Here is a 230,686-nt window from a genome sequence, read left to right as displayed (position 1 = left end):
GACCAGGCTAGGCGCTGGGCCGGTAAGTGCACCCGGCCACGGCCCAGCCGCTGAGGCGTGTCCCGTGGCGTCGGCGTGCCGAGTTCCCCAGGGCACCCGGCGCTGGCGGTCGCGCAGCAACCTGCCGCCGCCGAGTTGCATCGTGCCGACCGCGGTGTGCCCCAGTCGGCTCTGCGCGCGGCTGAGCTGATGGTGCACGCGTTCGTCGGGTTCCGTGTTCCAGAGCCCCGGCTCGTGCGCCGCAGCCCGGTCGGTGTGCGTGGGGGTGAGGCGCACGAGCGTGATACCGGCCCCGCCGCGCTCCGCGTCGTGCGAGAGCCCGGAGGCCTGCCAGCGGATGCGCCCGAGCACGTCCGTCGCGGTGAAGTGGCGTGGGTGCGCCCACTCGCGTTCGTGATGCACGCCGATATCGTCGGTGAGCTCAACGCGGAGCGCGGTGCACACGAGCCGCTCCGCAGTGAAACCGGACACGAACTGCTCGGCGAGCGCGGCGCACGCAAAGGCGAGCTGCTCAGCGGTGGCGATCGGGGGTTCGAACGCGAGCTCCACCGTGAACTCCCGCGCGGGTGTACGTGGTCGGAGCTCGGCGCCGTGGCCGGGGCCCGCGGCGGTTGCGCGGCGGTGCACCGCGATCCCGTTCGCACCGAACCGCTGGCGCACCGCCTCCTCGGGGAGCGCGGCGAAAGCGCCGAGCGTGTGGATGCCGAGGCCATGCAGCACTTCGGCGAAATCGCGTGGCGCGGCGCGCGACACCGGCAGCGCGCTGAGGAACGCGGGCGCCTGGCCGGGCGGCACGATCATGATCCCCGGCCCAGCCGGCGAGAGCCCTGGCGCTTCAGCCGCCGAGCGCGCGGCCTGCTCTGCCGCGAAGATGCCGTCGGCGATGCCTACGCGTGCGTCGTCGAAGCCGAGTTCGGCTGCGAGCTGCAGAAGCGCGGTGGCGGCGGGCTCCTCGCCCCCGTAGTAGCGCGCGGGGCCGCGCACACGCATCGCGCTGAGCCCGGGCCTGCGCGGTTCGACGCCGGGCACGAGCTGCTCGATTGCGGTGAGCACCGGTGCGAACTCTCGTGCATCGGCCTCGGGGCGGTGCGCATGCACCTCAAGCGAGGGGCAGCGCGCCTGCGCCTCGCGCTCGCGCAGCCCAGCCCGCACCCCCTCAGCGCGAGCGGCTGGGGAGCACGCCACGACGCGGTGGTTCGCGACGAGCGCGAGCGCAGGCCACTGCGGCGCTGCTCCCGTCGGCGAGGACGGGCTGACCTCGGGAGCCGCGTCAGCCATGTCCGTCGCCGCGCCGGGCTCCGCGGCGGGGAGCCCCTGCGCTGCCGCACTGCGCGCCTGCGCCGCGCGGTCGCGGAGGTGCGCGTGGATCGGCCAGTCGGGGATCCACAGCACCAGCACTCGTTCAGCCGCGGGCATGATGCTCCTCACCCGCGCCGACGCTAGCACCCGCCCGGAGATCTGGGACCGCGCGCAGCTTCGGCGCACCTGCCGCGGGAAGCTGCGCGCCCGGTACGTGTACCTGCTCGACCACGGCACGATCCGCCACCGCACGATCCGCCACCGCACCGTCGGCGAAGCGGACACGGTGCTGCCGGATCCCGCGCCGATCTTGCGACTGGACCGCGAGCTCGCGGGTCGCGAGGATGCCCGCGCCGTGCCCCAGACCGCTCCACCGTGAGGCGGTGACGCTGAGGGCGCTTTCGGGGTTGGGCCAGTCACCGGAAACGACCAGCGCTGAACCGTGCTCGCGCATGCGCGCGGCGATGCGTTCAGCATCGCCGGCTCGAGGCCGTGCGGGCGTATGCACGAGCACCACGGTGAGCGCCTCACTGAGTGCGCCAGCAAGGCCGATCGCCTCGGCCCCCGGCTCGGGAATAACGATGCAGCGGTCGAGTGCGATGCCCAGCGCCGCGGCGGCCTCCGCGCCGAACGCCGGCAGCCCGATCACGCCGCACCAGGCGCCCGCAGCCGAGGCTGCGGCGAGAAAGGCCAGCGCGAGCTGCTGCGAGCCACGCACCGTGTAGCTTGCGCCCGCTCGGAGTGCGCCGCCAGGGAGGAGCGAGCGGAGCCCCGCGGAGGTGGGAAGTGCGCGCTCGTCCAGCCGCAGCGGTTGCATCTCGGAGATGCGCTGCTGCAGCGAGTGCACGGTCGCGGTCGAATTCATGCAGCAATATTCGAACATATGTTCGAATAAGTCAATCCCGTTCGCACCCCGTGTGTTGCGCGCCTGCGCCCGGTCGGGCGCCGTTCGGCGGGACGGCGTAGGATGGACGGGATGAATGAGGACGAGCTGGACGATTACGAGCGTGAGGCTGAGCTGTCGCTGTTTCGCGAGTACCGCGATATTGCGAGCCAGTTCCGCTATGTCGTCGAAACTGAGCGCCGGTTCTACCTGGCAAACGAGGTCGATCTGAAGCGGCAGGATGCCGGCAGTGACTTCTATTTTGAACTGACGATGAGCGATGTGTGGGTGTGGGATGTGTACCGCGCCGACCGCTTCGTGAAGTCGGTACGCGTGCTCACGTTTAAGGATGTGAATGTCGAGGAGCTCTCGGCGCGCGAGTTCTCGCTGCCGCAGGAGCTCGCGCTCGACGAGTAGCCGAACGGCCGCCGAGGCGGTTCGAGTGTCCTGGTGCCGCGTGAAGGGCGCTGGGCGAACGGGTCTTATCGGTGTGCCCGAACGTCATCATCGCATGAAACTTAGGCTAGCCTTATTTCATGCCATCTGCGCCGCCTTCTCCCGCCGCCCCTGCTGAGGTGCACGGGATTTCGGATCCCGCAGAGCTGATCCCATACCCGTTTCTGCTCACCACGATGGTGCGCGAGCAGCCGTCGAGCGCACGCTGGCTCGAACACAGTCACAGCGTCGCCGAGCTCATCTGGGTCGTCTCCGGTGTGGTGAACGTGAACATCCACGGTGCCATCCACGTGCTCCGGCCGGGGTGGGGGATTCTCGTCCCCCCGAACGCCGTGCACGCGTCGCAGGTGATGCGCTCCGCGCGCATTGGCGCGACCTACTTCCGTGCGCTCTCCGTCGAGCAGCCCACTCAGGTGCGGCTCAGCCGGGCGCTCATGGAAATGCTGCAATACCTGAACGACACAGGGATGGAAGCAGACGAGCGGCTCCGCGCCCAGCAGGTGTGTATCGATATGGTGCGTCACTCGCACACGCACGCCGCTGGCCTGCCGGTGCCGAGCGATCCACGAATCCGCCAGATCACCCGCGCAATTCTTGCGGACCCGGCAGATGACCGCTCGCTCGAACAGTGGTCGGTCATCACGGGGACGAGCGTCAGCACGATTGCGCGCACCTTCGCCGAAACCACGGAGCTGAGCTTCGTGCGCTGGCGTAGACAGGTGCGGGTGGGCGCCGCCATGTCGTTGCTCGCAGAGGGGCTCCCGGTCGCGACGGTGGGGAAGCGCGTGGGGTACCACTCGCCCAGCGCGTTCGTCTCAGCCTTCCGACAGGAATTCGGGCAGACTCCCGGCGCGTACCTGCGCGAGTGCGCCGCGGTATGCGCAGAATCAGACACGTTCTGCGCGATCCGCAACATCGCGCGTTCCTAGGCTCGAACTGTTCACCACTGTGAACAGGACATCGCTAGGAGAATCATGACTCGTCTTGCCACCCAACGACGCAGAAGCCCGGGCGCCCACGCCCGCGGTGCTTTCGCGCTGCTGCTTGGAGCCTCCCTCGTGCTCACCGGGTGCACCTCGGAACGGCCCGCGGCGGAAGCACCTGCGGAGTCATCGCTTGTGGTGAGCGAAGCTGAGTCGGGAGCGTTCCCCGTGTCGCTCGAGCACGCCTTCGGCACCTTTGCGCTTGAGAAAGCACCGGAGCGCATTGTGACGATCGGTTGGGCAAGCGAGGACATCGCCGTGGCACTCGGCATCACCCCGGTCGCGGTGCCGGTCAGCTGGGCTGGCGACGATGACGGGCTCGTGCCCTGGTTCCGCGAGGCGGTCGAGAGCGCGGGATCCCCGATCCCCGCAACGCTCACCGATCTGGGCGGGGGAGAGATTGACTTCGAGCAGATCCTCGCGCTGCGGCCCGACGCGATCATCGCACCCTTCTCGGGCATCACGGATGTGCAGTATGAGCGGCTCGCAGAGATCGCTCCCACGCTCGCGTACCCGGAGAAGCCCTGGTATCTCGACTGGCAAGAGCACACCGAGTTCATCGGTGAGGCGCTCGGTCGTCCCGCGCTCGCCAAGCAACTGGTTGCTGAGACGCAGCAGGACATCGCCCAGCACGGGTCCGAGCATCCCGAGTTCGCTGAGTCGACGTTCGTGTACTCCACGGGCGTGAGCGAGAGCGGAACCGATGTCGGGTTCTACGCGCCCACCACTTCGCTCATCGGAATCATCGAGGATCTCGGGCTGACCCTCTCGCCCCAGGTCGCTGAGCGGGCGCAGAAGTTCCCCGACGAGCTCTACTTCGGCGTGAGTCTCGAAGAGATCGACGAGGTGGAGGCCGACGTGTTCCTCGGGCTGGTGAACAACCAGGATGAGGTCGACCTCGCGCTGGCGCAGAGCCTCTTCCGGAAATGGCAGCCGATCGCGAACGACCGTGCGGTGTGGCTCACCGACCGCGAGGTGTCGCAGGCGGTCGCCGCACCCTCCGTGCTGTCGGTGCCGTGGGTGCTTGACGAGTTCGTGCCCGAGGTCGCCGACGCACTGCAGCGGTAGTTCATGGTCTCGACGATGGATGCGCCGACGGCGCGCGTGTACCGCGCAGAAGTGTGCCAGAAGACCGTGCTGAGCCCCGGCATGATGCGAGTGGTGCTGGGCGGAAGCGACCTCGCCGGCTACCCCACGACAGGGTCGCCTGACGAGTACGTGCGGCTGTTCTTTCCCGACGTTCCCGGTGAGGAGCCACGGATTCCGAGGGCGGTTGGGCGCGGGTGGGAGTTCGCGGCGGGGGTTGACCCTGCTCCGATGCGCACGTACACGGTCCGCGCACACTCGGCGGGCGCGGTGACGATTGACTTCGTCCGCCACGCGGGGGGCCTCGCGGCGGACGCAACCGCGTTGCCTGCCGTGGAGCGCATCATCGAACAGGCTCGGCCCGACACCGAGATCCGGCTGTTTTGCGAGGTCGCTGATGCGAGTGATGCGCGCCTCCCCGCGGCAGCGGCCGAGCGGATCGTGTGCGCGAACTGGCTGTACGAGAGCGGGAACGGCGCGTACGCGAGCCGGGTGGCAGACGTCTGCGTGCGCGCCGAGCTCGCCGCGGACGGGAGCGAGACGGTGTGGGTCGCCGGAGAGTCCGCCATGACCCGGAGGGTGCGGTCGCACTTGCGAAAGACGCTCGGGTTCCCCGCCGCGCACACGCACCTGGTGGGGTACTGGACTGATAACGAACGCGCCTGGAACGAACGCCACGATGCGCTGGGCGGCGAGGTGCGCGCCCAGCTTGACCACCTGTACTCGGCGTATCGCGAGGTCGAAGGCACCGCGCGAGAAGCCGTACTCGACGAGATCTACACGCTGTACGACCGGGCGAAGCTGTAGCTCGAGGTTGAGGGTGCACCCTGTGTGCGGGACAACCCGCTCACAGGGCCGCCACCACGCCGATTCTGTGCGAATTCTTCACAAGATTGGGATCGGGCCTCACGCCAGGTACCCCGCTGCCGATGATTGCGGCAGGAGGTGCTCCAATGAATCCCACACTGTCCGCGTCGTCAGCCCGAGCTGCCCGGTCCGCTCGCGCCGTGCAGAGCCAGGCGCTCGGCGCACGCGGGGAAGCGCTCGCCGCAGCGTACCTCGCTGAGCACGGCTACGAGATTCTCGAGCGGAACTGGCGTGGTCGGCGCGGTGAGCTCGACCTCATCGTCCGCACCGCGCACACGCTCGTTGCGGTTGAAGTGAAAACTCGGCGGGGTACCGGCTATGGCACACCACTGTCCGCGGTGACCCCGCAGAAAGTGGCACGGCTGCGGCTCCTCCTGGGCGAATGGCTGAGCGGCAGCGGGGAGGTGTCTGCGCGGCTGCGCATCGACGTAATCGGCATCCTGCTGCGTGCAGACGCGGGGCCCAGGCTCGAGCATCTGCGAGGTGTCGCGTGAGCGGCGGTGTGTACCGGGCTTCATCTGTTGCGCTCACCGGCATGGAAGGAACCGCCATCACCGTCGAGGCCGCGGTGTCGCAGCAACTTCCGGGAATGGCGATCATTGGGCTGCCCGACACCGCTCTTGCCGAGGCAAAACTGCGGGTCCGCTCGGCGACCGCGCAGGCGGGCCTGCCGCTCGCCGACCGCTTCGTGACCGTCAACCTGCGCCCGGCAGCGCTCCCCAAGCACGGCGCAGGCTTCGACCTCGCAATCGCGCTGGCGGTCCTCGCCGTCTCCGGGCACCTGAGCGGTGCGCGCCTGCACGAGACCGCGCACCTGGGTGAACTCGGGCTGGGCGGCGATGTGCGCCGGCCCGCTGGTCTCCTGTCGCTCGCAATTGCGGCGCAGGCGCTCGGCTTCGCCCGGGTGATGGTGCCCGCAGAGGGAGCGAGTGAGGCCGCGCTCGTGCCAGACCTCGAGGTGATCGCAGTGCGTGATGTGAGTGAGGCGGTGGGATGGCACCGGGGCGTGCCGGGGTGTGGGCGCCGTGTTACCCGACCCGCTCGCCGCACGCGGCAGCTCCCACCCGCCGAAACGCACAATGATGTGCGAGAGATCGTTGGTCAGGAAGACGCGATCGACGCGCTCACGGTTGCCGCTGCGGGACGGCACCACCTGTCACTGCTCGGGCCGCCCGGGGCTGGGAAGACGCTGCTCGCTTCCCGGCTGCCGACGCTCCTGCCCGAACTCACAGACGACGAGGCACTCGAAGTCAGCAGCATTGCCTCGCTCGGCAGCGGGGCCACTGTCACACGACTGATTCACACTCCACCGTTTGAGAGCCCGCACCACACCGCATCCGCCGCGGCGGTCATCGGCGGCGGGGCCGGCAACGCGGTGCGCCCGGGTGCCCTCACCCGCGCCCACCGTGGCGTGCTGTTCCTCGATGAGGCCCCCGAGTTCTCACGAACGGTCCTGGAAGCGCTGCGGCAGCCTCTTGAATCTGGGCGTGTGGAAATCCATCGAGCCCAGCTCCGAGCAACACTTCCCGCGCGAGTGCAACTCATCCTCGCGGCGAACCCGTGCCCCTGCGGGAACGCGAACTCCCTGGACCCCGAACTGCCGTGCCGGTGCACGCCGAGCGCACGCGTGCGATACCAGCAACGCATCTCGGGTCCGCTTGCTGACCGCCTGGATCTTCAGCTTGAGCTCCGAAGGGTCTCCCGTGCGAGACAGCCCGAATCACCGCGCCCCGTGCTCACGAGCGCGGATTTGCGCGCACGGGTTGCCGAGGCGCGGGCAAGCGCGCGAGCTCGACTGGCCGGCACCGGGTGGCGCGTGAACGCTGAGGTATCAGGTGATTGGCTTCGCACCTCCGCGCTCAAACTTCCCGCCGCAGACACACTGATCCTCGACCGGGCGCTCAGCCGTGGGGCGCTGACCCTTCGCGGCTACGACAGAGTGCTCCGCGTCGCGTGGAGCATCTCCGACCTTGCAGGCGGTGGACGCCCGCGCCGCGAACAGATCGCCCAGGCGCTCGTGCTCCGAAGCGGAGGAGTGCTGTGACCGGCCACGACCTCGCGACGCCGCTGATGCCCGACCCCGTAACGAGCGCTCAGCTCCACACGCTGTGGGCACTGCCCGAGCTGCGGCTCGACGCTACATCCGCACCTGGGACTCGCGCTGAAGCACCCCACGAAGAGCTCGCACTCACCAGTGCCGAGCTCGCGGAACTCTTCGCACGAATCGTCTGGTCTCGCATCACCGAACCAGGCGATGCGACCGCCGGTACCCTCATCGCATGGCTGGGCGCGCCCGCTGCGCTCGCCCTCGTCGCGCGAGGGGCGCACCCGCGTGAGTTCGACGAGCGGTTTCTCCGCACAGAGGCCCCTTTAGGGAGTGCGGCGGCGGGGGAGCCGCCGAGCGGCCCGGCCATCACCGCTGCGCTGCGAAGATGGCGGCCCCGCATCGCTGACACCCCAGCGAGTTCCGACATCGAGCGTGCTGTCGAGCTCGGCATGCGCGTGGTGACCCCCACCCACCCCGCGTGGCCCCAGCAACTCAACGATCTTGGCGCACACACGCCGCACCTACTCTGGGTTCGCGGCAATCCAACGCACCTCAGCGCGCCCTCGCTCGCGATCGTGGGCGCACGCGCGTGCACGAGCTACGGCGCGCACGTGACCGCTGAGCTCGCAGCAGCCGCGGTGGCGGGCGGACGCGTCATCGTCTCTGGCGCAGCCTACGGAGTTGACGCTGTCGCGCACCGCACCGCGCTCGCCGCAGAGCGCCCCACCGTCGCCGTGCTCGCGGGCGGAGCTGATCGCGTCTACCCGGCCGCTCACGACACTCTGCTTGCGCGTGTGCGAGAGCAGGGGGTCGTGTGCTCAGAGCTCGTCCCCGGGGCTGCGCCGACACGGTGGCGGTTTTTGCAGCGCAATCGCTTGATCGCCGCGCTTGCCGACGCAACGCTTGTCACGGAAGCCGGGCCACGCTCCGGCTCCCTCAATACCGCGGGTCACGCCGCGACGCTCGGGCGGCCACTCGGTGCTGTGCCCGGGCCGATCACGAGCGCGGCGTCTGCGGGGTGCCACCGCCTCGTGCAGGAGTACGGGGCAGCCCTCATCACCGGTGAGCGTGATCTCACGGAGCTCATCGAAGCCGGGGGCGGCGAATGGTCACTCACACAAACCGAAACGCACGCGGCCGCAGATGACAGCGAACCGCGGCAGCCCGAGACGCACCGCAGAGTACTTGACGCGCTTCCGCTGCGCGGTTCTCGCACCGCGGAAAGGCTGGCGCAGCTCGCAGGGCTCGACCCTCGGGAAGCGCAACGCGCACTTGTTGAGCTCGAGCTGCTCGGCAGCGCGGTGCGACGGGAAACGCCGGGGGACGCGCCCCCGCGGTGGGCGCTGCAGCGGCGACAATAGAGGCATGGATCTCACGAGCGCCACCGCAGCGTTCCTCACCGCGGTGCACGCAGAATACGGGTACTCCGAGCACACCGTTCGCGCGTACCGCCGTGACCTCGCCGACTTCACTGACTTCGCGGCAGACGCGGGGGCCACCCAGCTCGCCGAGTGCGACCTGGAACTCATGCGTGCCTGGCTGTGGGATCGGCAACAGCGTGGGCTCGCGCAGAGCACACTCGCACGCAACGTCGCCACGCTGAAGTCCTTCGGCGGCTGGCTCGAGACGAAGCAGCTCGTTCCAGGAAACCCGGCGTCTCGCCTCCGCACGCCCAAGGCACCGCGTGCGCTCCCACGGGTGCTCGGCGACGAACAGATCGGACGCATTCTGAGGCGCGCCGAGCAGCGTGCGGCCGGCGGCGACCCTGATGCGCAGCGCGATCACGCTGTGCTCGAACTGCTCTACGCTACTGCGCTGCGTGTCTCCGAACTGTGCGGGCTCACCCCGGCGGGCCTCGACCAGCGAGAACGCACCGTTCGTGTGCTCGGCAAGGGCGGAAAGGAACGGGTCGTGCCTTACGGCGGCCCCGCGGATCGGGCCCTCACCACGTACCTGCGGTCCGCGCGGCCGGCGCTCGCGACGCGCGCAGAACCAGCAGCCGGCGGAACGAGCGCTGAGACTGCGCTCTTTCTCGGGGTGATGGGTGCGCCGTTGACGCCGAGCGCTGTGTATCGCTTGGTGTCGCGAGAACTCGAGCAGGAGCCAGGCGGGGGCCCGAGCGGCCCACACACATTTCGGCATACTGCAGCCACCCACCTGCTGAACGGGGGTGCCGACCTGCGCGTGGTGCAGGAGATGCTGGGGCACTCCAGCCTCGCCAGCACACAGGTGTACACGCATGTCTCGACCGAGCGGCTCGCGGAGCGCTATCGGCAAGCCCACCCGCGGGCGTAGCGGCAACTCACTCGCGCCAGGGCACCAGCTCCGGGCGGCCGAGCAGAAACCGCATGGGGGAGACATACTCATCGTCCACGCGCACCCCCAGGTGCACGCACTCGGCAGCGCAGTGCGCGCCGCGAGCGACCTCACCAATCTGACTGCCAGCAATGACAGGTGAGCCAGCGGCCACCGTGCTCGCAACCGGCTCGAGCGAGTACACCGTCGCAGAATCCACGCGAACTGAGATCACGGGACGATCGACCACCACCCCAGCGAACGTGACCGTTCCTGCGGCCGGGGCGCTGACCAACTCGCCGGGGACGGCGGGCAGATCAACCCCGCGGTGTCCCGAGGTGTACGGAGTGTCCGGGGCTCGGAACGCCCCGGACACCGTGAACGTCCCCGCGAGGGGTGGCAGCCAGCGAGGTGCGGCCCAGGCCTCAGCGCTGGGAACAGGTCGCGGGAGTGCGCTCGCTCCGGGGGACACCGTGAGTAAGAATGCGCAGAGCACGCCCTGCACCAGGATCGACCGTGCGCGGAACCGCGCAGTGCGGGCCCCGGGCGCCGCCTCGCCCTGCGACAGTGCGCCGCGAACCCCTGGGGAAGAAACGAAAGGAATCTGCATGCCTCGAGTGTGCGATCCCGCGCTGCCCGTGCACGGAGGAACTCCGTGCCTGTGGAAACACTGCCGAGACCGGCGCGGCTCGAGGAAATGTGAGCGAGGGCGGTCCGCCGGGGTCGCGCAAACGACACGCGAAAGCGCGCCGCCGCGTGCGGTTTCCAGAGGCCCCGGATGCTACACTGGTCGACGCACCTCGAAAGAGGTGACTTCGCGTGCCCACTCATCGGCGCACCGCCACCGGTCTTCGGATCTTCTGATCGAAGCGGCGGGGCCCGAGGGCACCAGGATCTGATCGCACCCGCGATCGAACAAACCGAAAGCGCGTGCCATTCGTGGTGCGCAGAACAGGAGAACGGCAATGGCCGTCGTAACCATGCGCCAGCTGCTCGACAGCGGCGTCCACTTCGGACACCAGACCCGCCGCTGGAACCCGAAGATGAAGCGCTTCATTTTCACCGAGCGCTCGGGCATCTACATCATTGACCTGCAGCAGTCGCTCGGCTACATCGATGCCGCGTACGACTTCGTGAAGAACACCGTTGCCCGCGGTGGCAACGTTCTCTTCGTCGGCACGAAGAAGCAGGCCCAGGAGGCCATCGCCGAGCAGGCAACCCGCGTGAACCAGCCCTACGTGAACCAGCGCTGGCTCGGTGGCCTCCTCACGAACTTCCAGACCGTCACCGGTCGCCTCGAGCGCATGAAGGAGCTCGAGCAGCTCGACTTCGAGGGCACCACGAGCGGCTTCACCAAGAAGGAGCTCCTCCTCAAGAAGCGCGAGCTCGAGAAGCTGCAGAAGTCGCTCGGTGGCATCCGCAACATGGGCAAGACCCCCTCGGCTCTCTGGGTGGTTGACACCAAGAAGGAGCACCTCGCGATCGACGAGGCGAAGAAGCTTGGTATCCCCGTGATCGCCATCCTCGACACGAACTGCGACCCCGACGAGGTCACCTACCCGATCCCGGGTAACGACGACGCAATCCGCTCGGTGGCGCTGCTCACCCGCGTGATCGCTGACGCGGTTGCTGAGGGCCTCATGGAGCGCCACCAGAAGCCCGAGGCCGGCGAGGCAGCGGCTGAGCCGCTCGCTGAGTGGGAGGTCGAGCTGCTCGGTGCAGAGACCCCCGCCGCTGAGGCAACCGAGGCGCCCGCCGCTGAGGCACCCGCCGCTGAGGCCGCTGAGGCGACCGAAGCTGCTGCTCCCGCTGCCGAGTAATTCGGTTCCCCTTACACGTTCAGAACCACTCAGAAGGAGTCACACATGGCTGCAGTAAGCATGGCCGCTGTGAAGGAGCTGCGCGAGCGTCTCGGCGCTGGCATGCTCGACAGCAAGAACGCACTCGTCGAGGCTGAGGGCGACATCGAGAAGGCGATTGAGATCCTGCGTCTCAAGGGCCTGAAGGGCGTCGCAAAGCGCGGCGACCGCGAGGCGAGCGAAGGTCTCGTCGCGGTTCGTCAGACCGAGGGTGCTGCCACGATGATCGAGCTCGTTTGCGAGACCGACTTCGTTGCAAAGAACGAGAAGTTCATCGCTCTGGCTGAGCGCGTCCTCGACGCAATCACCGCCGCGGGTGCTGCAACGGCTGAGGAGGCCCTCGCGGCTCCCGCCGACGGCAAGACCGTCGCTGACGTGATCGCTGACGAGTCCGCCATCATCGGTGAGCGCATCGTGCTCCGCAAGGTCACGCGCGTCGAGGCTCCGGCCACGTCGGTGTACCTGCACCAGACCTCGAAGGATCTGCCCCCGCAGATCGGCGTGGTCGTGGGCTACGAGGGCGACGGCGCAGAGGCTGCACTCAGCATCGCGCGTCACATCTCGTTCGCTGATCCGCTCTACGTCACGCGCGACGAGGTTCCCGCGGCTGACGTCGAGAAGGAGCGCGAGATCGTTACCGAGATCTCGAAGAACGAGGGCAAGCCTGAGGCTGCACTCCCGAAGATCGTTGAGGGGCGTCTGAACGCGTTCTTCAAGCAGGTCGTTCTCGGCGAGCAGGTTCACGCACTTGACGACGAGAAGCGCGACGTGAAGAAGGTCGCTGAGGCGGCCGGCATCACGGTCACCGGCTTCGCTCGCAGCAAGGTCGGCGCCTAACTGGTAGTCACGGGACCCGGGCCAATTTGGTCCGGGTCCCGTGCTATGCCCGCACTAGTATTGGCCTCAGCTGAGGCCCTCCCAAATTTTCACCCACCCGTTCCCCGCGAAGGAGACCCCACATGACTGACACCGCAGACCGTAAGCGTCGAGTACTGCTGAAGCTTTCTGGCGAGGCCTTTGGTGGGGGCAAGCTCGGGGTGAACCCCGACGTCGTGAGCCAGATCGCTCGCGAGATCGCAGCGGCAATGGAGCACGCTGAGGTCGCGATTGTTGTCGGTGGGGGCAACTTCTTCCGCGGTGCCGAGCTTTCGCAGCGCGGCATGGACCGCGAGCGCGCTGACTACATGGGCATGCTCGGAACCGTCATGAACGCGCTCGCGTTGCAGGACTTCCTTGAGCAGGCGGGCGTTGAAACCCGTGTGCAGTCGGCTATTACGATGACGCAGGTCGCTGAGACCTACATTCCGCTCCGCGCGATTCGCCACCTCGAGAAGGGCCGCGTCGTGATCTTCGGTGCCGGTGCGGGGCTCCCGTACTTCTCGACGGACACCGTGTCGGCGCAGCGCGCACTTGAGATCCACGCTGAAGAGGTCCTCGTTGCCAAGAACGGCGTCGATGGGGTCTACACGGCCGATCCCGCGAAGGATCCGAACGCTACGCTGATTGATGACATCACCTACGGGGAAGCGCTGGTGCAGGGCCTCAAAGTGGTCGACTCGACCGCTTTCAGCCTGTGCATGGACAACGGCATGCCGATGCGCGTCTTCGGCATGGAGCCCGCGGGCAATGTGACCGCGGCGATTCGTGGCGAGAAGCTCGGCACGCTCGTTCACCGCTAAGCTTGATTCAGTTCGGCAACACATAAGGAGAGCACCGTGATCGAAGAGGTCTTCGTCGATATTAAGGACCGCATGAACGGCGCGGTCGAGTCCGCGAAGGAAGGCTTCGCCTCGGTGCGTACCGGCCGCGCGAACCCCGCCCTGCTGCAGAACCTGCAGGTGGACTACTACGGCACGCCTACGCCGCTGCCGCAGCTCGCCTCGGTGCAGAACCAGGACGCGCGCAGCCTCATCATCACGCCTTACGACAAGGGTGCGATGAAGGACATCGAGCAGGCAATCCGCGATATGCCGAACCTCGGGGCGAACCCCTCGAACGACGGCAGCGTCATCCGCGTCGCGCTTCCCGAGCTCACCGAGGAGCGTCGCAAGGAGTTCGTCAAGATCGTCAAGGGCCGCGCCGAGGATGCTCGCGTGGCAATCCGAAACGTTCGCCGTGCAGGTATGGGCGACCTTGAGGCGCTCAAGAGCGAGATCGGCGAGGACGAGATCACTCGCGCCGAGAAGGAGCTCGAGACCGTGACGAAGCAGTTCATCGATCAGATCGATGATGCGCTCAAGCGCAAAGAAGCTGAGCTGCTGGAGGTCTGAGCCGTATGACCGGCTCCGAGCGGCGTGACGAGCTGCGCAACGCGTTTGAATCCACGCGTGCGCAGCTCGAAGCCACGAACGCGCGCATTGAGGCTCGCGCAGGGCGCAACCTCTTCTTCGCGATCCTGTCGGGCCTCGTGTTCGGCGGGGTGTTCCTCGCGAGCCTGTTTCTCATGCGTGAGGTGTTTGTTGGCCTCGTCGCAGTGATCGTTTCCGTGGCGCTCGTTGAGCTCGCCGCGGCGTTCCGTGTTTCTGGCCGTCGAGTGCCACGCGTTGGTGTGGTGCTGGGGGGCCTGGTCGTTGTCGGCGGAGCCTTCTTCTGGGGAGCCGAGGGGATGCTCCTCGGCTTGTTCGCCGGCTCTGCGCTGCTCACCGTGTGGCGGCTCGTTGAAGGGCTCTTCCCTGCCTGGGAAACCCCACCGCGCACGCTGGTCCGCGATGTGTTCTCCGGTCTCTTCACGCTCGTCTACGTCGCGTTCCTCGCATCCTTCGCGGTGCTGCTCGTGGACGGCGAGCGCGGGGAGTGGTGGGTCTTCGCGCTCGTTTCGATTGTGGTGTCGGTCGACGTTGGAGCGTACGCCGCGGGCGTCACGCTGGGCCGTACGAAGATGACGCCTCGCATCAGCCCGAACAAGACCTGGGAGGGATTCTTCGGCGCCGCTGTGCTCGCCATGGCGGTTGGAGTATCGGTCGCAGTGTTCGCGCTCGAACAGCCCTGGTGGGTGGGCATCATCCTCGGCGTCGTGGTTCTCTTTACCGCGACCGGGGGCGATCTCACCGAGTCGCTCATCAAGCGCAACCTCGGGGTGAAGGACATGAGCTCGTGGATCCCCGGCCACGGTGGGTTCCTTGATCGCCTTGATTCACTGCTCCCGTCCGCCGTGGGCGTCTACGGCGTCGCGCTGGTCCTCGGGGTCGTGTGATGTCTGCCCGTTCCCAGCAAGCCCACGCGCGCGCACGCGAGAATGGTGCAGTGCACACAGCTTTTCCCATCGCCACAGGTTCCCAACTCGGCTACGCGCAGGAGCCCGTTGACGCGTTCCTGCAGCGCGCACGCTCGGCCTACGAGGGTGCGACGGCAGACGGTGCGCCGCTCACCGCCGAGACGATCCGGCACACCGCATTCCCCATGAAGCGCGGCGGCTACTCGTCGCGCTACGTCGACGCGGCGCTCGACAGGTTGGAAGAAGTATTTTTCGAGCGTGAACGCCGTGCGAAGGTGCGCGCCGCGGGGGAGGACGCGTGGTGGGACGAAACCCGGGCGCTCCTCTCCGAAGTGCGCGGTCGAATCCAGCGCCCCCGCGGTCGCCGGTTCCGCCGCCGCGGCCTGTTCGCGACGGGGTATCGCCGCTCACAGGTCGATGCGTTCCTCGACCGTGTCTCCGAGATGTTCGAGCGCCGTGAGCTCGAACTCTCGCCCGCAGAGGTGCGCGACGTGGTGTTTCATTCGCAGTGGCGTGGCTACAACGAAGATCAGGTTGATGCACTGCTCGACGGCGTTGTGGAGTTGATTCTTTCGACCCGATAGCTCGAAATCCCGGGCGTATCCGTGAACCTGAACGCCTCCGTTGTCGATCTGGCGTTGCTGAGATAGAATCGTTACATTGTGGCTTCCGTGAACTCTTCCTCCGTCTCCCGTCGATCCCGGCTTCGCGCCCCTATTGCAGGGCTCGCCGTCGCTGGTTTCCTCGGTGCCGCGGTGATCGCACCCTTCGCGCTTCCGAGTGCGCAGGCCGACGACGAGGTGCTCGCGTACCAGGCGTTCCAAGAGCGCATCCATCAGGAATTCACGCCAAACGAGTCGCCCGAGGCTGACCTCGTGTACGCCGAGGTGCCCGTGGTGCAGCTGCCGGACCCGGAGGAGGAACGCCGGAAGGCTGAGAAGGCCGCCGCCGAGAAGGCGAAGAAGGACGCGGAAGAGGCGAAGAAGGCCGCTGAGCTCGCGGGGGAGACCCCGGACGGAGCCGAATCAGCCGACCTCGGTGCGCCGCCTAAGTTCTCCGGCGGTGGGTCGCCGGCTGAGTGGATGAGCGCCGCAGGCATCGCTGAGTCGGACTGGGGTTTCGTTGACTACATCGCCTCAAAGGAGAGCAGCTGGAACCCGAACGCAACGAACGCGAGCTCGGGCGCCTGCGGACTCATCCAGGCCTACCCCTGCTCGAAGGTTCCCGGGAACGGCTACGACCCGGTAGACAACCTGCGGTGGGCGACCGGGTATGCGACGGATCGCTATGGCAGCTGGAAGGACGCGTACGCGTTCTGGACCGCAAACCACTGGTGGTGATCCAGGCCCGCTATGCCGCGTAAGCACCGTCGCACGCCTCCGAGCGAGTTGCGTGACGTTTCCCGCCTTGCGCACGGAGGAGCTCAGCGCGTCACGAGACGCGGACGAGAGTGGTTCGTGCGTGAGATCTCTGCAGCGCGCGCCGAGAAGGAGTACCGCTGCCCGGATTGCGGCTCAGGGATTCCGATCGGTCAGGCGCATGTGGTGGCGTGGTCAGCGGAGCACCTCTTTGGTGACGGCGCCGCGGTGCAGGATCGCCGGCACTACCACGCGCACTGCTGGCGTCTCGCGTAGCCCGAGCTCCGTGGTACCGCGCGAGCTAGAAGAGCGTCGGCTCTGCCGCGGACGTGGAGGAGCTCACATCAAGCTGAGGTGAGGTCCGTGGGGCGGCGTCGGCGAGCCCGGGGCCCGCATCCGGTGCCCGCCCTGCTTTGAAGGCGGTTGCAGCGGCGCGCGCGCGATCGTCGGCGGCCTCGTTCAGCGGGTGACCGACGTGGCCCTTGACCCACTCGAACCGCACCTTGCGACCCTCGAGCGCCGTGTCGATGCGCTCAAGGAGATCCCGGTTGAGCACGGGCTTGCCGTCAGCCTTTCGCCAGCCACGGCGCTTCCAGCCTGGCATCCACTGCGTCACCGAGTTGATCACGTACTGGCTGTCGCACAGGATCAGCAGCTCTTCCTGGGCTCGATCAGCGGTCGCGATCAGGAGATCGAGCACCGCCATGAGCTCGCCCTGGTTGTTCGTCGCCTTCGGCCACCCACCGGCACGCCACTGCGCATCATCAATCACCCAGGCCCATCCAGCGGGGCCGGGGTTTCCGAGTGCGGATCCGTCTGCTGCAGCCGTAAGAGTCATGGGTCCAGTCTGTCAGAGGGGGAGTGAGTGCCGGTGTGGCGGTGCGCTCGGCACCGCCACACGGAAGCGAGCTACTGGGCTGCGGGCTGCGTGGTGCCGCCGGCCTCGGGCGTGACGCTCGCCTCGCCTGCCTGGGCGTCGTCGCTCGTGAGCGCATCGGCAACCGGAGCATCAACGAGCCGACCGGCAACGGTGCTCATCTTCTGCGCGTTCGTGATGACCTCGCCGAGGCTCTCGAAGTATCGGGCGACCGCGCCGCGCTCCACCTTCAGCTGGGTCATCCGATCTTCAGCAGCAGCCAGCACCTTCGACGCCCGGTCCTCGGCCGCGGCGAAGGTCGACTGTGCGCGGCGCTCAGCCTCCAGAACGATTTCGGCGGCCTGACGCTCCGCAGTGGCGCGCGTCGTTCGTGCCTCCTGCGCGGCGTCCCGAGTAATGATCTCGTACTCGGCGCGTGCGGCCTCGAGCTGACCACGCAGCTCCGCGAGCTCCGCTGAGACCGCGGTCGTCTCACGCTCGGCTGCTTCTGCGGCGGTGCGCTGCCGCTCCGCGAGATCCTGCTCGAGTTCCTCGCGCTGCTGCGTGGAGTTCAGCGCGAACGCGCGAGTATCGGTGTCAATCTGCTCCTGCAGCTCGCGCAGGCGATCCTCGGTCTCCGCGCGCTGCGCGGCAAGCTGGGCCTCTTCTGTGCTCCGGTACTCCGCGAGCTCGGCAACCGTGTCAGCGCGGAGCAGATCCGTCTCCTCGGTGACTGCAGCGCGCTGCGCGGCGACCTCGCGCGCGATCGCGGCTTCGTGGGTCTCGCGCGCAACGCGGAGCTCCTCAGTGTGCTGCGCGAGCGCCGCGGCGATCTCTCGATCGTGCTCTTCCCGCTCGCGGGCAAGGTCTGCCTTGAGCTGCGCGCGCTCGCGTTCCATCCGCAACTCAAGCTCCTCTCGCTCCAGGCCGAGAGCCTCCGCGGCTTCCTCGCGCAGGATCCTGGCCCGCTCAGTCTCCGCTGCGAGCTCATCCGCGAGCTGCTGCTGGTGCGTGGCAAGCTGTGCGGCGAGGCGTTCCTCTTGCGCAGCCGCTGTGTCGTTGAGGGCTGCCTCGTGCGCTGCACGCTCGCGCAGCGCAAGCTGCGTTGCACGCTCGCGCTCCGTGCTGATCTCGTCGGCGTGAGCCTGCTGAGCCGTGGCAATCTGATCGAGGTTCGTCTCCCACTCGGTGATGAGACGGTCCTGGTGGGTCACGAGTTCGCCACCGATGCGCTCTTCGTGAGCGTGGCGCTCCTCAGCAATGCGTGCGGTGTGGTCCGCGAGCTCAGCGGCGAGAGCGGCGTCCTGCGCTGTGCGCGCCGAATCGAGCTCCTGGGCGTGCGTAGCGAGCTCTGCGGCGATGCGGTCGGCGTGCGCCGTCGACTCGGAATCGATCCGTGCATTGTGCGCGGCGAGCTCCGCATCGATTCGCTCCTCGTGGGCCGCGCGTTCCGCGGCGATCCCGTCCTCGTGCGCCGCGCGCTCCGCGGTGATGCGGGCTTCGTGTTCTTCGCGCTCGCTCGCGATCCGGGTCTCGTGCTTGTCTCGCTCATCTGCGATCTGCGCGTCATGGGCGGACCGCTCTTCGGAGAGGGCGGCATCGTGCTGATCCCGCTCAGATGTGAGCGTGGTCCGGTGCGCATCGAGCTCTGCTGCGATGCGGGTGTCGTGCGCCTCCTGCTCGTCGCGGAGGCGAGCCTCGTGCGCAACGATTTCCGCGCGAAGCGACTCGTCATGCTGTGCACGCTCCTGCGCAATCGCCATGTCGTGCGTCTCGCGCTCGGCGCCGATCCGCTCGCGGTGCGCACTGAACTCGCCCGCGAGGAGCTTCTCCTGCTCCTCGCGGGCGGCAGCAAGCTCGGTCTCGAGAGCGCTGCGCTCATCCCCGCGCTCCTGCTCCGCGAGGGTGGTCAGCCGTTCCTGCTCGCGTCGGGCCTGATCCGTCAGCGTCGCGAGCTCGGCGCGGTGCGCTTCGAGCTCGCGGGCGATCGCCGCCTCGTGCTCGGTGCGCTCCTGTGCGGCCCGGTCCTGGTGGGTCTGCTGCTCAAAGGCGATACGGCGATCGTGCTGCTCGCGCTCACTCGCAAGTGCGGCGTCGTGCTCGGCACGCTCCTGTGCAATGCGACCGCGGAGCGACTCCATCTCAGTGTTCAATGCGCGACGCTGCGAATCCGCCTCGGCCTCGAGCTGGCGGCTGCGCTCAGTGAACCGCTCTTCCTGCTCAGCCTCCTCGCGCTGGCGCGAAGCGGCAAACTCCGCGCGAGCCCGCTCACCCTCGCGCACCAGTCGGGCCCGCTCGAGCTCTGCCTCGCGCGCGCTCTCTTCCTGCTGTCGGGCCAGCGTCACTGCGCTGCGCTCGGTCTCGCTGCGCAGCTCATCCGCGGCGGCTCGCGCCTCGGCGGTGACACGCTCAGCCTCGGCCTGCGCGGTAGCAAGCGCAGCCTGTGCGGTGCGATGGGCACTTTCCCGTGCCGCCGCGGCCTCGCGCTCGGCGGAGCTTCGCGTCAGTTCGGCGGAGCGACGCGCCTCATCGATGAGGCGTTCGCGCTCAGCGTTCGCCGCCGCATCCTGCTCAGCCGTATCGGTGCGTGCACCGGTGATGAGCACCTCGGCCTGCTCCGATGCCGAGCGCACCAGCTCGTCGGCGCGGGCCTGCGCCGCTGCCAAGACTCGCGCGCTCTCCTCCTCTGAAGCGCGACGCAGCTTCTCCGCGTCGAGGTCGGCCTGAGCCATGAGGCGCTGCGCGTGATCCTCGGCAACCTGCAGGCTCTTCTCGACGCGAAGGCCGAGCCCGGAGTACCCGCTCGCACCCAGCTCAGCGACCTGCTCCTGCAACTCGGCGATCAGCTGACGCTGCTCCTGACCCAGAGTGCTCGCCTGCTGGTGCGCGGACTGCACTGCTTCGAGATGGGACTGTAGCGTCGCGATGTGCCCAGTCAGTGCTCCGAGCCGCTCGTCGACCTCCTCGCGGTTGTAGCCGCGGAAGGCGGGGGAGAAGGGCTGGGCTGCTTCGGACACGTGTTCTCCGGAATCTGAAACGGGGGCGTTCCCGCGCGCGTGAGAAAAAGAAGCCGGGGTGGCGGCGCGGGCATGTAAGGGTTCATGATAGTTCACATCGGGGGGTGCCGTGCAGTGATCTGCGCGGTCCCAGGGGCAAATATCGAGACGTTCCGCATGTGCCACACGGAAAGCTCCGGTAGCGTGGAGCGTTGAGGGACCCATTTTGCGTACCCGAGGCCACCGTCTCAGGGGCAGGATCCCGACGAACAAACTTGTGGAGGAGCTCACGTGCGATACGTGCTAGCGATTGCGACGCTCGCGCTCTCAGGCGTGCTGCTGATTCTGGGGCTGGGCCAGCGAACATTCCTGGCGGGCCCGGCAGAGATCAGCTTCCCGGTCGACACAAAGTCCGAAACCGCATACGCGGTGATCGATGGCGCGGACTTCGCGAAGGTGCCGGGGCAGGCGAACGTGGTCGTGAAGGGCGAGAACGCATTCGTGGCAACCGGGGCAACGCGCGACGTGCGCGGCTGGGTCGAACCGTTCTCGCACGCTGAGCTGTCGGTCGACACGAACGGCAAGAAGCTGCTGAGCGCGCTCATCGCGCCCGCGATCGACGCGGCACCCGCGGACGACGCGACCACCAGCGAAGCAGAGGCCGCGAAGACAGGGCTCGATCCGCGCGGATCCGACCTCTGGCTTGAGGAGCGCGTCATCGACGAGGCGGGAACCGGAGCAGAGACCGAGACGCTCCGAGTACCGGTGGCGCTCACGGCGGATCAGTCGGTGCTCATCGCCTCCGACGGCTCGCAGCCGGTGCCGAAGGACGTGTCGCTCGTATGGGCACAGGATCGGAATACCCCCTGGGCCGGGCCCCTGCTCGCCGCGGGCGGCGTGCTTGCGATCTTGGGCGGACTCCAGTACCTCCTCGCGGTCGACCATGATCGTCGAGGCCTCGGCCCGCGCCGTGGGCGCAAGGGGCCCTTGCAAGGCATCCGGAATGCGTTCTCGCGGGGCGGCCGTGGTGAGTCCGCGGAGTCGCAGACCTCCACGCCCGCAGCGGATCGGGATCGCGAAGCGCCGAGTCAGCCAGCCGCCGACGGCGGTGTCGCGCCTGATGCTGCGCCCGCGTCAGCTCCAGAGCCGGCGTCGCAGCCCGAGCAGTCGAACGCGAAGCCCGGCGACACCGCGCAGCGCAGCGCAGCGCCGAGCCGCCTGCGGTCCCTCCGCCGCTCCGCACTCCCCGTGATCGGCCTGACGGCAGCGCTGGGTCTGAGCGGATGTTCCGCGAGCTACTGGCCGCAGTTCGATCAGCCTGCCGCAACGGAGGAGGCGCCAGCGCCCACCGCATCTGCGGTCGCTCCCGTGCCGGTGACCGAGGGGCAGCTCCAGCGCATTGTGCAGCGCGTGTCTGAGACAGCTGGGCTGAGCGATGACGAGCTCGATGCGACGCTGCTCGCAGAGCGATTCACCGGCGATGCTCTCGCGCAGCGCACCGCCAACTACAAGATCCGCGCAAAGCAGGCGGACTATGCGGTGCTCCCGCCGCGGCTCACAGACCAAGAGCTGGACTACCAGCTCGTGCAGAGCACCGAAGGGTGGCCGCGCACGCTGTTCGTCACCGTTGCCTCCACCGCGGGTGGCGCCCAGGCGCCGGCAGACGGGGAGGACGCCGCAGCAGACGCTCCCGCATCGCCCTCGCTTGCGCTGGTGCTGACGCAGCAGACGCCGCACGAGAACTACCTCGTGTCGCGCGTGATCGCGCTCCGCGGCGGCATCTCGATGCCGCAGGCAGCCCCCGCAGAGGACGGTACGGCACTGCTCTCGAATGACATCGAGACGCTGACGCTCGCACCCGCAAAGGTGGGTGAGGCGTACGCAGCGCTGCTGCAGAACGGCAAGGATGCGGAGCAGGCTGAGTTCTTCGACCTCGAGACCGACACTCTGCTCGACAGCTACGGTAAGGCTCGTGCGGCCGAGGCGCAGTCCGCCTCCGACGGGAAGGGCCAGACGATGCGCTTCTCCGTGCAGGCGAAGCAGGGTGACTCGAAGCCGATCGCGCTCTCGACCGGCGCGGGTGGGGCGCTTGTCGCCACGACCGTCATCGAGGAGCAGATCGTCGACGCCGCGGGTGGACGATACAAGCCGCAGGCGAAGGACGCGGTGACCGCGTTGTCCGGCCTCACGGGCGAGCAGGACAAGCTCATCCAGGAAGTCGCACACCAGATGCTGTTCTACGTGCCCAGCAAGACCGCCGGAACCAAGATTGAGCTGCTCGGCGTCACGAGCGAGCTCGTAGGAGTGAGGAACTAACCATGGCGCAGCAGATGCCCGAACGCATCCCCGGAGGCGGGGTCGACCTCAGCCACCTCGCGGCGCGCGCGCAGGCGGGCGCCCCGGGTGGGGCTGCCGCGAGTGCCCCCGGGGCGCCCGGCGGTGCGAGCAGCGCTGACTCGCGCGTGGTTGACGTGCCGTCGCTCGTCATGGATGTCACCGACGCTGCGTTCGAACAGGTCGCGCAGCTGTCGAGCATCGTGCCCGTCGTCTTTGTGCTTGGCGCGTCGTGGAGCGAACCCGCACAGACGCTCACTCCCGTGCTCGAACAGATCACTCGCGAGCACGAGGGGCGCGTGATGCTCGCCCGCGTCGACGTGGATGCGAGCCCGGGCCTCGCGCAGGCGTTCCAGGCGGAGTCCGTGCCGAGCGTTGTCGCGCTCGTTGGCGGACGCCCCGTGCCCTTGTTCCAGGGCGTGCAGCCCGAACCGCAGCTTCGCGAACTGTTCGCTCAGCTGCTTCAGCTCGCAGAGCAGCACGGCGTCACCGGCCGAGTCTCCGCGCCCGATGCAGGCGAAGCGCCCGAGGTCCCCGCTGAACCACAGATCCCCGAAGCCCACCTCGCCGCGGTCGAGGCCGCCGAGCGTGGCGACTTCGCAGCGGCGATCACGGAGTGGGAGGCCGTGCTCGCGAAGGCGCCGGCTGATCACGTCGCTCGTGCAGCGCTCGTGCAGATGCGTCTGCTCGATCGTCTGAGCGGTCGCTCCGCAGACGAGATCCGCTCGGCCGCGGCCGCAGCGCCCACGGGCGTCACCGAGCAGCTCGCCGTCGCCGACCTCGACGTGTCGGGTGGGCATATTGAGGACGCGTTCCTCCGCCTGCTCGAGCTGTTCTCCGCGAGTGACGCGGACGATCGCGCGACGGTTCGCGAGCGTCTCCTGGAACTCTTCGAGGTGGTCGGCGTGGCAGATCCCCGCGTCATTGCGGCGCGCGGCCGACTCGCAAACCTCCTGTACTGATCCCGCACCGCTCAGCCGTGCGCGCATACCTGGATCACGCCGCCACCTCGCCGATGTCCGACGGGGTGGCGGCGGCGTACCTTGCGGCGCTTCGCACCGTGGGCAACCCGGCTTCGACACACGCGCATGGCCAGGATGCGAGTGACCGCCTCGAGACGGCTCGCGGTGAGATCGCCGCGGCACTCGGTTGCGATCACGCCGAGCTGATTCTCACCGGCGGTGGCACCGAGTCGGTCAATCTCGCACTCAAGGGGCTCTACTGGGGGCGCCGAGCAGCGGGATCCGGGGCGACGATCTTGGTTGCTGATGGCGAGCATCACGCCACGATCGAGGCCGCCGAGTGGCTCCGCGACACGCAGGGGGCGCAGCTGATCTGGCTGCCGCTCGATGCCGAGGGCCGCCTGCATCCCGAGACCCTGCGCGCCGCCCTCGCGGAGGCCGGTCCCAGCGAGGTCGCACTGGTGTCGTTCCTCTGGGCGAACAACGAAGTGGGCACCGTGCAACCGGTCACTGAGCTCTGCGCGGTCGCTGCCGAGGTGGGCGTGCCCGTCCACGTGGATGCGATCGCTGCGCTGGGCCAGATCCCCATCGACTTCGCGCGTTCCGGGGCCGCTGCGGTGAGCGTCTCGGCGCACAAGATTGGCGGGCCCGTTGGCGTGGGCGCGCTGCTCGTGTCGCGCCGCGCGACGATTGAGCCCCTGTTCCACGGTGGAACGCAGCAGCGTGGACGATCGGGAACGCAGGATGTCGCCGGCGCGGTCGCATTCGCCGCAGCGCTCGCTGAAACACTCGGTGCGGGTGGGGAACCCCGTGCGGCGACCATCGCGCGGCTCACGCAGCTCCGAGACGAACTCATCGGCGGCATTCACGAGATTGATCCGAGCGCTGTGCTGCGCGGCCCGCGGCCCGGCCCGGAACGGCTTCCCGGAAATGCGCACTTCACGTTCCCGGGGTGTCAGGGCGACTCGCTCGTGTTTCTCCTGGATGCCGCCGGCGTGTCGGTGTCGGTGGGCTCCGCCTGCCAGGCGGGAGTTGCCGAGCCCTCGCACGTGCTTCGCGCGCTCGGCGCGTCTGAAGCGGAGGCTGCAGGCGCGCTGCGTTTCACGCTCGCCGCGAGTTCTGAGGCCGCGGAGATTGAGCAGCTGCTCGCCGCGCTCCCGGATGCACTGGTGCGGGCACGATCCGCCGGACTGGCCTAGAATACTCTGGTGAAAGTTTTGGCAGCTATGAGCGGAGGCGTCGACTCCGCGGTCGCCGCTGCGCGCGCGGTCGAAGCCGGTCACGAGGTCGTTGGCGTGCACCTGGCGCTCAGCCGCATGCCGGGAACCGTGCGTACGGGGTCTCGGGGTTGCTGCACGATCGAGGACGCGATGGATGCGCGGCGCGCCGCGAACCTGCTCGGCATTCCCTTCTACGTGTGGGATCTCTCCGAGCGGTTCAAGGAGGACGTGGTTGACGATTTTATCGCCGAGTACGCCGCGGGACGCACCCCCAACCCGTGCATGCGGTGCAACGAGAAGATCAAGTTTGCTGCGCTGCTCGACAAGGCGATTGCCCTGGGATTCGATGCGGTCGCGACAGGGCACTACGCCACGCTGATCGACAGTCCGGCTGGCCGTGAGTTGCACCGCGCGAGCGCCTGGTCGAAGGACCAGTCCTATGTGCTTGGAGTGCTCACCGAGCGTCAGTTGGCGCACTGCTACTTCCCGTTGGGTGACACGCCGTCGAAGGATCTTATCCGGGCGGAGGCCGCCGAGCGCGGAATCCAGGTCGCGCAGAAGCCCGACAGCCACGACATCTGCTTCATCCCCGATGGGGACACGCGCGGATGGCTCTCCGATCACGTGACGCGCACACCGGGGGAGATCCTCGATGAGCAGGGTGACGTGATTGGGCAGCACGATGGTGCGCACGGCTACACCGTGGGCCAGCGGCGCGGCCTCCAGCTCGGTCGTCCTGCGGCAGATGGGAAGCCGCGCTACGTGCTCTCGATCCGCCCGGTGTCGAACCAGGTGGTCGTCGGCCCCAAGGAGCAGCTGGAGATCTCGCGTATCGCCGGCGGACGCTTCAGCTGGGCTGGCGAGCCGGGCTTCGATCCCGCGCGAGAGTTCACCTGCGAGGTGCAGATCCGCGCACACGCCGAGCCGGTTCCCGCGACCGCCCGTCTCGTGCCGATCACCGAGCACGAGCGCACGGAGCAGCACCGCGCCGACGCGAGTCACGAGATCGTCGTCGATATTGACCTGGAACACGCGGAGCCGCTGCTCGGCGTTGCGCCCGGGCAGACCGCGGTGCTGTACATCGGCACGCGTGTGCTCGGCCAGTTCACGATCGATCGTGCACTGCCGCTCGAGCAGATCGCGCTGAGGAGCCCACTGTAGCCACCCCGCGTGGGTGCGCCCGCCGCAATGTCAGGGCTCGGCTTTAGAATTGTGGCGTGAACACGAACTCCGATCTTCCCGCTGAGACCCCCGGGCTCGCAGCGCAGTCCGAGCCGGCCGCAGCGCTGCCGAGCGACTTTGCTGCGGCTCGCGAGGAGGCTGAGCGCCTGACCGTCGAGATTGAGCGGCTTCGTCGCGCCTACTACTCCGAGGGCGCGAGTCTTGTCTCCGACGCGGAGTACGACGAGCAGTTCCACCGGCTTGAAGCGCTGGAGCGCGCATTCCCCGAGCTCGCCGGGCAAGATAGCCCCACGCGTGAGGTCGGCGCGGCGGTTGTATCCGCAGGTTTCCCTGAGCACGAGCACGCCGAACGCCTGCTGAGCCTCGACAATGTCTTCTCACTTGAGGAATTTCGAGAGTGGGCGGAGAAGACCCGCGCGGCGGCGGGGCGCCCCGTACGCTGGCTCTCGGAGCTGAAGATTGATGGTCTCGCGATTAGCCTGGCGTATCGGAACGGGGTGCTCGAAACTGCGACCACCCGTGGTGACGGGCGCGTCGGAGAGAACATCACGGAAAACGTTGACTTCATCCCTGCGATCCCGCGCGAGCTGAGTGGAACTGGGATCCCCGAGTTCTTCGAAGCGCGAGGTGAGGTGTTCCTGCGCGGGATCGACTTCGCCTGGCTCAATGAGCGGCAGCACGAGCTGCAGGCAGCCTACGCGGCAGAGCAGCGGGCGCGCGGGAAGGCCGACGATCAGATCACGGTCCGCTACCCCGAGTTCGCGAACGCCCGAAACACTGCCGCGGGCAGCCTCCGGCAGCGGGCAGAGAAGAAGTCTGCGGCTGAACTGGGCCTCATGCGTGAACGACTCGGGCGGCTCTCGCTGTACGTGCACGGGATCGGCGCATGGGAGCACCCAGACTTCGAGAACCAGTCGGACGCGTACCGCCTGCTGGGAGAGTGGGGCCTGCCAGTCTCGCCGCACTCGCGCGTGTTCGAGACCGTGGATGAGGTGACCGAGTTCATCGAGGACCGCGGGGCGCATCGGCACGATGTCGAGCACGAGATCGATGGCATCGTGGTGAAGATCGATGAGCTCGCGCTGCACTCCGAGCTCGGGGAGACGAGCCGGGCGCCGCGCTGGGCCATTGCCTACAAGTACCCGCCGGAGGAGGTGCACACCAAGCTGCTCGACATCCGAGTGGGGGTGGGCCGCACCGGTCGCGCAACCCCATACGCGGTCATGGCGCCGGTGAAGGTCGCCGGGTCCACGGTCAGTCAGGCGACCCTGCACAACCAGGAGGTGGTGCAGGCGAAGGGCGTGCGCATCGGCGACACCGTCGTGCTGCGGAAGGCCGGCGATGTGATCCCTGAGGTATTGGGCGCCGTGCTTGAGCTGCGTGACGGCTCCGAGGTGGAGTGGCGTATGCCCGAGACCTGCCCGGAGTGCGGCACGCCGCTTCGCGCCATGAAAGAGGGCGATATCGACCTTCGCTGCCCGAACGCTCGCGCGTGCCCTGCGCAGGTGCGCGGCCGTGTGGAGCACATCGGCTCGCGAGGCGCTCTCGACGTCGAGGTACTTGGCGAGATCACCGCCGCGGCGCTCACCCAGCCGGAGACCCCGGCGACGCCGCCGCTCGAGACGGAAGCAGGACTCTTCGAGCTGACGCTCGAGCAGCTCGTGCCGATCGAAGTGATCGTGCGCGATGCTGAGACGGGCGAGCAGCGTATCGATGAGGAGACCGGTGAACCGGTGCGCCGTGCGCCGTTCCAGCGGCTCAGCGCCGCGAGCTACCCGCCCGGGTGGGAAGAGAAGTCGCCGGCCGAGCGCCGCGCTGCGGGCATCAAGAAGAACTACCGCGAGACGTTGCCGTCGAAGACCGCGGAGACGTTCCTTGCGGAGCTGGAGCGCGCAAAGACGAAGCCGCTCTGGCGGCTGCTCGTGTCACTCAACATTCGGCATGTTGGGCCGGTCGCGGCGCGTGCGCTTGCCGAGTGGTTCGGTTCGCTCGATGCGATCCGCGCAGCCTCGCTCGAGGAACTGGCCGAGGTCGACGGCGTGGGCGGCATCATTGCGGAGTCGCTGCAGGAGTGGTTCACGGTCGACTGGCATCTGGAGATCGTTGAGCGGTGGACCGCTGCGGGCGTTCAATGGGCGACTCCGGGGCACCCTGGCCCCGGCGCCGCGGTAGCGGAGGGCGGCGTGCTCGCTGGCCTCACGATCGTCGCGACGGGCAGCCTCGACGGCTTCACACGTGACGGCGCGAAAGAGGCGATTATCCAAGCGGGTGGGAAGGCTGCATCGAGCGTGTCCAAGAAGACCGACTTTGTCGCGGCCGGACCGGGAGCAGGGTCCAAACTCGGAAAGGCAGAGGAGCTGGGCATTCCGGTGCTCGACGCTGCGCAGTTCGCGATCCTCGTGACCGAGGGGCCGGCGGCGCTCGGGCTGACTGCGGAGTAGCCACACGAGTTATCCACATTCCCTGCCAGAGCGCTCCAGGGGGAGCGCACGCTGACTAGCCTGGGACCACCCAGCGCGGAGACGCCGGGCCGGGTGACCGAAAGGACAACGACATGAGCCAGCGTGCCGCTGCTCCAACCCGCACCGCGTGGGCCACACAGGATCCCCGGCTGACGGTCTACTACGACACCGAGTGGGGAATGCCGGTGACCGACGACCGAGGTGTGTTCGAACGTCTCAGTCTCGAAGCGTTTCAATCGGGTCTGTCCTGGCTGACCATTCTGAAGAAACGAGAGGCCTTCCAGCGGGCGTTTGCAGACTTCGATCCCGCGAGGGTTGCGAAGTTCGATGAGGCAGACGTGTCGCGGCTCCTCGCAGACGAGGGAATCGTTCGAAACCGGCGGAAGGTCGAGGCGACCATCCACAACGCTCGGGTCACCCAGGACCTCGCCGCGGCAGGAGAGACCACCCTGACCGAGCTGGTGTGGTCTGCGATGCCGGAGCGCTCGCCGGCGCCCGCTACGGAGGAACAGGTCCCTGCAACGTCGAAGGAGTCGGAAGCCCTCGCGAAAGAACTGAAGCGGAGAGGCTTCCGCTTTGTCGGGCCCACCACGATGTACGCGCTCATGAGCGCGATTGGCATCGTGGACACCCACATTGTGGACAGCCATCGGCGCGGCTGCTCAGGCTTCTGGAACACGGATGGCACGCGGAGCGAAACTCCAGTCGTACTGGGGTGACGCACGGGCAACACGCCCGCTAATGTGTGAAGTATGTGCACGCGATTCTTGTGGTCTTCGCTCGGTACGCCCGGCAGCGGAAACGTCCTGGTAGGGCGCAGCATGGACTGGTTCGAGGACACTCGGACGGTGCTTGCTGTGCGGCCGCGCGGTGTCGAGCGCGAGAGCGCGCCCGGGGATCCGGGGTCCTTCAGCTGGCGTTCGGAGTACGGCAGTGTCGTCTGTCTGATGTACGGCGCCATCGCCGTGGACGGCCTGAACGAGGTCGGTCTCCAGGTGAGTGGGCTCTACCTGGCAGAATCCGACTACGGAGAGCGCGACGCGGCCCGTCCCGGTCTCGCGCTTGCGCAGGCGATTCAGTGCTTGCTGGATCGCTTCGCCACTACCGCAGCGGCCGTCGCGTGGCTGCAGGAGAGCAACGTCCAGATCATCCCGCTCGATATCGGCGGTAAGCCCGGTACTGGCCACATCGCGCTGGGTGATCCGAGCGGCGATTCCGCCATCATCGAGTTCATCGCCGGCGAGATGGTCGTGCACCACGGCACTGAGTTCACCGTCATGGCCAACTCTCCCGTCTACTCGGAGCAGCTGGAACTCGAGCAGCGCTACGCGGGATTGGGTGGCGAGTTGCCGCTTCCCGGCGGCACCGACTCGCCGGATCGCTTTGCTCGTGCCGCGTTCTATTCTGCCCGTCTCCCCGAGACCGAGAGCGCACGTGCCGCCGCAGCGTACGCGTTCAGCGTGATCCGCAATGCTTCCGCGCCGTTTGGCACGGCCGATCCCGTGCGACCGAACGTCTCGACCACTCGCTGGCGCACGGTCGCCGACCTGAGCGATCGACGGTTCTTCTACGAGTCGACGAGCAACCCCAACGTCGTATGGGTGGAGCTCACGCAGCTCGACTTCACCGCTGAGGCTGAACTCCGCTTCGACCCTGAAGCAAGTACGAGCTTCAGCGGGAAGGTGAACGAAGCGTTTCAGGGGGCCTGACGGGTCGAGAGCGCTGGCTGCTCGCTAGGATAGAGGGGTTGACACCACACCCGAAGCCATGATGGAGCAGCATGCCTGAAACTTCTGCGGCCGAGCGCGCCGCATCGAGCGGAGAGATCACGGCTGAGACCGTGCAGCATCTCGCCGGTCTTTCCCGAATCGCCCTCACCGACGCTGAGATCGATTCGCTCACGACTGAGCTCGGCTCGATTCTCGAGAACATCGCGAAGGTGAGCGAAGTTGCGGGTGCAGACGTCCCCGCGACGAGCCACCCGATCCCGCTCAACAACGTGACCCGCCCGGACGAGATCGCCGACGTGCTCACTCGCGAGCAGGCGCTCGCGAATGCGCCGGAGACCACTGACGGAATGTTCCGCGTCTCTTCGATTCTGGGGGAGGAGCAGTAGTGTCTGAACTGATTCAGCTGACCGCGGCCGAGCTGTCCGCAAAGCTCGCTGCCGGCGAGGTCTCTGCTGTTGAAGCAGCGCAGGCCCACCTCGATCGGATCACCGCCGTGGATGGCAACTTGCACGCATTCCTCGCGACCGACGCGGAGGCGTCGCTTGCCGCGGCCCGCGCGGTTGATGAGCGTCGCGCGGCGGGGGAGCAGCTTGGTGAGCTCGCCGGTGTGCCGCTCGCGATCAAGGACGTTCTCGTCACGACGGACATGCCGTCGACGAGCGGTTCGAAGATCCTCGAGGGGTACCGTTCGCCCTTCGACGCGACCGCCGTTGCCAAGGCGCGCGCGGCGGGTCTTGTGAACATTGGCAAGACGAACATGGACGAGTTCGCCATGGGCTCCGCAACGGAGAACTCGGCGTACGGCCCGACGCACAACCAGTGGGATCAGACGCGAGTGCCGGGCGGCTCCGGCGGCGGCTCCGCGGTTGCGGTTGGCGCGTTCGAGGCCCCGCTCGCGCTCGGCTCGGACACGGGTGGCTCGATCCGTCAGCCTGCAGCCCTCACCGGTACCGTGGGCGCGAAGCCGACCTACGGCGGCGTGAGTCGCTACGGTGCAATCGCCCTGGCCTCCTCTCTCGACCAGATCGGGCCGTGCGCGCGCACCGTGCTCGATACTGCGCTTCTCCACGATGTCGTCGCCGGGCATGATGCTCACGACTCCACATCGCTGAACCATGCGTGGCCGTCGATGGCGGCTGCAGCGCGCGCCGGTGCCGACCCCACGAGCCTGAAGGGGCTCCGCGTCGGTGTCGTAAAGCAGCTCATGATCGATGGCGTGCAGCCCGGGGTCAAGGCTCGTTTTGACGAGTCGCTTGCGCTGCTCGCCGCGCAGGGGGCGGAGATCGTCGAGATCGATGCGCCTCACTTTGAGTACGCGGTCGCTGCGTACTACCTGATTCTGCCGGCGGAAGCCTCGAGTAACCTCGCCAAGTACGATTCCGTGCGCTTCGGCCTTCGTGTCACGCCGCAGGGCGGTGGGACCGTTGAGGGCGTCATGAGTGAAACCCGTGCGGCGGGCTTCGGCGCTGAGGTGAAGCGACGCATCATCCTCGGCACGTACGCCCTGTCGGCTGGCTACTACGACGCGTACTACGGCAGCGCCCAGAAAGTGCGCACCCTGATCCAGCGCGACTTTGCCCAGGCGTTCGCGCAGGTGGACGTGATCGCGTCGCCCACCGCGCCGACCACGGCGTGGGCGCTCGGCACACACGGCGGCGATCCGATGCAGGACTACCTGAACGACGCGACCACGATTCCCGCGAACCTCGCAGGTATCCCGGGCCTCAGCCTGCCGATCGGCACCGCAAGCGAAGACGGACTGCCTGTCGGTTTGCAGCTCATGGCTCCCGCATTTGAGGATGCACGCCTCTACCAGGCGGGGGCTGCGATTGAGCAGCTCATCACCGACCGCGACGGAGCGCCCTTCTGGGCACAGGCGCCGTCCCTTGCAGGCGCCCCGACCGGGAAGGCGAACGCGTAATGGCAAAGACGAAGCTTATGGACTACGCCGAGGCGCTGGAGCGCTTCGAGCCCGTGATCGGCCTCGAGGTGCACGTCGAGCTGAACACGAAGACCAAGATGTTTTCCTCGGCCCCCAACACCTTTGGTGCGGAGCCGAACACGAACCTCACCCCGGTGTGCCTCGGCCTGCCGGGCTCGCTCCCCGTGGTGAACGATGAGGCCGTACGGTACTCAATCAGCCTGGGGCTCGCACTCGGATGCGAGATCGCAGAAGTGTCTGGCTTCGCGCGCAAGAACTACTTCTACCCCGACATGGCGAAGAACTACCAGATCTCGCAGTTCGATGATCCCATCGCCCACGATGGCTCGGTCGAGATCGAGCTGGCCTCGGGGCGTGTCATCCACGTTCCGATCGAGCGTGCGCACATGGAGGAGGACGCCGGCAAGCTGAACCACGTGGGTGGCTCCACCGGGCGCATCCAGGGTGCCGAGTACTCGCTGGTTGACTACAACCGCGCGGGCGTCCCGCTCGTTGAGATTGTCACCCGCCCGATCTTCGGCGGCGAGGCAGACACCCCGGAGATCGCTGCGGCGTACGTCGCCACCATTCGAGAGCTGGTGCTCTCGCTTGGCATCTCTGATGCTCGGATGGAGCGCGGCAACCTGCGTTGCGATGCGAACGTGTCGCTGCGTCCGCGCGGCAACGAGGACGCAGGCATGAGCGTGCTCGGTACTCGCACGGAGACCAAGAACGTGAACTCGCTCCGCTCGATCGAGCGCGCTGTGCGGTTTGAGATCCAGCGTCAGGCGCAGATCCTCAGCGAGGGTGGCAGCATCACGCAGGAGACGCGTCACTGGCACGAGGACACGGGGGAGACCTCGCCGGGTCGCCCGAAGAGTGACGCGGATGACTACCGCTACTTCCCGGAGCCGGACCTTGCGCCGTTGACGCCGTCGCGTGAACTCGTGGAGGAGTTGCGCGCGCAGCTTCCCGAGCACCCGACGCTGCGAACGCGTCGTCTGAAGGCCGAGTGGCAGTTCTCAGCGCTGGAGTTCCAGGATGTTGTCAACGCTGGCCTCGTTTCGTCGATCGAGGCGACCGTTGCCGCTGGCGTTCCTGCCCAGGCTGCGCGCAAGTGGTGGACGGGTGAGATTGCCCGCATCGCAAACGAGCAGTCCGCTGCGCCCGCGGATCTCATCACCCCCGAGCAGATCGCTTCCGTCGTCGCGCTCGTCGACGAGGGAACGCTCAACGACAAGCTCGCGCGCCAGGTGATCGCAGGAATCATCGCCGGTGAAGGCACCGCCCAGGAGATTGTTGATGCCCGTGGCCTCGCAATTGTCTCGGACGACGGCGCCCTGATCGCGGCGGTTGACGCCGCGCTTGCGGAGCAGCCCGATGTGCTTGCCAAGATCCGTGATGGCAAGGTGCAGGCGGCAGGAGCCATCATCGGCTCGGTGATGAAGGCAATGCGTGGACAGGCAGACGCCGCACGCGTTCGCGAGCTTGTGCTCGAGCGTGCCGCGCAGTAGCGCACACCACTTGTGATCCTGAAACGGGCGCGTACTCCTCCCGGAGTGCGCGCCCGTTCTGCACTCTCAGGGGAGGAGTCGGAGGCCCGGGGGAGCGCCCAGGAAAGGACAGCTCAGGCCGCACGATGAGACACGCCCGGGAACGGGGTGTGGTTTGCGGTGTGCCCGGATTCTGCGTAATGTATTCCTTTGTCAGCGCAACGCAGCCGGGCAGCTAAGCAGAAGCGAAGCGGTCCGGTCTATATGAATGCGCAGCGAATGCCCGGTTGGGTGTTTGCCTGGGGCACAGTTGCTGTTCGGAAGGGTTCCTTCGGGGGATTCTACGGGTGGTGTCTGGTCTTTGAGAACTCAATAGTGTGCACTTGATTGTCAAATGCCAATTATTTATCCCGTCGCTAAGCCCTTTTGGGTTTGGTTGATGGCGATTCCTTTTGGACAAATTATATGAACGTCAGTAATGATGTTCGTTTTGTCAGGTTGAACTCGCATCGTGGTGGCTTATTCCGCTTACCAGGGTGCATGTAATTTTTTACGGAGAGTTTGATCCTGGCTCAGGACGAACGCTGGCGGCGTGCTTAACACATGCAAGTCGAACGATGAAGCCCAGCTTGCTGGGTGGAAGAGTGGCGAACGGGTGAGTAACACGTGAGCAACCTGCCCTTCACTCTGGGATAAGCACTGGAAACGGTGTCTAATACTGGATATGCACAATGGCCGCATGGTCTGTTGTGGGAAAGATTTATCGGTGAAGGATGGGCTCGCGGCCTATCAGCTTGTTGGTGAGGTAGTGGCTCACCAAGGCGACGACGGGTAGCCGGCCTGAGAGGGTGACCGGCCACACTGGGACTGAGACACGGCCCAGACTCCTACGGGAGGCAGCAGTGGGGAATATTGCACAATGGGCGCAAGCCTGATGCAGCAACGCCGCGTGAGGGATGACGGCCTTCGGGTTGTAAACCTCTTTTAGTAGGGAAGAAGCGAAAGTGACGGTACCTGCAGAAAAAGCACCGGCTAACTACGTGCCAGCAGCCGCGGTAATACGTAGGGTGCAAGCGTTGTCCGGAATTATTGGGCGTAAAGAGCTCGTAGGCGGCTTGTCGCGTCTGCTGTGAAAACCCGAGGCTCAACCTCGGGCCTGCAGTGGGTACGGGCAGGCTAGAGTGCGGTAGGGGAGATTGGAATTCCTGGTGTAGCGGTGGAATGCGCAGATATCAGGAGGAACACCGATGGCGAAGGCAGATCTCTGGGCCGTAACTGACGCTGAGGAGCGAAAGCATGGGGAGCGAACAGGATTAGATACCCTGGTAGTCCATGCCGTAAACGTTGGGAACTAGATGTAGGGCCTGTTCCACGGGTTCTGTGTCGTAGCTAACGCATTAAGTTCCCCGCCTGGGGAGTACGGCCGCAAGGCTAAAACTCAAAGGAATTGACGGGGGCCCGCACAAGCGGCGGAGCATGCGGATTAATTCGATGCAACGCGAAGAACCTTACCAAGGCTTGACATATAGAAGAACGCTGTAGAGATACAGAACTCTTTGGACACTTCTATACAGGTGGTGCATGGTTGTCGTCAGCTCGTGTCGTGAGATGTTCGGTTAAGTCCGGCAACGAGCGCAACCCTCGTCCTATGTTGCCAGCACGTTATGGTGGGAACTCATGGGATACTGCCGTGGTCAACACGGAGGAAGGTGGGGATGACGTCAAATCATCATGCCCCTTATGTCTTGGGCTTCACGCATGCTACAATGGCCGATACAAAGGGCTGCGATACCGCGAGGTGGAGCGAATCCCAAAAAGTCGGTCTCAGTTCGGATTGGGGTCTGCAACTCGACCCCATGAAGTCGGAGTCGCTAGTAATCGCAGATCAGCAACGCTGCGGTGAATACGTTCCCGGGCCTTGTACACACCGCCCGTCAAGTCATGAAAGTCGGTAACACCCGAAGCCGGTGGCCTAACCCTTGTGGAGGGAGCTGTCGAAGGTGGGACTGGTGATTAGGACTAAGTCGTAACAAGGTAGCCGTACCGGAAGGTGCGGCTGGATCACCTCCTTTCTAAGGAGCACTCAACAACATTGTTGTTGCAGAATGGTGCGATCATCACCACACGTGTGATGCGCAACCGCTCATGGGTGGAACATTTGACAATGCAAGCATTGATTTGCTCGCCTGTGCTAGTACGCAGCGTTGTTCCTCGTGGACAGGGTTGTTGGAACGTGTGGGTGTGTGAGTTGGTGTTTCTCTGGTGCATACTATTGGGTCCTGGAAGACCAGCCGATCTGCCTCTTTGGGGGTGGGTGGACTTGGTTTTCTGACCTGCGGTTATGGGACGTGTTGCTCATGATTGTGGGATCGACCGTACGTTGAGAACTACACAGTGGACGCGAGCATCTAGTGATGCCACGCATGATTCGTATCCTTTTGGGGGTGTGTTTTGTGTTGGTGGTGTTACTGATTCTTAATGTAATTTCATTGGTCACATGCTCATCTTTTTGGGTGGGTGTGTGTTTCTGAATACTTATGTGATTTCAAGTTTCTAAGAGCAAACGGTGGATGCCTTGGCATCTGGAGCCGAAGAAGGACGTAGTAATCTGCGATAAGCCTCGGGGAGCCGATAAACGGGCTGTGATTCGAGGATTTCCGAATGGGGAAACCCCGCCAGGCGGCTTGCTGACCTGGTGACTCCCGCCTGAATATATAGGGCGGGTAGAGGGAACGTGGGGAAGTGAAACATCTCAGTACCCACAGGAAGAGAAAACAACAGTGATTCCGGTAGTAGTGGCGAGCGAACCCGGATGAGGCTAAACCGATCATGTGTGATACCTGGCAGGGGTTGCATGGTCGGGGTTGCGGGACATGCCGTGAGACGCTGCTGAGTCTCGAACGTGAGAGTGAAGCTATAGGAGAACCGCTTGGAACGGCGGACCGGAGTGGGTGAGAGTCCCGTATCCGAAATGGTTTTACCGCGTGGTGTGTATCCCAAGTAGCACGGGGCCCGAGAAATCCCGTGTGAATCTGTCAGGACCACCTGATAAGCCTAAATACTCCCAGATGACCGATAGCGGACTAGTACCGTGAGGGAAAGGTGAAAAGTACCCCGGGAGGGGAGTGAAATAGTACCTGAAACCGTTTGCTTACAATCCGTAGGAGCACCCTTTGTTGGTGTGACTGCGTGCCTTTTGAAGAATGAGCCTGCGAGTTAGCGATATGTGGCGAGGTTAACCCGTGTGGGGAAGCCGTAGCGAAAGCGAGTCTGAATAGGGCGATTCAGTCGCGTGTCCTAGACCCGAAGCGAAGTGATCTATCCATGGCCAGGTTGAAGCGTGTGTAAGAGCGCGTGGAGGACCGAACCCACTTAGGTTGAAAACTGAGGGGATGAGCTGTGGATAGGGGTGAAAGGCCAATCAAACTTCGTGATAGCTGGTTCTCTCCGAAATGCATTTAGGTGCAGCGTTGCGTGTTTCTTGCCGGAGGTAGAGCTACTGGATGGCCGATGGGCCCTACAAGGTTACTGACGTCAGCTAAACTCCGAATGCCGGTAAGTGAGAGCGCAGCAGTGAGACTGTGGGGGATAAGCTTCATAGTCGAGAGGGAAACAACCCAGATCACCAACTAAGGTCCCAAAGCGCGTGCTAAGTGGAAAAGGATGTGGAGTTGCTGTGACAACCAGGAGGTTGGCTTAGAAGCAGCCACCCTTGAAAGAGTGCGTAATAGCTCACTGGTCAAGTGATTCCGCGCCGACAATGTAACGGGGCTCAAGCACGCCACCGAAGTTGTGGCATTCATATAACAGGTAGGCCTTCGTGGTCCAGCCGTATGGATGGGTAGGAGAGCGTCGTGTGGCGAGTGAAGCGGCGGTGTGAACCAGTCGTGGATGCCACACGAGTGAGAATGCAGGCATGAGTAGCGAAAGACGGGTGAGAAACCCGTCCTCCGGAAGACCAAGGGTTCCAGGGTCAAGCTAATCTGCCCTGGGTAAGTCGGGACCTAAGGCGAGGCCGACAGGCGTAGTCGATGGACAACGGGTTGATATTCCCGTACCGGCGGTAAACCGTCAAAGACCTAACTAGTAGTGCTAAGCAATCCAAAGCTGGATGGATCCTTCGGGTGATGTTCGGTGGCGGCTGCGAACCCGAACTGGGGTGGTGAGCGTGAGGTGTGACGCAGGAAGGTAGCCTGTGCCGGGCGATGGTTGTCCCGGTGTAAGTATGTAGCCCGTCGTTTATTAATAGTTTTCGGCTTTGGGTGAGATACGATGCGGACCCGTTTGGGGAAGCAGGTGATCCTATGCTGCCGAGAAAAGCATCGACGTGAGGTTTGCTGTTGCCCGTACCCCAAACCGACTCAGGTGGTCAGGTAGAGAATACTCAGGAGATCGAGATAATCATGGTGAAGGAACTCGGCAAAATGCCCCCGTAACTTCGGGAGAAGGGGGGCCATCCACTTATACGGATTTACTCCGGAAAGGGTGTGGTGGCCGCAGAGACCAGTGGGGAACGACTGTTTACTAAAAACACAGGTCCGTGCCAACACGCAAGTGGACGTATACGGACTGACGCCTGCCCGGTGCTGGAAGGTTAAGAGGAGAGGTTAGACTTTTGGGTCGAAGCTTTGAATTTAAGCCCCAGTAAACGGCGGTGGTAACTATAACCATCCTAAGGTAGCGAAATTCCTTGTCGGGTAAGTTCCGACCTGCACGAATGGCGTAACGATTCCCCAGCTGTCTCCACCGTGAACTCGGCGAAATTGCAGTACGAGTAAAGATGCTCGTTACGCGCAGAAGGACGGAAAGACCCCGTGACCTTTACTACAGCTTGGTATTGGTGTTCGGTGTGGCTTGTGTAGGATAGGTGGGAGACTGTGAAGCTGGCACGCTAGTGTTGGTGGAGTCGTTGTTGAAATACCACTCTGGTCATATTGGATATCTAACTACGAACCCTGATCGGGTTTTAGGACAGTGCCTGGTGGGTAGTTTAACTGGGGCGGTTGCCTCCCAAAATGTAACGGAGGCGCCCAAAGGTTCCCTCAACCTGGTTGGCAATCAGGTGGCGAGTGTAAGTGCACAAGGGAGCTTGACTGTGAGACTGACAGGTCGAGCAGGGACGAAAGTCGGGACTAGTGATCCGGCAGTGGCTTGTGGAAGCGCTGTCGCTCAACGGATAAAAGGTACCTCGGGGATAACAGGCTGATCTTGCCCAAGAGTCCATATCGACGGCATGGTTTGGCACCTCGATGTCGGCTCGTCGCATCCTGGGGCTGGAGTTGGTCCCAAGGGTTGGGCTGTTCGCCCATTAAAGCGGTACGCGAGCTGGGTTTAGAACGTCGTGAGACAGTTCGGTCCCTATCCTCTGCGCGCGTTGGAGATTTGAGAGGATCTGACCCTAGTACGAGAGGACCGGGTTGGACGGACCTCTGGTGTGCCAGTTGTTCTGCCAAGGGCATGGCTGGTTGGCTACGTTCGGGATGGATAACCGCTGAAAGCATCTAAGCGGGAAGCCGGCCTCGAGATGAGATCTCCGTACACTTTGAGTGTGTGAGGCTCCCAGTAGATGACTGGGTTGATAGGCCAGATGTGGAAGCTCGGTAACGGGTGGAGCTGACTGGTACTAATAAGCCGATGACTTGATTTCCACCACCTTTTGGGTGGGCATAGGTTTTCAGATGTAACGATGTTTCGCGTCCACTTTGTGGTTCCCAACGGACGGCCACACACAACACCCTTGTGGGGTGGGTGTGGTTGATATGTTGATAGAGTTACGGCGGTTATAGCGTCAGGGAAACGCCCGGTTACATTCCGAACCCGGAAGCTAAGGCTGACTGCGCCGATGGTACTGCACTCGGGAGGGTGTGGGAGAGTAGGACACCGCCGGACACCTTTTTATAGGGAGGGTTGCACTTGTTGGTCACCAGTGATGGTGGCTTGCGGGTGTGGCCCTCCCTTTTTTTACCCCAAAAATTGGTGGGTGTCATGTCCGCACCTCTCCTCGTATCGGACAGTGAGACTGTAGTCCGCTTTCGGGTCAATTCGACGCGCCGTTCTCGGGAGAACCCTCAGGCAAAGCCATCGCTTTCCGATACCATAAATGAGGAAATAGACGACGACCTCAGTACGGAAGTGGGCCGCCTATGGGTGCGATGATGAGTGTGTTGCTCGTTCTCGCCCTCGCCGCCCCTGCCGCCTATCCACTGGTTCGTCGCGTTAGCCGCAACGGCTTCTTCGCGCTGTCTGGTGTGCTTGCGCTTGCCTTCGTAGCTCTGCTGGTGCTTGCTCAGCCCGTATTCGGGGGAGCGGTGCTGACAGAGTCCCTGCCGTGGGTGCCACAGCTGTCGCTGACGCTCACGTTCCGTCTCGACGTCCTGTCGGCACTGTTCGCGCTCTTGGTCACTGGCGCGGGCTCTCTCGTACTGCTCTACTGTGCGCGCTACTTTGATGAGGGTGAAGCGGGCCTTCCTCGTTTCGCAGCCGTGTTCATGGGCTTCGCGATGTCGATGCTTGGCCTGGTGCTCGCTGATGATGTCTTCCTGCTCTTTGTGTTCTGGGAGGGGACGACGATCTTCTCCTTCCTGCTCATCGGCCATGTGACACGACTGCGCACCTCGAACGCCGCCGCACTGCAGGCGCTGATCGTCACGACGCTCGGTGGCCTCGCGATGCTCGTTGGATTTGTGATCCTCGCTCACGCCGCAGGAAGCTCGTTGCTCTCGGACATCGTCGCCGCCGCGCCCACCGGACCGGCGGCCGTGACCGCGGTGTTCTTGGTCCTCGCCGGCGCACTCTCGAAATCCGCGATCTTCCCCTTCCACTTCTGGCTTCCCGGCGCAATGGCTGCGCCGACTCCCGTGAGCGCGTACTTGCACGCCGCCGCGATGGTGAAGGCAGGCGTCTACATGATTGCCCGGCTGAATCCGGGCTTCTCGGAAGTAGTCGGCTACCGCGAGGCGCTCGTGATCCTGGGCGCCATCACGATGCTGAACGGTGGCATCCGTGCGCTGAAGCAGTACGACATCAAGCTCATCGTCGCGCACGGCACCGTGAGCCAACTCGGTCTGCTCATCATGGTGTTTGGCGTCGGTGATCCTCGGGCAAGCTTCGCGGGCCTCGCGCTGCTCTTTGCGCACGCCCTCGCGAAGGCGCCGCTCTTCCTTGCCGTGGGCGCAATTGACCACGCTGCGGGAACTCGCGACCTTCGGAAGCTCAGTGGCCTGGGTCGGCAGCTTCCGGCACTCGCAGTCATCACCATCATCGCTGCTGCGTCGATGGCCGGTGTCCCGCCGTTCATCGGCTTCGTCGCGAAAGAGGCAGCGTTCACTGAACTGCTTGATCTTGCGCAGGATGAGCCGCTCGCGGGGCTCGCCTTCGGCGTTGCCGTGCTCGGAAGCATACTGACCGTGGCGTACATGGCGCGCTTCTTGTGGGGCGCGTTCGCACGCAAGCCCGGTGTTGCCGACTGTGGTCTCGCGCATCGCCCAGAGATCGTCTCGCTGTCGGTTCCCGCGGTCTTTGCGGCGCTGACGGTGCTCGGCGGCCTCCTCGCGCCCGCTGTCGACTCGGTGCTCCAGCGCACCGTGACCGGGGGAGCGACGCCGGAACACCTCGCGCTTTGGCATGGCTTCACTCCCGCCCTCGGCGCCTCCGCCGCGGTGCTGGTGCTCGGCGGTGTGCTCGGCGTGCTGCTCTCCCGCCCAGGCCTCCGGATGCCCGCGCTGCCCGATCGCTTCTCCGCCTCGCACGCGTACTGGCTGGTCACGCATCGTGTCGATAGCATCGCTGTCCGTGTGACGTCACTCACCCAGCGCGGCTCGCTCCCGTTCTACCTCGCGGTGATCCTCATCGTCCTCGTGCTGACGCTCGGCGGTGCGATCCTCACGACCGCTGAGTGGCCGGAAGAAGTCACCCTCGTGACCTCCCCAGTACAGGTGCCGATCGCGCTCATCATGATCGTTGCCGCACTGTTCAGCCTTCGCGCACGCACGCGCTTCCAGTCAGTTGTGCTCGTGGGCATCACGGGCTACGGGATGGCGGCGATCTTTGCCATGCACGGCGCCCCGGACCTCGCGCTCACGCAGGCGCTCGTCGAGACGGTCACGCTCATCGCATTCGTGCTCGTTATCCGTCGACTGCCGCAGCGCATCGGCTCGCCTCCATCAAAACGCGTGCGTTGGGGCCGCGCTCTGATTGGTATCTCGGTCGGTCTCGTCATCGGCGCTTTCGCGGTCATCGCGCTGGGTTCTCGGATCGCGGAGCCGATTTCGCTCCAGCTCCCGGAGATGGCGTATGCCGGCGGCCACGGCGCGAACACGGTGAATGTCATGCTCGTGGATATTCGCGGCTGGGACACCATGGGTGAGCTCTCCGTGATCCTCGCTGCCGCGACCGGTGTGGCCTCCCTAGTGTTCTTGAACACGCGCGCGGACCTCCGCCCGAAGCTGCGGCGCCGCGACGCGCGGAGCCAGGCGCAGGCGCATCTTCTGCATGTCGCGGATCCGAACCACCCGGCCAGCCGGGTGTCCTGGTTGCTTGCAGGTCGCCAGCTGAACCCTGCACGCCGATCGATTATTCTCGAGGTCGTCGTGCGTCTGATCTTCCACGCGCTGATCATTCTTTCGATCTATTTGCTCCTCACCGGACACAACACTCCGGGCGGCGGCTTCGCTGGCGGGCTGGTCGCTGGGCTCGCGCTCGTCGCACGCTATCTTGCAGGCGGCCGGCACGAGCTTGGGGCGACTGTGCCGCTTGATGCCGGTCGCATCCTCGGGGTGGGCCTCGCGCTTGCAGTCTCGATGGCAATCCTGCCCATGTTCTTCGGCCAGTCCGCGCTTGCCTCCGCCTGGATCGATGTGGATCTCGGCCCGTTCGGAACGCTCCCGCTGGTGACCTCCACGCTGTTTGATATCGGCGTCTACCTCGTTGTGTTCGGTCTGATCCTTGACGTGCTGCGCAGCCTCGGTGCTGAGATCGACGAGCACGAGGAAGCTGAGGCGAACTCGTTCGTGGATGAGGAGGTGAACCGCTGATGACGATGCCGCTGGTTCTCGTGGTCGTGATGGTGGTGCTCTACGCCTGCGGCGTGTATCTCATGCTTGACCGCACGCTCACCCGCCTGCTGCTCGGCTTTCTGCTTGTCGGCAACGCGACCAACCTGCTCATCTTCTTGATGTCAGGCTCGTTCGGCACCGCGCCGCTCGTTGGCGCGGGCCCCGCGGACGAGATGAGCGACCCGCTCCCGCAGGCGTTTATCCTCACCGCGATTGTGATCACCTTCGGGGTGAGTGCCTTCCTGCTGGCGCTGATCTACCGCTCCTGGCGACTCGCGCAAGACCGCACGGACACCGTGCGCGACGACGATGGGGATCTCGAGCTTGCGGACGCCGACGAGCTCAGCTCTGACGAGGTCACGGAGGAAGATCTGGCGGATACTCCGGACTACACCGACGATGATGACCTTACCGAGGACGGCCAGGCGGTGGGATACGCGGTTCCGATCCCGGGCGTCGATGTTCGCCCAATTGATGCGCCCGGGGCCGGCCCCGACGGTGGCAGCTTCCCCGTGGAGGATCGCCGATGACCGCGCTTGTTCCCCTCGTTGTCTTGATTCCGCTCGCGAGCGCCGCGCTGGCGCTCGCGGTGCCGGGGCATCGTCGGCTGCAGCAGGGCATCACCCTCGTCGCGCTCAGTTCCGTGCTCGTCTTGAGCGGCACGCTGATGTGGCTGGTCGATGCCCACGGCGCTCTGGTCATGGAGGTGGGCGGCTGGGCAGCTCCGTTTGGGATCGCGCTCGTGGTGGACCGCGTGTCCGCGCTGATGCTCGCGGTGTCTTCTGTCGTGCTGCTGGGCGTCTTCCTCTTCTCGATCGGGCAGGGCCTCGCTGACGGAGACGAGGATACTCCCGTCTCGATCTATTACCCGACCTATCTCGTGCTGGGCGCGGGCGTCTTCAACGCGTTCATCGCTGGCGACCTCTTCAACCTCTACGTCGGCTTCGAGATCCTGCTCGTGGCGAGCTACGTGCTCATCACCCTCGGCGGCACCGCGCAGCGGATCCGCGCGGGTGTCACGTACGTGGTGGTGTCGCTGGTCTCCTCCGTGCTCTTCCTGGCCGCGATCGCGCTGATCTACGGCGCCACCGGCACGGTGAATATGGCGCAGTTGACGGTGCGTATCGCTGAGCTCCCGAGCGAAGTGCAGTTGCTTCTCAACCTGATGCTGCTGATCGCGTTCGGCATTAAGGCTGCGGTGTTCCCGCTGTCGTTCTGGCTGCCGGACTCGTATCCCACGGCTCCGGCACCCGTGACCGCCGTGTTCGCTGGTTTGCTCACGAAGGTCGGCGTCTACGCGATCATCCGCAGCCAGACTCTGTTGTTCCCCACCTCAAGCGTGGACACCGTGCTCCTCGTGGTCGCGGGCCTCACGCTTATCGTCGGCATTCTGGGTGCGGTCTCGCAGCTCGACATCAAACGCCTCCTCTCGTTCACGCTGATCAGCCACATCGGCTACATGATCTTCGGTATCGGGATGGCGAACGCCGCCGGCTTCGGCGCCACGATCTTCTACATCGCGCACCACATTATTGTGCAAACGACGCTGTTCCTCGCGGTCGGTCTGATGGAGCGCCACGGCGGCACGACTTCACTCTCCGGGCTCGGAGGCATGCTCCGCACGGCCCCGGTCATCGCGGTGCTGTTCTTCATCCCCATGCTGAACCTGGGCGGCATTCCGCCCTTCTCCGGCTTCATTGGCAAGCTCGGCCTGTTCACCGTGGCTGCGGATCTTGCGACCCCCGGTGCGTATTGGTTGATGGGGATCGGCGCACTCGTCTCGCTCCTCACGCTGTACGCGCTTGCCCGCGCGTGGGTGTTCGCGTTCTGGCGCCCGCGCCGACGCGCGGAGGCGGAAAGCCGCAGCACGCGGAAGCCGAGCACCGAGGCGATGATGCTGCGCGAGCGCGAGGAAGCGCTCTTTGAGCAGCTCCACGACGCGCCCGACGCATCACCGCAGCAGGAGCAGAAGGAGATTCCGCGGTTGATGATTGCGGCGACGACCGGAATGGTGGTCGTGAGCGTCGGCCTGACCGTGTTCGCCGGTCCGTTGTACGCGTATGCTGATCGTGCGGGCGAGAACATGGCCGAGCCGGGTCGCATGGTCGAGCTGGTACTCGGGGATACCCCGGGGCAGCTCGGCGGCGGCTCGGGTGATACGCGACCGGGAGGGGAGACGACTCATGACTGAGACACCTGCACCCCGCGCCGCGCGGAGAGTCGCGCTTGGCGTCCGCTTGCACGAGCTGCCCCTGCTGGTCGGCCTCGTGGCACTCTGGATGATGCTGTGGCACGAGGTGTCGCTCTTGTCCGTTGTGAGCGGCATCGTCGTCGCGATCCTGGTGATGCGTGTGTTCTATCTACCGCCGGTGGAGCTCGCCGGGCGCTTTAATCCTTGGTACGCGCTGCGCTACTTGGGCTTCTTCTTTTGGAACCTTGCGCATGCGTCCTGGCAGGTGGCCTACTTGTCGATCCGGCCGGGGCCGCCGCCGCCCACTGCGATTATCGCGGTGAAGCTCAGCACCCGCAACGACTTCATTCTCACCGTGGTGGGCCTCACGATCTCGCTCATCCCGGGGTCGCTCGTGGCCGAGGTCGACCGGTTTGAATCGACGCTCTACCTGCACGTACTGAACACGCCCACCCAGCGCGCAATCACGAAGATGCGACACGATGTGCGCCACATCGAGCGTCTCCTCATCCTGACGCTGGGGTCGAAGCAGGAGATCGGAGCGCTGCGATGAGTCTCGTCACCACCGCGCTGCTGATCGGAGCGGGAATCGGCCTCACCGCGACCGCGCTCGCTGCGATTGTGCGTATTGTTCGCGGACCCACGATCCTCGACCGAATGGTCGCCTCCGATGTGCTGCTCACCACGCTCATGCTGGCGGTGGGCACCGACATGGTGGTGCGCGGCCACACGGACTCGATCGCGCTGATGACCGTGATTGCGGCGACCGCGACATTCGCCACGATCGTTGTGGCGCGATTTGTGAAGCGACGCGCAGAGCAGCCGCTGCCCGAGGAACCAACGGAAGGGGCCGGCCATGTCTGATCTCGCACTGTGGGAACAGCTGATGGATCTCGCAGCCGTCGTGTGCGTGTTCCTCGCCGCTGTGCTCTCAGTCGCGGCGGGAATCGGGCTCCTCCGCTTTCCAGACGTGCTGAGCCGGCTCCACGCTGCGACGAAGCCGCAGATCTTCGGCCTGCTGCTCATCATCGCGGCGATCGCGCTCGACCAGCGCTCGTTCCCCACACTGCTCGCGCTCGTTCCGGTGTTCGTGTTCCAGTCGCTGACCGCGCCCGTTGCCGCTCACATGGTGGGACGTGCCGCGTACCGCACGAGGCAACTTGATGCGAACTCGCTCGTGGTCGACGAACTCGGCCCCGCAATCGAGCGCAGCGACACGCTCTACGGCTAGGGCGGGGCGGTGCGCGGGCCGAGCCCGCGCACCGTCTTCCTAAAGCTCGGCGATGAGCTGCTCGGCCCGCTCGTCCTGACCGCTTGCGCGGAGCAGCTCGATCAGCTCGCTCGCGACCTCGGCACGCGCGTCGCGGCTTCGGGCGATCGTGAAGCCCTCGAACGCTGACTCGAGTGCCCACACCGCCTCGCCGGTTGCGCCTGCTTCACGCTGGAGCTTTCCGGCGAGCCAGAACGCGTGTGCCGCGTCGCCGATGCGTCCGAGCTGCGCGTACTCCTCACCGGCGAGGCTGGCCTCGGAGAGCGCACGTTCAGCAGTCAGGCCCGCCGGGCGCTGCGCAGGGAGCGCTGCGCTGATGGAACGCGCCAGTGTGTCGCGCAGCTCTGCCCGCTGCGCGATCCATGCGAGACGTCGACGTTCTGCGAGCTCCTCAGTCATATCGGAGCCGTCGAACTCGCCGTATTCGCTGAGTTCGTCTGCGGTCGCGGTGAGGTGGCCGGTGGCATCGCTCATGCGAGCCGCGACGGGCGCCCACGCGGTGAGCACAGCGACTCGAACCTCGGGCTCCGCCTCACCGGCACGAAGGCGCGGCAGCGCCGCTGCGAAGAGCGCGTGTGCCGCCTCCTCGTCCTGGTCCTCCGCCGCATGCTGCGCGGCCTCGGCGTACGCGATCCCCGCTCGCCCGAGCCACCCCTCGCGCTCGAGGAGCTCTGCGGCAGACGCGTATCCGCGTGCCGCCTCGCCGTGCTGTCCCCGCGATGCGAGCGTCTCGGCATGAGCAAGCGCCGCGGCGCTCTCGGGTGCCCGGCCCGCTCCGTCCACTTCATCACCGACAGCCGTCGTACCAGTCGCCGCTGCCTCGACGGCGACCTCGGGCGCTGCAGTCACGGTCGGCACGGCGGTGCTCCCGATGACGGAGGCGGACTCCGGAAGCTGCGCGGCGACACGCTGCGCAGCAAGTGACCGATCGATGTGTTCGGCGTACATGCGGGTGCCGTTGCGGGCATCGAGTGGCCCCGCGAGTCGCTGTGCTGCGGCGAGGACCCACGCGTGGAGCTCGGCAACCGTGCGCCACTCGGGCTCGGCAAACCCGGTTTCGAGCTCGCCACGATCAAGATTTGCGGAGAGCCCCGCGAGGACGCCAACGTAGAAGCGAAGATGCAGCGCTGGGCTGGCGCCCTTCCGCAGCGCGTCTGGGTAGTCGCTGCGGAGGATCCGGAGGGCCTGCTCAATGCGGCCACCACGCGCGAGCATCTCGAACCCGTGGCCGCGCGCGGCCGGAAAATCGGTGATGTCGCCGTCGTCTGCGGCAACGGCCTGCTTGTGCACTCGCTCCGCTGCGACGGGATCCCCCTCGAGAAGCAGGGCGAGCGAGAGGGCGTAGCGCGTGCGTGCCGGCTCCAGGTTGCAGCGATCCTGTTGCGTCTGTCCCAGGGTCACTGCCTCGGCCGTGCGCTCGGAGTCAACAAAGAAGTCAACCTGCTGGCCGATCGTGCACGCCGCGCAATCCTCGAACTCGTCTCGCAGTCCGGTGATCCACGCGATCCGTTGCACCTCGGCATCGGGCCTTCCGGCGTGCCAAGCCCACCTGAACCAACTCATGCGCACGGAGGAGAGCCCGTGCCCGGCAAGAGTGAAGCGCCGCTCCATGTCCGCGAGGAACGCCTCTGCCTGGGGCGCGGTGATTTGCGGGTACTCCGAGAGGTCGGAGGCCACCCACTTGAACTCCCAGAACAGGTTCTGCTCGTCCGCCGCGTCGAAGAGTTCGGGGCTCTCGTCCCACAGCCGGAGTGCGCGTGCGAATACCACGAAGGACTTTGCGCCCTCATCCGCGAAGGAGTAGGCCTCGACGAGATCGAGGAGCGCCTCAGCGAGGTACTCCTTCGGGCCCTCCGTCTCAATGCGTCGGGTGAGCGCCTCCGCGGTGGCGGTACGGGCGGTGCCGTAGGGCATGCGCCGAACGCTGGCGAGCTCGCGAGCGATGTCTTCGGTCACGGTGAGTCCTCCTGTGCAGGATCGTCGGGGGAGTGCGTGGGATCGGGGCGAGCGGCGGCCGACGGTGAGTCGGTCCCCCCGGCGGGTTCGACGACTGGTGCGAGGGCCGAGTCGAGCAGCACTCCCAGTGCGCCGGCGAGCGCCGCGGATTCGGCGCTGCGGAGGCCTTCGCCGGCGAGCATGACGGCGGAGAGGTAGAGCGATCGGAGCCCAGCAGCGAACACCTCGCCCCGCGGCGCCGCGAGCAGTCGTCTCGCGACGGCCGAGTCGTCGTTGAGGACCAGCGTTCGGCTGCGCTCAGGCCCGTTCTCCGCGAACGCATCGAGGAGGCCGCCCCAGAGATCTGGTGACGCCTCACGCTCTCGGTCGCGGTCGCGGCGGTGCTCGCCCTCCGAGTCGCGCAACAGAATCGCGGGCACCGCTTCGGGCGCAAACGTGCGAACAATGACATCGCAGTCGTCGTCCGTCAGCAGCTCGCGCGCGTGCGCAACCGCCTCAGAGACCTGCCACTCGCGCTCCAGCGACGGCACACCGAGCGTGTGCACAAGATCGGCGCTTTCGAGTTCGCGCACGCGCCACCCGGGCCGTCGGCCCAAACGGTCGAGCAGATCAGCATCGTAGACGTACCCGGCGTTCAGCACGATGAGTCCCTGCGCGCGTGCGACCGCGGCGACCCGACGATAGGCCTCGGTCGTGGTCGTGTACACGATCTCCGCGCCATCCGCCCCGAGCTCGGCGAGCGTACGCGGTCCGTCGGTCGTTTCGAAGGGGAGGATCTGTGCGATGAGGTCGAGCATCTCAGGGTCGGTGAGCGCCAGCCCTCGGAGCGCGAGGTGGTGCGTGCGAATCACCGCACGCGCGAGCTGTGACTCGCTCGCCAGTTCGGCAAGCGCCCACTGCTTCAGTTGCCCGCCGATGGCCTCGCGCACGCTAAGAAGTACCTCGTCGTCGTGCAGCTGTTCGCGTGACGCCGTGGGTGAGAGCGTATCCGTGTCGAGCACGGCGCGCACGAAGAACGACCACTCGGGAAGCACGCGGTCGACACGCGGTCCCAGGAGCATGCGCTTCATGTAGACCCGGTGCTGGCCAGCGCCCGGTGATACCGCCTGCGGGAGGATGAATGCGACACCGCTCACCCCGGCGAGCTCAAGCTCGAGATCGATGGCGCCGAGCGGTGTGAAGCCGAAAGTGCGCTCGCAGTACGCGGAGAGCGCCTGCTCACGCTCCCTGGTGCGTGCGTACTCCACGCGCCAGGGCAGCTCAGGCTCGGTCACGCGCACCCAGGCGTCGCCCGCGTCATCGATCGCAGCTCGCACCGCGATGTCGAAGGGGAGGAGCGAACCATACTCGCGGGCGAGCGCAAGTACAGTGTCGTGGCTGAGCCAGTGCCCCGCATCTGCCCGTGCCGTGAGGCGCACGCGAGTGCCGACGGGAACGGTTTCTGTTCCCGCCGGCAACTCTGCAACGTCGAAGGTTCCTTCGGCTCGTCCCTCCCAGCGAATTGCTGGCGCCCCGGGCTCAATGGAGCGCGAGATCACCTCGATCCGATCTGCAACCATGAACGCAGCGAGCATGCCGATGCCGAACTGGCCGATGAACTCGGCGCGGCCGAGCCCGAAGTCAGCGTCGCGCTTCGACGAGCGGCCGATGGTCGCGAGGAGCTCTGCCGCCTGCTGAGCGGTGAGCCCCACGCCCGTATCGACCACCTCGAGTGTTTCGCGCCCAGCTTCGTCGCGCCCCGCTGTAATGCGGATGTGCGCTGGCGCCGCTGCGTCGTGTTCACGGCGCGCGGTAACCGCGTCGACGCCGTTCTGGATGAGCTCGCGCAGGTAGACCTGCGGGCCAGAGTAGAGGTGTCGGGAGAGAAGGTCGACCATCCCGGAGAGGTCAACCTGGAACCGTTCGGTCATAGTGCTGCGGCTTAGTCCTCAGGCTTGTACTCGGCCCAGGTGGCCGGGAAGACCTCGTTGAGGTGCTCGTAGAACGACATGCCAGTGTTCACCGCGCAGAGCAGCTGCTGGTCAAGCTGACCATCGGTGATGCCCTGCTCGTAGTCGACGTTGTGCTCCGTGTGCACGCGCACCAGGCCCTCGTCGTCCAAGCGGGCGTACGTCTTCGGCCAGAGCTTTTCCGCGTTCCAGCTGTTGCAGGCCTCGATGGCCTGAGCGAGCTCGTCGGCTTTGAGCTTTCCGCGCCAGCTGCCGCGGATGCACAGCAGCTCCTCTTCCTTGCCGCTCAGGAAGAAGAAGAACGAGGCGTACTCCCAGCCGCCCCCAATGTCACCGTCTGAATCGACACTGTACGACCAGCCTGCGCGCTCGAGGCCCGCCTTGATCCGATCCTTGGAGATAGGGGAGAGCGCGTCACCGCCGCCTCCGGTGGGGGTGCTGTCCTTCGTGAAGAATCCCATGTTCGTACTGTCCTCTCGTGGGGATCGTGTTCTTCGAGGATGGCACATGCCACCGACACAGGAAAATGCGCGGCGCCTCCGAATCTCCGCAGATTCGAAGGCGCCGCGCGGGAACTCTGAGACTTTACGCGTCGACGAGGTAGCGGCTGTACGCCGGAACCGTGAGGAACGTGGGGAAGTCGTCGCCGAGCGCGACATCCGCGAACAGTTCGGCAGCGTCGTCGAAGCGGTCGCCCGCGAAACGCTCAAAGCCGGCGACCGTGTCGCGGAGGATCTCGGACACCCACTCACGGGTGATCCGCGTGCCCTCAGCGGTCGACTGATCCTGATGGATCCACTGCCAGATCTGCGAGCGGCTGATCTCTGCGGTCGCAGCATCCTCCATCAGATTGTCGATCGCCACCGCGCCGTTGCCGCGCAGCCAGGCCTCGATGTAGCGGAGCCCGATCGAGACGTTCTCCCGCACGCCGGCCTCGGTGATCTCGCGCCCGATGTGCACGTCGAGCAGCTGTGCCGCGGTCACCTCAACATCGTCGCGCTGGCGCTCAACCTGGTTCGGGCGCTCGCCGAGCACCGCGTCAAACTCTGCCTGTGCCACCGGAATCAGGTCGGGGTGCGCCACCCAGGTGCCGTCGAAGCCGTCGCCAGCTTCGCGCTGCTTGTCCGCACGCACCTTCTCCTCGGCACGCGCGGTCACCTCCGCGTCGCGCCGGTTCGGGATGAATGCACTCATGCCCCCGATCGCGTGTGCGCCGCGCTTGTGGCAGGTCTTCACGAGCAGCTCGGTGTAGGCCCGCATGAACGGCACGGTCATCGTGACCTCGCTGCGGTCCGGCAGCACGAAGCGTGCGCCGCGACCGCGGTAGTTCTTGATGATCGAGAAGATGTAGTCCCAACGCCCGGCATTCAGCCCAGCGATGTGGTCTCGCATCACGTAGAGAATCTCTTCCATCTCAAACGCTGCCGGCAGCGTCTCGATGAGTACCGTCGCGCGGATCGTTCCGTGCGCGAGCCCCAGCTGCTGCTCGGTGAAGGTGAAGATGTCGTCCCACAGCTTCGCCTCCTCGCTCGACTCAAGCTTCGCAATGTAGAAGTAGGGGCCGCGGCCACGCGAGACCAGCTCCTGCGCGTTATGGAATGCGTAGAGGCCGAAGTCGACGAGGCTGCCCGACGCTGCGCCCGACTGTCCCTGTGCGTCGGTGAAGCGCATGTGCTTCTCGACGAGGTGCCAGCCGCGAGGCCGCATCACGATCGTCGGCGTGGTCTCCGCGGTGATGCGGTACTCCTTGCCCTCCGGGCTCGTGTACTCAAGCTGGCCGCGGATCGCGTCAAAGAGTGACAGCTGGCCGCCAATGACGTTCTTCCACGTGGGGCTGGTCGCGTCTTCCTGATCAGCGAGCCACACCTTCGCGCCCGAGTTCATCGCGTTGATGGTCATCTTCGGGTCGGTCGGGCCGGTGATCTCCACGCGGCGGTCCTCCAGGCCGGGGCCCGCTCCGGCAACCTGCCAGTTCGCATCTTCGCGAATCTGGCGGGTGTCCTCGCGGAACTTCGGGTCGCGGCCGTTGCCGATCTCGTAGCGCCGACGCTGGCGATCTGCGAGCCGCTCGTGGCGGGTGCTCGCGAAGCGGTGGTGCAGCTCCGTGAGGAATGCGAGTGCCGGGGCGGTGAGGATCTCTTCGCTGCGTGCGAAGGGGCGGCCGGTGACCTCGATGCGGGGACCGAAGGAGGAGGTGGCGGTCTGCGACTGCTGCGGGGCCGCCTGCGTGGTGGTCATGATGCGTCCTTTGAAGTGAAGTGGCTCCCACGATGGAGCTTGGCTACTTCCATCTTTGGGCCTCCGGAACCCCTAAGGGAGGGCATTTAGGGGGAGAATATTCGCAGAATTTCTGCTTGCTGAAAGAATGTGGAGGTGAGAGGCTGTGTGCATGACGTCACTCGCCACCCCGCTCACGCCCGCAGTCGGCTTCGATACAGAGCCTGAAGACGGGGGAGACGCGCTGACGCTCGGCCGCCGTGTCCGTGAGCGACGCACCGAGCGAGGGATGACGCTCGAGCAGCTCGCCGCCGCAGTTGACCGCGCTCCCTCGCAGCTCTCCGCGATCGAGAACGGCAAGCGCGAGCCCCGGCTGCCCCTGCTCCGCGCGCTCGCCGCAGCGCTCGGCGTCACAGTGGACGAACTGCTCATCGACGAGGCTCCCAGCGAGCGAGCAGCGCTCGAGATTGCGGTCGAGCGTGCCCAGCGCGGCACGGTCTTCGGGTCGCTCGGCATTCAGCCGATTCGGGTCTCGAAGGCAACAAGCGACGACACGCTGAAGGCCATTCTCGGACTGCACCAGGAGGTGGAGCGGCTGCACCGGGAGCGCGCTGCAACGCCCGAGGAGGCGCGTCGCGCGAACACGGAACTCCGAGCGGAGATGCGTGTTGCCGGCAACTACTATCCCGAACTCGAGCGGGCGGCCTCGCAGCTGCTGGATAGTGTCGGCTACACGGGCGGCCCCGTGTCGCAGCAGACCACCTCGAATGTCGCGGAGAAGTTGGGCTTCAGTCTCCACTATGTGTCGAACATGCCGCACTCCACCCGATCCGTCATTGACCGGCGCAATGGGCGCATCTATCTGAGCAGCAATCTCCCGTCGCGGGATGCGCGCGCGCCAATCCTGCGCGCCCTTGCGAGCCTCGTCTGCGGGCACGAAGAGCCGCGCAGCTACGGCGACTTCCTGCGTCAGCGGGTGGAGGCGAACTATCTCGCCGGTGCGGTGCTACTGCCAGAGGAAGCCGCGGTGGAGCACCTTGCCGCAGCGAAGAAGCAGCGACAGATCTCGATGGAAGATCTGCGCGACGCGTTCGGCGTCTCGTACGAAATGGCGGCACACCGCTTCACGAACCTCGCAACTGAACGACTCGACCTCCAGGTGCATTTCATGAAAGCGCACGAGTCGGGCACCCTTATCAAGGCGTATGAGAACGACGGGGTTCGTTTCCCCTCCGATGCGCTGGGCAACTTCGAGGGCGCGATGGTGTGCCGCAACTGGACGGCGCGCACAATTTTCAGTCAGCCGGATCGCTTCAACCCCTGGTACCAGTACACGGACATGGCGGCGGGGGGCACCTACTGGTGCACCTCGCGAGTTGAGAAGGCCAAAGAAGGGCTCTACTCCGTGAGCGTGGGGGTGCGCTTCGAGGACGTGAAGTGGTTCCGCGGCCGAGAGACCCCGCACCGCTCACAGTCGTTCTGCCCCGATGATCGCTGCTGCCGGCAGGCGTCAACCGAGCTCACCACGAAGTGGGAAGCTGCGGCTTGGCCCGAGGCGGCAACCCCGACGAGTCTCCTCGCCGCGTTGCCAACGGGAACCTTCCCGGGCGTCGACTCGAATGAGGTCTATGCGTTTTTGGAGCAGAACGAGCGCAGCTCATAGCACGCCGCGCCGCTCTCGGCCGTGAATTCGCTCGGCGGGGTGCGCCGCGCCCGTCGGCTGCGATAGCGTAGAGGGACTGAGCCGACTGGCTCACCGAAGCCCCGAGCAGTAGGAGTGGGTGAGCACGTGAACACCGAGAATCACGCCCGTCGCGCCGACCACACGGAGGTGCGTGCAACGCAGCAGTTCCGCGAAGACCTGGGAGCGATGATTCGCTCGCGAGCGACCGACTTGTCGATCGACGAGCGCGAGGCCGTCGAGGCGCTGCCCTCGGGAGCGGCGCTGCTGGTGGTGCGTCGCGGACCGGACCTCGGTGCCCGCTTCCTGCTGGACCAGGAGGTCACGGTCGCCGGTCGTCACCCAGCGGTCGATATCTTCCTGGACGACGTGACGGTGTCGCGCCGCCACGCAGAGTTCCGCCGCTCGGGCACTACGTTCACGGTTGCCGACAAGGGCTCGCTGAACGGTACGTTCTGCGACGGCGAGCGCATCTCGGGTGAGGTCGTGCTCGAGGACGGCGTCGAGGTGCAGGTGGGCAAGTTCCGCTTCACCTTCTTCGCTTCGCGGTTCGACCTCGCAGAAGGCGCGTGAGATGACGGGCGCGGCAGCACGCCAGCCCGTTTCCGGTCTCCTCAGTATTGGACAGGTGCTGAGCCTGCTCGCGGACGACTTCGCGGACCTTTCACCCTCGAAGCTGCGCTTCCTTGAGGAGCAGGGCCTTGTCGCCCCCGAGCGTACGAAGTCGGGCTACCGAAAGTTTTCGCAGACTCACATCGAGCGACTCCGCTTGATTCTGACCCTCCAGCGGGATCACTACCTCCCACTCAAGGTCATCGCTGAGGTGCTCGAAGAGTTGGATCAGGGCCGCGACCCGATCATCCCGGGGGCCGCCCGTCGGAGCGCGTCAAGCATCCTGTCCCCGAAGCGGGTACTGAGCGCCGACGAGCTGTGCCGGTCGACCGGCGCGAGCACTCGGTTCTTGGGAGAAGCGATCGCGGTGGGTTTGCTTCCCGCGGCAGAGGTCTTTCCGCATGATGCGGTCGCCCAGCTCACTGCGCTGATGCGCCTGGCGGAGCGCGGCATCACACCGCGTCACCTCCGATCGGTGCGCGTGGAGGCTGAGCGTGAGGCGGAGCTCATTACCCGCGCCGCCTCGACGCGCGGTGTGAAGAGCGGCACACCTGCCGGTGACGAGGAAGCGCTGGAGTTCGCCGGCTACCTCGACACGGTGCGGTCCGGCGTGTTGCGGCGGGCAATTTCCGGGGCCTAAATCGGGTCAGATCCGCACCGTTTCAAGCTTCGCGATTGCGGGCTCGGCGACACGGTGAAAATGACGGCTCGGGGTCGTTGCACGGGGCAGTGCCTGTGGGTAGCGTTGTTGAAGTTGGGCGCGCTCGCGTCCCCGGGAAAGGAACGCCATGAAGGACACGCAGCACCCGTTCGGGGAAGACGGTTCTTCGCAGACGCTCGGGGAATCCATCGCGGACGATCTGCTGTTTGATGATGGCCTTCCACGCCCCAATCAGGATGGTGGCTTCAAGGGCGCAACCGCAGCGCGCGCCGCTGGCATCACTTACCGTCAGCTTGACTACTGGGCCCGGACCGGGCTCGTTGAGCCCACGGTGCGGGGAGCCGCAGGATCGGGATCGCAGCGTCTCTACGGTTTCCGCGACATTCTCGTGCTGAAGCTCGTGAAGCGCCTGCTCGACACCGGCATCTCGCTGCAGCAGATTCGCACCGCCGTGGCGCAGCTCCACGAGGCCGGCGTGCACGATCTGTCACAGACCACGCTGATGAGCGATGGCGCCGGCGTGTACCTCTGCACCTCGAGCGACGAGGTCATCGACCTGGTGAGCCGTGGACAGGGCGTGTTCGGCATCGCTGTGGGGAAGGTGCTGCGCGAAGTGGAGACCTCTCTCGTAGACATGGACGAGCACCGCGAACAGGCCGCATCGGTCGACGAGCTCGCTGAGCGTCGCGGCAGCCGCAAGATCTCCTAGAGCTTTCCCGGCGTTGCTCCTCCGCGGCGCCGGTGTTGTCTCTCCGACAATGAAGAAGCCCCCTGCCACGGCAGGGGGCTTCTTCGTTGTGCGAGTGTGTGCGCCTAGTCGGTGACCGTGGTCGCCTGTGCGGGGGCCTTGCCCGAGCGGGTCGCGTCCATGCCTGCGCTGCGCAGCACACGGTCCAGGATGAGGTCGAAGTTGCCAGCCATTTCCTGCGACTGCTCGCCGGGCCACATGTGCACGGGCTTCGCCGCGCCCTGCGCCTGCTGCAGAGAGGGACGCTCGGGGAGCTGAGGGGTCAGCACGAGGGGGCCGAACATCTCACGGAGCTCGCGAATGCGGAACTGGTGTTCCATCGACTGCGGCTGCGTGCGGTTGATGAGAATGCCGAGGGGCTGCAGCCGGGGGCTCACGCCGCGGCGGATCTCCTCGATGGCGCGGAGCGCACGGTCCGTCGCCGCAACGGCGAACAGGCTGGGCTCAGCAACCACGAGCACGCGATCACTCGCTGCCCAGGCCGTGCGGGTCAGCGCGTTCAGCGACGGTGCGCAGTCGATCAGTACGAGGTCGTACTCAGACTCGACGACCGCAAGCGCTTCCTCGAGCTTCCAGATGTCGCGCGCAGACGGGTGGGGGCCGTCGAAGTTGATGGAGGACGGGCTGCCGACCATGAGGTCGATCGTGCCGCCCTCGTGGTAATCGTTCCAGCCGCTGTGCGCGATCGCTGCGCGCACGGTCTTCTCCTTGGGGCTTTCGAGAACGTCTGCGACGTTCAGGAAACCTTCCGGGTTCACCGCGAGACCGGTGGACACATCGGACTGCGGATCAAAGTCCACAACGAGGGTCCGCAGGCCGCGCGAAAACGCTGCCGAAGCGAGGCCGAGGGTCACGGTGGTCTTGCCGACTCCGCCCTTGAGGGAACTCACACTCAATACATGCACAGGACGAGTTTAGTCGATCTGGGCTGGGCGCGAGCTAGTGCGAGGAAAACATGCTCGCGGAGAGCGGAATTTCCCCGTCGCGACGGGCGAAACGCAGCGGGGCCGCGGGAGCAGCGTATTGCTGCACTCCCGCGGCCCCGCCGCGCCAGGGTACCCGCTAGGCCGTCACGCGTCGCCTCCGCGCCGCGATCAGCACACCGCCAGCGAGGAGCAGTGTGGCTGCCAGCGCCACAGCCGCGAGCGGTGCGGCCGAACCGGTGGTTGCGAGACCGCCCTGTTCGATCAGGATCGGGCCCCACCCGATCACCGCGCCATCCGCGTGCGCGGCCGCGAGACGATGCTCACCCAATTCCGTGTTTGCCGGAATTGTGAGACGCACGTCGCCCTTCGCGTCGACGCGCAGTGTGCCGAGGTGGGTGGGGGAAGAGAACAGCCAGCCCTCGATCTCAGTGCCCGCGAGCGCACGGCCCACGTGCACAGTGATCTGCTCACCCGGGTGCGCCTTTCCGGGGAACGTGATCTTGCCGAGGAGCGCTGCCGTGAGGGCCGACTCGGCCGGCGGAACGGGGTCGGTGGCGCCGGGGTCGGTTCCTGGGTCGGTTCCCGGGTCGGTGCCCGGATCTGTTCCTGGATCCGTGCCCGGGTCCGTCGCGGCCGCGACCTGTGCGGTCGGGTCACTCGTCACGGTCACGGGGAGGAACCGCTCCTTGGTGCCCGTCACGGTGACGGTGACCGTCTTCCCGAGCGCCGCCTCGTCGAGCTCCAGGGTGGCACCGTGTGCGCCAGCGACGTCCGCCCCGTCGATGGCCCACTGGTAGCTCAGCGTGGCGCCAGCGAGCCAACCGTCGGTCTTCGCGGTGAGCGTCTCACCGACGCGGGCGAGCCCGGCGACCGTCGGCTTCGGGGCGGGGGACACGGGATACTCGTCGACCGCGAGCTCGGTGCTGCACTCGGCGCAGGTGCCGCCAAGCGTTGCGACCCGGGCCTCGGCGGTGATGCTGCCACCGGAGGCCGTGTCGCTCACCGTCGCCGCGAAGCTCAGTTCAGCCGTCGCGCCGGGCTCGGTTGCGGGCACCTGCCAGCTCAGCGTGGTGCCGTCGAGGGTCAGCCCCGCGGGCAGCTGATCGAGCTCTGCGGATTCGAGCAGCGACTGCGCGTCGACCGTGATGACTGAGCTCGCGAGGGGAACGAGCCCCGTGTTCTTGGCGCTGAGCGTGTACTCCACCCGGTCGCCGCGCTCGAGTCGCTCGGTGCGCTCGGGGGTGGCGAGCGTGGCCGTGAGCTTCTCGGGCCAGGCCGGCTTCCCCGCCTTCATCACCCAGTCCTGCCAGAACGCGTCGAGGTCGCGGCCCGAGAGTTCCTCTGCGAGTGCCTGAAGCTCCGCACCAGAAACGCTCTGCCCACCGTAGCGGTTCTGCCACTCGAGCACGATGGCGAAGTACGCCTCATCGCCCACGCTAATCTTCAGCGCCTCCCAGAACTGCGCGCTGCGCGTGTACGTCTGGTAGCCATACAGCAACGCCGAGTCGTTCTGGGCTCCCGGGGGAATGAGCCACTGCGGAGCACCCGCCGGGGTTCGGTTCCAAGACTCGAAGTAGCTCTGTTCAGTGGACCTGCCCGTGCCGAATCCCGCGGCGCTGTTGTAATGGGTGGGGCCCCAGGTTGCCATGCCCTCCGCGATCCAGATATCGGTCCAGTTGGTGGGCGACACGTTGTCGCCGTACCACTGGTGCACCAGCTCGTGAATGAGCGTGTTTCCGCCGACTGAATTCGCGGACGGGAAGAACGAGCGGTCCTGCGTCTCGAGCGCGTAGTTGATCTCTCGCGGCACGCTGTCGACCACCACGCCGGTGCTGTTGCCCGGGTACGGGCCGTAGACCTTCTCGAGGTTCTGGGTGATCTGCTGCAGCTGACCGAGCCGGTTCCGCACGATATTCTTGTCGGCGTCGGAAAACTTCGAATCAATGAACGACCAGCTCGGGATCGTGCGGCCATCGCTGAGCTGCACGCTGCCCTCGATGATGTCGAAGCGGCCGATGCCGATGATCGCGAGCTCGGACGCCATCTGCTTCTCCTGCACCCACTTCCAGGTGGTGCGGTTGCCGTCTGGTGACGGCGTGCGCGACGCAAGCTCGCCATTGCTGACGGCCGCCGCGGGCATGGGGTCGGAACCGTTCGCTGCGGAAAGGGTGGTCGGAATGTCGACGGTGAAGGTGTAGCTCGCCTTATCGGCCGGGGTGTTGTTGTGCGGGTACCCAGCCATCATGCCGATCGGCTGGCCCAGCAGCATAGCGCCGTCGCTCGTGGCGCTCCAGCCTTCCGCGGCCCCGTCCTTGTCAATGTGTGTGACCGGGACGCCGTGATAGGTGACCGTCGTGGTGAATTCACCAGACACTGGGGTCTTCGGCGTGACGATGAGCTTGAACTTGATGGCGTCGGCATCAACGTCGCGCGACCAATCGGCAGCTACGCCGTTGACCAGCACGGAGTCAACCTCCATGCCCTCGAAGTCGAGCGAGAAGGAGCGGAGCGGCTGCTCGGCGCGCGCAGTCATCGTGGTGGTCGCAGTATCGATGCGTCCAGACACGAGCGAGGTGGTCTGTACCTCGTCGGGCGTCCACGCGAGCGCGACATCGTAATTGAGAGCGTCGTAGCCGCCGTTGCCGACGTTGGGTACAACGCTGTCGCCTGAGGTCCGTGGACCATCGATGGCGTCGGCCGCGAACGCGCCGGCCGCGGGGAATGCAAGCAGGCCAGCGGTGAGCGCAAGGACTGCGGTAGTGGCAAGGGAGCGGCGCGCACGCACGCCACCTCCCGGTGTGGTGGGGGTCATGTGTTCCTTCGACGGTGGAGGGACAGAGATATAGCTGCATGATCAGCGGTGATCGAGACGCAGCTCCCGACCCAGAGTAGTTGGGCCGAGCCACCCCCGGAAGACGGGACCCTCGCAGAGGCTCTGCAGCCCTCCAGTCCCAATCTGGAGCGAGAGCGCCCCACGCAGACTCATCAGCTGCGGACACGGTGCGTCGCAGATCCTGCGGTATTCCGCGCGTGATCCGCATGAGCATGTATCTTGATATCGAACGAATCGCGCGGTCTGGGCAACCGGCGACGAGCCGATTGACAGAGAGGTACATCTGCATGTTTAGGAAAGTTCTGGTTGCCAACCGCGGTGAGATTGCGATCCGCGCATTCCGTGCCGCGCACGAGTTGGGCGCGTCGACGGTTGCGGTCTTCCCATACGAGGATCGCAACTCGTTGCACCGGTTGAAGGCCGACGAGGCGTACCTCATTGGTCAGGTCGGCCACCCGGTGCGCGCGTACCTCGACGTGGCGGAGATCGTGCGTGTGGCGCTTGAGTCGGGCGCAGACGCGATTTACCCGGGCTACGGCTTCCTCTCGGAGAACCCCGAGCTCGCCGCAGCGGCCGAGGCAGCGGGCATTCGCTTCATTGGGCCCGGCCGGAGCGCGCTGGAGATGGCGGGCAACAAGGTAGCCGCGAAGGAGCACGCGATCGCCGCTGGCGTTCCCGTGCTGCGCTCCACGCCGCCGTCGCAGGACATCGACGCGCTCATCGCAGGCGCGCGCGAGATCGGATTCCCGGTGTTCGCCAAGGCGGTTGCCGGAGGAGGAGGGCGTGGCATGCGTCGCGTCGAGCGGGCCGAAGACCTGCGGGACGCGCTCGAGTCGGCGATGCGCGAGGCAGAGTCGGCGTTTGGCGACGCGACGATGTTTATTGAGCAGGCCGTGCTGCGGCCGCGCCACATCGAGGTGCAGGTGCTTGCCGACGCCACGGGTGCGGCGGTGCACCTGTTTGAGCGCGACTGCTCCGTGCAGCGCCGCCACCAGAAGGTCGTGGAGATTGCGCCGGCCCCGAACATCACGGAGGAGAAGCGAGCTGAGCTGACGCGCGACGCGATCGCGTTCGCGCAGTCGATCGGCTACGAGAACGCTGGCACCGTCGAGTTTCTGCTCGACACCGAGGGGGAGCGCGCTGGCGAGCACGTGTTTATCGAGATGAACCCCCGTATTCAGGTGGAGCACACGGTCACGGAGGAAGTGACCGACGTGGATCTGGTGCGCGCGCAGATGCGCATTGCGGCCGGTGCAACCCTTGAGGAACTCGAGCTCACGCAGGACCGAATCCAGCTGCGTGGCGCGGCGCTGCAGTGCCGCATCACCACCGAGGATCCGGCAAACGGCTTCCGCCCAGACCTCGGCCGCATCACGGCGTACCGCTCGCCGGGCGGCGGCGGCGTTCGGCTCGACGGCGGCACGATCAACGCGGGCGCTCAGATCAGCCCGCACTTCGACTCGATGCTCGCAAAGCTCACCTGCCGTGGTCGGACGTTCGAGGATGCCGTGGTGCGCGCACGCCGGGCGCTCGCCGAGTTCCGCATCCGGGGTGTCGCCACGAACATCCCCTTCCTGCAGGCAGTGCTCGCCGATCCCGATTTCCAGGCCGGTGACGTCGCGACCTCGTTCATTGAGGAGCGCCCCGAACTCCTCGAGATGAACAAGCCGAAGGACCGCGCCACACGCCTGCTGCAGCACGTCGCCAACGTGACGGTGAACCAGCCCAACGGTCAGCGCCCCGGCCAGGTCAACCCGGCCACGAAGCTTCCCGCGCTCGACCTGTCGCAGCCCGCGCCCGCGGGTTTGCGCTCGCGTCTTCTCGAGCTGGGGCCCGAGCGTTACGCGCGTAGCCTGCGTGAGCAGACCGCGCTCGCGGTGACGGAGACGACGTTCCGCGACGCACACCAGTCGCTGCTGGCCACCCGCGTGCGCACGAAGGATCTGACGCGCATCGCCCCGTACGTTGCGCGGATGACGCCGCAGCTATGGTCGGTCGAGGCCTGGGGTGGTGCGACCTACGATGTGGCGCTCCGCTTCCTCGGGGAGGATCCGTGGGAGCGGCTTGCGGCCCTGCGCGAGTCGCTTGGCGATGTGCCGATCCAGATGCTGCTTCGCGGACAGAACACGGTTGGCTACACCCCGTACCCCGAGAGCGTGGCCCGCGCATTCGTGAGTGAGGCCGCGGCAACCGGCGTCGATGTGTTCCGGATCTTTGACGCGCTGAATGATGTGAACCAGATGCGCGTCGCGATCGACGCGGTGCGTGAGACGGGCACCACCGTCGCTGAGGTCGCGATGGCCTACACCGGCAACCTGCTTGACCCGGCAGAGGACAAGTACACGCTCGACTACTACCTCGGCCTCGCCGAGCAGATCGTCGACGCGGGCGCGCACGTGCTCGCCATCAAGGACATGGCGGGCCTGCTCCGCCCGGCGGCCGCGGCGAAGCTCGTCGCCGCTCTGCGCGAGCGCTTCGACCTGCCCGTCCATCTGCACACGCACGACACTCCGGGCGGCCAGCTCGCCACGCTGCTCGCGGCATCACAGGCCGGCGTCGACGCGGTGGATGTTGCATCCGCGCCCATGTCTGGCACGACGAGCCAGCCGTCGCTCTCGGCGCTGGTCGCTGGCCTTGCGAACACGGAGCGCGACACCGGGCTGGATCCCGACGCGGTCTTCGCCCTCGAGCCGTACTGGGACGCGGTGCGCTCGCTCTACCGCCCCTTCGAATCGGGCCTGCCGTCCCCGACGGGGCGCGTCTACACTCACGAGATTCCGGGTGGACAGCTGTCAAACCTCCGGCAGCAGGCCATCGCGCTCGGCCTCGCGGACGACTTCGAGAAGATCGAGGATATGTACGCTGCGGCAGACCGGATTCTCGGCCGGATCCCGAAGGTGACGCCCTCGTCGAAGGTGGTGGGCGACCTCGCGCTCCATCTTGCGGCCGTCGACGCAGATCCCGCTGACTTCGAGGCGAACCCCGGGCAGTACGATGTGCCCGACTCCGTGGTCGGCTTCCTCGCGGGCGAGCTCGGTGAGATTCCCGGCGGGTGGCCCGAGCCGTTCCGCACGAAGGTGCTTGCGGGCCGCACGGTCGACACTGGGGCGACACCCGTGAGCAACGAAGACGCAGCACTTCTGGAAACGCCGGGAACGACCCGCCGCGAGACGCTGAACCGCCTGCTCTTCCCGCAGCCGACGCAGCAGTACGAGCGCGACCGCACGCAGTTCGGTGACCTCTCGGTGCTCGATACTCCCGACTACCTGTACGGACTCGTGCCGGGAGCTGAGCACGCCATCGATCTCGCGAAGGGCGTCCGACTGTACGTGGGGCTCGAGGCGATCGGCGAGGCGGACGACAAGGGCGTGCGCACCGTGATGGTGCGCGTCAACGGTCAGCTGCGCCAGGTCTTCGTGAAGGATGAGAGCGTAGCCGTTTCCGCCCCGGTGGCCGAGAAGGCCGACCGCACGGTTGCCGGGCAGGTCGCGGCGCCGTTCTCGGGCACGGTCACGGTGAAGGTCGCCGTGGGCGATCAGGTGGAAGCCGGTCAGCCCGTCGCTACGATTGAGGCGATGAAGATGGAGGCGGCCATCACCGCCCCGGTCTCCGGCGTGGTTGAGCGGGTGGTGTTCGCGGGCACCCGGGCGCTCGAGTCGGGCGACCTCATCGTCGTGATCGCCTAAGATACCGAGCGTGGCAGTTCGAGATATTCGCCTCTTCGGCGACCCGGTCCTTCGCACGGTTTGTGACCCCATCGAGGAGGTGGACGAGGGCGTACGCGCCCTCGTCCAGGATCTTCTGGACACGGTCGCCTTCGACGGGCGGGCCGGGCTGGCCTCGACACAGATCGGGCACCAGCAGCGCGCGTTCTCGCTGCACATCGATGGCGAGATCAGCTACATCTTGAACCCGGAGATCGTGGCGCTCGAAGGGGACCCCGTGCCAACCGGCGAGGGGTGCCTCTCGGTGCCGGATCTCTGGTTTGAGGTCATGCGCTACCCGAAGGCAACCGTGCGCGGGATCGACCTCGACGGCAATGAAATCGTCATTTCGGGGGAGGGGCTGCTCGCGCAGGCACTCCAGCACGAGTGCGATCACCTGGACGGCAAGCTCTACATCCAGCGACTCGACCGAGAGGCGCGTGGCGAGGCGATGCGGCAGATCCGCACGTCCAGCTGGTTCTAACGCGCCAATCCGAAACGACCGTGGGCCGGGGAGAATCAATCTCCCCGGCCCACGGTCGTGTGTGCAGTAGCGCGCGGTACTACGGCCTCGTCTCGACCGCCGCGGTCTGCGGGTTGTCGCCGTAGATCTTCGAGATCTCACCCGCGAAGTCACGCAGGATCGCATCGCGGCGAATGCTCATCTTCGGCGTGAGGTGGCCATTTGCCTCGATGAACTCGGTCGGAAGGATCACGAACTTGCGGATCGACTCGGCGCGGGAGACATACTTGTTGCCCTCATCGATGGCGCTCTGCACCTCGGCCAGCACTTTCGGGTGACGTGCCGCCTCGAGGCGCGTCATCGTCGGGTCCTCGCCCTGGTTGTTGAGCCAGGCGGGGAGCATCTCCATGTCGAGCGTCACGAGGGCCGAGATGAACGGCTTCTGGTCGCCGACCACAACGACCTGGCTGATGATCGTGTTCGCGCGGATTGGATCCTCGAGCGCCGCGGGAGCGACGTTCTTGCCGCCCGCCGTTACGATGATCTCCTTCTTGCGGCCGGTGATGGTGAGGTAGCCGTCCTCGTCAAGCGAGCCGAGGTCACCGGTGCGGAAGAACCCGTCCTCGGTGAACGCGTCGCGCGTCGCGGAGGGGTTGTTCCAGTACTCCTTGAAGACGTCGATGCCCTTGATCTCGACCTCGCCATCGTCGGCGATTCGGATGGTGTGGCCGGGAAGCGCGGGGCCGACCGTGCCGATCTTGAACTTGTCCGGCAGGTTCACCGAGACCGGCGCGGTGGTCTCGGTGAGGCCGTAGCCCTCGAGGATCTTCACGCCAAGGCTGCGGTAGAAGTGGCCAAGGTAGTGGCTGAGCGGCGCGGAGCCAGAGACGGCATACTTCACGTTGCCGCCGAGCTTGGCGCGCAGCTTGGCGAAGACGAGCTTGTCGAACAGCTTGAACTTGAGGCCCAGCATGAAGGGGACGTGCCCCGCGTCGAGCGCCTCAGAGTGTTCGACACCGACCTTTGCCGCGGTGCGGAAGATTTTGCCCTTCCCCTCGGCCTCAGTGCTCTGCTCCGCGGAGTTGTACACCTTCTCGAATACGCGAGGGACGGCCAGGAGGAATGTCGGCTTGAACGAGCCGAGCGCCGGCAGCAGTTGCGATGTGTCCGGCTCGTGCCCCACCCGCACACCCGCGTGCACGGCGAGAACGGAGATGAACCGAGCGAAAACGTGCGCGAGCGTGACGAACAGTAGCGTCGACGCGCCGGGCTGCACGACATCGTCGAGCGCGGCACCGGCGTTTCGGGCGAGGTCAACGAAGTTCGAGTGCGTCAGTACGCAGCCACGCGGTCGGCCGGTGGACCCCGAAGTGTAGATCAACGTGGCCATGTCGCTGCCCACCGCGATGTTGCGGCGGCGCTCGATCTCGTCGTCGCTGATGTCTGCGCCCGCGGCGACAAGCGCGTCGAGTGCGCCCTCGTCCAAGCGCCAATCGAGCGTCAGCGCGGGGAGGTCGCTGCGCACCTCAGCGACGCGCGACGCGTGCTCCGCGGTCTCGGTGATGATGGCGCGTGCGCCCGAGTCTTCGAGAATCCAGTGGATCTGCAGCGGCGAGGAGGTCTCGTAGACCGGGACCATCACCGCGCCAGCGTAGTGCAGCGCGAAGTCGATGAGCGTCCACGGGTAGCTCGTCTTGCAGATCAGTGCGACGCGATCACCGGGCTCGATGCCCGATGCGGCAAGCCCCTTGGCGAGCGCCACGACCTGTGCGCGGAACTCCGTGGCGGTGATGTCGCGCCACGCTCCGCCTTCGGGAACGGCAAAAATGATGCGTTCGGGCGTGGCGATCACGCGTTGTTCCAGCAAATCCGAGATGTTGTCCTCGGGAATCGAGGGGATCAGGATAGGCGTTTCAGTCTGTTTCACGGCAGCTCCCTTGATACCTAGTACAGGCCTTCACGGTGTGCGGCAGTTCGCCGCAGCTTCATCACATCAGCCTATACGCATACTGCTTCACGGCCCCTGGGTCAGCTAAGGTGGACTCCGTCGAGAGGAAATCACCGACTGTGCTCTACTGGTTCTTTAAACACCTGATCATCGGGCCGTTCTTGAAAACGCTCTACCGCCCGTGGGTGGAGGGTGCCGAGAACATTCCGGAGACCGGGCCCGTGATTATTGTGGGAAATCACCTTTCTGTGATCGATTCCTTCTTCATGCCTCTCATGATCGACCGTCGGGTCTATTTCCTCGCGAAAAGCGACTACTTCACCGGGAAGGGCCTGAAGGGCTGGCTCGTCAAGACCTTCATGACCGCGGTGGGGCAGCTGCCCATCGACCGCTCGGGTGGCAAGGCTTCGGAGGCTTCGCTGAACACCGGACTCAGCGTGCTCGACCGCGGTGAGGTGCTCGGCATCTACCCCGAGGGCACCCGCAGTCCCGACGCGCGGCTCTACCGGGGCCGCACGGGTGTTGCGCGGCTCGTGCTCGAGTCGGGTGCAACCGTGGTGCCGATCGTCATGATCGACACGGAGAAAGCGATGCCGATCGGGGCGAAGGTGCCGAAGATCCGCCGCATCGGCACGGTCATCGGCAAGCCGCTCGACTTCACCCGGTTCGCAGGCATGAGTGCCGACCGTTTCGTGCTCCGCAGCGTGACCGACGAGATCATGCTCGAGATCCAGAAGCTCAGCGGCCAGGAGTACGTGGACGTGTACGCGTCGAGCGTGCGCGCACGCGCAACGGCGTAACCCGCGATCGGGATCGGGGCAGCTTCTCGTTCCCCGTCTGGGGCAGCGTTCGCCCTGCGCGTGACGGCCCGTTCTCGTGGCCGGTCAGTAGTAGGCTGGGGCGGTGTGGCACCCGCCACACTTGAGGCTGAACCCACCCCAACAACACAAGGGATCGAAGATGACACGCCAGACCATCGAGACTGCAGAATCGCGAGCGTTTGCTGGGCTGGACGCCTATCGCGCGCTCGAGGCGAAGCAGCAGCCGGTCTGGCCGGATCCCGATGCCGCGGAGCGGGCCTCTGCAAACCTCGCCACGCAGCCGCCGCTCGTGTTTGCGGGGGAGGCGGATCAGTTGAAGACGCGCCTTGCCGCCGCCGCGCGCGGGGAAGCTTTCCTGCTGCAGGGCGGCGACTGCGCCGAGACCTTCGAGGCCGCGACCGCCGACAAGATCCGCGATCGCGTGAAGACGCTGCTGCAGATGGCCGTCGTGCTCACCTACGGCGCTTCGATGCCCGTCATCAAGGTGGGCCGCATGGCCGGCCAGTTCGCGAAGCCCCGCTCGAGTGACACCGAGACACGAGAGGGCGTCACGCTGCCCGCGTACCGCGGGGACATTGTGAACGGCTACGACTTTACGCTCGAGTCGCGCACCGCGGACCCCGAGCGCCTAGTGCGGGGCTACCACGTCTCCGCATCCACCCTGAACCTCATCCGCGCGTTCACGCAGGGCGGCTTTGCCGATCTGCGCCAGGTGCACGAGTGGAACAAGGGCTTCGTGTCGAACCCCGCAAATCAGCGCTACGAGTCGCTGGCAGCAGAGATCGACCGTGCACTGAAGTTCATGGACGCGTGCGGCGTCGACCACACCGCGCTTACGCAGACCGAATTCTACGTCAGTCACGAGGCCCTGCTGCTCGACTACGAGCGTCCGCTGACGCGCGTTGACTCGCGCACCGGTGAGCTGTACGACACCTCGAGCCACATGCTGTGGATTGGCGAGCGCACGCGCGACCTCGACGGTGCACACGTCGAGTTTCTCTCGCACGTGAAGAACCCGATCGGGGTGAAGCTCGGCCCGACGGCCACCGTGGACGACGCACTGCGGCTCATTGACAAGCTCGATCCCGAACGCGAGCCCGGCCGCTTGACCTTCATCACACGGATGGGCGCCGGAAAGATTCGCGACGTGCTGCCCGGCTTGCTTGCCGGCGTGCGCGACGCGGGAGCGACCCCGCTCTGGGTCACCGATCCGATGCACGGAAACGGAATCACCACCGAGACGGGCTACAAGACGCGTCGTTTTGACGATGTGATGGACGAGCTGCGCGGCTTCTTCGAGGCGCACCGCGAGGTGGGCACCGTTCCCGGTGGCATCCACATCGAGCTCACGGGTGACGACGTGACCGAGTGCCTCGGCGGCTCTGAGAACATCGACGAGGCCACCCTGGCGACGCGCTACGAGTCGCTCTGCGATCCCCGTCTGAACCACATGCAGTCGCTCGAGCTCGCGTTTCTCGTCGCCGAAGAGCTCAAGCAGACCGCACGATAGCGTCTGCCGGCGCCGCTCACCCGTAGCGGCGCCGGTATTCCGCTGCCGCGGCGGGGTGAAGCCGCATCTCTCCGGTGTCGATGAGGCTTGCTGGCGTGAGAAACTGCACGCCAACGGTGCCGCTCGGAACGAGCTCAGGGGCGTGATCGATGAGCACACCCACCAGTGAGGCAGCGGCTGCGTCCGGAAGGCTCGGCTGCGCCAGGAGGTAGTTCGGGATTCCGATGGTGGGCGTGGGCAAGCTTCCTCGGTACACCCCGGCCGGAACGCGCGTTGCGAGGTAGCGTTCGGGGTAGCGCGCGGCAAGATCAGGCAGCGCGTGCGCGAGATCGAGCAGTGTGAGCGGAATGCGCGCGTCGAGCTCGGTGAGGAGCGGGGTCGGCAGACCGCCCGACCAGAAGAGGGCGGAGATCCGGCCCGCGGCAAGCTCGTCGATCGCATCGCTGATCGGGAACTCACGCAGCTCCGTCCCCGCGACGTTCTGGCCGATTCCCCGTGTCTCCAGGAGTCGCCGGGTCGTGATGGCGCAGCCTGAGCCGCGGGCACCGATGGAGACGCGCGCGCCGCGCAGATCGTCAAGCCTGGTGATTGCCGAGTCTGCTCGAACGACGCACTGCAGATAGTTCTGGTAGACGCGGCCGAGCGCGACGAGCTCGTGACCGGGCACCTCGGCGGAGTCGGCGAGTGCGAGCGCGAGATCCGCTTCGTTCGTAGCGAGGAGCGTTGTGTTCTCCTCGCTGCCGTGCGTTTCTCGCAGCCGCAGAGCACGCTGGCCTTCCCGCGCGAACGCAGCGCTCAGCAGCCGCCCGAAGCTGAGGTACACCCCGCCCGGTTCGCCCGCTGCGAGGACGAGCGCTGGCCCACTCTGGCGCTCCGTGCAGCCTGCCAGAGAGAGGGCGAGTCCGCTCGCCACTCCCGCTGCGCTGATGAGCGCGGTTCTTCGACTGATCGTGCTCATGCGGACTCCAACGATATCCGAGTGCGCAAGCCGCCCGATGGTGCGCGGTCGACGGACACGATGCCCCGGTTTGCGCCAGCGAGCTGCCAGATGATGGGGTACCCAAGCCCGCTCCCGGGGCGTTGGTCTCGATCTGGTCCGCGCCAGAACCGCGTGCCCAGCTGGCGCAGATCTGCATCGCTGAGGCCGGGGCCCGAGTCCGCGAAGGTCAGCACCTCGCGGCCCTGGTGCGGCGCAAAGCCGACGGCCACTCGAGTACCCGGGCGGAGGTACCTGCTCGCGTTGTCCGCGAGAATGCCGACGATCTCCTCGAGATCGTGCCGCCGGCACCGCACCGTCGCGAGCCGGTCATCCGCGTTCAGCAGCAGTCCGGCCGCGGCCACTTGGGGCGCGTGCGGCTCACACAGCTCGGCAGCCGACAGTGTGAGTGCGGGGAGAGTAGCGTCTGTTCCCGTGTCCTCGGTCAGCGCGTTCGCTCGGTGCTCAGCGTCTGCGAGCGTGAGCATGCGCTCCAGGGTGTGATCGAGTCGGTCGAGATCCGCATCGATCGCGTCCAGATCATCCGTTGAGTCTGCACGGGGAAGCGCATCGACCCGCAGGCGGATCGCGGCGAGCGGGTTTCGCAGCTGGTGCGAGGCGTCAGCCACGAGGCCGCGCTGCTGCTCAAGCGTGGTCTCGACACGTTCGGCCATGCGTGTGAACGAGACCGCGAGGCTGCGCAGCTCCGGGGGACCAGTAACGGTGCTCAGGCTGAAGCCGCGGTGTCCCGCCACGGCGCGCGTTGCTGCATCAAGGGCATGCACCGGACGGAGCACCCAATTCGTCCAGAGCGCGGCGACCAGCAACAGGAGTGCGAGCAGGGCGGCTCCGACGCCGCCCGCGACGATCCATCCCGACACCACGTCCGCGCGCGCCACGGACTGATCGACGCGGAGCGCGACGGCGCCCGCGGGTGCCGTGCCGTCGGTGGTGATCGGTTCCGCAACGAAGTGCGTCTCGTCGCTCCACGGCATCACCGTGGGGAGCTGCCACTGCGGCACGCCGCGCAGCGCCGCGGTGACGGCGGCACTCGCTGGGCCCTCGACAGAAATATCGCCGACGGCGGCGACGGTCTCGCCGCGCCCATTCACCACCAGCACCGACTCACCGTAGGTCTCAGCGAATCGCGCGAGATAGCGTTCGAGCCCGGTGTCATCACCGCGCTCGAGTGCCGCGTAGGCCCGTTGCACGAGTTGACCGAGCGCTCCCGCACGCTGCAGTTGGAGCTGCTGCGTGCGAGATTCCGCGATCGACGCCGCGGTCGGGATCAGTACGGCGATCACCGCAACGAGCCCGAGGAGGAGCATGGGGAGGAGAACACGAAGCCTCACCGGCGCTCCTCAAGTCGAAACCCCACGCCGCGAAGCGTGGTGATCGTCACCATGGGCAGTTTTCGTCGAAGCTGAGCGAGGTGCACGTCGAGCGCGCGCGAGCCGACGGCGTGGTCATCACCCCACACTTCTGCAAGGAGTTCGCGTCGTGCGACGGGGGTGCCCGGGCGGCGGGCGAGCGCACGTAAGATCCCGGCCTCGGTCGGCGTGAGCGGCACCGTCGCGTCGTCGTGGCGCACCTCATGAGTTGCTGCATCGAGCGTCGCGTCGCCCACCGAGATGAACTCCGGGGTCGGCTGCGCGTAGCGACGGGTGACAGCCAGGAGCCGAGCCAAGAGCTCGTGGACCCGAACTGGTTTCACGAGGTAGTCGTCCGCGCCGAGCCGGAGCGCGTGCACCGTGGAACGCTCGTCGCCGCGAGCGGTGACCACCAACACGGGGACTGAGCTCACCCGTCGAAGATCGCGGAGCGCGTCGAGCCCATCCATATCTTCGAGCCCAAGGTCAAGGAGTACGGCATCGACGTCCCGGTACCGGGCGAGCACCTCGTCACCTCGAGCGACGCGTACGCACGTGTGACCGGCGCGAGTCAGCGCCGCGGTGAGCGCCGCAGCCACCGAGCGATCGTCTTCAGCGACCAGTACACGCATGCGCTCAAGTATGCAGGTCGCCTCGAAACCGTGCTCAGTACGACAAGCTGCGAAGCGCAGATCGTAAGCGGAACGTGACTCCGCCGTGTAAAGGGAGTGTAAAGACGCGCTCGCTGGGCGGTAGCCGCACGGCCCACAATGGCGGCGTGCGGCTCTCGCACCCCACCTCACCCCAATTGATGACGATTGGAAATTCATGTCAGTGTCAACGACGACCGCGACGTCTCCCACGATTCGACGGTCCATCTCTAACACGCTCAAGGGCTCGGCAGGCAACCTGGTTGAGTGGTACGACGTTTACGTCTATTCGGTGTTTCTGAGCTTCTTCGAGTCGCAGTTCTTTTCCGCGGACGAGCAGAATTCCACGCTCTATATCTGGGCGATCTTCGCGGTCACGTTTGTGATGCGACCGATCGGCTCGTGGTACTTCGGCCGCTTCGCCGATCGGCACGGTCGACGACTCGCCCTGACGATCTCGGTGTCGCTCATGGCCGCCTGCTCGATGGTGATTGCGCTGACCCCGAGTGCTGAGCTCATCGGTGCCTGGGCCGTTGTGATCCTCGTGTTCGTGCGCCTCCTCCAAGGGTTCGCAACCGGCGGGGAGTACGGAACGAGCGCGACGTACATGTCCGAGACCGCCATCGCTGGGCGACGTGGCTTCCTCTCCTCGTTCCACTACGTGACCCTCGTGGGCGGGCACGTCCTCGCGCAGTTCACCCTGCTCATCATGATGCTCACGATGACGCATGACCAGATTGCGTCGTGGGGCTGGCGCGTGGCCTTCACGATCGGTGGCGTGGGCGCGCTCCTAGTGCTGTGGTTGCGACGCACCATGGACGAGTCGCTGGGGGAGTCGACGCTCGCGGCGGTGCGGTCAGGGCAGTCGGTCGAGTCGGGCTCGATGCGCGAGCTCTTCCGCTTCCACTGGAAGCCGCTGCTGCTCTGCTTCCTGGTGACTGCGGGCGGTACGGTCGCGTTCTACACCTACTCGGTGACGGGCCCCGGCATCGTGAAGTCGGCGTTCTCCGGCGGAGACGCGCTTGCGGGCACTGTGATCAATCTCATCGCACTCACAATCCTCATGCTGCTCCAGCCACTCGGTGGCTGGCTCTCCGACATCGTCGGCCGCAAGACGCTGCTCGTGTTCTTCGGGGTGGGCGGAGTGCTGTACACCGGGTTCTTCATCACCGCGCTCCCGGCACAGCAGAACCCTCTCGTTGCGTTCGCGATCCTCGTGGGCGGGTTCGTCATCCTCACCGGCTACACCTCGATCAACGCGGTGGTGAAGGCGCAGCTCTTCCCCACGCACATTCGAGCGCTGGGCCTGGGGCTCGGGTACGCGCTCGCCAACTCGGTGTTCGGCGGCACGGCTCCCATGCTGTACCAGGCTGCGGGCGACGCCGGACACGTGCCCTGGTTCATTGGGTACGTGACCGTGGTGATCGCGGTCTCCCTGATCGTCTACGTGTTCTTCCTGAAGAACCGTGGCCCGAACTGGCTTGATGATGAGCAAGGGATGCGCGCACGGTTCCCCGAGCGAGGCGGCCGTCCGCACGGGGAGACAACGTTCGCCCCGGTCGCCGACGCCGCAGCGGTTCCCGCGACCGACGCGAGCGAACTGCTTCCAGAAGCGCGGTAGCGCCCAGCTCCCACGCCCGCACGTGAGACGCCCCGGACCGATCGGTCCGGGGCGTCTCACGTGCGGGGGCGCTACAGCGAAATCGTGCTCTTCACACGGATCTCGGTGCCGGCCTCGACGCGTTCACCCGCGGCGGGATCGGTCGACGTCGCCTTCGCGAGGTCACGCAGCGGGCCGCTCGGCACGAGCGAGCTCGGCGCAAAGCCGGCATCCGTCAGGATGTCCATGGCCTCCTGGAGTGGCTTCCCACTGACGTCCGGGATCTCGAACAGCTCGGGGCCGAGCGATACCTGCAAGCCGACGGCGTCGCCCGGGCGCACCGGGTCAGTGTTCGTGATGAGCGCCAGCACGTTGCCATTCGGCATCTCAGGATCGTGCGCCTCGGACCCGAGCCCCGCATCGAGCGTGAGGCCGGCCTTCTCGAGCGCCGCGGTCGCGTCTGCCGCGCTCGAGCCGACCACGTTTGGAAGCGGACCGGCCGAGACCACCAGGTTGACCTTCGCGCGCTCGGGATACTCCTCGCCCAGCGCATCGCCATCCGGATCAAGGGCCGCGAGCACGACATCCTTGTTGTCATCTGCGAACCGCGTGTCGACCACCTCACCAACGGTGAAGCCCGCCTTCGTGATCTCCTCACGCGCCGCGTTCAGGTCAAGCCCCACAATCGTGGGGACCGGCTTCAGCTCGGGGCCGGTCGATGTGCACAGCCGCACCGTCGCGCCGCGGTCGAGGCGAGAGCCCGCTTCGGGCTCGGTGCGAGCGGCCTGTCCCGCGGGCACGGTGAGACTGGGGCACTCGAAGACTTCGACCACCAGGTCCTGCTCCGCGAGCGCGCTCTCGGCGGTCGCCATATCCGCGCCGGCGATATCTGGCACGGTGACCTGTGAACCGGGGCCCTGCCCAAACCACCATCCGATACCGCCAGCGAGCGCCACGAGGAGCACGAGGACCGTGGCGAGCAGCCGCCCGCGGCGAGTGCGTCGCTGTGCCGAACTCGCAGCGCGGTCGAGCGCGGTCGCCGGCACCGAGGCGGGCGCCCCGGCGGCAGTGTGTGCGCCATCGTGCAGGATCGACGTACCGTCGGGGAGCACCGTGGTGCCGTCGCCCAGCACCGTCGTCCCGTCGCTGAGCACGGTGGTGCCCGCCGTCGCCGCGCCCGCCGCGCTGGGGACTGCCTCGTCGAGCACCGTGGTCGCGGGCGAGCCGCCGGCCGCGCCAAAGTCGAGCACCCGTGTGGCCCCGGGCGGCAGCGGCTGGCCGAGGCGCAACTGCGTGAGCGCTGCGAGTGCCTCATCGGCATCCTTCGGGCGATGATCCGGCTCTCGCTGGGTGGTCCAGCGCACGAAGTCGTCGAGCTCCGGCGTCGCCTCCGCGCACTTCGCAGAGGGCGGCGGTACCTCGGAGTGTGCGTGCTGGTACGCGATCTGCATGGGCTGTTCGCCCGTGAAAGGCTGCGTGCCCGTGAGCATTTCGTAAAACATGATGCCAAAGGCATAGAGATCGCTCCGCGCATCGGCAACGCCACGGGTCACCAGCTCGGGGGAGAGGTACGCAATCGTGCCGAGCAGTGCCTGACCCGTGGTGGTGTTCGCGGAGACCGCGCGCGCGAGACCGAAATCACCGAGCTTGATTCGACCGTCGTCCGCAAGCATCACGTTCTCTGGCTTGATGTCGCGGTGGACGATACCCGCGCGATGCGCGGCCGCGAGACCGGAGAGGACGGCCTCGCCGATCTCAAGTGTCTGTTCCGCCGTCAGCCGCTTCTGCTGCTTGAGGAGATCGCGGAGCGTGATGCTCGGCAGGTACTCCATCACCAGGTAGGTGCGTCCCGCGTCATGCCCCTGGTCGAACACGTTCACAAGATTGGGGTGCGACAGCCGCGCAGCGCTCCGTGCCTCCTGCTCGAAGCGGCGGGTGAAGTTCTCGTCCTCCGCCAGGTGCTCATGCATCACCTTGACGGCGACGCGGCGCTCAAGCCGCAGATCGTTGGCGAGGTACACCATCGCCATCCCGCCGCGGGCGATCCGCGAACGAATCGCGTAGCGCTCATCGAGCGTATGCCCGATCAACGGGTCGGAGGGCGCAGAGGTCACAGCGGAAGTCTACGGAACATTCGGGGGCTGAAACTCGACGCGCGCCGGGTTCGGGCGGATTGCGCTTCGTGGATCACGCTGGCAAAGTTGAGGTGTGGCCGAGAACATCGCACCTGACAGGTCCTATTTCACGATCCCCGAGCTGGTTGAGCGCTTCGCGCTGACCCCGGGGAAGCTGCGGCGCCTGATTGAGGATCATCAGCTCGCCGCCGTGCGCATCGACGGCGTCCTGATGGTCCCCGTCGAGTTCGTGCAGGGGGATCACCCGCTGCCTTCGCTGCGTGGCACGCTGCTCGCGCTGCTCGACGCCGGATTCGCGGATGACGAAGCGCTTGACTGGCTGTTTGAAGTGAATGAGGAGCTCGGCGAGCGCCCCATCGACTCGCTCGTTGCCGGGCGCAAGAGCGCGGTACGTCGCGCAACGCAGTCGCTCGCGTTCTGAACTCAGTGCGAGCGCACCGCGCGAGCGACTAACTCGCGCGGCGGGCCGCCCGCTCCGCGAGCACCATGAGCTGCGCCGCGGCGTCGGGAAGGACCGGGGCTGAGCGCAGAGACTCAGTCGCTCGCTCCACGTTGCGCGAGATCATGTCCTCGACGCGCTCCACTGCACCGCTCTCCCGAATCGTGCGCTGCATCATCATCACCTGCTCGGGATCGAGATCGGTGCCGAGCAGCCCATCGAAGATGTTGCGCTGTGTGGTGGGGAGGTGCTCGCGCGCGAGCGTGACGAGTACCGTGCGCTTGCCCTCGGCGAGATCGTCGCCGATCGGCTTGCCCGTGAGCTCTTCATCGCCGAACACTCCGAGTTGGTCGTCGCGAAGCTGGAACGCCACCCCGATCGGCAAACCAAACTCGGAGAGTGCATCTTCGACCTCGGGGGATGCTCCCGCGAGTGCGGCGCCGATGAGCAGTGGCGCCTCGACGCTGTACTTCGCGGATTTGTAGACGAGCACTCGAGTAGAGCGCTCGAGCTGCTCCTCATGTCCCGCGAAGGTGGGCTGCTGCTCTTCGAGGACGTCGAGGTACTGGCCCACCGCCACCTCGCTGCGCATCCGATTGAAGTGGTCGCGAGCCTGGCGTGCCGCGCCGCGGTCCGCCGTCGCATCGCACGCGCGGTTCATCAGCTCATCGGCCCACGATTGCAGCAGATCGCCCAGCAGGAGCGCCCCGGCCAGGCCGAAGTGATCGGCAGCACCCATCCAGCCCTGCTGCTCATGCATCGTGGCAAAGAGCCGGTGCACCGCTGGGCGTCCGCGGCGCGTATCAGAGCGGTCGATGATGTCGTCGTGGATCAGCGCTGCGGCGTGGAAGAGTTCGAGTGCGCATGCGGCGTCGAGCACACGGTCGAGCTCGGGGGAGAGCTCGCCCACGAGATCGAGCGGTGCCACCGCGCGGAAGCCGAGCACCGCGAACTGCGCGCGGAAGCGCTTGCCGCCGGTGAGGAAGCCAAAGGCCTCATCGAGCAGCGCGTGTGCGTCGGGCCCGAGTGGGGCGAGGGCCGCCCGGTGATGGGAGAGCGTGTCGTTGATTCGCTCCTGAATAAGCCCTGCGAGTCGCGTCGTTTCTTGCACACGACTAGCCTACTCTCGGCCGAGCGCCGTACACTGTAGGGTACAGATCGTTTGAGTGTCGGGAGGATCGTCATGGCGCTGTCAGAACACGAGCAGCGGCTGCTTGACGAGATGGAACGCGGTTTCTATCAGAGCGAGGCCGACGTGATGCAGACCGGTTCGGTCAGCCAGCGTCGTCTGAACTATCGCTCCCTCGTCCTGGGCATCGTCGTCCTCTTGGTGGGGGTTGGCGCGCTCATTGGCGGGGTCGCCGCACAGCAGCTGTGGTTGGGGCTCATCGGTTTCGCGGTCATGGTCGGAGGCGTGACACTCATGATGTCGCGCGGCTCGGAGACCGTGACGGTTGAAGACGTGTTGAACGGCGGTGGTCCGAGTGGGAAGAGCTCGGCACCGCGTGAGTCGCTCAGTGAGCGCATGGAGCGCCGCTGGGATGAGCGGATGGAGGGGGAGCGCTAAAGCCTCCCCTGAGTACGGCTTCGAGCCGCGGATCGGAAACGATCCGCGGCTCTTTTTTTGTGCCCGCTTCAGCTCGCGTCGGGCTCGAAGGAGTGCTGCTACGAAACTGACTCCACTTTCCTCCACGGAGGCCTCTCGGAGGGCGATTCTTGCTGCAAACTCACAAGAAAGACCTTCCCAACGCGCCGAGCGCCCGCGTCTGCCGTTCGAAGTTCACGCGCAACAGGCCCGGAATCTTGCGGGTCTTGCGCCTCGCTGGAAGAAAGTGGAGGGGAAACCCCCTGGGGTGGAGGAAAGTGGAGTAGTCTGGTGCCCAAGTCGATCCGGCGGAGGGAGGAACCCATGTTCTTGGGAACCTTCACGCCCAAGCTCGACGACAAAGGGCGGCTCATCCTTCCCGCAAAGTTCCGTGACGAGCTCTCCGACGGACTCGTTATTACGCGTGGGCAGGAGCACTGCCTGTACGTCTTCAGCGAGCAGGAGTTCACCGCAATGCACGAGCGCATCAGCCAAGCGCCGATGACCTCGAAGCACGCTCGCGACTACCTGCGTGTGTTCCTCTCGGGCGCACACCCGGAGACGCCGGACAAGCAGCATCGCGTGACGATCCCGCCTGGCCTGCGTGACTACGCGGGGCTCGATCGCGATCTCGCCGTGATCGGCGCCGGGTCTCGAGCTGAGATTTGGGACGCCACTGCGTGGGAGACCTACCTGCGTGAACAAGAAGCAGCATTTTCCGAAACTGACGGGGAGGTGATCCCGGGCATGTTCTAGCCCGGCCATCATGACGATTGATACCCGCGACCCCAGTGAGCTGCACGTCCCCGTGCTGCTTGATCGCTGCCTGGAACTCCTCGCCCCCGCGGCGAGCCGTGAGGGCGCCGTGCTCGTTGATGCGACGCTCGGCATGGGCGGCCACAGTGAGGCACTGCTGTCCGCTCACCCTGGCCTCACACTGATTGGCCTGGACCGCGACACGGAAGCGCTCGCGCTTGCCGGGAAGCGGCTGGAACGCTTCGGCGACCGCGCAATTCGTGTGCACGCCGTCTACGACGAGATCGCGGAGGCGGTGCGCGGCGCCGGTTTTGAGCGCATCGACGGCGTGCTCTTCGATCTCGGTGTCTCCTCACTGCAGCTTGATGAGGCGGATCGCGGCTTCGCATACGCGCAGGACGCCCCGCTCGACATGCGCATGGACCAGAGCCGGGGCGAAACCGCCGCCGAGGTGCTGCAGACCGCACCGGAGGGCCGGCTCCGCGCGATCTTCGAACGCTACGGCGAGGAACCGCTCGCCGGGCGCTACGCTCGCGCGATTGTCGCGGCGCGAGCCGAGGCGCCCATCGAACGAAGTGGACAACTGGTCGACGTGCTTCAGCAGGCCACGCCGGCCGCGGTGCGGGATCAGCGCCACCCCGCGAAGCGGGTGTTCCAGGCGCTCCGCATCGAGGTAAACGGTGAACTCTCCGTTCTTGAGCGCGCGATTCCCGCGGCGCTCGATCTGCTGAACCTGGGTGGCCGCGCCGTCATCATGTCCTACCAATCGCTTGAGGATCGCCTCGTGAAGCGCGAGCTCACGAAGCGGAGCCGCTCGACCGCTCCCGCTGGGCTGCCGGTTGAGCTCCCCGAGCACCGTCCCGAGTTCCGTCTGCTCACCCGCGGCGCCGAGCTCGCTGACGACGCTGAACGCGCCCGCAACCCGCGAGCGATCCCCGTGCGGCTCCGCGCCGCCGAACGAGCGAGGGACGTGCGATGAACAACACGGTGCCGATCGAGTTCGACCGCGATCTGGAGCACAGCTTCGAACTCGCGCCACAGAGCACCCCGGCCGCGCCGAGCGAGCGCCACCTGCGCCTTGCCCCTGCGGCCCCGCAGCAGCGCAAGCGCGCCGGGCTGAGCCCGCTCGTTGGCTCGCTCGTTGCCGTCGGCGTGATCCTCGTGATCCTCGCGACGCAGCTCGGGCTCAGCATCGCGATCTCGCAGGGCGCCTACGAGACGCGTGCGCTCGAGCTCGAGCAGCGCGACCTCGCCCGCGTGGAGCGGGTGCTCTCGCAGAACGTTGACAAGCTCTCTTCGCCCCAGAACCTCGCGGAGAACGCGGCCGCGCTCGGCATGGTGCAGAACTCACGCCCGGCGACCCTGCGCATGAGTGACGGAGCGGTGCTTGGCGCGCTCGAGTCGGAGACCTCTGAGGCGCGGGGGAACCTGGTGCCCAACGCCACCCTCGAGACGATGCCGGTGGTCGACGCAGCGGGGCTTCTCGTTCCTCGTGACGGCGCAGGCGCCTCCGCCCAGGCGGGTCCGAGCGAGCCGGCGGTACGGTGGCAGGGCAAGCTGCCCGCACCCGAGACCCACTAACCCGGCAGCTCGTACGGGAGGATCGGAATGCGGAGTCTGCGCGGCGGAGCCACACGGCGCCTGATCGCGCTCATCATCGTCGTGATCACGGCCGCGGTGTTCCTGATCCGGCTCGTGGACGTCCAGGTGATCTCGGCGCCGCAGCTGAACGAAGATGCGAAGGATAAGCGCGCGGTGCCGATTACGGTGCCGAGCATTCGCGGCGACATCGTCGATCGCAACGGCGAGGTGCTCGCCACCACCGATGAGCGGTACGACGTACAGCTGTCGCCCAAGAACACGATCGTCAAGGGCGGCCGATTCTGGCGCGCCGACCCCGAGCGCGGCGGAATCGCGACGGTCGAGGTCACGGCGAAGCAAGCGTTCGGCGAGATCGGCGAGATTACGGGACAGAGCGCCGCTGAGATCCAGAAGATCGTTGACGATGCGCTCGAGATCAACAAGAAGTCTGACTTTGCATACGTGAAGCGCGGCGTCGACCTCGAGCAGCTGAATGCGCTCAAGGCGCTGCAGATTCCGTGGCTGACGTTCGAAAGCCACCACACCCGCACATACCCGAACGGCGCGGTGGCCGGCAACATCGTTGGTTTCGCGGGCTTTGAGGACGTGCCTCAGGCGGGCATCGAGCTCGCAGAGGACACGTGCCTCACCGGTGTCGCGGGGTCGGAGATCTACGAGCGCGGAGCAGACGGCGTGCCGCTGCCCGGCAGCGTCGTCGTGACGCGGAAGGCGGAGAACGGCGGCACGGTGAAGCTCAGCCTCGACCGCGACCTGCAATGGGAGGCACAGCAGACCATCAACGCGCAGGTCCAGGAGGTCGGCGCGGAGTACGGCTATCTCGTCATCATGAACGTGAAGACGGGTGAGCTTGTTGCGGTCGCTGAGGACGGTTCCGTCGACCCCAACGATGTTGACGCCTCCGACCCGTTGAAGCGCGAAGCGCGCTCGTTTGTCTCGCCGTACGAGCCCGGCTCCACGTTCAAGCCCCTCACCGCCGCGACGCTCATCGAGGAAGGCGCCGCGACGCCGCTCACCCAAAACCTCACCCCCGACTACATCGAGCCCGTTCCTGACGCCCGCTTCGGCGACTCGTTCAACCACGAGCCGATGCCCTGGACGCTCACCGGCATCCTCACCCAGTCCTCCAACGTGGGTATTGCCACGCTCGGCAGCGCGGTCAGCCCGGAGAAGCGGTACGAGTACCTGCAGAAGTTTGGGGTGGGCGCCTCGACCGAGGCGGGCATGCCGCTTGAAGACAGTGGCCAGCTGCCGGCAGTCGAGGATTGGGATCCCCAGACGTCTTACAACACGATGTTCGGCCAGGGGCTCTCGACAACCATCGTGCAGACCGCGGGGATCTACCAGACGTTCGCGAACGGCGGCGTGCGAATCCCGCCCGCCCTTGTTGAGAGCTGCACGAAACCCGACGGCACCAGCACGAAGCCGGATCACGGAGAAGAGGTCCGCGCCATTTCAGAGAGCACCGCGGACGACGTGATGGCGATGCTCGAAACCGTCGTGACCGAGGGCTGGTACAAAGACCTGATCAAGATTCCCGGCTACCGCATCGCTGGAAAGACGGGCACCGCGGAGCAGTCTGACAACCAGGGCGGCTACCGCGAGGACTACGTTCACTCCTTCGCCGGGATCTTCCCCGCCGACGATCCGCAGTACGTCGCGGTAGCATCGATTGCGTTCCCGTCGGCGGGGGACGGCGGCGTCGCGGCGATCACCAGTTTCCGTGAAGCCGCTGAAGCGACAATCCGTACCTTCCATATCCCGCCCTCCACCGGGGAGTTCACACCGCTCCCCACGGAGTACTAGACCACGCCCGCAGGAGGCACACCCACGTGAGTACCGGAGATGCGCTGAGCATTCGACCGCAGACCCCCACCCCGTTTTCGCTCGCTGAGCTCGCAACCCGCTTCGGGCTCGACGCACGCGGGTCGCTCGAGGGCGTGGTGGTGACGGGCGTGTCGCTCGATTCGCGCGACGTGCGCGCCGGCGATCTGTATATCGGGATGCCGGGGGCAAAGCGCCACGGAGCAGACTTTGCCGCACAGGCGCTGGCGCTCGGCGCTCACGCGATGCTCACCGACGCTGCTGGCGCGGAGCGCGCGGGCGAGGCCGGGATCGCCCTGCCGATCCTCATCTCGGAGGCGCACCCGCGCGAGCTGCTCGGCGCGGTCTCCGCCGCGGTGTACCGCACCGACGACTTCGCGCCGAAGATGCTCGGGGTCACCGGGACGAACGGCAAGACCAGCGTCGTGTACATCCTCGCTGAGCTGATGCAGGCCGCCGGACTCACTCCCGGGCTGAGCTCGACGGCGGAACGCCGGGTCGGCGACGAGGTGATCCCAGCAAACCTCACGAGCCCCGAGGCCTCCGAATTGCACGGTCTGCTCGCCCGCATGCGCGAGCGCGACGTTGATGCCGTGGCGATCGAGGTGTCCGCGCAGGCGGTGGTGCGTCACCGGCTCGACGGCGTGCACTTCGACGTGGTTGCGTTCAACAACTTCTCGCAGGATCACCTGGACGAGTTCGGTGACCTGGAGTCCTACTTCGCCGCGAAGCTTGCGCTCTTCACCCCGGAGCGCGCGGCGCGCGGGGTTGTGGTTGTCGATTCCGCGTACGGGCAGCGAATCGCGCGTGAGTCGCAGATTCCAGTGACCCGCCTGGCCACCGAGTACGGGCAGCAGGCCGACTGGCACCTCGCGATCACCGCGCAGACACTCGACGGTGTGTCGTTCGTGCTGCAGGGACCCGAGGGCGCCCACTTCCGCGGCAGCGTGCCCGTGTTTGGCCGCTTCATGGCGGAGAACGCCGCCCTCGCGCTCATCATGCTGCACGAGGCAGGGGTGCCACTCGAACAGGTCGCGGCTGGACTTGAGCGGGGCAGGATCCCGGTCTACATCCCCGGGCGACTCGAGGAGATGACCGAGCCGGGCTCGCGCGGCCCCCGCTTCTTCGTGGACTACGGCCACACGCCGGGATCGTTCGAGGCGATGCTCGAGGCACTCGGCGAAGTCGCCCCGGGAAAAATCATCTTCATGTTTGGCGCTGACGGCGACCGTGACACGACGAAGCGCGAGGAGATGGGCCGGATCGCCGCTGCGGGCGCCGACACGGTGATCATTTGCGACTACCACCCGCGATCGGAGCCGCCCGAGGCGATCCGTGCGCAGTTGCTCACCGGCGCACGCTCGGCGAACCACGCAGAGGTGATCGAGGAGGGCGATCCGCGGAAGGCCGTGCGGCTCGCCATTTCGCTCGCCGAAGCGGGGGACGTTATCCTGTATGCCGGTCCCGGACACGAGGATCACCAGGAAATCGCCGGGCAGTTTCTTCCCTACTCGGCGCGGGATGAAGTACGCGGGGCGCTCCGCGAGGCAGGATTGCTCCAGTGATTGAACTGACGCTCGCTGAGATTGCGGCCGCCACCGGCGGACGCCTGGTGCCCGGCACTTCCGGTGCCGGACCCGAGACACCCGTGCGCGGGGAGTCGCAGACCGATTCTCGCGAGGTGGCCCCCGGGCAGATCTTCTTCGCCCGGCGCGGCGAAGAGACCGACGGCCACCGTTTTGTCCCGCAGGCAATTGCCGCGGGCGCGGCGCTCGTGGTCGGTGAGCGCGAGATCGATGGTCGGGTGCCGCAGATCATTGTGGCCGACACGACTGATGCGCTCGGCGCGCTCGCCACCGAAGTGGTGCGCCGTGTGCGCGCCGCTGGCGAACTCACCATCGTCGGCATCACCGGCTCCAACGGCAAAACCACCACGAAGAACCTCGTCGCCGCGATGGCAGAGCGCGTGGGCACCTTCGTGGCTTCGGAAAAGTCATTCAACAACGAGGTGGGCGGACCGCTCACCATGCTGCGCGTCGAAGACGACACCCGAACGCTCGTTGCTGAGATGGGCGCGAGCGCCGAGGGTGAAATTGCTCGCCTCACCGGCATGGCGCCCCCGCACATCGGTGTCGTGCTCACCGTAGGGCTCGCGCACGCTGGCGAGTTCGGCGGCATCGACACCACCTTCCGTACGAAGAGCGAGATGGTGCGCGAACTGCCCGAGACGGCGGTTGCCGTGCTCAACCGTGACGACGCGTACGTGTCACGCATGGGCGAGCTCACCCAGGCGCGGGTGCGCTGGTTTGGGCGCCACCCGGAGGCCGACGTTCGCGCAAGCGACGTCGACTCTGACGCGAGCGGCACCCGCTTCACAATCCATGCCGACGGCGAATCGCACCCGGTGGTGTTCCGTGTCCTCGGTGAGCACCACGTCACGAACGCACTGGCCGCCGCGACGGTGGGCCTCGAGCTCGGCCTCTCGCTCGCTGACGTGGTCGCCGCGCTCGAGGGCGCGACTCGCGCTGCCCGCTGGCGGATGGAGGTGATGGGCGGCCGCGACGGCGTGACCATCATCAATGATGCATACAACGCGAGCCCCGACTCGATGAGCGCGGGCCTGCGCACGCTCGCCCAGATCGCAAAGCCCGAGGGGCGCACGGTTGCCGTGCTCGGCGCGATGAGCGAGCTCGGTGAGTACTCGATCGAGGAGCATATTCGCATCGGGCTGCAGGCGGTTCGCCTGCGCATCTCCGAGCTCGTCGTGGTCGGAACCGAGGCGCGCAACCTGCACATCAGCGCGATCAACGAGGGATCCTGGGACGGCGAGAGCGTCTTCTTTGAGGATCAGGACTCCGCGTTCGACTATCTGGCGCGCACGCTGCAGCCCAACGACACTGTTCTTGTGAAATCATCGAACGCCGCGGGGCTCCGCTTCCTCGGCGATCGCCTGGGGGAGGCCTTCGCATGATCGCTCTGTTGATCGCCGGCGGCTTCTCGCTGCTGTATTCGCTCTTGCTTACGCCGGTGTTCGTGCGTATCTTCAACCGCCTGAAGTGGGGGCAGCCCATCCGCGTGGACGGGCCGAAGGAGCACGAGGTGAAGCGTGGTACGCCCACCATGGGCGGCATCATTTTCATTTCCGGCTCCGTGATCGCCTACTTCTTGGGCAAGCTCATCATGGGGGAGACGCCCACGCCTTCGGCGCTGCTCGTCATCCTCATGGCGGTGGGTGCGGGTCTCGTTGGCTTCATCGATGACTTTATGAAGACCCGCCAGCAGCAGTCGGCGGGACTGGGTGGTTGGGCGAAGATCGCCGGTCAGGTGATTATCGCGGTGTCGTTCGCGCTGCTCGGCCTGCAGTTCGCGAATGAGGCCGGGCTGACCCCCGTGTCGACCCACATTTCGCTCTTCCGCGATCTGCCCTTCGACTTCATGTCGCTCGGGGTGGTGCTCGGCGTGATCCTCGTCATCGTGTGGGTGATGCTCATCGTCACCGCGACCACGAACGCTGTGAACGTGACCGACGGACTTGACGGCCTCGCCGCGGGCTCCGCGATCTTCGCGTTCGGCGCGTACTTGATCATCGGCTTCTGGCAGTCCTCGCAGAACTGCGCGACCACCGCGTTCGAAGCGGGATGCTACGAGACCCGGGATCCGATGGACCTCGCGGTGATCGCGGCGGCGTTCCTCGGCGGTGTCGCCGGCTTCCTCTGGTGGAACACCAACCCCGCCCAGATCTTCATGGGCGACACGGGCTCGATGGGCATCGGCGGCGCTATCGCCGCGCTCGCGATCCTCAGCCGGACCGAGCTGCTGCTCGTGCTCATCGGCGGTCTCTTCATCATCGAGACCGGTTCCGTGATTGTGCAGCGCCTCTACTTCAAGGTGACGAAGGGCAAGCGCATCTTCCTGATGAGCCCCATCCATCACCACTTCGAGCTCAAGGGCTGGGCCGAAGTGACCGTCGTGGTGCGGTTCTGGATCATCGCCGGGCTCTTCGTTGTGGCGGGCGTTGGCGCCTTCTACGGCGAGTGGCTGCTGCAACAGTAGTTGTTGGATCTGAGGACAGGACGAGAGATGACCGTGGAGAACACGCACGCGGAAACGGTGGCGGCGCGCGTCGCGGCGCTCACCAGCTGGCATGCCGACTGGTCGCGCCTGCGCGTGGCCGTGCTCGGTCTTGGCGTGACGGGCTTTTCGGTTGCCGACACGCTCGTTGAGCTGGGGGCACGGGTTCGGGTGGTCTACGGCGCCCCCGATCCCGATCGAGAGCGCCTCCTCGACGTGATCGGCTCGGAGCGCTTCGCCGCAAGCGATGACGCCGCGCAGCTGGCCGACCTGGTCGCGTTCGATCCCGAGCTCGTCGTGGTGTCACCCGGTTATCGCCCCGATCACCCGCTCACCACATGGGCGGCTGAGAACGGTGTGACCGTGTGGGGTGACATCGAACTCGGGTGGCGACTGCGCGATAAGACCGACCGTATCGCCGACTGGATCTGCATCACCGGCACGAACGGTAAGACGACCACCACCCAGCTCACGGCGCACATGCTCGCCGCGGGTGGCCTGCGCGTCACTCCTGCAGGGAACATCGGCACGCCCATTCTTGACGCGCTGCGCGATCCGCAAGGGTACGACGCCCTCGTGGTGGAGCTCTCAAGCTTCCAACTCGAGCGGCTCGGCCAGATCTCCCCGTACGCGAGTGCGTGCCTGAACTTCGCCGACGATCACCTCGATTGGCACGGCAGTGCCGAGGCGTACTGGGCCGCGAAGGCCAAGGTGTACGACGGCACGCAGGTGGCCTGCGTGTACAACCGCGCAGACGCAGCGACCGAGCGCATGGTGGAGGAGGCCGACGTGGTTGAGGGCGCCCGCGCCATCAGCTTCGGGCTCGACACCCCGCCGCCGAGCGGCTTCGGCATCGTCGAGGGCATCCTCATCGACCGGGGTTTTCACGCCGAGCGTCGCGGGGAAGCCTTCGAACTGGTCACGGTGGACGAACTGAATGAGCGCGATCTCGCGGCACCGCACATGGTGCAGAATGTGCTCGCAGCGGCGGCCCTCGCGCGCTCGCGCGGCGTGGAACCCGCCGAGATCGCACGCGCGATCCTGAGCTTCCAGCCCGATCCGCACCGCACCCAGCGCCTCGGCGAGCACGCTGGCGCGCACTGGATCGATGATTCCAAGGCGACGAACGCGCACGCGGCCGATGCGTCGCTCCGCGCACTCACCGATGTCGTCTGGATCGTCGGGGGTCTCCTCAAGGGCGTCGACATCGAACAGCTGGTCGCGACCCACGCGCACCGCCTCCGCGGCGCCGTGGTGATCGGAGTTGACCGGGCGCCCGTGCTCGCGGCGCTCCGTGCGCACCTGGGCGAGCGACCCATTGCCGAGATCGATGCGAGCGACGCAGTGATGGCCGCGGCGGTTGCCGCCGCGGTGAGCATTGCTCAGCCGGGCGACACCGTGCTGCTGTCACCCGCTGCCGCATCGATGGATCAGTTCGAGAGCTACTCGGATCGCGGGCGGCAGTTCCAAGCCGCCGTGACCGAGCTGGGGTGACCCGAGTGAGCGCGGGGCAGGCGGAGAGCGGGGGGCGTGGCTCGGGCTTTGCCCGGATCAACCTCGGTTCCGTGCTGCGCACCGGCACCGACCGCACCGTGATTGCGCTCTACACAATCACGTTCCTGCTCGTGGGCTTCGGGCTCATCATGGTGCTCTCGTCGTCTTCGATCACCTCGTACCTCAACGACCAGGGCTTCTTCGGTGGTTTCTGGAAGCAGGCCACCTTCGCCCTCATTGGCCTCCCGATGATGCTGCTTGCCGCGGCGATGCCCATCGACTTCTGGAAGAAGTGGGCGTGGTGGCTGCTGGGTCTTGGGCTGTTCCTTCAGCTGCTCGTCTTCACCCCGCTCGGTATCGAGGTGTACGGCAACAGGAACTGGATCCAGATCGGCAGTTTTGGCGCGCAGCCCTCGGAAGCGCTCAAGCTCGCGCTCGTCGTGTGGGTCGGCACCGTGCTGCTGCGCAAGGAGCCACTACTCGGGGACATGAAGCACGAGCTCATCCCCGTGGTGATCCCCGGAGCGCTGCTCGCGCTCGGCGTGGTGCTGCTCGGCAAGGACCTCGGCACGGTGCTCATCATGGCGGGCATGGTGTTCGGCGCGATGTACTTCGGTGGGGTGAGTTGGAAGAGCCTCGCGGTGACGGCCGCGGGCGGACTCCTCGCCGTGGTCTTCTTCGTCGTTACGAGTCAGAACCGGCTCGACCGACTCTTCGGTCACGCGGCGGGCAATGCCGACTACTCGGGTCTCGGCTGGCAGCCACTGCACGGGCGCTGGGCGCTCGCCGGCGGCGGCCTCTTCGGGGTGGGGCTTGGCAGCTCAAAGGCCAAGTGGTCGTGGCTACCGGCGGCCGACAACGACTACATCTTCGCGATCATCGGTGAGGAGCTCGGTCTCATCGGCGCGCTCCTCGTGATCGCGATGTTCGTGGCGCTCACGATCGTGATGCTGCGGGTCATCTCGCGAGCGCGGGATCGCTTCGGCAAGGCCGTGGTCGGCGGTATCCTCGTGTGGATCGTGGGCCAGGCACTCGTGAATATCGGCGTCGTGCTGGAGGTGCTGCCGGTGCTCGGTGTACCGCTTCCGCTCATCAGCTCCGGCGGTACGGCGCTCATCGCCTGTCTCGCCGCCATGGGCGTTGTCATCTCGATTGCGCGTGACGGCGCGCTCTATCAGGCCGAACTGGCCGCGGCCGGCGTCTCCCGGCCTAAGGAAAGGATTCGGAACACCCGATGACTCGCTACCTGCTCGCTGGAGGCGGCACCGCCGGCCACGTCAACCCGCTGCTCGCGCTCGCTGATCTGATTCGCAGTACCGAACCCGGGGCGGAGATCGTGGTGCTGGGCACGAAGGAGGGGCTCGAGGCTCGACTCGTTCCCGAGCGCGGCTACGAGCTCGTCACGATTGCGCGCCTGCCCTTCCCGCGGCGCCCCAACCTCGCGGCCCTGCAGTTCCCCGCACGTTTTGCGCGCGCGGTGCGCGAGGTGCGCGAGCTGATTCGTGCACGCCGTATCGATGTGGTGGTGGGCTTTGGTGGCTACGCCGCAGCACCCGCGTATCGCGCTGGCGCGAAGGAGGGGGTGCCGGTGGTCATTCACGAGGCAAACGCCCGACCCGGAATGGCGAACAAGATGGGCGCGCGACGCACGCCGTACGTTGGCGTAACATTTGCCGGCACCCCGATCCCGAACGCTCGTGTCACGGGCATGCCGCTGCGCCCCGAGATCACCGGGCTCGATCGCGTCGCGCTTCGCGCTTCGGCGCGCGAACACTTCGGGCTCGATCCCAATCGACGCACGCTCCTCGTGACCGGCGGATCGCTCGGTGCCCGCGCCATCAATCGCGGCATCTCGGGGTCCGCTGCGGAGATCGTTGCGGCCGGCATCCAGGTGCTCCATGTGTGGGGCGGGCTCACGGAGGTTGAAGACCCCGGAGTGCCCGGGTACCACGTCATCACGTACTGCGACCGGATGGACCTCGCGTTTGCCGCGTGCGATCTGGTCGTCTCGCGCGCTGGCTCGACCACCGTGAGCGAGATCGCGGGGCTCGGGATCCCTGCCGTGTTCGTCCCCTACGCGGTGGGCAATGGCGAGCAGCGATTCAACGCCGCGGGCGTGGTCGAGGCGGGCGGTGCGCAGCTCGTCGAGGACGGCGAGCTCACCCCCTCCTGGGTGACGGGCACGCTGCTGCCGCTCCTCACCGACGACGAGCGGCTCACCGCGATGGCCGAGCGCTCGCGGAGCGCTGGCACGCTCGACGGCACCGAGCGGCTGCTCGAGCTCGTGCACGAGGCGGTCTCTGCCGAGCGCACGCGATAGGCTCCTCGGTATGCGCGCGATGCTCCTCCTTCGGGGCCGCGGCGGGGTCTGAGCCGACCGGCTCCCCGTCCGCGGCGGCTCCGTCGTGCCGGTCTCCGCTCACATCCTTGGAGTTTCCGCATGCACGTTCCCGTTCGCCTCTGGGTGATGCTCGCCGTCATGGTGCTGGCTCAGGCAGCCACCACTATCGTCGCGGCGGCGCCCGCCTTCTTGATTCCGCACCTGCACGCCGGGGGGCTGAGCCTCGCCGAAGCCGGGCTCCTCGCCGGCGCGCCGAACCTGGGGCTCGTCGCAGCGCTCGTGCTGTGGGGCGCCGCCACCGACCGCTTCGGTGAGCGCCGCGTGCTCATTGTTGGCCTCGCCGCGACCACGCTCATGGTCGCGTTGGCCATGGCCGCAGCGATCCCGATCGGTGGAGCGGAGCAGCCCAGTGCGAGTGATGGGGGTTTCGGCGCGCTCGTGCCGCTCGCCATTGCGCTGGTTGCCTGCGGTGCCGCTTCGGCGTGCACGAACAGTGCGAGCGGCCGGCTGATCACGGGCTGGTTCCCCGCAGAGCGACGCGGCCTCGCGATGGGAATCCGCCAAACCTGCCAGCCGCTCGGCATGGCGATCGCGGCGCTTGGGGTGCCGCCGCTTGCTGCAGGGTTCGGCATTCCCGCGGCGCTCGCGCTCGGCGGCGTGCTCGTCCTGGTGAGCCTTGCCGCAGTGATTGCGGTGGTCCACGATCCCGAGCGCGCGCAGCGCCCGGCGATCTCGGCGGCGGAAGCGCCCCTGCGGCCGGTGAATCCCTATCGTGGCGGCGCGACGCTCGTGCGCATTCACGCAGCCTCCGTGCTCTTGGTCGTTCCCCAGTTCGCGCTCTCCACCTTTGGTCTCGTCTGGTTTACGGTCGGTTTCGGCTGGAGTGCGCTCGCGGCGGGCGCATTGGTTGCTGGGGCACAGTTCGCTGGTGCCGCGGGGCGCATCCTCGTTGGTGTGTGGAGCGATCGTGCGGGATCGCGGCTGCGTCCCCTGCGCATTGTCGCGGTCGCCGGGATCGTCACGCTTCTCGCCGCAGCGGCCTGCGGCTGGCTGGAGTGGGGCGTGCCGGCCGCGGTCGCCTATGTGATCGCGTGCTGCGTCAGCGTGGCAGACAACGGGCTCGCGTTCACCGCGGTGGCTGAGCTTGCGGGTCCCTCGTGGGCAGGGCGCGCGCTTGGAATTCAGAACACGGGCCAGTTCCTTGCCGCGGCCGCCGTTGGCCCGGTGGTGGGCGGGGCGATCGGGCTCTTCGGCATCCCGGCGACGCTCGCGCTCATTGCGCTTACTCCTGCGCTCGCGGTGCCGCTTGTGCCACCGCCCGCAGCGGAGCGCACCCCGGCCTAGTTCCCGACGGAGCGCGGCGCGGGGCGGGGGAGCCCGCGCCGCGCCGCGCATCACCGGGCGCCCCGCAGGCTGGGCGCGGTACGCTTGACTGTCGACCCGCTAGGAGGATCCATGATCTACCCCGATCTCGAACTGACCATCCCTGAAGCACTCGGGAAGGTGCACTTCGTTGGCATCGGTGGTTCCGGCATGAGCGGGATCGCGCGCATGATGCACCAGGCCGGCGTCACCGTCACCGGTTCGGATCGCAGCGCGAACTACTCGACCGCGGCGCTCGAGGAGATCGGCATCCCGGTCGCGATCGGTCACGACGCAGAGAACGTCGGCACCGCCGACACGCTCGTGGTCACCGGCGCGCTCTGGCAGGACAACCCCGAGTACCAGCGGGCGCTCGCGACGAACATGCCCGTGCTCCACCGCTCGCAGGCACTCGCCTGGCTGGCGCGAGGCAAGCGTGTGGTGTCGGTCGCTGGCGCGCACGGCAAGACGACCTCCACCGGCATGATTGTCACCGGGCTGCTCGGCGCAGGCGCCGACCCGTCGTTCGTGAACGGCGGCATCATCGAGTCGCTCGGCGTCAGCTCCGGTCCGGGCACTGACGACCTCTTTGTGATCGAAGCGGACGAGTCAGACAAGTCGTTCCTGCTCTACGACACGGCGATCGCGCTCATCACGAACGTTGATCCCGAGCACCTCGACTTCTATGGCTCGCGTGAGGCATTCATGCAGGCGTTCGTCGATTTTGCGCGCGGCGCGCGCGAGCAGATCGTCATTTCGGCCGACGACCCCGGCGCTCTCGAAGTGCTCGCCGCGCTCCGCGCTGACAGCTCGGCGTCTCACGCTCCGATCCGAACCTTCGGCGAAGCCGCGGACGCCGATGTGCGGATCGTCTCTGTCGATGATTCGGGCCCCGTCCGTTTCACCGTCGCGATCGACGGTACCGAGCACAGCGCACAGCTCGCGGTCTACGGCCGACACAACGCGGTCAACGCGGTGGGTGCGCTCGCCGTGCTCACCGGACTCGGTTTCGAGCCTGCCGCGGCCCTCGCAGCGATCTCCGAGTTTGGTGGCACGAAGCGCCGCTTCGAGTTCCACGCTGAGGTGGCCGGTGTGCGTGTGTACGACGACTACGCGCATCACCCCACCGAGGTTGCCGCGCTTCTTGACTCCGCTCGCGCAGTCGTGGGCGAGGGAAGGCTTGTCGCGATCCACCAGCCGCACCTGTTTAGCCGCACGAGCATGTTCCACCGTGAGTTCGCAGAGGTGCTGGAAGCCGGCGCCGACCACACGGTGGTCCTCGCGGTCGATGGCGCGCGAGAGGACCCCGTCGAAGGGGTGACCGGCGCGCTCGTTTCCAACGATTTCACTGATGCGAGCAAGGTGTCGTACATCGACGACTGGGCCCGCGCTGCCGACTACCTGGCACAGATCGCGCAGCCCGGCGATGTCATGGTAACGATGAGCTGCGGTACGGTCTACCAGATCATCCCGCAGGTCGTTGCCGCGCTGCGCGGCCGCTTCGAGGTCGCCGAGTAGTGAAGCGGCCGAGCGGGTTCGACCGGGCGCCGGAGCGTCCGGACTCGAACGAGCCCGCAGCGGCTGAAGATTTCGCAGAGACGGCAGCGTGGGATCCGGAAGCCCCGACCCCGCCACCCGCCGCCCCGCGGCGGAGTGTGCTTGATCGACTCCGCTCGGGGGTTGCCGGCGTGTCCTCGTCCGAGGCTCCGGCCGCGCGCGATACGGACGCTCACGACACCGTTGCGCGCGGTACGGACGTGTACAACTTCGATGCCCTGAACGAGGTTGCCGACAACGAGGTTGCCGAGAACTTGGTTGCCGAGAACGAGGCTGCCGAGCACGGACTTCCCGGGAGCGACGCTGCCTCGCTTCCTGGAGTTGAGTCCTCCGGCCTCGTTGATGCCGCGGACGCGCACACGGTCGATCTTTCCTCGATCCGGCCCGGCGCTGATGTTGCCGAGCCGGGGGAGGAGCCTCGCTCCGGTGGCGCGCTCGCGCGGTGGCGCGCGGATCGGGCAGAGGATCCCGTGCGCGCTGCCGAGCGCCGCGTGCGCGCCGCAGAACGGCAGCGGAAGTCTCAGCGCCGGAGAGAACAGCAGCGCTTTACTGTGGCCGCCCGTCGCCGTCGCCGCATGTGGTTGATCGTGCTCGGGGCGGTGGCTGGCCTAGTGCTCTTCGTTGCAGCGGGGGTGTTCACGCCGCTCATGGCGGTGCGGAACATTGAGCTCGTCGGCGCGTCAGGCGTGCCCGAAGACGAAGTTCGTGCGGCACTTGCGCAGTTTGAGGGCGTGCCGCTCGCGCTCGTCGACGACGGCGAGGTGCACCGCGCTCTTGAGCCGTTCCCGCTGATTCAGCGATACGCGGTCGAACGGATTCCTCCGCACACGCTTACGGTGCGCATCGAGGAGCGCGTCGCGGTGGTGTCCCTCGCCGAAGAAGATGGTGTGGGCCTGTACGACGCCGCCGGAGTGAAGCTTGGCAGTGCTGAGGCTGCACCGAAGGGGGTGCCGCTTGGGAGCGGGGCGTTGAAGGATCGCTCTTCGCAAGCCTTCCGTTCCGCCACTCGTGCTCTCCGAGATATGCCGAGCGAGCTGCGTGACCAGGTCTCCGGAGTGACCGCGTCGAGCGGGCAGGACGTCACACTGACACTCGCGAGCGGAATCGAAGTGATGTGGGGGGACGGGGAGTCCTCGCGACGAAAGTCGGCCGTCCTCGCAACGATGCTGAAGTCGCTCGGTGACCGCGAGGTCAGCTACATCGACGTGTCCTCATCTGAGGCGCCGGTCTTCCGGTAGCAACTCCCGCGCGAAGTTTTGTGATTCTGCGTGCGGACGCGGCGTGTCTGCGGCGCCGTGATGCAACGTGGCCCTAGCGTGGACGCAGAAACGTATTCAGCAATACTAACTTTAAACTTCAGGTAAAGGTTGAAGGTTAGGGGCGGAGGATCCAGGTGTCAGGGAACCAGAACTACCTCGCGGTAATCAAGGTCGTCGGTGTCGGCGGTGGCGGCGTCAACGCGGTCAACCGAATGATCGAGCTCGGCCTGCGTGGCGTCGAGTTCATCGCCGTGAACACCGACGCGCAGGCACTGCTGCTCAGCGACGCCGATGTGAAGCTTGACGTGGGTCGCGAGCTCACCCGCGGGCTCGGCGCTGGCGCCGACCCCGAGGTGGGCCGTCGCGCAGCTGAGGATCACGCCGAGGAGATCGAGGAAGCGCTCACGGGCGCGGACATGGTGTTCGTGACCGCAGGTGAAGGTGGCGGCACCGGCACCGGCGCTGCGCCCGTCGTTGCGCGGATCGCAAAGTCGATTGGTGCGCTCACCATCGGCGTCGTGACCCGTCCGTTTAGCTTCGAGGGCAAGCGCCGTGCTGCGCAGGCCGATGCGGGCGTGAACACGCTGCGCGAGGCGGTCGACACCCTGATCGTTGTTCCGAACGACCGCCTGCTCGACATCAGCGAGCCCGGGATCAGCATGATCGAGGCTTTCGCGGCTGCCGATCAGGTGCTGCTCGCCGGGGTCTCGGGAATCACCGACCTCATCACCACCCCGGGTCTTATCAACCTCGACTTCGCAGACGTGAAGTCTGTGATGCAGGGCGCCGGTGCGGCGCTCATGGGTATTGGTTCCGCCCGCGGTGCGGATCGTGCCATTAAGGCAGCGGAGCTCGCAGTTGCCTCCCCGCTGCTCGAGGCATCCGTCGAGGGCGCGCACGGCGTGCTTCTCTCGATCCAGGGCTCCTCGAACCTCGCCCTCAGCGAGATCTACGAGGCATCGACCCTCGTGCAGGATGTCGTGCACCCCGAGGCCAACATCATCTTCGGTACCGTCATCGACGACACGCTGGGCGACGAGGTGCGCGTCACCGTGATCGCGGCGGGCTTCGACGCTGATCAGGCTGCAGCCCAGGTCGCTGCGCCCGAGCGCGGCCGACGCGGCAGCCACGTGGAGAGCCTGGACGAGGTGCCCGGTGCCCGTGTCTCGGCCGGTGCCACCGCCGCCGCGACCGGCCTGGGTTTCCCCGGATTCAATGCGAACGGCGACAAGGGCGCAGAGGCGCCCGCAACCGGTCAGTTCGGTGAAGTGCTCTCGAACCCGCCGGTCGAGGCGCAGCTGAAGGATCCTGCGTTTGACGGGGATGATGACGACGACCTCGACATCCCCGAGTTCCTGAAGTAGCACGCATGAGTGAGCTGTCTCTCCCGGAGTTCCCCGGTCTTGCGGATCGCCTCGCGGCGGTGCGGGAGGGCGTCACTGACGCCTGCCGCGCTGCCGGGCGCGACCCGGAGGACGTCACCACGATCGTGGTGACGAAGTTCCACCCCGCAGCGCTCGTGCGGGCCCTTGCGGGCCTGGGCGTTTGTGACGTGGGGGAGAACCGGCATCAGGAGGCCCAGGAGAAGGCCGCAGAGCTCGAGGACCTCGGGCTGAACTGGCACTTCGTCGGCCAGCTGCAGACGAAAAAGGCGCGACAGGCCGCCCGCTACGCGCACGCGATTCACTCAATCGATCGTGCTCGCTTGATCGACGCGCTCAGCGACCTTGAGCGTCCGCTCGATGCATTCCTGCAGGTGAACCTCACTGACGACCCCGGTCGCGGCGGGATCGCGGCGGATGAACTCGAATCCCTTGCCGAGCATGCCCTGCAGAATCCGTCGTTGCGGCTGCGCGGTGTGATGGCTGTCGCCCCGCTAGACGAAGAGCCTGCGCGAGCTTTCGAGCGCCTCGCGGGCTATTCCGAGCGCGTGCGCGCCGTCGCGCCTGAAGCGCGTGACATCTCGGCGGGGATGACCCACGACTACGCCGAAGCAATCGCTGCCGGGGCGACACACCTGCGAATCGGCAGCGCAATCACAGGGAATCGACCCGAGCCCCGATAGTCTCGGAGCACCGCACCGTTGGGAGAGAATATGAGCAACCCGCTGAAGAAGACGATGGTGTTCCTCGGCCTGGCCGAGGAAGAGCTCGAAGAGCAGTCGGCCGCCGCGGAAGAGACCGCCGCTGTGCCGCGTGCGACCCCGGCTCAGGCCGCAAAGCCTGAACCCGTGCGCGCAGCTCCTGCGCCGCGAGCCGCGGTCACGCCGCTGCGCCGCGTCACTCCGACGACGCAGCCCGCCGCACAGCCGCTCAACGAGATCCTCACCGTTCACCCCACGGAGTACCGTGATGCCAAGGTGGTCGCTGAGAGCTTCCGCGCGGGCGTTCCCGTGATCATCAACCTCTCCCGCATGGACGAGGGGGACGCGAAGCGTCTTATCGACTTTGCCAGTGGGCTCACGATGGGGCTGAACGGCCGTATCGAGCGCGTCACGAGCAAGGTGTTCCTCCTGTCGCCCGAGCACATCGAGATCGCCGGCGAAGAGTCGCGTCAGAACGACAGCGGTTCGTTCTTCGTCTCGCCCGCGGAATAAGCAGTGGGAGTTCTCGCTGTCCTGTTCCTGGTGCTCCGTATCGCACTGCGGATTTACACCCTGGTGCTGTGGGCACGCTTCATCCTTGACTGGGTGACCGTACTCAACCGAAACTTCCGTCCGCGCGGCTTTGCTGCGGTGGCGGTGGAATTCGTGTACTCGATCACCGATCCGCCGATCCGGATGTTCCGGCGACTGCTGCCTCCGATTCGGCTCGGGCAGGTAGCAATCGACCTGGGCTGGATGCTCACCATGCTCGTCTGCATCATTCTCCTCGCAATCATCCCCGGTCGCCTGTAAACGGATTCTGCGCGAACGAAGCATTATTTGCTAGCGTGGTCACAGACCACGTGTGTTCGAGCGTTGTCACAGACCACGTCAGTGGTCCCGAATCGAAAGAGACGAAACGATGGCCCTGACTCCCGAAGACGTCGTGAACCAGAAGTTCACGATCACCAAGTTCCGCGATGGCTACGACCTCGACCAGGTCGATGACTTCCTTGACACCATCGTCGAGGAACTCCGCCAGCATGAGCAGGAGAAGGACGAGCTCCGCTCGAAGATCGACGAGCTCACCGCAAAGCTTGCTGAGTGCGAGGCCGGCGCCGGCCACGAGGGGTCGGACGACTCCGCACCGTCCGAGCAGACCATCGTCGTTGACGCGCCCGCACCGGCGCCCGCTGCCACGCCCGCTCCGGTCGTTGCTGCTGCGGAGGGCACCCGCCCCGACGCCGTCAAGTCGAGCGCCATGCTCCAGCTCGCGCTCGAGCTGCACGACAAGCACGTGCGCGAGGGCGAGACGACCCGCGACGAGCTGATCTCTGAGGCAGAGTCCAAGCGTGACCAGATGATTCAGGACGCCGAGCGCACCGCAAAGCAGCTCGTTGAGGAAGCTCAGCAGCAGCGTGCCGAGGAGCTCCGCCTGCTCGGTGATGAGCGCGGTGACCTGCAGTTCAAGATCAAGGATCTGCGTCAGTTTGAGAGCGAGTACCGCTCGACGCTCCGCTCCTACATCCAGTCGCAGCTCCGCGGCCTCGACGGCTCGCCCGAGCCCGCCGGCGCACCCGACGGCCTGCAGTAGTCGTTCCGCGTGAACTTCGTCGCTCACGCGGCACCCGGCGCCACGGCCTCTCGGCCGTGGCGCCGCTTGGTGCCGCTGGTGTTGTTTGTCGTTGCGATCGCGGTGTTCACCGCCGACCAGCTCGTCAAGAACTGGGTGGTCGCCACCCTTCCAGAGGGCGTGACCGTCCCCGTGCTCGGCGATGTGCTCCGGTGGCACTTCGTGCGGAACCCCGGGGCAGCCTTCTCGCTCGCGACCGGGCAGACCTGGATCTTCACGATCCTGGCCGCCGCCGTTGTCATCGTCATCCTGTGGCAGATTCGCCGCCTCCGCTCGCTGCCGTGGGCGCTCTTCTTGGGGCTCCTGCTCGGTGGGGTGCTCGGCAACCTCACGGATCGGTTGACGCGTGAACCCGGGTTCCCCGAGGGACACGTCATCGATTTCATCTCCACGCCGTGGATGTGGCTGGGCTTTAACGAGGCCATCTACAACATTGCCGATATCGGCATTGTGTCGGGCATGATCCTGTTCATCGTGATCACGCTCCTCGGACTGCCGATCGACGGACGCAGCCGTGCGCAGGCCCGGGCCGACGAGGCAGCGGCCGAGGAGGCCAAGCTTGCTGCGAAGGCCGCCGAATCGGCGTCTGCGCCCGAGACAGAAGCGTCGAGCACCGATTCCGCATCCGATGACTCCGAAGGGCGCGGCAATGCAACACCGTAGTCTCCCCGTTCCCGATGGGCTCGCGGGGGAGCGCGTCGACGCTGCGCTCGCGAAGCTCCTCGGGTTCTCGCGCAGTTTTGCTGCTGAGATTGCCCAGGGTGGGGGCGTCGCGCTCGACGGACAGACGCTCGGCAAATCGGATCGGCTCGCCGCTGGCGGCTGGCTCGAGGTCTCCTGGGAAGAGAAGCGCGGACCCGAGATCATCCCCGTGCACCTGCCCGAGCTCGGTATTGTGCACGACGACGACGACATCGTGGTGATCGACAAGCCTGCGGGAGTCGCCGCGCACCCATCGCTCGGCTGGGAGGGCCCAACGGTCCTGGGCGCCCTCGCCGGTGCGGGCTATCGCATCGCGACCTCGGGCCCGCCCGAGCGTCAGGGCATTGTGCACCGGCTCGACGCCGGCACGAGTGGGCTGATGGTTGTCGCGAAGAGCGAGCGTGCCTACAGCGAACTGAAGCGCGCGTTCAAGGAACGTGAGGTCTCAAAGATCTACCACGCCGTCGTGCAGGGGCACCCGGATCCGTTCTCGGGCACCATCGAGGGCCCGATCGGACGACACCCTGGCCACGAGTGGAAGTTCGCAGTGACTCGCGATGGCAAGCCGTCGGTCACGCACTACGAGACACTCGAAGCGTTCCCGTACGCCACGCTCCTCGAGATTGAACTGGAGACGGGCCGCACGCATCAGATTCGCGTGCATATGTCTGCGCAGCGGCACCCCTGTGTGGGTGACGGCATGTACGGTGCGGACCCCACGCTGTCTGAACGTCTTGGCCTTGGCCGCCAGTGGCTGCACGCAATGCGCTTGGGATTCCGTCATCCGGGCTCGGGGGAGCTTGTCGAGTACAGCTCCACCTATCCCGCTGATTTGCAGCACGCGCTCGACGTGCTCTCCGGCGCCACGCCGGGCAACTGACCCCACACAGACTGGTCGCGGAGCGCACCGCAGAAACGCCCTGGGCAGTCGCCCGGGGCGTTTGTGTTGTTCCGATTCGATCGAATACTTCACGAAGCCGGGCGATCCAAGTGGAAAGCTGCTTCACTCGGAGGCACAGCGGGTACAGAGCCTTTCCGTCCCGCATCGGGTCGCACGGGGAAGGGACGAGCTGTGAAGACTCAGGCATCGAAGGTAGCTGTTGGCCGTTGGAACCTGCGAGCGGTGTGTGAGCGGTGGCACACCTCGTTCAAGCGAATGACGCAGCCAAACGCCGAGTACGCGTGCCCGTGGTGCGCCGCCGACGTGCGGTAGCGGGAAACGCCGCGGCCACCCCGCGAATCACCCACCGCTGATCTGCACGGGGTACCCTTGAGGGGTCGGCGAAAGGGGCCCATTCGGTGTCAGAAAAAGACGGTTTCGTTCACCTCCACGTGCACAGTGAGTATTCGATGCTCGACGGTGCGGCTCGGGTGAAACCGCTCATTCAAGCAACCGCCGAGCAGGGGATGCCTGCGATCGCGGTCACCGACCACGGCAACACGTTCGGCGCGTTCGACTTCTGGAAGACTGCCCGCGACAACGGCGTGAACCCGATTATCGGCATCGAGGCATACGTCACACCCGGCACGCACCGGAGCGACCGCACGCGTGTGCGCTGGGGTGACGGCGGCGGCGACGACGTCTCGGGCGCCGGTGCGTACACGCACATGACGCTGCTGTCCGAGACCACTGAGGGCATGCACAACCTCTTCCGCTTGTCGAGCTACGCCTCAATCGAGGGCTACTACTTCAAGCCGCGCATGGACCGCGAGCTGCTGCAGCAGTACTCGAAGGGGCTCATCGCGACCACCGGCTGCCCGTCAGGGGAGATCCAGACCCGCCTGCGCCTGGGGCAGTACAAGGAAGCGCGCGAGGCGGCAGCCGAGTTCCAAGCCATCTTCGGCAAGGAAAACTACTTCTGCGAGATCATGGACCACGGCCTCGACATTGAGCGCCGCGTGCAGAAGGATCTCGTTGCAATCTCGAAGGATCTCGGGATTCCGCTCGTTGCTACGAACGACCTCCACTACGTGCACGAGGCCGACGCAGAGTCGCACTCCGCGCTGCTCTGCGTGCAGTCGGGCTCACGCCTCGACGACCCCAACCGCTTCCAGTTCAGTGGCTCCGGCTACTACCTGAAGACCGCCGCGGAGATGCGGCACATCTTCCGTGAGATGCCCGAGGCGTGCGACAACACGCTCCGCATCGCTGAGCGGTGCAGCTCGGAGTTCAACACCTCCGCCAACTACATGCCGCGCTACCCGGTTCCGGAGGGGGAGAACGAGGAGAGCTGGTTCATCAAGGAGGTCGAGAAGGGCCTGCACTACCGGTACCCGAACGGGATCCCGGATGCCGTTCGGAAGCAGGCAGAGTACGAGACCGGCGTCATCACGCAGATGGGCTTCCCGGGCTACTTCCTCGTGGTCGCTGACTTCATCAACTGGTCGAAGGACAACGGCATTCGCGTCGGCCCGGGCCGTGGCTCGGGCGCCGGCTCGATGGCCGCCTACGCGATGCGCATTACGGATCTCGATCCGCTGCAGCACGGCCTCATCTTCGAGCGCTTCCTCAACCCCGACCGTGTCTCCATGCCTGACTTCGATGTCGACTTCGATGATCGTCGCCGCGGCGAGGTCATCAAGTACGTCACCGAGAAGTACGGCGACGAGCGCGTGGCGCAGATTGTCACCTACGGCACGATCAAGTCGAAGCAGGCGCTGAAGGACTCCTCGCGTGTGCTTGGCTTCCCCTTCGGCATGGGCGAAAAGCTCACGAAGGCGATGCCGCCCGCCGTGATGGCAAAGGACATTCCGCTCTCCGGCATCACGGACCCGGATCACGCGCGGTACAAAGAGGCCGCCGAGTTCCGCACGGTGCTCCAGGAGGATCCCGACGCGAAGAAGGTCTACGAGACCGCGCTGGGGCTCGAGGGGCTGAAGCGGCAGTGGGGCGTCCACGCCGCCGGCGTGATCATGTCGAGCGATCCGCTGATCGACATCATTCCGATCATGAAGCGTGAGCAGGACGGCCAGATCGTCACGCAGTTTGACTATCCCACCTGTGAGGGCCTCGGCCTGATCAAGATGGACTTCCTTGGGCTGCGGAACCTCACCATCATTTCGGACGCGCTCGAGAACATCCGCTTAAACCGCGGCGTTGAGCTCGACCTTGAGCGCCTCGAACTCGATGACACCGAATCGTACGAGCTCCTCGCCCGCGGCGACACGCTGGGCGTGTTCCAGCTCGATGGCGGGCCTATGCGTGGCCTCCTGCGCCTCATGAAGCCGGATAACTTCGAGGACATCTCGGCCGTGCTCGCGCTGTATCGTCCGGGGCCGATGGGCGCCGATTCGCACACGAACTACGCGCTGCGAAAGAACGGCCTGCAGCCGATCACGCCGATTCACCCGGAACTCGAGGAGCCGCTGCGCGAGATCCTCGACACAACCTACGGCCTCATCATCTACCAGGAGCAGGTGATGTCGATCGCGCAGAAGGTCGCCGGCTTCTCGCTCGGCGAGGCAGATATCTTGCGCCGCGCGATGGGTAAGAAGAAGAAGGAAGAACTCGACAAGCAGTACGCGGGCTTCTCCGGCGGCATGAAGGAGCGCGGCTTTTCGGAGGCCGCGATCAAGTCGCTCTGGGACATTCTGCTCCCGTTCTCGGACTACGCGTTCAACAAGGCGCACTCCGCCGCCTACGGCGTCGTGTCGTACTGGACCGCATACCTGAAGGCGCACTACCCGGGCGAGTACATGGCGGCGCTCCTCACGAGCGTCGGCGACTCGAAGGACAAGCTCGCGATCTACCTCAATGAGTGCCGACGCATGGGGATCAAGGTGCTCCCGCCCGCGGTCAACGACTCGTTCGCGAACTTCTCGGCGGTCGGCGACGACATCCGCTTCGGGCTCGGCGCGATCCGAAACGTGGGCACGAACGTGGTCGAGGCGATCCGTGAGGCGCGTGAGGGCAAGGGCTCGTTTGAGACCTACCACGACTTCCTCAAGAAGGTGCCGCTCGTGGTGCTGAACAAGCGCACGATCGAGTCCCTCATTAAGGCTGGCGCGTTCGATGGCCTCGGCGGCACGCGCCGAGCACTCGTCGAGATTCACGAGCAGACCATTGAGAGCGCAGTCAAGGAGAAGCGCGACGCCGAGAACGGAAACGTCGGCTTCGACTTCGACAGCCTGTTTGCCGAAGCGGCGGAGGCCGCCGGCGAAAGCACCGATACGGCGTCGCAGGTGCCGGATCGTCCCGAGTGGACGAAGAAGGACAAGCTGTCCTTCGAGCGCGAAATGCTGGGCCTCTACGTGTCTGATCACCCGCTCCGTGGTCTCGACTCCGCGCTCGCGAAGGAGGCGAGCGCGACCGTACAGCAGGTGACGAACCCGGACGCATCGCCCGGCTTCGACGGCGAGATTGTTACGATTGCCGGCCTGCTCACGAGCGTGCAACATCGCACCGCAAAGTCCGGCAACCTGTACGGGATGGTGACGATTGAGGACTTTACGGGCGAGGTCCAGGCGCTCTTTATGGGCAAGTCGTACCAGGAATTTGGTGCGCTTCTGCAGCCGGACTCGATTGTGGCCATTCGCGGCAAGATGAACGCGCGCGACGACGGCATGTCGATGCACGCGTACGGCGTGCGTCCCATTGACGCTGCCGTGCAGGAGGACGCCGAGACGCTGATGCTGACCATCTCGGATACGCGCGCCACGGAAGACCTGATGGATGAGCTGAAGCGCACGCTGCAGCGGCACCGGGGTGAGAGCGAGGTGCGGCTCAACCTCATGACGTCCACGGCGATTCGTGTGTTCGAGCTGCCGCTCCAGGTGCGCGTCTCCGCGGATCTCTTCGGTGAGCTCAAGGGGCTCCTGGGGCCGCGCTGCCTGATGCCGGTGGACGAAGCGATCGCATAGCCGCGCGCGGCACCCCGGAGTAGAGTGGTGGGCGTGAGCGAGATGCAGCAGGAGATCATTCGACGGCTCGGCCCCGTGCCCGAAATCGACCCGGCGGCCGAGGTGATACGCCGCGTGAACTTCCTGGTGGAGTACGCGCGATCGATCCCTGGTGTGCGCGGTTTCGTGCTCGGCATTTCGGGCGGACAAGACTCTTCGCTTGCCGGTCGGCTTGCGCAGCTGGCTGTCGAGGAGCTCCGAGCGGGCGGCGCCGACGCAGAGTTTGTCGCGGTGCGGCTGCCGTATGCGGTGCAGCAGGATGAGGACGACGCGCAGCTCGCCCTCTCCTTCATTGAGCCCGACCGCGCGGTGACCGTGGACATTGCCGCCGGCACGGACGGCCTCGTCTCGCAGGTTTCGGCCGCGCTGGGCGAGCCGGTGAGTGACTTCAACCGGGGCAACGTGAAGGCGCGCATGCGAATGGTTGCGCAGTACGCCATTGCGGGCGACCGTGGTCTCCTGGTGATCGGCACGGACCACGCCGCGGAGGCGATCACGGGCTTCTTCACGAAGTTCGGCGATGGTGCAGCCGACGTGGTGCCGCTCGCCGGCCTCACCAAGGGCCAGGGGGCGGCGATGCTTCGCGCACTCGGCGCGCCAGACCGACTGTGGGAGAAGGTGCCGACGGCGGATCTGCTGGACGACCAGCCGGGCCAGTCGGACGAGTCGAGCCTCGGGGTGAGCTACCCCGAGATCGACGCCTACCTGCGCGGCGAGGAGGTCTCGGCCACAGCCGCGGCGAACCTCGAGCGCCGATACCGCGGCACCGAGCACAAGCGCCAGCTGCCCGTCGGGCCGGACGACGCTTGGTGGCGCGACGGAGCCACCGTGCAGAGTCGCGCAGAGTCCACGGGGGAGGAGAGCCGATGACCACCACATTCGTGCTTGCCGGGGGCTGCTTCTGGTGCCTCGATGCCGCCTACCGACAGCTCCGCGGAGTGACCGAGGTGCTCTCCTGTTACACGGGAGGCGCGGTGCCGAACCCGAGCTATGAGCAGGTCTGCACCGGTGCCACCGGGCACGCGGAAGCCGTTGCGGTGACCTTTGACCCCGAGCAGATCCCTGCCGAGGTGATTCTCGATGCGTTCTTTACCATGCACGACCCGACGCAGCTGAACCGCCAGGGTAACGACGTGGGCACGCAATACCGCTCCGCAATGTTCCCGTCCGACGACGCGCAGGCTGAGGTATTCGCGGCGGCGCGCGCTCGTGCGAGCGAGTGGTGGCCGGGCGAGGTCGTGACGACCATTGAGCCACTCGGAGAGGTCTTCCCCGCGGAGGAGTATCACCAGGACTTCTTCGCGAAGAACCCGACGCAGGGCTACTGCCTCGCGGTTGCGGTGCCCAAGGTGAACAAGGTGCGCGCGGCGTTCTCGGGCTACCTGCGCTAGACGAAGGCTCGCGGAGCATCACGCCGCCGCTGGGCCAGCTGCGGCCGGGCGCTCGGGCGCGGTGCCGGGAGCGGGCGTCTCCGCTGCGCTCGGGGCTATCGAGGCAGCCCCTACGGCAAGCCCCGCATCGAGCTGAGCCGCAGGGGTGAACCGCGTGGTGCCCCAGCGCAGATCCGGTCCCACGGCGTCGGCCTCGATTTCCGCGGTGATGCCGCTGCGCTCCTCGCTCTGCCACGCGCGCATGCGCAGTCGACCCGCAACGAGCACACGATCGCCCTTTGCGAGCGACTCTGCCGCGTGGTCGCCGAGCCCGCGGAACGCGTGCACGGTGTACCAGCTGGTATCTCCGTCGGCCCAGGTGTTGGTCTCGCGATCGTACCGCCGGGCGGTGTGCGCGAGACGAAACGTGCAGAGCGAGACGTCTGCGCCCGTGCGGATGAGGCGGGGCGGCGTGCCAATCGTGCCGACAACGCTGATGTGTGTGGTCATGGAGAGCTCGCTTTCATCGACGCGCTGCGGCGCACTGGGCTGGGGAGGCGGACGGCCCGTGCCGTGCGGGTGCCAGACCGTCCGCCCACTGAAAGCATCTCCCGGATCGGAGCGCCGCGGCCGGAGCCCGGCGTACCTGTGGAGAGTCACCGCCCGCCTCCGGGAAACCGACGGCTGTGAGCAAGCCACCAGCTGCGTTCGGCACGGAGTGCGTAGACTGTGGACCGTGAATCCAGGAGCATCGCCCCGCCGCCGCGCCACCGCCTTCGCCGCGCTCGCGGTCATGCTGCCGCTCCTCGCCGGCTGCTCGCTGCTGGAAGGCCCCACGCCCGACACCCCGCCGCGCGAGACCGCCGCGGTGCCGGAGGTTGCCCCGGAGTTCGTGCCCGGCGGCACGGCGGAGCAGAACCTGCCCTACTTCACGGAGGTGCTGCGCACATACTCGACCGGCACGAGCCCGATTCAGGGCGCCCAGGTCGTGCAGGCGGTGACCGAGGCCGGCTTCGATCCCGCGCTGATGCAGGTGAGTTTTGACCAAACGAAGACGAGCCTCCCCGCTGACAATATCTTCGTGTCGGTGCGTGCGGGCGCAGAGTGCCTGATCGGCCAGCTCGTCACGGAGGACCGGAGCTTTGTCGCCGCGGTCGAGCCGGCCTTGGGGCCGGATAAGACGATTTGCCTGATCGGCAAGACCGCCCCGATCGCGGGGCAGTAGCCGCCGCGGCGCCTCGCTACGTCAGATCCCAGAGCATGCGGTAGTACGCGATTCGATCGGGATCGGGATCGACGCCATACCCCTCGTACACGAGGTGATCGTATCCCGGGCCGTAGTTCCACTCGGTGCTCCATGCGGCGACGGCGAGATCAGCCCAGCGATCAGCGACGCCCAGCGCACCAAGGTCGACGTGCGCGGCGAATGAGCCATCCGCGTGCAGGAGCGTGTTCGGGGCGCAGGCGTCGCCGTGGCACACCACGAGCTGATCTGGCGCGGGTGTGTCCTGCAGCCGCGCGCGGGCCTCTGTGACTGAGAGGTGGCGGTAGGCCTGATCCCACTCTGCTGCTGCCTCGCCCCGGGCCACGCGCGCCTCGAAGCCAGGCAGCCGATCGGCGACCGACCAGGAATAGGGACACGCGTCTGCGGGGAGCGTCTCGTGCAGTTGCCGGAGCCCCGCGCCGATGCCGCGCGCCGCGCGCTCGGGATCCTCCCGCCACCGATCAGTCACCGCCGACTCCGCGGGAATCCCGACCGTGATGAGCCAGGCACCGCTCGCATCGGATCCCACGCTCACGAGCTCGGCCGCGCGTGCGCCGTGCGCTCGGGCCCACGTGAGCCGCTCCGCCTCCGCCGCGAGATCCTCCGCCGGTGCGCCCGCCGCGGCCCACTTCACAAAGCGCACCGCGCCCGCGGGCCCCGGATCGCGAAACGTCACGCCGCCGAAGCCATTCACCCAGACCGCTTCGAGTGCGCGCCCCGCTGTGAGCTCGTGCACGCGCTCGGGCACAGGAAGCGGGGCATCGGGGATCATAGCCAGCGGGCCGGTGGGACTCATGCGGGCGATTCTCCCACAGCGGTCCGCCTGCCCACCTGGGCGCGCTCGCCGACAGAGTCCGGGCCGCGGGGAGAACTGCCCTCCCGGCCCAGCTTCCTGCCGGTAGAGTAGTGGCATTCATCACATTGACCACGAGCAGGGAGTTCGGGGCGCTTCTCGCGCCTGGAAAGCATATGGCTGAGTACATTTACCAGATGGTTCGGGCGCGCAAGGCGCACGGCGACAAGGTGATCCTCGATGACGTGACGATGGCGTTTCTGCCCGGCGCGAAGATCGGTGTCGTTGGCCCGAACGGTGCCGGCAAGTCGACGATCCTGAAGATCATGGCCGGGCTCGACACGCCGTCGAACGGCGAGGCGATCCTGACCCCGGGCTACACGGTGGGCATCCTGATGCAGGAGCCCGAGCTCGACGAAGACAAGACCGTGCTCGAGAACGTCCAGCAGGGCGTCGCCGAGATCAAGGGGAAGCTTGACCGCTTCAACGAGATCTCGGCGGAGATGGCGAACCCCGACGCGGACTACGACAAGCTGCTGCCCGAGATGGGCGAGCTACAGGAAGCGATCGACGCGGTCGACGGCTGGGACCTCGACAACCAGCTCGAGCAGGCGATGGACGCGCTGCGTTGCCCGCCGTCTGACGCGATCATCTCGAACCTCTCCGGTGGCGAGAAGCGCCGTGTTGCGCTCTGCAAGCTGCTGCTCGAGAAGCCCGATCTGCTGCTCCTCGATGAGCCCACGAACCACCTGGACGCCGAGAGCGTGCTGTGGCTCGAGCAGCACCTCGCGAAGTACCCGGGCGCCGTCATGGCCGTGACGCACGATCGCTACTTCCTCGATCACGTGGCCACCTGGATCTGTGAGGTCGACCGCGGTCGCCTCTACCCCTACGAGGGCAACTACTCGACCTACCTGGAGCAGAAGGCCGCGCGCCTCGAGGTGCAGGGCAAGAAGGACCAGAAGATGCAGAAGCGTCTGAAGGAAGAGCTTGAGTGGGTGCGCTCGAACACGAAGGGGCGCCAGGCGAAGTCGAAGGCGCGCCTCGCTCGCTACGAAGAGATGGCAACAGAAGCCGAGCGCACCCGGAAGCTTGACTTCGAGGAGATCCAGATTCCGGCGGGCCCCCGCCTGGGCAACCTCGTGCTCGAGGCGAAGGATCTCACGAAGGGCTTCGACGGCCGCACGCTGATTGACGGCCTGTCGTTCTCGCTGCCGCGCAACGGCATCGTCGGCATCATCGGCCCGAACGGCGTCGGCAAGACCACGCTCTTCAAGACGATCGTGGGGCTTGAAGAGCTCGACGGGGGCGAGCTGAAGATCGGCGAGACCGTGAAGCTCAGCTACGTCGACCAGACCCGTGGTGGCATCGACCCCAAGAAGACGGTCTGGGAGGTCGTCTCCGACGGGCTCGACTACATGAAGGTCGGTAACGTCGAAATCCCGTCGCGCGCCTACGTGTCGACCTTCGGCTTCAAGGGGCCGGACCAGCAGAAGCCTGCCGGAGTGCTCTCGGGTGGTGAGCGCAACCGACTGAACCTCGCGCTCACGCTGAAGCAGGGCGGCAACCTGCTGCTGCTTGACGAGCCGACGAACGACCTCGACGTCGAGACCCTGACGAGCCTCGAGAACGCGCTGCTCGAGTTCCCCGGTTGTGCCGTGGTCATCACGCACGACCGGTGGTTCCTCGACCGCATCGCGACGCACATCCTTGCGTACGAGGGCACCGAGGAGAACCCGGCGAACTGGTACTGGTTCGAGGGCAACTTCGAGGCGTATGAGGCCAACAAGATCGAGCGGCTCGGTGCCGACGCGGCGAAGCCGTCGCGGGTGACCTACCGCAAGCTCACGCGCGACTAGCGCGACAGGGGCCCGGTTCCGATGCGGAACCGGGCCCCGCTGTTTTGGAACGGGGAGGACGCACATGGCGCGCACACACATCGACCTCGAGCTGCGCTGGGGAGACCAGGACGCGTACGGGCACGTGAACAACGTGGCCTACGCGCGCTTTCTTGAGGAGGCGCGCGTGCGCACCTTCTGGCTCGGCTCGGGCCGCGAACGCACGGGCATGGAGCGCCACTTCCGCGGCGATGACCCCGCAGGCCCGAAGATGCTCGTCGCGAACCAGCAGATCGAGTTTCTGAGCGTGCTCGAGTACGGGGAGCGACCGATCACGGTGGAGCTGTGGATCGGGAAGCTCGGCGGTTCGAGTCTCGAGGTGCACTACGAGATCATTGACGGTGCGGCTGCTGAGCGCACGGTCGTGGCGCGCGCGATCTCTCACATTGTCATCGTGGACGGCGTGACCATGCGCCCCATTCGACTGTCTGAAGCGGGACGCGAGTCGGTCTCAGCGTGGATGGATGAGCCCGTGCGCATGCGGCGCGGGTGATCCGGCGCAGCTCACGCCACGCGCAGGCTACTCCGCCGCGGAATCCTCGCTGCCCGGGGTGCGGATCATGCCCTCCTGCGACACGCTCGCGACCAGCACGCCGTTCCGATCGTAGAAGCGGCCGTGGGTCAGCCCGCGGCCGCCCTGCGCGGTGGGGGACTCGAGCTCGTAGAGCAGCCACTCGTCCACGCGGAACGGACGGTGGAACCACATGGCGTGATCGAGGCTCGCGAAGCGCATGCCCGGCGTTGCCCAAGGGATTCCGTGCTTCCGCACGATCGGCTCGAGCAGCAGGTAGTCGCTCGCGAACGCGAGCGCCGCGGCGTGCAGCATGGGCGGTGCGTCGAGGGTGTCGCGGCTGCGCATCCACACGCGCTGGCGATTGGTGCGTTCGGCAACCTCGAGCGTGATGTCTGACTCGACGTGTCGGAAATCGAACGGGCGGTTCAGCATCCAGGAGGCCTGGCCGTTCGAAGCCAGGTGGCCGTACTTCTCCCACACCGTGGGAAGCGACTCGGGATCGGGGAGCTCGGACATGTCGATGACGTCCTGGTGCTCGAGGCCTGTGTCCGGCTCCTGGAACGAGGAGATCAGTGACATGAGCACCTGGCCCTCCTGGTAGGCCTGGACGCGCCGAGTGGAGAACGAGCGGCCGTCGTACAGGCGATCCACCTCGAAGGTCATGCGCTCGGAGCTGTTGCCCGGACGCAGGAAGTACCCGTGCATCGAGTGGATCATGCGCCCCTCCGGCGCGGTCGTGCCGGCAGCGGCGAGAGCCTGGCCGAGCACCTGCCCACCAAACGAGCGACCGTGCGGAGTGGGCAGCGCTGGCCCGGTGAGGATGTCCTCGCGGGTGCGCGCACCCGAATCCAAGACGGCGAGCATCATGAGGAGATCAGCGGCGGTCATGGTTCCTCCTGGCGGTGGCTTGGATCGGGTGATCTGGAGCAAGTCTAGGCCCGAGCGAGTCCCCAGGGAGGGATGCACGCGCTCACTACACTGAATGGAATGGGTGCCACACTGCAGCTCGCGGATCACGCGACGCGAGACGATCTCCGCATTTTCCTTGAGCGTGTGCAGAAAGTGGGGCAAGACGAGGTGCGGCTCGTCACCCGCGGCACGGTGCTTGCGGTGTACGGCTGCACGCAGGCGCCGCGCGGGATCACGGACACAGTGCCCGTGGTGCTCGTGATGCGTGGCTTCGCGCTTGCTGAGGTGCCGGAGTCGGACATCGACGAGACCGTGCAAGCGCGGGCGCTGCTCGATCGCATCGCGCGGCTCGGGATCATCGGCCTCGCGCTCGAGGTGCCCGACGTGACCGCCATGGCGGCGTGGGCCGGGGTGCTGCCACCCGTTGCGGGGTGGGAGGCGGCTGGTGCGCTCGACACCGCCTCGCTCAGCGAGGTTGCCCGCGACGGGATTGCCCGGGTCGCCGACGCGCTGCCCGACGACCCGGGTGAGGCGCTCGTGCACAAGGTTCGGGCCACGGTGTGGGGCACGGAGATCGCCCCGGGAATCCCGGCGGCCGCGGCGTTCGCGGGGGAGACGCTCGGCTTCCTCGGCATGCCGGAACCGGTGCGCGTGACCCGCTCGCTGACGTGGACGCGGCTGTCGACGCCACGCGGACACGTACTCGTTCGTTCGCTGCTCGGCTGAGTCGCCTCGCGTGGCGGCGCGCCTTGCGGTGCGGGAAACGAAAACCTCGGCTAAGATGGTGAGGTCAACCGGAGGAGTGTTTACATGGCAAATGTCAACGGCATCATCGACCCGCCCATCGACGATCTGCTCGAAAAGGTGGATTCGAAGTATGCGCTGGTGATCTTCGCCTCGCAGCGTGCTCGTCAGATCAACGATTACTACACGGATCTGCACGACGGCAACCTCTTCGACAACGTCGGGCCGCTCGTCGACTCGTCGGTCGACGACAAGCCGCTGTCGATCGCGCTGCACGAGGTCGTCGAGGGCAAGCTCACGATGACGAAGCGCGCGCCGGAGGCCGCTGAGTAATCTTTTGTTGCACTCGCAGCAGTGTCTGTGGCGTCGGATACCCTGAAAGGGACCGACGCCACCGGCGTTTTCGGGCGCTGTCCCGCACCCACGTTCATTTCTTCACGCTCAAGGAGCCATTGTGTCGCTGCGTCAGTTCACCTCGGAGTCTGTAACCGAGGGGCACCCCGACAAGATCTGCGACCGGATCTCGGATTCGATCCTCGACGCCATGCTTGAGCAGGATCCGGGCGCGCGTGTCGCAGTCGAAACGCTCGTCACCACGGGCCTCGTGCACGTTGCCGGTGAGGTCTCGACCTCAGGGTACGTGGAGATCCCGCAGATCGTGCGCGATGCGGTGCGCGATATCGGCTACACGAACTCGGACATGGGCTTCGACGGTTCCTCCTGCGGCGTGTCGGTGTCGATCGGTCAGCAGTCGCCTGACATCGCCGGCGGCGTGGACACCTCGCTCGAGCTGCGCAGCGGTGCGCTCGATGACGACCTCAGCCGACAGGGCGCGGGTGATCAGGGCATCATGTTTGGCTACGCGACGGATGAGACCCCCGAGCTGCACCCGCTGCCGAGCTGGATCGCGCACCGTCTCGCGGAGCGGCTGTCGGCCGTGCGCCGTGCGGGCGTCATCCCCGAGCTGCGACCCGACGGCAAGACCCAGGTGACCATCGGCTACGACGGCGATCGTGCCGCGAGCATCGAGGCCGTCGTGGTGTCGACGCAGCACCAGGCGAGCATCTCGCAGCCCGCCCTGCGGGAGGCGATTGAGCGCGAGGTAATCCGCCCCGTGCTGGAGCGTGTGGAGCTGGCAAGCGACACCGCCGAGTTCTTCATCAACCCGGCTGGGCCGTTCGTGGTAGGCGGCCCGATGGGCGACGCGGGCCTCACCGGCCGCAAGATCATCATCGACACTTACGGCGGCGCGAGCCGACACGGTGGCGGCGCATTCAGTGGGAAAGACCCGTCGAAGGTTGACCGTTCCGCGGCGTACGCGATGCGCTGGGTGGCCAAGCACGTGGTGCGGGCAGGCCTCGCGAAGCGCGCTGAGTTGCAGGTGGCCTACGCGATCGGGCGCGCGCATCCGGTGGGCCTCTACGTCGAGACGTTCGGCACCGAGACGGTGCCGCGTGAGCGGATCGAGGAGGCCGTGCGTCAGGTGTTCGACCTGCGCCCGCTTGCCATCATCCGCGACCTCTCGCTGTTGCGTCCCATCTATGCGCAGACGAGCGCGTTCGGCCACTTCGGTCGTGAGCTGCCTGACTTCACCTGGGAGGCTACGCCCCGCGTCGCGGAGCTGCAGGCCGCCGCGGGCCTGTAGCGGGCGCCGTGGGCTCCGCCTTCGAGCGCGCCGAGGGGGCGGCTGGTCGCACCGTCGCACGGGTGCTGCTCGACTCCGCGCTCCCACAGCTCGACCACCTCTTCGACTACGCGGTGCCGGCCGAGCTGGCAGACGAGATCCGCGTGGGCCAGCGTGTGCGGGTGCCGTTCCGCTCTCGCGAGCGGAAGAGCTTCGGCTACGTGATCGAGTTCGTCGCGCGGAGCGAGTTCGGTGGTGAACTCGCGCCCATCGCTGACATTGTGACGCGGGTGCCGCAACTCACCCCCGAGGTGTGGCGGCTTGCCCGCGCGGTTGCCGATCGCGCGGGCGGTTCCGCGGGCGACATCCTGCGCCTCGCGATCCCCACCCGGCAGGTGCGCGTTGAAAAGCAGCACCTCGCCGCTGCAGAAGCCGCTGCTGCGAGCGAACACGCCGGAGACGTCGCTGAAGCCCCCGCCGCGGAGCCGCCGGTCGCTGATTCAGCAACTGAGTCACCTGGGACGCCCGAGGCCCCGATCGCGAGTGAGCTCGTCATGGGGGCCCGGCTCGCGCTGACCCCCTCGCACGGTCCCGAGCGACTCCACACTGGCGAGTGGGTGGGCGGCTGGGCCGCGCAGCTCGCGCGACTCGCGCTCGAGGTGCACGCGCTCGGGCGCAGCGCGATCCTCGTGGTCCCCGACTATCGCGACCTCGATCAGGTGCGTGACGCCCTCGAGGCATACGGACACGCGGACGCAGTGCGTGTGGACTCGCGTCAGTCGAACGGCGAGCGGTACGCGGGGTTCCTCCGCGCACTCGACAGTGAGCCGCGCATTATTCTCGGGAACCGCTCCGCCGTGTACGCGCCCGCGCACGCGCTTGGCGCGATCCTCTTTTGGGATGACGGGGATCCCGTGCTCGCGGAACCGCTCACCCCATACGTACACGCGCGTGATGCGGCGCTCGTGCGGGCGGAACAGAGCGAGGCCGGCCTCTTCTTTGCGGGGCACGCGCGCAGCGCTGAGGTGCAGCGACTCGTTGAGATCGGGTACGTGCGTGCGCAGGAGCACCCGCCCCGACGTACCCGTGTGGTGCACGCTGACGCGTCGCTCACCCCGGACGCGTTTGCCGGTCGCGTGCCGGAGTTTGCCGCGCGAACGATCCGCGAGGGGTTGAAGACCGGCCCGGTCCTGGTGCAGGTGGCCACCCCGGGCTACGCACCGGTTGCGGTGTGCGGCGACTGCGGGGACCTCGCGCGCTGTCGCGCGTGCGCGGGGCCCATCGGCTTCCGGGTGGTCGGCCGCGCCTCGTGCCGCTGGTGCGGCGAGTATGCGAGCGACTGGCGCTGCTCCTCCTGCGACAGCACCAGACTCGAGGAGCGTGGCATGGGATCCGGCCGCACCGTCGAGCAGTTTGAGCGGCAGTTCCAGGGCACGCGCGTGATCCTGAGCGATGGCGAGCACTCACGCGAACGCGTAGACGGCCGTCCCGCGCTCGTGGTGGCCACGCGCGGCGCTGAGCCGCTCGCGGCCGGCGGCTACCGTGCCGTCGTGCTGCTCGACGCGGAGCGCCTCCTCAGCATCGAGACGCTGCGCGCGGGGGAGGACTGCCTCCGGTGGTGGGAGAACGCCGCCGCGCTCGCCGCGCCAGACGGACTCTGCCTGATGGCCTCCGGCGGTGGGCCTGTCGTGCGCGCTTTCGTGACCGGGCGCACTGAGGAGTGGCTACGCGCGGAACTCCGGGATCGTCACGCGCTCCGCTATCCACCCCTCGTGCGTGTGGCGAGCGTGAGCGGCGGACCTGACGAGGTCGAGCGCGCACTGCAGCCGCTACGCGGCGTGCCTGGCGTTGACTTCTTGGGCCCCACCCCGCTCCCGTCCGGTGGTGTGGCTCGGCGGCCCGCGGGTTTGGTGCGCGCGATCGTGCGCTTCGACTACGCGCAGGGCGGCGAAGTGGCGAGTCGACTGCGCGGGGCCCTCGTTGCAGACGCGGCGGGCTCCGCCTCGCGCACCCGGGCGAAGAGCGCGCCGGGGAGGGCCCGGCCCGAAGCGTTGCGGCTCCGCTTCGATGACCGGGGCGTGTTCGATTCCTGAGCCCGCGGGCATTTCGCGCAGTCAGCGCGGCACATTGCGCAGTGTTTGGGGATCCCGAGTCCGCGACGCACACAACGATGAGAACCTCGGTGTAACCGCGAGTCGCACTCCGCGTCGCGTCTGTCTGGGGGAGGACAACCATGTCTGCACGCACGAGGAGCCGCAAGCGCGCACCGCACGCGCCGGGCGACCGCCGGCTTCGGGGCCGAACGCTGCTCACTGCGGCGAGCGCGGGGCTGGTCGCCGCGCTCGCACTGCTGACCGCGTGTGCGCCGGTGGAGCGGACCGCGAGCGCGCTGCAGAGCGAGACGTTCCCTGGCGCCTACGCGCAGACGATTGAGTGGGGCGAGTGCGGTGACGACTTTGGCCTGGACGCCGAGACGGCGAAGCGTGTGGGCGATCTCGGGGCGCCCGTCGACACGTTCGAGTGCGCCACCGTGGAGGCCCCGCTCGACTGGAACACCCCGCGCAATCACGACACGATCGAACTCGCCGTAGTGCGCGTGCCCGCGACCGGGCCAACGAAGCTCGGTGCGCTGTTCGGCAACCCGGGCGGCCCGGGCGGCTCCGGCATTGACTACACCTGGAACCAGACCGCGTCGCCCGGGTTTCAGGAACTGCTCGCCCACTACGACGTGATCGGTTTCGATCCGCGGGGCACCGGTCGAAGTGACGCGGTCGACTGCGAGCCGGTGTCGAGCATCTTCGAGGTGCAGCTCGCGGTGTGCGCGGACGACTTCCCCTTGGCGCGCACGATGGGCACTTCGCAGGTGGCGCGCGACATGGATCTGTTGCGCGCGCTGCAGGGCGAGGACCGCATGAACTACCTGGGCTACTCCTACGGCACGATTCTCGGCGCCACCTACTCGACACTCTTCCCGGAGCGTGTGGGGCGCATGGTGCTCGATAGCGCGCCCGACGAGACCTGGGCCGCGCCGGCTGGCACCTTCGATCAAGCGGTCGCGATGGCTACCGAGCTCGTCGCGATGGTCGAGGATTGTGAGGAGACGCCCGGCGTGACGGCGTGCCCGATCACCTCCGAGGATGAGCTGCTCGCAGCGCAGGCCGCTCTCACCGAGCAGCCGATTGTCGCGAGCGACGGCACCGAGGTGACCGGCGACACGCTGAGCGGGTACCTCATGACCGGCCTGTACGGCCGTGCGCTCACGCGCGTCACCGTGCTCAATCATGTGGCGGGGCTGCTCGAGCGCGATCCCGCGCAGGTTGATGCGGTCGTTGCGGCGATGTCCGATGGTGGCGCCGCGGTCAGCTCGAGCGGACTGATTGTCCGGTGTCACTCGCTTCCCGACGATCCGGGCATCGTGGAGCTGCTGAACCACATTGAGGATCAGGGCGTGCCGCGCCTCCTCGGTGGTCCCGAGATCACCGACGATGTGCTGCGGCCCTTCGCCGACGTCTCCTGCGATGCGCTCCCGGAGAGTGGCACCGACCTCGAAGCGTTCTCTGCTCCGGATGACCAGACGATGCTCGTGATTGGGATCGAGGGCGATCACGCCACCCCGTTTGCGAACGGCAAGAACCTTGCCATGCAGATGGGCAACACCCGCTTCCTCACCGTGGAGGGGCACGGCCACGGCGCGTCGTTCACCGATCGCTCGAGCTGCGCGGATCAGGCGACCACGGCGTTCCTTCTGGAGGGTGAGCTGCCCGCAAAGGGAACGGTCTGCCCGGCGAATTAGCGCCGGGCGCGCGGCGGAATCGGCAGCGCCGCGGCCGCGGCCAATCCGCGCCACACGGCCCAGGGTGAAATACCCTGATCCCATGGACGCAATCAACGACTTCGTGCTCGCAGCAGGAGACCGGCTGTGGACGTGGGCGGTGCTGCCCGTGCTCGTCGTGCTCGGACTGTACTTCACGCTCCGCTCCGGGGTCGTGCAGTTCCGGTGGCTGCCCGAGATGTTCCGCACGCTGACCGACAAGACGCCGGTGAAAAGCGACGGCACCCCGCAGTCGGTGTCCGCGTTCCAGGCGTTTACGATCTCCGCGGCCTCGCGCGTTGGCGTCGGCAACATCGCGGGCGTCGGCACCGCGATCGCGATCGGTGGCCCCGGCGCGGTGTTTTGGATGTGGACCATGGCCTTTATCGGTGGCGCTTCAAGCTTTGTCGAGTCCACCCTCGGGCAGCTCTTCAAGGTGCGCGACGCGGATGGCTTCCGCGGTGGCCCCGCTTACTACATGCTCCACGGGCTCCGATCCCGCTGGATGGGCACGCTCTTCGCGGGGATTCTCATCGTCTGCTTCCCGTTCGCGTTCTCGTCCCTGCAGGCGAACACGATCAGCGCAACGTTGACCTCGACTGCCGGGCTCTCGCCCGAGAACTCCGGCTGGGCCACGCTCGTCATCGGGGCAGTGCTCGCGGTGCTCACGGGCCTCGTCGTGTTCGGCGGTGTGCGCCGCATCGCCAGCGTCACGCAGGCGGTCGTGCCCGCAATGGCGCTCGCCTACCTCCTGCTCGGCCTCGTGATCGTGTTCCTCAACATCGATCAGCTGCCCGGTGTGTTCGCCTCGATCTACTCGCAAGCGTTCGGGTTCAACGAGGTGGTGGGCGCCGCGTTCGGCATGATCCTCATGACCGGCATCAAGCGCGGCATGTTCTCGAACGAGGCGGGGCTGGGGTCTGCGCCCAACGCGGGCGCCTCCGCCGCGGTCACGCACCCCGTGAAGCAGGGTCTCGTGCAGACTCTCGGCGTATACTTCGACACCTTCCTCATCTGCTCGATCACCGCGTTCATCATCCTCGTGACGGCGCCCGACCTGAGCTCGGCCACGCGCGGGATCGGCCTCACGCAAAACGCGATCGAGGGCACGCTCGGCCCGTGGGCGGGGGTGCTGCTCAGCGTCATCATCTTCCTGCTGGCGTTCAGCTCGATCCTCGGCAACTACTACTACGGCGAATCGAACATCGAGTTCATCTCGACCCGCCCGCGAGTGCTGTTCGGCTACCGGGTGCTCGCGGTGGTCGCGATCTTCGTGGGCGCGGTCGCGTCCGCGGACCTCATCTGGAACACCGCTGACGCGATTATGGGCGTCATGGCGCTCGTCAACCTGGTTGCGATAGCGCTGCTGTCCGGGCTCGTGTTCCGCCTCATGCGCGACTACGCCGCCCAGCGCCGCGAGGGCCGCGACCCGGTGTTCACCCGCGATCGGCTGCCCAACGTCGCGGGGATCAGCTGCTGGGAGGACGAGCTGAGCGTTACGGGAACGATCCCCGTTCCGAGCCCCGAACGCTAGCCGTGCCCGCCTGCCGCGCCGTATCGGGGTCCCGTGAACGGCACGGCAGGCGGACGCAGCTGGGGATCAGGCCCCGCGCAGGCGCTCCGCGACGAAGTCCACGTCCTTATCGCCGCGCCCCGACAGGTTCGCGATGATCACCGCGTCGGCGGGCAGCGTGGGCGCCAGCTTGATCGCGTGCGCAACCGCGTGCGCCGACTCAAGGGCGGGGATGATGCCCTCCTTCCGAGTGAGGAGCTGGAACGCCTCGAGCGTCTCCGCGTCTGAGGCGGTCACGTACTCAGCGCGGCCGAGCTGCTCGAGGTGGGCGTGCTGCGGGCCCACGCCCGGGTAGTCGATCCCGGATGCGATCGAGTGCACGGGGGACGGCTCGCCGTTCGCGTCCTGCAACACCTTCGTGTGCATACCGTGCAGCATGCCGGGAGTGCCGAGAGTCATGGTCGCCGCGTGGCGATCCCCATCGAGACCCTCGCCCGCCGGTTCCACACCAATGATGCGCACCGACTCGTCCTCCAGGAAAGCATCGAACAGTCCCATCGCGTTCGAGCCACCGCCCACGGCAGCCACAAGCACGTCGGGCAGCTTCCCCTCGGCCTCGAGCACCTGCGCGCGAGCCTCGCGGCCCACGACTGACTGGAAATCGCGCACCATCGACGGGTACGGGTGCGGGCCCACGACGGAGCCGATCGCGAAGAAGTACTCCTCAGGGTGCGCCGCGTACACCGCGAACGCTGAGTCGACGGCCTCCTTGAGTGTCTTCCCGCCCTCCTCAACCGACACGACCTTCGCGCCGAGCAGCTCCATGCGCACCACATTGGGGTGCTGCTTCGCCACGTCGATCGCGCCCATGTGGATCTCGCACTCAAGCCCAACGAGCGCCGCCGCGGTGGCCAGGGCGACACCGTGCTGCCCCGCACCCGTCTCCGCGATGAGCTTCGTCTTGCCCATTCGCTTCGCAAGCAGAGCCTCGCCCAGGCAGTGATTGATCTTGTGCGCGCCCGTGTGGTTCAAATCCTCACGCTTCAGGTAAATCTTCGCCCCACCGAGCTCGCGGGTGAGATTCTCCGCGAAGTACAGGAGCGACGGACGGCCCACGTACTTCGAGAGCAGCGCCTGATACTCCTCCTGGAACGCGGGATCTGCGCTCGCCGCAGCGTACTCGCGTGCCACCTCAGCGATCGGCTCAACCAGGAACGGGGGCAGCGGCGCACCGCCGAACTCGCCGAAGTAGCCGGCCTCATCCGCGCGGTACGGGGAAATCGTGGACTGTGTCATGGGAGGGATCCTTTGCGTCGTTGCGCCGCTCGTGAGACAAAAAAACACCGCCTCCGAGAGGCGGTGTCGTGTGCATGCAGATGCGTGAAGAGTGACCGCCCTAGGCGGCCCACCACTGAATCACGATGTGCATGGGGCGAGTGTAGCACCATCCGCGCACTGCGCTGTGCCGACGTCGGGGGACCTCGCTAGCATCGAGATATGACGCTGCAGCTCGCACCGGTACCGGCCAGCCCGCGGGCGTTTGGCGCGCTGACTGGGGCGAACCCCGACGGCCTGTTGCTCGGCCTCGCCCCTGCGCTCACGCCGAGCGGCATCGACAGGTCGCCGAGCTTCTTCTCGGGGTTTGCGACTGAGCCGCTCGTGCTCGCCCGCGGTTTGCTCGTTCTCGCGGACATCACCGCGACCCGCTACTTCCAGTACGTGCCGACGACGATGCGCGACCCGGTTCTCACGGCGAACGGCGACAGGTTGCGCGCGGAGAGCTTCTCCGCCTGCAACAGCGTGTACGCGCGGCTCGACCTGCTCGGGGCTGGCTTTGACGGCGGCGACATCGCGCACGGTACGACCAACGTTGACCTCGGGCAGGGGTCGCGCTCGGTGCTCTCGGCGGTGCGGCGAGCAGAGCTCCTTCACCTCGACGTTGGCGCCCGAGGCGCGGTGCTCGCCACGCCGACGCAACACTCTGCGGAGCGCCCCGTGAACATGCCAGATCGGTGGGTGCGGGCGCTCGGCAACGTCGCCGAGCTCCATGGTCGAATGGTGCCGCTTGCGACGCTCACGGCGCAGGAGGCACGCGCGTTCCTTTCCGCGGTCCCGCCGGCGACCGCCAACGGCCGAACCGCCTGGCTCGCTCCCGCGCCATCGGGTGTGCGGGTCGCATCGCGACCAGTGGCTGGAGCCATCGCAGTTCCTGGGCTGCATCGCCTGAGCGCGGCGAAGCGCCTCCTCCCGCACCTGCGTGGCGCGACGGTGTACGGCGCGCCACACACGGAGACCGGCGCTGTCGCCGTGGTGTTCGAACTCCCGCACGCACGGCTCACCCTCGGGCTGACCGCCGAAGCCTGGCGCGGGCACTCGGGTGAGGGCGCGCTGCTCGCTGCGCTCGCGGGCGACGACGTCGTCGCAGACGCCGAACTCGTCTCCGCGCTACTTGCGTTCGAGCCGGCCATCGACGCCGACGGGCTCGCCAAAGCAGCAGGGATCTCGCGGGCCCGCGCGGACGGCGCGATCGCAGTGCTTGCCGCCTCGGGCCGCGTCGGCTGGGACCTTGCCGATGGTGCGCACTTCCACCGAGAGCTTCCCGACGATCCGACCAGGATCGAGCGCGACGGCCCGCGCCTCACCGCTGCTCGGGCGCTCGTCGCCGCGGGACGGGTTCTGCCGAGCGCGGGTGACGGGAGCTCCGGGGAGCCTCGCAGCTGGATCGTGCGGGGCGGCGAATCCGGCGGCACGGGGAGCACCGCACGGGCAACCGGGGAGAACATCGTGCGCCTCGGCGACGACGAGCAACTCGTGTGCGGCTGCGCTTGGGGCCTGCGTCACGGCACTGGGCGAGGCCCCTGCAAACACGTGCTCGCCGTCGAGTTGGCCCGGGCATCCCAGCGCACCCCAGGGATAACTCCGGCGACAACACTGAAGCAACCAGCACAGGCCCCAACTCCGAAGGAGCAGGCGTGAGCGCCTCCGCAGCACTGAACGACTCACTCGCGGTCTACCACGCGCTCGGCTGGACGGCGCTTGCCCCTGACTTGGGCGCTGAAGAGATTCTTGCCCTGCCGCTTGGCACCCCCGAGCAGCAGCGGATCGCGCTCGCCGGGCTGAAGGCTGGTGAGTGGGGCTCCTTCGACGCGATCGACGCCGCGAGCTACGGCTGGCGCAGCTGGCTCGGCGACGGCGTGCACGCGGGCATGCTCGCGTTGTTCGCGATCCGCGTCGGCGTCCCCGCGAAGCGAGCTGTTGCGATCGCGCCAGCGAGCGGTGCAGTCAGCGACGAATTGCTCACAGCCGTCGTCGCCGACCGCGGCGCAGCGTACGCCCAGAGTTTCGTGGCGCACGCCTCTGCGGGCGGCGGACGGATGTGGATCGACGCGACCTCACGATTCGCGGGCTCCACGGTGCGCCTCGTGCACGAGTTCGCGCTGCCGATTCCCGAGAACCTCGACTATCTGCGCGACTGGGCGGTGTACGCCCTCGGCGCGCCAGCGAACGAGAGTTGGTTGCAGCCCCGCGACCGGGGAGAGATTCCCAGCACGCTGCTCGGCCCGCGCTTCCGCGAGCACGCTGAGGTGGCGGTCGCCCTCGGGCTGAGCGTCACCGGACCATTCGGGGGACTGCTCCAGGCAGCGCTCGATCGTGGGTGGCTCGACGCCGATGCCGCGCTCGAGCTGGCGTTCGCCGGGCTCGACGCTGCCCAGCGGCCCGGTGACCGGAAGGTGTGGGCCGCGTTTCTCACCGAGGAGCTCGGGCTCACGGGCGAGGCTCGCCGACCCGAGCTGCTCGACCGGGCTGACGCGCTCGTGTCGGCTATCGCGACCGGCGATGCGCCGCTCGCGGAGGCGTTCGGCCCCGCGCTCATCGCCCTCGGCGACGACGACACGCTCCTCGAAGTGCTGCAGCTTGGGCTCAGCGTGAAGTCAAAGAAGGCGCGCCGCGCACTGCTCTCCGCGGCCGCGGGTCGCCCCGCCCCCAGCCCCGCGATCGGCGCCGAGATCGCGGGGCTCGTGGAACCGCTGCGGGCCGGAAACGACGTGCCCCTCGCTCGCGCGGCGACGCGGCTCCTGGACGCCTGGGGCATCGCGCCGGTGCTTGGCGAGTCCGCAGGCGAGCGGATGGCACCCGCGGGAGCCGCGCTGAGCGCCTTGCGAGGCCGATGGGAGGCAACCCCGCCGCTCTGGGAGGTGCCGCGGTTCTCGCTCGGCCTGGGAGGCGCTGAGGCGCTCGCCACCGCCGACACCGATGCCCTCGTCGGGGCCGTCACCGCCGCGGCCGCGGAGCTCTCTGGCAGGCCGGAGGGCGGCGCGGTCGATCCCGTCGCCGAGCGCCTCCTTGCGCTGGCGAATGAACTGGCGCGTCGGGATCCTGATCTCGCGCGCACCGCCCTCCGCGGCGTGCGCCAGCACTGGGTCCCGGGGTTGCGCTGCATTGCGCAGTGGGTTGCGGGGGAAGCCCTCACCGCGCTTGACCGGCCCGCCCGCGAAGATTTCCCGGGGTCGAGGCCGACGATCTTCGGTCCGTCGCCCGCCCGCGATGCCGCGGTGACACAGCGACTCGGCGAGGTTCCCGTGCTGCTTTCGACGCCAACGTGGGATGACATGCGCATCTCAGCCGACGCATTCACGGCCAGGCTGCGCGCATATGCCTCGGAGGGGGCCGTGGCGAGCGAGGCCGACGTGCTGCTCGCCCTGCTGCGGGTTGACCCCGTAGATGTCACGCCCGAACGGCGCGCCGAGCTCCGCAACATCGAGGTCGCTATCGTTGGCCAAGACGGGGCCGAACTGCCGGTACGCGCGGGGGCCGTGGCCGCCGAGTACTTTGAGCACCCGCTTGCAGAGCCCGACGTTGAACTCGACGCCCAGCGGCATTGGTGGGCGCCCACGCAGCTCGAACAGCCCCCGGCCCTCGCCGCATTCCCAGCCAGGCTGAAGGCAGACGCCTACCGGAGCGACATCGAGGTTGGAGTGCTGCCACTCGGCGGCGACTGGGCGGCCCTGACAACTGGGGACCTCGACAGTTCCGCGCTCGGCCTCGTGCTGCGTCAGCTCGTGCGGCGGCGCGAGCCACTCACGCCGGGGCAGGCAGTGAACCTCGTCGGGGCGCAGCGCGGCCTCCACGAGCGGGCCATCGGTGACGGTGCCCTCGCGATCAGGGAGGCGTGGGAACGCGGCCTCCTCGTTCCGGGGGCCGCCGACGTGCGGAAGCTCGGGTGGGCAGACAGTCCGACGAAGCTCGCCGCGTTCGCGACCGCGTGCCTCGAACTCGCTGACGAGGGGATGCTCGCCGTCGTCTGGCCCCTGCTCGACGACCTCGTCGCGCTATCGCTCGCCGCGCCCCGACGCCTCGCAGGAACCGCGGAGCTCGTTGAAGCGATCGGCGAACTCCTGCCGTCCGTGACCGCCGCAGTCGACACCGGCGACGCGCCGAACGACGCCCTCGAGATTGCCAGCGTCAGAGCGCTCGCCGCCGCTGGAGGTGCTTCGCGCGCCGTCCAGCTCGCGAAGGCAATCGTTGCCGCGCTCCCGCAGGCCGCGACGGGTCAAGCCGCGAAGGGTCAAGCCGCGACGGCGCCGACGGTGCCCGAGCAGCCCGCCGAGCACACTGCCGCCACCGCGACCGACGATGAGTTCGCCGAGTTCTGGCCCGCCGAGCCGGCTGAGTGGACCGCGCCCGCCGTGGTCGACGACGGGGCCGTGATCCGAGCGAGCTGGCACGATCCGGATGCGTCGACGAGACTGCTCGAGATTGAGCTTGAGTTCGCCCCCGAGCGGCTCGCCGAGCCGGCTGACGGCCCGCGCCGCTTCCGCACCCGCACCTCATGGTTCTACGACATTGAGGAAGAGGGGCAGTGCGGCATGACCGAGATCCGCTCCGAGACAGATGAGGTGCGGCACGATTCGCGGTCGTGGCTGCGGTGGGATGCGGCAGCGCAAGCGATCAGGATCGCCGAGCACCGCAACTGGCGCGACGGCAACGCTGGCCCGCTCGGACGCGGAGAACTGGTTCCGCCCATCACTGTCGGTATGGTCGCCGTGCTGCTCAGTGGGATGAACCACGACAATGGCAGCGGGTATCACGTGCTCGCGGCGGTCAGAAAGGGGCTGTTCGGCGCCGACTCCGTGCGGCTCGCGGTCGCCAGACTGCTCGAGAGCCCTGACTTTACGCCGGTGAAGCTCGCCGGAATGATCGAGGCCGAACCGGATACGCTCCGCGCCCTGTGGCCCGTGCTCACGGAGTCCGTGCGGGTCGCGGGCTCTGCCAGTGGCGCCCCGCCGCGGTGGCTGAATCGCGTGCTCGATGCGGCGCTGCTGCGCGCTCCGGCGCTCGCGGAGGCGGCCCGACGCGGTCTACTACCTCCGGACTCCGCTTCGTGGCCCGGACTCTCAGAGCTCGCCGAGCGCAAAGGCTCGCAGGCGGCGCTGCGGAAAGCGCGAGAACTGGCAGCTGCGCTCGGGGGATGAGCTCGGGAGACGGGCAGAGACGAGCTGAGACGCGCGCGCGACGCCGCGGGGGATGCGAGAATAGACGGATGCGTATCGTGTTTGCCGGAACCCCGGAGTTCGCCGTGCCCAGCCTGCGCGCCTTGGTCGACGCGGGCCACGACGTCGTTGGCGTCATCACCCGCGAGGACGCGCCGCTTGGCCGCAAGCGCGTGCTCACCCCCTCGCCGGTTGCCCAGGCCGCCGCAGACCTGGGCATCGCGACACTCAAGGCGAATCGGCTCGGCGACGAAGCGACCGCTTGGGTCGCGGATCTCGCGCCCGAACTCGGCGTAATTGTTGCCTACGGCGGCCTCGTCCGCGAGCCGCTGCTCTCGGACCCGGAGCACGGATGGATCAACCTGCACTTCTCCGAGCTGCCCCGGTGGCGCGGTGCTGCGCCCGTGCAGCGCGCACTCGAGGCGGGCGAGCAGACCCTCGGGGTCACGGTCTTCCGCCTGGTCGCTGCACTCGACGCTGGCGACGTGCTGACCCGAGATGCGCGCACGTTCGCGCCGGGAACCTCGGCGGGCGCCGCGCTCACCGAGCTGGCCGAGTTCGGCACGGCCGCCGTGCAGGAAGCAGTTGCCCTGCTCGCCACGGACCCGAACGCCGGCGAGCCACAGTCGGGCGAGGCGACGTACGCCCACAAGCTCACCCGTGAAGACGGCAAGCTCGATCTTTCGCGATCCGCCGCAGAGGTCCTCGCGCACTGGGCCGGGGTGACGCCCGAGCCGGGCGCATTCGCGTTGCACGAAGACCAGCCGATCAAACTCCTCGAACTCGCGGTCGCCGACGCGGACGCGGCGTCGAGCGGGCAGCCTGGAGCGGTGCAGCTGGTGGGCGGAGCTGTGCTGCTCACCACCGGGGCTGGGCCGGATGGGGCGCCAGCCGTGCTCGAGCTGCGTCGCGTGCAGCCGGCCGGGAAGCCCGCGATGGACGCTGCGGCCTGGTTGCGTGGCCGCGGGGGATCGGCGGTGCTCGCATGAGCCGGGAGCAGGGCGGCGCCGAGAACGGCCGCAATCGGAACTCGCGCGGGCAGCGCAGCGAGGGCGCACGCGGCCAGAACTCGCGCGGCCAGAACTCACGCGGCCAGGCGCCGCGCGGGCAGCGTGGCTCGCGCGATCGGGATCAGCGCCCGCAGCGCGCGCACATCTCCGCACCGCGACTCGTTGCCTATGACGTGCTGCGCGATGTTGACGAACGCGAGGCGTACGCGAACCTCGCGCTTCCCGCCCGCGTGCGCGATGCCGGTCTTGACTCGCGTGACGCGGGTCTCGCAACCGAACTCGTTGCGGGGGCGCTCCGCTGGCGTGGTCGCTACGACCGCATCATCGAGATCGCCTCAGGTCGTGCGATCGACAATGTCGACCCGCGTACCCGCAACGTCCTGCGACTGGGCGTGCACCAGCTCCTGGGCATGCGGACGGCCGCGCACGCCGCGGTGAACGAGAGCGTCGAGTTGCAGCGCCGGGTCGCCAATCCAAACGCGGCTGGCTTCGTTAACGGTGTGCTCCGTGCAGTGGGGCGTGGCACGAACGAGGAATGGGATGCCGAGATCGAGGCGAGTGCTGCCTCTGCTGACGAAGCACTCGCGACAATGCAGTCTCACCCCGCGTGGGTACTTCGCGCGCTCCGCGACGCGCTGCGCGCCGAGGGGCGAGAGGACGAGCTTGCGGCTCTCCTTGAAGCCGACAACGACGCACCCCGCGTCAGCCTCGCACTGTTGCCTGGCAGCGGGGTTGATCCCGAGCAGCTGGTCGAGGATGAGCACGCGTCCGAGCCGAACCCCGTGCTCTCTGCGGCAGGACCGTCGCCTCTCGGCCTTGAGCTCGCGGGCGGTGACCCCGGGCGAGCGATCGCCGATGCGGGGCTGCCCGAGGGGGAGCTGCGTGTGCAGGATCAGGGCTCTCAGCTCGCAGCACTCGCGCTGACCCGCGCCGAGCCGGTGCGGTCGGGGGAGCGCTGGCTTGATCTGTGCGCCGGCCCCGGCGGCAAGACCGCGGTTCTGGGGGCCGAGGCCCGTGTGGGCGGCGCGAGCGTGCGCGCGAACGAGGTTTCGGAGCACCGGGCTGAGCTCGTGCGCCGCTCAGTCACTGCGGTGGCGGACACGGTGGAGGTGGTGTCGCATGACGGTCGCGATGACGCCGCGTACGGAAGCGAGCTCTTCGACCGGATCCTGGTTGATGCGCCCTGCACCGGCCTTGGGGCTCTGCGTCGTAGACCCGAGGCGCGCTGGCGCAAGCAGCCCTCGGACTTGCCCGTGCTCACGTCTCTCCAGACGGAACTGCTCGATGCTGCGGTGGCGCACCTCGCGCCGGGCGGCCTGCTCGCATACGTGACCTGCTCGCCGCATCTCGCGGAGACCCGCATCGCGGTGGAGCGTCTCGTGCGCCGCACCCCGGGCCTCACCGAGCTCGACGCGCGCGCCGCGCTGCGCGAGGTTGCCCGAGGCGACATCGACATCGCCGGCGAGGAGCTGAGCGCGCAGCTCTGGCCGCACCGACACGGCACCGACGCGATGTTCGTCGCGCTGTTCCGCCGCGACGCGTAGCCTCCGTGAGCGCATACACTGGTGGCGTGACCGCGCAGCGCATTAACCCCAGCATCCTGTCCGCCGACTTCGTCAACCTGCAGGCGGAGCTTGAGGCCATCCGCTCAGCGGACCTCGTGCACGTCGATGTGATGGACAACCATTTTGTCCCGAACCTCACAATGGGCCCGCCCATCGTTGAGCGTATCCAGGCGGTCTCGCCGGTGCCGCTCGACGTGCACCTCATGATCTCGGACGCCGATCGCTGGGCCCCCGGTTACGCGGAGCTTGGCGCCTACTCGGTGACGTTCCACGCTGAGGCGGCGGCCGATCCGGTGGCGCTCGCACGTCGCATTCGCGAGATTGGCGCCCGCGCGGGCATCGCACTCAAGCCGGGCACGGACCCCGAGCCGTACCTTGAGCTGTTGCCCGAGTTCGACCAGGTGCTGGTCATGACGGTGGAGCCCGGTTTCGGCGGGCAGTCGTTCATGCCCGCCATGATGCCGAAGCTGCGCCGTTTCGCTGAGGCGAAGGCGCGGCTGGGACTCGACGTGTGGCTGCAGGTGGATGGCGGAATCACCGTCGACACGATCGGGATCGCGGCCGAGGCCGGCGCCGACACCTTTGTGGCTGGCTCCGCCGTGTACGGCGGGGTGCCGGACGACCGCATCGCCGCCCTCCGCGTGGCCGCGGCGACCCACACCCACTAGGGCCGCCCGCTCCGGCGGCTCCTGCCGCCCTGCCAGCGCGCTTCGTGCGGCCTTGCCCACTTTCCTGCCGTTATATCCCGCCGCGGGGTAAGTTTGCTGCGCGAGGGGAGCTCGCATGCGCGTTTGGCCTGCCCATTTGCGGGCAAGCTGCCCTGCGGGGTGGCGGGGTGGCGGGAGCCGAGCCTGGCCAAAGGAAGGGAGCTGTGCGCCCGGGCGCGTCAAGGGTGCTTGACATTTTGCCGAACGCCTGATTGCCTAGGTGTCAAGTAAACTTGACGAAACGAGGGTGGCATGCGGCTCCGCACACGAATCGGCGCGTTTCGCGCGCTCGTGCGCGCTGACGCCCGGGAGCTGCGCCGCGACCGCCTTGTTGGGGCATCCATGCTCACCATGGCGCTGGTGCTGCTCGTCATCCACACCTGCATGTGGCTGGCGTTCTCCGTGGTGGGCGACGCCCCGCGGGTAGACGCGAGGGGGCTCACTGGCGCCGCCGCGATGCCCGTGGCTGCGCAGCTTGAGGCCCGGGGTGTGCTTGCATCCTCCGCGGGTGCCGCAAACGTCCTAGTCAGGAGCGAGCCGGCCGCCGCGAGCGACGCTGGCGGGAACGGCAACGGCAACGGCAACGGGAACGACGATCGCATCGTCATCGAGGTGACGGAAGCACACGTGGGGTGGGATCCTGTCTGGCGCGCGCTTCGCTCTGCTGGCGTGCCCGCGGGACAGATCGACACCCTGGGACGCGACGGTGAGGCGATGCCCGACTTCCTGCGCCTCAACCTCGGCACGATCCTCATCGCCGCGCTTGCCGCGATCTCGCTGCTCGGCACGACCGTTCCGCTCGTCGCCGCGCGGGGCAGGGGCACCCTCCAACTGCTCGGCACGACGCCGTTGCCCCGTGGGCTGTTCCTGCTCTCGCGCGTGCCGAATCGCTTGAGCCTCGTTGCGTTCAGCGTGGCCGGCGTCACTGCGATAGCGCTCGCGCGGCAGAGCATGGAGCCCACCGGGATCCCGCGCTTCCTCGGTACCGTGATGTGCGCGATTGTGCTGCTCTTCGGTCTGGCTGCGCTGTTCGCCGCGCGTGCGAGCAACGCCGAATCGAGCCAGAGCCTCATGGCGGGCGTCTGCTTCGCGCTCGTGAGCAGCGCGGGTGCGGTGCTCCCGGTGGGGCTCCTGCCGGAGCCACTGCGCCTCGTCAGTGGTCTACTGCCGGGCGGCTGGCTGGTGGAGTCCGCGAGCGCGGACCTCGCGGGTACCACTCCGTTCCTCCCGGTACCGGTGTCCTGGGGGCTCATGCTGCTCACGGGGGCTGTTTGCTTCGCCTTCGCCGCCCGCCGATTTGAGTGGGCGGCCCTACGCGGTGTCGCCGTCCCTGGCGCCGCGAGCGCCGACGCTTCGCTCTCCTCCACACACTCTCCACTGCCACACACTCTCAGGAGGTCTCATCGTGACTGAACTCACTGCAATCGAACGCAAGAACGTTCGACGCTACGCCTGGCACATGGGGCTTGCCGCGGCGCTGTTCTTGCTGCTGTTCCTCGGCGGGGGGCTGGTGGCCGAGCCAGAAACGCCGCTCGGGATCGCGCTCGGGCTCGTGCCGATCCTGCCGGTGGTGTGGATGCTGCTCGCCGCGCTGCAGTTCGTGCGGGGGCTCGACGAGTACGTGCGACCCAGAATGATGGCTGCCGCCGCGGTGGGGTTCGTTGCCGCGATGCTCGCTGCCGTGGTGATGGGCATGGTGGAGGGGGTCGTTGGTCCGATCCCATATCTCGTGTGGGGCGTGTTTGTGATCGGCATGAGCGCGTGGGGGATCGCCGCGATGGTGCTCTCTGCGCGAGGTGCGAAGTGAACAACAAGGTGCGCACCCTTCGCACGGCGGCGGGCTGGTCTCAGGTGCAGTTTGCCGAGCTGCTCGGGGTCTCCCGGCAGACGATCCACGCGCTCGAATCGGGCAAGTACGACCCCTCGCTTCCCCTTGCGTTTCGAATCTCGCACGTGTTCGGCCGCCCGATCGAGGAGATCTTTGTGCCCGACCCTTCGGACGCACCACCCTCGGGAGGTCGAAAATGAGCGCGCCGAACGAGCCGATCATTGAGGTCGCGAACGTGAGCCAGCGCTTCGGTGAGACCGAAATCTTGCGAGGGATCGAGTTCACCGTGGGCGCGGGGGCGATCGTGGGGCTCCTCGGGCCGAACGGAGCGGGGAAGAGCACCACGGTGGACCTCATCGCGGGGCTCACCTCACCGAGCGTCGGCCGCGTGCGTGTGCTGGGCGTTGATCCCGCGACGGATCGCGCCACGATCACCGCCGCCGTTGGCGTCCAGCCACAGCAGGCCGCGCTCTTCCCGATCCTCACCGTTGACGAGACGCTCACGCTGTTTGCCTCGTTCCATGAGCATCCAGCGGATCTGGATGAGCTTCGTGCTCGCGTGCTGCTTGAGGGATGCCGCGGCACCCAGGTGCGGCACCTCTCGGGCGGTGAGCTGCGCCGGTTGCTGATCGCGATCGCGCTCGTGGGGCAGCCGCGTGTCGTGATTTTGGATGAGCCCTCGGCGGGGCTTGACCCTGCAAGTCGGCTCGGGATTGCCGAGCTGATCCGTGCGATTCGCGCGGGCGGCACCACCGTGCTGCTCACGACGCATCACCTCGACGAGGCCGAGGCGCTGTGCGACGGGGTGCTCATTATGCGGGCGGGGCAGATCGTGTTGCAGGGTGCTCCGGCCGAGCTTGCACGCGCGCACGCCGGAGGTGGCGAGGTGGCCTTCACCGTGCCGGCGGGCACGGAGCGCTCGCTCATCGCAGAGGCAGTGGGCGAAGACTGGAGTGAGACTGAGTTGCCCGCCGGTGGGAGCCGCATCACCGCGCGAAGCACTGTGCCAGATGACCTGTTGCGGCGCGTCACGTTCACTCGCGGGCTTCGCGCCTCAGGCATCACAGTGCGCGAAACCGAGCTCGCTGACGTGTACCTGCGCGCGGTGAACGGCGAACCGTGAATCTGCGTGAGGCGGTGCGCACGCAGCGCCGAAGAGCGCCCGAGCACTCCCGCATCTCGCTCGTCACCCCGATCCTGAGCATTGCGCTGCTGGCCGCCTCAGACGTGCTGTTCTCCGCGCACGGCATGGTGCTCCGATCGGGCCTCCCGCTACTCCTCGCCGTGTTGCTCATCGTGCTGCCGTTCGCTACGGTCACGGCTCCCGTTGTTGACGCGCGCGAGCGCGGTCTGCTCCGGCTCCTCGCCACCACGCCAGCTGCGCGCGGCGCTCTGCTCCGCGCGCAGCTGCTCGATTCGCGTGCCGGGAGCGCCGTGGTCATCGGTGTCGCGCTGGTCGTCGCTGCGGCGGTGCCCGGGGCGATCGAGCTCGGCTCCGTCGGGGGTGGCTCCGTCATTCGTGCGTATTTCGTTGGGCTCGGCGGGCTGCTGCTCGCCGGGGTGGCACTGTCTGCGTGTGGCATGGCGCTCGCGGCGGCCGTGGCTGCGCGCGTCGCCCGGCCGGCACGCGCGCGAGCGATCGGTGCAGTGCTTCCCGCGGTGGTGCTCCTGACGGGCGGAGTGCTGCCGCTCGCGAGCATCGCTCCGGCCCTCGGCAGGGCGTTCGAGTGGGTGCCGACGTCTGCGCTTGCGCGGATGGCCGGGGAATCTCTTGCGGGAGCTGAGGCTGGAGTCGTTGGCGGAGCGATTCTGGCGGGCGGGATCGCTGCGGCGTCAGCGATCCTCATCGGATGGGCAATTCGCGTGTGCGCTCACTGAGTTGGGGGCGAGGAGCTCGCCATGGCACGGGCCGCCGCCGAAACCCGGTAGTGTAGAACCGTGAAATCCTTCGACTCGCTCTTCGCTGAGCTCTCCGAGAAGGCCGCGACTCGGCCTGAGGGGAGCGACACGGTCGCTCGCCTCGATGCCGGCATCCACTCGATCGGTAAGAAGATCGTTGAGGAGGCCGCCGAGGTCTGGATGGCCGCGGAGCACGAGTCTGATGAGGCCTGCGCTGAGGAGATCAGCCAGCTGCTCTACCACCTGCAGGTTCTGATGCTCGCCAAGGGGCTGAGCCTTGAGGACGTGTACACGCATCTGTAGCGTCGGTGCCCTTCCCGGCGCCGACGCTTGCCGCTGACCTCACATCACCCGGCACGCTGCAGATTCGGCTGCCACCACGGAAGGAACTCCTCCACCATGCTTCGCATCGCCGTCCCGAACAAGGGATCGCTCTCCGAGATCGCCGCCGAGATGCTCGCGGAGGCGGGCTACTCGGGTCGCCGTGACAGCCGCAAGCTCGTTCACGCGGACACGCGCAATGACGTCGAGTTCTTCTACCTCCGCCCGCGTGACATTGCGACCTATGTGGGATCGGGGGCGCTCGACGTGGGCATTACCGGGCGCGATTTGCTGCTCGACTCCGGCTCGACGGCCACCGAGGTTGAGACGCTCGAGTTCGCGGACTCCACGTTCCGCTTCGCGGCGCCGGCCGGCGGCGGATTCACCGAGCTGTCCGACCTCGCGGGGAAGCGGATTGCCACGAGCTACCCGAAACTCGTGGATGACTTTCTGCGGGCGCGCGGTGTCGAATCAGTGCTCGTAAAGCTCGACGGCGCCGTCGAGTCTGCGGTGCAGCTCGGCGTCGCAGACGCCGTGGCCGATGTGGTCTCGACCGGTGCAACGCTGCGTGCCGCCGGACTCGAGATCTTCGGACCCGTGATTCTCGAGTCGACCGCGGTGCTCATCGGAGGGCCGAACGAGCACCCCGGGATCGAGCGCCTGCTGCGCCGCCTGCGCGGTGTGCTCGTGGCCCGCAAGTATGTGCTCATGGACTACGACCTGCCCGCCGCGCAGCTCGAGGCTGCCTCGCAGGTGGCCGGTGGCATGGAGTCGCCCACGGTGTCGCCGTTGAAGGATGAGGCCTGGGTGGCGGTGCGCGTCATGGTGCGCGCCGACGAAGCGAACACGATCATGGACGAGCTCTATGACCTGGGCGCCCGCGCGATCCTGGTCACGCCCATCCACGCCGCTCGCCTCTAACAGGAGCCTGCCTCATGACTGTTGCAACCCGAGTGATTCCCTGCCTCGACGTGGCCGCGGGCCGTGTTGTGAAGGGGGTCAATTTTCTGAACCTGCGCGATGCGGGGGATCCAGTCGAGCTCGCGGCGAAGTATGCCGAGCAGGGCGCCGATGAACTGACCTTCCTCGACGTCACAGCTACGGTAGATGACCGCTCCACCACTTACGACGTGGTGCAGCGCACCGCCGAGCAGGTCTTCATCCCGCTGACCGTTGGCGGCGGGGTGCGCAGCGCCGAAGATGTTGCCCGGCTCCTCGGCGTTGGTGCCGACAAGGTCGGCATCAACAGTGGGGCAATCGCACGCCCGGACGTGATTGGTGAGATCGCCGATCGCTTCGGCGCGCAGGTCGTGGTGCTGTCGCTCGATGTGAAGCGGAGCCCGCGAACGCCCTCCGGATTCGTCGTTACGACTCACGGCGGCAAGCGGGAGACCGACCTTGACGCGCTCGAGTGGTGCCGCGAAGCGGTGGAACGCGGTGCGGGTGAGCTGCTCGTCAACTCAATGGACGCCGACGGCACGCAGGATGGTTTCGATCTGGAGCTCACCCGACTGGTGCGTGAGATCGCCGATGTCCCGGTGATCGCATCTGGCGGCGCTGGCGAGCTCGCGCACTTCGCGCCTGCCGTGGAGGCCGGTGCGGACGCAGTGCTTGCCGCGTCGGTGTTCCACTACAACAAGTTCACAATCGGTGAGGTGAAGCGCGCGCTTGCCGACGCGGGCCACACGGTGCGCCTCCCCGGCGCGATCGCGCGTGAGAGGAGCGGCGAATGATCCCCGCTGATGCGGTTCCCGAGAGCGTGAAGTTCGGCCCCGACGGGCTGCTTCCCGCGATTATTCAGGACGATGCCTCCGGCGAGGTGCTTATGCTCGCGTGGATGGATCACGAAGCACTGCGCCGAACGCTCACCTCGGGTCGGGTGACGTTCTGGTCTCGTTCGCGGCAGGAGTACTGGCGCAAGGGGGACACGTCCGGCCACCGGCAGTACGTGCGGAGCGTCGCGCTCGACTGCGACGGGGATACGCTGCTCGTTCGGGTCGAACAGATCGGCGCCGCGTGCCACACCGGTACGCGGAGCTGCTTTACGGGCCGCGAGATTCCTGCCCTGGTGGGGGAGCCTTCGCCCGAGGCGTAGGGGGAGCCTGTAAGCGGGGAACTCCCGCGGAACGCGCTGGTCCCGGATCCCGATCGAGAAGCGGCGCGGTTGCACAGCCCCCGCGCGATAGGCTGATCGGGTGACCCTGACGACCACGCGCGCAGCATTCGACGCCGCGCGATCCACCCACGCCGTGATCCCCGTCTGCCGAGAGGTGTTCGCCGACGCGGATACCCCGGTGAGCATCTACCGCAAGGTCGCGGACTCGCGGCCGGGCACCTTCCTGCTCGAATCTGCCGAGCAGGGCGGAGTGTGGACCCGCTTTAGCTTTGTCGGCGCTGGCAGCTTCGGCGTGCTCGGCGAGCGCGGCGGTCGGGCACACTGGGCGCCCGCGCCCGGAAGTGATGTGAGCGAGGAGCGACTGCTACCCGGCGGCGTCGCTGACCGCGGCCCGGTCGAGGCACTGCGGGCTGCCTACGAGCGCTGGCGCGCACCGCAGGTTCCCGGCCTCCCGCCGCTCGCCAGCGGCTTTGTGGGCTACCTCGGGTGGGAGACCGTGCGTCAGTTCGAAAAGCTCGAGCACGGCCCCAGCGAGGGCCCCGGGCTGCCCACACAGGGCCTGAGCTTCGTCTCTGAACTCGTGGTGATCGATCACCGTGAGGGAAGCGTCGTGCTGCTCGCAAACGTGCTCAACGACGGCGTGCTCGCCGACGGGGCAGCCGCCGCACACGCCGACGATCAGTGGGCCGATGCGCAGGCCAGGCTCGACGCGCTCCAAGCGGCACTCGCGCGCCCGGTGAGCTCGCCACTCGGCTCATTCGACCGCGAGGCAGAGCCCGCGCCGCGCCGGCTGACGAGCACTCCCGAGTTCCTGCGTGCGGTCGAGGTCGCGCAGCGCCACATCGTGGATGGCGATATCTTCCAGGTGGTGCCATCGCAGCGTTTCGACCAGGAGTGCATGGCAGACCCGCTCGATGTCTACCGCGTGCTGCGGCACCTGAACCCGAGCCCCTACCTCTACCTCCTGCAGCTCGAGGACGCGGACGGCGCCCCGTTTGCGGTCGTGGGATCGAGCCCAGAGGCGCTCGTCACGGTGCAGGAGAGCGGTCACGTGATGACGCATCCAATTGCGGGATCGCGGCCGCGTGGCGCAACGGTTGACGAGGATCAGCAGCACGAGCGCGATCTCCTCGCCGACGAGAAGGAGCGTGCCGAGCACCTCATGCTCGTCGACCTGGCACGAAACGACCTGTTGCGTGCCTGCGAACCCGCGTCGGTTGAGGTGACCGAGTTCATGCGGATCGAGCGCTTCAGCCACATCATGCACATTGTGTCGACGGTGGAGGGGCAGCTGCGCGAGGGGGAGAGCCCCATCGACGTGTTCCAGGCCACATTCCCCGCGGGCACACTCTCGGGCGCACCGAAGCCGCGCGCTCTCGAGATCATCGACGCGCTCGAGCCCGTGCAGCGCGGCGTCTACGGCGGCGTTGTTGGCTACTTCGGCCTGGGCGGCGCAGCCGACCTCGCGATCGCCATCCGCACCGCAACGATCAAGGACGGCATTGCGATGGTCCAGGCCGGTGCCGGCATCGTCGCAGACTCGGTGCCCGAATCGGAGGACGCCGAGTGCCGCAGTAAGGCCGCGGCCCCACTGCGCGCCATCGCAATTGCCAACACGCTGCACGAACTGAAGGAGTCTGCACGATGAGCCCGAAGCTGCTGTCCCTAAGCGGGATCGCGATTGTCGGTGGCGCAGGCCTGCTGGCCGGCGCGCAGGCCTGGGTCTCGTTCATGCTCGACGGCACCCACGACATCGAAAAGGTCACGGGCCACGCGCTGAACCCCGCGCTCTCGCCCGTCGCGATCGCCATCGTTGCGGCGGCCCTCGCGCTCACGATCGCAGGGCCCATCTTCCGGCGCGTGTTGGGCGTGCTCGTCGCGCTGCTGGGCGTGGGGCTCGCTGCGCTGACGATCAATGTGCTGCAGGCGCCCCTCTCCGCGGTTTCCGGCCGCATCACCGAGCTCACCGGCATCGCCGGCGGCGCGAGCACCACCATGGTGGTGTGGAGCCAGGTGTCCGTGTGGGCGTGGGTCAGCCTCGCCGCGGGCGTGCTTGCCGCGCTGCTGGGAGTCCTCGTCGCGATTACGGGCGGGCGTTGGGTCACCGGCGGTCGCAAATACGATGCGGGATCGGCGGCAAAGTCGCGCGGCGGCGCGCCCGACCGCATCTCGGACTGGGACGCGCTGAGCGACGGCGACGACCCCACCGCGGATATCCGCTAGGCTTAAAGAGTTCACACCCGTTCAGAGGAGATTCATGAGTACCCAGCACGGAGACCCCGGTCACGGTGATTCGCCCGCCGCATGGACGGCGGTCGTGGTGATGCTGCTTGGCATCGCTGCCGGCACCGTCTTCTTCTTCCTGCACATGTCGACCATGGTGTGGGTGTGCGCTGGCATCGTCGTTCTCGGCGCCATCCTCGGGTGGATCCTGTCGAAGGCGGGCTACGGCGTTAACGGCCCGAAGTTCGCCCCCAAGACGCACGACTAACGTGCTCGACCAACTGCTCGCGGGATCCCTCGAGGACGCGCGGGCGCGACGAGAGCTTCGGTCCTCCGCTCAGGTGGAGGCCGAAGCTCTCGGTCGTGCTCCCGCACTCGACGCACTCGCTGCCCTTGCCCCCGCCGACCACATCAAGGTGATCGCCGAGGTGAAGCGCGCGAGCCCCTCTCGCGGTGACCTTGCCGAGATCGCGGAGCCGCAGACGCTCGCGGCGCAGTACGAGTCCGGCGGCGCGAGCGCCGTCAGCGTGCTGACCGAGGAGCGCAAGTTCAAGGGTTCACTCGCGGACCTCGAGGCTGTCCGCAAGGCCGTGAGTATTCCGGTGCTCCGCAAAGACTTCATCGGCGACGAGTACCAGGTGCTCGAGGCGCGTGCTACAGGTGCAGACCTCGTGCTGCTCATCGTGGCTGCGCTGCCGCAGGAGCGCCTCGTGTCGCTGCACACCATGATTCGCGAGCTCGGCATGACCCCGCTCGTGGAAGCACACTCCGCGGACGAGGTGGCGCGCGCCGTCGACCTGGGTGCCCAGCTCATCGGCGTGAACGCCCGCGACCTGCGTACCTTTGAACTCGATCGCGAGCTGTTCGGCCGCGTTGCCGACCAGATCCCCGCTGGTGTCATTCGCGTGGCCGAATCGGCCGTGCTCGACGTCGCGGATGTGGCGCACTACCGCGAGGCCGGCGCTGATGTCGTTCTTGTCGGTGAGGCGCTCGTGACCAACGATCCCGTCGCGACGCTGCAGTCTTACCTCAGCGTCTGACACTGAGGAAAACCATGACAGATCACCCCGCAGAAGCGACGACGCCCACCGGGGCCGCATCGGAGTCCGTGACGAGCCTGCGCGAGCAGCACGGTCCGTTCTTTGGTGACTTCGGCGGCCGGTTCATGCCCGAATCGCTCATCGCAGCAATCGATGAGCTGACGGCGGCATACGTCGAGGCGCAGGCCGATCCCGAGTTCCGTGCCGAGCTCGTTGAGCTGCTCGAGAGCTATGCGGGGCGCCCATCGCCGATCACCGAGGTGCCGCGGTTTGCCGCGCACGCTGGTGGAGCGCGAATCTACCTCAAGCGCGAGGACCTGAACCACACCGGCTCGCACAAGATCAACAATGTGCTGGGCCAGGCGCTGCTGACGAAGCGCCTCGGCAAGAAGCGCGTCATCGCGGAGACCGGCGCCGGCCAGCACGGTGTGGCGACCGCGACCGCAGCGGCTCTCTTCGGTCTCGAGTGCACGATCTACATGGGCGAGGTGGACACCGAGCGTCAGGCTCTCAACGTGGCCCGCATGCGCCTGCTCGGCGCAGAGGTGATTCCGGTGACCACCGGTTCACGGACGCTGAAGGACGCCATCAACGAGGCGTATCGCGACTGGGTGGCCACGGTCGATCGCACCAACTACATTTTTGGCACCGCCGCGGGCCCGCACCCGTTCCCCGCGATGGTGCGCGACTTCCAGAAGATCATCTCGGAGGAGGCTCGCGCCCAGCTGCTCGCACGCGAGGGGCGTCTGCCCGACGCGGTCGTTGCCTGCGTGGGCGGCGGCTCGAATGCCATTGGCATGTTCGATGCCTACCTCGATGACGCGGACGTAAAGATCTACGGTGTGGAGGCTGCGGGCGACGGTGTCGACACCGAGCGTCACGCCGCGTCCATCGAGCGCGGCCGGCCGGGCATCCTGCACGGCGCCAAGACCTACGTGCTGCAGGACGAGGATGGGCAGACGATCGAGTCGCACTCGATTTCGGCCGGACTCGACTACCCGGGCGTTGGTCCGGAGCATGCCTGGCTGTCCGATATCGGCCGTGTGAGCTACATTCCCGCGACCGACGACGAGGCGATGCAGGCGCTGCGCCTGCTCAGCCAGACCGAGGGCATCATTCCCGCGATCGAGTCAGCTCACGCGCTGGCTGGCGCGATGCGGATCGCGAAGGATCTCGGCCCGGAGCAGATCGTGATGGTCAGCCTCTCCGGGCGCGGCGACAAGGACATGGCAACTGCGGGCCGCTACTTTGGCCTGCTCGATGGCGAGGCAGGAGCCGAGGGATGAGCGGGATCGAATCTCAGGTCGAGCGTGCGATCCGCGCCGCGAAGGCCGAGCGCGCTGGCGCGCTGATTGGCTACCTCCCCGTCGGCTTCCCGGATCTCGATACGAGCGTCGCAGCGGCGATCGAGATGGCGAATGCGGGCGCAGATGTGCTCGAGCTTGGCCTGCCCTACTCCGATCCGGTCATGGACGGACTGATTATTCAGGAGGCCACGCAGACCGCTCTTGCGGGCGGCTTCCGCGTTGCGCACGTGTTCGAGGCCGTGCGCCGCGTGCGTGAGGCCGTCGACGTGCCCGTCCTCGTGATGACCTACTGGAACCCGGTGATGCAGTACGGGGTTGAGCGCTTCGCGGAGGACCTTGCCGCCGCGGGCGGCGCTGGCCTCATCACGCCGGACATCACCCCCGATGCCGCTGGCGAGTGGATCGCGGTGTCGGAGCGTGTCGGCCTCGACCGGGTGTTCCTGGCGGCGCCGAGCTCCAGCGATGAACGTCTCGCGCTCGTTGCCGAGTCGAGCACGGGCTTTGTCTACACCGTGTCGACCATGGGCATCACGGGAGAGCGTGCGGAGCTTGACGCGGCAGCTCGTGGCCTCACCGGACGACTTCGTGCGCAGGGGGCCGAGCTTGCCTGCGTGGGGATCGGGATCTCCACGGCCGAGCAGGTCGCCGGGGCCCTTGAGTACGCGGACGGCGCCATCGTCGGTACCGCGTTCGTGCGCGCGCTGCGCGACGGCGGTGTTGCGCAGCTCGGGGAAACCGTGCGTGCAATCGCTGCGGGAACCGCGCCGCGCTAGGATGAATTTCGACCGCTGTGTCGCACTGGCACAGCACCACCAGCAGCTTCCAGCGGCCTAGCCGCGGGCGAAAGAGGAGTGAATGATTCTCCCAATGAGCATCCCCAGCCCCGATCTGCAGTTCCTGCAGATCGGCCCCCTGCGGATCTACTTCTACGCGCTCTGCATCATCGCGGGGATTATCATCGCGGGGATCTGGACGGCTCGCCGTCTGACCGCCCGCGGGGGAGAGAAGGGCGCAACGCTCGACTTCCTCGTGTGGTCGCTCGTGCTCGGCATCATCGGCGCGCGTCTCTACCACGTGGTGACGCACTGGGGTGACTACTTCGGTGCGGGCAAGAACCCCCTCGAGATCTTCGCGTTTTGGAACGGTGGAATCGCCATCTTCGGCGCGCTGCTCGGCGGCGGCGTCGGCGTGCTGATTGCCTCGCGCATCACGGGCATCCGCTTCGCCTCGTTCGCGGATGCGCTGGTTCCCGGTCTGCTCATTGCGCAGGCGGTCGGCCGCCTCGGCAACTGGTTCAACCACGAGCTGTTCGGTGGCCCGACCACGCTGCCCTGGGGTCTCGAGATCGAGTCGTCGAACCCCGCCTTCCCGATCGGTCTGCCCGAGGGCACGCTCTTCCATCCCACCTTCCTCTACGAGGCGCTGTGGAACATCCTCGGCATCATCGTGCTGCTTGCCATCGAGCGGAAGTGGCGCCCCCGCTGGGGCACCTTCTTCGGTATGTACCTCGTCTGGTACGGCATCGGCCGCGCATTCACTGAGTCGCTCCGCGTCGATCCGAGCCTGCTCTTCCTCGGTATCCGCACGAACGTGCTTGCCGCGCTCCTCGCGATCGTTGTCGGCCTCGTTGTGATCTTCGTGCAGCGCCGTCGCCACGTGGGCCTCGAGTCCTCGGTGTACCTGCCGGGACGCAGCAACCCGCTTGACTCGGTGCTTCGCGACACCGCTGACCCCGACGAGTTCTTCCACGTGATCGACCACGGCGATGCACCCGCCGCAACCGTCGATTCCGCTACTTCGTCACGCTAAGCAAGGAGAGCACATGCGCCACGCCAAGATCGTTGCGACCTGGGGGCCGGCGGTCTCCAGCTACGACCACACGCTGGAACTGATTCGCGCGGGCGTCAATGTGGCCCGACTCAACATGTCTCACGGCACGTACAACGTGCACGAGGGGATTTACCGCAACATCCGGCGCGCGGAGATCGAGGTCGGGCGTCCCATCGCGGTGCTTGCAGATCTCCAGGGGCCGAAGATCCGCCTCGGCAAGTTCGAGGGTGGCCCGTACGAGCTCGAGGTGGGCGATGAGTTCGCAATCACCACGCGCGACATCGTGGGGGATCGCACGATCTCCAGCACCACCCACAAGGGGCTGCCGGGCGATGTGAAGGTCGGCGACCCGCTGCTCGTGGACGACGGTAAGGTCGGTCTCCGCGCGGTGCGTGTCACCGAGGACACGGTCTACACGACCGTCGAGATCCCCGGTGCAGTGTCGAACAACAAGGGCATTAACCTCCCCGGTGTCGCGGTCAACGTGCCCGCGCTCTCCGACAAGGATGAGCAGGATCTGCGCTGGGCGATTGCCCTCGGCGCCGACTACATCGCGCTCTCGTTCGTGCGCGACGCCGCTGATATCACCCGCGTGCACGAGATCATGGACGAGGAGGGCGTGCGCCTTCCCGTGATCGCCAAGATCGAGAAGCCGCAGGCCGTCGAGCACCTCGAAGAGATCGTCGACGCATTCGACGGCATCATGGTGGCCCGTGGCGACCTGGGCGTCGAACTGCCCCTCGAGCAGGTGCCGCTCGTGCAGACCGAGGCGATCGCGCTCGCGCGACGCAACGCGAAGCCGGTGATCGTGGCAACGCAGGTGCTTGAATCGATGATCGAGAACCCCCGCCCCACGCGCGCCGAGGCCTCCGACTGCGCGAACGCGGTGCTTGACGGCGCCGACGCGGTGATGCTGTCCGGCGAGACGAGCGTTGGGGCATACCCCGTTGAGGCGGTTGCCACCATGGCACGCATCATCGAGGCCACCGAGGATCACGCGCTGGATCGCATCGAGCCGCTCGGTGTCGAGCCCCGCAGCCAGGGTGGCGCGCTGACGCTTGCAGCGTCCGAGGTCGCAGACTTCATCGGCGCGCGCTACATTTGCGTGTTCACGGAATCCGGCGACACGGTGCGGCGGATGTCGCGCCTGCGGAAGCCGATCCCGATCATCGGGTTTACGCCCGATGCGAGCACGCGACGCCGCATGGAGCTCACCTGGGGTGCCCGCAGCTACGAGGTGCCGCGCGTGGAGAGCACCGATGAAATGTTCACGCAGGCGGACGAGCTGCTGCTCGAGCACTCGCGCGCTGAGGTGGGCGACAAGGTCGTCATCATCGCCGGTTCCCCTCCCGGAATCGTCGGGACCACGAACACGCTGCGCATTCACCGGATGGGTGAGACCACGGGAAAGCTGCCTGAGGCAGGCCCGCGCAAGCACACGCTGGGGCGCGCTGACTCCTAGCGAGTCGCGTCTCGCGTAGGAGAGCGGGGTCCGGCGAAGCGGAAGCTTCGTGGGCCCCGCTTCGCTGTGTGGCGGGAGCGGGAGGGTGTCGCCCGTCGGAGGCGCTCGCTAGGCTGTGGCACATGCGTGCTTCGATCTCCACAGCTCCTCCTGCGGTGCTCACGTCAGCGCACGGGGCTCGCCAGCGATTCCCACGCGCGCTGCTGCTCGGGATCGCTGCGCTCGGTGTGCTGGGCCTCGCCGCGTGCGCGCCTGAGCCGGGGGAGGCACCCGCGAGCCCGGCTCCCACAACCTCCGCCCCTGCGCCGGAAACGCCGAGCGCGCCAGAGCCGCCCGCTGAGCCGAGAACTGGCGCACTCGAGGCTCCGCTGGTTCTCCCAGCATGCAACGCGCTCGTCACGCCGGAGCAGGCCGTCGAGTTGGGGGAGCCGCGATACGAGGAACTCGACGCAGAGACGAGCGATCGACTCGCGGGCGTGGCGCGCGATGGCGCAATGGGCCCCGCGGCGAACGCGGCGCTCGACGCGGCGACCGAGATTCGGCAGTGCTCCTGGGGTGTTCCGAACAGTGGCTCGCTGACGACGCTCTTCGTCGCGGTGCTCAGCCCCGAGGTGCGCGACGATTTCCGGGCAGCACTTGACGCCTCCGACTTCGAGAAGCGCACGGAGGGTGAGGCGACCGGCTACGCGTTGACCACCGAGAACGGCATCGCCGTTACCACGCAGTGGTACCTCTTCTCCGGGGATGTGTGGGTCGCTGAGGTCGGCCGCCCGGAGCATCGCTTCGCCGGCGCGGCGCTGGCCGCCGTTCAGGCCGCAAACGCCGAATAGGGAGCGGGAACGCTAGCGCGCACGCCCGTACTGTGCCGACATCGGGCATTCGAACGGGTCGCGGGCGCTGAGGCCCACCCGATTCAAATACTCGATCACAATGCCGTAGGAGTGCCACAACGACGTCTCCGTATATGGCACGCGGTGCTCGGCGCAGAACTCGCGCACAATCTTGCTCGCCTTCGCGAGGTGCGGCCGGGCCATGCTGGGGAACAGGTGGTGCTCAACCTGGTAGTTCAGGCCGCCCATTAGTGAGGTGGCCCACCAGCCGCCGCGGATGTTCCGCGAGGTGCGCACCTGCTTGGAGAAGAAATCAAGCTTTGCGGACGCCGCGATGACCGGCATTCCCTTGTGGTTCGGGGCGAAAGACGCGCCCATGTACACCCCGAACACGGCGAACTGCACACCGAGGAACGCGAAGGCCATCCCCACGGGAAGGAACAGGAACACCGGCGTGAGGAGCAGGACGAAGCGGGCGGCGATAATGCTGAGTTCGATCCAGCGTCCCCGCACCGGCTCGCGCGAGAACAGGTGCCGGAAGCTGTGCAGGTGCAGATTCAGGCCCTCGAGTGTGAGCAGGGGGAAGAACAGCCAGCCCTGACGCTTCGTGATTGCGCGGCGCAGCCCGCGCGCCTCGACCGCATCCTCCTCGAGGAACGAGATCGTGTCGACCTCGATATCGGGATCCTTGCCGACGCGGTTCGGATTTGCGTGGTGGCGTGTGTGCTTCGAGTCCCACCAGGAGTAACTCATGCCAATTGAGCCGGCAAGCACGCGCGCGAGCCGATCGTTTGCGGGACCGGTCGACAAGATCTGCCGGTGCGCGGCCTCGTGCGCGAGGAAGGCGATCTGCGTGAAAATGATCCCGAGCACCGCGGCGATGATGAGCTGGAACCAGCTGTCGCCCAGCAGAATTGAGCCAGCGATTGCTCCAGCGAGAGCGACGACGATCCCGGCGCCCACAGCCGCGTAGAAGCCATGTGCTCGACGAAGTAGACCCTGCTCCTTCGCGGTGCGAGTTACCTCGACGTAGGCGCGCGCGATGGGTGGGAAGTCCCTTTCCGAAGACCGGGTGGGGCGAAGCTCTCCGAGCGCGTCAAGCGGATGTGAGAGGAGTACGTTCGAGCTCGTCATCGGGCGGCCACCATTCGAGTGGGAGAACACCATCGGCGTTACTCGGCGAAGCGCAGGGCGGTCGCCGTTCGCTTGCCTCACGGTAGCGCAGAGCGCATACTTGGAGCGCCATGTTCTCTCAGGGGAACTGGGTGCGCCGCGTCCGCACGATTCGGCAGCTGCGACGCACAGGCGTACCCTCGGAGTATGAGCGAGAACCGTACTCCGTCCCGTGCCGCATCCATTGCTTGGATGACGGGCGGCCTCATCATTGGCGGTGGGCTCGGCCTGGTCGCTGGAATCGCGATGGGCTGGGTCGGCATGGGAATCGGGGTGGGCCTCGCTCTCGGCGCGATCGTGGGCTTCATCGGCGGCGCTCCGGGGAGCGGCGACAGCACTGAGTAGCGGCCGTCCGCCAGCCTCGTGACTGCTACGGTTGAGGCGTGATGATTCTCGGAGCAGTGATCTCTTGGGCCGTGTTTGTTGGCGCCGGGATCGTGGTCGGCGTGACCCTCTGGCGCAACGCGAAGCGGAAGCGCGAGGAGCGCGACTCGTAGCGATCCCACACTGGTCTCGCTAGGGTGAGTCCATGGCAGACACCGTCCCCGCAGGGATTTTCTGGATCACGCTCGCACTCGTCAACGCGGGGCTCGCGGAACGCTAGGTCGCGATGTTTTTCCTGATTCTCGGCGCGCTCGCGCTCAACGCGTATGCACTGCTCCTCATCCTGTTGCGGGCGGCGGTGTACCGAACGCGGCTCTACAAGCCAATGATCTGGAACATTTGGCTGTCCGTCCTGCCCGTGATCGTGCTTGCGGGCGGCGGGCTCGTCGGGCTGGCGCTGTTGGTCATCGCGCCGCCAGCCGGCTTCGTCGTGCTGGGGGCCACCGGGCTCATCTGGCTGTTGCTGCTCCCGAACGCCAGCTACCTGATTACCGAACTCAATCAGTCGCATCGGCGCGATGACGATGAGGTGCCGCTGTGGTACGACATCATCCTCGTGATCACGCTTGCAATGTCGGGCGTGGTGAACACCGTGCTCAACGTGTTCATCGTCCACCTCGTCGTGGGGATCAGCCTGTACGGAGATAGCGCCGAGCGATTGCTGGCGCCGCTGCCGCTCACCGCGGTGGGGGTCGTCATGCTGCTGCTCGGATTCGGAATGTACCTCGGCCGCTATCCGCGTTTCAACAGCTGGGATCTGCGCCACCCGGTTTCCTTCGTGCGTAAGTTTGGCGAGCACTTTGGCAAGCGCGACAACATTGCCGCCTGCGCGGGCTTCACGCTCACATATGCCGTGTTCCTCGCGCTCATCTACCTGGTGGTGGCTGGGCCGGTGCTCGAGGGGCTGCGCTCGATGGAGCGCCTCCGCGAAATGCTGGGGTAGACCCGCTGGCCGGCCCTGGTGACAAGTTGCCTGGCAGACAGAAGAATGATCGCCAGCTGAGTACTCGCAGCGCGCGTTGAGTGACAACCTGCGTGGAGAACACACTTCGCTCGGGAAGTAGACCGTGCACTCATTCACTAGGCCAATAGTGAGCCCCAAGGCTAGATCACCGATCAGGCTCACAGCAGCCGGGATCGTGGCTGCGGGGCTTCAGCTGTTTTCGGGTGTGGGCACAGTGTGAGCAAGCCGTCGCGCTCCCGATATGAGAAAGGCCCCGACTGCCCAGTGTTTTGTGGGGGAGTCGAGGCCAGAGCTCGTGGTGCCGGATGCGGGACTTGAACCCGCACGTCTTTCGACAACGCATTTTGAGTGCGCCGCGTCTGCCAATTCCGCCAATCCGGCTGGATGGAACTCGCCGCACCCGGGGGCGCGGTGGAACAACAGAACTACCCTAGCGCAGGCGGAGGCCTTTTCGCGCGCGACGACGCGCCACGGGCGTTGCGACCCGCCGGACAACTCCCACCGGTTTCAGGGAATCCGGGTGGCAGATGACGTAAGCTGGAGGGGTGAATGACCAGAGCACTGCCCCGAACACCCCGCGCCGCGTCGTCGTCGCGGAGGATGAGTCCCTGATCCGCCTCGACATCGTTGAGACGCTGCGCGACAACGGATTTGATGTGGTCGGCGAGGCCGGCGATGGCGAGACCGCTGTGAAGCTGGTTGAGGAGCTCCGCCCCGACCTCGTGGTCATGGACGTGAAGATGCCCCAGCTCGACGGAATCTCCGCCGCAGAGCGCATCAACAAGACGCACCTCGCTCCCGTGGTGCTGCTCACCGCGTTCAGCCAGCGTGAGCTTGTTGAGCGGGCCAGCGAAGCCGGCGCGCTTGCATACGTCGTGAAGCCGTTCACCCCGGCCGACCTGCTCCCCGCGATCGAGATTGCGCTCTCGCGTTTCCAGCAGATCGTCACGCTCGAGAACGAGGTTGCAGACCTCGCTGAGCGTTTCGAAACCCGCAAGCTCGTTGATCGCGCAAAGGGCATCCTGAACGACAAGATGGGTCTCAGCGAGCCCGAGGCTTTCCGCTGGATTCAGAAGGCTTCGATGGATCGTCGTCTGACGATGCAGGACGTCGCAAAGACGATCATCGATCAGCTCGGACCGAAGAAGGACTAGCTTCCTCACGGCCATACACACGAGCGCCCCGGATCCTTGCGGACCCGGGGCGCTCGTGATTTGCGCGGGTCGCGGCTACTTCGAGACCTGCTTGTAGAAGTTCGTGATGCGCACGGTCGAGCAGCGCTGACCGTCCTCGTTGTCGATCGTGATCTCGTGGACCGCGATCGAACGGCCCAACTTGATCGGCACGCAGGTGCCGGTGACGCGGCCGGTGCGCGCGGATCCGGTGTGCGTGGCGTTGATGTCGACGCCGACGGCCACAGTTCCCTCCGGGGCAACGAGGTTTGCGTGCATGGAACCGAGCGTCTCACCGAGCACGACGTATGCGCCGCCGTGCATGAGCATGATCGGCTGCGTGTTTCCCTCGACGGGCATCGTGGCCACCGCCCGCTCGCGCGTAAACTCGGTGAACTCGATTCCCATTCGATCGGCGAGAGCACCGACGCCGCGATCCTGGATGTACGCGAGTGCGTCGTCCGGGTGCACGTCGCTCGGCAAAGTGGAAACGGGATCCTTCGCGGTCATCGTGTCGAACGCGCCTTTCTCTGTGGTGCGCCCCGAGGGGGCGCCTCGCCCGCGCACAATTCCACGGTGTGGATGTCGGTGTCGACTTGTAGGCTGGGCGTGTGTCGAATACGCCTCAGCCTACCCTCATGATCATTGATGGCCACTCGCTGGCCTTCCGTGCGTTCTACGCCCTGCCCGTCGACAGTTTCCAGACGCAGACCGGCCAGCACACGAACGCGATCCATGGCTTCATCGCCATGCTGATCAACCTGCTCAGCAACGAGAACCCGGACTCGCTCGCCGTGGCGTTCGATATCTCACGGCACTCTTTCCGCACCGAGGAGTACCCGGAGTACAAGGGCACGCGAGGCGAGACGCCCTCGGAGTTTAAGGGGCAGATTCCGTTGCTGCAGGAGGCCCTGCACGCTATGGGTATCACCACGCTCGAGAAAGAGAACTACGAGGCTGATGACATCCTCGCGACGCTCGCCACGCGCGGTGCGGACGCGGGGTACCGTGTGCTCGTGGTGAGCGGTGATCGCGACACAATCCAGCTTGTCGACGACCGCATCACCCTGCTGTACCCCTCGAAGCAGGGCGTGAGTGAGCTGACGCGCTATGACGCAGACAAGGTGATGGAGCGGTACGGGGTACGCCCCGAGCAGTACCCCGAGATCGCGGCGCTGGTGGGTGAGACGAGTGACAACCTGCCCGGCATCCCGCGCGTGGGCGAGAAGACCGCGGTGAAGTGGATCAACCAGTTCGGCTCGCTCGAGGAGATCCTGCGGCGCCAGGACGAGGTAGGCGGCAAGGTGGGCGAAAGCCTGCGCGAGAACGCTCACCTCGCGGAACGCAATCGCCGGTTGAACCGCTTGGTACGCGATGTGGAGCTCGACGTCACGCTCGACGAGCTGAAGCGCGGCGAAGTCGATATGACGGCCGTTGGAGAGGTCTTTGCGCGTCTCGAGTTCCGCACCCTGCTGCAGCGCGTGGGCAAGCTCGCCGGTGCAGAGGTGCCCACGGGCGGCGCAACCGCGACAGCGACCCCGCTCGCGCCGGAGAAGCCCACCGCGAAGCTCTTGATCGATGAAGAGCTGGGGGACTGGCTGGCAAAGGCCGATACGCCCGCGGTCGTCATCCAGACGAGCGAGGCTGGTACAAATGTTGGCCTCGCGACGCCCGAGTCCTCGGTGCTCTTCCACTGGCAGCCCGGCGGACGTGACTACGCCCAGTTTGAGGAGTGGCTCGCGAGCGACGCACCCAAGGTGTTCTTCGATGCGAAGCATCAGCTGCGTCTCGCCGATGAGGCGGGCGTGCGCATCGGGGGTATCGCGGGCGACCTCTTGATCGCTGCTTGGCTGCTCCGTCCTGCGACCGCAGAGAAGAACATTGCCGAAGCAGTGTTCCGTTTCCTGGGGGAGCAGGTCCCTGAGGGCGACCCCAACCAGTTGGTTCCCGACGAGGGCAGCGTGGCCGATGCGGCCGCGCTCGCCTGGTACGTCGTGCGCGCGCACGCTGCTGCGGCCGCGCGTTTCCCGGACCGGACCGGGGAGATCTATGCAGATATCGAGCTTCCGCTCGTGTCGGTGCTCACTGATCTTGAAGAGCGGGGCGTCGAGATCGACCTGCCGCTGTTTGAAGCGCACCATGCGGAGCTGACGGAGCGCGTCGCCGGTCTTGAGCAGGAAGCCTTTGCCGCTATCGGACACGAAGTGAACCTGTCTTCGCCGAAGCAGTTGCAGGTGGTGCTGTTCGAGGAACTTGATATGCCGAAGACGCGCAAGACGAAGAGCGGGTACACCACCGACGCTGCCGCGCTCGCCGACTTGCAGCAGAAGAACCCGCACCCCTTCCTCGGAGCACTGCTCGCGCACCGCGACGCCAACAAGCTGCGGCAGATGGTGGAGACGCTCATCAAAGCCGTGCAGCCGGACGGTCGGATCCACACCACGCTCGTGCAGACTGGTGCGAGCACCGGCCGCCTCGCGTCCACGGACCCGAACCTGCAGAACATTCCCGTTCGTTCGGAGGAAGGCCGCCGCATCCGCGAAGGCTTCATCCACTCGGGCGACTACGAGACGCTCATGACCGCCGACTACTCACAGATCGAGATGCGCATCATGGCCCATCTCTCGGGCGACGAGGGCTTGATCGAAGCGTTCAACGCAGGAGAAGATCTCCACCGCTTTGTCGGCTCGCGTATCTTCGGGGTGCCACCGGAGGACGTGACGAACGAGATGCGCTCGAAGGTGAAGGCGATGTCCTACGGCCTCGCCTACGGCCTCTCCGCGTTCGGGCTGTCGAAGCAGCTCGGGATCTCTGCTGCTGAAGCGAAGCAGCTCATGACCGACTACTTCGAGCGTTTCGGCGGGGTGCGCGACTACCTCCGCTCCGTCGTTGACCAGGCCAAGCGCGACACGTTCACGGAGACGATCTTTGGGCGCCGTCGTCCGTTCCCGGACCTCGCAAGCCCGAACCGGATCTTGCGTGAGAACGCGGAGCGTGCCGCGCTGAACGCACCCATTCAGGGATCGGCAGCCGACATTATCAAGGTCGCGATGATCGGTGTGGAACGACGCATGCGTGAAGCCGGGCTCGCATCCCGCATGCTCTTGCAGATCCACGATGAGCTGATGTTCGAGGTTGCTGCGGGTGAATGGGATGAGCTGGAAGTGATCGTCCGTGAAGAGATGGCGGGCGCAGCCGAGCTCTCGGTGCCGCTCGAGGTGCAGGTGGGCCGCGGAGCCAACTGGAACGCGGCCGCGCACTAGGCCGATCCGTGGGCACCGGGGCGATTCTGACTGTCCCGGTGCTCGCTCACGTATGTGCTGCTCGAGTCGAGGGCATCGCTCACCATGCGGCGAAGCGTTGTCGGCCTAAGGTAGAGCAGCTCCGCAGTGACCCGAAGAAGTCGCCAGCCGTTCGTCACGTACAGTTGCGACTTCTCGGCCACACTCGTGCACTGAGTTGCACCGTCGTCGCGGCGCATTGGGTGATACTTGACCGCCACACGGTGTGTGGGAAACGCGACCGCACTGCGCCCCAGCAGTTCCCCGGTGTCGCCCCAGACATCGTGGTCGAGCTGCGGTGGCGGAAACCCCCAATGGTGAAAGAGCACACGGAGGTGGCTCTCGGACGGTGACGCAGCTTTCGGGGAAAGGTCGTCGTAGATCTCCCGAAGTCGGGGGCGGTCGCGACGATACGGGAGTGAGAGTGCCGCGTGGAGCTCCTTTGGCGAGAGGCGAGCGGGGGCGCGCTCGGCACGCGTGATCCTGGACTCCGAGGCTCATACAGAACCGCGTCGCCCAGTGCGATCGCCTCCAGCCGCCCCAGGAGCGGTGTGAGCAGCGCCCAGGTGGTTGCTGGGTCAGTGAGCTGCACACCGTGTCGTGTGGTCACGGCAGCCAGAAACGGGGAGAGGGAGCGCGACGTGAGCCACGCACGGGGCGCGCCGGGGCGACCGTCAAATGCCGCGACATCGAGCCGTTCGGGATGGGCATGAGGTGGCGAGATGGGGAGACGCCAGAGCGCTGCCGCGGTGCGATGCGAGAAGAACGCCCCGGGTGGGAGGTGCGCCCCGAGCGCCAAAGCTCGCGCGCGGCTCTCCCGGCGCCAGCGCTCATGCATGCAGTGTGCGCTGCGGACGCACGCGTCACGACTGCGTCTGTGTGCGTGTGGAGTACTCGGGCCGCACCCGTCTCTGCGACACTCTGTAAACAACTCTCGGCGGAACAAGCGACTGGCCAGACAGTCGAGTGGCGGATTTCCGCGGTTTTCGAAGAGGCGGGACCTTGCCTCGCCACACGGACGTGGTGAGATGGTGGCATGAACACGGACATCACTAAGCGCGATCTCGGCCGCTTCGTCACCGAGCGCCGGCGCGCACTCGGACTCACTCAGAAGGAGCTCGCGGCTCGCCTCCACGTGACCGAGTCCGCAGTGTCAAAGTGGGAGCGGGGTCTCTCGTACCCGGATATCACCATGGTGCAGGCGCTTGCCGCAGAACTCGGTGTGACGGGGCAGGAACTCATTAGCGCGAGCGAGGACCATGAGGCGCGAGCTGACTCGCGCGATGCCAGGGTCTACCGTGGGTGGCGCTCCGCGATTCTGTGGAGCACCGCGATCGCATACGCTGCGACGATTCTCACGTGCCTGATTGTCAATCTTTCAGTGTCACACTCGCTGAGCTGGTTCTGGATCGTGTTGCCCGCGGTCGGCATCGCGTTCAGCCTCACTACGCTGCCCCTGCTGGGGATCCCTCGACCCGGGTGGTGCGCGCTGGGTGGTGCCCTTCTCAGCCTCCTGGTGCTCCTCGTGGTGGTGTGGCTGCAGTCGGCACCCGGCATCTGGGTCTGGATTGCGATCTCCGCAGTGCTCCTGGGACTGCTCGTGGTGTTCACCCCGATCCTGCTTTCGCTTCTCCCGCTTCCTGGTTCATTGCGTCGGCACCGCACCGTGCTCACGCTCGCGATCGACACTGTTGCGATCGCGGCGTTCCTCGGGGTGATCGCCGTGGCGGTGGGGAAGCCCGGGCTCTGGCTGCAACTCATGCTGCCTCTCGCTGCCATTGGCTTCTCGCTCGTGTGGGCGGTGGCGCTTGTGATCCGGTATGTTCCCGGACCAGTTGCCCTGCGGGTCTCGATCATTGCGGCGCTGCTCGGTGCGTCCGGGGTGGGAGTCGACTGGGCCGTGGCGCGGGTGCTGGGGGAGCCGTGGCAGTTCGCCCCGAACCTGCTGCGCTGGGAAGACGCAACGATCGACGCCAATATCAAGCTGCTCGTGTTCCTTGCTGGTCTCGGGATCGCCATCGTGGGGGTCTTCGTCGGGCTGGCAACGCAGCGCGCAAAACGCCCCGCTTCTGCGCTTGCAACTCACGAGAATGCCGCGATAGACTGAGCTGTCACATTTGTGGCGACTCAACCATGTCCACATGCGATGAGTGCGTATTTGGCCCGAACCCGGGTTGAAAAGATTTTGGCACGCATCGCCTGAATATCCTGTCCATTCTGGAGACCATTTACATGACGAACGCAACGACCACCAGCAAGCAGGTCGCGATCAACGACATCGGCTCGGCCGATGACTTCCTTGCTGCGGTCGAACTGACCATTAAGTCCTTCAACGACGGCGACCTCATCGAGGGCACCGTTGTGAAGATTGACCGCGACGAGGTGCTCCTCGACGTCGGGTTCAAGACCGAGGGTGTTATCCCCTCGCGCGAGCTGTCCATCAAGCACGACGTCGACCCCGATGAGGTCGTCGAGGTTGGCGACTCTGTTGAGGCACTCGTTCTCCAGAAGGAGGACAAGGAAGGTCGCCTGATCCTGTCCAAGAAGCGCGCTCAGTACGAGCGTGCTTGGGGCGACGTGGAGAAGATCAAGGAGAACGAGGGTGTCGTCACCGGCACCGTCATCGAGGTTGTCAAGGGCGGCCTCATCGTTGATATCGGACTCCGCGGCTTCCTCCCGGCTTCGCTCATCGAGCTGCGCCGCGTGCGCGACCTGACCCCGTACCTGGGCCAGGAGATCGAGGCGAAGATCCTCGAGCTCGACAAGAACCGCAACAACGTGGTGCTGTCGCGCCGCGCGCTCCTCGAGGAGACGCAGTCGGCTACCCGCTCTTCGTTCCTCGCGGAGCTCAAGCCCGGCCAGGTGCGCAAGGGTGTTATCTCGTCGATCGTCAACTTCGGTGCGTTCGTCGACCTGGGCGGCGTGGACGGCCTCGTGCACGTCTCCGAGCTGTCCTGGAAGCACATCGAGCACGCTTCGGACGTCGTCGAGGTCGGCCAGGAAGTTACCGTCGAGGTGCTCTCCGTCGAGCTCGACCGCGAGCGCGTCTCGCTGTCGCTCAAGGCGACGCAGGAGGATCCGTGGCAGGTCTTCGCCCGCACCCACGCGATCGGCCAGATCGCCCCGGGCGTGGTCACGAAGCTCGTTCCCTTCGGTGCGTTCGTTCGCGTTGCCGACGGCATCGAGGGCCTCGTGCACATCTCCGAGCTGTCGGGTCAGCACGTTGAGCTCGCTGAGCAGGTCGTTTCGGCCGGCCAGGAGGTCTTCGTCAAGATCATCGACATCGATCTCGATCGCCGCCGCATCTCGCTCAGCCTCAAGCAGGCGAACGACGGCGTTGACCCCGAGGGCACCGAGTTCGATCCCGCACTCTACGGCATGACCACGGAGTACGACGAGAACGGCGAGTACAAGTACCCCGAGGGCTTCGATCCTGAGACGCAGGAGTGGAAGGAAGGCTTCGAGTCGCAGCGCGAGAAGTGGGAGCAGGAGTACGCTGCTGCCCAGGAGCGCTGGGAGGCTCACAAGAAGCAGGTCGCCACGGCACTCACCGAGGTCATCGCGGCCCCGGCTGCGTCCGAGGCTGCAGGTTCGAGCTTCTCGAGCGACTCGGCTTCGACCGGCGCGCTTGCTGACGACGCGGCACTCGCTGCGCTGAAGGCACAGCTCGAGGGCAACTAACCCTCCGCACCGAAGGCCCGGACACCGAAAGGTGGCCGGGCCTTCGGCGTATCCAGGGCGCTGGGATGCCGGGATGCCGGGAGGTGCAGTCGAGCAGCGTTACGTGGCGGCCTGGTCCCGCGCTGCTCGCATTCGCCGCACTCGGCTCAGTCTGCGCACCATCATCACCACGACGAGGATGAGCGCACCGAGTGCAACGAGCGGGACGAGCACAGCGAGGATCGTCAGCAGCACCGCACCGATGTCCTCGAGGAAGCTGGAGATTGCCGCACCGGCCCCCGCTGTCAATACATTCAATACGGGGCGTGCGATCGCCTTGAGGAGGTGGGGGATCAGCGCGATCACCACACCCGCGAGAAACGGCCAGAACTGCGGCGAGTCTGCGAATGCGACAGGGTCGGCGACCGCGACCGTATCGCTTGCGGCTCCCGCGGCGAACACCATGCCGCCAGAGGCCGGGCGCACGAGGGTCTGCAGAATGTCGTTTATGCTGTCGAGCGCGGGCACCTTGTCGACGATTACCTCGAGGAGCAGAAGTACGCCGAGGATCCCGAGGCTCCACCCATTCTCAAGCCAGGCCCAGCCGGCGGGAAGCTCGACCCAGCTTGTGAACCTGGAGAGGAGCCCGAGCCCGAGGAGCGGGATGTAGGCGTTGAGGCCCGCGGAAGCTGCGAGCGTGGTGCCGGTGATGATCTCGAGCATGCGTGCCTCCCTCTGTGGTCGTCAGCATAGCGGGCATGGCAGTGCAGCGCGCTACGCTGGAGGCATGACGCTGATCGGACTCACGGGCGGCATCGCCGCAGGCAAATCGACGATCGGCCACCGCCTGGCTGAGCTCGGAGCAACACGGATTGACGCTGACCAGCTCGCCCGAGATGCCGTGGCGCCGGGTACTTCGGGGCTCGCCCAAGTGGCACACCACTTCGGCGCAGAGCAGGTGATCCGGGACGACGGCTCACTCGATCGTGCTGCGCTGGGGGCCATCGTGTTCGCCGACGCAGCCGCGCTCAGCGCCCTCAACGGGATCGTGCACCCCGAGGTGCAACGGCTGTTCACCGAGGCTGTGGGCGTTGCCCGCGACGCCAACCCAGCCGGGGTGATCGTGTACGAGATTCCGCTGCTCGTGGAAGCGGCGCGCGAGCTGCCGTTTGATCTGGTGGTTGTCGCTGAAGCTCCGCCGGAGACTCGCATCGCGCGAATGGTGGAGCACCGCGGCATGACCGTCGAAGACGCACGCAACAGGATCGCGAATCAGGCGAGCGACGCAGAGCGGCGCGCTATTGCCGACGTCATCATCGACACTTCGGGGAGCGAGGCGGACACGATCGCCCAGGTTGATGCGCTCTGGCAGCGTCTCACCTCGGCTCCCGCCGATGCGGAAGGTGCCTGAACCGGGCTAGTTTCGCGCGAACTCTGCGAGCCAGTCGAGCTGCATCTGGGCGAGGAACGCAATGATGAGCACGGTCACGAGGACAAGCACCCATGCCCACGACTGAGCCTGCTGGAAACCGCGGCGGCGCGTCTCTGAGCCAGGAATGAGCCCCGCTGCGTCGGGGGTGAACGCACTGAACCACCAGAGAGGGATCATGGCCGACCAGACCACCATGCACCACGGGCAGAGTGTGCCGAGCGAGTAGACACTCTGGGTGAACAGCCAGCAGACAAAGACGAAGCCCGCGAGAAGTCCGAGCTGGTAGATGCGCCAGAACCACGGGGCAAAGCGCGCGCCGGCGAGGAGCGCGACGCCGACGATGATCGGCGCCATGAACGCGGCGACGCCGATGATGGTGTTGCTGAATCCGAGCACCGAGCCCTGCCACGACCCCATGTTGGGGCCACACGTCACCAGAATGCTCACCGCGCAGTTCGGCACGTAGCCGGGCTGCGCGAGGGTCTTGATGTACTCCGTGAGGAGCTCCCAGGACGCGAACCAGCCCACCGCGCCAGCGATGATCGTGAACACGGCGAAACCTATGGGGCGCCGGTTGGTCTCAAGTGCAGAGCTCATGCCGCCGATCCTAATGTGCTTGCCTGCGTGGTTTCCTGCGAACACGCGTCCCACGCCCGGCTGGTGACGCGGTGTTGCTGCGTTCGCGCGAGATCCTGCGGAATCCAGGGGGAGCGTGACATAATGAGTATCGCAGTGCATGTCACCCCGGAATTGGGAACAGCACGCACAGTCTTTTGGCGGCCGCCAGGCCGTCACCGGTCGAGGAACGACCGAGCGCGGGTGCAGGCATCCGCGGGGAACAGGATTTGCGGGATCACCCGCCGAACAAAGAATTGCCGGAGCGAGCAATGCTTTCTCCGGACCGAAGGAGACACCAGGAATGGTGAAGCAGACTACAGAAGAACAGCACGACTCGGAGCCGCAGCTGCCAGAGGTGGTCGACACCGAGGCGGAGACTCCCAGCGACACGAACACGACGGAAGTAGACGCCACCGAGGTAGCGTCTGCGGAGGGGGAAGCTGAGGCCCCCCAGGCTGCGGCAGAGGAACGGGTCACCCCCCTCGTGCTGCCGCTGTCGGAGATGACCCCCGAGGAGCGCTTCCGCGCGACGACTCGCCTCATCTTCTTGGCGCCAGACGTGCCGCCGATCGCGCCGCGGCCCCGCCGGAGCGAACTGCGACCGAGTGAGCTGCGCCAGCTCGATGACATTCTCGATCAGCACCTGCACCCCGAGAGCGATGTAGATGAGCGCGAGAGCGCGGGCGCTTCGTCCTCCTCGCGCACCCGTCGCCGTCGGAACGGTGGCGGCGATTCCGCTCCCGAGGACGAGGGCAGCCGTCGCCCGCAGCGCCAGGCGCCCGTGATCACCGAGCCGCAGAAGGTCAAGGGATCGACCCGGCTCGAGGCCAAGAAGCAGCGCCGCCGCGATGGCCGCGACGCAGGCCGCCGCCGCGTGGTCATTACCGAATCGGAGTTCCTCGCGCGCCGCGAGTCGGTCGATCGTGAGATGATCGTGCGCACGACCGCTGACCGCGTGCAGATCGGTGTGCTCGAAGACAAGGTGCTCGTCGAGCACTACGTCGCGCGCTCGAGCGAGTCGTCTCTCATCGGCAATGTGTACCTCGGCCGTGTTCAGAACGTGCTCCCGAGCATGGAGGCAGCGTTCGTCGACATCGGCCGTGGCCGCAATGCCGTCCTGTACTCGGGCGAGGTTGACTGGTCGGAATTTGAGGGCGGCAACACCGCGCGGAAGATTGAGAACGCGCTGAAGCCCGGTGACCAGGTCCTCGTGCAGGTGACGAAGGATCCGGTGGGACACAAGGGTGCACGCCTGACCAGTCAGATTTCGTTGCCCGGCCGCTTCCTCGTGTACGTGCCCGGCGGTGCCATGAACGGCATCTCACGCAAGCTCCCCGATACTGAGCGTGCGCGCCTGAAGAAGATTCTCAAGGAGGTGCTCCCCACGGGCGCTGGCGTTATCGTCCGCACCGCGGCCGAGGGCGCAACCGAGGATCAGCTCACCCACGACGTGCAGCGCCTCACCCGTCAGTGGGAGTCGATCCAGAAGCGCGTTGCGAAGGGTGGCGGGCCCGTGCTGCTGCACTCCGAGCCCGACATGCTCATCAAGATCGTGCGTGATGTCTTCAACGAGGACTTCCAGAAGCTGAAGATCGCCGGTGAAGACACTTACACCGTGATCGAGAACTACCTCTCGCAGGTGGCGCCCGATCTCCTGGAGCGCGTCGAGCGCTACTCCGGCGAGCGGGACATCTTTGACGAGTACCGCGTCACCGAGCAGATCGCAAAGGCGCTCGACCGAAAGGTGTGGCTGCCCTCCGGTGGTTCGCTCGTCATCGACCGCACCGAGGCCATGACCGTGGTCGACGTGAACACGGGCAAGTTTGTCGGTTCGGGTGGCAACCTTGAGGAGACTGTCACAAAGAACAACCTCGAGGCCGCTGAAGAGATCGTGCGTCAGCTGCGTCTGCGCGACATCGGTGGCATCATCGTGGTCGACTTCATTGACATGGTGCTCGAGTCGAACCGCGACCTCGTGCTCCGCCGCATGGTGGAGTGCCTGAGCCGGGACCGCACGAAGCATCAGGTTGCCGAAGTGACCTCGCTCGGCCTCGTCCAGATGACGCGCAAGAAGCTGGGCCTTGGCCTGCTCGAGTCGTTCAGCGAGCCCTGCGACGTGTGCGCTGGCCGTGGCGTGATCGTGCACCATGAGCCCGTCACAAAGCACCGCAGCGAGGCGCCGGCGCGCGCCACGAAGCGAGGCGGCCGCGGGAACAACAACGGCGGCAACGGCGGAAATGGTGGGGGCGCCCAGCAGTCGGCGCAGCCGCAGCACGATGCGAAGGCTCACTCCATCACCGACGGTGCGAAGAACATGCTCGCACAGGTCGCGGCTTCGACGATTCCCGTCGCGAAGGAAGCCGAGCCCCAGGCAGAGATCGCAGATCGTACCGGCGGAAGCCAGCCCCGACAGACCGGTCGAGTTTCCTCGCGTGCGGCGCGCGCCACCGGTGACGGGTCGTCGTTCGAGCGTGCGGCTGAGCCGGCTCCTGTAGCGGAGGCCCCCCTGTCGGGCAACCTGCTCGACTCGGTACTCGACGCGCTTCCGGAGGCGCCGGGCGCGGGATCTGGGCGTGCGCGCAGTCGGCGTGTCACGACAGCGCCGCTCCGCCCGGGCAGCGAGCAGCCGAAGGACGACGCGCAGGCCGCTCAGCTTGCGCTCGCCGAGGCACTCGAAGCAACAGTGCGCCGCAAGGAGAGCGAGCGACAGTGACACGCGGCCGCGCCTATTTGACCAGGTGCGGTTCTCCGAGATATTATTGAGCGTTGGTGCCGCTCCGGTGGCATACCTCAGACTTCGAAGTCGGCACGGCCGCGCTTCGACACGAAAACAAATCCTCTAAGAAAAAGGGTGAGAAGTGGTTTACGCAGTTGTGCGCACAAGCGGCCGTCAGGAGAAGGTCGAGGTTGGCTCGATCATCACCGTCAACCGTGTTTCGGGAGACGCAGAGGGCAAGCTCGAGCTTCCCGCAGTGCTGCTCGTTGACGGCGACAAGGTGACCACCGACGCCTCGGCGCTCGCGAAGGTCAAGGTTACGGCTGAGGTTCTCAACGACCTCCGCGGTCCGAAGATCGTCATCCAGCGCTACAAGAACAAGACCGGTTACAAGAGCCGCCAGGGGCACCGTCAGGATCTGACGCGCCTCAAGGTCACCGGCATCAAGTAACACTTTCCAGGCACTACCGAAGGAGTAGAGACTCATGGCATCCAAAAAGGGCGTGGGCTCCAGCAAGAACGGTCGCGACTCGAACGCACAGCGCCTCGGCGTGAAGCGCTTCGGCGGCCAGCAGGTGAACGCCGGCGAGATCATCGTTCGCCAGCGCGGCACCCGTTTCCACCCCGGCGCAAACGTCGGCCGTGGCAAGGACGACACCCTGTTCGCTCTCGCAGCGGGCTCGGTTGAGTTTGGTGCGAAGGGCGGCCGCAAGGTCGTCAACATCGTTTCCGCAGCCTAACTTAGGCGATCAACGGCGAGGCGGGCTTCGGCTCGCCTTTTGCCGTATCTAGCGAAGGATTTCTCAGCATGGTGACATTTGTTGACCAGGTGCAGGTGCACCTTCAGGCGGGACGCGGCGGCAACGGCTGCGTGTCGGTCCGACGCGAGAAGTTCAAGCCACTCGCGGGCCCAGATGGCGGTGCCGGCGGCGACGGCGGGGATATCGTGATCCTTGCCGACCCGCAGGTCACCACCCTGCTTGAGTTCCACCGCCGCCCGCACCGGATGGCGGAGAACGGCGGCTTCGGCGCTGGCGGCTACCGTGCAGGCACCACGGGCGAAGAGATGGTGCTCTCCGTCCCCGTTGGCACCGTCGTCAAGGATGCTGCGGGGGAGACGCTTGTTGACCTCAACGAGCCCGGCCTGCGCTTCGTCGCGGCACGTGGCGGTATCGGCGGCCTCGGCAACAACGCGCTCGCGAGTGCCAAGCGCATCGCTCCTGGCTTCGCGCTGCTCGGAACCGAGGGCGAAGCGGGTTCGCTGACCCTCGAGCTGAAGACAATCGCCGATGTGGCGCTTGTCGGCTACCCCTCTGCAGGCAAGTCGAGTCTCATCGCCGCGATGAGCGCTGCGAAGCCGAAGATCGCGGACTACCCCTTCACCACGCTGCACCCTAACCTGGGCGTCGTGCAGGCGGGAGACTCGCGCTTTACCGTTGCTGACGTCCCTGGACTCATCGAGGGCGCGAGCGAGGGCCGTGGCCTCGGCCTCGACTTCCTGCGCCACGTTGAGCGGTGCAGCGCACTGTTGCACGTGCTTGACTGCGCAACGCTTGAGCCGGGCCGCGACCCGATCTCGGATCTCGACGTGATTCTGCGCGAGCTCGAGGCATACCCCGTCCCTGAAGGGCAGATCCCTCTGCTTGAGCGCCCGCAGCTGATCGCGCTCAACAAGATCGACGTTCCCGAGGGCCGCGAGCTCGCCGAGTTCGTGCGCGGGGACCTTGAGGCGCGTGGCTACCGCGTGTTCCTCATCTCTACCGTGTCGCACGAGGGCCTGCGTGAGCTCGGCTTCGCGCTTGGTGCGCTGGTCGAGGAGGCCCGTGCGAAAGCACTGGCTGAGGCGCCTGAGCAGCCGCGCATCGTGCTCACGCCGAAGGCGAAGGACGACAACGGTTTCCGCGTCGTTCCCGAGGGCGGTACCTACGGAACGATTTACCGCATCCTCGGCCCGAAGCCCGAGCGCTGGGTCGCACAGACTGACTTCCAGAACGACGAGGCCGTGGGATACCTCGCCGATCGACTGCAGAAGATCCGCATCGACGACGCACTGGTCAAGGCGGGCGCGGTTGCAGGTTCCACCGTGGTCATCGGTCCGGGTGCTGGCGTTGTCTTTGATTGGGAGCCGACTGTCACGAGCGCGGCGGAAGTGCAGATGGGTGCCCGAGGCACCGACCTGCGCGTGGACCCGAACCAGCGTCGCACCAACAAGGAGCGTCGTACCGAGTACCACGAGATGATGGACGGTAAGGCTGAGGCCCGCGCCGAGCTCGAGCGCGAACGCGAGGCGGGGCTCTGGAGCGAGGACTCGTGAGCGTCGGCGACGAACTGCTCGCCGCCCGTCGCGTCGTCGTCAAAGTCGGCTCGTCATCGGTGAGCGGCGACAACGCCGCGCAGATTCCTACCCTGGTGAACTCGCTCGCGCGCCTGCACGCTGCAGGCGCCGAGGTGATCCTCGTCTCGAGTGGGGCAATCGCGACGGGGGTACCGTTCCTCCGGCTCGATGAACGCCCCGAAGACCTCGCGACGCAGCAGGCTGCCGCAGCGGTCGGCCAGAACATCCTGGTGAACCGGTACCAGCGCGCGCTCAGCAGCCACGATGTGATTGCCGGCCAGGTGCTGCTCACGGCGCACGACATGGAGAACCCCACGCACCGCGGCAATGCTCGGCGAGCGATCGAGCGTCTCTTGCAGCTCGGGATCCTGCCAATCATCAACGAGAACGATACGGTCGCCACCCATGAGATTCGCTTCGGCGACAACGACCGCCTCGCCGCGCTCGTTGCCCGACTCGTGGGGGCCGACCGCCTGGTGCTCCTCTCCGACGTCGACGCCCTGTACACCGCCCCGCCGAACGTGGTGGGTGCCACGCGCATTCCGCATGTGCCGTACGGCGACGCGCTGGCAGGAATCGAGATCGGCGCGGCGCAGTCGGGCTGGGGGACTGGAGGCGCCGCCACGAAGGTGCAGGCTGCACGCCTGGCCGCCGACGCAGGCACGCACGTACTCCTCACCGAGACCCGACTCTTCGCGGGTGTGCTCGACGGCGCTGATCATGGCACTCGCTTCGACGGCAGCCCCGACGCCGCGTAGGCGGCTTCGAACCGGCTAAGCTTGGGCCATGTCCCAGGCTGATCTTTTTCTCCAGAAGCTCGAGCGCGCACGCGTCGCGTCCAAGTCGCTTGCCACCGTCACAACCGCGCAGAAGAACGCCGCGCTTGAGGCGATTGCGGTTGAGCTGGAGCGCAGTGTGCCAGAGGTTGTTGCGGAGAACGCAAAGGACCTTGAAGCTGGCGAGCGAAACGGCATCGGCGAAGGCTTGCTTGATCGTCTGCGGCTTGACGAGGCGCGACTCCACGCGCTTGCGGAGGCCGTGCGCTCGGTGATCGCGCTGCCGGATCCCGTGGGGGAGGTGCTGCGCGGCTCCACGCTCGCCAATGGCATCCGCATCAACCAGGTGCGCGTCCCGTTTGGCGTAGTGGGTGCGATCTACGAGGCGCGCCCGAACGTGACGATTGACATCGCCGCACTCGCCCTGAAGAGTGGAAATGGCGCCGTGCTTCGCGGTGGCACCGCAGCGGAGAACAGCAACCGCGTGCTCGTTGCGCTGATCCAGCGCGCGCTCGCGAGCGTGGGGCTCGACGGCGACGCCGTGCAGACTATCGACGAGTTCGGCCGTGAGGGAGCGGCGCGACTCATGCGAGCACGCGGCTACGTCGACGTGCTGATCCCACGCGGCAGTGCCGGGCTGATCGCGACCGTGGTGCAGGAATCGACCGTGCCCGTCATCGAGACGGGTTCGGGCATCGTGCACGTCTACGTTGACGCGACCGCCGATGAGGACATGGCTGCGTCGATCGTGCACAACGCGAAGACCCACCGTCCGAGCGTGTGCAACGCGGCCGAGACGCTACTCGTTCACCGTGTCGCTGCTGAGCGAATGCTGCCGCGACTCGCCCGTGAACTCATGGAATCCGGTGTCACGCTCGCGGGCGACGAAGCCTCGCGTGACGTCGTTCCCGGCATCGCCGCTGCAGACGACGAGACCTGGGCAACCGAGCACCTCGCGCTCGAGATGGGTGTGCGGATCGTCGACTCGATGGACGAAGCGATTGCGCACATCGGTCAGTACTCAAGCCATCACACAGAGTCCATCGTCACGCAGGATTACGCCAATGCTGAGCGTTTTCTCGCGGAGGTCGATTCGGCCGTGGTGATGGTTAACGCCTCCACTCGATTCACTGATGGCGGCGAGTTCGGCTTCGGCGCTGAGGTCGGGATCTCGACCCAGAAGCTGCACGCGCGCGGCCCCATGGGTCTGCCCGAGCTGACGAGCACCAAGTGGTTGGTGCGCGGCAACGGCCAGATTCGCTAATCGGACCCGGTACACTGGGACCGAGTATCCAATCTGTCTAGAATGCAGGGGTTTTCCATGTCACTTCTCGCCACGATCGCCGTCGCCTCGGAGGCGGGCTCGCACGTTGTCAACGAGCTGCCGTTCCCGGCGCCCTTTTTCGGCCTGATCACCCTGTCGATCTTCGTCGTTCTTGGCGTCGTTACGTTCTCCTTCCGTGACGTTGCGAACCGTCACGCCGCGAAGGCTGAGGCGTACGCGCGCGACCACGGCGCAGCGCAGCACTAACGGAACGAACCCGGATGGTGACTTCAAAGCGCCGGATCGGGGTGATGGGCGGAACATTCGATCCGATCCATCACGGACACCTCGTCGCGGCAAGCGAAGTCGCTCAGAGCTTCGGCCTCGACGAGGTTGTTTTCGTTCCCACCGGGGAGCCCTGGCAGAAGAGCAACGTCTCGCCCAGCGAGCACCGCTACCTCATGACCGTGATCGCGACGGCCTCAAACCCTCGCTTCACGGTGAGTCGAGTGGACGTTGACCGCGAAGGCCCCACCTATACGGTGGATACGCTGCGGGACCTGCGCAAGCAGATGCCGGACGCGGAGCTCTACTTCATCTCTGGTGCGGACGCTGTCGAGCAGATCCTGAGCTGGAAGGATGTGGACAAGCTCTGGGAACTTGCCCACTTCATTGCAGTTTCACGGCCTGGGCATGAGCTCTCGCTTTCGGGATTATCAGGTGAACACGTAAGCTTGTTGGAAGTTCCCGCGCTCGCCATCTCTTCGACAGATTGCCGAGCGCGGGTAGCCAGGGGGTATCCGGTGTGGTATCTCGTGCCGGACGGTGTCGTGCAGTACATTGCGAAGCACGAGTTGTACACCGAGGAAGCGACAGAGGATGAGTGAACACGACGAACAACGACCGTTGACGCGGCGCGAGCTGCGTCTCCGGGAGATGGGCGAGACCGGTGCGCTTGACCTCTCAGAGGTTGCCGAAGCCCCGGCTGAACCGGAGGCAACAGCTCCTGATGAGGATGTTGTCGCTGCGCCCGTGAGTGAAGAGATTGAGATCTCTCCGGTCAACGAGGATGGATCGCCGCGCAGCAGGCGCGAAATGCGTCAGCTTCGCGAGGATGCGCTTGCCGCTCGTGCGGCCGCGCAGCCCGCTGCTCCGGTCGTTGATGAGTCGGCTTCAAACGCTGACCCCGCGGCTGACGAGAACACTGATGAGACGCATGCTGAAGAAGCAGCGTCTGAGCCAGAAGTGTCGGCTGAGCCTGAAGCTTCTACTGAGGCCGCGGAGACGGTTGCTGAAGAGGCACCGGCCGCACCCCTCACCGGTGAGATGGATTTCGACTCCCTGATTTCCCCGCCCACCGAGCCGTTCACGGTGGACGAGCTGCGCGAGGCAGAAGCAGAGCGCAGTGCGGAGGAGCCCGCAGAAGCGCCTGAGGCTGACGAGCAGCCCTCAGAGTCCGAGGCCTCGGAGTCGGAGGACGCCGAGGAAGCAGCCGCCGAGCCGAAGGCAAAGCGCCGGTTCCCGTGGCAGCGTCGCGGTGCAGAGGTCGAAGCTGAGGACGAGATCGCGCCCGAGGTTGAGGCTGAGAGCGATTCCGCAGACGTGGCTGATCTCGAGCTGACTGAGGCTGCTGAGGCCGAAGAAAATGACGCACCCGCTGGTGCCCTGCTCGCTGATCCTGCTCCGGCTGAGGCCGCCGACGACCTGCCTTCGGCACCCACAGCGGAGGAGCCCAGTGACGAGGCCCACGAGGCTGAGGTCACCGAGGCCGAGGTCGCCGAGGAGGTTGTGCCCGAGCCGGTTGCGGCGAAGCCCAGCTACTCGTTCCCCGACATAGCTCCGCCGGAGGAATGGCGATCGGTGTTTGACGATCCCGCGACCCGCAGTATGCCTGCGCAGAGTGGCGACGCGCAGGGCGGCTTTGACGACCTCATTTCCCGCGCGGTGGCGCAGGAAGGTGCCGTTGGGGCAACCAACACTTCCGCGCTGATTCTTCCGTCGATGCCTGAGGAGACGACCGGTGGACTCACCGGCCCGCTCGGTGGCACCGGCGATCTGTACGTGACCGGCTCGCTGAAGCTGCCGAAGTCGCTCGGTGAGACCGGGGGACACTCGAGCCTGCATGACTCGATCGAGATCGACCCGATCACCGGCGCGGAGACGAACGATCCGCAGACCACCGGTCACGGGCCCGCGCCCGTGTCTGCACGGCACGCAGTGAGCGCTCGCGTCGACTCCACCATCCCTGTTGTTGCCAAGCCCGCCAAGGAGCACAGCAAGCTGCCGCTCATCCTGTCGTTGACCGGTGGCGGCCTGCTGCTCGCCGTTGTCGCGCTGGGTATTTGGGGCGCAAGCAATGGGATGTTCGGCTAAGGGCATTCCCTTCGCCGCGCACACAATCAAAGGAACTGAACTGAACACGCAAGCAACGCGCACTGATTTCCGCGCAGATCTCGAACTTGCCGTCCGGGCTGCGGACGGCAAGGGCGCGATCGCCCCTGTCGCGCTTGAGGTGAGTGAGCACTTCGGCCTGGCCGACGCGTTCCTCGTGCTCACCGGGGCGGTCGAGCGCAATGTGCAGGCAATCTCCGACGCTGTCGAGGATGCCCTGAATGGGGCCGGCGTGCGCACAATTCGCCGCGAGGGCCGCGAGAGCGGCCGGTGGGTGCTCCTCGACTTCGGTGACCTCATCGTGCACGTCTTCCATCAGGAGGAGCGCGACTTCTACCAGCTCGAGCGGCTGTGGCAGGACTGCCCCGTGATTGACGTGGCAGACATGCTCGCGACACCCGCGGTCGCTGCAACTGACGCCGAGTAACTCGACTCAGTCGCTTGCGCTGATGGCGCGCCCGGGATTGCCTGATTTGCGTGACCCGGGGGCCGATGCGGTAGAGTAGAGGAGTTGTCGGGGGAGCATTCCTCCGACTTCCACGGGTCTGTGGCGCAGTTGGTAGCGCACCTGCATGGCATGCAGGGGGTCAGGGGTTCGAATCCCCTCAGATCCACCAAACGAAAGCCTTTGAATCTTTGAGATTCGAAGGCTTTCGGCGTTTTTGGACTCATTTCCGAGTTCGCTTGTGGCGCTCAGCCCGCCACGGATGGCGGCGTCGATGCGTCCTGGGGGGATGGGGTGCTCCGTAGGGTGGGGGATACCGACGTAGGAGGATCGCCAATATGACGGCAGTGTGTACCGAAGCTCAGCATGACCCCACGCGACCGTGGCTGTCGTCCTACGCTGAGGGGGTGCGGCCGGACATTGATCCGATCGCGGAAACTCTGCCAGAGGCCCTGCAAGCGAGTGCTCGCAGGTTTCCGAATCATGTCGCGCTGGAGTTCTTTGGGCGGACCACCAGTTACCGTGAGCTCTTCGAACAGGTCGAGCGTGTGGCGGGCGGCTTGCGGAAGCTCGGAGTTGGGTCAGGAGACCGGGTAGCGCTGGTGCTTCCCAGCTGCCCCCAGCATGTTGTCGCGTTCTATGCGGTGCTGCGTCTGGGCGCCGTTGTCGTGGAGCACAACCCGTTGTACACGGAGCGGGAGCTGCGCCATCAGTTTGAGGACCACGAGGCTCAGGTGGCCATTGTGTGGGACCTGGTGAGCGAGAAGATCGATCGACTGCCGGCAGATGTCCGACCCAGGCGAATCGTCACAGTGAACATGACGAAGGCGATGCCCATCGCCCAACAGCTCGCGTTGCGGTTGCCGATCCCGAAGGCTCGGTCAGCGCGGAGGAAACTGACGGCGCGGCCCGCGTCGAAGGATATGCGTGCATGGGAGTCGCTTCTGGGGAGGCGGCTGCCGAAGCGGGTGGCTGCCCCAAAGCTTCATGACATCGCCGTATTGCAGTACACCAGCGGTACAACGGGCAGGCCGAAGGGGGCGATTCTGACGCACGCGAACCTTCGCGCAAATGCGATGCAAGGCCGTGAATGGCTCCCCGGTCTACGTGAGGGTGACGAGGTGTTTTATGGTGTGCTGCCGCTGTTTCATGCCTACGGGTTGACGCTGTGTCTGACGTTCGCCATGAGTATCGGCGCTCGATTGGTGCTGTTTCCCACTTTTGATGTGGAGCTTGTGAAGAAAGCCGCAAAGCACTCTCCGCCAACGTTCTTGCCAGGCGTTCCGCCCATGTACGACCGTCTTGCCCGAGCGGCGCTTCACGGTGAGATTGATCTCTCGACGGTGCGGTTTGCGATCTCAGGCGCAATGCCACTGCCCGTGTCAACCGTGCAGCGCTGGGAAGAGGTGACCGGCGGGCTGCTCGTGGAGGGCTACGGTATGACCGAGGCGTCACCGGTTGCGCTTGGCAACCCGGCTGGGCCGTCACGTCGACCAGGATCGGTGGGGGTGCCATTTCCGAGCACTGAGATTCGGGTGATTGATCCCGACGATCCCTCCATTGACGTCGGTGTGGGGCAACCGGGGGAACTTTTGATCCGCGGTCCGCAGGTGTTTCAGGGATATTGGAAGCGTCCAGAGGAAACCGCGGAGACACTGCTGCATGATGGCTGGTTGCGCACCGGAGACATTGTCACGGTTTCGGCGGATGGCTTTGTGACGGTAGTCGACCGCCGGAAAGAACTGATCATTACCGGAGGATTCAACGTGTCGCCCTCCGAAGTGGAAGAAGTGCTGCTCTCCCACCCGGACATCGCGGACGCAGCAGTCGTTTCCTTGCCGCGTGGGGACGGGGCTGAGATGGTCGCCGCCGCGGTAGTGATCCGGAGTGGTGCGGAGGTCACGTCGGCGGGTGTGCGAGATTTCTGCCGTACGCGGCTCGCTGCATACAAGGTTCCGAAACGGGTAGATGTTGTCGATGAACTGCCTCGTTCGTTGATCGGCAAGGTGCTTCGGCGCGAGGTCAGGGAGCTGCTCCTCGCCGCACCGTAGCCAACGGAGAATCCCAGTGACGCATGTTCTGAGTGCGGGATCGTCGAGGCGCCGCGGCACATCGAGGTGATCACGGGGCAGGGACGTTCCACCGTCGGTACGGTCGACGCGCGACCGGGTGAGACCACCCTGATGGTGAAGATCAGCATTGGGAACGGTGCGGCTTCCTGGGAGTAGCCCACACAGCGAGCGGTGCCGCAGGGGCCGAGGCTTCTCGTTCGCGGCACCGCTCGACCTGCATCGCTAGAACGCGAGATCCTCCGCACCGACCGGGGCGATGAGCAGACCGGTGATCTTCCCGGAGCCGTTGTAGGCGACGCGTCCGATCCAGTCTCCCGCCTCGTGTCGCAGCGTGGTCTGGACGATCGCTCCGTTGCTGAGAAGTCTGCCCGCGAACTTGGTGAGCGCGTTCGTGCCGTCCGGAATGCGGACCGTGAGCTCGTCGCAGGACTCCAGCTTGCCCGTGTCGCGCACCACCTGATCCCACACGCTCATCACCTTCCGCTTGGTGAGCGTCCGCGCACAGCTGTACGTCATCGTTGCTCGAACTGCCTCGTAGTCGCCCGCGCTCAATCGCTCGAAGACCTCCCGTGTGCGAGCCGAGAGGTCGATGGACTGATCAGCCATAGTGCTTCCTTCCGTTGGCGGCTCACCTGCGGAGCCGAATCGCTTGAACGCGGCCTGCCGACTCACGCCGAGGGCATCGCCGATGACCTGCCAGGACACGCCGGAGCGACGCGCAGCACCGACCAGGGAGGCGAGCGAATCGTGCGCGGCAGTGGAGAGCGCGTTCGCTGCTTGGATCGCTGAGGTCGCCCCCGCCGCGCTCACCGAGGCATCGGCGCTCGCCGCAGCGAGAACCGCGGCGTCAACCTCCTCCGCAAGTGGGGAGAGCGCGCGCGTGGGCTGCGGAGGTGGGGAATCGGACATGGCCCCACGCTAACGTCGAGAAAGTGTGCATGTCAACCCGAGGTTGACATGCACACTAGTTGAGTGGACCGACCGTCGCGGGGTATGCGCACACGACGCAGATGGTAGCCGCAGCAACTGTGGCGAGCGTGAACACTGCCGCACCGAATCCGAGGAACACGATCTCTGCCGGCCGGGGACGGGTCCAGCGGCGGCCGGTGGGGGCGGTGAGCGTCACGGCGGCTCCTTCGGACTATCGAGCGTGGCGAACGGGTGCGCGATGCACACGCTCCCATGCTGTCGCGCGCGCCTGGGAGCGGCCCGTGCGTTTCAGGCGCGCCGCGCGAAACGGTTGACCCGTGTGGCTCATGTCGTTTCACTGGGGTGGAGTGGCTGAGCGGGGGCCAGGCGCCAAGCGCGAGACACCCGGGCACGCACGAGGAAAGGGAGCGCATTTCGCGCGACACACTATGAGCACGATTGAGATCACCAAGGACAACCTCGAGGAGACCCTCACCGCGGGCGGTATCGTGCTGCTCGACTTCTGGGCAGACTGGTGCGGCCCGTGCCGCTCGTTCTCGCCGGTGTACGAGGCCGCCTCGAAGCAGCACGAAGACATCGTCTTCGGCAAGATCGACACGGAGGCGCAGCAGGAGATCGCAGCGATGTTCCAGATCACGTCGATCCCAACGATCGCGGCATTCCGAGACGGCATCGGAGTGTTCTCGCAGGCGGGCGCGCTCCCTGCCCCCGCGCTCGAGCAGCTGATCGAGGGCGTTCGTGGCCTCGACATGGATGACGTGCGCGCGCAGGTCGCCAAGCAGGCTGCCGAGCAGGCTGAGGCTGAGGCCGCAAGCGGCGAACCCGCCTAGTTCGACTTCGGTTGCGCTGCAGCAGCGCCCCCGTCGCCCGTCGGCGCCGTGTCCTCAGCGAGGGCCGGCGCGGCGGGCGGAGCCGTTCGGAGCGCGGGCCCGCCGGCTTCGAAGGCCGCGGCGTACCCGAGCAGTGCGGGATCCGAATACGCCGCCCCCGCGAACGTGAGCCCGACGGGCATGCCGATGTCGCTCATCGTGCCCATCGGGACGGTGACGGTGGGGAGCCCGACGTGCCGCAGTGCGTAGTTGCCGTGCGAGAACTGCGTGCCGTTCGTCCACGCGAGATCCGCGGCGGCCGGATCGTGGTCCGCAGTCGCCGGGCCCACATCCGCATTCGCGGGGAACACCAGGCCGTCGAAGCCCTGGTTCGAGAGCCAGTGCTCGACGAGTTGCTCGCGCAGGGCCACAATCGCGCGCAGCCCATGCGCGAAGTCCGGGTGGTGCTGCGGGTCCGGGATTCCCGCGCGCGCGGCGTCCACGATTGAGGCGAAGCGATCCGCGTGGTCACCCACCCGTTCGTAGCGATCAGGGAGCTGCCCGGGCGGGGTCGGATAGATACGCCGCGAATCAACAACAGCAAGATTCGGCAGATTGGGATCCGCGTTCGCGCGCAGAAAGTCGTCCCAACCGAAGCCGAGAAAACCGTGGAACTCAAGTTCTGACCAAGACGCTGGCATGTCACCGAGCGCGCCGAGAAACTTCTGCCCGGGGCGGTCGCGCTCGTATGCCCCGATGAGCGGGAAGTCGGTAATCACGAGTTCGGCTCCGAGTGCCGTCAGGCGATCCCGCGCTGCCTCCCAGAGCCGCAGGATCGATGGCCGCACGCTCATCGGGTAGGCGGGATCCTCCCCGAGGTACATCGCAGGGACGGCGAAGCGCTTTCCCGCAAGGGCATCGGGCCGGGCGAGCGCGGTGTACGAGGTGGGCCGGTGTTCGCTCGCGCGGGGGATGGGCATGACCTGCTGTCGCCGCCAGAAGTCGCCCCGCGTGTGTGGGTCGTCCTGCACCAGCACGTCGAGCACCCTGAGCATGTCGGGCATGCTGCGAGTGTGCGGCACCACGACGTCGCGCGCGGGGAAGAGTGGCCAGTTGCCGCGGATGGAGAGCACACCCCAGCTGGGAGTGTACGCGCACAGGGCGTTGTTCGACGCGGGGCTCCGGCCGGAAGAGACCGTTTCCTCGCCCATGCCGAACGCTGCGAAGTTTGCGGCGGTGGCCACGCCCGAGCCGTTCGAGGATCCGGACGCGTAGGCTGCAGCGAGATAGTCGCGATTGTACGGGCTCTCAGCCCGCCCATAGAGGCCACGCTGCATGCCGCCATCGGCCATCGGGGGCATGTTTGTTTTGCCGATGAGGATCGCGCCCGCATCCCGCAACACGGAGACCGAGTGCGCATCCCACTGCGCGGTGAGCGATGCGAACGCCGGGGAGCCTGCCGCGACAGTGAGTCCGCGCACCATGTACGAATCCTTGACCGTGAACGGGACGCCCTCGAGTGCGCGTGCCGTGCCCGCGCGCCACCGTGCGTCGGCCTCATCCGCTGCGGCCAGTGCCTCCGGATTGAGTACGACGACCGAGCCCAGTCCCTCAGGCCCCCGGTCGAAGCGGGCGATGCGTGCGAGATAGCGTTCCACGAGCCAGCGGCTGGTGATGACTCCGCGGCCGAGCGCGGCCAGCGTCTCAGCGATCGTGGCCTCGGTGAGCGAGAACGCTCCTTCCCCGCGTGGTGGCGTGGGGGCGGGGTCGACGGTGCGCTCGGTCATGCGGGGCCTCTCGTGTGCTCAGCTTGGGGCAGGCGGGGTGCCATGCGCCGGAGTGGATCCAGTCTTTCAGGCAGAACGCACTCATTTGTAGGGCAGGTGCGCTCGGTTTTCTCTTAAAAAGCGTGCGAGTGCACTTACACTCGGGTCATGGTTGATCAGTCATTCGGCGCGGAAACGCGGCACGGCGATGCCGCACGCTGGCAGCACCTCATCGCGCAGCTCGATCCCGCTCAGCTCACCAATGCGCTGCTGCCGCTCGTTGGCGCGGTGCCCGGCTATGAAGCCTCGCCCATCCCCAGGAGCGAAATTCGACGTACGGCAGAGCTCTCCTTCGTAGGCATCATCGCGGGCCTGAAGGACGGTGAGCTCGGGGAAGCGATCACGGTGGCTGATGAGATCGGCGCCTCCCGCGCCCGAGCCGAGGTACCGCTGAGCGCCCTCATGAGTGCCGTCCGCCTTGACTTCACGGTGCTCTGGGAGCAACTCGTCGCCCTCTCGGAGCCCGCCGACGCCCCGCTCATTGTGCAACACACGGGTGCGGTGCTGCGCATCGTCGATGCGTGGGTCGCGCAGGTGCAGCGGGCCTACCTCGGGGAAACGCGGCGCATCGCGGACGAGGCTTCCGCTGGGCATCGCGACGCGATCGCTGCGCTCTTCCAAGATCCGCCACCCACCCACGAGCGACTCGCGGCACTCTCGGTGCAACTCGGCTTCGCGCCGGGGGAGGGGCTCACCATCCTCGCGGCGCTCGACGCCGAGATCCCGGCCCTGCATGCCGCGCTTGCGGAACTGCGCCGCAGCGGCGGTATCGCACACACCCATCATCTGAACGGGGCGCTCATCGCAGTAGTGCGCGACGATATTGCGGGGGCCGCGCTGCGGGAACGAGCGATCGCAGAGCTGCGGGTGGGTCTGGTGCGCGAGCCGGAGGGGCCACGCGCACTCCGACACTCCGCGGGAATCGCCCGCGAACTTGCGCTGTGCGCGGAGCCGGGCGAAGCGGGAGCCATGACGTGGGGCCGGGGGTGGGCACGCTACGTCGCGCGGGCGCTCCAAGCTGAGGGCACCGAGATCGTCGCTGATGTGCGCTCAGCGCTCGCCACGTGCACCCCGGCGAAGCGGACCCGCCTCCTCGAGACCGTGGGGGATTTCCTGTCGACGGGCAGCATCGGGCTGACCTCAGAGCGCCTGTTTTCGCATCGAAACACAGTCTCCAAGCATCTTTCCGAGTTCCGCGCGCTCACCGGGGTCGATCCCACGGTCCCGAGGGAGGCCGCGCGGCTGGTGATCGGCTGGCCTGCCTGAGCGACTGAGCGACTGAGCAACTGACTGCCTGAGTGCCCGGCGCGCGAGCATGAGGCTGTGCGCGGTATCCTGAAGGGATATGACACACTCACGGGCTACGGCGAGCTACCGCCAGGCGGCGGCGGCATTCCAGAACCCGATGCTCGAACTGCTGCACGGGCGCTACGCGCCGTTCGTGGTGTCCTCCCTCTCACAGATCTTCACCGCGGAGCGCCCCACGGTTGCGATCTCTGACGCCCACGTCGAAGTGAGCGACGCCGTGGATGAACTGCGCGCCGCGGGCCTTGACGAGGGGGAGCGGCGGCTGCCCGCCGGGAACGGCCGCGAGATCTGCCGCTACTGGGTACGGGTCGGCTGGCTCGTGCCGCAGATTGAAGACGGAGCCGAGGTGTACCGACTCTCGGCGCAGGCCGTCGGCGCACTGGAGATCGTTGGCCGCGCAGGCGCTGGCCGTGCCCGGGTGTCGCGCTCGCGAGTGCGCACGCTGCTTGACTCGGTCGACCAGCTCGTGCAGAGCGCGGAGACCGATCCCGAGCAGCGGCTCGCTGCACTGCAGGCGGAGCGGAACGCGATCGATGCGGAGATGGCGCGGCTCCGCGCGGGCGAGATTGACCCGGTGGACGACGAGCTGCTCCTGGAGGAAGCCGAGAACGTACTGCACCTCTCGCGTGAGTTGCCCGCCGACTTCGCGCGTGTCGCCGAGTCGATCAACGCAATGCAGCGCGACGTTGTTGCCGAGTTGCGCCGCGATGTGCGGCCCGCTGGTGAGGTGCTCCGCGAGTACCTGCGGCGCGGGCAGCACGTCATGCAGGCCACACCCGAGGGGCGTGCATTCTCCGGTGCGCTCACCCTGATTGGCGATGCCGAGCACATCGACCAGCTGACGGATCAGCTCACGGGTGTGCTTGCGCAGCCGTTCGCGGGACTCCTGGCGCAGGATCAGCGGAGCGAGCTGCGCGCCATCGCTAGCCGCGTGGAGCAGGGCGTGCAGGAAGTGCTCACCGCGCAGCGGCGCGCCTCACACGTGATCACCGCGCAGGTGCGCACCCATGATCCGGCTCGAGATCGTGAAGTAGACGAGCTGCTGCGCGGCGTCATGTCCGGCCTGCAGAGCTGGATGCAGCACTCCCGCCCTGCCGACCGCGCCGAGCCGTTGCGCAGCCTCCCCGCAGCGCAGATCGGGCACCTCAGGCAGTCGCTCAGCGATCCGCGCCCGCCGCAGGGTCCCGAGCCGCTCCGCGCCGACGAGGCCGGCGTTGAGTTTGTTGATGCGGACACGCGCGCTTGGGGCGGCCCACGCTACACCGAGCTCGAGGCGTACGTGGCCGGGCTGGGCACTGACACCTTTGACCTCGCCGCCGCATTCGCGGGCACTGACGCTGATACCCGGCGCCCCGTCGATCTCCTCGGCCTCCTCGAAATCGCGCACCGGAACGGGATGTCGGAAACGGAAGACGTGTCCGTCGTCGAGGCGCTGCGCCCAGACGGCAGCGTCCGCTCCTTCGCCTTCGGCGCCGTGACCGCCAGCACTCAGAAAGACCAGACCGCATGAGCGACACCCCTATAGCCGAGCCGAACGTGGAGCTCCGCGATCCCGATGATGCCTTCCTCGCCGCGGTGTCGATGGAGCGGGACCCCGACGAGAGCTTCCCCGGCGACCGCGGCGTGCTCGACCTTGACGTGCGGCGCGTGCTGGTGCGGCTCCTCCAGCGTCGTTTCCTGCTCGCCGAGCGCAACCCGGATGAGTGGAAAGTGCTCCTCGAGCACCAGCAGGTGATCGAGTCCCGCCTGCACGATCTCTTCGTGCGCCTCGTGGTCGACCCGGCGCGCGGGGTCGCCTACAAGCAGCAGATCCGTTCGGATGAACTCGACGCCCCGATCCTGCTCCGCGACGAGGCCTACACGCGTGCCGAGACGCTCGTGCTCGTATACCTGCGCACCGTCTATCAGCGCGAGTCAACCGCGGGGGAGCCCGCCGTTCGCGTGGATGTCGAAGAGGTGGAGCAGACCGTGCTCAGCTACTTCACTGCGGCGGACGGCGACGTGGCGCGACGTCAGAAGGCCATTCGCACCGCGCTCGGGCGACTGCGCCACGAGGGCATCATCGAAGAGGAGTCGGAAGGACGCTTCCGCATCAGCCCGCTCATCGAAATCGTGCTGAGCGCCCCGCGCCTGCGCGAGCTGGCGGAGTGGCTGCGCGCCCAAAATGCGGCGGCCGGATTGCCCCCTTCTGCCGGGACCACCGACGCACCCGAACAAGGAGACGCTGCGCTGTGACCATGCTCGATACCCTCTTCGGGCTCATCCCGGCCGAGTCGCGCGGCCAGCAGTGGGCCGCAGACGAACTTCAGTTGGTCAACTGGGGCGGCTACGACGGTGCGCACCGAGTGCGTTTCTCGCCCACGGCGACGCTCTTGTGCGGTGGCTCAGGATCCGGAAAGTCGACGCTCATGGACGCCTACATCGCGCTCATGATGCCCCACACGACCCCCTTCAACGGGGCGTCGAACGGCGGCGTCGCCGGACGACCGCGCGGCGAGGAGCAGCGCAACGTGCTCTCCTACGGGCGGGGCAAGATCGACGAGTCGCGCACGGAAGAGGGCACGCAGGTGCGTGTGCTGCGCGGGGACGGCAGTGACACGTGGACCGCCATCGCGATGACCTGGCTCGACCATGACGGCTCGCGTTTCACCGCCGTGCGCGCCTGGTACATCCCGGCCGCTGCGAGGGTGCTCGAAGACACCGTGAAGGTGCGCGCCGTCGTTGATGGGCCGTTCGACCTCGCCGCGCTTGAGCGTGCGGCGACGCAGCGGCTCTCCGACGCGGCGGTGCGCGCGGCAGGGCTCGAATCGATTGCGACGGATCGCGAGTTCTCTGCCCGCATCCACTCCGTGTTGGGTATCGGGGCGGCGGGTGCAGGCGCGAAAGCGATGAGCCTGCTCGCGCGCATTCAGGCGGGTCAACAGATCACCACCGTGGACGAACTGTACAAGCGCATGGTGCTCGAGGAACCCGAGACGCTCGCCATCGCTGACGCGGTGGTGAGCCACTTTGATGAGCTGGAGAGCACGCGAACGCGCATGGTTACCGCGCAGAAGCAGGTGCGCGTGCTCCGCCCGATTCGCGACATGAGAGGGCGCATCGAGGACGCCGCCGAGCGGCTGCGTCTCATCGACGAGGTGGGCCGCTTCACCGACCCCGCGTCCATCGCGGCGCTGTGGCGCACGAGCCGGCGCCTCGAACTGCTGCGCGGCGTGGAAAGCGAACTGCAGCAGCGCAAGCGTGACGCCGACGCTGAGGTGCGTGCGCAGCACGCTCTCGCTGACGCGGCGGAAGCCGAGCGCGGTGCGCTCGCCGAGGTGCTCCGGGCATCAGGCGGCGATCGCCTTGAAACCGCCGAGCGTGAGCTCGGGCGTGTGGAGCGTCGAATGACCGCGGTGCAGTCGCAGCGCGCCCGCTTCGATGAGGCGACCTCCGTGCTGGGGGAGGAGATTGCTTCCGAGCGGGAGTTCACCGCCCTTGCGAGTCGAGCTCGTGCGGCGCTCGCCGATGCCTCCGCGAAGGCAGGGGCCCGCGCGGCGTACGCGGAGGCCCGCGCTGCGGCCGATGCGCTGCGCCGCCGACGCGACGCACTCGGCCGGGAGCGCGAGCAGACGCTGGATCGCAGCGACGCGATCTCCCCGATCCTGCACGAGAGCAGGGAGCTGCTGGCAGAGGCCGCGGGGATCCCGATCTCTGAGCTGCCGTTTGTCGGCGAACTCGTTGAGGTGCGCACGGAATTCGAGCCGTGGCGCGACGCGTTCAACCTGGCGCTTGGCGGTTTCGCCACGACCGTGCTGATCGACGAGGCATCGCTGCCTCAGTTCCGCGCAGCGATCGACACGGTGCGGACCCCGGTGCGGTTGCGTTACGAGGGCGTGCCGACCGGTGCCCCGCTCGTCGCACGGCTCGAACCGCGGCGCCTGCCTGGGAGACTCGACTACCGCGAGACCCCGTTTACTGGCTGGCTGCAGGAGCGGCTGGAACGCCAGTACGACTTCGTGTGCGTGGACCGAGCCTCGGAGCTCAGCGATCACGCGCAGGCGCTCACGATTGCGGGGCAGCTGTCGCAGGGCAGCCGTGGAGCGCACGGCGGTCAGGGACGGCGAAACGTGCTGGGTTTCTCGAATCAACGCCGCATCGCCGAGCTCGATGCGGAGCTCGCGCTGATCGAGGCCGAGCTGAGCGACGCGGCGCGCGCTGAGTCCGATGCAGATGGAGCGCTCGACGCGCTGGAGGCTCGACTCGTGGCCTACTCCGCGGTGCGCGAGGCGAACTGGGATGAGCTCGACGTTGCAGCGGTGGAGCGCGAGCAGCAGCGCTGGGCCGGCATCATCGCAGAGGTGACCGAGGGCAACCCCGAGATTGCTGCCGTGCAGCAGCAGCTTGCCGCGGTGCGCGCGAAGGTCGGCAGCCTGCAGGAGCAGATTGGCCGTGCGAAGGGTGAGCAGGAGCGCATCGCGGAGCAGTGGGCCCGAATCACCGATGAGGTGGATGAAGCGCAGCAGGCGGTGGACGAGGCTGAGGACGCGGAGCGCGGAGTTGCCCCGGAGCAGCTGAACTACCTGCGCTCTCGTTTCGAGCTCACCGAGGGCGGTGCTGCGGGCAGCGCCGCAGAACTTGCGCGCTTCGACGCCGCGCTCGACTCTGCGGGACGGCGCATGCTGGAGGACCAGGCGGTGGCACAGGCCACGCTCGAAGAGCAGCGCGACGGGCTGCGGCGTACCCTCGAATCGTTCCTCGAGGCGTGGCCGAACCCGACCCTGCGCGCAGACCCCGATGCCTCGCTGGCGGACTTCGAGCGGATTCTCGCCGAGCTTGAGGCGAGCGGGCTGCACGAGCTCGAGGCCGAGTGGAAGGAGAGCCTCCTCCGGCTCTCCGGAAATGATCTCGCAAACCTTGATTCGGCCCTTGGTCGCGCGCTTCGTGAGATCCGCGAGCGTATCGAGCCGGTCAACCGCATCATGCGCGATCTGCCGTTCTACGATGACGACCACCGCCTGCAGATCACCCCGCGCGAACACCAGACCGAGCCCCGACGTCGCTTCCGCGCCGAGCTTCGCGAGGTGCGCGCCTTGATCGACGCAGCGGGCACTGACGCCGAGCGGGCGCACGTGTACGAGCGGATGGCGCGCCTCATCGGACGCATGCGTCGCACCGCGCCCGATTTCTCCGACCTCATCGACGTTCGCAATCACGTGCGCGTGAGCGCCGAGAAGGTGCACGCCGAGACGCGCGCGCACGCCGCACTCTACGACCACATCGGCGAGAAGTCGGGCGGGGAGTCGCAGGAGCTCATCGCGTTCATCGTCGGGGCCGCGCTCCGCTATCAGCTCGGCGATGCTGACGCAGAGCGGCCGCGCTATGCGCCGGTGTTCCTCGATGAGGCGCTCATCAAGGCGGACGCGCACTTCACGAAGCGCGCGATCGGCGCATGGCGGGGGCTCGGCTTCCAGCTGATCATCGGCGCGCCGAACGATAAGTACAGTGCGATCGAGCCGCACGTGGACGTCGAGTACGACATCCTGAAGGATACGCAGGGCCGCTCGTGGGCGAAGCCAAAGGTCGCGCTTCCGGCCGGCTAGCGCCCCATCGCGGCGGGAGCATTCTCGCCGCGGCGGCTACTCCGAGGGGAGGGAGCGCAGCGCGCGCCGGGCGATGCGCTCGGTTGCCTGAGAGGGGCTTTCCCGCAACCACCGCGCGATGATTGCCCGCGCCCAGTCGGGCTGCGTCTTCGATGCGTCGTTGATCCAGTTTGCTACCGAGTCCTGGACATATCGATCGGGATCGGCGCGGAGCGGTTCGAGGAGCGGTTCCCCGAGTGCTGGCGTGCTCGTGAACTCGGCGATGTGCTTCGCCCACACGCCTCGGGGGCGAAGCGACTCGCTCGCGAAGCGGCGTACGTACGCGGACGTGGACCCGGTCCACTGCGTGAGGAGCGATATCGCTTGCGGAAGATCTTCCGTGAGGCGGGGTCTCAGGGCCATCCAGACCCACTCGCGCACGGTGAAGCAGCGGTCGTCCGCTCGGGGAGCCGCCGCCGCGAGTAGCTCTGGGAGCTCGCGTTGCTGGTCGGCGGCGAGAGCAAAACACCACCAGCCGCGAACGGTGTCGGAGGGGTGCTCGGCGAGCAGCGAGAGCTCCGCGGGCGGTAAGAAGCGGTGCAGGGCCGTGCCAACGGCGTGCATCCGGCGAAGGATGCCGAGCTGTTGGGTGGCATCTGCTGCCTCGCGCAACTTCGCAGAGGCGGCGGGGATCGCTGCGCGGAGCAGCGCACCGTGATCGATTGCGAGCGCCTCGCTCAGCGTCCGCGCCTCGGCGGTTCCTGCCTCGAGTGCGGCAAGGTGATCCGCCGGGATCGCGCGCATGCTGCTCGCACCGGCAATCACTCGCGCTCCTCGAGCTGCGCCTGCAGCGCACCGAGAGTGGCGAGCGCGCCGCTGAGTGCGGTCTGATCGAGGCCCGCGGCGAGCTCCCCGATCCACGCGCCGTACTCGGGGCTCAGTGCATCGAGGGTGCGCTCGCCCGCGGGGGTGAGCGTGATGGTGAGTGAGCGACGGTCGCTCGGATGGGGGCCGCGGGCAATGAGTTCCTGCCGCACGAGCCCGTCGCAGAGTCCCGTGATTGCGGCGCGCGTGACATCCAGATCTTCAGCGAGCTCGGCTGGTGTGGCGTTGCCGCGCCGCGCGACGGCGAGCAGCACGGAGAGTCTGCCCTCTGAGAGATCGTGTCGCGCAAGCTGCGCGGCACAGGCGCGATCGATCATTGTCGCGGTCTGCAGCACGGCCATAATTGTGCGTGCCGCGGCAGAGCGCTGAGCGGCGTGCTCGAGTAGCAGCTCGTGCTTCATATCGATGCGAGGATCCATGACCTCAACACTATCAAGTGCTTAACGAGTTTTCGAAGACCCCGACTGTGCCCGGAACGCCTCGCGCACGAGTTCGATCGCCTGCTCGAGGGTGATGCCAAGTACGTGGGCTCGCTCGGCGAACTCCAACGCGGCGCGGTGCGCCTCGGCGTCACCGCGCGCCGCGAGCGAAACAAACGTTCCTGCCCGCCCGCGCCCCTCGATGGCGCCGGCATCGTCGAGTGCTCGGTAGGCGCTCGCAACGGTATTGGGGGCGAGCCCGGTCGCGTCGGCGAGTGCGCGAACGGTCGGGAGACGTGTGCCGGGAGCGAGCTCGCCGCTCTGGATTGCAGTGAACACGTGCTCGCGAAGCTGGTGCGCCGGGGGCGCCGCGCGCTGTGGATCGGCGCGAAACGCAAGCAGTTTCGCGAGAGGTGCGGCGTCGTGCTCGGCTGGGTCGGTCATGCGCTCAGCCTAGCTGTGCGGTGAGCACCTCGCCGAGGATTCGCGCCGCGTCGGGATACCGCTCGGGCTCGGGGCCCGCGAAGTTCAGCCGCAGGTGAGGCGCTGGGGGCTCTGCGGGAAACCACGCATCGCCCGCCGCGACCGCCAGGCCTCGTGCCTCGCAGTCGCGGACGGTGCGCTGGGCGTTTGTGCCCGCCGGTAGCTGAGCCCACACGTTGAGCCCTCCCTGGGGGACGGCCGCCACGTGAACCGCGGGGGCGTGAGTCGCCAGCGCGTCGAGCAGTGCGTCGCGTCGGTGACGAAGGAGCTCAGGCAGCGCTCGCAGGTGGGTGCGCCACCCGGAGCTCGTCACGACATCATGAGCGATCGACTGCAGCAGAGGGCTCACGTACATCGTCTCAGCGACCAGGTCGGCAAGGATGCGGTCGCGTGCGGGGCCTCGCGCAATCACCGCGCCGACCCGCACCGCCGGTGAGAGGCTCTTGGTGAGCGAGCGAATGTAGACGACGCGACCGTCGCGGTCAGCGCGAGCGAGCGGTGGTGTCGGTGGGGTGATGCCAAAGTCTCTGGCCCAGTCGTCTTCGATGAGAAACGCACGGTGTTCGCGGAGTACGTCGAGGATGACGCGGCCCCGCTCCGCGCCCCACTGCCCGCCCTGCGGGTTTGCGAAGCTCGGCTGGGCGTAGAACGCGCGTGCCCCAGATTCGTGGAGCGCCCGTGCAAGTTCCTCTGGGTCAGGCCCCGCCGGGCCGGAGGCGATCGGAATAAGGCGCACGCTCACCTGGTGCGCCGCGAGGAGCGCTCCCCAGTAGCTCGGCGACTCGATCGCGAGCGCGCCGCCCGCGCCCACAAGTGCGCGGAACACCGAGCTGAGCGCGCTCTGGCTGCCCGGCACGATACTCACTTCTCTCGCCGCATGCACAGTGCCGCTCTCGGGGTCCGTGCCCAGCTCGGCTGCAAACCAGGCTTGCAGCGCGGGGAGTCCCGCAGCGGGGGCGCGAGTGAGTGCGTCGGGCGTGCGTGCCGCGCGCGCGGCTGCGGCACGGACCAACCCTGCGGGGAGGAGCTCCTGCACCGGGTAGCCCGAGTGCAGCTCGATTGTGCCGGGCGCTACCGAGCGCTGTGCGTGGGGGAGCGCGGTGGTGCTCGCCTGGCCGGGGGCAAGCGCAGCCGTTTGCCAGGAGTAGTCGGCGGGCGTCTGTGCGCGGATGCGCCGAACGAACGTGCCAACGCCAGGCCTGCTCTCGATGAGCCCGCGTTCGGCGAGCGTATGCATCGCGCGCTGCACGGTGACCGGGCCCGCACCGAACCTGGTTGCGAGTTCCCTACCGGAGGGGAGCTGTGCGCCGGCTGCCGCCCCTGAGATCCAACGCTCGAGCTCGGTGATGATGCGATCAGTGCTACTCTGTTGCATGAAAAGCAATAGTAGCGCTATCGAAAATAAGCACACAGTGCTATCTAGCGACGCACGTGTCGGCGGGACCAGTACACGCGGCGGCTGGGGTGGCGACAACGGTCTCGCCGGAATCGGCTGGGGCCTGCTCGGGGTGGTCGCGTTCTCTTTCACTGTGCCGCTCACGCGCGTGGCGGTTGCCGGGCTGCCGCCGCTCTTCGTGGGCTGCGCCCGTGCCGTGGTCGCTGCGCTGCTCGCCACTGCGGCGCTTACACTCACGCGGCAGTGTCTTCCGCGCGGGGCGCAGTGGCGCAGGCTCGCACTTGTGGCGCTCGGCGTAGTGTTTGGTTTTCCGCTCCTCACCTCGTTTGCGCTCACCTCGGTGCCGGCAAGTCACGGCGCGGTGGTGATCGGTTTGCTCCCCGCTGCCACGGCGGTGGTGACCGTGTGGCGCACGGGGGAGCGCCCGAGTCGTGGCTTCTGGATTGCCACCGTGCTCGGCGTGGCTGCAGCGGTGACCTTTGTGGCGGTTCATGCTGGCGGGCTCGGCACGCCGGGGTGGGCGGACCTCCTGCTCTTTGGTGCTGTACTGCTCGCCGCCCTGGGGTACGCCGAGGGCGGGCTTCTTGCACGCGAACTCGGCGCATGGCAGACCGTGTCGTGGGCGCTCGTCATCGCGTTCCCTGGGATGCTGGTGGGCACCGTCGTGTCGATCCCGAACGGGATTCCCACGGCGACGCCCACTCAGTGGCTCGCGTTCGCGTACCTTGCGGTGGTGAGCATGTACCTCGGGTTCTTTGCGTGGTATCGGGGACTTGCGATTGGCCCAATGGCTCGCGTGAGTCAAGTGCAGCTCGTGCAACCGGTGCTGAGCATTGTATGGGCCGCCCTCCTGCTCGGCGAGGCGGTGAGCGCCGCCACGCTGCTGGGTGGTGTGGCAGTGATTGTCTGCGCGGGCGCCGCGGTGAGAGCACGAATTACGCGGTAGCCGCGAGCTCCGCCCGCCGAGCCCGCGCGCGCGTGAGCTGTTTGCCCAGCAGCCCGTGGCGCGGGCTCAGCAGGTACACGATGGTGAACGCTGCGCCCTGCACCAACACGACGAGACCGCCCGAGGCGGCATCGAGCCAGTAGCTGAGGAAGATCCCGATGACCGCGCAGCCTGCGGAAAGGATCGGTGCGATCAGCAGCATGCGGCCAAACCGATCGGTGAGCAGGTATGCGGTTGCCCCAGGGATGATGAGCATCGCCACCACGAGGATCACGCCAACCACCTGCAGCGCAACCACCGCGGTCAGCGCGAGCAAGCCAAGAAGGAGCGCGCCGAGCAGCCGCGGGTTGAGGCCGATGGCCTGCGCGTGCGTTGGGTCGAATGCGTACAGCGTCAGATCTCGGCGCTTCACTACGAGCACGGTGAACGCGACTGCAGCGAGAATGGCGATCTGCGTCAGTTCGGCGGATGAGACGCCGAGAATGTTGCCGAAGATGATGTGGTTGAGGTCGGTCTCGCTCGGGGTGACTGAGATCAGCACGAGTCCAAGGGCGAAGAGTGTTGTGAACACGATCCCGATTGCGGCGTCCTCCTTCACCCGACTGGTGCTGCGGATTCCGCCAATGAGCGCGACGGCGAGGAAACCGAAGATGAGCGCACCAGTGGCGAACGGTGCGCCCACGACATAGGCGAGTACCACTCCGGGAAGTACGGCATGCGAGACCGCGTCACCCATGAGTGACCACCCCACGAGCACGAGCCAGCAGGAGAGTAGCGCACACACCACCGCGGCGATCACGGTAGTGATGAGCGCCCGAGTCATGAACTCGTACTGCAAGGGTTCGAGGAGGAAATCGAGGGGGTTCATACGAGGCTCCGGGGGTCAAGGTCAGGGGTGTGTGCGCCGAGACCGAAGGTGAGCGCGAGGCGTTCGGGGGTGAGTGCTTCGCGCACGTCGCCGTGGAAGAGCACGCGGCGTTGGAGGAGGGCTGCCTCATCTGCGAGCGCGGGCAGCGCGTGCAGGTCGTGGGTGGAGACGAGGACCGTGCTGCCGCCAGCGGCGAGCTCACCGAGCAAGCGCACGATCATTGCTTCTGATCGCTTGTCGACACCGGCGAACGGCTCATCGAGGAGCAGGATCTGCGCCCCCTGAGCGATACCGCGTGCGACAAACGCGCGCTTCTTTTGGCCCCCCGAGAGCTGACCAATCTGGCGCTCGGCGAAGTCGGTGAGCTCGACGCGTTCAAGCGCTTCGGCAACGGCAGCATGATCGACCGCGCGTGGACGCCGGGCCGGGCCGAGGTGTCCATAGCGTCCCATCATGACCACATCGCGCACCGAGACGGGGAACGCCCAGTCTACGGCTTCGCTCTGGGGAACGTACCCGACGCGACCGTTCTTGCGGGCGGCTGCCGGAGTGCCGCCTGCGATGAGAACTTCGCCGCGGTCTGGCCGCACCGCCCCCATGATTGACTTGAAGAGCGTCGACTTTCCCGAGCCATTCATGCCGATGAGGCCGGTCACCCGACCGGGCATGACGTCGAGACTCGCCCCGTCGAGCGCGAGCACGTCGCCGTAGCGGACCGTGACATCGCGTACACTGATCGCGGGCAGGGTGTCCGTCGAGTGTGTGCTCATCGTGCGCCTCCGGTGAGCGCTGAGGTGATCGTGTCCGCGTCATGGCGGATGAGTTCGAGATAGGTGGGAACGGGGCCGTCGGGCTCGGAGAGCGAGTCGACGTAGAGGGTGCCGCCGTAGACGGCATCCGTTGCCTGGACCACCTGCTGCATGGGTGCATCGGAAACGGTCGACTCGCAGAACACGGCGGGCACGTCGTTCGCCCGCACGAACTCGATGGCTTCAGCGATCTGACGCGGCGTCGCCTGCTGCTCGGCATTCACCGGCCAGATGTACTGCTCGGTGAGGCCCGCGTCGCGCGCGAGGTAGGAGAAGGCCCCTTCGCAGGTGACGAGCGCGCGCTGCTGCTCCGGGAGCGTGGCAAGCTCAGCACTGAGCTCATCTTGCACCTCCTGCAGTTCCGCCTGATAGGCGACTGCATTGCTGCGGTAATCGCCTGCGTGTGCCGGGTCAAGCGTCGCGAATGCGTCGGCCATCGTGTCGACGTACTGCTGCACGACGCGTGGGCTCATCCACGCGTGCGGGTTCGGCTTCCCCGCATCCGCGTCTGCGGTGATTTCGAGCGGTTCGATGCCCTCCGTGACCACCACGTGCGGCACGTCGAGCTGATCGACAAACTTGGCGAACCAGGCCTCGAGGCCGAGCCCGTTGTCGAGAATCAGGTCAGCCTCAGATGCGCGCGCAATGTCTCCGGGCGTGGGCTCGTAACCGTGGATCTCAGCGCCCACCTTGGTGATGGAGGCAACGCGAAGATGATCGCCCGCCACGTTCTCCGCGATGTCCGCGAGCACCGTGAAGGTGGTGAGCACTACTGGCCGATCGTCTGCCGGATCAGACGCGCTGTTCGCCGCCGAGGTGGAGCACCCGGCGAGCAGCACGCTAGCCGCCGTGAGGACGGCGCTTGCGCCGAGCGTACCGCGGAGTCGCGCAGAGCGTCGGGCGCTGAGATGAGCGTTCATGGACTTCCTTCACTGTGTCGAAATTGAAAGTTCGGATAGCCTAACTTTAAACATTGAATGATCGAAAAAGCGAATTCTGGGCGAGCCGCGCCGCGCACAGTCGTGAGCTCAATGGGAGGATGGGGCGCGCGGAGCGAAGGGAGCGGCGATGTCAGACGCGGCATCCGGGATCGGTGCACGACTCAGGGACGTTGCCCTCGTCGCGTTCGGGGGCGCGCTCGGATCCCTCGCTCGGTTTGGCGTGGGAGAGTGGCTCGGAGTGCGCGATGGGTGGCCGATCGCCACGCTCGCGGTGAATATCCTCGGCGCAGCCCTGCTTGGACTGCTTGTTGAGGTGGTGGCTGCTCGGCCGCGGTGGCGCCGCGCTCAGCTTCTTGCGGGCACGGGGGTGCTCGGGGGATTCACAACGTACAGCTTGTTGGCCACGCAGCTCGCGGAGATGCTACGTTCCGGCACAATTCTTCTTGCCCTCGGCTACGCGAGCGCGACAGTGCTCGGAGGACTTGCGGCGAGCCTGGTTGGCATCGCGCTTGGGCGTGCCCTGCGCGGGCGACGCGGCGAGCCCGGGGTCGTTCGAGGGGGCGGTGGATGACGTCCTCAGGAGGGTGGGGCATGCTCACCGTGATCGGTGTAGCCCTGGGTGGTGGTCTCGGCGCGGCGGCGCGCTTTGCCGTTGACCAGTGGATCCCCGCTCGGCTGCGCGAGCGCTTCCCCTGGGGGATTCTCGTCGTCAACCTGTCCGGTTCGTTCGTGCTGGGGATACTCGCGGGCGTCGTGCTCGCCGAGCCGCTGTGGAGCGTGCTCGCAAGTGGCTTCCTCGGCGGATACACGACCTTCAGCACCGCGAGTCTCGACACCGCGCGCATGATCCTTGAACGGCGACCGGCAGCGGCGCTGCTCAACGCCGTGGGAGTGCTCCTCGTCGCGGTTGCTCTCGCACTCTTGGGCATTGCGCTCGGCGCCGCACTGGCCGCGCCGAGCGGGGGAATTGCCTAGCGCACTCGCTCCGCGGTGAAACTGTACTGCGGGGCAACGTACGCCTCCTGAGCGGCAATGAGCTGCAGTTCGCGTTCCCCTGAAGCCAGGGTGTGCTCGAGGAGCTCGTAGACACTCGCCGCCGTGTGTGTCAGCGCGGTTGCGGGGTCTCCTGTGCGGCGCAGGTGGGCCGTGAAGAGCGCGGCAGTGACGTCGCCTGAACCGTTCGCCTTGATGGGTAGGCGCGGGGTCTGGGTCAGCCACGCACCCTCGGGGGTGACGGCGAGCATTTCGATCGTCCCCTCCGGCGCCTCGGGCCGCGCGACGCTCGTGACGAGCACGGTGCTCGGCCCCTGGGCGCGGGCGAGGTCGGCTGACGCGAGCGTCGATTCGAGCGTGTCGGGGGAGGTCCCCGTGAGGAAGCCGAGCTCGAACTGATTTGGCGTGATCAGATCGGCCTGCGGAACGACGCGATCCCGAATCAGATTCTGTACCTCGGGTGCCACGTGGCAGCCTGAGAGCGCGTTGCCCAGGACTGGATCGCACGCGTAGATCGCGTCAGGGCTGTGCCGCTTCACTCGGGCCACCGCATCGAGAATCGCGTCGCCGATGCTGTCGCCGCCCTGGTATCCGGAAAGCACCGCGTCGACGCCGGCCAGGCCACCGCGCTCCTCGATGCCCGTCACGACCTCGCGCACGTCGTCGCCCGTGAGCATGGGCCCGCGCCAGGCACCATAGCCGGTGTGGTTCGAGAAGAGGACGGTGTGCACGGGCATGACCTCGACGCCGAGGCGCTGCAGCGGGAAGACCGCAGCCGAGTTGCCGACGTGGCCGTAGGCTACGGCGGACTGAATGGAGAGGATACGCATGAGCCGATCCTCCCACTGGCCCACGCGGTGGACCAGTCTGTTCCCGTGGAAGTGGACCACTCGCCGGCGCTTCCGCCGACGGGTGGTGCGACCTCGCTAGATTCCCCGCCCGGGCGTGAGGATCCCCCGAGGATCAAGCGCGAGCTTGATCGCACGCTGCACATCGAGCGCCGCTTCGTCGAGCTGCCAGGGGAGTTCGTGCTGCTTCACCGAGCCGATGCCGTGCTCACCCGAGATCGTCCCGCCCAGTGAGATTGCGAGCTTCGTGATGTCGTCGATCACCGCGTCGGCCGCGGCGATGCCCGCCGCATCGTCGGGCGCTTCCACTGTGCTGTGGAGGTTTCCATCGCCCGCGTGAGCCACCGTCGATACGCGCTTGCCGTGGCGCTCGGAGATCTCGGCGATGCCGTGAAACACCTCGGCGAGCGCGGCAACGGGGACCCCGACGTCGCAACCGATCTTCAGTCCGCGCGCGTTGAGCGCCGGGTTCGAGAGCCGACGCGCCTCGAGCAGCGCGTCGGTGTCGGAGATCTCCGTCTCGGTTGCGCCCTGCGCGCGACAGGTCGCCGTGATCGACTCGGCTTTCGCCGCTGCGTCGAGCCCCACGGTCTGCCCGACGAGCATCGCGCCCGCGGGAACGGTGAGCCCGCTCGGCTGGAACGACTCGATGATCTCGACGCTGAGCGCGTCCATGAGTTCGAGCACTTCGGGCTGTGCGTCTCCGTTCACGATCGCGGTCACGGCGCTGCCCGCGGCCTCGAGCGTGTCAAAGCTGGCGCGGAAGGTGCGCGGGGTGCCCGGCGGAATCGGCTTCAGACGGACTGTCGCTTCGGTCACGACGCCGAGCGTCCCCTCTGATCCGACAAACAGGCTCGTGAGGTCGTACCCGACCACGTTCTTGCGGGTGCGTGCGCCGGTGCGCATGACGCGGCCGTCAGCAAGCACCACGACGAGTGCGGCAACCGAGTCGTTCGTCACCCCGTGTGCCACGCAGCGGAGGCCACCCGCGTTCGTCGCGATGTTGCCGCCGATGGTTGAGGTGCGGGCGCTCGCCGGATCCGGTGGGAAGAAGAGACCGGCCTCGCGCGCGCGAGCGTCGAGCTGCGCGGTGATCACGCCCGCCTGCACGGTCGCCGTGCGGTTCGCCGCGTCGATCTCGACGATTTCCGTCATGTCTGCCAGCGAGACGACGAGCCCGCCCGGATAGGCGTTCGCCCCGCCCGCGAGCCCGGTGCCTGCCCCACGCACGCTCACCGGCACGTCGTGCTCATGCGCCCATGCGAGCGCGGCCGAGACATCGGCGGTGCTCGTCGCACGCACGGCGGCGCGCGGCGCCCCCTCGGGGCCCACCCGAGAGCTGTCGTGCGAGAGCTCGGCAAGCACCGAGGCATCGCGTACCAGTCGGTCTCCCAGGAGGCGTTCGAGGTCCTGCAGATCAGCCATAGTCGTCTTCCTTGTCGGTACGGGGATTGCGGCGGTGGGCGGCGGCGCGGGATCCCCGCGCACACGGCAGCTTGCCGCGCTGCGCCGCGCGTTCCCCTCGAGTCTATGGACCGCGCCGGCGTGTCACCCAACCCGCTGCGTGGGAAGATGGGCGCATGCCAGTACGCGCGACGGGGGCAGGCCGCTATGCCCCGAGCCCTTCGGGAGACCTCCACCTTGGAAACCTGCGCACCGCGCTGTTGGCCTGGTTGTTCGCGCGCACGAGCGGCCGCAGATTTTTGATTCGGATCGAGGATCTCGACCGTGCGCGCGACGCAGGGAGCGCGTTGCGCCAGCTTGACGACCTGGCCGAACTCGGCCTCGACTGGGATGACGAGCCCGTGTTGCAATCTGCCCGCGGTGAGGACCACGCCGCGGCGATCGCGCAGCTTGCCGATGCTGGGCTCGTATACGAGTGTTTCTGCACGCGGAAGGACATTCTCGCGGCGCCTACCGCGCCGCACGCGCCGCCGGGCGCCTACCCGGGCACTTGTCGCGAGCTGAGCCTGGCCGAGCGAGAGGCCGCGCGCGAGCGGATTCTGCCTCGCACGCCAGCGCTGCGGCTGCGCGTGCCGGCGGGCACGGCGGCGCCGCAGTACACGGACCGCGTCTTGGGGGATCAGTTGCACGGAGAGATTGACGACTTCGTGCTGCGTCGCGGCGACGGAACCGTGGCGTACAACCTCGCCGTCGTCGTGGATGATGCGGCGATGGGGGTCGACCAGATTGTGCGCGGGGACGATCTTGCGCCGTCCACGCCACGGCAGATCCTGCTGCAGCGCCTGCTGAGTTTGCCGAGCCCGCCAGCGCTCGAGTACGCGCACGTTCCGCTCGTGCTCGGGCCGACGGGAAAACGCCTCGCGAAGCGCGACGGTGCGGTGACCCTCGCCGAGCTTCGCGCCGGCGGGGTGTCCGCTGCGCGGGTGCTGAGTGAACTCGCAGCGTCACTTGACCTTGCCCGGGCGGGGGACGTCGTGACCACCGCGCAGCTCGCGGAGCGCTTCGATCCCGAGCTGCTGCCGCGCGGACCACTCATCTGGCTGCCTGCCTGAGCGGCCCGCCGGATCGCGCCTCGCGCTAAAGCGTCTCCGTTGCCCGAAGACCTAGCGCTTGAGCGCGCGGATGATGCGCGAGAGCGCGCGACCCGCCACCCACACGAAGGGGACTGCCACGACGAGCAGCGCGATGAGGTTCGGCTCGAAGCGGGTGCGACCGTCGCGGGTCACGTACGCACCCACGGGGATCGACATGCCGCCGCCTCCGCCGCCCGACGCCTCGCCGGTGCCGGACACGCTGCCCTCGCCGTCGCCGGAGCCCTCGCCGGCCCCAAAGCCGTACGTGGTGCACGCGACCGGCATGATCGTGGTGCCGTCAACGTCGACGGGTGCTCCATATGCGGAGTGCACCCCGACCTGCGTCACGGTGTCTGCAAGCTGCTTCGTGAGAGATGCCATGTCGTCAGCCTACTCGTTCGACTCCGCCACGTCAGCCCCATGGCGTGGCTGGAACACGGTTGCGGGTTCCGGGCGCTTCGCCACAATGCCATCGCCCGACGAGACGTGCTTAATCCGGCGAATCACCCAGGGCACGAGATGCTCGCGCGCCCACACGACGTCCTCTTTGCGGGCCTCACGCCAGTTGCGCTCGGGGAGCGGCGGCGGGTCGAGGGGACCAAGATCGTGGGGCACGTTCAGTGCGTCGAGCGCGGCGCGGGCGATCGTGTGGTGACCGAGCGCATTGAGGTGCAGGCGGTCACCCGCCCAAAAACGGCTGTCCTGCAGCTCTGCGATCGACCACTGGTCCACCACCACGCAGTCGTGGCGCTGAGCCACCTTGCGAACGTTCTCGTTGAAGATCGCGACCTTGCCGCGAATGCTGCGGAAGACCGGCTGAAACGCGGTGTCGACGCCCGTGAACAGGAGGATCGTCGCGCCCGTCTCAGAGAGCCGGGTGACGATCTGGTCGAGCTTCTCCGCAACCTCGTCGGGATCGGTGCCGGGGCGGATCACATCGTTGCCGCCCGCGCACACGCTGATGAGGTCGGGACGCAGATCCTGCGCTACCGCCACCTGCTCGTCCGCGATCTGCTGGATGAGCTTGCCGCGCACCGCAAGATTTGCGTACGAGAAGTCTTCGTCGGTGCTAGCGAGCACCTCGGCGAAGCGGTCGGCCCAGCCGCGCAACCCGCCCGGGCTGTCTGCGTCAGGATCACCAACACCCTCGGTGAAGGAATCGCCAATGGCCACGAAGCGCGACCAGGGGAGCTCTACACCCGTCCCATCCTGTGCCATACCGAAACTCCTCATTCTCCCGCGGCCCACCGGAAGTGGTGTGCACGTAGTACCGATAGTCTAGGGCGCTGTGACAGATTCGGACCCGGGCCTCCACCTGCCGGGGACCAGCGCCGCCGAGCACCTGCCGCCCGCCTATCCCGAGCGCGCGGCGCACGGCACCGCCGGCACGCTGCGCGCCTGGCAGGAGGAGGCGATCAGGAAGTACCTGGAGGCTGCGCCTCGGGACTTCCTCGCTTCAGCGACCCCCGGCGCAGGCAAGACGACCTTCGCGCTGCGTCTCGCCGCGATCCTCCGCGCCAACCACACCGTGCGCCAGATTATCGTCGTCGCCCCCACCGAGCACTTGAAGGTGCAGTGGGCGGACGCGGCGATGCGCGCCGGCATTCGGCTGAACCCTCGCTACTCAAACAGTGACGGCCTCGGCTACGGCAACCAGTACCACGGTGTGGTCGTGACCTACGCGCAGATCGCGATGAAGCCGGTGCAGCACCGACTGCTCACCGAGAACACCGACACGCTCGTCATCATGGATGAGGTGCACCACGGCGGCGATGCGCTCAGCTGGGGCGATGCGATTCGCGAAGCCTACGGTTCCGCCAAGCGACGGCTCTCGCTCACGGGAACCCCGTTCCGCTCGGACGAGGCGCCGATCCCGTTCGTGCAGTACGCGCCGCAGGGCGATGGCTCCAAAGTGTCGCTCACTGACTACGACTACGGCTATGGGCGCGCGCTCGCCGACGGCATCGTCCGCCCCGTGATCTTCATGGTGTACGCGGGGAAGATGCGCTGGCAGACCTCGGCGGGTGAAGAGATGGAGGCCGCCCTCGGTGAGGGCAACACGAAGGACATCACCTCTCAGGCCTGGCGCACGGCGCTCGACCCGGCGGGCGACTGGATCTCGAAGGTGCTGCGCGCGGCCGACCGCCGGCTCACCGAGGTGCGCCAGCAGATCCCCGACGCCGGGGGTCTGGTCATCGCGACGGACCACGCTGCCGCGAAAGCATACGCGCAACAGCTCCAGGCGATCACGGGGGAGGAGGTCGCCCTCATCCTCTCGGACGATAGCGGCGCCTCCGAGCGCATCGACGAGTACTCGAAGGGTGACTCCCGCTGGATGGTCGCCGTGCGCATGGTGTCTGAGGGGGTCGACGTGCCGCGCCTCGCGGTCGGCGTGTACGCGACCAGCTCATCCACCCCGCTGTTCTTTGCGCAGGCGATCGGCCGCTTCGTGCGCTCGCGCCGCCGGGGTGAAGTTGCCTCGGTATTCATCCCCAACGTACCGGCGCTCATGCAGCTTGCTGCGGAGCTCGAGAAAGAGCGCGGTCACGTTCTCGAGGGCCCCAAGAGCGCGGAGGAGATGTGGGACGCGGAAGCCGCGCTCATGGCCGAGGCGGAGCGGGAGGACCGCGCATCCGAGGAGCTCGCAGAGGGCGAAGGTTTCGTCTACCAGGCGCTCTCCTCCGACGCGCACTTCGACCGCGCGGTGTTCGATGGCGCTGAGTTCGGTGGCTACGCGGAGGTGGAGAGCGAGGAGGAACTCGAGTTCCTGGGCTTCCCCGGCCTCCTCGAACCGCAAGACGTGCGAGCCCTCCTCCAGCAGCGGCAGGCCCGCCAGGCCCGCTCGAGCGCAGAAAAGCAGGGCATTCTCGAACACGCACCCGATCGGGCGCAGCAACCCGAGGCCCTGCACCGCACGCTCGGCGAGCAGCGCAAGCTGCTCAACAGTCTCGTGGGCATGTACTCGAAGGTCTCGGGAGAGCCGCACAAGGAGATCCACAACGAGCTCCGTCGCGTCTGCGGTGGCCCCCCGGTCGCCCAGTCCTCAGTGACACAGCTCCAGAAGCGCATCGACCTGCTGCGCCGCCGGCTCCGCCCGTAGCGACACCGGCGGCCCGCTCGGCTGCTCGGCTGCTCGGCTGCTCGGCTGCTCGGCTGCTCGGCTGCTCGGCTGCTCGGCTGCTCGGCTGCTCGGCTGCTCGGCTGCTCGCTAGTGTGGGACGCATGGGGAAGAAAGCCGCAGCCGGATCCACGCCCGCCACCGTCGCGCTCACGAAGCTCGGGATCGCATTCACGGAACGCAGCTATACGCACGACCCCGCGGTCACCGATTTCGGGGGCGAAGCCGCGGCCGCTCTCGGGGTGCCCGAGGAGCGCGTGTTCAAGACCCTGCTCGCCGATGTTGACGGCGCCCTCGCGGTGGCGATTGTGCCCGTCTCCGGCATGCTCAACCTGAAAGCGCTCGCCGCAGCCCTCGGTGGCAAGCGGGCGGCGATGGCCGACCCCGCGCTCGCAGAGCGTCGCACTGGCTACGTCGTGGGTGGCATCAGCCCGCTGGGCCAGCGCAGCCGCCTCCGCACGGTGCTCGACGGATCGGCCCTCACGTACGACACCGTGCTCGTATCCGGCGGCAGGCGCGGCCTTGACCTCGAGCTCGCCCCGAACGACCTCGTGAGCGCAACGGGCGCCGTGGTCGCAGAAATCGGCCGGTAGGAAAAACGGCGGAATCATGCGCGACGCGCGCGAGTTCCCGGCCGAATTGGAGGGGAGTTGCGATTCCGTGCTAAATTACTATCTGTTCGGCCGGTGAGAAACCGGGAAGAACAAGTCACAGTGTTCGCGCGGGTGGCGGAATGGCAGACGCGCTAGCTTGAGGTGCTAGTGCCCGTATTAGGGCGTGGGGGTTCAAGTCCCCCTCCGCGCACGTGAACAAAGAAGCCCCCTCCTTCGGGAGGGGGCTTCTTGCATTCCCCGGGACTCCCAAGCGCGTGCGCTGTGCGGTCACGCTCGAGAGCCCTCAAGGGTGACTACTGTGCGGACCAGCCACCGTCCGATGCCAGCACCACGCCGTTCACGTTGCTCGAGTCGTCGCTCAGCAGCCACGTGATTGCGCTGGCGAGCTGCTCGGGAGTCGCCGGCGCAAAACCGAGCGTCTGGAATGCAGGGCCCATCAGCTGCGCCGCGTAGTCGGACTTGAAGGTGCCGTCGACGTTCGTGGCGACGCCGCCCGGGGCAACGGCGTTCACTCGGATGCCCTTGCGGCCGTACATGAACGCCGTGTTCTTCGTGAAGCCGACCACCGCGTGCTTGGAAGCGGTGTACGCGGCGCCCGCCGCATTGCCCCGGATCCCCGCCTCGCTCGCGGTATTGACGATCGTGCCGGTTCCGCGCTCAAGCATGCCGGGCAGCACCGCGCGGGTGAGGCGCATCACGCCCATGACGTTGATGTCGAATACGCGCTGCCAGAGCTCGTCCTCAACCTCGTGCGCGGGCAGGAAGCCGTCCATGATGCCGGCGTTGTTCGCTACGGCGTCGATCGGGCCATCTGCCGCGGCAACGAGCTTCGCAACGTCGGCTTCGCTCGTCACATCGCTTACCACCGTGCGGAGCCTGTCTGAGCCGGCCTCCTCAGCAAACGCTGCGAGGCGTTCCGCGGACACGTCGGAGGCCACGACGGTGCCGCCTTCGGTAAGGATCCGCTGCGCGATTGCCTTGCCGATCCCGGACCCGGCCCCGGTGACGATTGCGGTCTTCCCAGTGAAGCGCTCGGGGACGATGGTGGTGTTCATGACGGAACCTCGTTTCGTAGTCGGGTGCGTGAGGCTCGGGGCCTCGGGATCAGTGTCCTCCCATGGCCCAGTCCCGCGCAGCAGGCGCATTCCCAGGAAGCTCTGATCACCTGGACCACCGCACGGGGCCTGCGCGTCACGAGGCGCAATCCCTCGCGAAAGCTCGTGCTGGCCGGATACCCTGGGGGCATGAGCACCGAATCGACCGAGCACGAGCTTTCGGAAACCGTACGCATCGCCCGCGACCTGATCCGGATCGATACGAGTAACCGCGGCGGTGGTGACGCGGAGCCCGAGCGGCCGGCCGCCGACTACGTCGCTGCGTACCTGAACGAACTCGGACTTGAGCCGACCATCATCGAGTCGGCTCCGGGGCGCGCGAGCGTGGTGGCGCGCGTCGCCGGGCGCGATCCCGAGCTGCCTGCGCTCGTGCTGCATGGACACCTCGACGTCGTGCCCGCGGACCCCGCCAACTGGACGGTGGACCCATTTGCGGGTGAGATTCGTGACGGCATGCTGTGGGGGCGCGGCGCGGTCGATATGAAGGACATGGACGCCATGATCCTCACGGCGATCGCGGAGCTTCTGCGGGCAGGGGAGAAGCCGAAGCGTGACGTGGTGCTCGCATTCTTCGCTGACGAGGAGAACGGCGGCGTCTACGGCGCCCACCACCTCGTCGAACACCACCCCGAGCTCTTCGCGGGCGCTGGTACCGCGATCAGTGAGGTGGGCGGCTACTCGATCGACATTGGCGGCACCCGCGCGTACCTCGTGCAGACGGGGGAGAAGGCGCTCGACTGGATTCGCCTCCGTGCTCGGGGGACCGCCGCGCACGGTTCGCGCGTGTGGCAGGACAACGCGGTGACCCGCCTCGCCGAGGCCATCGCCGCGCTTGGCCGGCACGAGTGGCCGCTGGCGCTCTGCGACACCACGCGCGAGCTCATCTCTGAGATCGCCGCGATCTTCGGCGAGGATCCGCTCGAGGTGGCGCCCGAGGAACTGGTGCTGCGCCTCGGCAAGGGCGGCGGCTTTATCCAGGCGAGCCTGCGCAATACGAGCAACCCCACCGTGCTCACCGCCGGGTACAAGCACAACGTCATCCCCGACACTGCAGAGGCGCTCGTGGACGTGCGCTCGCTCCCCGTCGAGCAGGCGGATGTGCTCGCGAAGATTCAGGAGATCGTCGGCGCAGACATCGAGATCGAGACGGTGCACTCTGATATCGGGCTCGAGGTGCCGTTTGAGGGCGAGCTCGTCGACGCGATGAAGGCGAGCCTCCGGTTGCACGATCCGGAGGCGCGGGTGCTGCCGTACCTGCTCTCCGGAGGCACGGACAACAAGGCGCTGTCACGCCTTGGGATCGTGGGCTACGGCTTCGCCCCGCTCCGGTTGCCCGCAGACCTCGACTTCCCCGGAATGTTCCACGGCGTCGACGAGCGTGTGCCCCTCGACGCCCTCGACTTTGGGCACCGCGTGCTTGTCGACTTGCTGCGCAGCTACTAGTCGATGCGCCTGAGCGCCGCGCCCAGACACGAACGGGCGCGCCGCTCGCCGTGGGCTAGTCTGGACGGCGGCCTGAATTCGCTGGGGCGCCCTCGTGCGTCCGCCACGAAAGGACAGCATGGGAATCTTCGAGGCGATTCTGCTCGGCATCATTCAGGGACTCACTGAGTTCCTCCCGATTTCGTCGAGCGCGCACCTCCGTATCGCGAGCGAACTCATGGGCATCGGCGACGCTGGTGCAGCGTTCACCGCGATCACGCAGATCGGTACCGAGGCTGCGGTGATCGTGTTCTTCTGGCGTGACATTGTGCGCATCATCGGCCGCTGGTTCAAGTCACTCACCGGCAAGATCGATCGCAAGGATCCTGACGCGCTGATGGGCTGGTGGATCATCCTCGGCACGATTCCGATCGTGGTGCTCGGGCTGCTCTTCCAGGATCAGATCGAGGGCACGCTGCGCTCGCTCTGGTTCGTCGCGATCATGCTGATTGTCTTCGGCATCCTGCTCGGGATCGCGGATCGTATCGGCCGCAAGCAGCGCCCGCTGGATCAGCTCACCTGGAAGCACGGCCTCGGTTTCGGCTTTGCGCAGGCGCTCGCGCTGATCCCGGGGGTTTCGCGCTCGGGCGGCACGATCACCGCGGGCCTCCTCATGGGGTACACCCGTGAGGCTGCCGCCCGGTACTCGTTCCTGCTGGCGATCCCCGCGGTGTTCGGCTCGGGCTTCTACCAGCTCTTCAAAGCGCTGAAGGCGCCTGCTGACAGCACGCCGATGGGGCTCACGATCATCGCAACGATCGTTGCGTTCGTCATCGCGCTGTTCGTGATCGGCCTGTTCATGCAGTACATCTCGAAGCGCAGCTTCATGCCCTTCGTGGTGTACCGGGTGCTGCTTGGCATCGTGATCATCGTGCTGCTCAGCACGGGCGTGCTCTCCGCTGATGGTGGCGCCACCGCCGCAGGCTCTGCGCTGGTGGCTACGGGCGGTGCGCTGTGAGGACCTGGACCCCGCCCGAGGTTCCTGAGCTTCCCGGCACAGGCATCGCACCGAAGCTTTTCAACACGGCGACTGAGCGCCTGGAGCATCCCGCGATTCCCGACGGACGCGCACTGCTGTACGTCTGCGGGATCACGCCCTACGACGCGACCCACCTGGGCCACGCCTTCACGTACCTCACGTTCGACATCATGCAGCGCGCCTGGCGCGACGCCGGGATCGAGACCGTGTACGCGCAGAACATCACCGATGTTGACGATCCGCTCCTCGAGCGCGCGAACGACACCGGTGTGGATTGGCGTGGCCTCGCCGATTCGCAGATCGGGCTCTACCGCTCCGACATGCACCGACTCGGCATGCTGCCGCCCGAGCACTTCATCGCCGTCACGGAGCAGATCGACGAGATCGCTGCCGCTGTGCAGCGGCTCATCGAACTCGGTTTCGCGTACCGTGTGCCCACGAGCGACACCGCGACGGACGATGTCTACTTCGACACCGCCGCGGCGGAGCGCGACTCGCAGTGGCGACTTGGCGATGTTGCGCCCTACGATCCCGAACTGATGCGTCGACTGAGCGCGGAGCGCGGCGGGGATCCCGATCGACCGGGGAAGCGCGGGCCGCTCGATCCGCTGCTGTGGCGCGCCGCACGCGAGGGGGAGCCGAGCTGGGAGTCGCCCGTCGGCGAGGGGCGACCCGGCTGGCACATTGAGTGCTCCGTGATCGCCACGGGCGCGCTCGGCGGCGCGTTCACCGTGCAGGGTGGGGGCTCCGATCTGATCTTCCCGCACCACGAATACACTGCAGCGCACGCGACCGCGCTCTCAGGCACGCCGCTTGCGCACGCGTACTGCCACGTGGGCCTCGTCGCGTACCAGGGGCACAAGATGTCGAAGTCGCGCGGCAATCTCGTCTTCGTGTCGAAGCTGCTCGACGGCGGAGCTGATCCCTCCGCGATTCGACTCGGCCTGCTCGCGCATCACTACCGCTCTGAGTGGGAGTGGCTCGATGCCGATCTGGCAACCGCGACGCGCCGGCTCGAGGCGTGGCGAGCGGGGCTTGAGCGCACCAGCGCTGACCCTGTCGCAGCGGGCACGGTGGTGCAGCAGCTGCGCGCGGCGCTTGCGAACGACCTCGATACGCCGGTGATGCTGGCCACGCTCGATGCGGCGCTCGACCAGGGCGTCGATTCGCCGCAGCTCGTCGCCGACGCGGTGCGTGCACTGCTCGGCGTGAAGCTCTAGGTCGCCGCTCGGCGACGAAACGCCGCGGGTGAGGAATCCTCACCCGCGGCGTTTTCGCGTGCGCGCTAGAGCACTCGCGTGCGTGCTCGAGAGGAACGCTCGGTGCGCCCGAGATCTCAGACTTCTCCGTCGGAGCCTTCGGGCTTCGTGTGGTCCGCGGGGTTCGTGTCGTCCGCGGGGCTCGTGTCGTCTGCGGTGGTTTGGTCGCCCGCGTCGCCCTCACGCGGCGCGTCGCCCGGACCTGCAGCATGCGGCTCTGCCGCGCGCGAGCCGTCCTCGAGGAACTTCTCAAACTCCGCGGCGATTGCGTCGCCTGTCGTCTCCGCCGCGAGGGCTTCATCGCGCGACTCCTCGAGCCCGCGGATGTAGCGCGTCATGTCCTCGTCGGCAGCGGCAATCCGATTGATGTTCGCCTCCCACTCGTTCGCGAGCGTGAGGAGCTCACCCCGCGGAATCACGACGTCGAGCAGTTCCTCGAGCTTGTCCAGCAGTGCGAGCGTCACCTTCGGTGAGGGGGTGCTGTGCACGTAGTGCGGTACCTGAGCCCACAGCGAAATGGGGGCAAGGCCCGCGGCCGTGAGCGCGAGCTCGACGATGCTGGCAATGCCCGCTGGGCCCTCGTAGGTGCTGCGGATCGCGCCGGTGCGATCGCGCTGCTCCTGACTATCGCTCGTAATGGTCGTGACGACGGGACGCGAGTGCGGCGCGTCGGAGTACATCGAACCCAGGATGATGACGGTGTCGATTCCCCAGACATCCACGAGCTCGACGATCTCGTCGGCGAAGCTCTGCCAATCGCGCGCCGGCTCGACACCGGAGAGCAGGAAGAGCTCGGTGACTCGGCCACCGTCAATGCGGCGTACGGTCTCGGCGTCGGGATCATCTTCGGCACCGGGACGCTGCACAGTGCCGAGCAACTTTGTGTCGGGCCACTCGATCGACCGGTTCCCCTGCTCGTCGATGACGAGCTTCGGCCGGTGCACCTGATAGTCCACGTAGCCCTCGGAACCAAGAATGTGCAGTGGCTCCGCGCCCGTGAGTTCCGCGAGGTGCTGCAGCACGTCGCTCGTCGCGTCGCCCGCGTCGCTCCAGCCCTGGAAAGCGGCGATGAGTACACGGGGGTACCCGGGAGAGGCGGCGGTCACGACGAGGTGCTCCTTGCGATTGCGGGACAACGAACTGAACGTCCAGAGACGATCGTTCACCAGGATATCCCGCTGACGCTCAGTAGAATGTTCCGGATGAGCGCGATCCTCTCCGAGCGAACGCCCGCGGCAGTGCTGTGGGACATGGACGGCACCCTGATTGATTCCGAGCCACTGTGGCTCGACGCCGAGCTGGCGATGCTTCGCCGATACGGCATCGAGTTGACTGATGAGGTGCGTGATGGCCTCGTCGGTTCGGGATTGCGCGCCGCCGCCGGCGTCTTCCAAAAGCTCGGCGTGCCGCTCTCTGCCGACGAGATCATCGACGAGTGGACCGCTGGCGTGATTGCGGGTCTCCGCGAGGCCGGCCCCGTGTGGCGTCCGGGGGCCGTCGAACTGCTGCGCTCGCTCGGCGCCGCGGGGATCCCGAGCGCACTCGTCACGATGGCGGTGCGCGAGATCGCCGACGCCGTGCTCGCGCTGCTGCCGCCGGACGCGCACTTCGTTGCGTCAATCGCGGGCGATGAGGTGAGCCGCGAGAAGCCGGACCCTGAGCCGTATCATCTGGGCGCCGCGCTCGTCGGTGCGCCTATCGAAGAGTGCCTGGCACTCGAGGACTCCGGCAGCGGCCTGCGCGCTGCGCACGCTTCGGGCGCCGTGGCGATTGGGATCCCGAACCTCGTTGACCTCACGGGTGTGCCGGCGCACGAGTTGTGGCCGAGCCTCGCGGGCGTGGACGCCGATAGACTTTCGGAGCGATTCCGGGCGCACACGAGCGTCCGTCGTGATTCACAGCAGCAGACAGAAACAGGAGAACTCGCGTGAGCGATCAGGACACAGCAGCCGGAACCCCCGCCCCGAGCGGGCCGCTCGGCTACGGCGACCGCGTGCAGCTCACCGGACCGAAGGGGCGGCTGAACACGATCACGCTCGTGCCCGAGGGGGAGTTTCACAGCCACCGCGGCGTGATCGCGCACGCGGATCTCGTTGGCTTGCCTGACGCGTCCGTGGTGAGCAACAGCAGCGGCGAGGAGTATCTCGTGCTGCGACCGCTGCTCTCCGACTTCGTGATGTCGATGCCGCGCGGCGCCGCCATTGTGTACCCGAAGGACGCCGCACAGATCCTCTCGCTCGCCGACATTTTCCCCGGCGCGCGCGTCGTCGAGGCTGGAGTTGGCTCCGGTGCTCTGTCGCTCCACCTGCTGCGTGGGATCGGCGAGCAGGGTGAACTCTTCTCGTTTGAGCGCCGCGATGAGTTCGCCGATGTCGCTCGCGCGAACGTTGCCGCCTTCTCGGGTTCCGTGCCCGAGAACTGGACCCTCACGGTCGGCGATTTGCAGGACACGCTGCCCGCAACCTGCCCAGCCGGTTCGGTTGACCGTGTGGTGCTCGACATGCTCGCGCCGTGGGAGTGCGTCGATGTTGCCGCGGAGGCGCTGCAGCCCGGCGGTGTACTGATTTGCTACGTCGCTACGGTGACGCAGCTCTCGCGCACGGCCGAGCAGATTCGCCGCAGCGGCCAGTTCACGCACCCGCAGTCCTCGGAGACAATGGTGCGCGGCTGGCACGTCGAAGGACTCGCGGTGCGCCCGGATCACCGCATGGTGGCGCACACTGGCTTCCTCATCACCGCACGCCGCCTCGCGCCCAACACTGTTGTGCCGAGCCTCAAGCGTCGCGCGTCGAAGAGCGAGTTCAGCGATGCAGACCTCGCAAACTGGTTGCCCGACCTCGCCGAGGGCGCGTCGAGCGACGAGGTGTGGACTCCCGAGGTGGTCGGTGAGCGTCAGAAGAGCGAGAAGGTGCTGCGGAAGAAGGTGCGCGAAGCGCGCAACTTTGCGAGTGAGCGTCGTGCCGATACACCGGATACCGATACCCAGAATTAGTTCGTGTCGGCTGATGGGAGCTGCAATGCGGCGAGCATCAGCCGACGTTCGATAGGATGGCGGGGTTCACACAGGCTTCCGCGAGAGGTGCATATGCTTCGTCGACTCGTTCCCGCAACTGCAGCGTCCGCGCTGCTCATCGTCGGGTTGACCGGCTGCACCTCCGCGCAGGAGGCGGCGCGCGCTGACTGCACGCCCGTCATGCAGCCTGGCGCGCTCAGCAACAGTGTGGTGGTGCTCGGCGAAGCCGGGACGACGCCGCAGGTGAAGGTGCCGGAGGGCACCGATATCGTCAGCTCGCAGCGCACGATCGTGTCGGCGCCGGCGAGCGATGGCGCGATCGCTGGCGAGCGCTCGCTGGTTGGCGTCAACATGTCGTTCTTCGACTCGAAGAGCGCGAAGCCCCTGTACGAAAGTCCGGCACTCGCCGACCCCCAAATGGCACCCGAGTACCTGCTCGTCGCCGAGGACATGGCAAACCCGCTGAGCGAGGCTGTGCGCTGCGCCGCCGAGGGAGACCGGGTCGTGCTCGCGCTGTCGCCCACCGACAGCGCGCAGCTCGCCATGCAGCTGGGTGCGACCCCGGGCGAATCGCTCGTCGGCGTGATCGACCTAGTTTCCGCGAGCCCGCTCGCCGCACAGGGCCCCGTGCGTGGTCTGCCGAATGGCTACCCCGCGGTGGTCACGGACGAGACGGGCCAGCCCGGTGTCGTGCTGCCGCCCCGCGAGGCGCCGAAGGGTACGAGTTCTGCCGTCCGCATCGCGGGCGATGGAGAAAAGGTGCGCGCAGACCAGAACGTCATCGGTCAGGTGCTCAGCGTGGGCTGGGACGGCACCGTCCAGCAGAACTCCTGGACCCAGGGGCTCATGTCGTTCGGCACCGAGGAGCAGGTCGCCGCGTCCGGAAACACCTTCCGCGCGCAGCTGACCGGCAAGCAGGTCGGTTCGCAGGTGGTCATCGTGGAGAACGAGGGCGGTTCGGCCCGCGTGGTGGTCGTCGACATCCTCGGCGTCAACTGAGGTCGCGAGTGGTCGCACGCTCGACGGTTCCCAGCGAGCAGCGGGTCTTCAGTCTCGTCCTCGCGCTGGTCGTGAGCCCTGAGGGGCTCACGAAGCGCGAGCTCCTGTCCTCGGTGTATGGCTACGCCGAGCGCTTCACTCCAGGGGAGTCAAGCCTCGCACTTGACCGCCAGTTTGAGCGCGACAAGGAGCAACTGCGCGGGCTGGGTATCCACATCGAGACCCTCGACTCTCCGCTAGAGCCAGGCAACAATCAGCTCACGCGATACCGCATCTCGAAGGAACTGCTCGAGTTCCCGAGCGAACTGAGGTTCAGCGAGCGCGAGCTCGTGCTGCTCCGCCTCGCCGCGCTCGCGTGGCAGGAAGGCAGCCTGAGCGCTGAGTCGCGCCGCGCTGCGATGAAACTCGAGGCGCTGGGTGCTGGGCTCGACTTGCAGCACCTCGGCGTTGCTCCTCGGCTCGGCTCGGCCGAGCCTGCAGCGGCCGCGCTGCAGGAGGCGATCGACGCCGGTCGGGTGGTCCGCTTCGCTTACACGCTTCCCGGTCGAGACGCTCCGCTCGAGCGTCGCGTCGCGCCCCTGCGTCTGCACCGGGCCGATGGTCGCTGGCACCTTATTTCGTGGGACCTTGAGCGCGCTGCCGAGCGCGTCTTCCTGCTTGCGCGCATCAGCGGGGCGGTGACGATCGAGCAGACCCGCTTTGCGCCCGAGCTGCGGGACCGGGCCGACCCCGCGGTGGCTGAACTGCTGCGACTGCGCGAGTCGCAGCGTGCGACGCTTCGTGTCGGTCGCGGCACCGTTGCGGAGGCGCGTCTCACGCCCCGCGCTGCGGTCGTGGCCAGCAGTGAGGACGGGGTCGAACTGACGCTCGGCATGCTTGATCCGCACCTCTTGGCCGCCGAGCTGATCGGGTATGGTGCGGAGGTTGCAGTGAGTGAGCCAGCGGCGCTCCGCGAGCTCGTCATCACCGGCCTTCGCCGCATTGCTGCTGCGCACGAGGAGGACTCGCATGGCTAACCCGGTGCTCGGCCCCGACCGCGTGCTGCTGCTCCTCTCACTTGTGCCTTACCTGCGAGAGCACGGACCGGTTCCCACCACGGAGCTGGCAGCAACGTTCGGTGTGACACCCGAATTGCTGCGCTCGCTTGTGCGGTTCCTCGGCACCGCCGGGGTACCGGGGGAGACGCTCAGCTATCAGGACCAAGACCTCTTCGACATCGACTGGGACGCTCTCGAGGAGCAAGACCTCGTGAGCCTCACCCGAACCGTCGCGGTCGAGGACGCACCCCGCTTTGCACCCGCCGAGACCGCTGCGCTCATCGCTGGACTGCATGCGCTCACCGCGGTGCTGCCCGCGGCCGATGCGGAGCTCGCGCGCACCACCGCGGAGAAACTGGGCGCCGCGCTCGGGGCCACCGATGCGCCCGTGGTGAGCGTAAGCGCCGACCCAGAGGACGAGCGCATTCCGGTGATCGTAGCGGCGATCGACGGGGCCCGCACGGTGCGTTTCCGCTATCGCGATGCCTCGGGCACGGAGACGGAGCGGACCGTGATCCCGCACGCATTGACCCAACGGCCCGGTGGCTGGTATCTCCGCGGACGCTGCCTAGACCGAGGTGCTGATCGCACCTTCCGCGTCGACCAGATATTTGACCCCCAGCTCGGAGACTCCGCGGAGGCCTCCTCGGCGGAGCCGACGGCGACGCCAGCGGCGACGCCAGCGGCTGTGAACGTCTCGCAGATCACCGCACGCGTGTCTGCTGCCGCGCTGCCGCGCATTCACGGGTTTGTGCCCGAGGTGCTTGGTGAGGTCGCGCCCGGGGTGCTGCGCGTGCGAATCGACGCCTGGTACGCTGACGCGGCGATCAGGCTTGTCCAGATCGCGCCCGGCGAGATCTCCATCGAAGCTCCGGCAGCGGCGCGTGCCGCGGTGCAGGAGTGGGCGGCACGCGCACTCGCGGCCTACGGAGAGTAGGGCGCTCGGGCAGTGGCGCACCGACCTGGGATACACTGAGCGAATGGCACGAGAGCCGCGAAAGAAGCGCAACCCAGAAGGCAAGATGAGCCTCGGCGCTCACCTCGTTGAACTGCGAAAGCGGCTCATGATCGCGGCGATCGCGATTGCGGTCGCGCTTGTCGCGGGCTGGCTGCTCTCGCCCTGGGTCTGGGATGTGCTGCGTATGCCGATCGCGCAGCTCGGGGAGCAGGGCCGCGAGGCCACGATCGCGTACGGCGACATCACCGGTGCGTTCGACACGAAGGTGCAGATCTCGCTGTTCATCGCCGTGCTGATCGCCTCGCCCGTGTGGCTCTATCAGGTGTGGGCGTTCCTCGCTCCGGGGCTCACACGGCGCGAGAAGCTGTACGGTGTCGGCTTCCTCGCCGCGGCTGTGCCGCTCTTCCTGGGCGGCGCCTTTGCAGGCTGGCTGGTGCTTCCGAACATCGTGCGCCTCATGGCGAGCTTCCAGCCTCCCGAGGATGCGTTCTTCCTTGACGCGCGCAAGTATCTCGACTTTGCGATCAAGCTCCTCCTCGCCGTCGGCGTCGGCTTTGTGCTCCCGGCGCTGCTCGTCATGCTCAACTTCATCGGCGTGGTTCGCGGTGCGTCGATCCTGAAGAGCTGGCGCGTTGCGATCCTGCTCATCGTCCTGTTCGCCGCGATCACCACGCCTGCCGCAGACATCATGAGCATGTTCCTGCTCGCGGTGCCGATGATCCTGCTCTACTTCGGTGCTGCGGGAATCGCGATCCTGCACGATAAACGTGTCGACAAACGTAAGAAGGCAGAGTTTGAGGAGTACGGTATCGACGTCACCGAAGACGTGGACGTCGATATCGCCGGGGACACGAAGTGAGTGAGACCGCGCTCGAGTTCTTCGCGAGCCGCCTCGACTACCCGCTCGACGCCTTCCAGGTGACCGCGTGCGAGCGGCTGGAGGAGGGCCGCAGCGTGCTCGTTGCCGCGCCCACCGGGTCCGGCAAGACCACCGTGGCCGAGTTCGCCGTGTACCTTGCGCGGCGCGAACGCGACGCGCGCATCTTCTACACCGCACCCATTAAGGCACTCTCGAATCAGAAGTTCCGTGAGCTGTGCGAGGAGTACGGCGAGGAAGAGGTCGGTCTCCTCACGGGAGACCTCAACATCCGGGGTGACGCGCCGATCGTGGTGATGACCACCGAGGTGCTGCGAAACATGATCTACGCGGAGTCGGACGCGCTCGCCGACCTCGCGTTTGTGGTGCTTGACGAGGTGCACTACCTTGGCGATCGCTTCCGTGGCGCGGTGTGGGAGGAGATCATTCTCCATCTGCCGCGGCCCGTGCGACTCGTGGCGCTCTCGGCGACCGTGTCGAACGCTGAAGAGTTCGGCGACTGGATGCACGCCGTGCGCGGTGACACCGACGTGATTCTCTCGGAGCACCGTCCGGTGCCGCTCTACCAGCACGTGCTCACCTCCAAGGAGCTGTTGCCGCTCTACGTCGGCCGCGACGGCGAGCTTGCTGCGCGGGGCAGGGTGAACCCCGAGCTCCGCATGCTCGAGGGCGGCCGTTCGCGGGGACGCGGCGGTCGGGATCGGGGGCGTCCTCCGCAGCGTCGCACGCGACGCGTGTCGCGGGCAGACATCGTGCGTGCGCTCGACCAGACCGAGTTGCTCCCCGCAATCGTGTTTATCTTCAGTAGGAACGGTTGCGACCAAGCGGTGCGGCAGTGCCTCTTCGAAGGAATCACGCTCACCACGCGTGAGGAGCGAGACGAGATCAGACGGATCGCGCGCGCAGAGGTTCGAGACATGAGCGAGGAGGAGCGCCGCGTGCTTGGCGTGCGCGAGTGGCTCGCTGGGCTTGAGCGTGGCGTCGCCGCGCACCATGCCGGCCTCCTTCCCGCGTTCAAGTCGGTCGTGGAGCGGCTGTTCCAGCGCCGACTCTTGAAGGTCGTGTTCGCGACCGAGACCCTCGCCCTGGGAATCAATATGCCCGCGCGGGCGGTAGCGATCGAGCGGCTCGACAAGTTCAATGGTGAGCAGCGCGTGCCGCTCACGTCGGGCGAGTACACGCAGCTCACCGGCCGTGCCGGGCGCCGCGGCATCGATGTCGAGGGCCACGCCGTTGTGGTGTGGAGTGACAGCGTCGAACTGGAGGAACTGGCACACCTCGCCGGCGCACGCTCTTTCCCGGTCAAATCAAGCTTCCGGCCCACGCCCAACATGGCGGTCAACCTGCTGCAGCGCATGGACGAAGAGAAGGTGCGCGAGATGCTCGAGCTCTCCTTCGCCCAGTTCCAGGCTGACCGGGAGGTCGTCGAGCAGGCACGTGAGCTGCGAGCGGCGCAGGATTCGCTCGCGGGCTACGACGCCGCGGTACAGCGGGCGCAGGGATCCGACAGGAAACGTTGGGAAGACCGGGCGCGAAAACTGCGCCGCAAGATTGAGCGCGGTCGGCGCCAGGTCACCGCGCGCACCGGCACGATCGCGCGTACCTTTGACCGCGTCGTGGAGCTGCTGCTCAGCCTGGGGTACCTGGAGCGCGTCTCCGGGGAACCGCAGGTCACGCTGCCCGGCGAACTCCTGCGCCGCATCTACGGGGACCGCGACCTGCTCGTCGCCGAGTGCCTGCGGCGTGACGCGTTCCGTGGCCTCGACGCCGCCGCACTCGCAGCGATGTGCTGCGTGCTCAGCTATGAGCCGCGTCGCGACGACGAGGGATCGCCGCGGCTGCCGGGCGGGGCGCACTTCTCGACCGCGCTTGACCGGGTGCTCGACATCTGGGTAGAACTCGACGATTTGTCGGAACGGCTGCGGCTGCCGCGTAGCGAGATGCCGCACGCAGGACTTGCGGGCACCATGCACGCTTGGGCCTCCGGTCGTCCGATTGAGCGCGTGCTTGACGAAGGCGGCATTGGTGCGGGTGACTTTGTGCGCTGGGCGAAGCAGACGATTGATCTGCTCGACCAGGTGGCGCAGGCGTGCGAGACAGCGGTGCGTGTGGGGCTCGATGAGGATCGCCTGGGCGAACTGGCACAGCTCGCGCGCGCCGCGAAGCGTGGTGTTCGCCGAGGCATTGTGGAGGCCTCGAGCACGTCATGACCGCTGGTGAAGACACGCAGCCAACTCGCCGCCGTCTGCCGCTCTGGATCGCGCTGCCTGCGGGGGCCGCGGGCGGGCTGCTCCTGGACGCTGCTGGCCCCGGGCTGGGCCTCTGGCCGCTCGCGATCCCCGCCGTGGCGCTGATGCTTGCCGGTATCTGGCAGCAGCGCGCGTGGCGCGGTGCACTTGTTGGTGCCGTGATGGGATTCGCGTTCTGGGGGCCGCACATCTCCTGGCTCACCCTGTACCTGGGGCCCGTGCCCTGGGCCGGGCTGAGCGGGGTGATGACTGCGTGGCACGCACTCTTCGGCGCTGTAGCCGGTGCGGCGACTGCGGGGCTGCCTCGCGTGCCGTGGCTTCGGGAACGCAGCGGTGCGCTGATCGCGGCGCAGGTGCTCACGGTCTCGGGGCTCTGGATTGCGCGCGAGGGCGTGCAAGGGGTGTGGCCGTACGGCGGTTTCGCCTGGGGCAGAGTTGCGCACACGCAGGCAAGCGGGGTATTTGCCGAGTCGGTGTCGTGGCTTGGGTTTGCGGGGCTGAGTGGTGCGCTGGTCGCTGCGGCCGCGCTTGGTGTGGCGGCGTTCTTCCTCTCGGGGGAGGTGCACGCGACGCTCGCGAGAAGACGCGGTGTGCGGACGATCTCGCTGCTCGCCGCTGCGGTGTTGCTCCTCGGCCTGGCGGTGATCCCCGCAGCCCCGCTCGCCGAGACTGGCACGCTCCGCGTTGCTGGCGTGCAGGGGAACTCGAAGTCGGGCATCTTCGACGACCGTGAGTCGGGGGACGTCTACCGCGACCACGTGACCGCGACTGAGCGCCTGCTCGATGAGCTCGAGGCCGCGGGCGAGTCAGTTGATTTGATTGTGTGGCCCGAGAACAGTGCGGAGTTCAACCTTCCGGGCACGCCCCTGCGTGGAATGGAGGTCGCGAAGCTCGCAAAGCGCGCCGGCGCGCCGATCGTCGCGGGCTCGATTCTGCAGGACCCGGACGGGAGCTACACGAATAGTGCGATCGTGTGGGGCCCCGATGGGGCCGCAGGGCAACGCTATGACAAGCGATACCCCGTACCGTTCGCGGAGTACATGCCCAACCGTGAGTTCTTCCACGCGCTCGCGCCCGATCTCGTTGACCTCGTGCAGCTCGAGTACGCGTTCGGGCAGCGACCGGCCGCCTTCGATATTGAGACCACCTCGCGTGCGGTTCGCGTGGGGTTGGCGATCTGCTTCGACATCACGTTCGATGAGCATGCCGAAGACCTCGTGCGCGGCGGCGCGGAAGTAATCCTTGCCCCCACGAACAACGCCGACTTTGGGCGCACCGACGAGAGCGTGCAGCAGCTCGCGATCGCTCGTCTGCGCGCCATTGAAACCGGCCGCGCGCTCGTGAACATCTCAACGGTGGGAACGAGCGCGGTTGTTGCACCCAATGGGCAGGACCTCGATGCGCTCGTCGCGCACACCTCGGGTGCGCTCGTCGCCCAAGTGCCGCTCGTCACAGGCGAAACGCCCGCACTGCGTTGGGGCGCGACGATCGCGGGGGTCTGGATGCTGCTCGGCGGCGCTGGCCTCGTGCTGGGCGCCTGGGCGGGCTACGAGCCGCGCCGCGCGCGCAGGAGCTGAAGCCGCTCTTCGAGCAGTTCCTCGAGTTCTTCCCGCGAGCGGCGCTCGATCAGCATGTCCCAGGGCGTGCGCTGCGACGACTCCTTCTCCTCGAACTCAGCGCGCGCCGTTCGGCCGGCCTCGTCGTCCAGAAAGCCCAGCTCGCCGCTGCGCTGATCAGTCCATTCCGCTGGCGGCTCTGCGTCGGCATCGAACAGGACGGTGAACCGATTCCCGCGATCAGTGAGGTATTCAACGGAGCGGCGCGGGGAGAGCTCGACGCCCTCTTCGCCCTGCAAGCTCGTGGCACCGATTCGTGTGCCGCGAAGTGTTCGATCGGCCATTGTGGGACCTCCTCGCATGCGGGGCACGCCCTGGACTCGCACCCCTGCTGTGTTTCGCAGCCTACTCGTTTGGGCTGTGCGCCGAAACCCCATGCCAACACTTGAGGGGTACTCCACTACCCTTGAGGGGTTCACATCGTCAATTTGAGGAGCACTTGTGACCCAGATTCTTGAGCCGGGCACCCTGTCCGGTCGCCGCGCACTCGTCACCGGATCGTCCCGAGGCGTGGGTGCCGACACGGTTCGGTACTTCGCAGAGGCTGGCGCCGACGTGGTGGTGAACTTCCGCAACAAGGCCCCGCGCGCCGAGAAGCTCGCCGCGCAGCTGCGGGAGCTCGGTGTCCGCGCGCTCGTGCAGGGCGCTGATCTGACCGATCCCGAGTCGCTTGCCGGCATGATGGCGGCGATCAAGGAGGAGTTCGGTGGCCTCGACATTCTCGTGCTGAACGCTTCGGGCGGCATGGAGAGTGGCATGGCCGAGGACTACGCCCTCCTGCTCAACCGCGATGCGCAGCTCGCGGTGCTTGACGCGGCGCTGCCGCTCATGTCCGAGGGCGGGCGTGTGGTGTTCGTGACGAGCCACCAGGCGCACTTCATCCGCACGACGCCCACCATGCCGGAGTACGTGCCGGTCGCAGAGTCGAAGCGTGCCGGAGAAGACGCACTCCGCGAGCGGATCCCCGAGCTCGCCGAGCGCGGCATCGAGTTCGTCGTCGTGTCGGGCGACATGATTGAGGGCACGGTCACCGCGACGCTGCTCAACCGACTGAACCCCGGTGCGATCGAGGAGCGCCGCGAGCAGGCCGGGCGTCTCTACAACGTCGCCGAGTTCGCGGCCGAGGTGGCTCTCGCCGCGGTCGAGCCGGTGCCCGCCGACCACACCCGACTCGTGGGTGACACGGCGAGCTTCGGAGGCTAATTTCGATCCCAATCTGATGGGAACGGATGGGTGAGGCCCCATCCGCGTCAACGCCGGAGTTCGATAGTTGAGACGCAGAAGTGCTGCGTTGTGACTATCGAACTCCGGCGTTTTTGTGTCTCCCGGGTGCGCGGTTTCACTCTGGAAACGATTGTGTTTCGGTCGTGTTACGGGCACTTCTGCTGTGCGGCTCATCTTGCGCGCGGCCGCACGATGTGCGGGAATTCTGCACCTTTCTCCGAATGTGCAAAAGAAGCTGCGCTGGAGTGGTGAATTTGCCGAAGAAAGCGGTGCTAGATTCGAGACCCCGCTAGATGAAAGGTCTCAGATGAGCGCACCCTCCGGCACCGGATACCCGCCCGCCACGGGACTCTATGACCCCGCCGATGAGCGCGACGCCTGCGGGCTCGCCTCGGTCATCTCGCTCACGGGAGAGGCTCGTCACGAGATCATCGAGCTGGCACTCGAGGCACTCGAAAACCTGGAGCATCGTGGCGCAGTGGGATCGGATGCGGGCACGGGCGATGGCGCCGGGATCCTCAGCGACATCCCGCACGACTTCCTCAGCGACGTTCTGCGCGAGGAGCACCCGCAGCTGCGGCTACCGGAGCAGGGGAGCTACGCAACCGGACTCGCCTTTCTGCCGCAGACCTCCACCGAGCGTCAGGCCGTGAAGTTTCGGATCGGCGCAATCGCCGCAGAAGAGGGCCTCGCCGTTCTCGCGTGGCGTGCGGTGTCGGTGCGGCCAGAGGCCCTCGGCGCCTCGGCACGCGCTGCGGCGCCCACCATCGAGCAGCTCGTGCTCACACCCGCCGGGGGTGCGGTGCTCGACACGACGCGACTCGAGCGCCTCGCTTTCCGGGTGCGGAAGCGCATTCAACACGAGACCGGCTGCTACCTCGCGTCGCTCTCCGCGCGCACCATCGTCTACAAGGGGATGGTCACGACCCTGCAGCTGCCCGCGTTCTACCCCGAGCTCAGCGACGCGCGCTTTGCATCACGCTTCGCGATCGTGCACTCGCGTTACTCGACGAACACGTTTCCGTCCTGGCACCTTGCGCAGCCGCTTCGGCTGGTTGCGCACAACGGCGAGATCAACACGGTGCGGGGCAACCGAAACTGGATGCGGGCGCGCGAAGCTCAGCTGGAGAGCGACGTCCTCGGTGATGTGCGGCAGCTCCTGCCGATCTGCACGCCGGGCGGCAGCGACTCCGCGAGCTTCGACGAGGTGCTCGAGCTCCTCGTAATGGCCGGGCGCTCACTGCCGCACGCACTTGCGATGATGGTGCCAGAGGCGTGGGAGTCTGAGACCGGGCTCGCCCCGGAGCTCGTCGACTTCTTGGAATACCACTCCCTCCTCATGGAGCCGTGGGACGGGCCGGCGGCCATGATCGCCACGGACGGAACTGAGCTCGTCGCACTGCTTGACCGGAACGGGCTGCGCCCCGGGCGCACGCTCATCACAACCGACGGTTTGCTCGTGATCGCAAGCGAGACCGGGGTGCTCGATGTGGCGCCCGAACGGGTGGCGCACCGGGGGCGGCTTCGGCCCGGGCGCATGCTCGCGGTGCAGCTCGATACCGGAGCGATCCGAGAAGACACTGAGGTCAAGGCCGAGCTCGCTGCCGCGGCTCCGTGGGGAGCGTGGCTCGATGAGGGGCGCATCCGGCTGTCTGAGCAGCCCGAACGCGAGCACCTGGTGCATCCGCCTGCGTCGATCACGCGCCGCCAGCGCACCTTCGGGTACACGGAGGAGGAGCTTCGCCTGGTGCTGACGCCAATGGCGCGGGACGGGGTGGAGCCGCTCGCGGCCATGGGTACGGACACGCCGATCGCCGCGCTCTCCGACCGCCCGCGCCACCTCCACGACTACTTCGTGCAGCAGTTCGCGCAGGTGACCAATCCGCCGCTCGACGCGCTGCGCGAGGAACTCGTGACGAGCCTGCGTGCCGGCATGGGACCGCAAGAGAATCTGCTCACGCAGTCCGCGGGGCACGCCCGGCAGGTGGTGCTCGACTTCCCGGTGATCGACAATGATGCGCTCGCCCGGATCCAGCACTTCGGCGACGATCCCGAACGTGAGCGAGCGGTGACTATCCGCGGGCTCTACCCCGTGGACCACGAGGCGCGCGGGCTCGCGGACCGGCTCGAGGCGATGTGCTGGGAGGCGAGCGCGGCGATTGCAGCGGGCGCAGAGTTTCTCATCATCTCGGATCGCGACTCGAACAAGGATCTCGCTCCCGTGCCCTCGCTGCTCGCGGTCTCTGCGGTGCACCACCACCTCATTCGCGAGGGCCAGCGCATGCGCGTGGCGCTCATCGCGGAGTCGGGTGACGTCCGCGAAGTGCACCACGTCGCAGCGCTGATTGGCTACGGGGCGGCAGCGGTCAACCCGTATCTCGCGATGGAGACGGTGGGGCTGCTCGTGCGCGACGGCTCCATCACCGGAGTCACTGAGGGCGAGGCGATTGCACGCTTCATCACTGCGCTCGGCAAGGGCATGCTCAAGGTGATGAGCAAGATGGGGATCTCCACGGTCGCCTCATACTGCGGGGCACAGACCTTTGAGGCGCTCGGCCTCTCGCAGCAGCTCGTCGACCGATTCTTCACGGGCACCACAACGCGCCTGGGCGGAGTGGGGCTGGACGTACTTGCAGCCGAGGTTGCCGCGCGGCACCGCGCCGCCTACCCCGACGACTCGGCACCGCTCGCCCACGAGCGACTGACGACCGGAGGAGAGTACCGCTGGCGGCGTGGGGAGGAGCCGCATCTGTTCGACCCGCAGACGATCTACAAGCTGCAGCACGCCACGCGCACCGGGCGGCGAGAGATCTTCGCTGAGTACACGGCGCGGGTGAACACGCAGGCTGAGCGCCTCATGACGCTGCGCGGGCTGTTCCGCTTCGCGCCGTGCCGTGCGCCCGTGCCGCTCGCGGAAGTCGAGCCGGTCAGTGCGATTGTGACGCGCTTCGCGACAGGCGCGATGAGCTACGGCTCCATCTCGCCCGAGGCCCACGAGACGCTCGCGATCGCGATGAACAGGCTCGGCGGTAAATCCAATACCGGAGAGGGCGGCGAGAGCGAAGAGCGGCTTCTCGATCCCGAGCGACGCAGCGCGATCAAACAGGTCGCGTCGGGCCGCTTCGGGGTGACGAGCCTCTACCTCACGCACGCCGAAGAGATCCAGATCAAGCTCGCACAGGGGGCGAAGCCCGGCGAGGGCGGCCAGTTGCCGCCCGGCAAGATGTACCCGTGGATTGCGCGGACCCGGCACTCGACTCCGGGTGTGGGGCTCATCTCCCCGCCGCCACATCACGACATCTACTCGATTGAGGATCTCAAGCAGCTCATTTTCGACCTGAAGCGAGCGAACCCCGCGGCGCGCATCAGCACGAAACTTGTTTCGCAGAGTGGGATCGGCCCCGTCGCCGCGGGCGTCGCGAAGGCGCTCTCTGACGTGATCCTCATCTCGGGTCATGACGGGGGTACCGGGGCAAGTCCGATGAACTCGCTGAAGCACGCGGGCTCGCCGTGGGAGCTCGGGCTTGCCGAGGCGCAACAGACCCTCATGCTGAACGGGCTGCGCGAGCGGGTCGTCGTGCAGGCTGACGGCCAGCTCAAGACCGGGCGCGACGTGGTGATCGCAGCGCTGCTAGGCGCGGAGGAGTTCGGCTTTGCCACCGCGCCGCTCGTGGTGTCGGGCTGCATCATGATGCGCGTGTGCCACCTCGACACCTGCCCCGTCGGCGTCGCGACGCAGAATCCGGAGCTCCGTGAGCGGTTTACTGGGCAGGCCGAGCACGTGATCAACTTCTTCCGATTCATCGCTGAGGAAGTGCGCGAGATTCTCGCATCCCTCGGCTACCGCACCCTTGCGGAGGCCGTGGGGGACACCGCCGCGCTTGACGTCGATGCGGCGATCGCGCACTGGAAGGCGTCGGGCCTTGATCTGAGCCCCGTGCTGCGCGGGCCCGAGTTCCCGCGTGAGGCGCCGCGCCGGCATGGCCGCGCGCAGGACCATGAGCTCGCCGCGCACTTCGACGCGTCCGTCATTGCCGAGGCGGATCCCGCGCTGCGTGACGGCACGCCGGTGGCACTCGTCCGCACAGTGCGCAACATTGATCGGGCTGTGGGAACGGGCCTCGGGCACGAGGTGACCAAGCGATACGGTTCCGCCGGCCTGCCCCGCGGCACGGTGTCGCTCAGCCTGAGTGGCTCGGCCGGGCAGTCGCTCGGCGCTTTCCTGCCCGCCGGAATCTCGCTCACACTCACCGGCGATGCGAACGACTATGTCGGGAAGGGGCTTTCGGGCGGCGAGATCGCCATTCGGCCGCCGCGGCCCACGGGGCACGCGCCGACGAGAACCGAGGCTCCCGACAACGTGGTTGCGGAAAACGGGGCTGCGGACAACGTGATTGCCGGGAACGTGATCGGCTACGGCGCGACGAGTGGTTCGATGTGGATCGCGGGCGTTGTGGGCGAACGATTCCTCGTCCGCGGCTCGGGTGCCACCGCCGTTGTTGAGGGCACGGGCGACCACGCCCTCGAGTACTTCACCGGGGGCTTCGCGCTGATCCTCGGCCCTACCGGGCGAAACCTGGGCGCGGGCATGTCGGGCGGCGAAGCTGTGGTGCTCGACCTCGACCCCGCGCACGTGAACGCGGCAGAGCTTGCCTCGGGGTCGCTCCTGCTGCAGCGGCTCGGCGGCGCGGCATCGCCTGGCGCAGCCGAGCTGGCGAGCGAGCGCGACCGGGAAGACCTGCGCGCGCGGATCGAGGAGCTGCTGCGTGGACACCTCACGGCGACCGACTCTGCGCGGGCTGCGGAGCTACTGAGCGCCTTCGAACGCGAGCCGGAAAGCACGCTTGCCCGATTCACGCGGGTGATCCCACGCGGCTATGCTCGCGTGCTCGAGATTCGTGAGCGAGTGGCATCGAGCGGGATCGAAGCCGATGACGAGCGTATGTGGAGCGAAATTTTGGAGGCGAGCCATGGCTGATCCGCACGGTTTTTTGCAGGTGCGTGAGCGCGAGCTCACCGAGAAGCGACCGGTGGCCATTCGGCTGCGCGATTGGCGAGAGGTGGTGGACCCGGCTGATCCCACGCTGGTGGCACGCCAGGCCTCACGCTGCATGGACTGTGGGGTCGCTTTCTGCCATCAGGGCTGCCCGCTCGGCAACTTGATTCCCGAGTGGAACGACCTGGTGCATCGCGGGCGCGGGCATGAAGCGATCGAGCGGTTGCACGCGACGAACAATTTCCCGGAGTTCACGGGCCGAGCGTGCCCGGCACCCTGCGAATCCGCGTGTGTGCTCGGCATCTCGCAACCCGCGGTGACGATCAAGCAGATCGAGAACAACATCATCGATGAGGCGTTTGCGCAGGGCTGGGTGCAGCCGCAGCCGCCGGCGCGACTCACGGGCAAGACGGTCGCGGTGGTGGGGTCTGGGCCCGCCGGGCTCGCCGCAGCGCAGCAGCTGACGCGGGCGGGACACACGGTCGCGGTCTACGAACGAGATGAGGTGCCCGGTGGGCTCCTGAGCATTGGGATCCCGGATTTCAAGCTCGAGAAAGCGCTGGTCTCGCGGAGGATCGAGCAGCTGAAGGCGGAGGGCACCCGGTTCCGCTGCGGCATTGAGATCGGGCGCGATATGAGTTGGGGAGAGCTCCGCCGCCGGTTCGACGCAGTCGTTGTCGCCACGGGGTCGACGGTGCCCCGTGAACTTCCTGTTCCCGGCCGCGACCTTGCTGGAGTGCTCCCCGCGATGGCATTCCTCAGCGCGGCGAACCGCGTGCAGCGCGGGGCGATTGATGTGAGCCCGTTCGACGCGGCCGGGAAGCATGTCGTGGTGATTGGCGGCGGCGACACGGGCGCTGACTGCGTGGGCACCGCGCATCGGCAGGGTGCGCGGTCGGTTACGAGCCTGGCAATCGGCCGTCGGCCAGGGGGAGAGCGGAGCGAGGCGCAGCCCTGGCCCACGCACCCCACGCTTTTTGAAGTGAGCAGCTCGCACGAGGAGGGCGGCGAACGGCGTTACCTGGCGTCGACGGTCGAGTTTCTGAGTGATGAGTCAGCGGATGCCCCGGCTCTCGCTGCAGTGCGTGGTCTGCGTGTTGCGGAGACCGGCTTCACCGAGCGCGGGCGCGAGCCGATCCCGGGGACCGAACACGTGATCCCGGCCGACCTGGTGCTGATCGCAATGGGGTTCTCGGGCCCCGAGGAGATCTCGGATGCGGCGTTCGCCCTGCCGCGCGATGAGCGGGGTGGCTTCGCCCGCACGAGCGAGTACGCAACCGAATATCCCGGCGTGTTCGTCGCCGGTGATGCCGGGCGCGGGCAGTCGCTCATCGTGTGGGCGATCGCGGAGGGGCGAGCGGCGGCGGCGGCAGTGGACCGCTTCCTCACCGGCAGCACGGTGCTGCCGAGCCCCGTGACCGCCGATGATCGCCCGCTCGCCTGATATTCCGGCGCTGGCATGGCCACGGGGAATAGGGTGAGCCTCAGCCCGGTTTTCCGGGAGGGGCCGCGATCCTCGCGACCAGCATCGACGAAGGGACATCGGCATGACCAGAGTGACGATCATCGGCGGCAGCGGCTACGCGGGCGCGCACATCGCGGAGGCCGCGGCGGTGCGTGGCTTCGATGTGACGAGCGTCAGCCGTGGGGAAGTGGCGCAGCAGCTCGCCGGCGTGAAATACACGCAGGGTTCACTCCTTGATCCGGCGGATCGCGCGCGAATTCTGGCTGCAGCGGACGTGGTAGTGGTTGCGGCATCGCCGCGAGGCGACATGGCCGGAGCTCTGCGCCCCGCGATCGCCCAGCTCGCGGCGGAGGCTGACGCAGCAGGCGTGCGCCTCGGCGTGGTGGGCGGCGCCGGATCGCTCTTGCAGAGCGAGGGCGGCGACCTGGTCATGAACGGCCCGGGCTTCCCGGACGAGATCAAGCCCGAAGCCGCGGAGATGGGCGGGGTACTCGATGATCTGCGGGTCACACCCGAGAGCCTCGACTGGTTCTACGTGAGCCCGGCCGGCTCGTTTGGCCCCTGGGCCGCCGGCGAGTACACGGGGGAGTACCGTGTCGGCGGCGACGTGCTTCTCACCGATGCCGCCGGCGAGTCGGCGATCTCTGGCGCCGACTTCGGTGTCGGCGTGGTAGACGAGATCGAGACGCCTGAGCATCGACGCGCTCGGTTCACCCTGGCGTACTAGCGCTCCCGAGCACGCGCGGCCGGACGCGGGAGCAGCGGGCGGGGCCTACCCTAGAGGGATGGACTCCGCACTGCTCTCCCGCCTCCGCGCCGACCTCGCTGCTGCCGATTTCAGCCCAGCCTCAGTGACCGCGCTGCTGGGCGAGCCCGCGGATGGAGCGCGGCAGCGCGGTGTGTTTGCGCCCGGACGCCGTGCCCTGGCAGAGCGCCCGACGAGCGCACGCAGCACACTCATCAGCCTGTTTCTGCTGGGCGAGGCGGTCGCGCAGCACGAGATCGATGCCGCGCTGCCGGAACTGGGCGCGGCCGGCGCGCGAGAGCTCGGCTTGATCGAGGCCGAGGCCCCGGGCGGCGTGCGCGGCGATGCTGTACCTGGGCAGTATCCCGCCTACGCCGACGTGCAGCACTACGCGGCGGCCCTCTCGCTGAATCCTGTTGCGGTCGTGGACAGTGCAGCGGAGGAGCCGCTCGTCTGGTGGATCCTCTCCGACCTTGATGACCAGTTGCGGCGGGGGCCCGCTCGACCTGACCACGTGATGGGGGTGGGCGGCGCGACCCGCTCGCTCATCGCGCAGGCACCCGGCGGACGGGTGGACCGCTCCCTTGATCTCGGCACAGGGTGCGGCATCGTCGCCCTCCACCTCGCGCAGCGCGGTGGGCACGTGGTGGCGACCGATATCTCGGAGCGCGCGCTCATGCTTGCTCGCGCAAACGCAGAGTTGAACGGGCTCGGGGGAGCGATTGAGTTCCGAGCGGGAAGCCTGTTCGAGCCCGTCGCCGGTGAGCAGTTCGATCTGATCCTCTCGAACCCGCCCTTTGTGATTACTCCCCGCACCGGTGATGGTCCCGTGTACGAGTATCGCGATGGCGGTCTCGTCGGTGACGCCCTCGCTGAGGCGGTCGTGACCGGGGGCCCTGCGCACCTTCTGCCCGGCGGTACGCTGTTGTGCCTCGCGAACTGGGAGACCCCGTGGGGCGGGAACGGACTGCACCGTGTGTCTGACTGGATCGCCGGGGCGGGCATTGCCGAGCTGTCGGCGTGGGTGATCGAGCGGGATCGGGTTGATCCCATGCAGTACGCCGAGACCTGGGCTCGCGACGGGGGTGCCCGACCGGGCAGCGTCGAGTTCGATGCGCTGCTCGCGGCCTGGCTCGACGACTTCGCCGTGCGGCGCATCGTCTCGATCGGACTCGGGGCGATCCGGGTCCGGCGCGGGCTGCCCGGAAGTATGAGCGAACCGCTCGTGCACGTTGAACAGGCGACCGGTGCGCTTGCAAGCGTTGGGCTCGGTGCGCAGCTCGAGGACGCGTTCACCGCGGGGAGCATCGCCGCGCGCATGAGCGACGCCGAGGTGCTGGCAACGCGCTGGCTCGTCTCTGACGCGGTGAGCGACGAACGGATCCACACGCCGGGCGCTGAAGCACCCCACGCGATCACGTTGGTCACCGACCGGCCCATCGCCCGGCGCGTCACCGCCGATCCGCTGCTTGCTGCCGCGGTGGGAGCGAGCGACGGCGACCTCACCATGGGGCAGATCGCCGACGCCCTTGCTCAGCTGCTCGAAGTTGATGCGGCCGCCGCGAGCGAGGCGATCGTCAGCGGCGCACGCGAGCTTGCCTGGCTGGGCATGCTGACACCTGCGCCGGCGAACTCGACCGAGGCGCAGTTCCCCGAGGCTTAGCCGAGGAGGTCCCACATGCCGCGGACCAGCGACGCACCTGCGCCGACAAACGCGAGGAGAATCACGAAGCGTCGCACCTGTGTTGGCGTCACGACGCGGAGCAGTCGCTCGCCGGCCGCGATCCCGCACAGCACCGTCATCACGACGAGGCCCCAGAACCACCAGGCGGCCTCGGGGATCCCCGACGGGTCCATGAGCAACTTTGATGTTGCGGAGGTCGCGCCGACCAGGATGAAGTAGGGCTGCAGTGTCGCGGCGAACGTGGTTTGCGGCCACCGCGTCAACACGGCGTAAGCGCTCACCGCCGGGCCGCCCACGCCCGCGAGCGCATTCGTGAGGCCAGAGATGAAGCCCGCCGCGGCGCGCGGCCCACGAGGCTCAGTCGTGAAGCGGGCATTCTGCAGCACGAGCGATGCGCCGAGCGCCACGATCACAATCGCCCCAACGGTCACGGACATGACGGCGGGGGAGAAGCGCTGCCCGAGCCAGGCGCCGAGCACTGCGCCGATCACGGCGAAGCTGCCGAGCCAGCGGAACATGGACCAGTCAATGCTCCGCCACACTCGCGGCAGAATCAGCACGCTCGAGAGCACGCCGAGCAGGTTCACGAGGAGCACGCCCTCGTGCGCGCCGAGCACCAGGGTCATAAAGGGCGCGACCAACAGAGCGAAGCCCAGGCCCGCCATGCGTTGTGCGGCTGACCCCGCGAGAATGAGTGCGAGCGTCAGGGCGCCCGTCAGTGCTGTCATCGTGCGCGCCTCCTGCGTGGTCCGTGTCCATCCTGTCAGACGCGCGCGGCTGGTGAAGCGCGCGGAATGAGGGGCTGTGGGGCCGCGCGGCAACACTTCTCTGCCCGGGTAGACTGGACGCGTGATGCGTATGACTGATCTCCGGGGGCAGCAGCTCTCTCGGAGCGAGCTGCTGAAACTGGTGCCCCGCGCCGCGATGGGTGCGGAGGTGGCAGTCGAGCGTGTGCGTCCGCTCGTTGCCGCGGTCGCTGAGCGAGGCGAGGCGGCGCTGCGCGAGCAGGCTCGCGACTTCGACGGTGTGGAGGGGCATGCGCTCCGCGTCCCCGTTGACGCCATTAGCGGATCGCTGAGTGATTGCCCGGCAGATGTGCGCGCGGCACTCGAAGAGCTCATTGCGCGGCTTCGATTGGGATCCGCCGCGCAGGTGCCGGCCCCGCAGACCACGCAGATCGGCGACGGCGCGGTGATTCGCCAGCGCTGGCAGCCCGTCTCCCGGGTCGGGCTCTACGCTCCTGGTGGGAAGGCCGCGTACCCGTCCTCGGTGATCATGAACGCCGTTTCCGCGCAAACCGCAGGGGTGCCCGGTCTCGCGCTCGCCTCGCCCGCGCAGTCCGACAACGCCGGTCTGCCGCACCAGGCGGTGCTCTGGGCGGCCGCCCTCTGCGGCATTGACGAGGTCTACGCGATTGGCGGAGCCGGGGCGATCGCCGCATTCGCGCACGGGGTGCCCGAAATCGGCCTCGACCCGGTTGACGTGGTCACCGGTCCTGGCAACGTCTTTGTTGCCGCGGCGAAGCGAGTGGTGAGTGGGCTCGTTGGGATCGACTCGGAGGCCGGCACCACCGAAATTCTCGTGATCGCCGACGACTCAGCAGACCCGCGCTTCGTGGCAGCTGACCTGATCAGCCAGGCCGAGCACGATGAGGCGGCGGCGTCGGTTCTCGTGACCGACTCCGCGGATTTCGCCGAGCGCGTGCAGCGTGAGGTCCAGGCGCGCGCGCCGCTCACCCGCCACGCCGAGCGCGTGGCCGTCGCACTCGCGGGCCCGCAGTCAGCCGTGATCCTCGTCGATGACCTTGGGACCGCGGTCCGCGTGAGCAATGCGTACGGGCCCGAACACCTTGAGATCCAAACCCGAGACGACGAACACGTGCTCTCGGGCATCACCGACGCCGGAGCGATCTTCGTGGGCAGCTACACGCCGGTCAGTCTCGGTGACTATCTCGCGGGATCGAACCACGTACTGCCGACCGGGGGAACTGCGCGTTTCGCCGCGGGACTGGGGGCGCACACGTTCCTGCGCCCGCAACAGATCATCAGCTATGACCGTGCCGCGCTCGCGGCGACGGAGGGCCCGCTGCTCGCGCTCGCCGGGGCCGAGGGGCTCCCCGCTCACGGCGAGGCTGTCAGCGCTCGATTTGAGGAGGGCAAGTAGATGCACTGTCCATTTTGTCGCCACCCCGACTCGCGAGTCATTGACTCACGAACCGCCGACGATGGCCTCTCGATCCGTCGTCGTCGTCAGTGCCCCGAGTGCGGGCGCCGCTTCACGACCACAGAGACCGCGAGCCTTACCGTGATCAAGCGCTCAGGCGTTGTCGAACCGTTCAGCCGCGAGAAGGTCATGAGCGGTGTGCGCAAGGCCTGCCAGGGCCGCCCGGTGACCGAGGCCGATCTCGCGGTCCTTGCGCAGCAGGTGGAGGAGTCAGTGCGCTCGAGCGGCATCGCGCAGTTCGACGCCAACGAGATTGGGCTCGCTATTCTGCCGCACCTGCGCAAGCTCGATACGGTCGCGTACCTCCGTTTCGCGAGCGTCTACCAGGCCTTCGATTCCCTTGCCGACTTCGATGCGGCCATCGCCGAGCTGCGTGCGCAGCCCAGCGCCGCCGATTCCACAACCGCTGCACCTCAGGAGTAACCCCGTATGCGCCTCTACCCGCTGCTTTTCTCGACCGTGCTGCGGCGGATGGACCCTGAAACGGCTCATCACCTTGCGTTCCGAGTGATCCGGGCGACGCCGCTGCTCGGCGGAATCGCGCGGCGCTTTTGCGCCCCGGATCCTGCACTGCGGGTGCGAGCGCTCGGTCTCGAGTTCCCAAGCCCCTTCGGCCTTGCGGCCGGCTTCGATAAGAACGCTGATGGCATCATCGGCCTCGGCGAGATCGGTTTCGGTCACGTCGAGGTGGGAACGCTCACGAAGCACGCGCAGCCAGGTAACCCCAAGCCGCGCATGTACCGGCTCGTGGGCGACCGCGGTCTGATCAACCGAATGGGCTTCAACAACGGTGGATCGGCAGCTGCGGTTCCTCGCATCGAGCAGGCCCGTCTGCGCCGCCACCGCCCCGTCATCGGCGTGAACATCGGCAAGAGCCGGATCACCGAGGTTGCTGACGCGACCGCAGACTACGTGTGGAGTGCTGAGCGTCTGGCGCCCATTGCGGACTACCTCGCGGTCAACGTTTCCTCTCCGAACACGCCCGGCCTGCGCGGGCTGCAGGAAGTCGAACTCCTCGAACCGCTGCTGGCGGCGGTTCGCGATGCGGCGGCGGGCACGCCCCTGCTCGTGAAGATCGCGCCCGACATGGCAGACGAACAGATCGACGCAATCGTTGAGCTTGCGCAGCGGCTCGGGCTCGACGGCATCATCGCAACCAACACGACGATTTCGCGGGAGGGACTGCAAGCCGACGCGGCTGAGGTCGATGCAATGGGCGCGGGTGGGCTCTCGGGCGCCCCGCTGAAAGATCGCGCACTCGAGGTGCTGCAGCGGATTCGCGGGGTCGTTCCGGATCCCGAGTTCTGCGTGATCTCGGTCGGCGGCGTCACGACCGCCGAAGACGTTCATGAGCGACTTCGTGCCGGCGCGACGCTGGTGCAGGGCTTCACCGCGTTTATCTACGAGGGGCCGCTCTGGGCACGCGCCATCAACCGTGGTCTGGCGCGTGCGGGGTACCGGGGGAGCGCCGCGGTCTAGCAGCCGCCCGCTGCAACGACGAAGGGCTCGCGATCCAGCTGGATCGCGAGCCCTTCGTCGTAGTGCGGGGAGCTTAGCTCGGGTAGTTGCCGCGCTTCACCTGCGGCTTCGGAACGCGCAGCGGACGGAACTGCATGGCTCGCATCGCGGCGTACCAGCGGTAGCCAGGCTGTACCTTGTCCGCACCGAACTTGTTGGCGAGCAGACGCTTCAGCTTCATGCCGACGAACACCGAGTCCAGAATCGCGAGCGCGACGAACGCCCAGATCGCCACCAGGCTGATGACCTGCACCACGCCCGGGATAAACGTCATCACGAGCACAACGAGCATCATTGGGATGAGCATCTCACCGATGTTCCATCGTGCGTCAACGTAGTCGCGCACGAAGCGGCGCTGAGGGCCGCGGTCGCGCACGGTGAGGTAGCGCTCATCGCCCTGCATCATGCCGAGACGCGCGCGTTCGCGCGCATCGGCCTGCTGGCGACGCTGCTCCTTCTGCATCGTCTTGTCCTTGGAACCCACGATGGGGCGGGCGTTGGCGGCCTCGGCCTGCTTTCGCGACGGCGTGGGCCGACCTTTCCCGATCTGCTCGTCCGGGGTCTCCTGCGCGCTCGCGCCCGCCGCAGCCGCGGCGTCCTTCTTTGACACGCCTGTCCTCTCGATCTGGCGCGGCATTCCGCACCCTGTGTCTCACGTCCCTGCGGACGTTCTCTGTCCCCAAGAATACCGTCTTCGGCGGGGGCTTTCCTGCGGGCTCAGGGAAGGTAGACTGGGCCAAACTGAACTATCCGAGCGAGGAGTACTCAATGAGCACTGAGACCATCGCGCCCGAGACCGCCGCAGCGGCATCCGAGAGCGCACACGGAGTAGCACTGAGCACCGCCGCACAGGACAAGGTGCGTAGCCTGCTCTCACAGGAGGGGCGTGACGACCTTCGCCTCCGCATCGCCGTGCAGCCGGGCGGCTGCTCGGGCCTGATCTACCAGCTCTTCTTTGACGAGCGGGAGCTCGACAACGACGCGATTGTTGACTTCGACGGTGTCGAGGTTGTCGTTGACCAGATGAGCGTTCCGTACCTGAGCGGTGCGACGATTGACTTTGAGGACACGATCCAGAAGCAGGGCTTCACGATCGACAACCCCAACGCACAGGGCAGCTGCGCCTGTGGAGACAGCTTCAGCTAGCCAAAACGCGAACCGAAGTTCCGCGACACCCGGTGTTGGTTCGGGGAACGCTCAGGTTCGCGCTAAGCTAACAGGGAGTAATCAGCTTCGCCTGCTTTCTGGGCGGCACGAAACATTTCGAAAGGTATGCGGTGCGTTCCAATCGTCGAATGAAATGGGTAGCGGCCCCCGTGGCGCTCTCAGCAGCGCTGCTCCTCGCAGGCTGCACCCCTGAGCAGCAGCGTGGCTTCCTGCCCGCTGGCTCTGAAGGGGCCACGAACCACACGGACGGGATCACCGGGCTGTGGGTGACTTCGTGGATCGTGCTGCTCGCCGTCGGTGTGATCACGTGGGCCCTCATCATCTGGGCCACGATCGCGTACCGTCGCCGCAAGGGGCAGACGGGGCTGCCGGTACAGCTTCGGTACAACATGCCGATCGAGACGTTCTTCACGGTGGTTCCCGTGATCCTCGTGCTTGGGTTCTTCGCGTTCACCGCGCAGGAGCAGAGCTCCATCGAGGCTCGCTACGAGAACCCCGAGAACACGGTCGAGGTCATCGGTAAGCGCTGGGCGTGGGACTTCAACTACGTCGACGAGGATGTTTACTTCCAGGGCGTCCAGGTGCAGACCGAGGACGACGGCTCGGCGAAGGAAGAGACCATGCCGGTTCTCTACCTCCCGGTCGACAAGACCACCGAGATCAAGCTCGAGACGCGTGACGTCATCCACTCCTTCTGGGTGGTCGAGTTCCTCTACAAGAAGGACATGATCCCGGGGCAGACGAACTACATGAGCTTCACGCCCACCAAGACCGGCACCTTCATGGGTAAGTGTGCCGAGCTCTGTGGTGAGTACCACTCGATGATGCTCTTCGAAGTGAAGGTCGTTGAGCAGGACGAGTACGACGCGTACATCGCATCGCTGCGCGAAGCAGGCAACACTGGCCAGGCCACCCTTGAGCTGAACCCGAACCAGGATTCCTTCTATGGTGACGGCGCCAAGGCGCAGAACGAGTAATGAGGGATAGCAAAAACATGAAGAAGGGCAACGTCATCGTTTCGTGGCTGACGTCCACGGACCACAAGGTGATCGGGTACATGTACCTGATCAGCTCCTTCGTGTGGTTCCTCATCGGCGGCCTGATGGCCCTGGTGATCCGCGCGCAGCTCTTTGCTCCCGGCCTCGAGGTCATCGCGACCAAGGAGCAGTACAACCAGCTGTTCACCATGCATGGCACGATCATGCTGCTGATGTTTGCAACGCCGCTGTTCGCTGGCTTCGCAAACGTCATGATGCCGCTCCAGATCGGTGCACCCGACGTCGCGTTCCCGCGACTGAACGCCTTCGCGTTCTGGCTGTACACCTTCGGTTCGCTGATCGCGGTCGGTGGCTTCCTTACCCCCCAGGGCGCTGCGTCCTTCGGCTGGTTCGCTTACTCGCCGCTGTCGAGCATGACCTACTCGCCGGGCATCGGTGGCAACCTCTGGGTGCTGGGCCTCGGTATCAGCGGCTTCGGCACGATCATGGGTGGCGTCAACTTCATCACCACGATCATCACGATGCGCGCTCCGGGCATGACCATGTGGCGTATGTCGATCTTCACCTGGAACACGCTGATCACCTCGATCCTCGTGCTGCTGGTGTTCCCCGTCCTGGCGGCGGCAATGTTCGGCCTCGCTGCCGACCGTATCTTCGGCGCACAGATCTACAGTGGCGAGGGCGGAGCCATCCTCTGGCAGCACCTCTTCTGGTTCTTCGGACACCCTGAGGTGTACGTCATCGCTCTGCCGTTCTTCGGTATCGTTTCCGAGATCTTCCCGGTGTTCAGCCGTAAGCCGATCTTCGGCTACAAGACCCTGATCTACGCAACCATCGCGATTGCGGCGCTCTCGATGACCGTGTGGGCACACCACATGTACGTCACCGGTTCCGTGCTGCTGCCGTTCTTCGCCCTGATGACCATGCTGATCGCGGTGCCGACCGGCGTGAAGATCTTCAACTGGCTCGGAACGATGTGGCGCGGCTCGATCACCTTCGAGACCCCGATGCTCTGGTCGCTTGGCTTCCTCGTGACCTTCGTCTTCGGCGGCCTCACCGGTGTCATCCTGGCTTCGCCGGCGCTCGACTTCCACCTGTCCGACACGTACTTCGTGATCGCGCACTTCCACTACGTTGTCTTCGGCACTGTGGTGTTCGCAATGTTCGCCGGCTTCTACTTCTGGTGGCCGAAGTGGACGGGCAAGATGCTCGACGAGCGTCTCGGCAAGATCCACTTCTGGGTGCTCTTCATCGGCTTCCACATGACCTTCCTCGTGCAGCACTGGCTGGGCGTCATGGCCATGCCGCGTCGTTACTACACCTACCTGCCGGCTGATGGCATCACGTGGGGCAACCAGCTCTCCACGATCGGTGCAATGATCCTCGGTGCGTCGATGATCCCGTTCCTCCTGAACGTGTACATCACCTCGCGCCGTGCGTCGAAGGTCACCGTGAACGATCCGTGGGGCTACGGCCGCTCGCTCGAGTGGGCAACGTCTTGCCCGCCGCCGCGCCACAACTTCACGTCGATCCCGCGCATTCGTTCCGAGTCTCCTGCCTTTGACCTCAACCACCCCGAGGTCAGCGGCGTAGAGCAGCCTGTTCCGGCTCACCAGCTCTCAGAGCAGAAGTGACCCTGAGGAGTATTCAGCTATGAAATCCAATATCGTCATCTTCTGGATCCTGACCGCGTACTTCACGCTTCTTGCGACGGTGTACACGGTGTGGAACCTGATCGATCACGGTCGCGTCGAGTGGGCAGGATCGACCTCGATCCTGCTCTCCGCGGGGCTCACCGCCTTCATCGCGGTGTACCTCATGCTGGTGCAGAAGAAGCAGGGCGGCGTTCTCGTTGAGGACCGCCTGGATTCCGACATCGACGACGGGGACCCCGAGCTCGGCGAGTTCAGCCCCTGGAGCTGGTGGCCGCTCTTCCTTGCCTTCTCGATCTCGCTGGTCGTGCTGGGCATGTGCATCGGCTTCAACTTCTGGCTCTCGTTCTTCACCGTTCCGCTCGTTGCCGTTGGCATCGTCGGCTGGGTGTACGAGTACTACCGCGGCAACTTCGCCCGTTAGTCGGTATCCCGCGTGAGCATCATCATTCGCCGTGGCAAGAGCGAGGACGCACGTGCCGTCCTCGCTCTGGCCCGACAGTTCACTACCGGCCGCGAGACCATCGGCAGCGACGAGTTCCTCGTCGCGTTCGATAACATCCTTCGACACCGCGATCAGGAGACGAACGTTTTGTTCGTCGCCGAGCTCGACGAGAAGGTTGTGGGGTACTCCCTCATGACAGTCTCCCGTCTGCTCCACGCTCCGGGGCTCACTGCTCACTTGCAGGAGATCGTCGTCGACGAGGGCTCGCGTGGCCACGGAGTCGGTGACCGGTTGATGCAGGCGAATGAGCACTACTGCATGGGGCGCGGCGTACGTCAGCTCTCCGCCTCCACCGCGCGTATCGGCTCCTTCTACAACCACCGTGGTTTTGAACCCGTGGGGGAGCACTACCGCAAGATTCTCGAACTGGGATAGTTCAATGACCGAGCGTCGCATTAGGCGCCGGCCAGGCGAGAATCGCGAACGCCTACAAGAGGCCGGACTCATCGAGTTCGGCCTCTTTGGTTTCCACGGCACGTCGACCGGGCGCATCGCAGCCCGTGCGAGTGTGCCTCAGCCACACGTCTACGCGAATTTTCGCACCAAGCAGGAGCTCTTCCTCGCATGCGTTTCGCGCGCTGTCGTATCCATTGTTGAGCTCGAACCGGATCCGCGTGGCGTGCAGGCGATCCCAATCGGCGCGGTGCGCGTCGTATACCAGGCCTATGCTACCGCTCAGGATCCAGCGCTGGCCTCGGACCTTTCTCCGCTGTTGCGTGAACTCGAGCAACATGTTGAACCCGCAGCTCTTGGAAACCTTCTCGTTCGTGCCGCAGGCGCGCTTCGCAGTGAAGCCGGCGAGCACAGCTCAGAACGCGTGGCCACTCAATTGGAGCTGTAGCGCGCACAACTCCGACCAGGGAGACGAACTGAAGCCGTAAGTTCGAGTAGTCTAACTTTGTGAGTAGACAGAGCGAATCTGGCGCAGCGTCGCTGGATGCGGCACCGGTTGATGGTCGCCGGGGCAGGCGTCGCGGCGGTGGGATCAACCTCCTCGGGCCTGCCTTTGTCGCAGCGATCGCGTACGTCGACCCGGGGAACGTGGCCGCAAACCTCACGGCGGGTGCAGAGTACGGCTACTTGCTCCTCTGGGTACTCATTGCTGCAAACCTCATGGCGATGATTGTGCAGTACCTTTCCGCCAAGCTTGGCCTTGTCACAGGGGAGAGCCTGCCCGAGGTGCTGGGATCTCGGCTGCGCCGGTGGCCGAGGCGGCTCTACTGGCTCCAAGCGGAGCTCGTCGCTGCCGCCACCGACGTCGCCGAGGTGATCGGTGGAGCGCTCGCTCTCTACCTGCTATTCGGCGTCCCGCTACCGATCGGCGGCCTCATCGTCGGCGTCGTTTCAATGGCGCTGCTGCAGCTGCAGTCGCGACGAGGGCAGCGCACCTTCGAGTTTTTGGTCATGGGTCTGCTCGGTGTGATCACCATCGGCTTCCTTGCGGGGCTCTTGTTCAGCCCGCTCGACCCTCAGGGCATGCTGGAAGGTCTCTTGCCGCGCTTCCAAGGGACGCAGACGGTACTGCTCGCGGCGAGCATGCTCGGCGCGACGGTGATGCCGCACGCGGTGTACCTGCATTCAGCGCTGGCCCGCGACCGCCACGGCGCACACAACGAGCCTGGGCGCATCCAACGGCTGCTCGTCGCTACCCGGTGGGATGTGGCGCTGTCGCTCGTCGTTGCAGGGGGAGTGAACGTGGCGATGCTGCTGCTCGCGGCGGCGAGTCTTCCCGGAGTCGCTGGCACCGACTCCATCGAGGGCGCTCACGCGGCAATCACGGATGCACTCGGCCCGACCATCGGCGTGATCTTCGCAATTGGGCTGCTCGCCTCAGGCTTGGCCTCCACCTCGGTGGGATGCTACGCGGGTGCAACCATCATGTCCGGGCTCCTGCACATCCGCGTTCCGATGCTTGTGCGACGGGGTATTACGCTCGTGCCGGCGCTCATCTTGCTCGCCGTGGGCATCGATCCGACGTGGGCGCTCGTGCTGAGTCAGGTGCTCCTGTCCTTCGGGCTGCCCTTTGCACTGATCCCGCTGGCGCGGCTGACCGAACGGCGCGACGTGATGGGCACCTTCCAGAACGGCGCCTGGCTCCGCGTGGTGTCCTGGATGGTCGTCGGCCTGATTGTGGCGCTCAACTTGCTGCTCCTCTGGCTCATCTTCACAGGCCAGGCCTAGCCTCTTCCCGGCTTCCTCGAGCCGGTCTCTCGCACTCGATACGCCCTCGCCCCAGCCCTGCCCGTTGGGCGCTCTGGGTGTGCCTCGAGATGCCCCGGGCTTCCGCAAACGGGGGCCGCGGAGGGGCGGGGCGGATGGGTGCAACGCAGACGGGCGCGACGCAGACGGGCGCAGTTGCAGAAGAGCGTATTCGCAGAACGACGCAGTGCAGAGAAGGGGCTGCTGGGAGAGCGCCTGCGTGCCGCGCTGCGTCGCGCCCGCCGCCCGGTCCCAGCCTATACGGGATGCGTACCTCTGACGACGGCCCACAACGCTGGCGGCCACCTCGCAGTCGTTCGGAGCATTCTGGCTGTGCAACGGCTCGATTCATGCGGCACTAACGTGCCCCCGCGCAGGCAATCTACCCTCGACGGGAGGACAGGAGGACAGGAGGACAGGAGGACAGGAGGACAGGAGGACGGAGCCAAGCGCACGGCGCCAAGTGGTGTGAGGGCGCAGAAACGGCTGTGGCCCCGCAGGAAATGAATCCTGCGGGGCCACAGCCGTGGTGAGGGTTAGTGACCCTCGTGCTTGCTCTGCTCGATCTCGCCAGCGGTGGGCGGAACGATCCGATCCTCGAAGAACCAGCGGCTGAAGCCAGCACGCAGGCGCTTGGAGAAGGGGATGCGGCCGTCATCGTTGGGACGGAGCATCAGCGGCGCGTAGTCGTGGTAGCTCACGAGCTCCCACTGCTCGTACTCGTCGAGCGGCTTGTGCACCTCGACGAACTCGCCGCCGGGGAGGCGAACGATACGACCGGACTCGAAGCCGTGGAGCGCGATGCTGCGATCCTTCTTCTGGAGCGCGAGGCAGATCCGCTTCGTGACGATGTACGCAATGATCGGGCCGAGGATGAGCAGGGCCTGCAGTGCGTGGATCACGCCCTCCATGGAGAGCTGGAAGTGGGTTGCCATGAGGTCCGAGCTTGCGCCGGCCCACATTACCGCGTAGAAGGTCACGCCGGCTGCACCGATTGCGGTACGCGTCGGGGCGTTGCGCGGGCGATCCAGAATGTGGTGCTCGCGCTTGTCGCCGGTGACCCAGGCCTCGATGAAGGGGTAGATCGCTACGAGGACGATGAAGCCGCCCATGATGATGATCGGGAGCAACATGTTCCACGACCAGGTGTAGCCGAACCACTCAGTCTCGAGCCCCGGCGGGATCAGACGGAGCATGCCGTCCGCGAAGCCGATGTACCAGTCAGGCTGAGTACCAGCCGAAACGGGGGAGGGATCGTACGGTCCGTATGCCCAGATCGGGTTGATTCCCACGATCGAGGCGATCAGGAGGATCACGCCGAAGACGATGAAGAAGAAGCCGCCAGCCTTCGCTGCGTAGACGGGGAGGATGGGGTAGCCAACAACGTTCTGCTGGGTCTTGCCCGGGCCGGGGTACTGCGCGTGCTTGTGGATGACCACAAACGCGAGGTGCAGTGCCACGAACAGGATGACCAGTGCGGGCAGCAGCATGATGTGCAGCATGTAGAGACGGCCGACGATGTCGGTGCCCGGGAACTCTCCACCGAAGAAGAAGTAGGAGAGGTAGGTGCCGATCACGGGGATCGCCTTGATCAGGCCATCAATGATGCGGAGGCCGTTGCCCGAGAGCACATCGTCGGGGAGCGAGTAGCCGGTGAAGCCCTCTGCCATCGCGAGGATGAAGAGAACGAAGCCGATCACCCAGTTGAGCTCGCGGGGCTTGCGGAATGCGCCGGTGAAGAAGATACGGAGCATGTGCAGGCCGATGGAGGCAACGAAGAGAAGCGCAGCCCAGTGGTGGACGTGACGCATCAGGAGGCCACCGCGCACAGAGAACGAGATGTCCAGTGTCGAGGCCATAGCGCCCGACATCTCGACACCCTTCATCGGGACGTACGGCCCGGTGTAGTGCGTCTCGATCATCGTCGCCTGGAAGAAGAGCGTCAGGAAGGTACCCGACAGCAGGATGACGACGAAGCTATACAGCGCGACCTCGCCGAGAAGGAAGGACCAGTGGTCGGGGAAGACCTTGCGTCCGAACTCCTTGACAGCAACACCGATCTTGGTGCGCTCATCGATGTAGTTCGCGGCCGCGGACGTGAAACGGCTCGAGCCGTTCTGCGCGGGCGATTCGGTTACGGTGCTGCTCACTTGAGACGCTCCCAGTAGCTCGGGCCGACAGGTTCATGGAAATCGCTCTGCGCGACGAGGTAGCCCTCATCGTCGACCGTGATCGGCAGCTGCGGCAGGGGGCGCTTCGCGGGACCGAACACAACCTTGGCGTGCTCGGAGACGTCGAACTGCGACTGGTGGCAGGGGCACAGCAGGTGGTGCGTGTGCTGCTCGTAGAGCGCAACGGGGCAGCCGACGTGGGTGCAGACCTTCGAGTACGCGACGATGCCGTCGTACGACCAGCTCTCGCGCTCGGGAAGCTCGTTGAGCTCGCTCTGGTCCAGACGCATGAGGAGAACGATGGCCTTGGCCTTCGCATCGAGAAGGGTCTCGCTGCCGCCGCGCTCATCAAGGCTCAGCTTTGCGAAGTCCTCGTGCGTGAGGGTTTCGGGGATGACGTGGAACGCCGAACCGATGGTGACCTCGCTGGCCTTGATCGGCACACCGGAGGGATCGCGTGCGAGACGGACGCCCTTGGTCCACATGGTGTGCTTCAGCAGCTGTACGGGATCGCGATCCTGCGGAGCAAGGCCGCGCAGCAGGGTGATGCCGGGGAGCGGGAAGGCAATCAGTGCGCCGATGAGGCTGTTGCGCACGAGCGAGCGGCGCGAGAAGCCCGACTCTTCGTTTGCAAGCTTGAAGATCTCAGCCGATGCCTCGCGGGTTTCCGTGTCGCTGGGGACCGGGTGACGCTCGTCGATCGACTCGTGATCGGCCATGAGGGCCTTGCCCCAGTGGACCGCACCGATACCGATGGCAAGCATGGCGAGCGCCATGCCGAGGCCGACAACCAGCGTGTGCACGCGGATGGCCATCGGATCGCCCGTCTCGATCGGGAGGAACATGTACGCGAGAACCGCGCCCAAGCTTCCAGCGATGGAGAGGTAGAAGAGGGTGTAGACCGTGCGCTCCGCACCCTTTTCCTTCTTAGGATCCAGATCCGTGACGCGCTTGCGGTGCGGCGGAAGGCCGGGATTCTGCACGGCGTCCGACGAGATGACGGCGGTCCCAGCCGCGCCATCGGCCGAGCCGTGGCCCTGGGCTGCGACAACGGCGCCGCCGTTGTTCTTCGCTTCCTCTGCCATGTTGCTCCTTGACTCCTGACTCATGAACTCGTTGCGTTGTCGAACT

At 66.8% G+C, this 230,686-nt stretch carries 201 protein-coding genes, 3 tRNA genes and 3 rRNA genes (2 of these 207 cut by a window edge); 158 read left to right on the top strand and 49 right to left on the bottom strand.

Going from position 1 to position 230,686, the window contains the following annotated elements; genetic code table 11:
- Both ACR81A_RS09270 and ACR81A_RS09265 read right to left on the bottom strand, forming a co-directional pair.
- Window positions 1-1,416, bottom strand: partial view of a DNA polymerase Y family protein gene (locus ACR81A_RS09270; protein WP_202381381.1) — the 5' portion only. Its footprint begins 279 nt before the window's first position; the window shows 1,416 of its 1,695 coding nt (coding positions 1-1,416); the start codon lies at window positions 1,414-1,416; its stop codon lies off the left edge, out of view.
- Entirely contained in the window at window positions 1,403-2,164 is a 762-nt protein-coding gene (locus ACR81A_RS09265) for a hypothetical protein (protein WP_202381382.1), read from the bottom strand. The genes ACR81A_RS09270 and ACR81A_RS09265 overlap by 14 nt, the downstream gene beginning before the upstream one ends.
- 111 nt (window positions 2,165-2,275) lie before the next feature.
- Here ACR81A_RS09265 and ACR81A_RS09260 point away from each other — a divergent pair, with 111 nt between their 5' ends.
- From ACR81A_RS09260 to ACR81A_RS09225, 8 genes are all read left to right on the top strand, one after another.
- A complete protein-coding gene (locus tag ACR81A_RS09260) occupies window positions 2,276-2,599 on the top strand; it encodes a DUF2469 domain-containing protein (RefSeq protein ID WP_025133793.1) in 324 nt (107 codons plus the stop codon).
- Window positions 2,600-2,718: 119 nt separating this feature from the next.
- Entirely contained in the window at window positions 2,719-3,567 is an 849-nt protein-coding gene (locus ACR81A_RS09255; RefSeq protein WP_202381383.1) for a helix-turn-helix domain-containing protein, read from the top strand.
- A gap of 45 nt (window positions 3,568-3,612) precedes the next feature.
- The gene (locus ACR81A_RS09250; protein WP_202381384.1) at window positions 3,613-4,689 is read left to right on the top strand and encodes an iron-siderophore ABC transporter substrate-binding protein; all 1,077 of its coding nucleotides are present in this window, start codon (window positions 3,613-3,615) and stop codon (window positions 4,687-4,689) included.
- A 3-nt stretch (window positions 4,690-4,692) separates the two neighbouring features.
- Window positions 4,693-5,514 carry a siderophore-interacting protein gene (locus ACR81A_RS09245; protein ID WP_440311650.1) on the top strand — a complete coding sequence of 274 codons (822 nt, stop codon included), beginning with the start codon at window positions 4,693-4,695 and terminating at the stop codon, window positions 5,512-5,514.
- A 146-nt stretch (window positions 5,515-5,660) separates the two neighbouring features.
- Window positions 5,661-6,068, top strand: a complete 408-nt coding sequence (locus tag ACR81A_RS09240) for a YraN family protein (protein ID WP_202381386.1) — start codon at window positions 5,661-5,663, stop codon at window positions 6,066-6,068.
- A 41-nt stretch (window positions 6,069-6,109) separates the two neighbouring features.
- Window positions 6,110-7,618 carry a YifB family Mg chelatase-like AAA ATPase gene (locus ACR81A_RS09235; protein WP_237462519.1) on the top strand — a complete coding sequence of 503 codons (1,509 nt, stop codon included), beginning with the start codon at window positions 6,110-6,112 and terminating at the stop codon, window positions 7,616-7,618.
- Window positions 7,615-8,982 (top strand): DNA-processing protein DprA, encoded by a 1,368-nt coding sequence (gene dprA / locus ACR81A_RS09230; protein ID WP_440311649.1) that lies wholly within the window; start codon window positions 7,615-7,617, stop codon window positions 8,980-8,982. Before ACR81A_RS09235 ends, dprA begins: the two co-directional genes overlap by 4 nt.
- Before the next feature lie 4 nt (window positions 8,983-8,986).
- Window positions 8,987-9,916: a tyrosine recombinase XerC gene (locus tag ACR81A_RS09225; RefSeq protein WP_202381434.1), complete on the top strand. Its 930-nt coding sequence runs from the start codon at window positions 8,987-8,989 to the stop codon at window positions 9,914-9,916.
- A gap of 7 nt (window positions 9,917-9,923) precedes the next feature.
- On the opposite strand, the gene ACR81A_RS09220 is transcribed toward ACR81A_RS09225, so the two are convergent.
- Window positions 9,924-10,526, bottom strand: a complete 603-nt coding sequence (locus tag ACR81A_RS09220) for a M23 family metallopeptidase (protein ID WP_440311648.1) — start codon at window positions 10,524-10,526, stop codon at window positions 9,924-9,926.
- Between the two features lie 355 nt (window positions 10,527-10,881).
- Between ACR81A_RS09220 and rpsB the strand changes: the two genes are divergently transcribed.
- The 8 genes from rpsB to ACR81A_RS09180 all read left to right on the top strand — a co-directional run bounded on the left by rpsB (window position 10,882) and on the right by ACR81A_RS09180 (window position 16,623).
- A complete protein-coding gene (gene rpsB, locus ACR81A_RS09215; protein WP_440311647.1) occupies window positions 10,882-11,736 on the top strand; it encodes a 30S ribosomal protein S2 in 855 nt (284 codons plus the stop codon).
- A gap of 45 nt (window positions 11,737-11,781) precedes the next feature.
- Complete coding sequence (gene tsf, locus ACR81A_RS09210; protein WP_202381436.1) at window positions 11,782-12,612, top strand: translation elongation factor Ts; 831 nt, start codon at window positions 11,782-11,784, stop codon at window positions 12,610-12,612.
- A gap of 122 nt (window positions 12,613-12,734) precedes the next feature.
- On the top strand, window positions 12,735-13,454 hold the full coding sequence (pyrH, locus tag ACR81A_RS09205; RefSeq protein WP_202381437.1) for a UMP kinase: 720 nt from the start codon (window positions 12,735-12,737) through the stop codon (window positions 13,452-13,454).
- Between the two features lie 36 nt (window positions 13,455-13,490).
- Window positions 13,491-14,045 (top strand): ribosome recycling factor, encoded by a 555-nt coding sequence (gene frr, locus ACR81A_RS09200; protein WP_202381438.1) that lies wholly within the window; start codon window positions 13,491-13,493, stop codon window positions 14,043-14,045.
- A gap of 5 nt (window positions 14,046-14,050) precedes the next feature.
- Window positions 14,051-14,968, top strand: coding sequence for a phosphatidate cytidylyltransferase (locus ACR81A_RS09195; RefSeq protein WP_202381439.1), 918 nt, complete (start codon window positions 14,051-14,053; stop codon window positions 14,966-14,968).
- A gap of 50 nt (window positions 14,969-15,018) precedes the next feature.
- A complete protein-coding gene (locus ACR81A_RS09190) occupies window positions 15,019-15,573 on the top strand; it encodes a DivIVA domain-containing protein (protein ID WP_337248908.1) in 555 nt (184 codons plus the stop codon).
- Between the two features lie 78 nt (window positions 15,574-15,651).
- Entirely contained in the window at window positions 15,652-16,329 is a 678-nt protein-coding gene (locus ACR81A_RS09185; RefSeq protein WP_202381441.1) for a transglycosylase SLT domain-containing protein, read from the top strand.
- A 117-nt stretch (window positions 16,330-16,446) separates the two neighbouring features.
- Window positions 16,447-16,623: a hypothetical protein gene (locus ACR81A_RS09180; RefSeq protein WP_237462255.1), complete on the top strand. Its 177-nt coding sequence runs from the start codon at window positions 16,447-16,449 to the stop codon at window positions 16,621-16,623.
- 25 nt (window positions 16,624-16,648) lie between these two features.
- Here ACR81A_RS09180 and ACR81A_RS09175 read toward each other — a convergent pair whose 3' ends face one another.
- Together ACR81A_RS09175 and ACR81A_RS09170 are read right to left on the bottom strand one after the other, a co-directional pair.
- Window positions 16,649-17,185: an RNase H family protein gene (locus ACR81A_RS09175; protein ID WP_202381443.1), complete on the bottom strand. Its 537-nt coding sequence runs from the start codon at window positions 17,183-17,185 to the stop codon at window positions 16,649-16,651.
- A 71-nt stretch (window positions 17,186-17,256) separates the two neighbouring features.
- Window positions 17,257-20,220 (bottom strand): hypothetical protein, encoded by a 2,964-nt coding sequence (locus tag ACR81A_RS09170; protein ID WP_440311646.1) that lies wholly within the window; start codon window positions 20,218-20,220, stop codon window positions 17,257-17,259.
- Window positions 20,221-20,490: 270 nt separating this feature from the next.
- On the opposite strand from ACR81A_RS09170, the gene ACR81A_RS09165 reads away from it, so the two are divergent.
- The 19 genes from ACR81A_RS09165 (at window position 20,491) to mnhG (ending at window position 45,978) form a co-directional block, all read left to right on the top strand.
- Window positions 20,491-22,515, top strand: a complete 2,025-nt coding sequence (locus tag ACR81A_RS09165) for a glycosyltransferase (protein ID WP_440311645.1) — start codon at window positions 20,491-20,493, stop codon at window positions 22,513-22,515.
- A gap of 2 nt (window positions 22,516-22,517) precedes the next feature.
- Window positions 22,518-23,495 carry a tetratricopeptide repeat protein gene (locus ACR81A_RS09160; protein ID WP_202381446.1) on the top strand — a complete coding sequence of 326 codons (978 nt, stop codon included), beginning with the start codon at window positions 22,518-22,520 and terminating at the stop codon, window positions 23,493-23,495.
- 17 nt (window positions 23,496-23,512) lie between these two features.
- Entirely contained in the window at window positions 23,513-24,694 is a 1,182-nt protein-coding gene (locus tag ACR81A_RS09155; RefSeq protein ID WP_202381447.1) for an aminotransferase class V-fold PLP-dependent enzyme, read from the top strand.
- 27 nt (window positions 24,695-24,721) lie between these two features.
- The gene (gene mnmA, locus ACR81A_RS09150) at window positions 24,722-25,876 is read left to right on the top strand and encodes a tRNA 2-thiouridine(34) synthase MnmA (RefSeq protein WP_440311644.1); all 1,155 of its coding nucleotides are present in this window, start codon (window positions 24,722-24,724) and stop codon (window positions 25,874-25,876) included.
- Window positions 25,877-26,001: 125 nt separating this feature from the next.
- Entirely contained in the window at window positions 26,002-28,338 is a 2,337-nt protein-coding gene (gene ligA, locus ACR81A_RS09145) for an NAD-dependent DNA ligase LigA (RefSeq protein ID WP_202381563.1), read from the top strand.
- A 113-nt stretch (window positions 28,339-28,451) separates the two neighbouring features.
- The gene (locus tag ACR81A_RS09140; protein ID WP_202381449.1) at window positions 28,452-29,078 is read left to right on the top strand and encodes a DNA-3-methyladenine glycosylase I; all 627 of its coding nucleotides are present in this window, start codon (window positions 28,452-28,454) and stop codon (window positions 29,076-29,078) included.
- 33 nt (window positions 29,079-29,111) lie between these two features.
- Window positions 29,112-30,068, top strand: a complete 957-nt coding sequence (locus tag ACR81A_RS09135) for a linear amide C-N hydrolase (RefSeq protein ID WP_272928862.1) — start codon at window positions 29,112-29,114, stop codon at window positions 30,066-30,068.
- Between the two features lie 71 nt (window positions 30,069-30,139).
- Window positions 30,140-30,475, top strand: coding sequence for an Asp-tRNA(Asn)/Glu-tRNA(Gln) amidotransferase subunit GatC (gene gatC / locus ACR81A_RS09130; protein ID WP_202381451.1), 336 nt, complete (start codon window positions 30,140-30,142; stop codon window positions 30,473-30,475).
- Window positions 30,475-32,010: an Asp-tRNA(Asn)/Glu-tRNA(Gln) amidotransferase subunit GatA gene (gene gatA, locus ACR81A_RS09125; RefSeq protein WP_202381452.1), complete on the top strand. Its 1,536-nt coding sequence runs from the start codon at window positions 30,475-30,477 to the stop codon at window positions 32,008-32,010. Before gatC ends, gatA begins: the two co-directional genes overlap by 1 nt.
- A complete protein-coding gene (gene gatB, locus ACR81A_RS09120; RefSeq protein WP_202381453.1) occupies window positions 32,010-33,524 on the top strand; it encodes an Asp-tRNA(Asn)/Glu-tRNA(Gln) amidotransferase subunit GatB in 1,515 nt (504 codons plus the stop codon). The genes gatA and gatB overlap by 1 nt, the downstream gene beginning before the upstream one ends.
- A 528-nt stretch (window positions 33,525-34,052) precedes the next feature.
- Window positions 34,053-35,575 (top strand): 16S ribosomal RNA (locus tag ACR81A_RS09115).
- Window positions 35,576-36,046: 471 nt separating this feature from the next.
- Window positions 36,047-39,150, top strand: a 23S ribosomal RNA gene (locus ACR81A_RS09110).
- A 125-nt stretch (window positions 39,151-39,275) separates the two neighbouring features.
- A 5S ribosomal RNA gene (gene rrf, locus ACR81A_RS09105) occupies window positions 39,276-39,392 on the top strand.
- The 16S, 23S and 5S rRNA genes sit together here, the layout of an rRNA operon.
- A 266-nt stretch (window positions 39,393-39,658) precedes the next feature.
- Window positions 39,659-42,535 (top strand): Na+/H+ antiporter subunit A, encoded by a 2,877-nt coding sequence (locus ACR81A_RS09100; protein ID WP_440311643.1) that lies wholly within the window; start codon window positions 39,659-39,661, stop codon window positions 42,533-42,535.
- The gene (locus ACR81A_RS09095; protein WP_202382966.1) at window positions 42,535-43,086 is read left to right on the top strand and encodes a Na(+)/H(+) antiporter subunit C; all 552 of its coding nucleotides are present in this window, start codon (window positions 42,535-42,537) and stop codon (window positions 43,084-43,086) included. The genes ACR81A_RS09100 and ACR81A_RS09095 overlap by 1 nt, the downstream gene beginning before the upstream one ends.
- Window positions 43,083-44,747, top strand: a complete 1,665-nt coding sequence (locus ACR81A_RS09090) for a Na+/H+ antiporter subunit D (protein ID WP_202382965.1) — start codon at window positions 43,083-43,085, stop codon at window positions 44,745-44,747. The genes ACR81A_RS09095 and ACR81A_RS09090 overlap by 4 nt, the downstream gene beginning before the upstream one ends.
- Window positions 44,740-45,300 (top strand): Na+/H+ antiporter subunit E, encoded by a 561-nt coding sequence (locus tag ACR81A_RS09085; protein ID WP_202382964.1) that lies wholly within the window; start codon window positions 44,740-44,742, stop codon window positions 45,298-45,300. Before ACR81A_RS09090 ends, ACR81A_RS09085 begins: the two co-directional genes overlap by 8 nt.
- Window positions 45,297-45,611 carry a sodium:proton antiporter gene (locus ACR81A_RS09080; RefSeq protein ID WP_202382963.1) on the top strand — a complete coding sequence of 105 codons (315 nt, stop codon included), beginning with the start codon at window positions 45,297-45,299 and terminating at the stop codon, window positions 45,609-45,611. Before ACR81A_RS09085 ends, ACR81A_RS09080 begins: the two co-directional genes overlap by 4 nt.
- Complete coding sequence (mnhG, locus tag ACR81A_RS09075) at window positions 45,604-45,978, top strand: monovalent cation/H(+) antiporter subunit G (RefSeq protein ID WP_202382962.1); 375 nt, start codon at window positions 45,604-45,606, stop codon at window positions 45,976-45,978. The genes ACR81A_RS09080 and mnhG overlap by 8 nt, the downstream gene beginning before the upstream one ends.
- A 39-nt stretch (window positions 45,979-46,017) precedes the next feature.
- On the opposite strand, the gene ACR81A_RS09070 is transcribed toward mnhG, so the two are convergent.
- The 4 genes from ACR81A_RS09070 to aceB all read right to left on the bottom strand — a co-directional run bounded on the left by ACR81A_RS09070 (window position 46,018) and on the right by aceB (window position 52,160).
- Window positions 46,018-47,973 carry a hypothetical protein gene (locus ACR81A_RS09070; RefSeq protein WP_440311642.1) on the bottom strand — a complete coding sequence of 652 codons (1,956 nt, stop codon included), beginning with the start codon at window positions 47,971-47,973 and terminating at the stop codon, window positions 46,018-46,020.
- Window positions 47,970-49,883: an HSP90 family protein gene (locus ACR81A_RS09065; RefSeq protein ID WP_440311641.1), complete on the bottom strand. Its 1,914-nt coding sequence runs from the start codon at window positions 49,881-49,883 to the stop codon at window positions 47,970-47,972. The genes ACR81A_RS09070 and ACR81A_RS09065 overlap by 4 nt, the downstream gene beginning before the upstream one ends.
- 11 nt (window positions 49,884-49,894) lie before the next feature.
- Window positions 49,895-50,383: a YbjN domain-containing protein gene (locus tag ACR81A_RS09060; protein ID WP_202382959.1), complete on the bottom strand. Its 489-nt coding sequence runs from the start codon at window positions 50,381-50,383 to the stop codon at window positions 49,895-49,897.
- A 124-nt stretch (window positions 50,384-50,507) separates the two neighbouring features.
- The gene (aceB, locus tag ACR81A_RS09055) at window positions 50,508-52,160 is read right to left on the bottom strand and encodes a malate synthase A (RefSeq protein WP_202382958.1); all 1,653 of its coding nucleotides are present in this window, start codon (window positions 52,158-52,160) and stop codon (window positions 50,508-50,510) included.
- 151 nt (window positions 52,161-52,311) lie between these two features.
- Between aceB and ACR81A_RS09050 the strand changes: the two genes are divergently transcribed.
- From ACR81A_RS09050 to ACR81A_RS09035, 4 genes are all read left to right on the top strand, one after another.
- The gene (locus ACR81A_RS09050) at window positions 52,312-53,802 is read left to right on the top strand and encodes an XRE family transcriptional regulator (RefSeq protein ID WP_202382957.1); all 1,491 of its coding nucleotides are present in this window, start codon (window positions 52,312-52,314) and stop codon (window positions 53,800-53,802) included.
- Between the two features lie 126 nt (window positions 53,803-53,928).
- Window positions 53,929-54,393, top strand: a complete 465-nt coding sequence (locus ACR81A_RS09045; protein ID WP_337248992.1) for an FHA domain-containing protein — start codon at window positions 53,929-53,931, stop codon at window positions 54,391-54,393.
- Window position 54,394: 1 nt separating this feature from the next.
- Entirely contained in the window at window positions 54,395-55,072 is a 678-nt protein-coding gene (gene ftsR / locus ACR81A_RS09040; RefSeq protein WP_202382956.1) for a transcriptional regulator FtsR, read from the top strand.
- 148 nt (window positions 55,073-55,220) lie between these two features.
- A complete protein-coding gene (locus tag ACR81A_RS09035; RefSeq protein WP_202382955.1) occupies window positions 55,221-55,802 on the top strand; it encodes a MerR family transcriptional regulator in 582 nt (193 codons plus the stop codon).
- 104 nt (window positions 55,803-55,906) lie between these two features.
- Here ACR81A_RS09035 and ACR81A_RS09030 read toward each other — a convergent pair whose 3' ends face one another.
- Window positions 55,907-56,746, bottom strand: a complete 840-nt coding sequence (locus ACR81A_RS09030) for an AAA family ATPase (RefSeq protein WP_202382954.1) — start codon at window positions 56,744-56,746, stop codon at window positions 55,907-55,909.
- A 157-nt stretch (window positions 56,747-56,903) separates the two neighbouring features.
- Window positions 56,904-59,579 carry a M1 family aminopeptidase gene (locus ACR81A_RS09025; protein ID WP_440311640.1) on the bottom strand — a complete coding sequence of 892 codons (2,676 nt, stop codon included), beginning with the start codon at window positions 59,577-59,579 and terminating at the stop codon, window positions 56,904-56,906.
- Window positions 59,580-59,887: 308 nt separating this feature from the next.
- On the opposite strand from ACR81A_RS09025, the gene ACR81A_RS09020 reads away from it, so the two are divergent.
- On the top strand, window positions 59,888-63,286 hold the full coding sequence (locus ACR81A_RS09020; RefSeq protein WP_440311639.1) for a pyruvate carboxylase: 3,399 nt from the start codon (window positions 59,888-59,890) through the stop codon (window positions 63,284-63,286).
- A gap of 10 nt (window positions 63,287-63,296) precedes the next feature.
- On the top strand, window positions 63,297-63,788 hold the full coding sequence (gene def, locus ACR81A_RS09015; protein WP_202382951.1) for a peptide deformylase: 492 nt from the start codon (window positions 63,297-63,299) through the stop codon (window positions 63,786-63,788).
- 79 nt (window positions 63,789-63,867) lie between these two features.
- On the opposite strand, the gene ACR81A_RS09010 is transcribed toward def, so the two are convergent.
- Window positions 63,868-65,694: an AMP-binding protein gene (locus ACR81A_RS09010; protein ID WP_202382950.1), complete on the bottom strand. Its 1,827-nt coding sequence runs from the start codon at window positions 65,692-65,694 to the stop codon at window positions 63,868-63,870.
- A 140-nt stretch (window positions 65,695-65,834) separates the two neighbouring features.
- On the opposite strand from ACR81A_RS09010, the gene ACR81A_RS09005 reads away from it, so the two are divergent.
- Complete coding sequence (locus ACR81A_RS09005; protein ID WP_202382949.1) at window positions 65,835-66,515, top strand: 1-acyl-sn-glycerol-3-phosphate acyltransferase; 681 nt, start codon at window positions 65,835-65,837, stop codon at window positions 66,513-66,515.
- Window positions 66,516-66,675: 160 nt separating this feature from the next.
- On the top strand, window positions 66,676-68,046 hold the full coding sequence (locus tag ACR81A_RS09000) for a class II 3-deoxy-7-phosphoheptulonate synthase (protein ID WP_202382948.1): 1,371 nt from the start codon (window positions 66,676-66,678) through the stop codon (window positions 68,044-68,046).
- A 16-nt stretch (window positions 68,047-68,062) separates the two neighbouring features.
- Here the strand turns inward: ACR81A_RS09000 and ACR81A_RS08995 are convergent, their stop codons facing one another.
- Genes ACR81A_RS08995 through ACR81A_RS08985 form a run of 3 tightly spaced genes read right to left on the bottom strand, consistent with a single transcriptional unit; the run spans window position 68,063 to window position 71,024 of the window.
- Window positions 68,063-69,004 (bottom strand): TAXI family TRAP transporter solute-binding subunit, encoded by a 942-nt coding sequence (locus ACR81A_RS08995; RefSeq protein WP_202382947.1) that lies wholly within the window; start codon window positions 69,002-69,004, stop codon window positions 68,063-68,065.
- On the bottom strand, window positions 69,001-70,374 hold the full coding sequence (locus tag ACR81A_RS08990; protein WP_440311638.1) for a sensor histidine kinase: 1,374 nt from the start codon (window positions 70,372-70,374) through the stop codon (window positions 69,001-69,003). The genes ACR81A_RS08995 and ACR81A_RS08990 overlap by 4 nt, the downstream gene beginning before the upstream one ends.
- Window positions 70,371-71,024, bottom strand: coding sequence for a response regulator transcription factor (locus ACR81A_RS08985; protein ID WP_440311637.1), 654 nt, complete (start codon window positions 71,022-71,024; stop codon window positions 70,371-70,373). Before ACR81A_RS08985 ends, ACR81A_RS08990 begins: the two co-directional genes overlap by 4 nt.
- A gap of 196 nt (window positions 71,025-71,220) precedes the next feature.
- Here ACR81A_RS08985 and ACR81A_RS08980 point away from each other — a divergent pair, with 196 nt between their 5' ends.
- The gene (locus ACR81A_RS08980; protein WP_440311636.1) at window positions 71,221-72,663 is read left to right on the top strand and encodes an MFS transporter; all 1,443 of its coding nucleotides are present in this window, start codon (window positions 71,221-71,223) and stop codon (window positions 72,661-72,663) included.
- A 71-nt stretch (window positions 72,664-72,734) separates the two neighbouring features.
- On the opposite strand, the gene pknB is transcribed toward ACR81A_RS08980, so the two are convergent.
- Entirely contained in the window at window positions 72,735-74,756 is a 2,022-nt protein-coding gene (gene pknB / locus ACR81A_RS08975) for a Stk1 family PASTA domain-containing Ser/Thr kinase (RefSeq protein ID WP_440311635.1), read from the bottom strand.
- A gap of 94 nt (window positions 74,757-74,850) precedes the next feature.
- Here pknB and ACR81A_RS08970 point away from each other — a divergent pair, with 94 nt between their 5' ends.
- Entirely contained in the window at window positions 74,851-75,198 is a 348-nt protein-coding gene (locus tag ACR81A_RS08970; RefSeq protein WP_202382943.1) for an Rv2175c family DNA-binding protein, read from the top strand.
- Between the two features lie 28 nt (window positions 75,199-75,226).
- Here the strand turns inward: ACR81A_RS08970 and ACR81A_RS08965 are convergent, their stop codons facing one another.
- A complete protein-coding gene (locus ACR81A_RS08965; RefSeq protein WP_202382942.1) occupies window positions 75,227-76,327 on the bottom strand; it encodes a polyprenyl synthetase family protein in 1,101 nt (366 codons plus the stop codon).
- Between the two features lie 72 nt (window positions 76,328-76,399).
- On the opposite strand from ACR81A_RS08965, the gene ACR81A_RS08960 reads away from it, so the two are divergent.
- From ACR81A_RS08960 to msrA, 24 genes are all read left to right on the top strand, one after another.
- Window positions 76,400-76,783, top strand: a complete 384-nt coding sequence (locus ACR81A_RS08960; protein ID WP_440311634.1) for a DUF3040 domain-containing protein — start codon at window positions 76,400-76,402, stop codon at window positions 76,781-76,783.
- A 342-nt stretch (window positions 76,784-77,125) separates the two neighbouring features.
- A complete protein-coding gene (gene mraZ, locus ACR81A_RS08955) occupies window positions 77,126-77,557 on the top strand; it encodes a division/cell wall cluster transcriptional repressor MraZ (RefSeq protein WP_202382940.1) in 432 nt (143 codons plus the stop codon).
- 10 nt (window positions 77,558-77,567) lie between these two features.
- The gene (gene rsmH / locus ACR81A_RS08950) at window positions 77,568-78,536 is read left to right on the top strand and encodes a 16S rRNA (cytosine(1402)-N(4))-methyltransferase RsmH (RefSeq protein WP_202382939.1); all 969 of its coding nucleotides are present in this window, start codon (window positions 77,568-77,570) and stop codon (window positions 78,534-78,536) included.
- Window positions 78,533-79,138, top strand: a complete 606-nt coding sequence (locus ACR81A_RS08945; RefSeq protein WP_202382938.1) for a hypothetical protein — start codon at window positions 78,533-78,535, stop codon at window positions 79,136-79,138. Before rsmH ends, ACR81A_RS08945 begins: the two co-directional genes overlap by 4 nt.
- A 27-nt stretch (window positions 79,139-79,165) precedes the next feature.
- Window positions 79,166-80,962 (top strand): peptidoglycan D,D-transpeptidase FtsI family protein, encoded by a 1,797-nt coding sequence (locus tag ACR81A_RS08940; RefSeq protein ID WP_202382937.1) that lies wholly within the window; start codon window positions 79,166-79,168, stop codon window positions 80,960-80,962.
- Window positions 80,963-80,988: 26 nt separating this feature from the next.
- Window positions 80,989-82,545: a Mur ligase family protein gene (locus tag ACR81A_RS08935; RefSeq protein ID WP_440311633.1), complete on the top strand. Its 1,557-nt coding sequence runs from the start codon at window positions 80,989-80,991 to the stop codon at window positions 82,543-82,545.
- Window positions 82,542-83,951, top strand: coding sequence for a UDP-N-acetylmuramoyl-tripeptide--D-alanyl-D-alanine ligase (locus ACR81A_RS08930; protein WP_440311632.1), 1,410 nt, complete (start codon window positions 82,542-82,544; stop codon window positions 83,949-83,951). Before ACR81A_RS08935 ends, ACR81A_RS08930 begins: the two co-directional genes overlap by 4 nt.
- On the top strand, window positions 83,948-85,033 hold the full coding sequence (mraY, locus tag ACR81A_RS08925) for a phospho-N-acetylmuramoyl-pentapeptide-transferase (protein ID WP_202382934.1): 1,086 nt from the start codon (window positions 83,948-83,950) through the stop codon (window positions 85,031-85,033). Before ACR81A_RS08930 ends, mraY begins: the two co-directional genes overlap by 4 nt.
- Window positions 85,034-85,060: 27 nt before the next feature.
- The gene (gene murD / locus ACR81A_RS08920) at window positions 85,061-86,545 is read left to right on the top strand and encodes a UDP-N-acetylmuramoyl-L-alanine--D-glutamate ligase (RefSeq protein ID WP_202382933.1); all 1,485 of its coding nucleotides are present in this window, start codon (window positions 85,061-85,063) and stop codon (window positions 86,543-86,545) included.
- Complete coding sequence (locus ACR81A_RS08915) at window positions 86,542-87,783, top strand: FtsW/RodA/SpoVE family cell cycle protein (RefSeq protein WP_337248990.1); 1,242 nt, start codon at window positions 86,542-86,544, stop codon at window positions 87,781-87,783. Before murD ends, ACR81A_RS08915 begins: the two co-directional genes overlap by 4 nt.
- A complete protein-coding gene (locus tag ACR81A_RS08910) occupies window positions 87,780-88,865 on the top strand; it encodes a UDP-N-acetylglucosamine--N-acetylmuramyl-(pentapeptide) pyrophosphoryl-undecaprenol N-acetylglucosamine transferase (protein WP_440311631.1) in 1,086 nt (361 codons plus the stop codon). The genes ACR81A_RS08915 and ACR81A_RS08910 overlap by 4 nt, the downstream gene beginning before the upstream one ends.
- A gap of 120 nt (window positions 88,866-88,985) precedes the next feature.
- On the top strand, window positions 88,986-90,230 hold the full coding sequence (locus ACR81A_RS08905) for an MFS transporter (RefSeq protein WP_440311630.1): 1,245 nt from the start codon (window positions 88,986-88,988) through the stop codon (window positions 90,228-90,230).
- 111 nt (window positions 90,231-90,341) lie between these two features.
- On the top strand, window positions 90,342-91,766 hold the full coding sequence (gene murC / locus ACR81A_RS08900; protein WP_202382930.1) for a UDP-N-acetylmuramate--L-alanine ligase: 1,425 nt from the start codon (window positions 90,342-90,344) through the stop codon (window positions 91,764-91,766).
- Window positions 91,766-93,043 (top strand): cell division protein FtsQ/DivIB, encoded by a 1,278-nt coding sequence (locus ACR81A_RS08895; protein ID WP_440311629.1) that lies wholly within the window; start codon window positions 91,766-91,768, stop codon window positions 93,041-93,043. The genes murC and ACR81A_RS08895 overlap by 1 nt, the downstream gene beginning before the upstream one ends.
- 155 nt (window positions 93,044-93,198) lie before the next feature.
- Window positions 93,199-94,428: a cell division protein FtsZ gene (gene ftsZ, locus ACR81A_RS08890; protein ID WP_440311628.1), complete on the top strand. Its 1,230-nt coding sequence runs from the start codon at window positions 93,199-93,201 to the stop codon at window positions 94,426-94,428.
- A 5-nt stretch (window positions 94,429-94,433) separates the two neighbouring features.
- Window positions 94,434-95,129, top strand: a complete 696-nt coding sequence (locus ACR81A_RS08885; protein WP_440311627.1) for a YggS family pyridoxal phosphate-dependent enzyme — start codon at window positions 94,434-94,436, stop codon at window positions 95,127-95,129.
- A 30-nt stretch (window positions 95,130-95,159) separates the two neighbouring features.
- On the top strand, window positions 95,160-95,660 hold the full coding sequence (locus ACR81A_RS08880; protein ID WP_202382926.1) for a cell division protein SepF: 501 nt from the start codon (window positions 95,160-95,162) through the stop codon (window positions 95,658-95,660).
- 3 nt (window positions 95,661-95,663) lie between these two features.
- Window positions 95,664-95,960 carry a YggT family protein gene (locus ACR81A_RS08875; RefSeq protein ID WP_202382925.1) on the top strand — a complete coding sequence of 99 codons (297 nt, stop codon included), beginning with the start codon at window positions 95,664-95,666 and terminating at the stop codon, window positions 95,958-95,960.
- 109 nt (window positions 95,961-96,069) lie between these two features.
- Complete coding sequence (locus ACR81A_RS08870) at window positions 96,070-96,741, top strand: DivIVA domain-containing protein (RefSeq protein ID WP_202382924.1); 672 nt, start codon at window positions 96,070-96,072, stop codon at window positions 96,739-96,741.
- Between the two features lie 9 nt (window positions 96,742-96,750).
- On the top strand, window positions 96,751-97,443 hold the full coding sequence (gene lspA, locus ACR81A_RS08865) for a signal peptidase II (RefSeq protein WP_440311626.1): 693 nt from the start codon (window positions 96,751-96,753) through the stop codon (window positions 97,441-97,443).
- Window positions 97,430-98,362 (top strand): RluA family pseudouridine synthase, encoded by a 933-nt coding sequence (locus ACR81A_RS08860; protein WP_440311625.1) that lies wholly within the window; start codon window positions 97,430-97,432, stop codon window positions 98,360-98,362. Before lspA ends, ACR81A_RS08860 begins: the two co-directional genes overlap by 14 nt.
- A gap of 470 nt (window positions 98,363-98,832) precedes the next feature.
- Complete coding sequence (dnaE, locus tag ACR81A_RS08855) at window positions 98,833-102,342, top strand: DNA polymerase III subunit alpha (RefSeq protein WP_440313142.1); 3,510 nt, start codon at window positions 98,833-98,835, stop codon at window positions 102,340-102,342.
- 33 nt (window positions 102,343-102,375) lie between these two features.
- Window positions 102,376-103,251 carry an ammonia-dependent NAD(+) synthetase gene (gene nadE, locus ACR81A_RS08850; protein WP_440311624.1) on the top strand — a complete coding sequence of 292 codons (876 nt, stop codon included), beginning with the start codon at window positions 102,376-102,378 and terminating at the stop codon, window positions 103,249-103,251.
- The gene (msrA, locus tag ACR81A_RS08845; protein WP_202382921.1) at window positions 103,248-103,772 is read left to right on the top strand and encodes a peptide-methionine (S)-S-oxide reductase MsrA; all 525 of its coding nucleotides are present in this window, start codon (window positions 103,248-103,250) and stop codon (window positions 103,770-103,772) included. Before nadE ends, msrA begins: the two co-directional genes overlap by 4 nt.
- Before the next feature lie 18 nt (window positions 103,773-103,790).
- Here the strand turns inward: msrA and ACR81A_RS08840 are convergent, their stop codons facing one another.
- On the bottom strand, window positions 103,791-104,261 hold the full coding sequence (locus tag ACR81A_RS08840; RefSeq protein WP_440311623.1) for a single-stranded DNA-binding protein: 471 nt from the start codon (window positions 104,259-104,261) through the stop codon (window positions 103,791-103,793).
- Between the two features lie 226 nt (window positions 104,262-104,487).
- Here ACR81A_RS08840 and ACR81A_RS08835 point away from each other — a divergent pair, with 226 nt between their 5' ends.
- Window positions 104,488-104,976 (top strand): DUF6993 domain-containing protein, encoded by a 489-nt coding sequence (locus tag ACR81A_RS08835; RefSeq protein ID WP_440311622.1) that lies wholly within the window; start codon window positions 104,488-104,490, stop codon window positions 104,974-104,976.
- A gap of 16 nt (window positions 104,977-104,992) precedes the next feature.
- Here the strand turns inward: ACR81A_RS08835 and ACR81A_RS08830 are convergent, their stop codons facing one another.
- Window positions 104,993-105,811, bottom strand: coding sequence for an aminoglycoside 3'-phosphotransferase (locus tag ACR81A_RS08830; RefSeq protein ID WP_237462810.1), 819 nt, complete (start codon window positions 105,809-105,811; stop codon window positions 104,993-104,995).
- Between the two features lie 173 nt (window positions 105,812-105,984).
- Between ACR81A_RS08830 and ettA the strand changes: the two genes are divergently transcribed.
- The gene (gene ettA / locus ACR81A_RS08825; RefSeq protein WP_202382919.1) at window positions 105,985-107,667 is read left to right on the top strand and encodes an energy-dependent translational throttle protein EttA; all 1,683 of its coding nucleotides are present in this window, start codon (window positions 105,985-105,987) and stop codon (window positions 107,665-107,667) included.
- A gap of 64 nt (window positions 107,668-107,731) precedes the next feature.
- Window positions 107,732-108,199, top strand: coding sequence for an acyl-CoA thioesterase (locus ACR81A_RS08820; RefSeq protein ID WP_202382918.1), 468 nt, complete (start codon window positions 107,732-107,734; stop codon window positions 108,197-108,199).
- 27 nt (window positions 108,200-108,226) lie between these two features.
- Here ACR81A_RS08820 and ACR81A_RS08815 read toward each other — a convergent pair whose 3' ends face one another.
- Window positions 108,227-109,108 (bottom strand): acyl-CoA thioesterase, encoded by an 882-nt coding sequence (locus ACR81A_RS08815; RefSeq protein WP_202382917.1) that lies wholly within the window; start codon window positions 109,106-109,108, stop codon window positions 108,227-108,229.
- A 99-nt stretch (window positions 109,109-109,207) separates the two neighbouring features.
- On the opposite strand from ACR81A_RS08815, the gene ACR81A_RS08810 reads away from it, so the two are divergent.
- From ACR81A_RS08810 to ACR81A_RS08785, 6 genes are all read left to right on the top strand, one after another.
- A complete protein-coding gene (locus tag ACR81A_RS08810) occupies window positions 109,208-109,855 on the top strand; it encodes a hypothetical protein (RefSeq protein WP_202382916.1) in 648 nt (215 codons plus the stop codon).
- An 84-nt stretch (window positions 109,856-109,939) separates the two neighbouring features.
- The gene (gene rpoZ, locus ACR81A_RS08805; protein WP_025133648.1) at window positions 109,940-110,206 is read left to right on the top strand and encodes a DNA-directed RNA polymerase subunit omega; all 267 of its coding nucleotides are present in this window, start codon (window positions 109,940-109,942) and stop codon (window positions 110,204-110,206) included.
- Between the two features lie 121 nt (window positions 110,207-110,327).
- Window positions 110,328-111,518 (top strand): methionine adenosyltransferase, encoded by a 1,191-nt coding sequence (gene metK / locus ACR81A_RS08800; RefSeq protein WP_202382915.1) that lies wholly within the window; start codon window positions 110,328-110,330, stop codon window positions 111,516-111,518.
- A gap of 8 nt (window positions 111,519-111,526) precedes the next feature.
- Window positions 111,527-113,590: a hypothetical protein gene (locus ACR81A_RS08795; RefSeq protein WP_440311621.1), complete on the top strand. Its 2,064-nt coding sequence runs from the start codon at window positions 111,527-111,529 to the stop codon at window positions 113,588-113,590.
- Window positions 113,591-113,730: 140 nt separating this feature from the next.
- Entirely contained in the window at window positions 113,731-115,290 is a 1,560-nt protein-coding gene (locus ACR81A_RS08790) for an alpha/beta hydrolase (protein WP_440311620.1), read from the top strand.
- A gap of 82 nt (window positions 115,291-115,372) precedes the next feature.
- Window positions 115,373-116,842: an alanine/glycine:cation symporter family protein gene (locus ACR81A_RS08785; RefSeq protein ID WP_440311619.1), complete on the top strand. Its 1,470-nt coding sequence runs from the start codon at window positions 115,373-115,375 to the stop codon at window positions 116,840-116,842.
- 66 nt (window positions 116,843-116,908) lie between these two features.
- Here the strand turns inward: ACR81A_RS08785 and trpB (ACR81A_RS08780) are convergent, their stop codons facing one another.
- On the bottom strand, window positions 116,909-118,117 hold the full coding sequence (gene trpB, locus ACR81A_RS08780) for a tryptophan synthase subunit beta (RefSeq protein ID WP_440311618.1): 1,209 nt from the start codon (window positions 118,115-118,117) through the stop codon (window positions 116,909-116,911).
- A 201-nt stretch (window positions 118,118-118,318) separates the two neighbouring features.
- Between trpB (ACR81A_RS08780) and ACR81A_RS08775 the strand changes: the two genes are divergently transcribed.
- The 23 genes from ACR81A_RS08775 to ACR81A_RS08665 all read left to right on the top strand — a co-directional run bounded on the left by ACR81A_RS08775 (window position 118,319) and on the right by ACR81A_RS08665 (window position 141,450).
- The gene (locus tag ACR81A_RS08775; RefSeq protein WP_440311617.1) at window positions 118,319-119,797 is read left to right on the top strand and encodes an SWIM zinc finger family protein; all 1,479 of its coding nucleotides are present in this window, start codon (window positions 118,319-118,321) and stop codon (window positions 119,795-119,797) included.
- A complete protein-coding gene (locus tag ACR81A_RS08770; protein WP_440311616.1) occupies window positions 119,794-123,294 on the top strand; it encodes a hypothetical protein in 3,501 nt (1,166 codons plus the stop codon). The genes ACR81A_RS08775 and ACR81A_RS08770 overlap by 4 nt, the downstream gene beginning before the upstream one ends.
- A gap of 68 nt (window positions 123,295-123,362) precedes the next feature.
- Window positions 123,363-124,301: a methionyl-tRNA formyltransferase gene (locus tag ACR81A_RS08765; protein ID WP_440311615.1), complete on the top strand. Its 939-nt coding sequence runs from the start codon at window positions 123,363-123,365 to the stop codon at window positions 124,299-124,301.
- Window positions 124,298-125,866 carry an RsmB/NOP family class I SAM-dependent RNA methyltransferase gene (locus ACR81A_RS08760; RefSeq protein ID WP_440311614.1) on the top strand — a complete coding sequence of 523 codons (1,569 nt, stop codon included), beginning with the start codon at window positions 124,298-124,300 and terminating at the stop codon, window positions 125,864-125,866. The genes ACR81A_RS08765 and ACR81A_RS08760 overlap by 4 nt, the downstream gene beginning before the upstream one ends.
- Window positions 125,867-125,892: 26 nt before the next feature.
- Window positions 125,893-126,555, top strand: coding sequence for a ribulose-phosphate 3-epimerase (gene rpe / locus ACR81A_RS08755; protein WP_440311613.1), 663 nt, complete (start codon window positions 125,893-125,895; stop codon window positions 126,553-126,555).
- Between the two features lie 291 nt (window positions 126,556-126,846).
- Window positions 126,847-128,007, top strand: coding sequence for an ABC transporter permease (locus ACR81A_RS08750; RefSeq protein ID WP_440311612.1), 1,161 nt, complete (start codon window positions 126,847-126,849; stop codon window positions 128,005-128,007).
- Window positions 128,000-128,401, top strand: coding sequence for a hypothetical protein (locus ACR81A_RS08745; RefSeq protein WP_440311611.1), 402 nt, complete (start codon window positions 128,000-128,002; stop codon window positions 128,399-128,401). Before ACR81A_RS08750 ends, ACR81A_RS08745 begins: the two co-directional genes overlap by 8 nt.
- Complete coding sequence (locus tag ACR81A_RS08740; RefSeq protein WP_202382904.1) at window positions 128,398-128,622, top strand: helix-turn-helix domain-containing protein; 225 nt, start codon at window positions 128,398-128,400, stop codon at window positions 128,620-128,622. Before ACR81A_RS08745 ends, ACR81A_RS08740 begins: the two co-directional genes overlap by 4 nt.
- On the top strand, window positions 128,619-129,545 hold the full coding sequence (locus ACR81A_RS08735; RefSeq protein WP_440311610.1) for an ABC transporter ATP-binding protein: 927 nt from the start codon (window positions 128,619-128,621) through the stop codon (window positions 129,543-129,545). The genes ACR81A_RS08740 and ACR81A_RS08735 overlap by 4 nt, the downstream gene beginning before the upstream one ends.
- The gene (locus tag ACR81A_RS08730) at window positions 129,542-130,300 is read left to right on the top strand and encodes a hypothetical protein (protein ID WP_440311609.1); all 759 of its coding nucleotides are present in this window, start codon (window positions 129,542-129,544) and stop codon (window positions 130,298-130,300) included. Before ACR81A_RS08735 ends, ACR81A_RS08730 begins: the two co-directional genes overlap by 4 nt.
- A 60-nt stretch (window positions 130,301-130,360) precedes the next feature.
- Complete coding sequence (locus ACR81A_RS08725) at window positions 130,361-130,624, top strand: phosphoribosyl-ATP diphosphatase (RefSeq protein ID WP_202382901.1); 264 nt, start codon at window positions 130,361-130,363, stop codon at window positions 130,622-130,624.
- Between the two features lie 96 nt (window positions 130,625-130,720).
- Entirely contained in the window at window positions 130,721-131,563 is an 843-nt protein-coding gene (hisG, locus tag ACR81A_RS08720; RefSeq protein WP_440311608.1) for an ATP phosphoribosyltransferase, read from the top strand.
- A gap of 14 nt (window positions 131,564-131,577) precedes the next feature.
- Complete coding sequence (gene hisF / locus ACR81A_RS08715; RefSeq protein ID WP_202382899.1) at window positions 131,578-132,375, top strand: imidazole glycerol phosphate synthase subunit HisF; 798 nt, start codon at window positions 131,578-131,580, stop codon at window positions 132,373-132,375.
- Window positions 132,372-132,737, top strand: a complete 366-nt coding sequence (gene hisI / locus ACR81A_RS08710; RefSeq protein WP_202382898.1) for a phosphoribosyl-AMP cyclohydrolase — start codon at window positions 132,372-132,374, stop codon at window positions 132,735-132,737. The genes hisF and hisI overlap by 4 nt, the downstream gene beginning before the upstream one ends.
- A gap of 100 nt (window positions 132,738-132,837) precedes the next feature.
- Window positions 132,838-134,406 carry an anthranilate synthase component I gene (locus ACR81A_RS08705; protein WP_440311607.1) on the top strand — a complete coding sequence of 523 codons (1,569 nt, stop codon included), beginning with the start codon at window positions 132,838-132,840 and terminating at the stop codon, window positions 134,404-134,406.
- Window positions 134,403-134,981: a Trp biosynthesis-associated membrane protein gene (locus tag ACR81A_RS08700; protein WP_202382896.1), complete on the top strand. Its 579-nt coding sequence runs from the start codon at window positions 134,403-134,405 to the stop codon at window positions 134,979-134,981. Before ACR81A_RS08705 ends, ACR81A_RS08700 begins: the two co-directional genes overlap by 4 nt.
- A 34-nt stretch (window positions 134,982-135,015) precedes the next feature.
- Entirely contained in the window at window positions 135,016-135,249 is a 234-nt protein-coding gene (locus ACR81A_RS08695) for a DUF6704 family protein (protein WP_202382895.1), read from the top strand.
- Window position 135,250: 1 nt separating this feature from the next.
- Window positions 135,251-136,021: an indole-3-glycerol phosphate synthase TrpC gene (gene trpC, locus ACR81A_RS08690; RefSeq protein WP_440311606.1), complete on the top strand. Its 771-nt coding sequence runs from the start codon at window positions 135,251-135,253 to the stop codon at window positions 136,019-136,021.
- Window positions 136,022-136,035: 14 nt separating this feature from the next.
- Complete coding sequence (gene trpB / locus ACR81A_RS08685; RefSeq protein WP_440311605.1) at window positions 136,036-137,307, top strand: tryptophan synthase subunit beta; 1,272 nt, start codon at window positions 136,036-136,038, stop codon at window positions 137,305-137,307.
- Window positions 137,304-138,101: a tryptophan synthase subunit alpha gene (gene trpA / locus ACR81A_RS08680; protein ID WP_440311604.1), complete on the top strand. Its 798-nt coding sequence runs from the start codon at window positions 137,304-137,306 to the stop codon at window positions 138,099-138,101. Before trpB (ACR81A_RS08685) ends, trpA begins: the two co-directional genes overlap by 4 nt.
- A gap of 82 nt (window positions 138,102-138,183) precedes the next feature.
- Complete coding sequence (lgt, locus tag ACR81A_RS08675; RefSeq protein WP_440311603.1) at window positions 138,184-139,137, top strand: prolipoprotein diacylglyceryl transferase; 954 nt, start codon at window positions 138,184-138,186, stop codon at window positions 139,135-139,137.
- Window positions 139,138-139,150: 13 nt separating this feature from the next.
- Window positions 139,151-140,620, top strand: coding sequence for a pyruvate kinase (gene pyk / locus ACR81A_RS08670; RefSeq protein ID WP_202382890.1), 1,470 nt, complete (start codon window positions 139,151-139,153; stop codon window positions 140,618-140,620).
- Between the two features lie 122 nt (window positions 140,621-140,742).
- Entirely contained in the window at window positions 140,743-141,450 is a 708-nt protein-coding gene (locus ACR81A_RS08665) for a hypothetical protein (RefSeq protein WP_440311602.1), read from the top strand.
- Between the two features lie 12 nt (window positions 141,451-141,462).
- Here ACR81A_RS08665 and ACR81A_RS08660 read toward each other — a convergent pair whose 3' ends face one another.
- Window positions 141,463-142,584, bottom strand: a complete 1,122-nt coding sequence (locus ACR81A_RS08660) for a fatty acid desaturase family protein (RefSeq protein WP_440311601.1) — start codon at window positions 142,582-142,584, stop codon at window positions 141,463-141,465.
- Between the two features lie 186 nt (window positions 142,585-142,770).
- Between ACR81A_RS08660 and ACR81A_RS08655 the strand changes: the two genes are divergently transcribed.
- Both ACR81A_RS08655 and ACR81A_RS08650 read left to right on the top strand, forming a co-directional pair.
- The gene (locus ACR81A_RS08655) at window positions 142,771-142,968 is read left to right on the top strand and encodes a hypothetical protein (RefSeq protein ID WP_202382887.1); all 198 of its coding nucleotides are present in this window, start codon (window positions 142,771-142,773) and stop codon (window positions 142,966-142,968) included.
- Between the two features lie 265 nt (window positions 142,969-143,233).
- On the top strand, window positions 143,234-143,950 hold the full coding sequence (locus ACR81A_RS08650) for a DUF1361 domain-containing protein (RefSeq protein ID WP_202382886.1): 717 nt from the start codon (window positions 143,234-143,236) through the stop codon (window positions 143,948-143,950).
- A 317-nt stretch (window positions 143,951-144,267) separates the two neighbouring features.
- On the opposite strand, the gene ACR81A_RS08645 is transcribed toward ACR81A_RS08650, so the two are convergent.
- Window positions 144,268-144,352 (bottom strand) — tRNA-Leu (locus ACR81A_RS08645).
- A gap of 164 nt (window positions 144,353-144,516) precedes the next feature.
- On the opposite strand from ACR81A_RS08645, the gene ACR81A_RS08640 reads away from it, so the two are divergent.
- Window positions 144,517-145,125 (top strand): ANTAR domain-containing response regulator, encoded by a 609-nt coding sequence (locus ACR81A_RS08640; RefSeq protein ID WP_125098422.1) that lies wholly within the window; start codon window positions 144,517-144,519, stop codon window positions 145,123-145,125.
- A 75-nt stretch (window positions 145,126-145,200) separates the two neighbouring features.
- Here the strand turns inward: ACR81A_RS08640 and ACR81A_RS08635 are convergent, their stop codons facing one another.
- Window positions 145,201-145,653, bottom strand: coding sequence for a hotdog fold thioesterase (locus ACR81A_RS08635; protein ID WP_202382885.1), 453 nt, complete (start codon window positions 145,651-145,653; stop codon window positions 145,201-145,203).
- Window positions 145,654-145,781: 128 nt separating this feature from the next.
- On the opposite strand from ACR81A_RS08635, the gene polA reads away from it, so the two are divergent.
- Window positions 145,782-148,406 carry a DNA polymerase I gene (gene polA / locus ACR81A_RS08630; protein ID WP_440313141.1) on the top strand — a complete coding sequence of 875 codons (2,625 nt, stop codon included), beginning with the start codon at window positions 145,782-145,784 and terminating at the stop codon, window positions 148,404-148,406.
- On the opposite strand, the gene ACR81A_RS08625 is transcribed toward polA, so the two are convergent.
- Window positions 148,403-148,624 carry a hypothetical protein gene (locus ACR81A_RS08625; protein ID WP_440311600.1) on the bottom strand — a complete coding sequence of 74 codons (222 nt, stop codon included), beginning with the start codon at window positions 148,622-148,624 and terminating at the stop codon, window positions 148,403-148,405. The genes polA and ACR81A_RS08625 overlap by 4 nt on opposite strands.
- Window positions 148,625-149,460: 836 nt before the next feature.
- Between ACR81A_RS08625 and ACR81A_RS08620 the strand changes: the two genes are divergently transcribed.
- Both ACR81A_RS08620 and rpsA read left to right on the top strand, forming a co-directional pair.
- Window positions 149,461-150,531 carry a helix-turn-helix domain-containing protein gene (locus ACR81A_RS08620; protein WP_440311599.1) on the top strand — a complete coding sequence of 357 codons (1,071 nt, stop codon included), beginning with the start codon at window positions 149,461-149,463 and terminating at the stop codon, window positions 150,529-150,531.
- Between the two features lie 125 nt (window positions 150,532-150,656).
- Window positions 150,657-152,105 carry a 30S ribosomal protein S1 gene (gene rpsA, locus ACR81A_RS08615; RefSeq protein WP_202382883.1) on the top strand — a complete coding sequence of 483 codons (1,449 nt, stop codon included), beginning with the start codon at window positions 150,657-150,659 and terminating at the stop codon, window positions 152,103-152,105.
- Between the two features lie 99 nt (window positions 152,106-152,204).
- On the opposite strand, the gene ACR81A_RS08610 is transcribed toward rpsA, so the two are convergent.
- Entirely contained in the window at window positions 152,205-152,807 is a 603-nt protein-coding gene (locus tag ACR81A_RS08610) for a DUF4126 domain-containing protein (protein WP_440311598.1), read from the bottom strand.
- Between the two features lie 64 nt (window positions 152,808-152,871).
- On the opposite strand from ACR81A_RS08610, the gene coaE reads away from it, so the two are divergent.
- Window positions 152,872-153,495, top strand: a complete 624-nt coding sequence (gene coaE, locus ACR81A_RS08605; RefSeq protein ID WP_440311597.1) for a dephospho-CoA kinase — start codon at window positions 152,872-152,874, stop codon at window positions 153,493-153,495.
- Between the two features lie 6 nt (window positions 153,496-153,501).
- On the opposite strand, the gene ACR81A_RS08600 is transcribed toward coaE, so the two are convergent.
- On the bottom strand, window positions 153,502-154,113 hold the full coding sequence (locus ACR81A_RS08600; RefSeq protein ID WP_202382880.1) for a vitamin K epoxide reductase family protein: 612 nt from the start codon (window positions 154,111-154,113) through the stop codon (window positions 153,502-153,504).
- A 322-nt stretch (window positions 154,114-154,435) separates the two neighbouring features.
- Between ACR81A_RS08600 and ACR81A_RS08595 the strand changes: the two genes are divergently transcribed.
- From ACR81A_RS08595 to ACR81A_RS08540, 12 genes are all read left to right on the top strand, one after another.
- Window positions 154,436-156,847: an Rne/Rng family ribonuclease gene (locus tag ACR81A_RS08595; RefSeq protein WP_440311596.1), complete on the top strand. Its 2,412-nt coding sequence runs from the start codon at window positions 154,436-154,438 to the stop codon at window positions 156,845-156,847.
- 145 nt (window positions 156,848-156,992) lie between these two features.
- Window positions 156,993-157,301 (top strand): 50S ribosomal protein L21, encoded by a 309-nt coding sequence (gene rplU, locus ACR81A_RS08590; RefSeq protein WP_202382878.1) that lies wholly within the window; start codon window positions 156,993-156,995, stop codon window positions 157,299-157,301.
- A 34-nt stretch (window positions 157,302-157,335) separates the two neighbouring features.
- Window positions 157,336-157,590 carry a 50S ribosomal protein L27 gene (gene rpmA / locus ACR81A_RS08585; RefSeq protein ID WP_025133606.1) on the top strand — a complete coding sequence of 85 codons (255 nt, stop codon included), beginning with the start codon at window positions 157,336-157,338 and terminating at the stop codon, window positions 157,588-157,590.
- 68 nt (window positions 157,591-157,658) lie between these two features.
- On the top strand, window positions 157,659-159,164 hold the full coding sequence (gene obgE, locus ACR81A_RS08580; protein ID WP_202382877.1) for a GTPase ObgE: 1,506 nt from the start codon (window positions 157,659-157,661) through the stop codon (window positions 159,162-159,164).
- The gene (proB, locus tag ACR81A_RS08575) at window positions 159,161-159,943 is read left to right on the top strand and encodes a glutamate 5-kinase (RefSeq protein ID WP_202382876.1); all 783 of its coding nucleotides are present in this window, start codon (window positions 159,161-159,163) and stop codon (window positions 159,941-159,943) included. Before obgE ends, proB begins: the two co-directional genes overlap by 4 nt.
- A 28-nt stretch (window positions 159,944-159,971) precedes the next feature.
- Complete coding sequence (locus tag ACR81A_RS08570; protein ID WP_440311595.1) at window positions 159,972-161,225, top strand: glutamate-5-semialdehyde dehydrogenase; 1,254 nt, start codon at window positions 159,972-159,974, stop codon at window positions 161,223-161,225.
- Between the two features lie 57 nt (window positions 161,226-161,282).
- A complete protein-coding gene (locus ACR81A_RS08565; protein WP_202382874.1) occupies window positions 161,283-161,492 on the top strand; it encodes a hypothetical protein in 210 nt (69 codons plus the stop codon).
- 14 nt (window positions 161,493-161,506) lie between these two features.
- Entirely contained in the window at window positions 161,507-162,112 is a 606-nt protein-coding gene (nadD, locus tag ACR81A_RS08560) for a nicotinate-nucleotide adenylyltransferase (RefSeq protein WP_202382873.1), read from the top strand.
- Window positions 162,105-163,598, top strand: coding sequence for a hypothetical protein (locus ACR81A_RS08555; RefSeq protein WP_440311594.1), 1,494 nt, complete (start codon window positions 162,105-162,107; stop codon window positions 163,596-163,598). The genes nadD and ACR81A_RS08555 overlap by 8 nt, the downstream gene beginning before the upstream one ends.
- Complete coding sequence (gene rsfS / locus ACR81A_RS08550; protein ID WP_440311593.1) at window positions 163,582-164,043, top strand: ribosome silencing factor; 462 nt, start codon at window positions 163,582-163,584, stop codon at window positions 164,041-164,043. The genes ACR81A_RS08555 and rsfS overlap by 17 nt, the downstream gene beginning before the upstream one ends.
- Before the next feature lie 114 nt (window positions 164,044-164,157).
- Window positions 164,158-164,233: transfer RNA gene (locus ACR81A_RS08545), tRNA-Ala, on the top strand.
- 166 nt (window positions 164,234-164,399) lie between these two features.
- Window positions 164,400-166,112 carry a long-chain-fatty-acid--CoA ligase gene (locus ACR81A_RS08540; protein WP_440311592.1) on the top strand — a complete coding sequence of 571 codons (1,713 nt, stop codon included), beginning with the start codon at window positions 164,400-164,402 and terminating at the stop codon, window positions 166,110-166,112.
- Window positions 166,113-166,355: 243 nt separating this feature from the next.
- Here ACR81A_RS08540 and ACR81A_RS08535 read toward each other — a convergent pair whose 3' ends face one another.
- Window positions 166,356-167,042 carry a DUF3887 domain-containing protein gene (locus tag ACR81A_RS08535; RefSeq protein WP_440311591.1) on the bottom strand — a complete coding sequence of 229 codons (687 nt, stop codon included), beginning with the start codon at window positions 167,040-167,042 and terminating at the stop codon, window positions 166,356-166,358.
- A gap of 55 nt (window positions 167,043-167,097) precedes the next feature.
- Window positions 167,098-167,259: a hypothetical protein gene (locus ACR81A_RS08530; RefSeq protein ID WP_202382868.1), complete on the bottom strand. Its 162-nt coding sequence runs from the start codon at window positions 167,257-167,259 to the stop codon at window positions 167,098-167,100.
- A 232-nt stretch (window positions 167,260-167,491) separates the two neighbouring features.
- Between ACR81A_RS08530 and ACR81A_RS08525 the strand changes: the two genes are divergently transcribed.
- A complete protein-coding gene (locus ACR81A_RS08525; RefSeq protein WP_202382867.1) occupies window positions 167,492-167,893 on the top strand; it encodes a thioredoxin family protein in 402 nt (133 codons plus the stop codon).
- Here ACR81A_RS08525 and ACR81A_RS08520 read toward each other — a convergent pair.
- Window positions 167,890-169,659, bottom strand: coding sequence for an amidase (locus ACR81A_RS08520; protein ID WP_440311590.1), 1,770 nt, complete (start codon window positions 169,657-169,659; stop codon window positions 167,890-167,892). The two genes, ACR81A_RS08525 and ACR81A_RS08520, sit on opposite strands and share 4 nt — an antisense overlap.
- 147 nt (window positions 169,660-169,806) lie before the next feature.
- Between ACR81A_RS08520 and ACR81A_RS08515 the strand changes: the two genes are divergently transcribed.
- From ACR81A_RS08515 to ACR81A_RS08500, 4 genes are all read left to right on the top strand, one after another.
- Window positions 169,807-170,964: a helix-turn-helix domain-containing protein gene (locus tag ACR81A_RS08515; protein WP_440311589.1), complete on the top strand. Its 1,158-nt coding sequence runs from the start codon at window positions 169,807-169,809 to the stop codon at window positions 170,962-170,964.
- A gap of 79 nt (window positions 170,965-171,043) precedes the next feature.
- A complete protein-coding gene (locus tag ACR81A_RS08510; RefSeq protein WP_440311588.1) occupies window positions 171,044-172,516 on the top strand; it encodes a DUF3375 domain-containing protein in 1,473 nt (490 codons plus the stop codon).
- A complete protein-coding gene (locus tag ACR81A_RS08505; RefSeq protein WP_440311587.1) occupies window positions 172,513-173,241 on the top strand; it encodes a DUF4194 domain-containing protein in 729 nt (242 codons plus the stop codon). The genes ACR81A_RS08510 and ACR81A_RS08505 overlap by 4 nt, the downstream gene beginning before the upstream one ends.
- Complete coding sequence (locus tag ACR81A_RS08500) at window positions 173,238-176,588, top strand: ATP-binding protein (RefSeq protein WP_440311586.1); 3,351 nt, start codon at window positions 173,238-173,240, stop codon at window positions 176,586-176,588. The genes ACR81A_RS08505 and ACR81A_RS08500 overlap by 4 nt, the downstream gene beginning before the upstream one ends.
- Before the next feature lie 36 nt (window positions 176,589-176,624).
- Here ACR81A_RS08500 and ACR81A_RS08495 read toward each other — a convergent pair whose 3' ends face one another.
- The 4 genes from ACR81A_RS08495 to ACR81A_RS08480 are packed head-to-tail and all read right to left on the bottom strand — an operon-like array spanning window position 176,625 to window position 179,729.
- Window positions 176,625-177,392, bottom strand: a complete 768-nt coding sequence (locus ACR81A_RS08495) for a HEAT repeat domain-containing protein (RefSeq protein WP_337248986.1) — start codon at window positions 177,390-177,392, stop codon at window positions 176,625-176,627.
- The gene (locus ACR81A_RS08490; protein WP_202382861.1) at window positions 177,389-177,871 is read right to left on the bottom strand and encodes a MarR family winged helix-turn-helix transcriptional regulator; all 483 of its coding nucleotides are present in this window, start codon (window positions 177,869-177,871) and stop codon (window positions 177,389-177,391) included. Before ACR81A_RS08490 ends, ACR81A_RS08495 begins: the two co-directional genes overlap by 4 nt.
- A gap of 21 nt (window positions 177,872-177,892) precedes the next feature.
- Window positions 177,893-178,315, bottom strand: a complete 423-nt coding sequence (locus ACR81A_RS08485) for a GntR family transcriptional regulator (RefSeq protein WP_202382860.1) — start codon at window positions 178,313-178,315, stop codon at window positions 177,893-177,895.
- A 4-nt stretch (window positions 178,316-178,319) separates the two neighbouring features.
- A complete protein-coding gene (locus tag ACR81A_RS08480; protein WP_202382859.1) occupies window positions 178,320-179,729 on the bottom strand; it encodes an aminotransferase-like domain-containing protein in 1,410 nt (469 codons plus the stop codon).
- 112 nt (window positions 179,730-179,841) lie between these two features.
- On the opposite strand from ACR81A_RS08480, the gene ACR81A_RS08475 reads away from it, so the two are divergent.
- Entirely contained in the window at window positions 179,842-180,696 is an 855-nt protein-coding gene (locus ACR81A_RS08475) for a DMT family transporter (RefSeq protein WP_337248997.1), read from the top strand.
- On the opposite strand, the gene ACR81A_RS08470 is transcribed toward ACR81A_RS08475, so the two are convergent.
- The 3 genes from ACR81A_RS08470 to ACR81A_RS08460 are packed head-to-tail and all read right to left on the bottom strand — an operon-like array spanning window position 180,686 to window position 183,293.
- Window positions 180,686-181,564 (bottom strand): metal ABC transporter permease, encoded by an 879-nt coding sequence (locus ACR81A_RS08470; protein WP_440311585.1) that lies wholly within the window; start codon window positions 181,562-181,564, stop codon window positions 180,686-180,688. The genes ACR81A_RS08475 and ACR81A_RS08470 overlap by 11 nt on opposite strands.
- Complete coding sequence (locus ACR81A_RS08465; protein WP_440311584.1) at window positions 181,561-182,334, bottom strand: metal ABC transporter ATP-binding protein; 774 nt, start codon at window positions 182,332-182,334, stop codon at window positions 181,561-181,563. Before ACR81A_RS08465 ends, ACR81A_RS08470 begins: the two co-directional genes overlap by 4 nt.
- Complete coding sequence (locus ACR81A_RS08460) at window positions 182,331-183,293, bottom strand: metal ABC transporter substrate-binding protein (RefSeq protein WP_440311583.1); 963 nt, start codon at window positions 183,291-183,293, stop codon at window positions 182,331-182,333. The genes ACR81A_RS08465 and ACR81A_RS08460 overlap by 4 nt, the downstream gene beginning before the upstream one ends.
- Window positions 183,294-183,441: 148 nt before the next feature.
- Here ACR81A_RS08460 and ACR81A_RS08455 point away from each other — a divergent pair, with 148 nt between their 5' ends.
- Window positions 183,442-183,885, top strand: a complete 444-nt coding sequence (locus ACR81A_RS08455; protein WP_440311582.1) for a fluoride efflux transporter FluC — start codon at window positions 183,442-183,444, stop codon at window positions 183,883-183,885.
- Window positions 183,882-184,289, top strand: coding sequence for a fluoride efflux transporter FluC (locus ACR81A_RS08450; protein ID WP_237462807.1), 408 nt, complete (start codon window positions 183,882-183,884; stop codon window positions 184,287-184,289). The genes ACR81A_RS08455 and ACR81A_RS08450 overlap by 4 nt, the downstream gene beginning before the upstream one ends.
- On the opposite strand, the gene pdxY is transcribed toward ACR81A_RS08450, so the two are convergent.
- Together pdxY and ACR81A_RS08440 are read right to left on the bottom strand one after the other, a co-directional pair.
- A complete protein-coding gene (gene pdxY / locus ACR81A_RS08445) occupies window positions 184,286-185,137 on the bottom strand; it encodes a pyridoxal kinase PdxY (RefSeq protein ID WP_440311581.1) in 852 nt (283 codons plus the stop codon). The genes ACR81A_RS08450 and pdxY overlap by 4 nt on opposite strands.
- A gap of 96 nt (window positions 185,138-185,233) precedes the next feature.
- Entirely contained in the window at window positions 185,234-186,580 is a 1,347-nt protein-coding gene (locus ACR81A_RS08440; RefSeq protein ID WP_202382852.1) for an FAD-binding oxidoreductase, read from the bottom strand.
- Window positions 186,581-186,735: 155 nt separating this feature from the next.
- Between ACR81A_RS08440 and gluQRS the strand changes: the two genes are divergently transcribed.
- A complete protein-coding gene (gene gluQRS, locus ACR81A_RS08435; protein ID WP_202382851.1) occupies window positions 186,736-187,671 on the top strand; it encodes a tRNA glutamyl-Q(34) synthetase GluQRS in 936 nt (311 codons plus the stop codon).
- A gap of 51 nt (window positions 187,672-187,722) precedes the next feature.
- On the opposite strand, the gene ACR81A_RS08430 is transcribed toward gluQRS, so the two are convergent.
- Both ACR81A_RS08430 and ACR81A_RS08425 read right to left on the bottom strand, forming a co-directional pair.
- Window positions 187,723-188,073, bottom strand: a complete 351-nt coding sequence (locus ACR81A_RS08430) for a spore germination protein GerW family protein (protein ID WP_202382850.1) — start codon at window positions 188,071-188,073, stop codon at window positions 187,723-187,725.
- A 9-nt stretch (window positions 188,074-188,082) separates the two neighbouring features.
- Window positions 188,083-188,910: an SGNH/GDSL hydrolase family protein gene (locus ACR81A_RS08425; protein ID WP_202382849.1), complete on the bottom strand. Its 828-nt coding sequence runs from the start codon at window positions 188,908-188,910 to the stop codon at window positions 188,083-188,085.
- A 70-nt stretch (window positions 188,911-188,980) separates the two neighbouring features.
- On the opposite strand from ACR81A_RS08425, the gene ACR81A_RS08420 reads away from it, so the two are divergent.
- The 3 genes from ACR81A_RS08420 to ACR81A_RS08410 all read left to right on the top strand — a co-directional run bounded on the left by ACR81A_RS08420 (window position 188,981) and on the right by ACR81A_RS08410 (window position 191,614).
- The gene (locus ACR81A_RS08420; protein WP_202382848.1) at window positions 188,981-190,792 is read left to right on the top strand and encodes a DEAD/DEAH box helicase family protein; all 1,812 of its coding nucleotides are present in this window, start codon (window positions 188,981-188,983) and stop codon (window positions 190,790-190,792) included.
- A gap of 122 nt (window positions 190,793-190,914) precedes the next feature.
- Complete coding sequence (ybaK, locus tag ACR81A_RS08415) at window positions 190,915-191,403, top strand: Cys-tRNA(Pro) deacylase (RefSeq protein WP_440311580.1); 489 nt, start codon at window positions 190,915-190,917, stop codon at window positions 191,401-191,403.
- A gap of 126 nt (window positions 191,404-191,529) precedes the next feature.
- Window positions 191,530-191,614: transfer RNA gene (locus ACR81A_RS08410), tRNA-Leu, on the top strand.
- A 103-nt stretch (window positions 191,615-191,717) separates the two neighbouring features.
- On the opposite strand, the gene ACR81A_RS08405 is transcribed toward ACR81A_RS08410, so the two are convergent.
- Complete coding sequence (locus ACR81A_RS08405) at window positions 191,718-192,479, bottom strand: SDR family NAD(P)-dependent oxidoreductase (RefSeq protein WP_440311579.1); 762 nt, start codon at window positions 192,477-192,479, stop codon at window positions 191,718-191,720.
- A gap of 189 nt (window positions 192,480-192,668) precedes the next feature.
- On the opposite strand from ACR81A_RS08405, the gene ACR81A_RS08400 reads away from it, so the two are divergent.
- From ACR81A_RS08400 to mshC, 3 genes are all read left to right on the top strand, one after another.
- A complete protein-coding gene (locus ACR81A_RS08400; protein WP_202382845.1) occupies window positions 192,669-193,982 on the top strand; it encodes a M20/M25/M40 family metallo-hydrolase in 1,314 nt (437 codons plus the stop codon).
- Between the two features lie 118 nt (window positions 193,983-194,100).
- The gene (locus tag ACR81A_RS08395; RefSeq protein WP_440311578.1) at window positions 194,101-194,979 is read left to right on the top strand and encodes an undecaprenyl-diphosphate phosphatase; all 879 of its coding nucleotides are present in this window, start codon (window positions 194,101-194,103) and stop codon (window positions 194,977-194,979) included.
- Window positions 194,976-196,220 (top strand): cysteine--1-D-myo-inosityl 2-amino-2-deoxy-alpha-D-glucopyranoside ligase, encoded by a 1,245-nt coding sequence (gene mshC, locus ACR81A_RS08390; RefSeq protein WP_202382843.1) that lies wholly within the window; start codon window positions 194,976-194,978, stop codon window positions 196,218-196,220. The genes ACR81A_RS08395 and mshC overlap by 4 nt, the downstream gene beginning before the upstream one ends.
- Window positions 196,221-196,336: 116 nt before the next feature.
- Here mshC and ACR81A_RS08385 read toward each other — a convergent pair whose 3' ends face one another.
- Window positions 196,337-197,365 carry a PAC2 family protein gene (locus ACR81A_RS08385; protein ID WP_440311577.1) on the bottom strand — a complete coding sequence of 343 codons (1,029 nt, stop codon included), beginning with the start codon at window positions 197,363-197,365 and terminating at the stop codon, window positions 196,337-196,339.
- Window positions 197,366-197,461: 96 nt separating this feature from the next.
- On the opposite strand from ACR81A_RS08385, the gene ACR81A_RS08380 reads away from it, so the two are divergent.
- The 8 genes from ACR81A_RS08380 to lnt all read left to right on the top strand — a co-directional run bounded on the left by ACR81A_RS08380 (window position 197,462) and on the right by lnt (window position 206,969).
- The gene (locus ACR81A_RS08380; protein ID WP_237462805.1) at window positions 197,462-198,190 is read left to right on the top strand and encodes an HAD family hydrolase; all 729 of its coding nucleotides are present in this window, start codon (window positions 197,462-197,464) and stop codon (window positions 198,188-198,190) included.
- The gene (locus tag ACR81A_RS08375) at window positions 198,187-199,251 is read left to right on the top strand and encodes a class I SAM-dependent methyltransferase (protein WP_202382841.1); all 1,065 of its coding nucleotides are present in this window, start codon (window positions 198,187-198,189) and stop codon (window positions 199,249-199,251) included. The genes ACR81A_RS08380 and ACR81A_RS08375 overlap by 4 nt, the downstream gene beginning before the upstream one ends.
- 93 nt (window positions 199,252-199,344) lie before the next feature.
- On the top strand, window positions 199,345-200,271 hold the full coding sequence (locus tag ACR81A_RS08370) for a peptidylprolyl isomerase (protein WP_440311576.1): 927 nt from the start codon (window positions 199,345-199,347) through the stop codon (window positions 200,269-200,271).
- 8 nt (window positions 200,272-200,279) lie between these two features.
- On the top strand, window positions 200,280-201,287 hold the full coding sequence (locus ACR81A_RS08365) for a WYL domain-containing protein (protein ID WP_202382839.1): 1,008 nt from the start codon (window positions 200,280-200,282) through the stop codon (window positions 201,285-201,287).
- On the top strand, window positions 201,280-202,245 hold the full coding sequence (locus ACR81A_RS08360) for a helix-turn-helix transcriptional regulator (RefSeq protein ID WP_202382838.1): 966 nt from the start codon (window positions 201,280-201,282) through the stop codon (window positions 202,243-202,245). The genes ACR81A_RS08365 and ACR81A_RS08360 overlap by 8 nt, the downstream gene beginning before the upstream one ends.
- Before the next feature lie 43 nt (window positions 202,246-202,288).
- On the top strand, window positions 202,289-203,125 hold the full coding sequence (gene tatC, locus ACR81A_RS08355; RefSeq protein WP_202382837.1) for a twin-arginine translocase subunit TatC: 837 nt from the start codon (window positions 202,289-202,291) through the stop codon (window positions 203,123-203,125).
- Complete coding sequence (locus ACR81A_RS08350; protein ID WP_202382836.1) at window positions 203,122-205,353, top strand: DEAD/DEAH box helicase; 2,232 nt, start codon at window positions 203,122-203,124, stop codon at window positions 205,351-205,353. The genes tatC and ACR81A_RS08350 overlap by 4 nt, the downstream gene beginning before the upstream one ends.
- Window positions 205,350-206,969, top strand: a complete 1,620-nt coding sequence (lnt, locus tag ACR81A_RS08345) for an apolipoprotein N-acyltransferase (protein WP_202382835.1) — start codon at window positions 205,350-205,352, stop codon at window positions 206,967-206,969. Before ACR81A_RS08350 ends, lnt begins: the two co-directional genes overlap by 4 nt.
- Here lnt and ACR81A_RS08340 read toward each other — a convergent pair.
- Window positions 206,939-207,292, bottom strand: a complete 354-nt coding sequence (locus tag ACR81A_RS08340; RefSeq protein ID WP_202382834.1) for an RNA polymerase-binding protein RbpA — start codon at window positions 207,290-207,292, stop codon at window positions 206,939-206,941. The two genes, lnt and ACR81A_RS08340, sit on opposite strands and share 31 nt — an antisense overlap.
- Window positions 207,293-207,449: 157 nt before the next feature.
- On the opposite strand from ACR81A_RS08340, the gene ACR81A_RS08335 reads away from it, so the two are divergent.
- The 5 genes from ACR81A_RS08335 to ACR81A_RS08315 all read left to right on the top strand — a co-directional run bounded on the left by ACR81A_RS08335 (window position 207,450) and on the right by ACR81A_RS08315 (window position 217,101).
- Window positions 207,450-208,211 carry an SDR family oxidoreductase gene (locus tag ACR81A_RS08335; RefSeq protein ID WP_202382833.1) on the top strand — a complete coding sequence of 254 codons (762 nt, stop codon included), beginning with the start codon at window positions 207,450-207,452 and terminating at the stop codon, window positions 208,209-208,211.
- A gap of 328 nt (window positions 208,212-208,539) precedes the next feature.
- On the top strand, window positions 208,540-213,210 hold the full coding sequence (gene gltB, locus ACR81A_RS08330; protein WP_440311575.1) for a glutamate synthase large subunit: 4,671 nt from the start codon (window positions 208,540-208,542) through the stop codon (window positions 213,208-213,210).
- Window positions 213,203-214,672 (top strand): glutamate synthase subunit beta, encoded by a 1,470-nt coding sequence (locus tag ACR81A_RS08325; RefSeq protein WP_202382831.1) that lies wholly within the window; start codon window positions 213,203-213,205, stop codon window positions 214,670-214,672. Before gltB ends, ACR81A_RS08325 begins: the two co-directional genes overlap by 8 nt.
- Before the next feature lie 103 nt (window positions 214,673-214,775).
- The gene (locus tag ACR81A_RS08320; protein WP_202382830.1) at window positions 214,776-215,420 is read left to right on the top strand and encodes an NAD(P)-dependent oxidoreductase; all 645 of its coding nucleotides are present in this window, start codon (window positions 214,776-214,778) and stop codon (window positions 215,418-215,420) included.
- Window positions 215,421-215,478: 58 nt separating this feature from the next.
- A complete protein-coding gene (locus tag ACR81A_RS08315) occupies window positions 215,479-217,101 on the top strand; it encodes a class I SAM-dependent methyltransferase (protein WP_440311574.1) in 1,623 nt (540 codons plus the stop codon).
- On the opposite strand, the gene ACR81A_RS08310 is transcribed toward ACR81A_RS08315, so the two are convergent.
- Complete coding sequence (locus ACR81A_RS08310; protein WP_440311573.1) at window positions 217,098-217,850, bottom strand: sulfite exporter TauE/SafE family protein; 753 nt, start codon at window positions 217,848-217,850, stop codon at window positions 217,098-217,100. The two genes, ACR81A_RS08315 and ACR81A_RS08310, sit on opposite strands and share 4 nt — an antisense overlap.
- Window positions 217,851-217,974: 124 nt before the next feature.
- Here ACR81A_RS08310 and hisD point away from each other — a divergent pair, with 124 nt between their 5' ends.
- The 3 genes from hisD to ACR81A_RS08295 are packed head-to-tail and all read left to right on the top strand — an operon-like array spanning window position 217,975 to window position 220,824.
- Window positions 217,975-219,285 carry a histidinol dehydrogenase gene (hisD, locus tag ACR81A_RS08305; protein WP_440311572.1) on the top strand — a complete coding sequence of 437 codons (1,311 nt, stop codon included), beginning with the start codon at window positions 217,975-217,977 and terminating at the stop codon, window positions 219,283-219,285.
- Window positions 219,286-219,768, top strand: a complete 483-nt coding sequence (gene nrdR, locus ACR81A_RS08300) for a transcriptional regulator NrdR (RefSeq protein WP_440311571.1) — start codon at window positions 219,286-219,288, stop codon at window positions 219,766-219,768. It begins immediately after the preceding gene.
- A 6-nt stretch (window positions 219,769-219,774) separates the two neighbouring features.
- Window positions 219,775-220,824 (top strand): quinone-dependent dihydroorotate dehydrogenase, encoded by a 1,050-nt coding sequence (locus ACR81A_RS08295; RefSeq protein ID WP_440311570.1) that lies wholly within the window; start codon window positions 219,775-219,777, stop codon window positions 220,822-220,824.
- Window positions 220,825-220,897: 73 nt separating this feature from the next.
- Here the strand turns inward: ACR81A_RS08295 and ACR81A_RS08290 are convergent, their stop codons facing one another.
- Window positions 220,898-221,473 (bottom strand): DUF3043 domain-containing protein, encoded by a 576-nt coding sequence (locus ACR81A_RS08290; RefSeq protein ID WP_202382825.1) that lies wholly within the window; start codon window positions 221,471-221,473, stop codon window positions 220,898-220,900.
- Window positions 221,474-221,631: 158 nt separating this feature from the next.
- Here ACR81A_RS08290 and ACR81A_RS08285 point away from each other — a divergent pair, with 158 nt between their 5' ends.
- From ACR81A_RS08285 to ACR81A_RS08255, 7 genes are all read left to right on the top strand, one after another.
- Window positions 221,632-222,009: a HesB/IscA family protein gene (locus ACR81A_RS08285; RefSeq protein ID WP_202382824.1), complete on the top strand. Its 378-nt coding sequence runs from the start codon at window positions 221,632-221,634 to the stop codon at window positions 222,007-222,009.
- Between the two features lie 149 nt (window positions 222,010-222,158).
- Window positions 222,159-223,007: an aa3-type cytochrome oxidase subunit II gene (gene ctaC / locus ACR81A_RS08280; RefSeq protein WP_202382823.1), complete on the top strand. Its 849-nt coding sequence runs from the start codon at window positions 222,159-222,161 to the stop codon at window positions 223,005-223,007.
- 17 nt (window positions 223,008-223,024) lie between these two features.
- The gene (ctaD, locus tag ACR81A_RS08275) at window positions 223,025-224,662 is read left to right on the top strand and encodes an aa3-type cytochrome oxidase subunit I (protein WP_237462846.1); all 1,638 of its coding nucleotides are present in this window, start codon (window positions 223,025-223,027) and stop codon (window positions 224,660-224,662) included.
- Between the two features lie 19 nt (window positions 224,663-224,681).
- A complete protein-coding gene (locus ACR81A_RS08270; RefSeq protein ID WP_202382821.1) occupies window positions 224,682-225,104 on the top strand; it encodes a cytochrome c oxidase subunit 4 in 423 nt (140 codons plus the stop codon).
- Between the two features lie 12 nt (window positions 225,105-225,116).
- Complete coding sequence (locus tag ACR81A_RS08265) at window positions 225,117-225,560, top strand: GNAT family N-acetyltransferase (protein WP_202382820.1); 444 nt, start codon at window positions 225,117-225,119, stop codon at window positions 225,558-225,560.
- Between the two features lie 4 nt (window positions 225,561-225,564).
- Window positions 225,565-226,026, top strand: coding sequence for a TetR/AcrR family transcriptional regulator (locus tag ACR81A_RS08260; RefSeq protein ID WP_202382819.1), 462 nt, complete (start codon window positions 225,565-225,567; stop codon window positions 226,024-226,026).
- A 92-nt stretch (window positions 226,027-226,118) separates the two neighbouring features.
- Complete coding sequence (locus ACR81A_RS08255) at window positions 226,119-227,366, top strand: Nramp family divalent metal transporter (protein WP_440313140.1); 1,248 nt, start codon at window positions 226,119-226,121, stop codon at window positions 227,364-227,366.
- Window positions 227,367-227,920: 554 nt separating this feature from the next.
- Here ACR81A_RS08255 and qcrB read toward each other — a convergent pair.
- The 3 genes in view from qcrB to qcrC are tightly spaced (at most 45 nt apart) and all read right to left on the bottom strand, a layout consistent with a single transcriptional unit that may run on beyond the window.
- Window positions 227,921-229,534 carry a cytochrome bc1 complex cytochrome b subunit gene (gene qcrB, locus ACR81A_RS08250; RefSeq protein WP_202382818.1) on the bottom strand — a complete coding sequence of 538 codons (1,614 nt, stop codon included), beginning with the start codon at window positions 229,532-229,534 and terminating at the stop codon, window positions 227,921-227,923.
- Window positions 229,531-230,640, bottom strand: a complete 1,110-nt coding sequence (qcrA, locus tag ACR81A_RS08245; RefSeq protein ID WP_202382817.1) for a cytochrome bc1 complex Rieske iron-sulfur subunit — start codon at window positions 230,638-230,640, stop codon at window positions 229,531-229,533. Before qcrA ends, qcrB begins: the two co-directional genes overlap by 4 nt.
- 45 nt (window positions 230,641-230,685) lie before the next feature.
- Window position 230,686, bottom strand: a 1-nt sliver of a protein-coding gene (qcrC, locus tag ACR81A_RS08240) for a cytochrome bc1 complex diheme cytochrome c subunit (RefSeq protein ID WP_202382816.1). The gene runs 809 nt beyond the window's last position; just 1 of its 810 coding nucleotides falls inside the window; the start codon falls outside the window, past its right edge — the gene reads right to left on this strand; only part of the stop codon is in view: it crosses the right edge, with 1 base visible at window position 230,686.

The sequence above is a fragment of the Leucobacter chromiireducens genome (assembly GCF_051993095.1).
Taxonomy (GTDB): domain Bacteria; phylum Actinomycetota; class Actinomycetes; order Actinomycetales; family Microbacteriaceae; genus Leucobacter; species Leucobacter chromiireducens.
This window is presented reverse-complemented; position numbering and strand designations above follow the sequence as displayed.

Coding starts and splice junctions, on each gene's coding strand:
- mraY (WP_202382934.1), top strand. CDS start 83,948: ATGATCGCTCTGTTGATCGCCGGCGGCTTCTCGCTGCTGTATTCGCTC.
- ACR81A_RS09000 (WP_202382948.1), top strand. CDS start 66,676: ATGACACGCCAGACCATCGAGACTGCAGAATCGCGAGCGTTTGCTGGG.
- ACR81A_RS08910 (WP_440311631.1), top strand. CDS start 87,780: ATGACTCGCTACCTGCTCGCTGGAGGCGGCACCGCCGGCCACGTCAAC.
- ACR81A_RS08380 (WP_237462805.1), top strand. CDS start 197,462: ATGAGCGCGATCCTCTCCGAGCGAACGCCCGCGGCAGTGCTGTGGGAC.
- ACR81A_RS08905 (WP_440311630.1), top strand. CDS start 88,986: ATGCACGTTCCCGTTCGCCTCTGGGTGATGCTCGCCGTCATGGTGCTG.
- polA (WP_440313141.1), top strand. CDS start 145,782: ATGATCATTGATGGCCACTCGCTGGCCTTCCGTGCGTTCTACGCCCTG.
- mnhG (WP_202382962.1), top strand. CDS start 45,604: ATGTCTGATCTCGCACTGTGGGAACAGCTGATGGATCTCGCAGCCGTC.
- ACR81A_RS09065 (WP_440311641.1), bottom strand. CDS start 49,883: ATGACCGAACGGTTCCAGGTTGACCTCTCCGGGATGGTCGACCTTCTC.
- ACR81A_RS08810 (WP_202382916.1), top strand. CDS start 109,208: ATGGGTGCCACACTGCAGCTCGCGGATCACGCGACGCGAGACGATCTC.
- dnaE (WP_440313142.1), top strand. CDS start 98,833: ATGCTCGACGGTGCGGCTCGGGTGAAACCGCTCATTCAAGCAACCGCC.
- ftsR (WP_202382956.1), top strand. CDS start 54,395: ATGACGGGCGCGGCAGCACGCCAGCCCGTTTCCGGTCTCCTCAGTATT.
- ybaK (WP_440311580.1), top strand. CDS start 190,915: ATGGGGAAGAAAGCCGCAGCCGGATCCACGCCCGCCACCGTCGCGCTC.
- ACR81A_RS08765 (WP_440311615.1), top strand. CDS start 123,363: ATGCGTATCGTGTTTGCCGGAACCCCGGAGTTCGCCGTGCCCAGCCTG.
- ACR81A_RS08470 (WP_440311585.1), bottom strand. CDS start 181,564: ATGAACCCCCTCGATTTCCTCCTCGAACCCTTGCAGTACGAGTTCATG.
- ACR81A_RS09035 (WP_202382955.1), top strand. CDS start 55,221: ATGAAGGACACGCAGCACCCGTTCGGGGAAGACGGTTCTTCGCAGACG.
- ACR81A_RS09225 (WP_202381434.1), top strand. CDS start 8,987: ATGGATCTCACGAGCGCCACCGCAGCGTTCCTCACCGCGGTGCACGCA.
- ACR81A_RS09095 (WP_202382966.1), top strand. CDS start 42,535: ATGACGATGCCGCTGGTTCTCGTGGTCGTGATGGTGGTGCTCTACGCC.
- ACR81A_RS09195 (WP_202381439.1), top strand. CDS start 14,051: ATGACCGGCTCCGAGCGGCGTGACGAGCTGCGCAACGCGTTTGAATCC.
- ACR81A_RS08750 (WP_440311612.1), top strand. CDS start 126,847: ATGCGGCTCCGCACACGAATCGGCGCGTTTCGCGCGCTCGTGCGCGCT.
- trpA (WP_440311604.1), top strand. CDS start 137,304: ATGAGCGGGATCGAATCTCAGGTCGAGCGTGCGATCCGCGCCGCGAAG.
- ACR81A_RS08465 (WP_440311584.1), bottom strand. CDS start 182,334: ATGAGCACACACTCGACGGACACCCTGCCCGCGATCAGTGTACGCGAT.
- ACR81A_RS08940 (WP_202382937.1), top strand. CDS start 79,166: ATGCGGAGTCTGCGCGGCGGAGCCACACGGCGCCTGATCGCGCTCATC.
- ACR81A_RS09090 (WP_202382965.1), top strand. CDS start 43,083: ATGACCGCGCTTGTTCCCCTCGTTGTCTTGATTCCGCTCGCGAGCGCC.
- ACR81A_RS08430 (WP_202382850.1), bottom strand. CDS start 188,073: ATGGCATCTCTCACGAAGCAGCTTGCAGACACCGTGACGCAGGTCGGG.
- ACR81A_RS08315 (WP_440311574.1), top strand. CDS start 215,479: ATGGACTCCGCACTGCTCTCCCGCCTCCGCGCCGACCTCGCTGCTGCC.
- ACR81A_RS08815 (WP_202382917.1), bottom strand. CDS start 109,108: ATGACCGCCGCTGATCTCCTCATGATGCTCGCCGTCTTGGATTCGGGT.
- ACR81A_RS08450 (WP_237462807.1), top strand. CDS start 183,882: ATGACGTCCTCAGGAGGGTGGGGCATGCTCACCGTGATCGGTGTAGCC.
- nrdR (WP_440311571.1), top strand. CDS start 219,286: ATGCACTGTCCATTTTGTCGCCACCCCGACTCGCGAGTCATTGACTCA.
- ACR81A_RS09025 (WP_440311640.1), bottom strand. CDS start 59,579: ATGACCCCCACCACACCGGGAGGTGGCGTGCGTGCGCGCCGCTCCCTT.
- ACR81A_RS08425 (WP_202382849.1), bottom strand. CDS start 188,910: ATGGCACAGGATGGGACGGGTGTAGAGCTCCCCTGGTCGCGCTTCGTG.
- ACR81A_RS08985 (WP_440311637.1), bottom strand. CDS start 71,024: ATGCGTGTACTGGTCGCTGAAGACGATCGCTCGGTGGCTGCGGCGCTC.
- ACR81A_RS09220 (WP_440311648.1), bottom strand. CDS start 10,526: ATGCAGATTCCTTTCGTTTCTTCCCCAGGGGTTCGCGGCGCACTGTCG.
- ACR81A_RS09255 (WP_202381383.1), top strand. CDS start 2,719: ATGCCATCTGCGCCGCCTTCTCCCGCCGCCCCTGCTGAGGTGCACGGG.
- lnt (WP_202382835.1), top strand. CDS start 205,350: ATGACCGCTGGTGAAGACACGCAGCCAACTCGCCGCCGTCTGCCGCTC.
- ACR81A_RS09160 (WP_202381446.1), top strand. CDS start 22,518: ATGGCGCAGCAGATGCCCGAACGCATCCCCGGAGGCGGGGTCGACCTC.
- ACR81A_RS08440 (WP_202382852.1), bottom strand. CDS start 186,580: ATGGCTGATCTGCAGGACCTCGAACGCCTCCTGGGAGACCGACTGGTA.
- ACR81A_RS08945 (WP_202382938.1), top strand. CDS start 78,533: ATGAACAACACGGTGCCGATCGAGTTCGACCGCGATCTGGAGCACAGC.
- rpsA (WP_202382883.1), top strand. CDS start 150,657: ATGACGAACGCAACGACCACCAGCAAGCAGGTCGCGATCAACGACATC.
- ACR81A_RS08285 (WP_202382824.1), top strand. CDS start 221,632: ATGAGCACTGAGACCATCGCGCCCGAGACCGCCGCAGCGGCATCCGAG.
- rpmA (WP_025133606.1), top strand. CDS start 157,336: ATGGCATCCAAAAAGGGCGTGGGCTCCAGCAAGAACGGTCGCGACTCG.
- ACR81A_RS08830 (WP_237462810.1), bottom strand. CDS start 105,811: ATGAGTCCCACCGGCCCGCTGGCTATGATCCCCGATGCCCCGCTTCCT.
- mnmA (WP_440311644.1), top strand. CDS start 24,722: ATGAGCGGAGGCGTCGACTCCGCGGTCGCCGCTGCGCGCGCGGTCGAA.
- ACR81A_RS08565 (WP_202382874.1), top strand. CDS start 161,283: ATGTCACTTCTCGCCACGATCGCCGTCGCCTCGGAGGCGGGCTCGCAC.
- ACR81A_RS08695 (WP_202382895.1), top strand. CDS start 135,016: ATGAGTACCCAGCACGGAGACCCCGGTCACGGTGATTCGCCCGCCGCA.
- ACR81A_RS08870 (WP_202382924.1), top strand. CDS start 96,070: ATGGCCCTGACTCCCGAAGACGTCGTGAACCAGAAGTTCACGATCACC.
- ACR81A_RS08555 (WP_440311594.1), top strand. CDS start 162,105: ATGAGTGAACACGACGAACAACGACCGTTGACGCGGCGCGAGCTGCGT.
- ACR81A_RS08540 (WP_440311592.1), top strand. CDS start 164,400: ATGACGGCAGTGTGTACCGAAGCTCAGCATGACCCCACGCGACCGTGG.
- ACR81A_RS08395 (WP_440311578.1), top strand. CDS start 194,101: ATGGGAATCTTCGAGGCGATTCTGCTCGGCATCATTCAGGGACTCACT.
- ACR81A_RS09100 (WP_440311643.1), top strand. CDS start 39,659: ATGAGTGTGTTGCTCGTTCTCGCCCTCGCCGCCCCTGCCGCCTATCCA.
- ACR81A_RS09250 (WP_202381384.1), top strand. CDS start 3,613: ATGACTCGTCTTGCCACCCAACGACGCAGAAGCCCGGGCGCCCACGCC.
- trpB (WP_440311605.1), top strand. CDS start 136,036: ATGACAGATCACCCCGCAGAAGCGACGACGCCCACCGGGGCCGCATCG.
- pyrH (WP_202381437.1), top strand. CDS start 12,735: ATGACTGACACCGCAGACCGTAAGCGTCGAGTACTGCTGAAGCTTTCT.
- lgt (WP_440311603.1), top strand. CDS start 138,184: ATGATTCTCCCAATGAGCATCCCCAGCCCCGATCTGCAGTTCCTGCAG.
- ACR81A_RS08610 (WP_440311598.1), bottom strand. CDS start 152,807: ATGCTCGAGATCATCACCGGCACCACGCTCGCAGCTTCCGCGGGCCTC.
- murD (WP_202382933.1), top strand. CDS start 85,061: ATGACCGTGGAGAACACGCACGCGGAAACGGTGGCGGCGCGCGTCGCG.
- ACR81A_RS08840 (WP_440311623.1), bottom strand. CDS start 104,261: ATGACCACACACATCAGCGTTGTCGGCACGATTGGCACGCCGCCCCGC.
- ACR81A_RS09085 (WP_202382964.1), top strand. CDS start 44,740: ATGACTGAGACACCTGCACCCCGCGCCGCGCGGAGAGTCGCGCTTGGC.
- hisD (WP_440311572.1), top strand. CDS start 217,975: ATGCGTATGACTGATCTCCGGGGGCAGCAGCTCTCTCGGAGCGAGCTG.
- ACR81A_RS08360 (WP_202382838.1), top strand. CDS start 201,280: ATGGCTAACCCGGTGCTCGGCCCCGACCGCGTGCTGCTGCTCCTCTCA.
- ACR81A_RS08295 (WP_440311570.1), top strand. CDS start 219,775: ATGCGCCTCTACCCGCTGCTTTTCTCGACCGTGCTGCGGCGGATGGAC.
- ACR81A_RS08665 (WP_440311602.1), top strand. CDS start 140,743: ATGCGTGCTTCGATCTCCACAGCTCCTCCTGCGGTGCTCACGTCAGCG.
- qcrA (WP_202382817.1), bottom strand. CDS start 230,640: ATGGCAGAGGAAGCGAAGAACAACGGCGGCGCCGTTGTCGCAGCCCAG.
- ACR81A_RS08735 (WP_440311610.1), top strand. CDS start 128,619: ATGAGCGCGCCGAACGAGCCGATCATTGAGGTCGCGAACGTGAGCCAG.
- ACR81A_RS08490 (WP_202382861.1), bottom strand. CDS start 177,871: ATGGATCCTCGCATCGATATGAAGCACGAGCTGCTACTCGAGCACGCC.
- ettA (WP_202382919.1), top strand. CDS start 105,985: ATGGCTGAGTACATTTACCAGATGGTTCGGGCGCGCAAGGCGCACGGC.
- ACR81A_RS08340 (WP_202382834.1), bottom strand. CDS start 207,292: ATGGCCGATCGAACACTTCGCGGCACACGAATCGGTGCCACGAGCTTG.
- ACR81A_RS09135 (WP_272928862.1), top strand. CDS start 29,112: ATGTGCACGCGATTCTTGTGGTCTTCGCTCGGTACGCCCGGCAGCGGA.
- ACR81A_RS08785 (WP_440311619.1), top strand. CDS start 115,373: ATGGACGCAATCAACGACTTCGTGCTCGCAGCAGGAGACCGGCTGTGG.
- ACR81A_RS08885 (WP_440311627.1), top strand. CDS start 94,434: ATGAGTGAGCTGTCTCTCCCGGAGTTCCCCGGTCTTGCGGATCGCCTC.
- ACR81A_RS08760 (WP_440311614.1), top strand. CDS start 124,298: ATGAGCCGGGAGCAGGGCGGCGCCGAGAACGGCCGCAATCGGAACTCG.
- rpsB (WP_440311647.1), top strand. CDS start 10,882: ATGGCCGTCGTAACCATGCGCCAGCTGCTCGACAGCGGCGTCCACTTC.
- ACR81A_RS08995 (WP_202382947.1), bottom strand. CDS start 69,004: ATGAGCACGATCAGTCGAAGAACCGCGCTCATCAGCGCAGCGGGAGTG.
- trpB (WP_440311618.1), bottom strand. CDS start 118,117: ATGACACAGTCCACGATTTCCCCGTACCGCGCGGATGAGGCCGGCTAC.
- pdxY (WP_440311581.1), bottom strand. CDS start 185,137: ATGCGTATCCTCTCCATTCAGTCCGCCGTAGCCTACGGCCACGTCGGC.
- ACR81A_RS08980 (WP_440311636.1), top strand. CDS start 71,221: ATGTCAGTGTCAACGACGACCGCGACGTCTCCCACGATTCGACGGTCC.
- ACR81A_RS08460 (WP_440311583.1), bottom strand. CDS start 183,293: ATGAACGCTCATCTCAGCGCCCGACGCTCTGCGCGACTCCGCGGTACG.
- rsmH (WP_202382939.1), top strand. CDS start 77,568: ATGACGATTGATACCCGCGACCCCAGTGAGCTGCACGTCCCCGTGCTG.
- ACR81A_RS08775 (WP_440311617.1), top strand. CDS start 118,319: ATGACGCTGCAGCTCGCACCGGTACCGGCCAGCCCGCGGGCGTTTGGC.
- ACR81A_RS08635 (WP_202382885.1), bottom strand. CDS start 145,653: ATGACCGCGAAGGATCCCGTTTCCACTTTGCCGAGCGACGTGCACCCG.
- ACR81A_RS09260 (WP_025133793.1), top strand. CDS start 2,276: ATGAATGAGGACGAGCTGGACGATTACGAGCGTGAGGCTGAGCTGTCG.
- ACR81A_RS08510 (WP_440311588.1), top strand. CDS start 171,044: ATGACACACTCACGGGCTACGGCGAGCTACCGCCAGGCGGCGGCGGCA.
- ACR81A_RS08650 (WP_202382886.1), top strand. CDS start 143,234: ATGTTTTTCCTGATTCTCGGCGCGCTCGCGCTCAACGCGTATGCACTG.
- hisG (WP_440311608.1), top strand. CDS start 130,721: ATGCTTCGCATCGCCGTCCCGAACAAGGGATCGCTCTCCGAGATCGCC.
- coaE (WP_440311597.1), top strand. CDS start 152,872: ATGACGCTGATCGGACTCACGGGCGGCATCGCCGCAGGCAAATCGACG.
- obgE (WP_202382877.1), top strand. CDS start 157,659: ATGGTGACATTTGTTGACCAGGTGCAGGTGCACCTTCAGGCGGGACGC.
- ACR81A_RS09235 (WP_237462519.1), top strand. CDS start 6,110: ATGGAAGGAACCGCCATCACCGTCGAGGCCGCGGTGTCGCAGCAACTT.
- rpoZ (WP_025133648.1), top strand. CDS start 109,940: ATGGCAAATGTCAACGGCATCATCGACCCGCCCATCGACGATCTGCTC.
- hisI (WP_202382898.1), top strand. CDS start 132,372: ATGATCCCCGCTGATGCGGTTCCCGAGAGCGTGAAGTTCGGCCCCGAC.
- ACR81A_RS08320 (WP_202382830.1), top strand. CDS start 214,776: ATGACCAGAGTGACGATCATCGGCGGCAGCGGCTACGCGGGCGCGCAC.
- ACR81A_RS09020 (WP_440311639.1), top strand. CDS start 59,888: ATGTTTAGGAAAGTTCTGGTTGCCAACCGCGGTGAGATTGCGATCCGC.
- ACR81A_RS08260 (WP_202382819.1), top strand. CDS start 225,565: ATGACCGAGCGTCGCATTAGGCGCCGGCCAGGCGAGAATCGCGAACGC.
- ctaC (WP_202382823.1), top strand. CDS start 222,159: ATGAAATGGGTAGCGGCCCCCGTGGCGCTCTCAGCAGCGCTGCTCCTC.
- ACR81A_RS08960 (WP_440311634.1), top strand. CDS start 76,400: ATGGCGCTGTCAGAACACGAGCAGCGGCTGCTTGACGAGATGGAACGC.
- hisF (WP_202382899.1), top strand. CDS start 131,578: ATGACTGTTGCAACCCGAGTGATTCCCTGCCTCGACGTGGCCGCGGGC.
- ACR81A_RS08860 (WP_440311625.1), top strand. CDS start 97,430: ATGCAACACCGTAGTCTCCCCGTTCCCGATGGGCTCGCGGGGGAGCGC.
- ACR81A_RS09060 (WP_202382959.1), bottom strand. CDS start 50,383: ATGGGATTCTTCACGAAGGACAGCACCCCCACCGGAGGCGGCGGTGAC.
- ACR81A_RS09265 (WP_202381382.1), bottom strand. CDS start 2,164: ATGAATTCGACCGCGACCGTGCACTCGCTGCAGCAGCGCATCTCCGAG.
- ACR81A_RS08790 (WP_440311620.1), top strand. CDS start 113,731: ATGTCTGCACGCACGAGGAGCCGCAAGCGCGCACCGCACGCGCCGGGC.
- ACR81A_RS09140 (WP_202381449.1), top strand. CDS start 28,452: ATGAGCCAGCGTGCCGCTGCTCCAACCCGCACCGCGTGGGCCACACAG.
- tsf (WP_202381436.1), top strand. CDS start 11,782: ATGGCTGCAGTAAGCATGGCCGCTGTGAAGGAGCTGCGCGAGCGTCTC.
- gatB (WP_202381453.1), top strand. CDS start 32,010: ATGGCAAAGACGAAGCTTATGGACTACGCCGAGGCGCTGGAGCGCTTC.
- aceB (WP_202382958.1), bottom strand. CDS start 52,160: ATGACCACCACGCAGGCGGCCCCGCAGCAGTCGCAGACCGCCACCTCC.
- pyk (WP_202382890.1), top strand. CDS start 139,151: ATGCGCCACGCCAAGATCGTTGCGACCTGGGGGCCGGCGGTCTCCAGC.
- ACR81A_RS08600 (WP_202382880.1), bottom strand. CDS start 154,113: ATGAGCTCTGCACTTGAGACCAACCGGCGCCCCATAGGTTTCGCCGTG.
- ACR81A_RS08505 (WP_440311587.1), top strand. CDS start 172,513: ATGAGCGACACCCCTATAGCCGAGCCGAACGTGGAGCTCCGCGATCCC.
- murC (WP_202382930.1), top strand. CDS start 90,342: ATGATCTACCCCGATCTCGAACTGACCATCCCTGAAGCACTCGGGAAG.
- ACR81A_RS09245 (WP_440311650.1), top strand. CDS start 4,693: ATGGTCTCGACGATGGATGCGCCGACGGCGCGCGTGTACCGCGCAGAA.
- ACR81A_RS09080 (WP_202382963.1), top strand. CDS start 45,297: ATGAGTCTCGTCACCACCGCGCTGCTGATCGGAGCGGGAATCGGCCTC.
- ACR81A_RS08570 (WP_440311595.1), top strand. CDS start 159,972: ATGTCCCAGGCTGATCTTTTTCTCCAGAAGCTCGAGCGCGCACGCGTC.
- ACR81A_RS08660 (WP_440311601.1), bottom strand. CDS start 142,584: ATGACGAGCTCGAACGTACTCCTCTCACATCCGCTTGACGCGCTCGGA.
- ACR81A_RS09175 (WP_202381443.1), bottom strand. CDS start 17,185: ATGACTCTTACGGCTGCAGCAGACGGATCCGCACTCGGAAACCCCGGC.
- ACR81A_RS08270 (WP_202382821.1), top strand. CDS start 224,682: ATGAAATCCAATATCGTCATCTTCTGGATCCTGACCGCGTACTTCACG.
- ACR81A_RS08525 (WP_202382867.1), top strand. CDS start 167,492: ATGAGCACGATTGAGATCACCAAGGACAACCTCGAGGAGACCCTCACC.
- ACR81A_RS08485 (WP_202382860.1), bottom strand. CDS start 178,315: ATGACCGACCCAGCCGAGCACGACGCCGCACCTCTCGCGAAACTGCTT.
- ACR81A_RS08595 (WP_440311596.1), top strand. CDS start 154,436: ATGGTGAAGCAGACTACAGAAGAACAGCACGACTCGGAGCCGCAGCTG.
- ACR81A_RS08820 (WP_202382918.1), top strand. CDS start 107,732: ATGGCGCGCACACACATCGACCTCGAGCTGCGCTGGGGAGACCAGGAC.
- nadD (WP_202382873.1), top strand. CDS start 161,507: ATGGTGACTTCAAAGCGCCGGATCGGGGTGATGGGCGGAACATTCGAT.
- ACR81A_RS08655 (WP_202382887.1), top strand. CDS start 142,771: ATGAGCGAGAACCGTACTCCGTCCCGTGCCGCATCCATTGCTTGGATG.
- ACR81A_RS09240 (WP_202381386.1), top strand. CDS start 5,661: ATGAATCCCACACTGTCCGCGTCGTCAGCCCGAGCTGCCCGGTCCGCT.
- ACR81A_RS09050 (WP_202382957.1), top strand. CDS start 52,312: ATGACGTCACTCGCCACCCCGCTCACGCCCGCAGTCGGCTTCGATACA.
- ACR81A_RS08310 (WP_440311573.1), bottom strand. CDS start 217,850: ATGACAGCACTGACGGGCGCCCTGACGCTCGCACTCATTCTCGCGGGG.
- gltB (WP_440311575.1), top strand. CDS start 208,540: ATGAGCGCACCCTCCGGCACCGGATACCCGCCCGCCACGGGACTCTAT.
- ACR81A_RS08400 (WP_202382845.1), top strand. CDS start 192,669: ATGAGCACCGAATCGACCGAGCACGAGCTTTCGGAAACCGTACGCATC.
- ACR81A_RS08700 (WP_202382896.1), top strand. CDS start 134,403: ATGAGCCCGAAGCTGCTGTCCCTAAGCGGGATCGCGATTGTCGGTGGC.
- mraZ (WP_202382940.1), top strand. CDS start 77,126: ATGTTCTTGGGAACCTTCACGCCCAAGCTCGACGACAAAGGGCGGCTC.
- ACR81A_RS08535 (WP_440311591.1), bottom strand. CDS start 167,042: ATGTCCGATTCCCCACCTCCGCAGCCCACGCGCGCGCTCTCCCCACTT.
- ACR81A_RS08515 (WP_440311589.1), top strand. CDS start 169,807: ATGGTTGATCAGTCATTCGGCGCGGAAACGCGGCACGGCGATGCCGCA.
- ACR81A_RS08620 (WP_440311599.1), top strand. CDS start 149,461: ATGAACACGGACATCACTAAGCGCGATCTCGGCCGCTTCGTCACCGAG.
- ACR81A_RS08370 (WP_440311576.1), top strand. CDS start 199,345: ATGCTTCGTCGACTCGTTCCCGCAACTGCAGCGTCCGCGCTGCTCATC.
- tatC (WP_202382837.1), top strand. CDS start 202,289: ATGGCACGAGAGCCGCGAAAGAAGCGCAACCCAGAAGGCAAGATGAGC.
- ACR81A_RS08455 (WP_440311582.1), top strand. CDS start 183,442: ATGTCAGACGCGGCATCCGGGATCGGTGCACGACTCAGGGACGTTGCC.
- ACR81A_RS08880 (WP_202382926.1), top strand. CDS start 95,160: ATGAGCAACCCGCTGAAGAAGACGATGGTGTTCCTCGGCCTGGCCGAG.
- ACR81A_RS08625 (WP_440311600.1), bottom strand. CDS start 148,624: ATGCGCCGCGACGACGGTGCAACTCAGTGCACGAGTGTGGCCGAGAAG.
- msrA (WP_202382921.1), top strand. CDS start 103,248: ATGACCACCACATTCGTGCTTGCCGGGGGCTGCTTCTGGTGCCTCGAT.
- ACR81A_RS08480 (WP_202382859.1), bottom strand. CDS start 179,729: ATGCAACAGAGTAGCACTGATCGCATCATCACCGAGCTCGAGCGTTGG.
- ctaD (WP_237462846.1), top strand. CDS start 223,025: ATGAAGAAGGGCAACGTCATCGTTTCGTGGCTGACGTCCACGGACCAC.
- gluQRS (WP_202382851.1), top strand. CDS start 186,736: ATGCCAGTACGCGCGACGGGGGCAGGCCGCTATGCCCCGAGCCCTTCG.
- ACR81A_RS08405 (WP_440311579.1), bottom strand. CDS start 192,479: ATGAACACCACCATCGTCCCCGAGCGCTTCACTGGGAAGACCGCAATC.
- rsfS (WP_440311593.1), top strand. CDS start 163,582: ATGGGATGTTCGGCTAAGGGCATTCCCTTCGCCGCGCACACAATCAAA.
- ACR81A_RS08520 (WP_440311590.1), bottom strand. CDS start 169,659: ATGACCGAGCGCACCGTCGACCCCGCCCCCACGCCACCACGCGGGGAA.
- ACR81A_RS08325 (WP_202382831.1), top strand. CDS start 213,203: ATGGCTGATCCGCACGGTTTTTTGCAGGTGCGTGAGCGCGAGCTCACC.
- gatC (WP_202381451.1), top strand. CDS start 30,140: ATGCCTGAAACTTCTGCGGCCGAGCGCGCCGCATCGAGCGGAGAGATC.